The following is a 229531-nucleotide window of genomic DNA, read 5'->3' as shown; positions in this document are numbered from 1 at the left end:
TGCTGAATGCCGTGACTCCCCCAGACGAGGTGCTGCCCACCGCGATGGAATGGGCGGAACGCCTCTCGAAGCTGAGCGGGACTGCTCTGGGCACGATCAAAGAAGCGGTCTCGCGGCTGAGCAATCTCCCACCCGAGGAAGCCTTCCACAGCGAGGCCCTCTACGGGCAGCGGGCCTTCACTTCCCCGGACGCCGATGAGGGGTTGGCAGCATTCAACGAGGCACGCGACCCGGTGTTCCCGTCCCGCAGCTCGGGCACTGACACCAAGAACACCGAGAACTGACGGCACTGCGATCGAGAAGGCCGACGAGCGGTTCGCGCCGTTGGCCGGACGGTGCCTGCGCACGCACAGGAGAGGTATGAACGCGTTGCCCACCGCCTGTCCCGAAGGCGGCTTGCCTGCTTCGGTGACCATCTACGAAGTCGGACCTCGGGATGGCCTCCAAGCTGAGAAGCGCATCATCGATACGTCGACCAAGGTCGAACTCATTCGGAAGTTGGCCGCCACGGGCCTGACCGCCGTCGAGGCCACCAGCTTCGTCTCCGCCCGCTGGGTGCCCCAGCTCGGAGACGCTTCCGACGTGCTCGCCGAACTCGACCTCGCCGGCACGGCGCGCCACCCCGTGCTGGTGCCCAACGAGCGGGGGATGAGCCGCGCCCTGGAAGCCGGGGCGCGGGAGATCGCCGTGTTCGCCAGCGCCACCGAGAGCTTCGCCCGCAGCAACCTGGGGCGCGGGGTGCACGAGGTCCTGACGGCGCTCGCACCGGTCGTCGCCGAAGCCCGGGGACGCGACATGCCGGTACGCGGCTACGTCTCGATGTGCTTCGGCGACCCGTGGGAGGGACCGGTGCCGCTCGATGCCGTCGTGGCGGTCGCACGGCGGCTGATCGATCAGGGCTGCTCGCGCATCTCGCTGGGCGACACCATCGGTGTGGCGACTCCGGGCCACGTCAAGGCGCTGGTAGTGGCCCTCGGCGCGGCCGGTGTTCCGCCCTCCGCGCTGGCTCTGCACTGCCATGACACCTACGGGCAGGCGCTAGCCAACGTGCACGCGGGGCTACAGGCCGGCGTTGGGGAATTCGACAGTTCGATCGGCGGCGTGGGTGGTTGCCCGTTCGCCCGGAGCGCGACTGGCAACCTCGCCACCGAAGACCTCGTGTGGATGCTGCGCGGTTTCGGCTACGAGCTCGGGATCGATCTGGCCGCGCTGGTGCGGACCGGCACCTGGCTGGCCGAACACCTGGGCCGGCCGAACCCGTCTCGGGCGGCGGCCGCCTTGAGCCAGTCCGACGGCCGGTCGAGGAGTGCGGAATGAGCTTGGACAAGACGGTGCCGAGCGCGGACGAGGCCGTGGCCGAGATTCCCCCCGGAGCTGACTTGGCCGTAGGCGGCTTCGGCGTCTGCGGCGTCCCGACCACGCTCATCGACACCATCGCCGAGCACGGGGTCGACCGGTTGGCCGTGGTGTCGAACAACTGCGGTGTGGATGACGCGGGCCTCGGAGTGCTGCTGTCGGCGGGACGGTTGCGACGGGTCACCGCGTCCTACGTCGGCGAGAACAAGGAGTTCGCCCGCCAGTACCTCGGTGGCGAGCTGGAACTCGAACTGTGCCCGCAGGGCAGCTTGGCCGAGCGACTTCGCGCCGGAGGAACGGGCATACCCGCCTTCTACACCCCTGCCGGAGTGGGCACGCCGGTCGCCGAAGGCAGCATGCCGTGGCGTTACGGCGCCGACGGAGCGGTCGCGGTGGCCTCACCGCCGAAGGAAGTGCGCGAGTTCGACGGTGTGCAGTACGTGCTGGAACACGCCATCACCGCGGACTACGCACTCGTTCGCGCGGCGCGCGGGGACCGCTGGGGAAATCTCGTGTTCGCCCGGGCCGCCCGCAACTTCAACCCGTTGTGCGCCATGGCCGGCCGGACCACGATCGCCGAAGTCGAAGAGCTCGTCGAAGTGGGCGAGATCGCCCCGGACGAGGTGCACCTGCCCGGGGTTTTCGTTCACCGGGTCGTCGAGGCCGATCACGAGGACAAGCGCGTCGAGAAACGGACCGTGCGGACGGAGGCCCCCTGATGGCGTGGACACGGGAGCAGATGGCCGCGCGCGTTGCCGCGGAGTTGGGCGACGGGCAGTACGTCAATCTCGGTATCGGGCTGCCGACCCTGGTGCCCGACCACCTGCCGCCGGACGTGGATGTGGTGCTGCACAGCGAGAACGGCATCCTCGGCACCGGTCCCTACCCGAGGCCGGATGAGGTGGACCCGGACCTGATCAACGCGGGGAAGGAGACCGTGACCGTCCGAGCCGGCGCAGCTTTCTTCGACTCCGCGGAGTCGTTCGGGATGATCCGCGGCAAGCACCTCGATGTCGCGGTGCTCGGCGGTATGCAAGTCTCGGCCACCGGCGACCTGGCCAACTGGTCCGTTCCCGGAAAAATGATTAAGGGCATGGGCGGTGCGATGGACCTCGTGCACGGCGCCCGCACCGTCATCGTGCTCATGGACCACACCACCAAAGACGGGCAATCGAAGATCGTTCCGCACTGCGACCTGCCGCTGACCGGACGCGGGGTGGTCACCAAGGTGGTCACCGACCTGGCGGTCGTGGACATCACCGACGAAGGCGTGCGGTTGAGCGAACTCGCGCCGGACGTGACGATCGAAGACGTGCGCGCTGCGACGGCGACGGATCTGACTATGCTGCCCGCACAATGACCGCTGCTGGCAGGCATCCGGGTTTGATCTGTGCCTTGCGACAGGGAAGGCTGCTGCTCCCAGTGACGGTCGAGGAGAAAGCCCTTTGGTCAACCACACGGCTGCGGTTGGGGGAGGTTAGCTGAGAGTTGAGGCGTACGCGTGGAGTTCTGGCCTCGGGCCGGTGACCGGTTCAACCAGCCCTTCTCAAAAGGTGGTGGCGCTACGGTCACGATCCGGCGTTGGCGGGCTGCCGGCGAGCCAGAGGGTTCGCAGATAGCCGCAGTCGGTCCAGGTGCAGGCGTGGAGTACGAAACTGCCGGGTTCCTGCTGGTGCTTGCGGCACCAGGTCAGAGCTTGCTCGACGTCGCAGTGATGCAGAGTGTAGCTGCTGCACGTCGTGTTGCGCTGCGCACCGTCCTGGTCGATGTCCCAGCTCCACAGCTCGACCATGAAGGTGGGCTGGTCCTTTTGGCTGCACACCAGCCGGTCGTCGACTCGTGCACCTGCATCTAGTGGTTCGTCTATGGACCTTGGACAGGCTATGTGATCTTTGCTTCGGGTGGTCGGGCATGCTGTTCTCCGCGACGGTGATGAGTTCGTGGAGGTGGTCGATGCCGCGTCGTCCGGAGGTGTTCGTGCGCCCGGTCAGCACGGCCGAAGGGCAACGCCTGGCGCCCGTTCAAAAAACCCCTGCGCATGCGGGCGACCTACACCCGTACCCAGGGGGGCAGCACCTGTTCGCCGCCCTCGACCTGGCCACCGGCAAAATCACCTACCGCATCCGCGACCGCAAACGCTGGCGCGAGTCCCTCACCTTCCTCAAGCAACTGCGCCGCCGCTGGCCCGGCCAACGGCTCTACCTGATCCTGGACAACTACGGACCGCACAAGCGCCCCGAAGTCCTGAACTGGACCGCAACCACCAACATCGAACTCGTGTTCACCCCGACCAACGCCTCCTGGCTGAACTGGATCGAGTCCGAATTCACCGCGCTACCCTACTTCGCCCTGAACGGAACCGACCACCGCAACCACGCCGAACAAGACGCCCCCTCGACGCCTACCTCCGCTGGCACAACCAACGAGCACAACCCAAACACCACTTCGCAATCAACTCACACATCCGACAACCCGATTACACGATCAACACCGCCTGACACGAGGGTCTGTCTGATGATCGGTGTTTCCGGCGGTTCGGTCAGTAGGTTTCAGCGGCCGGCCAGCGGTCACTGAAGGTGATCGCGAACGCGTTCACGACCGGTTTCCATCGCATCGTCCAGCGGGTCCGGCCCGTACCGGTCGGGTCCAGGCTGCGGGTCACAAGGTACAGGCACTTCAAGGCGGCCTGCTCGGTCGGGAAGTGCCCGCGGGCTCGTACTGCTCGGCGGTAGCGAGCATTGAGCGACTCAATCGCGTTCGTGGAGCAGATCATCGTCCTGATGTTCACGTCGTAGTCCAAAAACGGTGTGAACTCTTCCCATGCGTTGCGCCAGAGTCGCACCATCGCCGCGTGTTTGTCACCCCATTTCTCGTCGAGTTTCTCCAATGCGGCAGCGGCCGCGTCGGCGTTCGGGGCCGTGTAGATCAGTTTCAGGTCGCGTTTCAGGGCGTCGGAGTGCTTGCGCGAGACCAGCCGGAACGAGTTCCGAATCAGGTGGATGATGCAGGTGTGCACCTTGGTCTGCGGCCAGACGTTTTCCACGACTTCGGGCAGTCCCTTGAGTCCATCGCAGATGAGGAAGAACACGTCGCGCACGCCGCGGTTTTTCAGATCGATGAGCACGCTCATCCAGAACTTCGCGCCCTCGCCACCGGTGCCCATCCATAGCCCGAGCACGTCCTTGCGGCCATCGATGGTGACGCCGATGGCGGCGTAGACGGGTCGGTTGGCGACCTGCCCGTCGCGGACCTTGACGTGGATCGCATCGATGAAGATCGCACAGTACACCGCGTCCAGCGGGCGATGGGACCACTCGTCCATCTCGGCCACGACCTTGTCGGTGATTCGGGAAATGGTGACTTTGGACACCGACGCCCCGTAGATGTCGGCAAAATGCGCTGAGATCTCGCCGGTGGTCATGCCCTTCGCATACAGCGACAGCACGATCTCGTCGACAGAGCTGAGGCGCCGCTGCCGCTTCGTGACGATCTGGGGCTCGAACGTCCCTTCCCGATCCCGGGGGACCGCGATCTCGACCTCGCCCACGGCATCAGAGAGGACGGTTTTCGTGCGAGTTCCGTTGCGGATATTGCCCGAGTCTCGCTCAGCATCGGCCCGGTTCGGTTCGTGGCCGAGATGTTCGGTCATTTCCTCGTTCAGCTCTGCTTCCAGCACATTCTTGGTGAACAGCTTCAACAGCCCGTCCGGGCCGGTCAGCTCCAGGCCCTGCTGCCTGGCCTGGTCCACTATCGCCGCCGCAGCGGCCTGCTCCGGCGACAACCGTCGCCCCGACGTCTCCGCCTGCTCCTGTGCACTCACAGCATCAGAGGTCATCACTCACAGTGCCCATCCCGCCGGACCCGAGCCCGGCGTGTCAGGCCGGAAACACCGTTCAAGCGACAGTCCCGGCGCAGGGCTGAGGTGCGTCCGGTTTGGATGGGAATGCCGTGGCGGCGGAGCGCGTCGCCGAGGCTGCGGTGCTGGAGAGGTTGGCCTGGGCTTTGATGTCGCGGCGGTAGCCGGGCTCGTCGACCATCCGCAGCACGTGCAGGGTCTTGTGAATGCGCCCGTAGGCCGCGATGGCTTCGCCCAGCGGGGTGGGTTGCCCGTCGCGGGAGAGCATGCGGATCACGTCGTGGGCGCGCACCGCGCCGGTGTGGATGGAGGCGACCACCCGCAGGATGTCGTCCCAGTGCCGCCGCACCCGGCTGAGGTTGATGCGGCCGCGGGCGGCGTGGTTGAACGGGCCGTAGTCGGCCTTGGTGTCGATGCGCCCCACAGCTTCTGGTCCGGCAGGTCGGCCAGCTGTGGGGCGTAGGTGAAACCGGCCAGGGTGAGCAGGCCGAACACGATGTCGGGGTAGGAGGCGGTGTCGGTGACGATCATCTGCGGCTTGGTGCCGCCGTCACGGTCGTAGAGCACGTCGAGCACGTGCAGCGAGTCGCGTGGGGAGCTGGCCACGACCTTGCCGAGCTCTGTCCCGTTTCAGAGCACGTGAGGGCCCTCATTTGTTGGTAATTGTCCGATCAAATCAATTATTGACCAGCAATTAATCCCGTTGCTACTTTTTGTTCGTGGCAACTCCGGTGTACTTACGTATCCGTACCGAACTGGAGCAGCAGATCCAGTCGGGTGCGCTTCCGCTGGGCACTCGACTTCCCACTGAGGCCGAGCTCCAGCAGCGATACTCGGTCGGGCGCGCCACTGCTCAGCGAGTCCTGACAGAGCTGGCCCAGGCCGGACTGGTGGAACGCCACCGGCGGCGCGGCACCTTCGTCGCTGAGGGCGGACGGCAGGAGAATCTGCAGCGCATGGCGAATCCTACCCTGCAAGGTTCGGAAATCCACGGTCGACATGCCGTGGAGTCCGCGACCGTGGTACCTGTCCAGGACGCCGAGATCGCACTGCCTGACGTCGCTAACGACACGCCAGTGAACCAACTGCGGCGGCTCAAGTTCGACGTCGACGACAACCCGGTCGCTGTTGAGCTCATCGCAGTACCGTTTTCAGTAGCCCCACGACTTTTCGACGAGAATCTGGAATACCTCACGGTGCACGACTACTTCGCCCGCCACCAGATTCCCGCGGCAAAATCGCGCGTGTACATCGACCCGATCGTTCTCGACGAAGCCACCGCTACCCGGCTGCTCACCCGGCCTGGCCAAGCCGTGGTCCGGTTGCGCCGGTTGACCTGGCTGACCGACGGCAAGCTCGCCGAGGCGATGTGGCACATCATTCGCCCCGACCTGGTCGAGTTCTTCATCGAGCAAACCACACTGTCTACAACATCCTCCTGACTCAGAGTAGTTCGCTTTTTCCTGGATCCGATATTTATATTCCAGCCGACCTGGAAATCCATGAAGTATTTTTCGGTTTCCGGCCACGGACCCGGATTCCAGTGTTCCTCAATCCCCTCGGTCGAGTCGGAACAGCCCCACACCAAGGAGGAACGATGAGTTCCACCTCGCCCACCGTCGCGGTCATCGGCACCGGCACCGTCGGCGCCATGGCGCTTTGGCAGCTGGCAAAACGCGGCGTCTCTGCAGTCGGATTCGACGCCTATGCCCCCGGGCATGACCGTGGTGGCTACGGCGGCCAGACCCGCATATTCCGGATAGCCTATCGCGAGGGTGCCGAGTACGTGCCGCTGCTGCGCCGCTCACTGGCAGGATGGCGCACGCTGGAGTCGGAGACAGACAGCTCGCTGTTCACACCAACCGGAGGCCTGACCATCGCCCCGGAAGGCCATCCCGACCTGGACATGGTTCGCAACTGCGCAGCCGACTTCGACCTCGCGCATGAGGAACTCTCACCGGCACAGTCGATGAAACGATTCCCGCACCTGCCGATCGAGGCCGACGAAAAAGTCTTCATCGACCACACCGCAGGAGTATTGCGGCCAGAGAAGGCCATCATCGCCGCTGCCACGCAGGCCGAGTCGCTCGGTGCTACTGTACATCGCTACTGTCCGGTGCAGGCAATCGAAGCCGCCGACCACGGGGTCCTTCTACGCACCGCCCGAGGAGAGCACCGCTTCGACCGCGTCGTGCTGGCGCCTGGCCCCTGGATAACGGACCTGGCCGAGTTTCCGGCACTGCAGCTCGAGGTGCACCAGATCACCACGCTGTGGTATCAGCAATGTCGGCCCGGCGAATTCCGACCCGAGCGCACTCCCGTTGTCCTCCGCAACGGCCCTATCGCCTACTCCAGCTTCCCGGCCGTCGACGGTGACACTGTCAAGGTCAGCTTGCACAGCTTGCCGCGCCCCCGCGTCCCTAGCGCCGAGCATGTTACGCGCAATCCCGCGCCGGAGCTGCTTGCCGCCATGCGCGAAGCGGTCACCCGCTTTCTCCCGGACGTCTATCCCGACCCAGTCCGGATCGGTAGTTATGCCGACTCCTTCACCCCAGACGGTCACCCGGTCATTGGACAGCTCCCCGGCCTGCCGAACGTCACCGTGCTGACTGGATTCTCCGGACACGGATTCAAGATGGCCCCCGTCTTTGGGGAGATCGCCGCCGACTTGGCCGTGGACGGCACCACCGGCCACAACGTCACCCACCTGGGCCTGGCCCGCTACGTCTCTCCTCCCACCCTGCAGAGGTGACCACATGACCGATGCGAACATCTCTCTGGTCGTTATCACCAGCCTGCTCCTCTTGTCCGTTGGTGCCGTCACCGTGGTCGCCGTCAGCCGCCGCGTTCGCGACGCCGGTGACTGGCTCGTAGCCGGCCGGTCGCTTCCCCTCTATGTCATCGTGTTCACCCAGTTCGCCACCGCCGTCGGCGGAGGGGTACTGGTCGCCCACGTCGGCCTGGCCTACGCATCCGGCTGGGCGTACTTCTTCTACCCGGCCTTTATCTTCGTGGGCATGATGCTGCTCACGAGCATCGCCCGTTGGATGCGTGAGCAGGAATTCTCCACTGTGCCGGGAATCCTACGCCGCCTCTACAACGAACATCCAGCCATCACGACCTTGGCCGCACTAGCCTGCATCGTCGTGCCGTTCGGGTGGCTGGCAACCCAGTTCGTCGCCTTCGCTTCCCTGTTCGCCGGTATCACCGGCCTGTCCACCACGTGGCTGACCGTCATCATGGGCGCGATCACACTGGTGTTCGTGCTGCCCGGTGGGCTGCGCTCGGTAGCCTGGAGCGACTTCCTGTTCGGCGTCGTGATGGTGATCATGTCGGTCACCGTCGCCGGCTACGTGCTGAACCTGGCAGGCGGATGGAGCGGCATCACCAGCGCCGTGCCGAACAACCTCACCGCACTCCCCGAAGGTCTCGGCGCGGCAGGTACCTCCACGGTCGTGCTGTGGCTGTTTTCGATCATCCCCGGCACCCTGACCAACCAAATGTACTACCAGCGCATCTTCTCGATCAGAGATATCGGCCAGGCGCGCAAGAGTCTGGTGATCAGTGGCGTTCTGGTCCTTGTCTCTGGCGCCTACGCCTTCATCATCGGCATGTCCGCACGGGCCATGAACCCCGGCCTGGCGGACTCCGAGATGGCCGCAGGCTGGATACTCACCCAGCTGCCCCCTCTCCTGCTGGCCCTGTACGCAGCCTTCCTGATGGCCACCATCGTCTCCACTACCGGCAGCGCGCTGCAGTCGGTCGTGACCAACGCCGTGCAGGACATCTACGTGCATCTGTTCGGCCACCGTGAGGGGGTCGGTTTGGTGCACCTGTCGCGCCTGCTGTCCGTTGCGGTCGTGGTCCTTGCTGCGCTGCTGGCCATTCTCTTCCCGACCGCGCTGACCTGGCTGGTCGCGACTTACGCCTACTCCGCCTCCGTGCTGGCTGCCCCCATCTTCATCGGCTACTTCTTACACAAGCGGGGTGGCCTCCTGCGGTCCGGTACCGCGCTGGCCGGGATCGTCGGCGGCCTCATCGGCTGCGCCGCCGCACACACCCTCGATACGACCATCCCGTACGCGATCTACGGCATCGTGAGCAGCGTCGTCTTCCTCCTGGTCGCTCACGCCGTTTTTGACCGCCGAGGTCCCACCGGCTCTGCGCCGACACAGCCGAGGGCGCCTGAACTCGACGCACACTCTGAGAGCTGAAAGGTAGGAGAATGCACGTCATCGTCATCGGAGCGGGCATCGTCGGGGTGTCGATCGCGGCCGGCCTCGCCGAGAGTGGAACCAGAGTCACCGTCCTGGAACAAGGCCACAGTGGAGAGGGCACCACGTCGACGTCGTACGCCTGGTTCAACGCCAACGGCAAGGAACCACCCTCCTACTTCGCGCTCAACGCCGCCGGGGTCCAGGCCCATCACGAATTGGTCCGCGACGGTGCACCTTGGTTCTTCCCCGGTGGGCACCTTGAGATCGCCGCCGACGAGGCACACCAGCGCCACCTCGAAAGCCGAATCGCGCGGCTCCGAAAGCATGGCTATCCAGTCGAAGAGTTCGACTCGGAACGAGCCCTGCAGCTCGTGCCAGACCTGCGACTTCCGGAAGATCCGCGCAAGGTGGCGTTCTTCCCTAAAGAGGGCCACATCTTCCCACTAGCCTATCTGGACACGATGCTCAACCGGGCCCGTGCGGCAGGAGCAGAGATCCACACTCAGGCCCATGTCGTGGCGATCGAACCCAGCGGCGCCGGCGCCGCAGTCCGTACAGCCGACGGCCGCTCCTTCGAGGCCGACACCGTGGTCACCGCAGCCGGACGCTGGACCGAAGAAATCGCCGCATTGGCCGGCGCACACGTTCCGTTGGCCCACTTCAGCGAGCCGGGCGATGCCACGGTCGGCTATCTAGCCACGACCAACCCCGTGTCCTCATCACTCGACAGAGTCGTGACCACACCACGGCTGAACGTGCGCCCGGATAGCAACGGACGACTGCTGCTGCAGGCACTGGACCTGGACGCAGCAGCCGATCCCAACCACACCCCACCCCCGGATTCCGCACTCGCCGAGGAATATCTACGGCGGCTCCGCGAGGCACTCCACGGCACCGAAGGCGCACAGGTGGAGCGTCTCGTCGTGGGACAACGCGTCATGCCAGCGGATGGCCTAACCATCGCTGGACCGAGCGTGGAACAGCCGTGGTTGTATGTGGTCGCCACCCATAGCGGCGTCACACTCGCCCCATTGCTGGGACGAGCAGTGACCCGGGAAGTGCTGGGCGGCCACGAGCCACTGCTCGACGACTTCCGCCTGAGCCGGTTCCGTGAAGGTGCGACGCTCACCGCACCGCCAGCCCCGTGCCGTCCCGGAGAACAGTAGCCGCAACTACCGGGCCTGAGCGGGGCAGGAGTGCACCAGGAAACGGGCCGCGGGAACTCGACAGACGAGGACCGCATAGCCATGCGGGAGTCTGAGTAGTAGGCGTACAGGATCCTCCGGTCACGGCTTCCTGGTTACGGCAGCGAGGAGCAGAGGACGGGGCCGTCTTGGTCGTTCCACGACAGCTCGAGGTGCGAGCAGCAGGAACGATTAGCGCGGCCCCTTGACCTCCCGAGCACGCACGACCGATCTGGCTACAGTACTGCCTGATCACGGCCGCGCGCGTGCCTACCGTTGTATGCCCAGTCCGCCTACGCAGTTGCTGCGTTGGCTTTCCTCCTGGGTGGGGGTGGTGTCGGGGTGCCATTCGGGAACCGGCACGATTCCCGGTTCCAGCAGGTGGTAGCCGTGCAGTATGTCGCGGACTTCGTCGACGGTCCGTGCTTGTTCCGGGGTGGGGGTGCGGCGCATGACGTCCAGCCCCGCCGCGAGCTGCTCGTCGCTCATGCTCAGCTGTGCCAGGTGGCTGACCGCGGCGTAGCTGCCCGGCACCAGGTGGTCGCGGTAGCGGGTCATCAGGCTGCGGGCTTCGTTTCCGGGCACGAACGGCAGCACGCCCACCGCCAGCACCGCCACGGGGCGGGAGAAGTCCAGCAGTCCGGCCACTCCGGGCGCGGCCAGCACCGTGTCGGGATCGCGCAGGTCGGCCTCGGTGACGGTGACACGGGACTCGGTGGGGTCGAGGAGGCGGCGGGCGTGGCGCACGGCCACTGGATCGTGATCCACGTAGGCGATGCGTGCCTGCTCGGTGTGCTGATGGGCGATCTCGTGCACGTTGCCGACCGTGGGCACCCCGGAGCCGAGGTCGAGGAACTGGTCGATGCCGTGCTGGCACAGGTAGCGCACCACGCGGGTCAAAAACCCGCGGTTGGAGCGCGCGTAGTGGGGGGCGGGGGGAAATATGGCCTGCATGTCGGCGATGGCGTCCCGGTCCACGGCGAAGTTCGCCGCCCCGCCGAGCAGGTAGTCGTACATGCGTGCCGAATTCGGCTGAGCATCGGATATCTCACCGACCCCGTCGTCGGGGGGCTGCAGGCTCATCGCCGACTCGTTACTCATCGCCTCTCCCTCAACAACCAACGATGCCACGCTGTTTGTACCCTCATGCGGCCCCACACGCACGGGGGCGCAGGAAGACTGTTGGGAAGACCGAGTATGAGGCGGTAGATGATCCGGCCTCGCGGTCTGAGACCGGACTTGTGAGGGGCGCACACGCGCGTTTTTGCGAGATTTCCGGTGTGCATGTCCGCGCGGACTGCAATCGCGTCACACAGCGCCACACACGGATGATCGTATCGTTTTGACTGGTCAGCTGAATACTGTGGAGCCCGTGAGCACGCCTTCCCACCGGTTTCGGCACCGCGGCTCCGACCACGGGCGCCGCAGTGCCACTTGCCCCGCCCCCAGGAGGCACTCACCGTGTCTGCCCAACAGTGTCGGCCCGGCATCGCACCGGCGAAGCGTGCCCGCCGGAACGAGCTCGGTGCGGGATCCGGGCCGGAACCGCGCGGTGCCCGGAGACGGCGAGTGGGGTCCTTTTACGACCAGCGCGGCCGGGTACTGGCCCACACCTGCCGAGACCATCAGGATCTGGCCGGCCGGTTCCTGCAAGCGGGACTGCCTCGTGGCCGTCGGCTGGACCGGTGGCTACCGGCCAACGTCGCCTGGTCGCCACCCCCCAAGGACTGTGGTGCTGCGGACCGAGATCGATATGGCCGGTGACCGATCGGGCGGTCACCTTGTCGAAGGTCAGCCCGAGTTGGGTGATGTAGGCGAGTCCGGCGGCGGTGATGGCTTGAATGGGGTTGCCGCGTCGGCGTCGGGACTGCTGTAGTGCAGGTGGGGTGTGCCGTCGTGCAGTGAGATGTAGGGCGTTGATCCGTTGAGTGATGATCTGCAACTCTCAATCAGCAGCCGAGCCGTCTTGGAGGGACCGGGCGGCCAGTCGTAAGGCCCCCTCCCCGATACAGCACTACCCGACAGCGAACCCAACTAGACGAGGTCCTGACCGCCTCGCCGAGGTTATGTCGGTTGAGGTGCTAAACGGGGCGTGGTCCACATGCGCAGCACTCTGGCCAGGAGGTAGAGCAGGAACACACCTGCCAGGGCGATCCCGCCGACGGTGGCGGGACCGTAGGTAGCGGCCAGTGTCGGCAGCAGGGCAGTGATCAGCCCGCCGCCCAGAACGGGGCTGAAGAATGGCGCCCGCAGGGCGTAGGCGCGGCTGGCCACCGTGTTCAGTTCCGGGTCTACCGAGCGCAGCAGCATCAGTCCCACAGACGCCACCGCGGCTAAGGTGCCGAAGTTGACGATGGCCTGCTCGAACCAGTCGGTGCGGAAGAGTCGCGGGCCTGCCCAGGCGAAGAACCCTACCGTCACCAGCGCCGAGGCCGCCAGCAGAATCGTCAACGGGACGGCGTTTTCGACGATGATCGGAACGGCGATGGAAGCCACGGCCGCGACCACCAGCACGTCCAGCGCCCAGCCCTGGATCGTCCGCAGGGTGCGCAGGTCGACCGCAGCGCCGAGCCGTGTCCGCGAGATCACGACTTGTACGACTGCTCCGCCGATCATGGCCAGTGGGAAGAGCGGCATCCCGGGGACGAGGAACTCCATCAGGTATTGCAGGACCCAGCCGATGAGCACGGCCAGCGCGACGAGCGCACTGTGGAAGGCGAGGTTGTCGACGAGGTCCTTGCTAAGCGTCACGCTTCCCGAACTGTCCCGGTTAGCGCCGGGAATAATGTCGGGCTGCTGCCCGGTGGAGCAACCGTGGTTGAACTGGGTGAGGTGCCCGCGGCGTGCGCCCCAGTTGATCAGCACCATTCCCACGACAATCCCGAACACCAGCGCGAACGTGGCCGAGGCCAGTACCAGGTCGCCGCCGCTGTTCCAGCCGAGGTCGCTGTAGACCGGGCCCATGCCGCCTGCGGTGCCGTGGCCGCCGGGCCAGCTCACTTCGATGATCGTGCCGAACATGGTGTTGGCACCCAGAAGCGGCGTGAGTAGCGCTCCACCGATCAGCAGGGGGATACCGATCAGCAGCAGGTCGCCCATGTAGCCGAACAGCAGTTGCGGCATGACGAGCCGGTAGGTTTCCTGAGCGCGCGGCAGCCGCGTCCCGATGAGCATGGGGGCGAAGACCACCGAGATGAGGATGCCGGGGAAAGTGGCCCACGTGTTGACCATGCTCTGGGGAAACAATTCCAGCCCGTAGGGGCCCAGAACGGCGCCGAGCACGCCTCCGATCAGCGCGGCGGGCAGGAACAGGCGCCGCAGAAATCTCAGGCCGAGGCGCAGGAGTACGCCGGCGAACAGGAGAGCTCCGAGCACGGCCACGGAAAACAGAAGCGTGGTGACCGTGTCGTCGTGGACCGTTCCGGTGGGAAACATAGCGCTCCTTGCGAGGGCGAAGTTGCGGCTGTCTTGGGGTTAGAAACGCATGTAGGAGAACGGGCGGAGCGGGTCGGGCCGCTCTCCGGTGATCACCCACTGGGCGAGCAGGTCGGCTACGGCGGGGGCGATGGCGAAGCCGTGGCCGGACCAGCCAGCGCCGACGAGGACGTTGCTCGTAGCTGGCACGGTGTCGATGACGGGTATCTCGTCGACGCTGCACGATTCCGCGCGGCTCGCATCGCCGGATTCCAGCCGCGCGTTGCCCAACGGTGGGAACACGTCGGCGGCGGTGTGCCGGTTGCCGTCCACGTTCTCCTGGATCAGCTCGCCGCGTTCGTGCTCGGCGTTCCACCGGCCGCGCCAGCCGCCGCTGAGCATGACGGTGCCGTCCGGGAGCCGTTTGAGCGCCAGCCGGCGGTGGTCGTGGCCGAGCAGGTGGCGAGGCGAGGCGGCGTCACCGTGGGGGCGCAGGAGCAACGCCTGGGGAAACACACGCCACATGGGCAGCTCGGTGCCCAGTAGACGGACGAGGGCAGCGGCGCCAGTATTGTTGAGTAGCAGCAGGGTGTGTCCGACGTCGACGGTTTCGCCCTTGTCGGTGACAACCGCAGTGATCCGGTCGCCATCGCGTCGCAGGTCCACAACTGTGGTGTCTTCACGAACGGTGGCTCCATGACGGCGGGCGGCTTGGGCCAGCCCTCGGGTAGTCGCCGTATGATCGGCGATCCCATCCAGGGGAGAGTACAGGCCCGCTTGCACGTCGTGGCAGACGTCCGGTTCCAGGTCGCGCACCTGCTCGGGGTCGAGCACCTCGGTGGGGATGCCGAGGTCGCGCTGAACGCGGGCATGCGTCTCGGCCGCACCGATTTCCCCTTCGGTGCCGGTGGTTGCTCGCTCGATGAGGTGGATCCCACCGGTGCGTTCGTAACCCGTGCAGGCGCCGATATCGTCGGCCAGTCGCGGCCACAGGTCGTAGGCGGTTCGCATCAGCGGTAGTTCGCGCAGGTCACGCTGGTTAGCGCGCACGCCGCGCTTGCCGAACCCACCCGAGGCGCCGCTGGCGATCGTGGCGGCTTCGAGAAGGTGCACGTCGGCGCCCTGCCGTGCTAAATGCCAGGCGGTCGCGCACCCGTAGATGCCGCCGCCGACGATGACCACGTGCTCACTCATCTGGTTGGCTCCCCTTGTGTGATCTGATTCGCTCGAAAGTAGTGTCTACTACATTGATTGGTCAATAAAGAAATGAATACTTCTTCTACTGAGGGCGGCTTCCGCGGCAAGGTCGCCGAAGCCGCCGAACAACTCTCCCCACGGGAACGCGACATCATCGATTTCCTGCTCAACAATCCAGGCGACGCGGTCACGGCCTCAGCCGCCGAACTGGCCCACATGACCGGAGTCAGCGACGCCACCGTGATCCGCGCCGCCCGCACGCTGGGCTACAGCGGGCTGAGGGAGCTGAAACAGGATCTCCTGAAGATGATCACACTGCGCCGTGACCCCGCCCTCGTGCTGGACCAGCGCCTGGAGCAGATCACCGACGGCAGCGTGCTCCAGCACGTGGTCCACGACAGCGGCGAACTCGTCGCCGGAATACCCAGGCTGCTCGACGAGGCCACCTGGCGCACCGCTGTGGACGTGCTGGATGCCGCCGGCCGCGTCTGGTGCTACGGGATCGGCCCGGCGGCACTGACCGGGCAGCACCTCGCACTGGAACTCACCCGCATCGGCAAGAGCACCACCACCGTGAGCTCCACCGGATTCCGGCTCGCCGACGACCTACTTGGTCTGGACAAACGCGATGCGGTAGTGATCTTCGCGCCGCTACGCATGTTCCACGAGATGGAGGTAGTTCTGAGCCACACTGAACAGATCGGTGCCCCCGTGGTGGTGGTGACCGAAGCGCTAACCTCGCTGCTGCGCGGCCGGGTGCAGGCGCTGCTGACCACACCCCCCTCCACCAACGGCGCCGCCGGCGAGAACTTCGCCGGACTCGTCGTCGCCCACGCGCTCACCCTCGAACTCGCAGCCAAAGACCGCAGCGGGTCCGTCACCGCCCGACAACGCCTCAACCAACTACGCCAGCAGATCGCCGGCTACGACATCGACACCCCCGTAGTCGACAACAGGCAGCAGTGACCTCCCGCTTCATGAGCTTGGAAAAGAGCATGCGTGAGCAGCAAAGTCGCCACAGGGAAGATTGCTGAAGCTCATGGTTCCGGACCCACCCACACAGACGCACTGAACCTAAAGCTGGCTCGCAAGGTGTCACCGGAGGACCTGGCGGTGATCGTGCAGCGGGTCGCGCAGGACACCAACGGTGACCGGGGACAGCTCGGTGACGCGGCGGGTCTCACCCGCAACGAGTGACCGGAGGTTTGCGGTTGACCCGGCCACGCGGTGACACCGGGGTCGGCGGCCGGGGGGTATCCACGGACATTGCTGCTGGCCCCGGCGGCGTTGGCCATCATCTCGGCCACATTCATCCAGCCTCGGGAACGCGGCGTCGCCTTCGGGGTGTACGGGACCCTGACCGGAGCCAGCGCGGTGATCGGACTGCTGCTCGGCGGGATGCTGACCCAGTACCTCGACTGGCGCTGGTGCCTGCTGATCAATATTCCCATCACCGGTGTGGCACTGCTCGGCGCCAGGATGGTGATCGCAACCTCGCCCACACGGCGGATGCGCCTCGACCCCACCGGCGTCGTCAGCAGCATCGTGGGCATGACCGCCGTGGTGTTCGCGCTGACCGAAGTCACCACGCGAGGCTGGAACTCGCCGCTGGTGGGCGTTCGGTAGCACACGTCGAAAAACCAACGGTTAGCTCTGTTTCGCCAGGTCAGGGGCGGGGTTGAGTGGCCTGTGTTTGGCGATGCCAGTGCTGCCCCCGGTCTCGGCTTGCTGTCCGCCTGTGGTGACGATGTCGCTCGTTAGTGATCACGTGGCGAGCGGAGCGAGCGGGTGTCGACACGGTTTTTCTCTATTGACGAGATTCGGCGGTTGCGGTCGTGGCCGGAGGAGATTGGCCGGAACGAGTTGATCCGGTACTTCACGCTGGGTTCGGATGACCGGGCGTGGGTGCAGCGGTCTGCTCGTGGTTCGGGCAATCGGTTGGGCCTGGCGGTGCAGCTGTGCGCGTTGCCGTGGTTGGGGTTTGTGCCCGATGACGTGCCCGCGATACCGCGGTCGGCGTCGAATCGTCTTGCGGTGCAGTTGGGTCTGGCGGTGGCCGAGCTCGATGGGTACGGCGAGCGGGAGCAGACCCGTACCGAGCATCTGCGGCTGGCCGCGGCCCGGTTGGGCTGGCGGACGGCCGGCGCGAGGGAATGGAAGGAACTGGACGAGTTCCTGCTGGCCCGGGCGGTCGAGCACGATGCGCCCAGCGTGTTGTTCCGGCTGACCTGCGAGTACTTGAGCTCCCAGCAGGTGGTTCGGCCCGGTGTGATGACGTTGATGGAGCGCATCGCCACCATTCGGCAGGACGCGGTCGCCGAGGTGTATGCCCGGGTGGAGCCACTGCTGGACGAGCACCGGCGCAGTGAATTAGATGGGCTGCTGGCTGTCGAACAGGGGATGAGTATCTCGCGGTTGGCGTGGCTACATCGCGGGGCGACGACGGCCTCGCCGATGGCCATCCGCGCTGAACTGGACAAGCTGCGCTACCTGCGCGGCATCGACGCCCACGCGCTGGACCTGTCGAACCTGCCGGACGCACGCCGTCGGCGACTGGCCGGCGTGGGCCGGCGGGCGACAAACCAGGCCCTGGCCCGCCGGGACGCCGACAAGCGCTACCCGGTGCTGCTGGCCACGGCCGCCGAATGCGCCGTGGAAGTGCTCGACGAGCTCGTTTCCATGTTTGACCAGACCTTGTCCAACCTGGAAAACCGGGCACGCCGCAAGCTCGACGAACACCTGGCGCAGCGGGCGCGGGCCCAGGAGGATCGGTTGAGTCTGCTGGACGAGATGCTGGCCGTGGCCACCGACCTGGACAACGTGCCCGATGGTGAGGTCGGAGCGAAACTGCGCCGGGGGATCGGGATGGACCGACTGCGCGCCGCCCGGCGGGATCCGAAAGACCGCCTGCCGCGGGACCACGGACATCTGGCCATGGTCGATGCCAGTTTCACCTACCTGCGCGAATTCGCCCCGCACGTCATCGGGGCACTGACCTTCGCCACTTCCACCGAAGCACAGCCGCTGAGCGAGGCGGTGGCGACCCTGCGCGAGCTCTACGCCCGCGGTGGCCGCAAAGTCCCCAACGGGGCACCGACCGGCTTCGTGCCGACCCGATGGCGGGGCTATCTCGACCACGCGGCCAAAAGCGGCAACTCCACCGCGTATCGGCACTACTGGGAACTGGCCACGTTGTTGGGGCTGCGGGACGCGTTGCGCTCCGGCGATATCTGGGTGCCGGGCTCACGCCGGTATGCCGACCCGACCACGCTGCTGCTGCCGGCCGAGCAGTGGCCGGCCTGGCGTGACGAGTACTGCGCCCTGGTGCAGGCGCCCGTCGAGGCCACCACCGCCGTGGACCAGGCCGGCCAGCAATTACAGGCCGCGCTGACCGAGATCGAGCCGGTGCTGGCTGCCGGGGAGGGGCCGGTGCGGCTGAGCGAGTCCGGCGAGCTGACCGTCCACCGGCTCTCGGCCGAGGCCGTGCCCGACGAGGTCGAGACACTCCGCCTGCAGCTGGTGGACCTCTTGCCGCGGCCGCAGCTGACCGAGCTACTCATCGAGGTCGACCGGTGGGCGGACTGGTCGGATCAGCTCACCCACGCCGGCGGCAAAACCCACCGCGAACCGCAGCTGCGCCGCAACCTGTACGCCGCGATCCTGGCCCAAGCCTGCAATTTCGGGCCGGCCGCGATGGCCGAGGCCTCCGGGATCTCGGAGGAGACGCTGCGCTGGACCACCGAGTGGTACCTGCGCGAGGAGACCCTGCGGGAAGCCAACGCGGCGATCGTGGGTCACCACCACGGCCTGCCGCTGGCCTCGGTGTGGGGTGGCGGCACGATGTCGTCCTCCGATGGGCAGCGGTTCCCGATGCGGGGCAAGTCGTTAACCGCGCGGGCGATGAGTCGCTACTTCGTCGACGAGGGGGTGGCCACCTACACCCACGTGTCTGACCAGCACACCACCTACGGCACCAAGGTCATCCCGGTCACCGACCGCGAGGCCGTCTACGTGCTCGACGAGATCTTGGGCAATGCCACCGATCTGCCGGTCACCGAGCACGCCACCGATACCGCGGGCCAGACCCTGACGGTGTTCGCGCTGTTCGTTTTGACCGGCTTCACCTTGTCACTACGGATCCGTGACCTGGGTGGGATCACCCTGCATCGTCTTGACACCCGTAAAGAGACCACCAGCAGGTTCCCGAACGCGGGCAGTCTGTTGACCGGCACGATCGATACGGCGCCGATCCGTAGCCAGTGGGACGAGATGTTGCGGCTGGCTGCCTCGCTGAAGTACGGCCACGCCGCCGCCTCGCTGGTGGTGTCCAAGCTGCACGCCTCCTCGCGGCGCTCGGCGCTGGCCCAAGCGCTGGTCGAGTACGGCAAGCTGCAGCGCACCATCTACGCGCTGCGATACCTGGCCGATGAAGCCTACCGGCGGCGGATCACCCGCCAACTCAACAAGGGCGAGAGCCTGCACTCGCTGCGCCGGGACCTGTTCTTCGCCTACGAAGGCACCGTGCGGCGCCGCCATCACGAGCAGCAAACCGAACAAGCCCTGTGCCTGTCGCTGGTGACCAACGCTGTGATCACCTGGAACGCCGCCTACCTCGAACTCGCCCTCGAGCGTCTGTCACAGCGGCGCGGACGCATTGATCGCGACCTCCTCGCCCACATTTCCCCGGCCCTGCTGGAACACGTCAACCCATACGGCACCTACGACTTCCCCGTCGAAGCCGAGTATGCCCGCACTGGCTACCGCGCCTTGCGGGAACCGGCGACCGAGACTGGAGCGTGATCGAAAACCCCGGCGCCGGTTTCGCGTGGTCAAGCACGCGCACGGTGGTTCCGCGCGGCCGGGGATCTTCGTGGCCGCGTGATGTGTTGAAAAGCTCCCCTCCGGCACGAGCGTTGCGGCAGGGAGTGGAGGTCGAGGGGTTTATGCAGGTCCTGGTTGCTACTGGGGTGAGACGGTGGAGCGTCGGGGGATGAGGGTCGGCGTGGCGATCAGAGTGCGCGCGGCGGTGTCGTTGTGGTCAAGCAGTAGATCGAGTGCACCAGCAGCGATCTGGTCGAATGGCACGCGCACGGAGGTCAGCGGCACCGGTAGTCGGCTGACGACGGGGATGTCGTTGTAGCCCACCAGGGAGAGGTCCTCGGGGATGCGCAGACCGAGTGCGTGCGCGGCGGCCATAACGCCGATGGCGGTGTTGTCGTTGACGGCGAAGATCGCGGTGGGGCGGTCGGGCTTACTTAGGAGTGCCCGACCTGCGGTTTCGCCAGCGTCCATCGAGAACGAGTCGCCTTCGATGAGGGCTTCGTCGAGGACGATGCTGGCTTCGGCAAGTGCCTGGCGATAGCCGTCGCGGCGGCCTTGGGCGCTGGAAGCGTAGTCGGGGCCGCTGACCAGGCCGATGCGCCGGTGCCCCAGGTCGAGCAGGTGCCGCGTGGCGAGGTGCCCGCCGAGGCGGTCGTCACCGATCGAGGCGGCGCTGACCCCGTCGGTGCGGAGGGCCAGCGCGTATGGCACGGGATGGTTGGCGAGTTGGTCGGAGGGCGAAGTGGGGGTGCGTGCGGTGGTCAGGATGAGCCCGTCGACCTGTCGCTGCACCAGGTTGTCAACGGCGACGTACTCAGCCTCGGGCTGATCCTGGGTGGTGGCGACTAGGGCGGAGACTCCGCGGTTGACGGCGGTTGCGGCGATCTCTTCGTAGAGCATAGCCATAACTGTGTCGGTCAGTCGTGGCACCACCACTCCCACAGTGTTGGTACCGGTTCGCCGTAGTCCTGAAGCCAGGGAGTTGCGGACGTAGCCGAGTTCAGCGGCAGCCTGGCGGACGCGTTTGGCTGTTGGGTTCGTGGAGTGGGGCAGGCGTTCGTCGAGCACCCGCGAGACCGTCGACTTGCTCACGCCGGCGGCCCGGGCGACGTCCAGGATGGTCACCACAGCTGTGAGGTTACCGGGTCGGGAAAGCCAGGAGAACGAGGTATTGACCGAAGGCATGGCATGCCTCACAGTATACGGGAACGTTCCCGCAATCGTTCCCAAAGGGGTTTCACGCATGTCTCTCGATCTCTGCGGGTTGGTGCCCGCGCCCGTCACTCCGTTCACCCCGAACGGTGCGGTCGACCACGCGGCTCTGACCCGCTACGGCAGGTGGCTGGCCGGTGTCGACGGGGTCAAGGGTCTGGTATGTCTCGGTCACGCTGGTGAGGGCACCTTCCTGACCCAGCAGGAGCAGGTCGCCACGATCCGCACGCTGGTCGAGGCGGTCGACGGGGCGGTACCGATCATCGCCGGCATCACCGGTGAGGGCACGGCCGTGGCCGCGGCCGAGGCCGTGCGGGCAGTGGAGGCCGGCGCGTCCGCGGGCTTGGTCTATCCCTCGCACGGCTGGCTTCGCTTCGGATTTCAGCCCGGCGCCCCGCAGGAACGCTACCGGGCCATCCACGAGGAATCCGGGATGCCGCTGATCCTGTTCCAGTACCCCGACAACACCAAGGCCAGCTACGATCTGCCCACCCAGTTGGACATCGCCGCCCAACCTGGCGTGTTCGCCACCAAAAACGGGGTGCGCAACATGCGCCGTTGGGACACCGAGATCCCGGTGCTGCGTGCCGAACAGCCCGACCTGCAGATCCTCACCTGCCACGACGAGTACCTGCTGCATACGATGTTCGACGTCGACGGGGCCCTGGTTGGCTACGGCGGCCTGGCCCCGGAGCCGCTGGTGGAGCTCCTCGCCGCCGGCAAAGCCCGCGACTACCCCACGGCCCGGGCGGTGCACGACCGACTGCTGCCGGTGACCAAAGCCATTTATCACCGCGGCTCCCACATGGAAGGCACCGTCGCGCTCAAACTCGGCCTCAAGGCGCGCGGGATTTTGCCCTCGGCCACGGTACGGCCACCGCTGATCGACCTGTCGGCCGAGGCCGAAGAGGAGATCACCCTCGCCCTCAAGAGTGCTGGGCTGGTCTGAGGTCAATTTTCGGAAACGCTGTTTCCGGTCCGGTTCCGCTCGCTGCACCGCGGGCGGAGCACAACCCAGGGTTCGACGATGACCACCGTCGCCCCGGCCCGTCTGGTGCACGCACACGAGGCGCCAGACGGGCCCGGTGACACCGAAGTCCCCGACGAGCTCCGCAACGACCGCGGAGGCGAGGAATGATCCACCATGCCCGACGCAGTGCCTGCCCGCCGCACACACGGCACACCCGACCAACCCCGCCATACGGAATCCGAAGGAGCAGAACCCGGCCCCATCCCGCGCCGCGGGCGCGGTAGTCGGATCATGCGCCTGCTGGCCCTCATGGGGCCGGCGTTCGTGGCAGGTGCCTGGCAGTTCGGCCCCGGCAACCTCACTGCGGCTGTGCAAGCCGGTAGTCGTTTCGGCTATTCCTTGATCTGGGTCATTGTCGTCTCCACCGTCCTGATGATCGCGTTCACCGACATGAGCGTGCGCATCGCGATCGTCTCCCGCGGCTCGCTCGTCGAAACCGTCAAACGCACGTTGGGACGCCCCGTCGGCGCGGCCGCCGGACTCGGGGTCTTCGCCATTGCCCTGATGTTCGCCGTGGGCAACGCCGTCGGGGCCGGTCTGGGGCTGTCGCTGGTGCTCGGCGGCTCGCCGGTGTGGTGGACCCTCGCGTGCACGGCCGTGGTCGCCACCGTGCTGTTCACCCGCGGACTCTACGGGGTGATCGAGAAGGTGCTGCTGGTTATGGTCGCGGCTATGGCGGTGTGCTTCGTGGCCACCGCGGTGCTCAGCCGTCCTGACTGGAACGCCACAGCCGCCGGAATGTTGCCGACCGTCCCAGCAGGCACCGGGTTGCTGCTGGTCGCACTGGTGGGGACGAACTTTTCCATCAACGCCGCGTTCTACACTGGATACGCCTCCCGGGAACGCGGCCTGCGCCGCGACCAGTACCGTCAAACCACCCTGGCTGACACCATCCCCGGCATCGTCGCACCCGGCATCATGACCATACTGGTCATCATCGCCTCGGCCGCCGTGCTCAGCGGCGAACGGAGCGCCGGTCTCGCTGACCTGGCCGGAGTGCTCGAACCTATCGCCGGTCAGACCGGACGGATCATCTTCGCCCTGGGCTTCTTCGGCGCCGCGTTCTCCTCAATGCTGGCCAACGCCACCGCGGGCGGCACCCTGCTGTCCGACGGACTCGGCGGGGGCAACCAACTCTCCTCACCCCGCGTCCGCCTAGGCATCCTCGCAGTGTTGGCCTTCGGCGCGACCGTCACCGCCGTGGTCGGCGGCTCGCCCGTCCAACTGATCATCATCGCCCAGGCACTCACCGTCGTCGTCGCGCCCCTGCTCGGTCTCCTGCTGATCATCCTCGCCAACAACCACAGCCTCATGGAGGACCTACGAAATCGCTGGTGGCACAACATCATCGCCGCTATCGGCCTCATCGCGATCCTGGCTACCTGCTACAGCCTCCTCACCAGCTTGCTTTAACTGCGTCTGCGGCTAGTCGCTCTCTACTCACAGTGCTGTGCTCTTCAGCGTGTCTCGTGAACGACCGTTCACGAGACACGCCCGATAGGGAAGCGTTTCCGCAGGTCACTTCTGTAACGCAACCCGTGTCTGCGCCACCGTCACGCTGTCGGGCCTTGGCAATACAGTCCCAGCCATGCGGATCGGCTACGGACGCGTCTCCACCCGCGAGCAACACCCCGAGGGCCAAGCCGACGCGCTGACCGCGGCAGGCTGCGACGAGGTCTTCGTCGACAAAGCCTCCGGCACGCTCGTGCGCCGGCCGGAGCCGGAGAAAGCGCTACTGACGGCCAACCACACCGGCGACCAGCTCGTTGTCACGAAACTTGACCGGCTCGGCCGATCGCTAGAGCACCTGATCGAGCTATCCAAACAGCTGCAAGCCAAGCACGTCGATCTGGTCGTGCTCAATCAGGACATCGACACCTCCACCGCCATCGGCCGGATATTCTTCCAGATCCTCGGGTCTATCGCCGAGTTCGAACACGCCCTGATGTATGAACGCACCATCGACGGCCTGTCCGCCGCACGCGCCCGCGGCCGCACCGGCGGACAGAAGCCCAAGCTCGGCCCCGGCAGATCAAGCTGGCCCGCCAGATGTACGAGGAAACCGGCGACGACGGGAAACGCCGCTACATCGTCGCCCAGATCGCCGCCGAGTTCGGCGTCACCTGCCCCACCATCTACCGGCACCTCAAGCCCACGAGCTAACCGTTGCTTGGGCGGCGTGCCCTCCCGGAGGGCTGTCGCCGCACTTGGCTATGCGTCGCTAGGCTCTTGCTGAGCGTAGCCTGCCAGCGCGCCGAGCGGCGAGTTGTGACGAGCACGATGCCCAGAATGCCGGCGGTGAGCAGTGTGCCGAGGGCTGCGGTGCTCAGCACGGTCGCAGCGACCGAGGCGGGGGGCCATGGGGGTCGGCGACCGGTGCTACCAGGACGATGCCGATTCCGCCGGCAACGGTGATGACGGTCTTGGTCACACCTGCGGCTTCTCCCGCCCGGGCTGGCTCGACCATGCCTCGGGTGGCTGTCAGGGTGAGCGCGTTGCCGAGCCCGAGCCCGGCGCCGCAGACGCCGGCGGCGATGACATAGACGGCCAGCGTGCCGGTGTGGGCAGCTGTGGCCAAGGCCGCGGCCGAGACCAACAATGCTCCTGCCATCGCTGTGATCGCATGCTTGGGTCGTATCCGACCGGCGAGGGGGCCAGCAGCGGCCATGAGCACCGAGGGAACCAAGAACACGACTCCGGCGACCACGGGGGCCAAACCCCAGGGGGCCTGCAGCGAGAGCGGGACGACGAACAGGAAGACGACCGTGGCTGCGTTGGCCACCGCGCCCGAGGCGGTCACGGCGACGAACGGTCGGTTGGTGAACAGAGTCAGGTTTACCAAGGGGGCTGCTGCGTGCCGTTGGTGGTGCAGGAAGGCCGCGCCGACGGCGAGCACGCCCAGCAGCAGACTGAGAGAACCGGGCGAGGCCCATCCCCAGCCCGGAGCACGGTCGACATAGCCGGCCAGGCAGGCCAGTGCCACAGTGGCCAGCACCAGCCCCAGCATGTCTAGCACGCGAGGAGAGGAGGTGTCACGCGATTCCTCGGTCGCGGTCATACTCCAGATCGCTGCCACCGTGATGGGCACGTTGATCCAAAAAATCGCCCGCCAGGACACCAGAGCGGTCAAGGCGCCGCCGAGGAAAGGCCCACAGGCCATCGCGATACCACCCAACCCGAGGGCCAGTCCGGTCGCACCTCCCCGCAGAGGCGCGGGATAGATGTTGGTCAGCAAGGCCAGCCCGACCGGCATGATCAGCGAACCGCCAGCTCCCTGAAGCACGCGCGCGGCCACCAACAGCGGCAGTGTCGGAGCCAGGGCACACAGCAGCGAACCCAGACCGAACCCCGCCAGGCCCAGGCGCAGCAACCGATGGCGACCGTACAGATCCCCCAATCGGCCGCCGCCCAGCATGAACGTGCCCACCGACAGCAGGTAAGCACTCAGCGTCCACTGCAGGCTGTCCTGAGTCGCCCCAGATCACGACCGATGGTCGGCAGAGCCAGGTTGAGGGCAAAGGAATCGAGCTGGATGCAAAAACTCCCCAGCGCCACCGCAATCAAGGCACCGCGGCGTCCTCGCCGCTGGTGGGAAGGAGTCACCACCCCTACCTCCCCGAAAAGGAACGCTCCACCCGCCGACCCGGTGGTGAAGCGCACTGTCACGGGCACAACAACGAAAACGGGGAAAGGTCGCACCAGAACCCGGCCAGCACGACCACACCAGCCGGAGTGCGGAGAAACAGGAGAACGCAGTGTCGTGCTCACCCGTGGAGCCTGCATAGGCTCAACACTGCCAGCGGACTCTGACTACCACTGCCCTGGCCGTCCCAGAAGGATGACACCACAGTCACGATATCGCCCGGACGAACGCCGGAAAACAGGAGCCCCCACAAGGGCCCGACCCTGCGTTGAGGAGACTGTGCTTAGCTGCCCCGCGGGCACCAGCGGCCGAAGCCCCCTTCGGTGTCCAGGATCTGCCCGGTGACCCAGCGAGCCTCGTCGGTGACCAGCCAGCTGATCAGCCGGGCCGGCTCGTCGGGGTGCCCGTAGCGGCCGAATGGGAACATCGGGGCGACCTCGCGCCACGTGTCCTCGGTCAGGTATCCGGTGTCGACCGGCCCCGGGTTGACCGTGTTGACCCGAATACCCTGGTCAGCCAACTGGTCCGCCAAGGTCGTGGTCACCCCCGCCAGGGCGGCCTTGGCCGTGGCGTAGACCACCTCACCCGGCAACGGCCCCAGATGCTGCCCCGAGGTCAGAAATACGATCGCACCACCACTGCGCCCGTCATGCTGATTCGCGAAGGCCTGCGCCAACAGGAGGGTCGACCGAGCGTCGACGGCCCAGTGCTGGTCCAGCTCGCTGCTCAACGCACCCAACGGGCCGTCCTCACCCGTCAGGGCGTGGTTGCACACCAGGACGTCGAGATGGCCGAACACTGCGGTCGCGACTCCCACGATCCGTTCCGGAGCACCCGGCTCGGCGAGATCCCCGTGTCCCTCGGCCACCGAGGCCTGCTCGGTAGCCAGATGCTCCCGCACCCCGTCGAGCACCGCGTCGAGGTCGTCAGCTCCCCACTCCTGGCCACGATCGTGGTCGACGAAGTGATGGGCGAACACGCTCGCCCCGTAGGCGGCCAAACGACACGCGATCGCATAACCGATCCCACCCCGGTGACTGACCCCGTCACGAGCGCGACCCGCCCCCGCAACGGCAACAGCTCCCGCTTCAGTCCACGCCGCTGTTCCTCATCCACGCGCGCACCTTCTCACAGGCCACGCAATCTAACCGTTGGATTTTCGGCATGTGCTACGTCTGGCCAGAAAGGAGAACTCCGTGACTTGAAAAGATCAGGAACCGGTGAAAAGTTCGCGGTTGTTTCGGACCCACTCGATATAGCTCGACACTTGAGTGGTCAGCGGTCCGCAGCTCCACCCGAGTTCCTCGGCGATGCACTCCCGCGCGAGAACACCGTTTTTACCGTGGTTGTAGGCAGGTTCCATGTCGTACTCGGCGTCGGTCGGTTCGGTTACCTTCAACAGGTCCTCACCGAACAGTGCCGCCAACTCGGGCACCGTGGTACGCACTCCGGAGGCGAGATTGTAGATGCGGTTGCCGTGCCGGTGTTGTTTCGCCATTATACGCAGCGCCTCCGCCGCCTCGGTTGCATTGAGCCAGTCGCCAGATGCCCGCAGCGTTCGCTCGGTCACGGCGAGTTTTTTCCCCTCGATGAACGCGGCGGCGAGATGATATGGCAACGACATGGCTTGACGTCCGAGGGTCGGCCGTTCCATCGGGCCGAACATCTTGGTCAGCCGCACGATAGCGAGCGGCAGGTCATAAAGGTCACTGTAACGCAACGCCGCGCGCTCGGCGGCCCATTTGCTGATGCCGTACATCTCGTCCGGGGACGACGTCGATCGTTCAGTGAGTATTTCTTGCGGATTGTCACCGTAAACCGCGCCACTGCTGATCAGGATGCACCGCCGCAGCGGCGGTGCATCCCGCGCGGCGTCCAGCAAGTTCGCAGTACCGAGAACGTTGACGTCGAGAAACTTCCCTGGATTCTCACGCTCGGACTTCGGGTCGTGGGTGACCGTCGCGCCGTGGACGATCACGTCGGGAGCGGTTGAGCGCACCAGCTCGCACATGCCCTCTGCATCCCGAACGTCCAAACTAGTCAGTCGCAACCGGTTGCGGACCGCGTGGAAATAGCCTTCCAGCTTGGCATCGCTGCTGTGCAGATCAACGCCGGTCACGGTGGCGTCCGGATCGTGATGCAGCAATCGCTCGATGAGCACGCTCATGACGAATCCGCCGGTGCCCGTGACGAGATAACGCATCGTGCTCACTCTCCAGTCATGAGGTCAGATCCGCCCGACATCGGCCGATGATCGTGCCTGCGCTGCGGCACGCATCTCCCGAACAGCGTCGTCCACTGTGATTACTCCCGGCAGTCCCAGCTCTGCGGCAAGGACCGCGGCCTGCGGTGGTCGGATGTTCGTGCCCCGCAAGACCTTCGGCTGTGTGAACACCGCTTTCGGGGTGTCGTCGGCGAGTATTCCTCCCGCCTGCATGGCGAGGACTCTGGTCGCGTATTGGGCGACCAGCGCCATGTCGTGCGAGATGATCACTACGGTGTGGCCCGCCGCCTGATACCGGGCGAGGCAGTCCAGGATCAGTCTGGCTTCGTCCGGGTCCTGGCCGGTGGTCGGTTCGTCGATAACGGCCACGTCGGATTCCATCACCAGCACGGAAGCGATCGCGAGCCGCTGCCGCTCCCCTCGGGACAGCTGAGCGGGGTTATCCTCCTCCCGTCCGGCGAGGCCGACTAGGGCCAGTGTCTCGGCGACCCGGCGAGCTGTGGTCTGTGGATCCACCCCGAGGTTAACGGGGCCGAAGTCGAGCTCCTCCCGGCAGGTGTCGTGGAAGATCTGTCGATCCGGGTTCTGGAAGACATAGCCGACCACTGGGGCCAACTGATGCAATTTGAACCGGCGCGGGTCGGCAAGCTCGCCGTCGCCGGTGCGCACCAACACCTGGCCGTCCGAGTTCGTCGGACGTAGCAACCCATTGAAGTGCTTGGCGAGCGTAGTCTTGCCGGACCCATTCTTGCCGATGACGGCGATGAACTCGCCGCGGCGAATGGTTGCGTTCACACCGGCCAGCGCTTTCCCGGTCTCCCCATAACTGTGCTCGACGCCGGTAAGTTCGATGACGGTCTCACTCATTCCTGTCCCCCTTGCCGGTGCCATCCTGCCCATGCTCGCGCTGCCTGCGAGACGGACAGCGGCAGCTCGTCGACCGGCCAGTACCCCTCGTCGTCCAGCCGCGTCGCCACATCGAGCACCTGTGGCCGATACGGCGCATGTCCGCTGACGAGCACTTCCCGTGGCGTGCCGATCTGCCGCGCCACGCCCTCCTGCATGACGACCAGCCGGTCGGCGTAGAGCGCGAGTTCTTCTACCTTGTGCTCGACCACGACAACGGTGACCCCCTCGTCGGCGAGCACCTTGATCGCATCCAGCACGCTTTCCGTGCCTGCCGGGTCGAGTTCGGATGTGGGTTCGTCGAGCAACATGATTCGGGGGCTGAGGCAGAAGATCGACGCAACGACGACGCGTTGCTTCTCCCCACCGGACAACGCGTGGGTGAACCGGTCGAGCAGCGCGGCAATGTCGAACAGCTCGGCGGCGCGATCGATCCGGCTACGGATCTGAGGCACGGGTAAGCCGCGGTTCTCCATGCCCCAGGCTAGTTCCTCCCGAACGGTTGTGTTGACCAGCTGGAGTTCCGGGTCCTGCAGCACCAGACCGATCTGCTCGGTGATGGCCGCCAAGCTCGGGAGATCGTCCAGATCGACGCCGCAAATCTCAATTCGCCCCTTGGCGGCGGCCTCCTCATCGTGGTGCGGGATCACTCCGGACAGGCACTTGAGCAACGTCGTTTTCCCAGCGCCGGTAGGTCCGAGTACGCCGACGATCTCGCCGGCCGCGATATCGAGGCTGAATGTGTCGACGGCGCGGCGAGGCGCATCAGTGTAGCGCGCGCTCAGCTCGCGGACCGCGAGGGCGGGGGGCGTCATGGCGAGGTTCCTTCCACAAGCAGGTCGGAGGTGAACAGCTGCAGTGCGACCAGCGCGGCCGCGACGAGTACGACTACCACGGCTACCGCCGCGTCGCTGGGGCGGAACCGCAGCTGGCGCAAGTAGGTGCGGTGCCCCTTGTTCCCGTAACCGCGCAGTTCCATTGACAGCGCGATGTCGCCACTGCGCTTCATCGAGGCGACGATCATCGGGAAGATCATCCTGACCAGCGCCCGGCCACGGCGGAATGGATTCGCGGTGCTGTTCTCCGATGATCCGCGCAGCGCCATCGCGGTCAGCAGGGTCTGCGCTTCGTCCTGCATCATCGGTAGGAAGCGGAACGCGAAACTGGTCAGGTACGCGAATTTGTACGGGACTCCGATCCGGTTCAATCCGAGCGCGATGTCACTCGGGCTCGTGGTCACCGAGAACCCGTAGAAGCAGATCCCCATCGCGAACAGCCGCAAACCGATGCCCAGGCCGAGTAACACTCCCTCGCGGGAAAACCCCAGTCCGCCGATGGTGACCAGTGCCGGACCATCCTGGACGAGGCTCTGCAGCAGCGTCAGCAGGACGATCAGCGGAACGATGAACAGCAGCGCCTTGCCGTAGTTCCGAGGCGTGATGCCCGCGAGTACGGCCAGCGTGATCACGACGAGTGCGGTCAGCACAACGAGAACGTCGATCCGGGTGGTGGACAGGGCGACGACCAGTACGCAAAGAATTAGGAGGAATTTCGCCCTCGGATCGATGCGGTGCATAAAGGTCGTGCCGGGGCGGTATAGCATCGTTCCGCTCATGGGTCGGTTCTCCTGCCGCTTCGGGGGTCCCTCATACTTCGTCGGCCTGGACCTTGCTGGCGCGCTCCCGCGGCGTGAGTCCTGCCTGCACCAGCCGGCGCATCAGCCCGTAGGCGAGTACACTTCCCGCGAGGTAGCATGGCTGCAGGATCAGCACCTGAACCGTGATGAAGTCCCACGGCAGATGCAGGATGACCCGGTTGCCGATGCCGAACGCGACCGCGTCGAAAGCGCCACCGACCTGACCGATCACCAGCAGCTGCCACAGGTTCAGGCCGCGTTTGCGCGATTTCATCAGCCAGACCAGCAACGCGACCGGAACCGCGTGGGCCGCGTTGCTGAGGAATAGGAACGGCGCCATCGGTTGGGAAGCGGTGAGGTTCGAGATAATCGGGTTGATCCATGCAGTGATCAAAGCGCCCGTAAGCCCGTAGAACGCGGCGGCCGGCACCCAGATGAGACAAACGACGACGGACGACACGATGGCGATCGAGCCACCGGTGAGCGCTAAGTCGAGCCGCTCGGTGATCTGCAGCACGACCGCCATCGTGAGTCCGAGGAATACGCACGTGATGATGGTGCGAGTGTCGCGTGGCAGGATCCGGTACCCCCAGTTGGGCAGCACGCTCCACCATGCCCGGCCGGCGGAAGAGCCGGCCCGTTGTTCGGTCGGTGACATGAACAATCTCCTCCTGGTATGTGCCTGCCGGCGGACGCCCGACGTCCGAAGAGGAAAGTACGTCACCCCACCGGCTCAGCCAGCGCGCGATTGACCAATGTGGGCCGGAATCCGTCGGCCAGTGCACCGGATAGGATCTCGTCCTCCGAGCAGCGGGCCAGGTAGATACCACGGTCGCCGAACCGGTCGTGGTCGTACACCACGAAGATCTCCCCGGTCTCGCCGATCGCGACATCCGGGTAGGAAATGTCTTCGCGGTCGTCGAGCAGCAGCCGGTACGGCCAGGTGGCTCCGTCGTCCTCGCTGAGGAAAGCGGTCAGGTTGGTCCTGCCCTTCCATTCCTTGACGTCGCCTTGCTGTTCGAGTTCGGCACGGCTCCGGCGCTCGCCGAAATCGGCGTGGTTGACTAGAAGCAAGCGCCCCGAAGGCAAGCGGCGGATGTGGAAGCGGGAGCATGGGCCGTCGATGTGGCTGCGTCGCCCAGGTGACCAGGTCGCTCCCTTGTCGGTTGAGAAGCTTTCGCCGATGCCGTCGAAACGGCGCACGAGCATCCACAATGTATCGTCCCACCGCTCGACGATCATGTGCTCGTCGAAGCTGCGGTTGGGGACGTCGGCACTGCCCAGCAACGCGAATGTCGCACCGTGGTCGTGGGTCACGTAGACGTTGGAGAACTGCTCGGCTTCCAGACCGTGCCGTTCGGTCGGGGTGTGGCAGGCCCAGATCGCTGCCGGGAACAGCCAGGCGCCGTCACTGCGAACGGTCGGCTTGTTCATCATCAGACCGTTGGCCAGGCGCTGCGGTTGGCTCCACTTCGGGTCGTCGTCGTCAGGATTCTCGGTCGTGGCCGCCCACACGCCGACGCGCGCGTCGAAGAACCCGCGGCTTTGGTTCCAGGTCAGCCACAGCCTGCCGAGCGGGTCACGCCACAGGCAGGGGTCGTAGACACGGACCTCGGGATCGTCGTGCACCACGACGAACCGGACCCCGCTGAAGCTTTCGCCGTCGTCGTCGCTGGTGGTGACCACGACGAAGTTGCCGCCGGTTTCGGTTTCCATCCCTGAGTACCAGTTGACGAACAGCCGTCCACCCTCTGTCCGCTCGATGGAGGGAATGCCCTGCCACTTGCGATGCCGGTCCTGGTAAGCGGCTTCGGCGGGGCGGGAAAGGATTCGTGCCGCGGTCATCGTTCCGCGAGAAGGCATGTGCGTCGCTCCCGTCGCCTCGGTGTGCCGGGCAGTTAGGCCGCCCGGAAGATGGCCTCAGTCTGCGCAGACGAATGACGCTTGTCAATAATGACAGAGACTTAACCGGATGCTGAGTGCGCTTCGTGCCCCCCTGCCTCGATCCAGTCCAGCAGCCGCTGGATCAGCTGACTGTCCTGGCCGACGACGCTGGTCTCCGCGGCGGCGATCATGCTCGCGAAGTGCTCGTTCATCGCCTGCTCCGCACCAGCCGGATCGCCATGCGCGATGCGATCGAGCACGCGTGCGTGCTCGTCCACTACCCCGTCCTGTTCAGACCGCACGGCCAGGTCGAGCACCGACTCCACCCGGTCCAAGTGCGGCGCGAGCATCATGTCCGCGGCGATCTTCAACATCCGGTTTGTGGCCATTGCGGCGATCTTGCGATGGAACATCAGCCCCGGCTGGGCGACCATTGCCTCGCTGCCGACGGCGCTGCGGTGCGTGCCGTGGATCTGGCGCAACATCTGGAGGTCGTCGGTGTTCGTCGACCGGGCGGCGTCGCCGGCGATCGCACTCTCCACTGCCTGTCGCGCACGTAGCAGGTCCAGCAGGTCCTTGACGTCCCGGACCGCGACGGCTCTGGTAACCGACTCCGAGCCGCGCTTGGCAAGCACCGTGTCGGCGGCCCGGCGACGCCCCTCCGCCGCGAGTATGCGCCCCTTCGCGGAGACCGGCTGGGTCCAGCCGCGCCGGTCCATCTCGCGTAGCAGCCGCGAGATGGACGACTCGCTCAAATCATAGCCGTGCCTGCTCAGCTCACGTCGGGCGTGCCGTGTCCCCATCGGCCCGGGCGAGACCGAAAAGACCTCCACCAGTGCCAGCATGGCACCCTCACGATCGTTCATCGTCCCCCTTCACGACGCAGCGTCTTCAGCTTCCCAGTCGGGCACTCTTAGACTACCGTCTGCCAGAAATGACTAAAGCTAGTCACCGCTGACCGCAAAGGAAGATGCAATGACCTCCAGCGACCAAGCTGCCTACCCTCGCGACCTCAAGGGTTACGGCGCCACACCACCGCAGCCGCACTGGCCGGGACAGGCCAAGGTCGCCGTGCAGTTCGTGATTAACATCGAAGAGGGCGGCGAGAACAACATCCTGCACGGCGATCCCACCTCCGAGGCGTTCCTGACCGAAGAGCCCGCGGTGGCACTGACTGGGAAACGCAATGTCAACGTCGAGTCGCAGTACGAGTACGGAACGCGAGTCGGGTTCTGGCGGCTGCACCGGCTATTCACCGAACGCAGCCTGCCGGTCACCGTATTCGGGATCGCGGAATCACTGCGACGGAACCCCGAGATCGTCACAGCAGCCAACGAGTCTGACTGGGAAATCGCCTCGCACTCGCTGCGCTGGATCAACTACGCCGAGGTCGACGAGCAGGTCGAGCGCGAACACATCCGGCAGGCGACTGAGACCCATGCCGAGGTGTGCGGCAGCCGCCCGCTCGGCTGGTACACCGGCCGCAACAGCATCAACACGCGCCGGCTGGTGGTCGAGCAGGGCGGGTTCCTGTACGACTCCGACTCATTCAGCGACGACCTGCCGTACTGGGTGGACATCAATGGTACCGCACAGCTGGTCATCCCTTACACTTTGGACAATAACGACGGACGGTACGTGAATGGCTACGGTTTCGGCGCCGAGTCCTTCTCGGCCTACCTCACCAATGGTCTCGAGCTACTGCTCCGCGAAGGGGCTGAGCAGCCCAAGATGATGAGTGTGGGCCTGCACCTGCGCCTTTCCGGACGGCCGGGGCGTGCCGCGGACCTGCAGCGTTTCCTCGACGTTGTGGCGGAGCGCCCCGACGTGTGGGTCGCTCGCCGAGCCGACATCGCGCGGCACTGGCGTGCAGTACACCCGGCGGCCAAAGCCCTCCCCGCGACCACCGACCCCCTGGCAGACCAGACGAACGCAGAATCCCGCGCTAATACTACAGCCGGACTTTGATGATCGTGGCTGGTGAGGGGCTGTGGAGATGAGCGCGGCCATTCCGTGATCATGAGTGTGTGCCGACACATGAACCGGGAGTGGTCGCGGGTCACAGCATAGACCCTGTCGCGTGGCGGGGGTCTGAGGAACATCTGTGCAGGATCGTGCGCTAACCGGCACTGCACGAGCTACAGCAGAATTACATCAGATTTACGTCATAGCTCCGTCATCGAGCTCGGCACGTGTGGCGGAACCGTGTATAGTTATCGGTGTCAGACGGGGAGATCGTCTCCGTCTTCAGACAAAAAGGGCCGGGCCAGGAGCGTCACCTCCTAGCCCGGCCCTCATCAAGCTTCAGCGGGAACGGTCAGATACCCCAGCCAGATCTGTGCGACCGCAGCTCCCACCTGAAGCACTTTGCAGGCGGTCCTGAGCACCTCCCACCAACGGAGGATCCAGGAACGCGTTCATCGTGTCGACAGTATGTGCTCATCTGTCCTCTTTGTCGTATCCGACTGAACCCATCTGCTGGCATATGGACCCCCGGAGGACACATCAGCACGAAACGTCTCCGACAGCGATGCTGTGATCAGTGTACCGAAAAATCGGGCTGTCCGATGTGTGCAACCCTCTGATTTCGAGGAAACGGACCAGCGCTAGACGCGCGGGAGCGCGCGAGCGCCTAAATCCCTCCATTGTGATGTCAGCCACTGTACAAGATGTCTTCGGGGGAGCCAGCCCCGTCGGGTATGACCTATCGCCCCGCGAGCGACTCTCGGAACCGGTCCGCGCTTAGCGATATCTGCCATTCGGATGTTCCAAATGACTTGTATTGCATCGGATGCGATTTCAGGTCGTTGTGCGATGTGGTTCGCCGGGCTGGAGGGAATCAGCCAGTGACCTAGGGTGGTGACGTGCTGGTTGAGGCATTGAGTCTACTGGATCAGCAGTGAGAAGTATGTGGTCCCTCAGTCGCCGGTAGCAGGGTGTCCAGGGGGAATGCAGCCGTGATCGCATTGGATGCGATGATCTCGCATCAGATGCGATCTACGGAGTGTGATGACACGTGACCGATGGTGGGCGGGTTCCGGGCCTCGCGCGGCTGCATCTGGTCGACGGAGTGTCGTTGTTGCGCCCGGAGGAGCAGGTGTTCTCGGCGATGCTTCAGGGGTGACGTAACCAGCAGTTGGCGCGGAATCTGGCGCTGTCCACGATCGACGGCCGGGAGAAGGTGGTGCGGGCGTTCGCCCGGCATGCGAATGCGTTTCCGTGGCAGTGGAGTCCGCAGCTGGCCGACGAGTGGTTCGGTGATCTGCGGGCCGTGCGGCGTCTGAAGCACTCGACGTTGCGGGCCTACCAGGAGGCGGTGCACGGGTTCTGCGGCTATGTCACTGATCCGGTGTATCAGTGGCCGGTCGAGTGTGAGCAGCGTTTCGGCACGCATCCGGTGCAGGTCTGTCACGAGTGGAACACCGCGGTGCACGTTCAGGACGGTGAGGCCGACCCGGCGAAGCGGGCGTTTACCCTCGATGAGCTGGAGCGGTTCTTCGACTACGCCGATGAGCAAGTCGCGCGGGTGCGGGTCGCCGGACGTAAGGGCTGGTTGCCCGCGTTTCGCGATGCCACGCTGTTCAAAATCGTCTACTCCTTCGGTCTGCGCCGCAACGAGGTGCGGATGCTCGATCTGGCCGATCTCGGCCGCAATCCGCACGTGCCCGAGTTCGGCGATCACGGTGTGGCCTATGTCCGGCACGGCAAGGCCAAGAAGGGCTCACCACCGAAACGCCGCAGCGTGCTGACCGTCTGGGACTGGACCCCCGAGATCCTGGGTCAATGGATCACGCAGGTCCGGCCCGCCTTTGGTCGTGCCGACAGCCCAGCGTTGTGGCCCTCGGAGCGGGCCGAGCGGATCGCGCTGAGCCAGCTCGACGCGCGGTTCGCTCGCTATCGGGAGGCGCTGGGTCTCGATCCGGGACTGGACTTCCATTCGTTCCGCCAGTCCTATGTCACGCATCTGATCGAGGCCGGCTGGGACCCGTTCTTCGTGCAGCAGCAGGTCGGGCACGAACACGCCTCGACGACCTCGATCTACACGTGCGTGTCGTCGGACTTTCGCACTCGCACCCTGCGCCGCGCCCTGGACGACCCCCTCGGCGCGGCCCTCGACCCGAACCGGAGGGCACGATGAAACGCCAGGTCAGCTACCACTGGCGGCTCCGCGAACTCATGGCCGAACACGGCATGTTCTCCACCACCGAACTCGTTCCACTCCTGCGCGACCGAGGTATCGAGCTGTCGGTGTCGCAGGTGCATCGGTTGGCGACCGGCAACCCGGAACGGCTGTCGCTGGCCGTGCTGGCCGCGCTCTGCGACATCTTCGAATGCAGCCCGGCCGAGTTGATCGCCACCACCGCCGAAAACGCCTCCGGCCGCACCACCGCCACCGATGACGCCGTGATCGACCCGGCCGCGATCACCCCCAAACGCGCCCGCCTGCGTGGACAGTGATGAGCCCGGCCTCCACGAGAGAGCAGTTCGAGCGCTGGCACGTCCGTGACTGCGCCCGCTGCGGCCGCCGAGCGGCCAAGGCCGCCAACTGGGAAGGCCCGATCTGTCGGACCTGCTTCGACCACGCCGTCCACACCTGGGGCGACTGCCCCCGACTGCGGCGTCCACCGGCTGCTACCCGGCCGCCGGAATCCGGGTGATGCGAACTCGGTCTGCCGGGATTGCGCGGGCATCACCCGCGACTTCTTCTGCGACCGCTGCGGATTCGAGGGCTGCCTGCTTCGCGGGCGCCTCTGCGAACGCTGCACCCTGGCCGACAAGCTCGTCCACACGCTCGACGACGGCACCGGGCAGATCCGCCCGGAACTGGTGCCAGTGCTGGAAGGTGTCCTGGCGACTCGGCGCCCGAAACGAGAACTGGGCTGGCTCGCGCGGTCACGCGGCCCAGCTCTGCTGACGGCCTTGGCCCGCGAAGAGCTTCCCATGACGCACGAAGCACTGGCTGGACTGTCGGACTGGCGCACAGCCTCCTTCGTCCGCGAGTTGCTTACCCACCACGGTGTCCTGCCCCACGCAGACAAGCAGCTCATGCTCTTCGAACGCTGGCTCACCCAGCGCCTGGCCGACATCGAGCGCCCCGAACACGCCCAACTCATCCACCGCTTCGCCACCTGGCACGAGCTGCGACGCCTGCGCCGCACCGCCGGACACCAACCCCTCCGTCCGAGCGCGACAAACGAATCCCGCCAGCGAATCAACCGCGCTGCGGACTTCCTGACCTGGCTCGACGAAGCCCGCACCGACCTTGAGCACTGCACCCAGGTCGACCTCGACGCCTGGCATACCGAGCACTACGCGACCCGTCGGCCCGCCCAAGCGTTCCTGCGCTGGGCCATGCGGGCCGGGCACATGCCCCGGCTGAGCTGGGCATGGAAGTCCACCACCAACCCCACACCGATGGCCCAACACCACCGACTCGCACGTGTTCGCAGACTCGCCACCGACCACACGATCCCGCTGCGGGAACGCGTCGCAGGACTGCTCGTGCTGCTCTACGCCCAACCTGTCAGCCGCATCGCCCGGATGACCACCCACGACGTGATCACCCATCACGACGACGTTCTCCTACACCTCGGCGAGTCCCCCACACCCGCACCCGCCCCACTGGCCGACCTGCTCCGCGACCTGCTCACCGAACGCACCACATCCACCGGAGCGAACCACGAATCGGACTGGCTGTTCCCCGGCCGACAACCAGGCCACCCTCTCCAACACCGCAGCCTCGGCGACGCCCTCCGCCGCCACGGCATCCCCATCCAAACCGGACGCACCTCAGCCCTGCGCCACCTCGTGCTCCAAGCCCCAGCACCCGTCGTCGCCACCATGCTCGGCTTCCACGACAAACACACCATCCGCGCCCTGACCGAAGCCGGCGGCAACTGGAACCGCTACGCCCCCGGCGAGCACGACGAGTTTGGTTGACCCGCATCAGAAGACCAGGTCAACAGGATTCGTGGTCTACTTGGCAGCTGTCAGGTCCAGAGCCATCAACACATCGTCGACATACTGACCTTGAATGAAGAACTCCCCCTCGAGGACGCCTTCGACGTGGTAGCCGCCGGCACGGTAGAGTGCCTGAGCACGACTGTTCGTGCTCAACACCCGCAATGTGATGCGCCGCGCCTTCCGCCGAACGGCCTCCTGGCGGGCGGCCTCCAGAAGCAAACGCCCAACACCCCGTCCCTGGCAGTTCCGGTCCACCGCAAACCCATGCACCTGCTGGACATGGCGACTGGCTGCCGCCGCTTTCCGATAAGCCAGCGAGGCCGGACGCAGCTTCACATAGCCGACCACCTGTCCTTGATCCTCGGCCACGAGGACGTTCTCCGGATGAGTCTGATCATCGAAGAACGGCTTCTCCAGCGGCCACAACGGCACCGGCGCCACCTCCCACGACCAAGTGCTGTGGTCGATCTTCGCCAGCGTCCGTTCGTCGCCATCCCCGGCCGCACGCACAGAGAGCCGAGCTGAAGACCAACGACCCTGCTCACCAAGGTCTGCCAAGTTCTGAAGACATCTGGGTTTCTCGGCTTCGCTCATATCACTGATTCAGCCAGGAACGCGGCTGACTCGTCCAACGCATTCCGGCAACCGCATAGGGGCAAGCTTGGACCAACCACACCCAATGGTCATGTTAAGACCGTGTCCTACGTGGTTCGTCGAGTGAGCTGTTTGTAGCAGGTTAAAGTCGCTGCAAGACCGAGAAACCCCAGGTAGAGATGCGGATCGCGTTCGTAGCGTGGGGCCAGGCGGCGGTAGCCGGACAGCCAGGAGAAGGTGCGTTCAATAGTCCAGCGATGCCGTCCCAAACGGTCGCTGGCATCGATTCCCTTGCGGGCAATCCGTGGAGTGATGTGCTTGCCGCGCACCCATCGACGCAGGTCAGAACGGTCGTAAGCCTTATCGGCATAGAGTCGTTTCGGTTTGGCCTGGCGTCCCCGAGCTGGGTCGTGTCTCGATAGGAGTCCAGAGAGCATGGGGATCAGTCCTTCGCTGTCGTGAGTGTTGGCGGCCGAGAGACCGACCACGAGAGGCAGTCCGGCTGGATCGGATACCAGATGCAGCTTGGAACCTGGTTTGCCCCGGTCCACGGGACTCGGACCGGTGTGGGCGCCCCCTTTTTCGCCCGTACCTGCGTCGAGTCGAGCAGCACGCGGGCGACCTCTACCAGCTCCTCGGCGGCCAGGCGATCCAATACGGCTCGGTGCAGTCGGCCCCACACGCCCGCATGGGTCCAGATCCGAAACCGGCGGTGCACCGTCGACTTCGACGCTCCGAAACACGGGGGCACGTGCCGCCAAGAGCAGCCGCTGACCAGGACATAGACGATCGCGGCGAATACGGCCTCGTCATCGATATTGGCCGTGCCACCACCCTGGGGCCGTACCCGCACCGCCGGCAACAGCGGCTCGACGATCTCCCACAGCCCCTCCGGCACGATCCAACTCCACCGATCACCACTCACACCAAGATCAACGAGTCGCCACCACGTAGGACACGGTCTTAATGAAGTTCGTAACATTCAACCCGATCAAACACCCAATTACTAAATTTTTCGCAAAATAAAATTTTCCCCCACAATCATCGCGCGCCATATGTTAGATATACAACTACAAAGGTAGCGCAACCTAAATTGATTAGACGAACAAAGCCAATCGCCCAGAGTTCGCCGAGTTATAGTCTGTTTCATATTAAATCGCTGGTCGATGTCAGCAATTTGACTAATCGCATCCTCTAATTTCTGACGAGATTCAGAAGAATTATGTGTAGCAAAGTTGCGCAAACAGCGTATAACCTTGAAACGCCTTACATCTTCCTCTGAAATACTATCTATTTCCTGCTGAGCTTCATAGGGTACCCATCCATCCATATCCCGTGGATCTCCATCTGCAAGCAGACTATCAAAGTACTTATCAGGAAGAATACAGTCTAAATCCGGATTTGCAACTTTTAGTTCGGATATAATTTTCTTTGTAAGTTTTCCTCTAAAATCGCCATCCAATCTATTTGATACAGAATAAGGATTTGCTTTAATCATCGATCGCAACCAGTCTCTCCTATTTATCTCGAATTCTTCCGCAAATTTTTTAACAAAATTAAGCGACTCGGAAGGAATGTCTTGTCGTCGAATTCCAGAAGAACTTTCCAGAAATAGATCAAGTTCAGTTTGCGCCCTGTGGAGTGCATCAGTTCCTACTGAGCTTACTCTCTCTCCACTTATTTGATTATTTGTTTCCGACGAAGGTTTTTCTGAATATGCAGCTCGCTTAGCGCTAGTCCACGTCTTGTAGCGAATCCTAACAGAGTCTGATGAAGGCCTGCGTCGCCCAGATCGCTCTTCAGCTGCTACCCAATTACTATACCTATCAAAGGTAGGAACCTGACCACTTAGCGCAGCGTGATCTAAATAATCTGCCACTGCCTGAGTGTAATCTTCTTCTTCAAATACCAGGAGCCCGCGAGACCTTCCTATAGTTCCTGGGGATACACCAATATTCCTCATTGCGTCTGCCCAATAACCATTTCCCAAACGCTTCATTATTGTTTGGTCAGTTGGAGGCCACGACGAACTCCCTTTTCTTGATGAATTTCCAAACTCCTCAAGAATCTCAGCACGGTAATCACGATAGAGCTTGCCCGTCAATGTCACATCTTCCTTTCCTGTGATCAAATAATGACGCGCAGAGATTATCAAACAAATAATATTTGATACATCCTCCTCTGAAAAATTTTCTTCCTGTAGAGTTTTTGATATTTCTAGCGCTTCTTCGGTGTCCATCTCTTTAATCGCTACAGAATGATTGCGATGAAGATTCAGCATTCGACCGATCACAAACCAAACAGCCCCCTCCAAAAGATTGTCAGAAAAACGATAGTAATCCGGATAATCAATCTCAAAAATCTCACCCGATGCATCAAAAGCACGACTAATTATATCCCCATCAAGATGAGGAAATATCAAGTTGAATCTTTTTTCTGCCTCCAAGCGAGAAATTCCGGATTCCGCCAAAAAACTAATAGACTCTTTGTGCCCTTCCAAAAAATTCGAAATTTTCTGGTTTTGGCGATCATTTCGAGTCGCCAATCGAACATTGCGCGCCTCGGCATTGCTTATTCGGCCATTTTTTTTCAAAATTTGACGCACACGTTCATGGGTTACTCCATACTTTTTACCGATTGAGGACATGGTGAAACCTTCCTCATAAAGCTTTGCCATTTCAATGGCCCTGGAATTATTACCGGTACTCAAAATTCTCCTAGCTAAATAGGACAATAGGTTATGATATAAGCATCCTACATGGAACCCAACAACAAGTCTAGAAGGAACTTTACCAACCTAGTTTTAGCTAGTCAGCTGCTTATCAGGGCTGGATACAGACGAAGCTCTGATAAACAGGGAGTCGACCCAGACACGTCCGAGAGCTACTAAGAAATTCGGTGGTTTCTTATCCGTCGAAGTTCCGTTTTCTATTTTCCATGATACTTTACTTAGCCAGTCTGCTACGTGCTCAGCGACGCCAAAATCCGTCGCTTTGGAGACGACTGTCGGCAAGCTGTCAGGCGCTGCTAATGCTGGTCCATCTGTGCACCGGTGAATCTATGAGTATTGATCGTGGAATTTCGGCATCAGTCTGGCTGTTGTGCTTCGCTACATTCGCAAGACCATCGCGCTGCTGACTACCTGGGCTCTGAACCTGCAAGCCATCTTATGGCGCATATACTCGAGCGGTTCGAACTACATCGTGGCACCATCCATCGCGATAAACCGCCTCGTTGTCCACGAGCAGCTGTGTTACTTCAGCAAACATCGCCACCACAATCTCAACCACCAGAGACTAATCGACCCACACCGGACGCCTGGTCCGGGGATCACCGGCTATCTGGATCGGTGCACAACCTCACCGCCGCACGCACCCACCATAGTCTAGTGCTTTCCAGTAAGTCGAGAGACGCGCCCTCAACGAGGAGGACTACCCGTGTGGTAGCAATTGCGGCATCCTCACTTCGTACAAACGTCGCGGACTGGCCAAGTCCTACCGTCACACCAATCGGCCCTATGATCAGGTTCAGAAGCTCGGTGAACGCAGCTTCGCCGCCCTAATCCAGTGACACATCCTCGACAACTCCGCTGCTTCCTCCTTACCAAGGTCTACTACGCCCCAGCTATCCTCGTCTCCGAACTCCAAAAATTAAGATGGAAACGCTCAAGTTAGCTTATCTAATAGCTCTCTTGAGTAACCACCAAGAACTCCCAACAAGCTCGGGGAGGCCGTGTCGATTCCAGTGTAAGAGGCCACTTCCTGACTGAGTAATCCGTGGCAAACCTTGATCCTCGAATACTAGGATCTCGAAACTGGGCAGCTCAATTACTATTGACGCTGGATAAATCTCACCACCTACGTGGTTCAGTCGTCCACTTGTCTCAGCACTCCTGCACGGGACAGGATAGCCGGGACAGGACTGCAAGACTGACGATCTGCGAAAATGAGTCATAAGCACTAGGTGGGACGGGGCCTTGGGGGTGTCCCAGCCGTCCCAGTCCCCCGGTACAGAACACAGGGACGGCCCTTGAGGCTGGGACGGGACAGCGGGACAACCTCTCCGTGCGCTATGGCCGGGCCCGGAGTCCACGGTTACAGGCGACGCAGGCCGTCGAGGACGCGCTTCATCAGGGTCAGAGAGGGTGCGTAGAGGTCACCGCGGAACGCGGTGACGTAGCCGACAGGATCGCTTCTGACATGGTGCTTGCCGCTCGTGTTTCTCCTCGTTTGCGGGATCAACGGTGCTCGTCTCCGATGGTTTCGCGCATGAGTCGAGACAGCTCTTCGAGGATTTCCACCAGCTCGCTCGCCTGCGCGGTGCTGTAGCGGCCACCGCTGATATCGTGCGCAGCGTCGTCGAGCAACCATTGTGCCTTGAGCATCGATATGGCGAGCACGGTTTTCGGCGGACATTCCTCCGCTGCCTCCCCGGTGACGGTTGTCGTTTCCACCGCTCCGGCAGGTTCCACAGCAGAACCATCGAGCACATCACCCCACGAGGATGCAGGCGCATTATGTGCTTCGCCGAGTTCTGTTCCGCTGGCAGCTCCATCGGCAGTGGCGCCCATGACCAACATTAGGCACGGAACACACGGCGCGCCCGGAATTGCTTGTTCCGCCTCCGGTGCGGCACCGGGCTCGGCGACTTCTTCCACCTCCGTGGGGCTGAACTCATGGCGACACCACGACCACGTCCCTCCCCCAGCGGACTGATCCTCACAGTGCGCGACACGATGCCGCTGCCCCGCTACGCCGTTCCGGTACTGGAACCACCGCATCTTCGCGTCCACAATTGACCTCCACTCGCAACGGAGCGCGGGCGGAGCCGAGAAACGAAGGGTGTTCACCGGCTCCGCCCGCGACCGGATGTCCGGCAGCGACGCGACAGAGGCGGAGAGCGTCGCTGCCGGACGATTCATGCGGACCGCTCCTGGCGCGGTCCGTGGCAGACTGACGACAGCCTGTCAGCGGCGACGGAGCACCAGAACGACTCGCGCACGACATCGCGACGACACGAGACCGACCGGACAGCACGAAGGAGAACGACAGTGCGGACTTTTCGGACCGTGCTCGAACAAAGAATCCGGGAGCGCCGACAAACCCTCGAAGAGTTCGCCGAATACGCCGAGACGTTCGCCCGTGAGCACGGTGAGCCCGGAACACTTGGGCTACGTCATCTGCAACGTCTCGCATCCGGCCGCGGAACCGGCGGAAAGCCACTCGGCCCGGTTCGCCCGGCCACGGCTCGACTGCTCGAACGCATCTTCGACGAGAGCATCGACGACCTTCTCGCCGAACCATCGAACCCCGTGCCCTCCAGCGAGGTCACGAGCGGCCGTTCTCAGCTCAACGCAGGGCAACTCCCCAGCACCACAGGGACAGCCTTGCGGGAGCACTCCACGAACGCCGGACTGGAGACGGCCTGCGACTGGCTCGATCAGCGCGCGCAGTGGTCATCCCGGACAGCAGAGCAACAAGTACGGTCACAGCTCGCCCAGTCTCCCCCGACGGACCTGCACGATTGGCACGCGCAGCGGGCCAAGGTGGGCCGTAGCCAACTGGTCGACGCATTGTCCGACTACTACGGACCCGTGGAGACACGGCGGAACACGTACCACGTGCGATGTGACGATCGCGAGATCGCGACCAGCATCCTCACGCGCCCGGACTGGCTCGACCTGGCGTGCCCACTGACTCCGGACAACGACCGATTGACGTTCACAACCACCAGCGACCACGCTGCTCCCGGCGAGTTCGATGCGACTCGCGCGGTGGACCGGCTCACCGAAGCAGCCGCCCTGGACGTGCGGGTCTCCAACGAGCTGCTGTACCGGTTGCTGGACATCGACATCAAGCCGGGCTCGATCGACGGCACGGTTTCCCTGGTCCCGTTCGTCGAGTACGCGCTGACGGCGGATCTCCTCGAAAACGAGCTGATCAAGACGATCGGTTCCGACAGCGGCGCTCAACGGCACAACTTGCCGCTGCGCGACAGGTACCTCCCGGATCTCGCTTCGGTTCTCGACCTGCCCGGACGGCTCTGCGCAGGTGGAACGCTCGCCCTGTGCGCCATCGCCCGCCCAGCCAGCCCCTACCGCGGCGAAGCCGACTACGCCTTGCTCGTCCAACAGCGTTCCAACCAGGTGATCAACGCTGCCGAGAGTCTGGCCGTGATCCCCAAGGGTTTCCATCAACCGTTGAAGGAGTTCCGCGCCGACGCTTCGATCGGGGTAACCCTCCGGAGGGAGTTGGAGGAGGAGCTGTTCGGTCGCAGCGAGGTCGACAGCACCGCTGGTCCGCAGCGCATCGCGGCCCCGATGCATCCGAGCCGGCTGTCCGAACCGATGCGCTGGATCACCGAGCACCCCGAGTGCGTACGAACGGAGTGCACGGGGTTCGGCTTCAACCTGGTCAGCGGGAACTTCGAGTTCCCCGCCCTGATCGTCGTCGAGGACGAGGAGTTCTGGAAGCAGTACGGTGGACAGCTCGAAGCCAACTGGGAGACGGCCGGACTGCGCCTCTACTCCAGCGCGGACCGGGACTTGATGAACGAGCTGTTGTCCGACGAGTCCTGGAGCAACGAGGGGTTGTTCGCGATGCTCCAGGGAATCCGTCGGCTCAGTGCACTCGGGGACGAGCGGGTCGATCTTCCTGCCGTCGATCCGGCGATGCAGGCGTGATCAGGTCGAGGAGGGCCATCGGACGGTGATCACGACCGAATCGGTGAGGGCTTCCCAGAAGTGGTCGATCCCCGCTCCCCACACGACGTAGTCACCTTGCCGTTCCAGTGTGAAGCTGCCTTCGGTGAGCTCCAGGCGGAACCGCCCCTGAACCAGCAGCAGCAGAGTCGTTCGCTGGTCGTCGGCCGTCCACCCGGAACGCTTCTCCCCCGAGGCGTGGTGGCCCCATTTCACTTCGAGAGCCTCCGTGGCGCGCACGTCCTCGGGAGGGTCGATGAAGTGTCCGAGCAACCATCCCCTGGTGTCCTGCCCGTCGTCGGAAGCGTTCCCGCTGTGCCAGTTGGTGCCCACTACCGCATCTCCCATTCTACGTCCGGCAACGCAACTCTCTCACCACCGAGTTCCGACAACCGCCGGAGCCCCTGCAGGAACGCGAACAGCCCTTCGTTGCTCCAGGCCACGTCGTGGACCAGTTCAGCCAGCAACTCCCTGTCCAGGCTGGAGTACTGGCGCAGGTTCGACGACTCCCAGTTGGCCTCGATCTGCCCGCCATAACGCTCCCAGAACTCCTCGTCCTCGACGACGATCAGGGCGGGGAACTCGAAGTTCCCGCTGACCAGGTTGAAGCCGAACCCCGTGCACTCCATTCGCACCCGAGCGGCCTCGTCCAGCAGCCAGCTCATCGGCCCGGACAACCTGCTCGGGTGCATCGGATCGGCCTTGCGCTGATCGCCGACCGTGTTGTCGATCTCCTCTCGCCCAAACAGCTCCTCTTCCAGCTCGCGGCGGAGCGTGGCGCCGACCTGCGCGTCGGACCGGGGATCGGTCAACGGCTGGTGGAAGCCCTTGGGGGTGACCGCCAGGCTGCGCGCGGCGTTGACGACGTGTCCTGAACGCTCCTGCACCAGGAGAAGGTAGTCGGCTTCGCCGCGGTAGGGGCTGGCTGGGCGGGCGATGGCGCACAGGGCGAGCGTTCCACCTGCGCAGAGCCGTCCGGGCAGGTCGAGAACCGAAGCGAGATCCGGGAGGTACCTGTCGCGGAGGGGCAGCGCGCCGGGTTGGGTCGCGTTACCGGACGCGAGCGCGTCGACCAGTTCCCCTTCGAGGAGATCCGCGGTCAACGCGTACTCGACGAAGTGGGCGATACCGACCGAACCGGAAATCAATCCCTTGCTGATCTCCGTTCCGAGGAGCCGGTACAGGGGCATGTCGACGAGTCGGGTTCCCAGCGTCAGGGTCTCGGTCAATCGTTCAACGGCGTGTTCCGCGGCTTCCGCGTCCAACGATCTGCTGGAATCCATCGCGGCTCGGGTGACGGTGAGCCGATCATTGGCCGCGACCAGCGAAGCGTCGAGATCCAACCATTCGGGGCAGGTGAGGACACTGCTGGTGATCCCAGCATCGCGACCGCAGGTAGCGCCGTAAAGGCCGTAACTTCCGGTTCTGTCGCCGTAGTACTCGCTCAGGGCTCGCGCGATGTCGCGTTGGTTCACGCGTCCGCGTCGCTTTCCGCGATCCTGCAACGAGTGGGCGTTCTGACCAACCAGCCTCGCGGCGGTCTTCCGACGAGCCGTTCCCGGTTGCCAACCGCTCTGGCGGTCGAGCCAGTCCAGTGCGGCGACGATGTTCTGATCAGAGCTGAGTCGCTGCTCGGCCTCGGTTACCGCTTCGTCGCGCTCCCCGTCGCTTCGAGCGCGCTCGTCGTCCGATGAGCCGGACGTGAGGGCTGCGAACCGTTCCCTGACCGACGGGGAGGCTTGTTCCAACGCCGTGTCGAGAAGTTGTTGCATCTCGGACTTCGGTCGCAGGTTCGGCTTCTGATGCCACGTGGCGACCGTCCTGACGGCGATTCCCAGGCGTTCCGCGAACGACTCGTTACTCAGCCGCGAAGCGGCCTGTAACGCGCAGGCACTACGTCCTGTCCAATCGCTCGTCTGCTCCATGCCTCACGCCTCCACAAATGCGTCGTGCATCGAATCTGCACCGCTCGTACACCGGAATTGCGTCGTCGATTCATGGGGATCAACGCGAATGTCGGATGAAATCAATGGCATGGAAAAAGCCAATTCCGACACAGAAGCGAGACCGGCGCTATCGAGTCGTTCGGACATGCTCGACCACCGTGTTCAGGTCGGCTCTCAGACCGTCCACGCGCTCGGTGAGCTCGGACAGCCGTTGTTCGATCCCGTCCAAACGAGCCCGGAGGGCGTCATCATCGCCCTCGGCTTTGTCCGGTTCGGGTGGCCTGCGTCCGTGCAACACGGCTTCGAGGTGCTTGGGATGCCAACCAAGCGTGACGGACAGCGACTCCAACGTCCGCTGACTCCGACGCCGTTCGACCGTGTGGTGCTGGATCTCCCGGACTATCGCTTGCGAGACCAGGGAGCGATCCGCGAGTTCCCGTTGACGCCACCCCAACGCTTTTACGCGCTCGTCGATGGCCGCGGCGACTGCCGCCCAGTCTTCTGACACTTATTCCTCCGCGCTCCGCCTCAGCGCCGAGGCTAACGGTTCTCTTCCAGCTCCACGTAACGACATTTCATTCATCGCCCCGTGGATCACACGTCATTCCACAAACGCGCTGAAATCAGCGCAAAATCGATGAAATCATCAACCAACTAAGGATTCTCATGCGTTTCGCCATGTCCGAAGTCAGGCGTTCGGACTGCTACACGATCCGAGAAGTCGCCCTGATCCTCGATGTCGATCCTTCACGGGTATCGCACGCGATCCGAGCCGGGAGCCTCCGCGCCGTGCTGCGGAGCGGTCGGCTGCTGATCCCGGCCAAGGCGCTCATGCAGGCACTCGACGGTCCGACCGACCGCGGGGAAACCAGCACCGGAAGCAACCGACGGTCCGGAGGTGGTCTGTGATGACGAATTCGTACGACGACCTCCGACTGATCGGCATCGCGTGGCGGTTGGACCGGCTGCGCTGGGTGCCACGTGCCGCACTCACCGAGCTCGTCCAGCGCGACGGTTCCTGCATGTGGCCCTCGCCCGCGGATGAGCGGCCACCGGGCCACGAGCACCCCCTCACGGACGCGGAACTCGCCGCACTGCTCTGCGCGGGCTGTCCGGTGCAGGACGAGTGCCTGGAGCTGGAGTTGCGCGCGGAGGGCGAACGCACGCTCGGGGTTTGGGGAGCTCTGTCCCAGGACGACCGCCGAGAACTCCATCCGCACTGGCTCCGCCGCGGAGAGCGCGCCGAGGACACCGAAGGAGGTGATGTGTGGTGACCGTGCACCTGACCCCCACTCAGGTACTCGCCGCTCTCGGTGTCCTGCTGACCCTGGTGTTGGTGCTGGTCCTCTCCTGGCGCTTCAGCGTGCGGGCCGCCCGACGAGCCGCGGACACCGCCCGGACCGGTACGCGCCTCATGTCGCTGACCGGACGAACGGCACTCACCGCCGCGGGGATCGTGGGCGTGCAGTGGATCGTGATCACTCACCCCGGAAGCACGACGTTGTTGCTGATCGTGCTGGGACTACCGGCGGTGATCGCGTCGTACACGCTCACCCGGGCTCTGACGGTGCTGACGGAGGAGACCCCTCGTTCGAGGCGTGATCGGCGATGAGCGAGCAAGACAGGAGCCTTCGCACCACGACCACCTCCGCGGAGATCGAGCCGCACGTGTTCGAAGGCGAGCTGGTCGAGGACGCTTCGGGGGTTTCGGCGTCGAGGCTGTGGCGGCGGTTCGTGAACCGGTGGCAGCGTTCATCACGCGTACCGGCAGCTCTGAAGTCACGACAGGCCGTGAAACAAGCGGTTCAGGACGCCACGGCGTTCGCGCTGCGAGCGCCGTGGCGGTTCACCACCACGGCAGGTCGGGGACTGTTGGCGGCCGTACGCGGTTGGCGTCGGTGGGTTCGGGTGCACGACTACCGGGAGGCCGCCGAGCACTCGGAAAAGCTCGCCGACAAGTTCACCGAGATCCGCGCCCTGACGCTGTTCCGCTGGAAGGTCACTGTGGCCGTGACGATCACGGCCGCCGTGCTGGTCGCCGTGGCCGATCTCGTCTACGGCTCTGCAGCGCTGTGGATCACGGGGAGCTGTTGCGCGGTCGCACTGGCGTTCCTCGGTCGTCGCAAGGACGGATCACCGGGGCGGAAACCGTCCCTGTCCGGACCGAGGACCCTGGCTTGGACGATGGATCCGCAACTCCTCGTCGATGCCTTCCGCGACGCGAAGTTGATCGGCAAGGACGAATCGTTGCGGCTGGTCGAGCGAGCCGCGCACGACGGAGCGGGGTGGGCGGTCACCGTCGACCTCCCGGCTACCCGCAAAGCCGCCGATGCGATCAAGAACCGGGAGGCGCTGGCATCGGCGCTGGCCGTGGACGAGATGCAGCTCATCGTTGAGCGGGTACGCGGCCGCGGCGGGCACGCGGGGCGGGTCTTTCTCTGGATCGCCGACGAGGACCCGTACTCGGGACCGCCTGTCCGCTTCCCGCTGCTCGACGCGAAACGGTGGGACGCGTGGCGCCCGATCCCGTTCGGGCAGGACGCGCGGAACCGGCGAATCGACCTGCAGCTGGTGTGGACGTCTTTGGTGGTGGGCGCGATCCCACGACAGGGGAAGACCTTCGCCGCACGGCTTCCAGCCGCAGGACTGATCCTGGATCCGTACACACGGCTCTACGTCTTCGACGGCAAGGGCGGCAAGGACTGGGAGGCGGCCGGGGCCGTCGCGCACCGCTTCGTCTGCGGTGACGAACTCGAACACGTCGAAACCGTCCGTGACCGTCTCGTCGAACTGGTCGCCGAGGTGCAGTCCAGGTTCACCAAGATGTCCGCGTTGGACGACGATGTCTGCCCCGAATCGAAGATCACACCGGGCATCTCCCGAGATCCCGAGCTCGGAATGCCGATCACCGCCGTGATCATCGACGAGGTTCAGGTCTACTTGGAGAACACGACGCGGCAGGACGTGGGCGGAAAGAAGACCACGCTCGGCGCCTACATCACCGACCTTCTCGCCTACCTCGCCCGGAAGGGACCGGCGGTCGGGATCGTGGTCGTCCTCGCCACCCAGCGGCCGGATTCGAACACGATCCCTCCGCGACTGCGCGCCGTGCTCGGTTCCCGGTTCGCGCTGCGCGTCATGGACTGGCGGGACTCCAACATCGTGCTCGGGGAACAGATGAACACCCGCGGCTACGACGCCTCTGGGCTGCTTCCCAAACACAAGGGAGTCGGCATCCTCCGCCCGGACTCCGAGTCCGACACCGGCTCCGAGGTTCTCGCCGTGACCGTGCAGACCTACTACATGGACAACGCCGAGTGGCGGAACATCTGCACCCGCGGCCGAGCGCTCCGCGAAACCGCCGGAACCCTGAGCGGTCACGCAGCCGGGGACGACAGCCTCCAAACCGTCGACCAGAGCAGCGTCGTCCAAGCTCTCGGCAGCGACACCGGCGCAACCGGCGGCTGGAGCGGACGCGAGTCCCTGGAACTGACGGAACCACTGGCCTCCGTCGTGAACTACCTCGGTGGTGATCTCGATCCCGGAGTACGTGAGTTCGTCCCCACCGCCGAGCTGACCGAGGCGCTCGACGCGGAATCGAGCACGTTCGCCCAGCGGATGGGTGAGCTCGGCTGTCGACCCGTCCGGCATCGCGTCCAGAACGAGGACGGCGACACACGCCGGGTGCGTGGTTATCTCACGGCCGAGATCCGCGCGGCCGTCGAACGTGCGGCGAACGATGAAATCAGCTCTCCTGACGACGGGGACAGCGATCCGTCATGAACAGCGCTGATCGAAAGGAGCAAGCCCCAACTGTTCACTTACCGGAGGAACTTCCTGTACTCACCCCGGCGAGAAGCCGCATACTGCTTGCCGTGCTGATCGAGCTGACCGAGACGCAGCTACCGCACGAAAACACGGAGGAGGGATCACATGACCGCTGATATCAGCCAAGACCCGTGGGCGACGCTCGATGGCCTGCTCGGCGTCGAGGTCGCCGAAGCCGCGGACACCGGTCTCGGAGCGGTGGCCTTCTACGGCCGTTGTTCCACTGAGGACAACCAGGACCCGGAAACCTCGTACAACTGGCAGCTGAGCAACGCCCGCAAGTTCGTCGAGCCGCTCGGCGGAAGCGTGGTCGCCGAGTTCTTCGACATAGGACAGTCCCGTTCCGTTCCGTGGGAGCGACGCGAAGAGGCCGGACGACTGCTGAGTGCTCTGAAGGACCCGGACCGAGGATGGGACGCGGTGGTCGTCGGGGAAGGGACACGGTGCTGGTTCGGCAATCAGTTCTCGCTGATCGCCCCCAAGTTCGCCGCGCACGGGGTGGACCTGTGGGTCCCGGAGCTGGGCGGCAAGTTCGACTCCCACAACCCCTCGCACAAGATGCTGATGAGCGTGCTGGGCGGGATGAGCGAGTCGGAACGCCAGCACATCCAGACCCGGGTCCGGGCCGCGATGGATGCCCAGGTGCTCAACGAGGGGCGCCACCAGGGAGGCCGGGCTCCCTACGGGTACGTCGTCGTCGACGGTGGATCCCACCCCAACCCGCGCAAGGAGTCCGAGGGCTACCGGCTGCGCGTGCTGGCCGTCGACGAGTCCGCGGCCGAGGTGGTGCGCCGGATCTTCGCCGAGTACCTGGCCGGTCAGGGTGATCGGGCCATCGCCAACGGCCTCAACCGCGAGGGCCTCCCCTGTCCCTCGGCACAGCGGCCGAGGCAGAACCGGCACCGGCTCGCCGACGGCTGGCAGGCCAGCACCGTTCGCGCCATCCTGGACAACCCGCGCTACACCGGCTACGCCTTCTTCGGACGCTGGACCAGGCACGAAACCCTGCTCGACCCCGACGACGTCGCCGCCGGGCACGTGACCCGCTTCCGCCGCTCCCAACCGGACCGGGTGGTCCGCTCCCGACAACCGGCCCATCCGGCCCTGATCACCGTGCAGGACTTCACCCAAGCACAGCTGCTCCGCCGGTCGAAGTCGACCGGCGGACTGCGGACGGCGCGGAAAGCCGAGCGCGGCGGGCGGCCCACGAAGCGGACCTATCTGTTCCGCGGTCGGGTCCGGTGCGCGCTGTGCGGCCGCAAGATGGAGGCCAGTCCCCGCAAGCACGCGATGTACTACCGGTGCCCGGCCCGCACGCTCGCCCCGAGCTCACCCGCTCTGGAGTCCCATCCCCCGGCGGTCTATCTCCGCGAGGACATGATCCGCGACGAGATCAACGGATGGCTCGCCGACCTGTTCCACCGCGACAACGTCACCCGAACCGTGAAAGCGCTGGCAGCCTCTCAGGACCAGTCCGGCGCGTCCAGCAGCCGCGAGGCCGCGCAGAAACGCGTCACCGACGCCGAGACGCGGATCCGCCGGTTCCAGGAGGCCATCGAAGCGGGCGTGGACCCCGCGGCATTGGCCGAGACGATCAACGAAGCCCAAGCCGAACGAGCGGCGGCCAAGGCCGAACTCGACGCCACCCCCACGAGCAGCGCCCTGAGCGAGGCCGAGATTCACGCACGGATCGACTCACTCGGAGAAATCGGCCCAGCACTGGCCAACACCAGCCCGGAGAAACTCGCGAACCTGTACACAGCTGTTTCCCTGCAGATTCGCTACCAACCCGATGACCACGCGGCCGACGTCACCATCGAGCCCGTGGGCCGGGTGAATAGTAAGGGTGTCGGAGGGGGGACTTGAACCCCCACGACCACTAATAGGTCACTAGCACCTCAAGCTAGCGCGTCTACCGTTTCCGCCACTCCGACGTGCAACCCGGGGCTGCTCGTTGCCGCCCCTCATTGCGTTGTGACACCACAATAACTGATCGGTCCGAGCCCCCTTGAACACCCCCCCTGCTTGACCGTAAAGATGGTAGAAAGACCAGGTGAGCGCACATGTTGATCCCGAAAAAGACGGCTCGGGAAACACCGACCCGGGCCTGCGGCGCGCCGAGGACGAGGTCGTCGATCTCGCCGGCGAACTGATCCGCTTCGACACGACCAACACCGGCGACCCGGCCACGCTGCGTCCGGAACGTCCCGCTGCCGAGTACGTGGCCGAGAAACTGGGCGAGGCGGGCTTCGAGACCACCTACGTGGAGTCCGGCGACACCCCCGGACGCGGGAACGTGGTCGCCCGGCTCCCCGGAGCCGACCAGCAACGCGGCGGGCTGCTGGTGCACGGCCACCTCGACGTGGTCCCGGCCGACCCCGCCGAGTGGTCCGTGCACCCCTTCTCCGGGGCGGTCCAGGACGACTACCTCTGGGGCCGCGGCGCGGTGGACATGAAGGACATGGTCGCCATGAGCCTGGCCACCGCCCGCCGGCTCAAGCGCGACGGCATCACCCCGCAGCGCGACCTAGTGTTCGCCTTCCTCGCCGACGAGGAGGCCGGAGGCCTGCAGGGAGCCCAGTGGCTGGTCGACCACCGCCCCGAGCTGTTCGAGGGGTGCACCGAGGCCATCAGCGAGGTCGGCGGCTACTCGGTCACCCTCGGCGACGACGTGCGTGCCTACCTGATCCAGACCGCCGAGAAGGGGATCCGCTGGCTCAAGCTGCGGGTCCGCTCCCGCGCCGGGCACGGTTCGATGGTGCACGAGGACAACGCGGTCACCCAGCTCGCCGAGGCCGTGGCCCGGCTCGGCAAGCACCGCTTCCCCATCGTGATCAACGACAGCGTGCGGGAGTTCCTCGACGGAGTGACCGAACTGACCGGCTGGGAGTTTCCCGTCGACGATCTCGACGGGTCGATCGCCAAACTCGGCAACCTCTCCCGCATCATCGGCGCCACCGTGCGCGACATCGCCAACCCCACGATGTTCAACGCGGGGTACAAGGCCAACGTCATCCCCTCGGTCGCCGAGGCCTCGGTGGACTGCCGCGTCCTGCCCGGCCGCGAGGAGGCCTTCGACCGGGAGCTCGCCGAGGTCCTCGGCCCGGACGTGGAACGCGAGTGGGTCGGCCTGCCCCCGGTGGAAACCCGTTTCGAGGGACAACTGGTCGAATCGATGAGCAACTCGCTGCTCACCCAGGATCCGGCTGCCCACACCCTGCCGTACATGATGTCCGGCGGCACCGACGCCAAGTCGTTCAGCAGGCTGGGAATGAACTGCTTCGGGTTCGCCCCGCTGCGCCTTCCCCCCGAACTGGACTTCTCCGCGCTGTTCCACGGCGTGGACGAGCGGGTGCCGTTGGACGGTCTGCGCTTCGGCACCAGGGTGCTGGACCACTTCCTCCGCACGGCCTGAACCTGCGATACCGACCGGCGGCACGGCGCCGCTCCCCCGTGGCGCCGTGCCGTTTCCGGCAACATCGCCCCAAGTGTGATCGACTCGGGGCACGAGTCCCCTACTCCTGGGAGGTGGTCCCGGATGCGCGCGGACACCGAAACCGCCGAGGACGAGCGGACGCTGCCGCACTGGACAGCGACCTATCTGGAGCACCTGCAGGCCAGGAAACTGGCCGAGAACTCGCTGCGCTCCTACCGCCGCGACCTGGATTCGATCGCGGGCGAGCTGGCCGAGGTCACCGGGCACGACCCTGCCGAACTGCCGCTGTCCGCGATCACGGCGCAGTCACTGCGCTCGGCCTTCGCCCGCCACGCCGCCACCCGTTCGGCCTCCTCGGTCACCCGGGCCTGGTCGAGCTGGAACGGCTTCTTCCGCTTCCTCGTGATCGAGGGGGCCACCTCGGGCAATCCGATGCCGGTGGTCCCCAAACCGCGCACCCAGGACACCACCCCGAAACCGCTGGACGGCGAGGAGACCCCGGAACGGCTGCTGCGGTTGATCGCCCAGGGCGCGCGCAAGGCCCGCGACCCGTGGCCGGAGCGAGATCTGGCCGTGCTGGCCACACTGCTGTGCACGGGGCTGCGCTCGGCCGAGCTGCTCGACCTGACCGTGTCCGACCTGGCCGGACGGCGCGGTGAACGCCGGCTGCACGTGCGCGGCAAGGGGGGCACCAACAGGTCGATACCGGTGGACGAATCCCTCGAGAGGGTGCTCGACGACTACCTGGAGACCAGGGGGCAACGGTTCGGACAACGTCTCCCCGGGGCCGAGCCGCTGTTCGTCAACCACCGCGGCGAGGCGCTGCGGCGCGGCGGGTTGCAGTACCTGGTGCAGCAGTCCCTGCGTGCCGCCGGGATTTCCGACCGCGTCCGGCGCGGCGCGATGGTGCACGCGCTGCGGCACACCTTCGCCACCCGGCTGGCCGAGGACGGCGCCAACGCGACCGAGATAGCGAAGCTGCTCGGACACGCCTCGATCAACTCCAGCCAGTCCTACATCGACGTCACCGCGCGCGAACAGCGCCTTTCGGTGCGGGCCAACCGCACCCACCGGGTGCTGGGGGAGCTCAGCTCCCGCGAGTCCCCCGAGTGAGGGAGGCTCACCCGCCCCAACGACCGGGGTCGGCGACCAGCGCCGAGACGACCCCGTCGAAGTCGGCGATCACCAGCGTCTCCCCCAGCATCTCGTGTTGGCCGCGCTCCAGCACCGAACCGCCGAGCTCGTTCACCCGTTCCGCGGCCCCGTCGAGCTCTCCGACGTTGAAGTAGCACAACCACCCGACGCTGCCGTCGGACTCGCGGGGAGTCGTCCGCGCCGCGATCGCCGAGTCCCGCACCGTGTAGGTGGCCTTCGGGGCCTGCTCGCGCACCGACCAGGTCAGCGACTCGCTCCAGAACCGATCCGCCGATTCGGCCAGCGCCGTGCGCAGCTCTATCCAGCACGGCTCACCGCGACGGGGCCGTGGCGCCCAGGGACCGTGCTGGGCACGCCCCTTGACCATGCTGGCGAACGTGTCCTCCGGGCCGGTGAGTTCACCGTTCTCGGGGGCCCCGGCGAAGACGAGGCGCCACTGCGGGGGCTGCGTGGTTTGGTCGGGGCGAACTCTGGCGCACCTGCGTTCGCCGACCCAGCAGTCGAGTCCCTCCTCGGAGCGCAGCACCGTCCAGTCCAGCAACTTCCGGTAGAAGTGGGTGGTCGCGTCGGGGTCGGGAGTACGCAGCTCGGCGCGGCGCAGGCCGTAAACCGCTGAGTTTGAAGGCAACTTCGTAACTTTCTGGCCGGACCTGGAGTGACCGAACGTCACCTGCCCGTGCGGGCAGCACGCCGATCACTCTTTCGGGGGCAAATTCGGCGTAATATCTTGTCCTGTCTCGTGAATCACAACAATACTCCATTCGAGTGCGAGTTCACGATCTTCCAGGGGATCAACGGATGCGTTCCAGATCACGCGCACTGTCGAGCAGCTGTTGGGCCAAGCCGTGCACCTCGTGCTGTTGGGCCCCTTCCCGTGCCGCGGTGGCGATGTCCTCGGCCGCGCACCGGAGTTGAAAGAGCCGATCCTGCAGATCGTCCAGTTCCTCCGCCGACAGCACGACGGCGTCCTCGGGAAGTCCACCGCGCTGAACCGCGGCCCGACGCTCGTAGGCCCGCTGCCTGCAGGACTGCGCGCAGTACATCCGCGGGCGTCCGACGCTGCCCGCTCCCGGTATCCGACGACCACACCACGAGCAGTGCCGAGGTGTGCGGCCGCGGGTGCCGAGCGATTCGAGGTCTGACGTTGTCTCCACGCTGCACCACGCTAGTCCGAAACAGGCTCATTTGCGGGCAGCCACGCCGAAAAAACTCCCGTGTGGTTCGGATTCCGCGCGCGAGGCGGCCGCCAGCCGGCCCGGTCCCACTCCCGAGGAGCGGGCGAAAAGCGCGCAGGCCCCGGCGTCCACGCCACGCGCGCCCCGCGAGACATTGGAGCGGTGTTCGGCTCCTTCCCACCGCTGTCCCGGAACCACCCCTTCCTGCGCGGTCCGCACCCCCGCGCGTTCGCCCACCGGGGGTGGCACATCGACGACCTCGCAGGCATGGAGAACTCCCTCAGCGCCTTCCGGCGCGCTCACGCGGAGGGATACCGGTACCTGGAAACCGATGTCCACTCCACTGCGGACGGTCACGCCGTGGTGCACCACGACGCCGACCTCGCGCGAACCACGGACAGCGCGGGGAGCATAAGCCAGCAGCCCTGGTCGCGGGTCCGGTCCGCGCTGATCGCCGGACGGGAGCCGGTGTGCTCGCTGGACCAGCTGCTCGAGGAGCTGCCGCAGGCGTTGATCAACGTCGATGTCAAGGCCGACTCGGCCGTGGTACCGACGCTGCGCACGATCCGCAGGCACAACGCGTGGCACCGGGTCTGCCTGGCCGGTTTCGACGACAGACGCCTCAGGATGCTGCGGCGCAACGGGGAGTTCGGGCTGTTGACCTCGATGGGCCCCGAATCGGTGGCCTGCCTGTGGGCGGGCTCCCACCCGGCAGCGCGCCCCGTCACCGCCCTCGCGCGCTCCGTGCTGGTGCGTGGCGCGGCCGCCCAGGTTCCCCGCACGCACAGCGGTCTTCCCGTGGTCACTCCCCGGTTCGTCGAGCTGGCGCACCGCTGGGGCGCCGAAGTGCACGTGTGGACGGTGGACGACTCCGCGGAGATGGCGGAACTGCTGGACCTCGGGGTGGACGGTTTGCTGACCGATCGTCCGGACGTGTTGCGCGAGCTGCTGCGCAGCAGGGGGCAGTGGCCCGAACAGCGGCACGATCGGGCGACTTCCCCCAGTGGGACGGCGGTTTCCGCGGTCGGGGACGTGGACCGCTGAGCGCTCGCACGCTGGCTCGGTCCGCCAGCTCCCCCGCGGTGGAGATCCCGCGCACCGGGCGAGGACGGTTTTTGAGTGAAACTACGCATTGCTCCGTCGAGCGGTGTCCGAGAAAGGTACTCGGCGCAATCGACGCAGCCGCTCAACGCTAGGACGGGAACGCATGACCGCCAACCGTGCGGAAGCCGCACCCGAAACCGCTCGACGTGACGAGCATATCGGTTGGTGTTGGTACGACTGGGCCAACTCGGTGTTTCCCACATCGATCACGACGGTGTTCCTGTCGCTGTACCTGACCGATGTGGCCACCAAGGCCGCCGAGGCCGATGTGGCCCGCAACGGGGTCGACGCGTGCCCTGGAGGCGACGCTCTCCGGCGCTGCTCCGTCGAGCTCCTCGGCTGGAGCTTCCCGGCCGGTTCGCTCTGGGGATATCTGCTCTCGCTGGCAGCCGTGATCCAGGTGCTGGTGCTGCCGTTGACCGGGGCTCTCGTCGACCGCACGGGCGACAAGCGGAAGATGCTCGCGGTCTTCGCGTTCGGCGGAGCGACGGCCACCGCCCTGCTCGCGTTGACGAGCGGGCAGGACTGGCGGATCGGTGCCGGGATGTTCGTGCTGGCCAACGTCTGCTTCGGCGCTTCGGTGGTGGTGTACTACTCCCTGCTGCCGGAGATCGCCACCGCCGACGAGCGCGACTCCCTGTCCGCACGGGGCTGGGCCTTCGGCTACCTGGGCGGCGGAGTCGCCCTGGCCGGCCACCTCGTGCTCTACACCGGACACGGGATGCTGGGAATCGACCAGGAGACGGCGGTTCGACTGGTGTTCGTCTCCTGCGGGCTGTGGTGGGCCGTTTTCACGCTGCTGCCGCTGGCGAAACTGCGTGATCACCGTCCCGCCCCCGGCGGGACGGGACGCGCGACGCTGGGAGCCGGGTTCCGCCAACTGGCCGCGACGCTGCGCCAGGCGCGGCGGTTGCCGCTCACCCTGGCCTTCCTCGGTGCTTACATGGTCTTCACCGACGGGATCAGCACCGTGTTCAAGGTCTCGGCCCAGTACGGCGACGTCGAACTGGGGCTGAGCCAGGACGTGCTGATCAGCACGATCCTGGTCGTCCAGTTCATCGCCTTCCTCGGCGGAGTGCTGCACGGCCGGGTGGCGGCCGCCATCGGCGCGAAGAAAACGATCATGATCAGTCTGTCGGTCTGGGTGGTGGTGTTGATCGCGGCCTTCTTCACCCGCGAGGGGGAGCCGGGGCAGTTCTACGCGGTCGCGGCGGGCATCGGACTGGTCCTGGGGGGCACCAACGCGCTGTCCAGGTCCCTGTTCAGCCAGATGATCCCGCGCGGCAGGGAGGCCGAGTACTTCTCCCTCTACCAGGTGGGTGAACGGTCGACCTCGTGGATCGGTCCGCTCGTCTTCGCGGCCGTGGGGCAGGCCACGGGGTCCTTCCGCACGGCGATCATCTCCCTGATCGGTTTCTTCGTCCTCGGGCTGGCGCTGCTCTGGCCGATCCCGGTGCGCCGGGCGATCCGCCAGGCGGGCAACGAGGCCCCCGAAGTGCTGTGAGCGCCGACGTCCGGGCCGAAACTCCTCCTCGAGACCCTCTCGGCCGGGAATGCGGGCACGGTGCGGCGACGTTGCCGGAAGGGAGTGAGTACACCGGGCCCGACCCGGACCACCCGCACGGGAGTTGGACCACTCACTCGGAACGGTGCTCTCGAGTTCGCTCCGTACGTCGCGGAGCCGGTGACTGCTCCATGTCGGTGACACTGGACCCCGATAAGCCGTGCTATGGCATATTCCAGTACCTTCCGTTACCACCGAAGTGGAAACCGGCATGAACACGAAGAGTGAAGACAGGCTCGTTCGCCACTACGACGGAGGACGTGATATCGGTCCCATTCACACATGCGACCGGATACGCATTTGGTCTCGGTGACGGGTGCTCTGGCACTATCACCCGTTCGGACGCACCTGTGGGTTACGGGAGTGAGAACGCGTCACGAACGTTCCGCCCGTGCATCTCACGGGTAAGTCAACGCCGTTGACGAGTGAATGCCGTCACCGACGGCAATCAGAAGCCCCCAACCGGGAACAGACGGTGCGTCCCCCGTCGTTGCACTCGGTGAGCAAAGCCGCCCGGAAAACCCGGGCCGAAGCGAAAGGAACCGTCATGGCCGACCGCGTTCTGCGTGGCAGCCGGCTCGGAGCGGTTAGCTACGAGACGGATCGCAACCACGACCTCGCACCGCGCCGGACGGTGCGCTATGCCTGCTCCAAGGACCACGAGTTCGAGGTGCCCTTCTCCGACGACGCCGAGGTCCCCTCGACCTGGGAATGCCGTCTGCACGGCACCGAGTCGAAAATCGTCGACGGCAGCCAGCCGGAGCAGAAGAAGGCCAAACCGCCGCGCACCCACTGGGACATGCTGCTGGAGCGCCGCAGCGTTCCCGAGCTCGAGGAGCTGCTCAACGAGCGGCTGGAGGAGCTGCGTTCTCGTCGCACCCGATCCGGCGACAGCTCGAACTGACAGCTCGCACGCACTCGGGCGCCCGACTCCCTCCGCGGGGCGGGCGCCCGAAATGTTCACCGACCACTCAGCCACGTCCACGGACGAGTGAGCGCAGCAGCGCGCGGAGCGAGTTCATCCGCCTGCGCACCCCCCACTCGGTGACGCGCAGCAGCGCCTCCCGGACTATGGAGCCGCTCATCTTGGACTCGCCGCTCTCGCGTTCCACGAACGTGATCGGGACCTCGACGATGGAGCTGCCCGCCTCCACGGCGCGCATCGCCAAGTCCACCTGGAAGCAGTACCCCTGCGAGGCCACAGCGTGTGTGTTCACGCTGCGTAACACCTCGCTGCGGTACACCCGGAATCCCCCCGTCAGGTCGTTGACCGGAACTCCGAGCGCCCACTTGGAGTAGATGTTGCCCCCGCGGGACAGCAGCGAGCGGTACCACGGCCAGTTCACCACGCTCCCCCCGGGGACGTAACGGGACCCGAGCACCGTCCCCACCTCCCGGGAGCGCAGCGTCTCCAGCAGAGCGGGCAGTTGCTCCGGGGCGTGCGAACCGTCCGCGTCCATCTCCACGATCACCTGGTAGTCCCGTTCCAGGGCCCAGTCGAACCCGGCGACGTAGGCGGCCCCCAGCCCCTCCTTCACGGTGCGGTGCAGCACGTGCACCCGCTCGTCGGCGGCGAGCTCCTCGGCGAGTTCACCGGTCCCGTCCGGGCTGTTGTCGTCGACGACCAACACGTGCACGTGGGGCACGGCCTCGTTGAGACGCCCCACGATCTGTCGCAGATTGTCCCGTTCGTTGTAGGTCGGAACGACCACCAACGTGCGCGGGGGCTCCCCGGAAACCGCCGATTCCCGCGGCTCAGTCATCCCTGTCTCCTCGCCTGCTCACCGCCGCTCCGGCCGCCGCATCGCCAGCCCCGGACGCGCCCTTCGTTCACGATCGACCAACGTGGGGATTCACTCGCCGCGTCTCGCGCGACGTCCACGCAGCGTGCTCAGCACCACCGCGAGCACCCCCAGCGCGGCGACCGCCCACGTGAAGTACTCCCCGATGCTCGTGGCAGGGGGCGTCGAGGTTCGCAGGGGGACCTCGGCGACGAGCGTGTCCGCCGTGAACAGATCCGTGCGCTGCGCCACGCTCCCGTCCGGCCGCACCACCGCGCTGACCCCGCTCGTGGCCGCCACGAGCATCGAACGCCCGTGCTCGACGGCGCGCAGCCGCGACATCGCCAGTTGCTGGTAACTCATCTCCGAACGCCCGTACCAGGCGTTGTTGGTCGGCACCGCGAACAGGTTGGCCCCGGCTCGCGCGGCCCCGCGAAAGACGTCGTCGTAGGCGACGTCGTAGCAGATCCCGACACCGAGTCGCACAGGCCCGGCGTTCAGCACACCCGGCTCGTCTCCGGAAACCATGTCCCGGTCGAAGCGCCGCACGAAGGGGCTCACCGCCCCGGCCACCGAGCGCAGGGGGATCTTCTCGGCGAAGGGGACCAGGTGCTGCTTGACGTACTCCTCACCGGCCCCTTCACCGGGCCCCCAGCGCACGATGCGGTTGCTGAGCTCACCCGTCGAGTTCGTGGCCAGGCCACCGACGACCACGGGCACTCCCAGCCTTTCCACGACATCGCGCAGCGCCGGGTCCCGCCGCTCGGGTCCCCACGAGCCGACCTGCTCCGGCAGCACCACGAGATCGGGGCGGGCGACCCTTCCCGCCTCCACCTCGGCGACGAGCTCGCGCGCGGCTCGGACGTGGTTGGCGTGCAGCTGCCGGTCCCGGTAGAGCAGGTCCAGGCCGACGTTGGGGGCGTTGCCCTGCACGACCGCCACCCGGGCCGTCCCGGATTCGGGCGCTGTTCCCACAGTGGGAGCGACCGCGAGTCCCAGCACCACCGGCAGCAGAGTTCCCGCCACAGGAACGCTCAGCCCGCGCAGCGGCCTCGCACGCCCCGCGTCACCGGTGGGGCTCCGCCGGGAGCGCACCAGGCGCGTCAGTCGGCGCACCAGCTCCGCCAGCGCCGTGCCGGTCAGCGCGACACCGAACCCGACCAGAGCCGTCCCCCCGACCGAGGCCAGCGGCAGCAGCGCCCCACCGGTCTGGGTGAAGGCCAGTCGCCCCCAGGGAAATCCTCCGAACGGCAGCGCGGAGCGCAGCAGCTCCGCCGTCACGAAGACGGCCGACTGCCACACGGGGGCCAGCCGCAACGTTCCGGCGCGCGCCATTCCGGCCCCGGCGATCCCGAGAAAGAGCGCCTCCACCAACCCCACGCCCAACCAGGGCCACGGACCGAACTGACCGCCCAGGAAGTCCAGCAGCCACCCGAGCAGCGGCAACATGTAGGCCAGGCCGAACACGAAACCGTAGCCGAATCCGGCCCGTGCGCGCCGTCCACGCACGACGAGGGCCAGCACGGCCAGCGCCACCGGCGCCAGCCACCACAGCTCACGCGGAGGACTCGCCCAGTACAGCAACCCTCCGCCCGCGGCGGCCGACAACGAACGCGCGAGCACCGCGTACCGGCTCCGCCCTCCGCCGAGCAGGGACAGCCGCTTCCACGGGGAGGGACGCTCCCGGTTTTCCGGGTTCACCCTGGAGGTAACCAACGATCAACTTTCGCCACTGGGATTCCTTACGGCAAGACTCGCTCGGGGCGCGGCTACCGAGGCGCCCGCTCCGCGTGAGCCGAGCCCTCCAGCCACGCCAAACCGCGCTGCAGGACCCCGACGAGCGGTCGGCGTCCCCGAACGACGGCGCACCCCGCGAATCCGCTCCGGCCGCCCGACGACGGATTCGTCCGGTGGCGGATTCGGCCGGCGGTTCCGCGTGCTCGGCCCGCCCTCCGAGTTCAGTCCTCGTCCCCCGGGTTCCGCTGGTGGATCGTCTTCCCGCGCAGCACCGTACGCAGACAGCGCGGCAGTTTGGCCTGCGGGGAGACGTCGGGTAACGCGGGCACCCCGGAGCGGGGATCGGTGGACCAGCGGCGCACCCTGGAGTCCTGCCCGGCGGGAACCAGCTCGTCGACGCTCCACACCGCGTAGGTGGCGGGAGCCCCCGGCACGAGCGTTCCGGTCAGCCCGTCGTCGACACCGGCCGCACGCCAACCACCCCTGGTGTGCGCGTTGAACGCCGCTCGCGGGGAGATCCCGAAGCCCTCGGTGCGGTGGTGCACGGCCGCCCTGATCGCCTCCCACGGGCCCAGCTGGGTGACCGGGGTGTCCGAACCGAACGCGAGCACCAGCCCGCTCGAAGCGAGCTCGGAGAAGGGGTTGAGCCGGGCACCGCGCTCGGGGCCGAGCCGGCTCGCGTACATCCGCGTGGTCCCTCCCCAGGAGGCGTCGAAGCAGGGCTGCACCGAGGCTGCCACCCCGTACTCCGCGAGCTCGGCCGCGAGCTCGCCGTCGATCATCTCGAGGTGCTCCAGGCGATGTCTGGCGCTGGCCAGCGCGGGGGTTCCGAGCACGCGCGCGGCGCGCCGGAAGCCCTCCCCGACCTCGGCGACTCCGGCGTCGCCGATCACGTGGAAACCGGCCTGCATGCCGTTGCGGGTGCACTCCACGAGGTGTTCGGCTATGGCGTCGGCGTCCAGGTACAGCACGCCGGAGGTTCCCGGCGCGTCGGCGTACGGCTCGCGCAACGCCGCAGTGCGCGAACCCAGCGCCCCGTCCACGAACAGGTCACCGCCGAGCCCGTGCACCCCCAGCTCACGGCCCTTCTCCAGCGCGCCGAGCTCACCCCAGTAGCCGACGACCTCGGGCACCCCGCCCCGCTCGGAGAGGCCGAGCAGGTCCGCCAGGTCGTCCGCACCGGAGATGTCCGGGCCCGCGCACTCGTGCACACTGGCGATCCCCCTGGCCGCGGCGTGCCGCAGGAACGCGGCCTGGGCCTCCCTGCGCTGCGCCGCGCTCAACGACTCGCGCGCCGCGCTGCGCGCGTGGTGGTGGGCCACCCTGGTGAGCGGACCGTGCTCGTCCCACCCCTCGGCCCCCCTGGCGAGCGGGGCCCGCTCGATCAGGGCGCTGGAGACGAGCGCCGAGTGCACGTCGATGCGGGACAGGTACACCGCTTCCCCGCGTGCGGCGTCGTCGATCTCGGCCCGTGTCGGGGGGCGCTGCTCCGGCCACCAGCTCTCGTCCCAGCCGTGCCCCCACACCAGCCGGCCCGGGTGCTCGGCGACGTAGTCCCGCAGGGCGTGCAGGAACTCGGTCAGCGAGGCGCATCCGGTGAGGTCGAGCCCGTTGAGCAGCAGTCCGCTCGAGGTGGCGTGGACGTGGGAGTCGACGAACGCGGGAGCGACGAAAGCACCGTCCAGATCGACGATCTCGGCTTCCGGATGCAGCGCACGACCGACCGTGTCGGTGCCGACCCAGGCGACCGTGCCGTCCTTGACGGCCATCGCGGTGGCATCCGGGTTACCCGGCGAATAAATCCGCCCGCCGAGCAAGAGCGTGGTGTCGGACATGTATCGGACCTGACCCCTGTAATTCACCGTCGCGTGTGCAAACTGCGCAAAACCGGCACCGACCGTCGTTCAGCGCGCTCCAGCCGCGTTTCGGAGAAGCCAGCGCGGCTCGTCGCCGTCGGTCACGATCGCCGGGAGTAGCTTAACCCGCTCCCTGTCGCGGATCGACACAGCCGACCCGCTCAGCTTCCACCACGCTCGCGCCTCTCGTCGGAGGAAGAGTCGGGAAGCTCCTGACCAGGAGAGACGTTGCCAGTGGAGTCGGAGTCGGCTTCGTCGTCCTCGGTGACCGAAACCACTTCCCCGTCGATGACGTCGCTGTCCCGCGTTCCCCTGGAGTTCCGGTTCGCGTCCGCGAAGGGCGTTTCGGCGAACGCGCCGGGCCCGAAACCGCCCGTCCCGAACGCGCTCATCCGCTCCCGCATCCGCTGCTGCATGCGTTGCTGCTGCTTTTCGGCACTGCGCCGCAGCCGTTTGCGCAGCAACACCCTGGTGGGTGGGAACAGCAGGATCAGCCCCGCCAGGTCGCTGACCAACCCTGGGAGCAGGATGAGCAGTCCACCGCCGCCGATCAGCACCCCGTCCGAGATCTCACGTTCAGGGGGACGCCGCATCCGGGTGGCCTCGCTGAACTCGCGCAGGGCCTTGCGGCCTTCCCTGCGCAGCAACCACGAACCGATCAGCGCACCGGCGAGCAGCAGTCCGATGGTGGGCAGGGCCCCGATGGCCTGGCCCACGAGTATGAGAACGCTGAGCTCAACGGCGACACCGACGAGCAACAGGACGAATACGGGCACGTCGCGCTGGCACCTCCGCTTGGGGACTTGTTTCCCGGACAACGCTCGAAGGGGACGAAATTACTCCCGAGCAAGCTTACGTCCTCGGACGGCCTCGGACTCGGAGTTTCCGGCGCGGGAACTCTCCGGGAATCCCGGCCGACACCATGCCGCTTCCCCGGAGCCGGGCCATAAACTCTCCACGTGATGCGGGCACGCTTGGCGAAACTCCTGATCCTGTTACTGGTCTGCAGTGTGTTCGCGCTGGTCCTACTGGTCAGCGACCGACCGGTGCCCGTCCCACCACGCCCGGAGCCGGAGCTGCCCCGTGCCGTGGTCACACTGGGTGACAGCACCCTCTCCGGTGAGGGCACGGGCAACTACGTTCCGGGCACCGACGGCCGGAACGGCAACTGGTGTCACCGCTCCCCCGAGGCCGTGGTCCACCAGCTGTCCCTCCCACCCGACGTGAAGCGGATCAACCTGGCCTGCTCCGGCGCGCGGGCGAGTCAGGTGGGGCTGAACCCGCGGGGCGACCCTCCGGACGGTTCCCAGGCGCGGAAGCTGGCCGAGCTGACCGAGCGCTACCGGATCACCGACGTCGTGGTGGCCGCCGGGGCCAACGACGACCCGGACTTCGTCGGGGTGCTCAACTCCTGCGTGAACGCCTGGGTCAGTCAGCAGCCGGGGGGTTGCTCGAAGCGGCTGCGCGAGCAGTGGCCGGAGCGGGTCGAGGAGATGCGTCCCAAGGTCTCCCGGGCGCTCTCCGACGTCCGGACCGTCATGCGCAGGGCGGGCTACACGCGCGAGGACTACTCGCTGGTGCTGCAGTCCTACGCCTCTCCCGTGGGCCCCGGAATCCGGTCCGATCTCCAGAACCTGTCCGGGTGCCCGCTGCTCAGCTCGGACGTCCGGTGGGTCCGGCGCACCGCCGTCCCCCAGCTGTCCGAGGGGCTTCGCGAAGTGGCTCGGCAGAACGGTGCCGCCTTCCTGGACCTCTCGCGAGCGGGCCGCGGGCACGAGGCGTGCACCGACTCCTCGCCCCCGGCCGACTCGGAGTGGTTCCGGCGGCTCTCCGTGGACTGGAATGCCCTGGAGCACGAGGAACGGGCCCCGCACGCGATGCAGGAGTCGTTCCACCCGAACGCGCGGGGCTACGCGCGCATCGCCGATTGCCTGAGCCAGTTCCTGGCCAGCGGGCGGAGCACGGCGCGGTGCGTGCCGGACGGTCAGGGCGGTGTGCGCACCACGTCCGCCGAAGGGGCTTCCGGGCGCTAGACCGGTGCTCCCCGAAGTCGCGACGAGGGCTCGCCGGGCGCGAGCCCGCCGGAGCTTTCCCGGGAGGGTTCCCCCGCGCCGGATGGTTCATCCGACCAGGAAGGCCTTGACGAACAGGAAAACGGGTTTGGTGCTCAGCTCCGCGTAGGCGTCGGGGGACAGCTCGTTGAGCTCCGGAAGCGGGTGGGGCTCGTCGACGGTGTGCACGACGAAGCCCGCCCGGTGCAACTGCTCGAAGACGGCCGAGAGCGGCCTGCGGTAGAAGGAGACCGCGACCTCCTCGCCCCCGACCGGCCACGTCTCGGAAACCAGCTCGGTGCGCAGGTAGTCCGGTCTTCCGAACCACTGCCAGTCCGCTGCCGGGTGGTGCACGGAGAAGACCAGTTCCCCACCGGTGACCAGGCAGCGATTGAGCTCGCCGAGCAGCGGCGACCAGTCCGGCAGGTAGTGCAGCACCAGGGAGGCCACGGCCAGGTCCACACCGGCGGTGGGCACCGCGTCCAGCGGTTCGGAGAGATCGCCCACTTCGAACCGGGCCCGATCGCCCAGTCTGCCGCGGGCGAGCTCGATCATCTTCGGCTCCCGGTCCATCCCCAGCACGGTGGCGCCGCGTTCGACCAGCTGCTCGGAGAGGACCCCCGCGGCGCAGCCGAGGTCGAGCACGCGCTTGCCGCGCACGTCGCCGGCCAGCTCGAGAACGGCCGGGCGATCGTAGTAGGCGTTGGCCGGACTGTGCTCCGAGTGCCGCGCGTAGGCCTCCGCGAACTGGTCGTAGACCGTATTGCGTGCCACTCGACCACGGTATTCGACTCGAGCCACGTCTTCACAGCGAGCGACACGCCCGGCCGGGAGTGTCGCTCGCTGCCTTCCGCTCGCAGGCGGCTCCCGCAGCCGTCAGACGCAGCCGTCAGAGCTCGGGCGCCCTGTTCTCAAAGGGCGTCGACAGCACCACGGTGGTGCGGGTGGAGACCTGGGCCGCCTCCCGGATCTGCCGGAGCAGGTCCTCGAGTGCCAGCGGCGAGGCCACCCGCACCTGCAGGATGTAGGACTCGTCCCCCGCGACCGAGTAGCAGGACTCGATCTCGGGGAGGTGCTCCAGCCGCTGTGGGTAGTCGTCCGGCGCCGCCGGGTCGGTGGGGGTCAGCGAGATGAACGCGGTCAGCGGCAGCCCGATCTGCTCCCCGTCGACCCTGGCCGTGTAGCCGCGCAACGCCCCCCGCTGCTCCAGCCTGCGGACGCGCTGGTGCACCGCCGAGACGCTGAGCCCGACCTTTTCACCCAGCTCGGTGAAGCTGCAGCGGCCGTCCCGCAGCAGTTCCCGCAGGATCGCCCGATCGGTGGCTTCCAGCTCGGAACCCTGCGCGGCGTTTCTGTCCGTCACGTCGGTAGCACCACCAACTCGTGCGGCTGGTTGTTCACGCTTTCCACGCCCTGCTCGGTGACCACGACGATGTCCTCGATCCGCGCACCCCAGTGCCCCTGCTGGTAGATGCCCGGTTCGACGCTGAACGCCATCCCCGGTTCGAGGGCGATCTCGCTGCCCCCCATGATGTAGGGCTCCTCGTGCACGTCCAGGCCGATCCCGTGCCCGGTGCGGTGCACGAAGTAGTCGCCGAACCCGGCGCGCGCGATCGGCTCGCGGGCGGCGGCGTCCACCTCGGAGGGAGTCGCACCGGGGCGAACGGTCTCCACGGCCGCTCGCTGCGCGGCCTGCAGCACCCCGTACGTCTCCCGCACGTCGGCGTCGCGCGGTTCCCCGAGCGAGTAGGTCCTGGTGCAGTCGGAGTTGTAACCGCCGGGAATGGGGCCCCCGATGTCCACGACGACCACGTCGCCCTCGTTGATCACCCGGTCGGAGAGCGCGTGGTGCGGGCTGGCCCCGTTCGGTCCGGAGCCCACGATCACGAACTCGGCCGCGGTGTGGCCCTCCTCGACGATCGCCCTGCTGATGTCGGCACCGACCTCGGCCTCGGTGCGGCCGACACGCAGGAACTCGCTCATGCGGGCGTGCACCCTGTCGATGGCCGCGCCCGCATCGCGCAGCGCCTGGATCTCGGCGGCGTCCTTGCGCATCCGCAGCTCGCGCAGCACCGAACCCGCGAGCACCTGCTCGGTGTCCGGCAGCACCGAACGCAGCGGCAGCGTGTGCAGCGCGGGCATGGTGTCGGCGACGGCCACCCGCGAGGGGGTTCCGCCGTCCCTGCTCAACAGATCGGCGACCATCCGGTGGGGGTCCTGCCCGTCCACCCACGTCGCCATCTCCAGCCCCAGTTCCCCCGCGGGCACTCCGGCGTAGCCGAGCTCCTCGAGCTTGGGCACCACGAGCACGGGTGAGGCGTCGCTTCCAGCCGCGGGAAGCACCAGGCAGCTGAGTCGTTCGAAGGACTCGCCGTCCACTCCGAGGAGATAACCGAGGTCGGATCCCGGAGAGATCAACAGCGCGTCGATGTTCGCGCTGGCAGCCGTCTCGGCAGCGCGCTGTAGCCGCGCCGAGAGAACCGTTGGGTCCTGCTTCATTGCACCGGTGGACATGGCTCAACCCTAAGGGGTCCTCCCGGAAGCGCGTCGAACGGAGCTCCCGCGGGACGAGCCGGGGTGGCGGCACCGGGACGCCCGACGGGAGGAGGAAGCAGGAGCCCCGGCACCGACACGGTCATCGTCCCGCGCCCGCGCACCGGCGCACACAACACCGGGATGACGAAAGCCGTAACTCCTCCCGACCGGGAGGTTCCGCCGAGCGGTCCCGGCCGACCGCTCGGCGGGGAACCGCGGTGGAGCGGTTCCCCGCACCGTCTCAGCTCGCTGCTCCGGCGCGCCTCTCCGCGGTAACGCCCACCTCGTGCTCGTTCGGTTCCGGGCGGTCGAGCTCCTTCCAGCTCGACCCGAGCAGCGGCAGCAGCAGAACCGCCGCGTAGCTCAGGCTCGTGCACACCAACGTGCCGCGCAGCCCCGCGCCCTCCGCGGCGAAACCGCCGAGCAGCACACCGAGCGGCGTGCCCATCTGGGCGACCAGGGTGGTCAGGCTCAGCACCCGTCCGCGCAGCTCGACGGGGATGCGCTCGTAACTGGCCGTGGCCAGTATCGGGTTGATCACGCCCGCGGCCAGTCCGCCCACCGCGATCACCCCGAACAACGCGGGGAACCCCGCGCCGAGCGCCATCGCGACGTGCGGCGGAACGGGACCCAACGCGAAGGCGAGGACGAACAGCGCCCGCCTGCGCCGCACGCGGGTTCCCAACCAGGTGAACAGCAGGTTCCCCACCAGGGCCGCGCCGCCCAGGGTTCCGGACAGCACGCCGAGGGCCACGGGGCTGTGCAGCGCCCGCGCCGCGTAGGTCGGCAGGAACACCGCCATGAAGCTCGCGTCGAGCAGGTTCGTCACCGCGAGCAGGACGACCACCCACGTGATCAGCCGGTCGCGGCGCAGGTAGCCGAACCCCGCGGCGAACTCGTGGCGCAGCCCCGCGCGCTCGCCGCCGTCCACCGCGGGCAGCCCCCACAGCGCGTACAGCACCGCCAGCGCGGCGAGCAGCAGTGCTGCCGCGCTGAACCAGAGCACTCCGGAGGAGTCGAACAGCGCCAGGGCCGAACCCGCCAGCGGCGCCCCCGCGAGCTGTCCCGCGCGGAAGGCGGCATCCATCCCGCCCGCACCTCGCTCCACTGTGGACCCCGTCGCGTCGACCACGCGGGGGAGCGCGACGCGGCGGGCGGTTTGGCCGGGCTCCCGGAGCGCGCCGAAGGCTCCGGTCAGCAACGTCAGCGACCACAGCGTGAGGCCGGTGCCGGCGTGCGCCACGGGAATCGCGCTCAGGCACAGCGCCGCGGCCACGTCGCAGGCAGGGGCGATCCGCGCCGGCCCGATCCGGTCGATCACCGGTCCGCTGAGCGCGGCGGCCAGCAGCAGCCCCACCAGCTCGGCGGCCGTCACCACACCGACGCGCGCCGCGCTGCCCGTCGCCTCGAGAACGAACCACGGGATCGCGACGAAACCGGCGGCCCCCGCGGTGCTGACCACTCCGTTGGAGAACCACAGCGCGGGCAGGCCCGTGCGTCTCATTCCGCGGCCCCGCCTCTGGGGAAGGCCTGCAGCTGCACCAGGACCTGTTCGTCACCGCTCTCGGGGTCCCTGCGGTAGCGCTCGACGAGCTGCCGGGCCTCCGCGGTGAAGCGGGCGAGTTCGCGCGGGCTCAGCGAGAGCACCCAGTCGGAGAGCTCGGAAGCCGCGCGCCACTCGCGCGGCCACTCGTTCAGCGCGGAGACGTACTCCGCCGTCCGGCGGTGGTGGACGGCGGCCACCTCGTGCAGCAGGGAGCTCAGTACCGGACCGAGTTCGGGGTCTCCGCCGAACTTCTCCGGCCGCAGTTCCGTTTCCCGCCTGGCGGCGCGCCACCAGCGTTCGCGCCGGTTGCCGCGTTCCGGGTCCTGCTCCACGAAACCGTGTTCGGCCAGTTGCCGCAGGTGCCAGCTGGTGGTTCCGGAACTCTGCCCGAACAGCTCGGCCAGTCGGGTCGCCGTGCTCGGCCCGTCGGTGCGCAGGGATCCTAGGATCCGGACGCGCAGCGGGTGGGCCAGTCCGCGCAGGCTCCTCGCGTCGAGCTCGTGGTGATCGTGCTCGGGCACGAGCAGCAGACTAAACCACCGAGAAATCTCCGCCAAGATCTCTTGGTGATTCGTGCGCAGCCAGGACACGTCCCTCTCCCGCGGAAGCCGGGCGGGCGCGGACCGCGGCGCCACCATCCGCGCAGAGCTCTCCCGCCGGTGGTCAGCGCACCACCGCGAAGCACGCCCCGAGCAGCACCACCGCGGCGAGCAGCACGAACACCCACCACAGCACGGGCCTGCGCGCCACCGGCCCGGACAGCGCCCGCGCGGACACCGCGCTGACCACCGCGAACGGAACCACGTAGTAGGAGAAGAGCGGGTGGAACAACACGGACGCGGCGAGCACCCCGGCGACCGCTCCGGCCAGTGCGAAGGCCAGCAGCGTCACCGGAAGCCGCGCCCGGGAGCAGACCCTCTCCGTCAGCACGGCGACGGGAAGCCCGAACAGCAGCACAGACGGAGCAGAGCCCCTGACCATCACCGCCACTCCCACGAGCACCTCGCGGACCTCGGCGCCGTCCACTCCGTTGGCTCGCAGGGCATCCGCCGTTCCCAGCAGGAAGAAGAATCCCGGCACGACGAGCAGGGCGATCGCCGTACCTGCGGTCACCCTGCTCACCGGGCTCGGCGCGGCCTCCCGCGCAGGTCTTCGGTAGCGCACGGCAACACGCTGTCACAGCGCGTTTCCCGCGCGACACGAGAAGTGGTGATCCGCACGCGGGGATGGAACCGATCACGCGCCACTCCGCCGGGCGACGACTCCCCGCACCCGGTTCAGGGCCGCAGTTCGTGCACCCGCAGCGACTCGAGGAACACCCGTCCACCGGAGCAGAAAACGCGCCCCCGGTCGTCCCCCTCGTCCGGCAGCACCAGCTCGGTCAGCACGGCCGCACCGTCCTCGGCGAACACCTCGACACCGCAGTGGTCCAGCAGGATCCGCAACCGCACGCGACTTCCGTCCACCGAAAGCGGGGTCTCGTGCCGCGCGGGGAACTCCGGGGCGACCTCGGCGCTGCCCGAGCGGGTTCTGTCCACGAACAACCTTCGTGACTCCGCGTCGTAGCCGATCAGGGTCCGGTGCTCGTCTCCCGCGAGGACCTCGAACCCGAACTCCGGTCGCCCGTCGACGATCTCGAACTCCGCGACGATGTCCAGGGCGGTCCCGCGGAATCGCGGGGCCGTTGCGTGCTCGGGGACCATTCCCCGCCAGTGCCGCGCAGGCCCCCGCGCTGATTCGAGCTCCCGCACGGGGCGCTGCACCAACCGCGTCCCCGAGCTCGACTCCGTCAGCCCGACCTCGCGCGGCGCGGTCATCGCTCCCCGCCACGGACTGGTCGGCACATGCTGTGCGTACGCCCAGTTGCTCATCCAGCCGACCCACAACCTGCGGCCGTCCTCCGGCGGCACGCCGAACCAGGACTGACACGCGTAGAAGTCCGCTCCACGATCGACCCAGCGCACCTCGTCCGGATCGTTCTCGTTGACGAACTCGGTCCCGTCGAAGTCCCCGACGAAGTACTGGGTCGCCGATCCCCCGGCTGGGCCTCCCGGATTGATGCTGACCACGAGAACCCAGCGGGAGCGGCTCTCGTCACCGTCCACTGGCAGCTCGAAGAGGTCGGGGCACTCCCACACTCCGCCGTGGGCTCCGTGCTCCGCACCGAACTCGCTCGCCTTCGTCCAGTTCAACAGATCGGTGGACTCGTAGAACAGCACCCGATCCCCGGCCGCGAGCAGCAGCACCCACTTCCCCGCGGGTTCGTGACGGATCACCTTGGGATCGCGGAAGTCGGCGATGCCCGGATTGTCGATCACCGGGTTTCCCGGGTACTTCGTCCAGGTCCGCCCCCCGTCCGAGCTGTGGGCGATGCTCTGGGTCTGCGTCCGCCCCGCGCTGGTGTAGCAGGCCACTATTCCGGAACCACCGCCGAACAGACCGCTGGAGTCGTGCTCGTCCACCACCGCACTGCCCGAGAAGATCTCACCGAGCTCGTCGGGCTCCAGGGCCACCGGCAGGTGCTGCCAGTTGACCAGGTCGGTGCTGACCGCGTGGCCCCAGCTCATGTTGGCGTGCTCGATCCCCGACGGGTTGTGCTGGAAGAACAGGTGGTACTCACCCCGGTGCCGAATCAACCCGTTCGGATCGTTCATCCAGTTGCGCCGCGGTGTGAACCGGACCTCCGGACGCCAGTGCGGGGTGTTCGCCGAGCTCTGGGCGGCGAAGGACTGCCGGGGCAGCAGTCCCAGCCCGAGCAGGGCACCGCTCCCCGCGAAGAATCCCCGGCGGGAGCAGGTGCTCCTCCGCTGCTGTTCCACGTTCTCGTCTGCCATGCGTTCCTCCCGGAAACGGCTGTCTCGGACAACGGGCTCGCGGACGGTGCTTCGAGCGACGTGACCCCATCGGCCGGGGCGTCGGAACGCGCACGGCGCTGATTCACGTCGGGCGAGCGGGATCAGCTCGCCGGTTCGGCGTCCAGATCCGTGCTCAGCAGCTCGACCAGCTCGTCGAGGACGGAACCGGCCTCCGCGGAGTCCGCGGCTCCGAGCTCGACCTCGTCACCGTGCTCGACCCCGAGCCCCATCAGCCCGAGAACGCTGGCAGCGTCCACCGGTTCCCCGACGACCCCGTCGGTGACCTTGGCGATCGTCACGGACACGGGTTGTGCTGCGGCCGACTTGGCCAGCAGGGCTGCGGGACGGGCGTGCAGCCCGACTCCTGAAGCGATACTGACGCGACGTCGCGGCATGATTCGACTCCGTTTCCTCTGTTCTTTCCGTTCCGCGGACGCGCTCAAGCCGCGACCGGCGACTCGACGGAGGCCGAGCCGACGTTCTCGGCAGCACGCCGCCCGATGGACTTGGCCACGGTCACCAGCAGGGCCGACACCCCTATGCCCACCACGATCGCGAGGGCGTACAGCGCCGGAGACCCCACGAGCGGCAGGACGAACAGCCCTCCGTGCGGGGCGCGCAGCGTCACGCCGAACATCATGGACAGCGCACCCGCCCCCGCGGACCCGACGATCATGGACGGGATGACCCGCAGCGGGTCGGTGGCGGCGAAGGGGATCGCCCCCTCGGTGATGAACGAGGCGCCGAGCAACCAGGCCGGGCGGGCGCTCTCCCGCTCGGCCGCCGTGAACCGCTTGCTCCGCAGCGTCGCCGCCAGGGCCAGCGCCAGCGGAGGAACCATGCCCGCGGCCATCACCGCTGCCATGATCTCCAACGCCGTCTCGCTGCCCGTGGTCAAGCCACCGACCGCGAACGTGTAGGCGACCTTGTTGATCGGCCCTCCCAGATCGCAGGCGATCATCCCGCCGAGCAGCGCTCCGAGCAGCATCGCGTTGGCCCCGCCGAGGCCGTTGAGCCAGTCGGTCAGCGCGGTCATCACGGCGGCTATCGGCCTGCCGAGCACCACGAACATCAGCACGCCCACGATCAGGGTCCCCAGCAGCGGCAGCACCACCACGGGCATGATCCCCGCCACGGCCTTCGGGACCCTGACCCTGCGCAACCCGGCGACGACGGCGCCGGCGAGCAGTCCCGCCACGAGCCCGCCCAGGAAACCGGCTCCGACGGACATCGCCGCCGCGCCGCCCACGAAACCGGGAGCCAGGGCGGGCCGATCGGCCATCCCGTAGGCGATGAAACCGGCCAGCACGGGCACGAGGAACTCGAAGGCGGCCGAACCTATCTGGTTCGCCAGGGCGGCCCAACTCGTCAGGGTGGCCGGATCGAAGTGCTCGGTGACGTCGGGGGCCTCGGTGATCCGGTAGCCGCCGAGGGCGAAGCTCAGCGCGATCAGCAGCCCGCCCGCGGCCACGAACGGGATCATGTAGCTCACGCCGGTCATCAACCACTGGCGGAGCCTGGTGGCCGAACCAGTGCCCTCCGCGCCTGCCGCACCCGCGGTCGCGGGCTCCGCGTGGTGCTGCTCCCGCGCGCGGCGGGGGTTCTCCTGCTCGGGCGCGGGGGCCGCGGCCCCCTGCGCCAGCAGCCCGGCCGCGTTCTCCACGGCCTGCTTGACCGTGCCCTCCACGATCGGCTTCCCGACGAACCGCTCCCGCTCGGTCACCCCGACGTCGGCCGCCAGGATCACCGCGTCAGCCGCACGGATGTCCTCAGTGGCCAGCGGGCTCGACCCCGCCGACCCCTGGGTCTCGACCGAGATCTCGTCCCCGCGTTCGGCCGCGGCCTGCTCCAGCGCCTCGGCGGCCATGTAGGTGTGCGCGATTCCGGTGGGACAGGCTGTCACCGCGACGAATCTCAAGGCGTGACCTCCTCGCGAACGTACTCCGCGACCGCGGCCGGGTCGTCGGACTCGGTGAGGGTTCGTTTGAACTCGGCCCGCACGAGCCTGCGCGCCAGGGCGGCCAGCACCGACATGTGCTCGGAGTCGCCGCCCTGCGGTGCCGCGATGAGAAAGACCAGGTTGGCGGGCCCGTCCTCGGCGCCGAAGTCGACGCCTTCCGGGCAGCGCCCGAAGGCCAGCGTCGGCGCGGTCACCGCTTCGGACCGGCAGTGCGGAATGCCGATGCCACCCTGCATCCCGGTCGACATCTGCTTCTCCCGCTCGGCGACGTCGGCGAGGAACCGCTCCAGGTCGGTGACGCGTCCGGCGGTGACCAGTCGCTCGGCCAGACCGCGCACGGCTTCCTGCTTGTCCGCGGAGCGCAGATCGAGGTCGACGAGGTCGGAGGTGATGAGCTCGTTGTTCACAGTGTCACTCCATCGAGATGGCGGGTTTCGTCCACTTCGGTCACCCGGACCGACTCGAGACGCAGGTCGCCCGGGGAGGGCATTCGGCTGCCGGAGAGCTCGACCCCCGCGGTTCCGTAAGCGACGGCGTGCCGCAGCGCTTCCGGCCCGTCCGCCCCCGCCAGCAGAAACCCCGCGAGTGCCGCGTCCCCGGCGCCGACCGTGCTGCGCACCCACCGGGCCCTGCTGTTGGCGTGCCAGCAACCACGCGCCTCCACCAGCACCGCCCCGCGTTCCCCCAGGGTCACCAGCACGGCGCCGACGTCGTCCCGCCGCACCTCGCGGGCGGCGGACACGACCTCCGCCAGGTCGGACAGCTCACGTCCGACCAGTTCGGACAGCTCGGACAGGTTCGGAGCCAGCAGGTCGGGACGCGCCCGCCTGGCCTCGGCCAGCGGCCCCCCGGAGGTGTCCACGGCGACCCGCGTTCCCGCCGATCGCGAAGTGCGCACCAGCGCTGCGTGCAGATCCTCCGGGCAACCGGCCGGAAGGCTTCCGCAGGCCACCACCCAGTCGGCCCGCGCGGCGAGTTCGCCCAGCCTGCTCCGCAGTCCTTCCAGCTCGCCCCGGTTCAGCGCGCTGCCGGGTTCGTTGATCTTGGTCGTCGTTCCGTCCGGTTCCAGCAGCGTCAGGTTGGTGCGGGTGGTTCCCTCGACCGGAACCTCCACCACGGACACGGACTCGGGAGCCAGCAGTTCGGCCAGGCGACTTCCCTCGGCTCCCCCGGTGGGCAGCAGCGCGACGGCGCCGTGATCGGCGGCGGCCAAGGCGCGCGCGACGTTGACCCCTTTGCCGCCCGGCTCGAGCAGGGAGCGCTCGGAGCGGTGCACCGCACCTCGCTCCAACCTCCCGAGCGCCACGCTGCGGTCCAGGCTCGGGTTCGGGGTGACGGTGACGATCATGCCAGCACCACATCCGTTCCGGTCGCACGCAGTTCCTCGGCGGCTTCCGGGTCGAGACCGCTGTCGGTGACCAGCACGTCGAGTTCGGAGATCATCGCGAACCGGCTGAAGTGGTCGTGGCCGTACTTGGTGTGGTCGGCCAGCAGCACCCGTTGCCTGCACGCACGCACCATGGCGGCCTTGACCGCCCCCTCCGCGCTGTCCGGAGTGGTGCATCCGCGCTCGGCCGAGAACCCGTTGGCCCCGAGGAATCCGAAGTCGACGGTCAGCCCGGCGAGGACGTCCCTGGCCCAGGACTCGACCGAGGCCAGCGTCGTGGCACGCACCCTGCCCCCGAGCAGGTGCAGATCGCAGTTGCCGCGATGGGCGAGCTGGTTGGCCACCGGAAGCGAGTTGGTCACCACCGTGAACTCCCCCGCGGGCAGCATCCCGGCCAGCCTGGCCGTGGTGGTTCCCGCGTCCAGCAGCAACGTCCCCCGTTCCGGCACCCGCTCCAGCGCCGCGCGGGCGATGCGGTCCTTCTCCGCGGACGCCGTGGTGTCCCGCTGCGCCACCTCCGGTTCGAAGTCCAACCGCTCCAGCGGAATGGCTCCGCCGTAGACCCGCCGCACGAATCCCTGCCGCTCGAGCGCTCCGAGGTCACGCCGGATCGTCTCCGGGGCGACGTCGAGGTCCTCGGACGCCGCGGCGACGTCGATACGCCCCTCCTGACGCAGCCGCTGGGTCAGCAGTTGCCTGCGCTCTGCCCCATACATGCCCGTTTTCCTCCGATCGAGGTTTGATGTTGCCTGATTCTGCCCGTTGTTGTGGTGTTGTCAAGGCCACATTCACTTCCGAACCGATCCAGTCGACTTCACCCGAGCCCCGCACCGCCGACAGCCCCGTGGGCGGGGCCTCCGTGCCGGAGTCACCGGACACGTGCCAAGCTGAACGCCGTGCGCTCCCCAGTGATGCTCGTCGACGCCGCAGGGCTGTGGTTCCGCTCGTACTACGCGCTGCCCGAATCGCTGACCGCCCCGGACGGCAGCCCGGTCAACGCGGTGCGCGGCTTCTGCGACACGCTCGCCAGGCTGCTCACCGAGCGCGCCCCGGGACGGCTCGTGGTCTGCCTGGACAACGACTGGCGCCCCGAATTCCGAGTCCGGGCGCTGCCCTCGTACAAGAGCCACCGGGTCGCCGAGGAACCCCCGGAGGCCGAGGCGGTTCCGGACACGCTGTCCCCGCAGATTCCCGTGATCCTGGACCTGCTGGCGGCTCTCGGAGTCGACACCGCCGAAGCCGCCGGCTACGAGGCCGACGACGTCATCGCGACCCTGGCCGAGGTCGAGCGGGACGACCCCGTGGAGGTGATCACCGGGGACCGCGACCTCTTCCAGCTGGTGCGGGACGAACCCACCCCCACCAGAGTGATCTACATGGGGGGCGGGCTGAACAAGCTCCAGGACTACGGTCCCGCTGAGCTGGCCGAGCGCTACGGATTGCCGAAGGAGGGCGCCGGAAGGGCCTACGCGGACATGGCGGTGCTGCGCGGGGACCCCTCGGACGGACTGGCCGGGGTCGCCGGGATCGGGGAGAAAACCGCGGCGAAGCTCGTCTCCCGGTACGGCTCGCTGGAGAACCTGCTGGAAGCCGCCGCGAACGGCGACGCGGGGCTGACCCCGCGCAACAGGGCGAAACTCGTCGAGGCGAGCGAGTACCTCGCGGCCGCGCCGAGCGTGGTGCGCGCGGTCACCGACACCCCGGTGGAGCACGGCCTGTCCACGGACACCCGGCGCGTGGAGCCCGTCGACACCTCGCGGATCTCCGAACTGCAGCGCACGTGGGGACTCGGAAGTCCGGTGGACCGGCTGCTGGCCGCGCTCGGCTGAGCCGCCGGGAAGCACCCGGCGGCAGCCGGTCCCTCAGAAGTGCGTGCCGCACCAGGACCGCTCGAGGGTGGCGAACAAGCGGTCCGCCCGGTCGAGGGCCTTCGGATCGTGCGCCTCGAGCAGATTGGCCTCCGCCAGAGTGGACGGACGCGCCTCACCGAACAGCAGTGCGGCGAGCTCGGCCACGTCGACGCTCAACTGCGGCTCCCGCCCGGTGGACTCGACTCCGTCCGGGGCGACCAGGTAGCAACCGGCGTTCTCCGGCAACAACCCGTCGCGCACCTCGAGCACCACCGGTTCGGCCGTGCCGTAGGAACGTCCCCGGAGCATCGCGGGCACGTCGACGGGACGCACCCACAGTCCGTCGTAGACGTCGCGCACCCGGCACTGGCGGCTGTCCGCCAGCCACCACTCCAGCGGCTCGTCGAGCGGGCGCTCGATGGCCACCACCTCGTCGGCCAGGTCGACCCCGAGCAGGAACCACCACAACGCCGCCGTGGCATCCGGACCCGCCGCGTGCAGATCCAGCAGGCGCAGCGTCGTGCGCCCGTCCCCGAAGCGGTAGTCGTTGCCGCCGGGCACCCACACGGCGAACCCGTCGTCGACACCGTCCGGATCACTGTGCACCGCGACCACCGCGTAGTCCCCGTGCAGTTCCCGCCTAGCGAGGTGACTCCGCCACCAGGTCGGCGGGCGCGCGATCATGCCGGCTCGCACGACGCCGAGATCCCGGTACAGCCCGGGCAGGATCTCCGCCGCCTCGTCCACCTCGACCAGCCTGACCCGGCCACCGCCGGGAGCCCGCTCGCGTGGAACCGCCCGCGCGGTCTCCAGCGCCACGGTCCTGGACCTGGTGGCCACCCCGTAGCCGAAACGCCCGTAGATAGCCGTTTCCGAGGCGTGCAGCATGGCCGCCGCCTCGCCACGCCGGCGGACCTCGTCCAGCTGGGCACGCATGAGCTCGGTGAGCACTCCGCGGCGCGTCAGGTCGGCACGAACGCCCACCGCGGTCACGGCGGCAGCGGGCAGTTCCGCACCGCCGGGCAGGGCCAGCGAACTGGCGAAGGACATGGTCGTACCGGCCAGTTGACCACCGATGTGGTCTCCCCACACGCGGCCGGGCTCGTAGCGCTCGCCCAGAACTCGCCACCCCGCGTCGGTGACCGTCGGGGCGTTCAACGCCTTCCGGAAGAGATCGTTCGAAGCGCGGAACTCGGACTCGGCAAGGGGACGGACATCATGTTCACTCACTCCCCCATGATGCCCACCACCGCCTCGGGACCTCGAGCGGTTTTACCTCACCGCGGACGGGGTCCGCTCCGGCGAAGGAGGCCGAGAACGGCAGCTCGATCCGGGCTCGAGCGGGCTGGGTCAGTCGGGGCGCTCGACCGCGTAGGTGCCCTCCTCGTCCTGCACCACGACGCGGACCCGCTGCTGGCCCCCGTCGGTGGAGACTTCGCAGGTGAAGCTGTGCCCCGGTCGAACAGGCTGTCCGGAGGGGCAGGAGACCGACTCGACGCCCTCCACGCCGTAGGAGTCGCGCACGATCTGACGCACCCCGGCCTGAACCGAGCCCGCGTCGAGCACGCCGCGGTAGAACCACCCCGGGGCGAGGAACCCCAGAAACGCCATCCCCAGCGCCACCAGCACCGCGAGAGCGGCGCAGAACCACGGCCAGCGCCTGCTGCCTCGACCGGAGGAAGCCGCGTGCGCGCCGGACGGCTCCGCGGCCCCTGAAGCCGATTCCGCGAACTCCCCGGCCGACCACGCCCCGGAACCGCCGGAGGCGGGGCCGAAGGTATCCGGCCCCGCGGAGCCGGCCGCAGCTCCGTACGGACGGTGCGGTTCCCCCGGCCACTGCTCCCTGGGTGGAGCCGCCCGGTCCTGCAGCCGTTCCGACCCCGGGGGTGGAGGCGTGCCACGAGGCTCACTCATTCACCCCTCCGGAGGAAACTCGATCGTGCTAACTCGGCCGACATCGAGATCCGATCCAACCACAGCCCGCGGACCGGACGGCAGGTGGGCAGGGCGTCAGACGGATCCGGCCGCGACCACCCCGCGCCGGATCCCGCTGAGCGCCTTGTTCGCGGCCGAGCCGACCGGATCCTCGCGGCCCACGACCTCGCGGATCTGGTCCAGCAGGTCGATCACCTGGCGGCACCAGCGCACGAAGTCACCGGCGGGCAGCTCGTGCCCGGCCGTGGCCGAAGCTGTCAGCACCTTCTCCAGCGAGTCACCCCTGGCCCAGCGGTAGACCGGCCAGGCGAACCCCGGATCCGGCTCGCGGGTGCGATCCAGCTTGTGCCTGCGCTCGTCGTCCTCCAGCTCGGCCCACAGCTCCCAGGTGGCCGACAACGCGTCCGCCACGGCACCGGGGGGCACCTCCGGGACCGCGGGGGAGTCGCCCCGCGCCTCGTAGACCAGCGAGGAGACCACCGCCGCCAGCTGGGCGGGTTCGAGGGCCCGCCACTTGCCCACCCGCAGGCACTCGGCCACCAGCAGGTCCGACTCGCTGTAGATCCTGGACAGGCGCTTGCCGAACTCGGTGACCGGGTCCTCCGGGTGATGCGGGTCCAGGTAGTGCCGCTCCTCCAGCAACGCCGTGATCCGGTCGAAGGACCGCACGAGGGAGTTCGTCTTGGCCGCCACCCTGTTCCTGATCTGCTCGGTCTCCCTGCGCAGCTTCTCGTGGCGCTCGGCCCACCTGGCGTGGCTCTCCCGCTCGGCGCAGCCGTGGCAGGGGTGCGAACGCATGGCCCGTCGCAGGCTCGCCAGCTCCTGGTCGCTGTTCGTGTCCGCACCCTTGCTCTTCCTGCGCTTGCCCCCACCGGTGCTCACCCCGGTCTCGCGCAGCGTGTTCGCCAGGTTGCGCCGCGACTTCGGCGAACGGACGTCGACGTACTTGGGCAGCTTGATCCGGTCCTGGGCCTCGACCGGGTTGGTGAAGTCGGCCACCGACACCCGTCCGGCCCAGCGGTCCTCGGTGACGACCAGCGGACGCGGCTCCTCCATCGGATCCAGGCCTGGATCGATCACCACGGCCAGCCCGGAACGCCGCCCCGACGGGATCACGATCACGTCACCCTTGCGGAGCTTCTCCAGGGACTTGGCGGCCTCGGCCCGCTTGGCCGCCTTGTTCTGCTTCGCCAGCTCCTTCTCCCGCTCGGAGATGCGCCTGCGCAGCTCGAAGTACTCGGCGAAATCGCCCTGATCGCAGTGCAGCGCCTCGGCGTAGCCCTCGAGCGCCTCGGTGTTGCGCTCCACCCGACGGGACTCGCCGACCACCGAACGGTCGGCCTGGAACTGCGCGAAGGACTGCTCCAGCAGTTCCCGAGCCGCGTCGGAGCCGACCCGCCCGACGAGGTTGACCGCCATGTTGTAGCCGGGGCGGAAGGAGGAGTGCAGCGGATAGGTGCGCGTCGAGGCGAGCCCGGCGACCTGCTTGGGATCCATTCCCGGCTGCCACACGACCACGGCGTGGCCCTCCACGTCGATGCCGCGACGTCCCGCCCTACCGGTGAGCTGCGTGTACTCCCCCGGGGTCAGATCCACGTGCGACTCGCCGTTGAACTTGACCAACCGCTCCAGCACGACCGTGCGCGCGGGCATGTTGATCCCGAGGGCGAGGGTCTCCGTGGCGAAGACGGCCTTGACCAGCCCACGGACGAACAGCTCCTCGACGGTTTCCTTGAAGGCGGGCAGCAGTCCCGCGTGGTGCGCCGCCACTCCACGCTCCAGGGCCTCCCGCCACTCCCAGTACCCGAGCACCTCGAGATCGCTCTCGGGCAGCGTGCTGGTGTACTCCTCGATCACCTCGCGGATCTCGGACACCTCGTCGTCGGTGGTCAGCCGCAGGCCCGCCCGCACGCACTGGGACACGGCCGCGTCACAACCCGCCCGGCTGAAGATGAACACGATGGCCGGGAGCAGCTCGGCGTCCTCGAGCTGGTTGAGCACGTCCACCCGGGAGGGCTGGAGGAACCTGTTCCCCCGGTGCTGGACGCGCTTCTTGCCGTCCGATCCGCGGCGCACCTTGCCGGGAACACCCCTGCTGCGCCCGAGCTCCCTGGTGTGACGCAGCAGCTCGGGGTTGATCTTCAACTCCCGGCTCTCCGTCTCACCGCCGAACAGGTCGAACATGCTGCTGCCCACCAGCATGTGCTGCCACAGCGGGACCGGGCGGTGCTCGTCGACCACGACGGTGGTGTCCCCGCGCACCTCGACCAGCCACTCGCCGAACTCCTCGGCGTTGCTCACCGTCGCCGACAGGCTCGCGAGCTGCACGTGCTCGGGCAGGTGCAGGATCACTTCCTCCCAGACCGCGCCCCGGAAGCGGTCCGCCAGGTAGTGCACCTCGTCCATCACCACGTAGCCGAGCGCGTCGAGGGTGCTCGAACCGGCGTAGAGCATGTTGCGCAGCACCTCGGTGGTCATCACGACCACCTGCGCGTTGCCGTTGATCGAGGTGTCGCCGGTCAGCAGCCCCACCGAGGCGGAACCGTAGCGTTCGCAGAAGTCGGCGTACTTCTGATTGGACAGCGCCTTGATCGGGGTGGTGTAGAAGCACTTGTGCCCTCCGGCGAGGGCCAGGTTCACCGCGAACTCGCCGACCACGGTCTTGCCCGCCCCGGTCGGGGCGCAGACCAGCACTCCGTGTCCGTCCTCCAGGGCCTGGCAGGCGGTTCGCTGGAACGCGTCCAGCTCGAAGGACACGTCCATCGTGAACGCGTTCAGGCGCGGGTGGGCACCGCGGGCACGGTGTTCGTCGGTGCGGGCCCTTGCCGGATCCACCGGTGCGGTGCCTGTCTCCGTGGTTTCGGTACGGCTGTCAGCCACACTCCCAGACTTTCATATCCGCCCCGGGAATGTGCCAACCGCGGTGACATTCACCGCACAGGGGACGCGGGCGGGCCGCAGCCCGCGCGCACTCCACCGCTGCGCGGTCTCGGGAGTTGCCGAGCGCATCGGCCCGGAAGGGGTCTTTTCGGCGCGGCCGCGCCGAAAAGACCCCGCGACGTCCGGGAGGGAGAAACCTCGATCAGGTCGCCTCGTCGTCCTTGTGCGTCGCCGAGGTCCCGGTCGGGCTCAGCTCGGAGGCCCTGGTATCCACGTCCGAGGGAGTGTCGGGGTCCTCCGCCGACTCCTGCTCCCGCTGCTTTCGCTCCTTGGCTCGATCGTGGGAACGACATATCAGCAGCGCGATGGAGTACAGCACGCACAGCGCCGCACCGAGCACCAGCATGGAGATCGGGTCCTGCGGGGTGGCCACGGCGGCGAAGATGAACAGCGCGAACACGCTCCCCCGCCACCAGCTGCGCAGCTTGGTGTAGGTGACCACGCCCGCCCTGTTGAGCATCACCATGACGAGGGGGAGCTCGAAGCTGATGCCGAAGAACAGCAGCATCAGCAGCACGAAGTTGATGTACTCGCCACCGGTGAGCGCGGTGAAGAACTCATCCCCACCGAAGCCCACCATGAAGGTGAGCCCCTTCGGAACTACGAAGTAGGCCAGCAGCGCGCCCGCGATGAACAGCAGGCTGCCGATGCCGACGAACACCCTGGCGAACTTGCGTTCCTTCGAGTGCAGCCCGGGAGCGATGAAGGCCCAGAACTGGTACAACCAGACCGGACTCAACAACACGGCACCCAACGCGAGACCGACCTTGAGCTGAAGCATGAAGACTTCGAACGGCCTGGTCTGCATGAGCTGGCACTCGCCGTTCGGGGTCATCCGCGCACTCTCGGGCAACGAGCAGTACGGCCCGGTGATGAGATCCCCGAGGCTCGGCAGGAAGAACAGCTGGTTCGAAAACCACCAGAATCCGAAGATTCCGCCGATCAGCACCCAGAGCAACGCCACCCCGAGGCGATGACGCAGCTCGTAGAGGTGATCGACGAGGCTCATGGTGCCGTCGGGATTGCGGCGACGACTGAACTTCTCCCGATCACGCCTGAACAGTTTGCGGCCACGACGCGGATTGTCTTCCACCGTCACAGCCCCGGATCAGTTCGTGGCGTCGTTGCGGTACGCGCTCTCGGCCGGGCGCTCACCGTTCACCCGATCCGCCCCCGGAGCGGCGAAACCGTCACGCTGCGGTTCTCCAGTGGTGAGCTGCTGCGGCTGCTCCTGCTCGGTGTTGGAGCGCGAGGCGGTTTCCTCGTCCTGCTTCATACCACGCGTCTCGGCCTTGAACACCCGGGCAGACTGCCCCAGTGACCTGGCCAGTTGCGGCAACTTGGTGGCACCGAACAACAGCACCAAGACACCGACGATCAGAACCAGCTCCCACCCACCGGGAAAACTCATGTCCGCACACCTCTCTCAAGCCTGCTGCCACGGAAATACTACGCCCTAGCCGACAGTTCTCAACAGCTTCGTTTGGGGCAACGCTGCCGCAGTGCCACCCCGACACCGGCGACCCTGGCGCGCAACATCCCCGCCCTGTCCGCGAGATCGCTCGTCACCGCGGAACGGGCGGCGTGGAACCGCCGGACCGAACGCAGCGTGACCAGCAACGAAGCCGTCAGAACCACCAGGGCCAGCACCAGCAGCCCCGCTGTGAACGCATAAGGCACGAGCAATACGGTAACCCCCTCAAGTGGACAACAGGTGACCAGAACGTTCCAATGCCGCGTACGCACGTTGGCGCACCTCGGTGGCCAGATCGTCGGGGGCCGTCACTCTTCCGCGCCCTCCGAGCCCCAGCACCAACCGAACGATCCACGCCCGATCGGAGTAGCGCAGCACCACCCTGGTCCGACCGTCCGGGAGGTCCGTCCGCTCGTCGACCGGATAGTACTCGGCGACCCAGCGCGCCTCCGGCCGCAGTTCCAGCTCCGCGCTCGGCTGGTCCGGCAACGGCCGGAACGGGCCCGCCGAGAAGTCCGTGTTCCGCGCCTCGGCTGGCGGACGGGCGTGCTCGTCGAGAACTTCGGCCTCGTCCACCCGATCCAACCGGAACAGCCGGACCTCGCGGGAGCGGCGGCACCACGCCTCCATGTAACCCCGCCCCTCGAGCAGCACCAGCCGCATGGGATCGACCGCGCGCTCGGTGATCTCGTCCCTGGAGGCCGTGTAGTACCGGATCCGCAGCGCCCTGCGGTGCTTGACCGCCCACTCCACCGTTCCACCGGTCGCGGCGGACACGGGGCCCTGGACGTCGTTCAACCCGACGACCATCCCGGACGGGTGAGCCTGCCCCGCCGCGTTCTCCACCTTGGCGAGCGCGCGCCGCACCGCGTCCGTGTCCGCGATGCCGGGGGTCTCCGAGAGCGCGCGCAGCGCCACCTGCAGCGAGATGGCCTCCTGACCGGTCAGCCGCAGCGGTTTGCGCATCCCCGCGTCGTAGACCACGGTCACGGTGTCCCCGCTGAACGAGAGGTCGATCAGGTCGCCGGGGCCGTAACCGGGCAGTCCGCACATCCAGAGCAGCTCCAGGTCGCGCCGCAACTGCTGCTCGCCCACCCCGAAATCGGCAGCCACCTCCGCAACGGGCGCACCGGACCTGCTCACCAGGTAGGGCACCAGGGCCAACAGCCGCGGCAGCCGCTCGATCGTGCTATTGCCCATCGTCCTCACCTCCGAGGCCGGCCAGGGTGGCCAGATGGGCCCGGCGGACGGACTCCCCCAGGAACGCCGGTTCCAGAACCACCACGTCCGGGCCGTACCCCGCGATCCACCCGACGGCCGTTTCCGGGTTGTCCAGCTCGAGGCGCAGCTCCTGCCCGGCCACCCCGTCGAGCTCCCGCTCCCCGAGAAGCTCGGCGTGGCGCCGCACCCCCTGGGCCCGCCCCCGGGCCACCCAGAGCCGCACCGAGGTCCTGGACGGTTCCGCAGGTTCGGCGCCGGTCACCAGGTCCAGCAGGTTCACCCCGGGCGGGCAGTGCACCTGCCCCTCCTCCCCGAACGGACGCACGGAACCGCTGATCCGGGACAGGCGGAAGCAGCGCGCCGCCTCGCGATCCCTGTCGTGCCCGACCACGTACCAGCGCCCGCGCCAAGCCACCACGCCCCACGGCTCGACCGAGCGCGGGTGCGCCACGTTGTCCACCGGCCTGCGGTAGTCGAAGACCACGGGACGGCCCTGCCGAGCTGCGGTCAACAACGGCACGAACGCCGGTTCGTCGGCGCGGACCTTGGGCTCGATCGGAGCGGGGGCGGTGTCGTCGACGTCGACCCCGGCCGCGCGCAACTTGCGCAGGGCACCACGTGCGGCGTTGCCCAGCTCGGGTGACTCCCACAGCCTGGAGGCCAGGGCCACGGCCGCCGCCTCGTCCGACTCCAGCTCGATGTCGCCCAGCTCGTAGTCGCGACGAGCTATCCGATAGCCCTCGACCCCGTCGAAGAAGGAGTTGCGCCCCGTCTCGAGCGGGATTCCCAGATCACGCAGCTCGGCCTTGTCCCGCTCGAACTTGCGGTAGAAGGCCTCGTCGTTGGTCGTCTCGGCGTAGCCGGCGACGATGTCCCTGATCCGTTCCGCCGTCAGGTACTGACGAGTCGACAGCAGACACAGCACCAGGTTGACCAGGCGTTCGGCCCGCGGGATCCCCACGCACCCAACTCTAGTAGAGCTCTGCCGGTTCGGTCGCCGCAGGTGCTCGCCCGAGGCGGGCACCCACCGCTCGCGGCGCCTGGCTCACAGCGGGGGCTCGTGACCGGACCAGGGCCGCGCCCGCTCCAGCTGGGCCGCCAACCGGAAGAGCGCGCCCTCCCCCGCGAGGGGACCGACGAACTGGACCCCCAGCGGCAGCCCCTCGGGGTCCCAGTACAGCGGAACCGACATGGCCGGTCTGCCCGTGATGTTGGCCAGCTGGGTGTACGGCACGTGGCGCAGGTTCTTCCGCGCCACGTGTTCCACGGCACCGCTGGAACGCAGCAGCCCGCCCAGGCGCAACGCGAGGCCGGCACGACCGGCGGCGCGCAACGCCGGCGGGGTCTCCAGCTCGCCCACCCGCACCGGTGGCCCGGCCAGTCCGGGCGTGAGCAGCAGGTCGTAGCCGCTGTGGAACTCGGCCAGCTCGCGCGTGTAACCGTGCCACCGGTCCAGCAAAGCGCTGTACTCGGGAGCTCCGACCGCGTGCCCCGCGGCGGCCAGCAGACGGCTGTCCAGCTCGAAGTCCCGCTCCGAAGCCCCGGAGATCCGCCTGGCCTCGTCTATGGAGGCGGCCAGCTTGACCGACCAGGCCCGCAGGAAGTCCACGGACAGCGCGTCCAGGTCGACGGGTGGCTCCACCGGCTCGACGTGGTGCCCCAGCGACTCCAGCAGTCGCGCCGCGTCGGTCAACGCCTCCACGGCATGAGGGTGCGGGCGTCCCAGCGCGGAGCGGGCGGTGAAACCGATCCGCAGCTTCCCCGGATCGAGCTCCGTCTCGGCGCGGAAGGAGCGCACGGGTTCGGCCGGGGCGTAGGGACCGTCCGCGCTGCCACCCGCGACGCTGTCGAGCGCGACCGCGCTGTCCCGCACGGTTCGCGAGACCACGCCGTCCAACGCGGCCCCGTGGAAGTTCTCCGCGCGATCCGGCCCCGCGGGAACCAGCCCCCTGCCCGGTTTGAGACCGAAAACCCCGCAGGACGCGGCCGGGATCCGGATCGAACCACCGCCGTCGCTGGCGGCCGCGAGCGGAACGATCCCCGCGGCCACGGCGGCGGCAGCACCTCCGGAGGAACCGCCGGAGGTGCGCTCCGGGGACCAGGGATTGCGGGTGGGACCGAAAACCTCCGGCTCCGTGATCGGTTTGGCCCCGAACTCCGGGGTGTTGGTCCGGCCGAACGGCATCAGCCCCGCGTCCAGCCAGCGACGTACCACCTCGGCCGTGGCAGGCCGCGGGAGCTCGGCCAGCGCCCTGGTTCCCGCGGAGGAGGGGTGCCCGGCCCACTCCTGCTGCAGGTCCTTGAGCAGGAAGGGGACTCCGGCCAGTTCGCCCCGCCCCGGCGCGGCGGCCAGCTTCCGGGCCGCGTCCTCCGTGCTCCTGGTGACCGCGTTGATCCGGCCGTTGACCCGTGCGCAGCGTTCCAACGCCGCGTCCAGCAGCTCGGAGGCCGAGACGGCGCCCGCGCGGACCAGCCCGGCCAAGCCGACACCGTCGTGCTCACGGTACTCCGAGTAGTCCACGCCGCCTCCTTCGTCCACGACGTCCGCGCCGAGGACGTCCGAAGGCACCCGACGCGGAGCGGATCACAACGAGTGGATCAGACGTTCCACTCGCTCGTCCACCGCGCGGAAGGGGTCCTTGCACAGCACGGTGCGCTGCGCCTGGTCGTTGAGCTTGAGGTGCACCCAGTCGACCGTGAAGTCCCTGCCCGCTCCCTGGGCGGCGGCGATGAAGTCACCGCGCAGCTTCGCCCTGGTGCTCTGCGGCGGCGTGTCCTTGGCCGCCTCGATGTCGCCGTCGTTGGTCGCGCGGTCCACCAGGTCCTTGCGCTGCAACATCTCGAACAGCCCACGGCTGCGCCGCATGTCGTGGTAGGCGAGGTCCAGCTGGGCGATCCGCGGGCTCGACAGCTCCAGCCCGTGCTTCTCGCGGTAGCGCTCCAGCAGCCGGTGCTTGATGGCCCAGTCCACCTCCCTGTCGATCAGCGAGTAGTCCTGGTACTCCACCGCGTCCAGCGCGCGGCCCCACAGGTCCATGATCCGATCGGTCATGGGGTCGGAGCCGCGCTTGGCCACGTAGTCCACCGCGCGGCCGTAGTACTCCCGCTGGATGGCCAGTGCCGAGGCCTCCCGACCCCCTGCCAGCCGAACCGGCCGCCGCCCGGTGAGGTCGTGGCTGATCTCCCTGATGGCCCGGATCGGGTTGTCCAGGCTGAAGTCGTGGAACTGCACTCCCTGCTCGACCATTTCGAGCACCAGGTTCACCACGCCCACCTTCAGCAGGGTGGTGACCTCGGACATGTTCGAGTCCCCGACGATGACGTGCAGCCTGCGGTACCGCTCGGCATCGGCGTGCGGCTCGTCGCGGGTGTTGATGATGGGGCGGGAACGCGTCGTCGCGCTGGACACGCCCTCCCAGATGTGCTCGGCGCGCTGGGACAGGCAGTAGGTGGCACCGCGCGGGGTCTGCAGCACCTTGCCCGCACCGCAGATCAACTGGCGCGTCACCAGGAACGGGAGCAGCACGTCCGCGATGCGGGAGAACTCCCCCGAACGGCCGACCAGGTAGTTCTCGTGACAGCCGTAGGAGTTGCCCGCCGAGTCCGTGTTGTTCTTGAACAGGAAGATGTCCCCGCCGATGCCCTCTTCGGCCAGCCTGCGCTCGGCATCGGTGAGCAGATCCTCGAGTATCCGCTCACCGGCCTTGTCGTGGGTGACGAGTTGGACGAGGTCGTCGCACTCGGCCGTCGCGTACTCGGGGTGCGAGCCGACGTCGAGATAGAGCCTGGCGCCGTTGCGCAGGAACACGTTCGAGGAACGGCCCCACGACACGACCTTGCGGAACAGGTATCTGGCCACCTCGTCCGGGGAGAGCCTGCGTTGCCCGTGGAACGTACAGGTCACTCCGAACTCGGTCTCGATGCCGAAGATCCTCCGTTGCATGCCTCCACAGTAGGCCTCTTTGTCGAACTCAGCGGTCCGCCGTTCGGGGACGGAAGTCACTGATTCCCCACGAAATCATCACACAGGGTGTATTTTTCCGGCCGCGCGAACCGCGCCGCGGGGTCCGGCGGCCAGGACCGGTCTCGTGCGGCCAGGACCGGCCCGGGCCGGTCCTGGCCGCACGAGACCGCTGAAAAGTCGCGGTGCCCCGGCGTCCCGCGAACGTCCCCGAAAACGGCCTCAGCTCTCCGAGCTGCCGTTTTCCGCGCCCGAGGTCCCGTTCGCACCGTCCGAGGCGCTCTCGCCCCCGGAGTCGGAGTCCGCAGCCTCCTCCCCCTCGCCCGGCAGCAGCTCGCGCAACGCCGCCCCGGTGATGCGACGGAACGTGCGGTGCGGCCTGGACCGTTCCAGCACGGCCACCTCGAGCTGGGAGACTCCCAGTTCGCGGGATCCCTCGCCGCCGGCGACCAGCGCGCGCACCGCCTCCCGGATCGCCGGTTCCAGCTCCATCCCGTCGGTGAAGGACTCCTTCAGCGCGGAAGTGACGGTCTCGGCCTGGCCGCCCATGGCCACGTACTGCGGCTCGTCGACGATGGAGCCGTCGTAGGTCAGCCGGTAGAGCTGGTCGGCATCGGGCGTGGCCCCCACCTCGGCGACGCAGATCTCCACCTCGAACGGCTTGACCTGCTCGGTGAAGATCGCACCGAGCGTCTGCGCGTAGGTGTTGGCCAGGGCACGTCCGGTGACGTCACGGCGGTCGTAGGAGTAGCCGCGCACGTCCGCCATCCGGATACCGGCCATGCGCAGGTTCTCGAACTCGCTGTAGCGCCCCACCGCCGCGAAACCGATGCGGTCGTAGATCTCCGAGATCTTGTGCAGGGTGGTCGAGGGGTTCTCTGCAACGAACAGCACCCCGCCCGCGTACTTGAGCACCACCACGCTACGTCCCCGAGCGATGCCCTTGCGGGCCAGCTCGGAGCGTTCGCGCATCAGCTGCTCTGGCGAGGTGTAGAAGGGCATCGTCACGGCTGTGCACTCCTGGCTCGAATCGTGCTGTGCCGAGTCGGCACATGGCGCTTGTGCTGCCGCACGCACTGCGGCGAACGACGAGGGCGGATGCTTCCGAACCGTGGGCCGGAGTCACCCGCGGCGAGGATTCGGCGGATCAACCACCCGGGTTCTGCTGACGCCCCGCGACCACCTCTTCGGCGACGGCGGCGGTGCGCTCCTCGGACAGCCGCACTGCCCCGTCCGCCCCGGTGATGGTCACCACCGTCGGGTAGATCCGCCGGGCGACGTCGGGACCTCCGGTCGCGCTGTCGTCGTCGGCGGCGTCGTAGAGGGACTCCAGCGCGTTGCGCACCGCGGAGTCCATGTCGGCCTCCGGGTCGTGGCGCTTCTTCAGCGCCGACTTGGCGAACACCGAACCCGAGCCCACCGCGTGGTATCCAGCGCTCTCGTCGTAGCGCCCGCCGGTGATGTCGTAGGTGACGATCCTGCCGGCCCGATCCGGGTCCTCGGCCGAGGTGTCGTATCCGGCGAACAACGGCATGACGGCCAGCCCGGCCATCGCCCCCTCGAGGTTCCCGCGCAGCATGGTGGCGAGCTTGTTGGCCTTGCCGTCCAGCGAGAGGGAAACCCCCTCGATCTTCTCGTAGTGCTCCAGTTCGACGGCGTACAGCCGCACCATCTCGAGTGCGATGCCCGCGGTCCCGGCTATCCCGACCGCGGAGTAGTCGTCGGTCACGTAGAGCTTGTCCATGTCCCGCTGCGCGATGAGGTTGCCCATGGTGGAACGGCGGTCGCCCGCGAGCAGGACGCCGCCCCGGAAGGTCAGCGCGACGATGGTCGTCCCGTGCGGGGCCTCCGCCGAGACGTCGGCGTTGTCGGAAAGCTGTGGCATCAACTCGGGGGCCGCGTCGCGGAGGAACTCCGTGAACGAGGCGGATCCGGGGGTGAAGTAGGCGGGGGGCAGGGCCTGACCCGGGTGGCCCCGAGTCGAGCTGGAATCCATGGGCGACATCGTCTCCTGCTCGAAGTAGCTGGTGTCACATGGTCTGTCGTGCACACGCCGCGCGGTGTGCACGCACGCCGGCCGACCTCACGGGCCGGCCGGCGTCGTGCGGAACGATCTACTGTCCACCCTTCTGGACGTAGGCACGCACGAAGTCCTCGGCGTTCTCCTCCAGGACATCGTCGATCTCGTCCAGGATGGTGTCCACGTCCTCGCCGAGCTTCTCGCGACGTTCCTGCCCGGCGGATTCGGCACCGTTCTCCTCGTTCTCCTCGTTGTCACCGCCGCCGTGCCGCTCAACCTTTTCCTGGGACATCTCGCCTCCCGGTGGTCTTGTCGAGGATGTCCGTCCGCACGGGCAACACCCGCGGGACTCCGATGTCCCGGGCGCCTTCGGAACCCGAACCGAACATCAAAACATCCTGGTGTGAACACTACCTAGTCAATCGGCTGCGCGCCCAGATCCGAACGGCGACTTTCCGATCTTTTCCGCACGTGGGAGTCACCCTTTCGGGGGTCAGCGCCCGGTGAGCGAGTCCACCAGGTCCTCGGCGCTGCTCGCGGCCTCGAGCAGCTCGCCGACGTGGGCCCTGGTCCCGCGCAGGGGCTCCAGGGTCGGGATCCGCACCAGGGACTCCCTCCCCAGGTCGAAGATCACCGAGTCCCACGAGGCCGCGGCCACCTCGTTGGGGTAGTGCTCCAGGCAGCGTCCCCGGAAGTAGGCCCTGGTGTCCTCCGGAGGATTCGTCACGGCCGAGCGCACCTCCTCCTCGGAGAGGATCCGCTTCATCGAGCCCCGGCTGACCAGCCTGTTGTACAGCCCCTTGTCCATGCGCACGTCGGCGTACTGCAGGTCGATCATGTGCAACCGGGGGGAGTTCCAACCGAGGTTGTCCCTGCTGCGGTAGTTCTCCAGTATTTTCAACTTGGCCGGCCAGTCGAGGCGGTCGGCGCAGTCCATCGGGTCGTTGCCGAGCAGGTCGAGGGTCTCGCCCCACGTGCGGACCACGTCCCCGGACTCCTCCCCACCGTGCGACTCCACGTACGCGGCGACCCGCTCGTGGTAGGCCCGCTGCAGGTCCAGCCCGGTGAACCGACGTCCGTCGGCGAGCTCCACCTTCTGGCTGAGCTCGGGATCGTAACTGATCAGGTGAACCGCCTTGACCGGATCGGCCAGCCTGAGATCGTCGAAGCGGTGCCCGTCCTCGATCATGTCCAGGATCAGGGCCGTCGTTCCCAGCTTCAGGTAGGTCGCGGTCTCGGCGAGGTTGGCGTCCCCGAGGATGACGTGCAGCCTGCGGTACCGGTCCGCGTCGGCGTGCGGTTCGTCGCGGGTGTTGATGATGCCGCGCTTGAGCGTGGTCTCCAGCCCCACCTCGACCTCGATGTAGTCCGAGCGCTGCGAGAGCTGGAAACCGGGTTTCTCACCGACCTGCCCCAGACCGACGCGCCCCGAACCGCAAACGATCTGCCTGGAGGCGAAGAACGGCGTCAACCCCGCGATGACTGCGGTGAACGGGGTGTCCCGCGAGCACAGGTAGTTCTCGTGCGTGCCGTAGCTGGCGCCCTTGCCGTCGACGTTGTTCTTGTAGAGCTGGATCGGGGAAGTCCCCGGCACGCTGGCGGCGCGGCGCATCGCCTCCTCCATGACGCGTTCGCCCGCCTTGTCCCACAGCACCGCGTCCCGCGGGTTGGTGACCTCCGGCGCGGAGTACTCCGGGTGAGCGTGATCGACGTAGAGGCGTGCCCCGTTGGTCAGTATGACGTTGGCCGCCCCGAGGTCGTCGCCTTCCGAGCCGTTCGTCTGCGGCGTCGACGCACCCATGTCGAATCCACGCGCGTCGCGCAGCGGCGACTCGACCTCGTAGTCCCACCGCGCACGACGGGCACGTGGAATGTCGGCCGCCGCCGCGTAGGCGAGCACGATGTGAGTGGAGCTCAGCACCGGGTTCGCCGTAGCGTCCCCCGGCACGGTGATCCCGTACTCCACCTCGGTTCCCATGATCCGGCGCATAGTACTCAGCCTACGGGTTCAGCCCGGCGAACGAATCCCTGCCGAGCGGTCGTGGCCGAACGGAGCAGCGCCGCGAGCTGTCATCATCGTGAGCGTGACTACCGGTGACGAGCCGGTCGCGATCTACGACCGGGACGGCGGAGTGGTCGGCTCCGCACCGCGCAGGAGAATGCGCGCCGAGGGGCTGTGGCACGCGGCGGCCTCGGTGCTGGTCCGATCCTCCGCCCCGGAGGCGGTCTACGTGCACCGCAGGACGGCGGACAAGGACGTCTACCCCGACATGTACGACTGTTGGGCCGGAGGGGTCGTGGCAGCGGGTGAGCACCCCGACACCGCGGCGCGCAGGGAACTGGCCGAGGAGCTCGGCATCAGCACCACCCCTCGCTTCCTGTTCCGCACCAGGCACGAGCTGGGCAGCGTCCGCTTCCACGCGTTCCTCTACGAGGTCTTCTGGGACGGGCCCATCGTCCACCAACCCGCGGAAGTGGCCGAGGGCCGCTGGGTACCGCTGCCCGAGCTGCGGCAACAGCTGGACGATCCGGACCGGCCGCTGGTGCCGGACGGGAGGCAGTTCCTCGCGGAGTGGTTCGAGTTCCGCGGTCGCTGACCGCCCCCGCCGGGATGCAGCACCGGCCTGCCACCCCGCTCGCCCCGGGATCAGACGGCTGACCAGCCGTTGTCCACGGGCAGCACCACACCGTTGACGTTGCTGGCCGCGTCAGAGGCGAGGAAGAGGATGGCGGCGGCCTGCTCGTCGGCCTCGGCGACCCGACCGACGTTTCCCGCGTGGTTCATGACCACGCTCGGCCCGTGGGCCTCGAAGTCGGCGTCGACGGTGATTCCGGTGGCCGTGCCGCCGGGGGCGATGGCGTTGGCGCGGATACCGCTGTCCCGGTACATCACGGCGAGCGATTTGGTCAGCCCCACGATGCCGTGCTTGGAGGCCGTGTAGGCCGCTCCGGAGGCACTGCCGCGCAGGGAGGCCTCGGAGGCGGTGTTGACGACCGCCCCGCCTCCCCGCTCCAACATGTGCGGTAATGCCGCGCGGGCCAGCAGGAAGGGTGCGGTCAGGTTGACCCGCAGCACCCGGTCCCATTCGGCGTCGGTCACGTCGGCCGCGGCCGCGAAGCCGTCCATGATCCCGGCGTTGTTGATCAGCACGTCCGGACCGCCGAACTCCTCCGCCGCGGTGGCGACGACTTTCTCCGCCACGGAACGGTCCCCGAGGTCGCCCGTCACGGTGCGCGCCGTTGCACCCGTCGCCCGGATCTCCCGTTCCACGGCATCGGCGGCTTCGGCGTCGACGTCGGCGAGCAGCACCCGCGCGTCCTCGGCCGCGAAGCGCAACGCGGCGGCCCGGCCGATACCCGACCCCGCACCGGTGACGATCACACTGCGGCCTTCCAGGCCTGTCGTGGCCATATCGAACTCCTCGACTCCGTGGAGCGGGTCAATCTGACGGCGTTCTCCTGCCGACTCCCGCTACTTCCTGGCACAGTGTGCCATATTTGCACACAGTGCCCAAAAGTCTCGTGGCATCCTGGAGCGGCATATCCGCCCCCGGAAGGGAAAGCACGGTGTCGAACGAACAGGGAACCTCCGGGACACGCACCGGACGTCCACCGTTGAGCGAACGGCGCAAAGCGGCGACACGCATGGACATCGCCCGGCAGGCGGTCCGGTTGTTCACCACGAAAGGGTTGGCCGCCACCACGGCCGAGGAGATCGCGGAGGCCGCCGGGGTATCACTGCGCACGCTGTGGCGCTACTGCCCCGGGACGGGCAAGGAAAGCTACGTGCTGCCCCTGCTGAGCACGGGAATCGACACCGTCGCCCGGTTCCTGACCGAGCAGGAACCGGGGGAAGCGCTGACCGGGCTGCTGGCGGAACCGCCGCACTCCGCGGAGCAGGACGAGGTGGCCACGATGCTGGCCCTGGTCCGGCTGACCCACACCGAACCCGAGGTGCGGGCGGTGTGGCTGCGGGCGCACCGGGACGCGGAACCCGTGTTCGCCGCCAGCATCGCCGAACGCTCCGGCTTCTCCCCGGAGGAGCTGACCGTGAAGACGGAGGCCGCGATGCTCAACGCGGCGCTGCGGGTGGCCGTGGAGCACAGCGCCGAGCTGGCCCCCTCTCCGGAACGGGCCGGTCCCGTGCTGCGAGAGGCGTTGCGCGACGCGCTGCGGACACTGCCCGGTGGACTGCGAAGCTGACCGCGCCGCGCGGAGCGAGCCCGCAGCGGCAGCGCTTCGCGCGGGGGCGTCGCTTCAGCGCGGCGGCGGGCGAAACCACCGTCCGAGCAGGCGGCACCGCCCGAGGTTCCGCCGCCCGAGCCGAGCCACCACGCTTCCCCCGCTCCCGAGCCAAGCGTGGAGCCCGCTGCCCGACCACCTGAGCAAGTCGTTCCACGAGGAATCCTAGTGCCAGGGCAGAGCCGACCGCTCTCCCCAGTAGGTCGCCGGATCCCCGGCCGCCGCGGCCAGCTCGTCCAGATCGCGGTCTTCCAACGTCAGCGAGCAGGCGGCCAGATTGCTGCGCAGTTGCCCCACGCTGGCCGCACCGAGCAGCACCGTGTCGGCCCAGGGCTGGGCCAGCACGTGCGCCAGGGCCACCGCATCGGCGCCCGCACCGTGCCTGCCCGCGACCGCGGCCAGCGGTTCCGGCGGGCGCACCGCCAGCCTGCCGTTGGCCAGCGTCTCCTTCACCAGCACCGTCCAGCCGCCCTCGTGGGCGTACCGCAGGGCCTTTCCCGCGGAGGGCTCCAGGGAGTTCCAGGTGGACTGCACGGCGCCGAACAGCTGGCTCCCACCGACGCGCAGCTCCCAGGCCGCCTCGATCGCGTCGGCCTGGGCGGCTCCGCTGGTGGATATCCCGAGCCGCACTCCGCTGTCCCTGATCCGCGCCAGCTCCCGCTGCAGGTCGCCGTCCTCGAACAGCGGGCTGTCCCTGGTCAGGGAGTGCACCTGGTACAGCCGGAGGTGCGGGCCGAGCAGCTCGTGCGTGGCGGGCCACTGCTGCCTGAACCGCTCCAGCGAGTGCTCCTTGACCTCGTGCACCTCGGTCTCCAGCCGCCACTCGGCGACGTAGACGTAGCCCCACTTGCTGGAAACGATCACGTCCTCGTGCCCGCGGTCGCGCAACCACTCGGCGAGGAAGCGCTCGGCGCTGCCGTAGGAGCGCGCGGTGTCCACCCGTCGGATCCCCTCGGCGTAGGCGGCGTCCAGCACTTGCCTGGTCCGCTCGCGCATCGCGTCCACCGTGCGCGAGCCGGGCAGCACATCGGTTCGTCCGACGTTGATGTAGGCGGGCCTGCCCAACGCGGCCAGCCCGACACCGAGGCGTTCCAGTCGCCCATTCGCAGCACCCGTCATGCGCCGTAACCTAACTGCCGTACGCCGATGGCGACACCGGACAAGCGGAGGGGCGCCGCCCGTTCGGGCGACGCCCCTCTCGAACTTCCCGCCCGCGCCGACTCGGAAACCGAGCCCGGACTCGGACGAACGACGGTTACAGGTACTGACCGGTGTTGGTGGCCGTGTCTATGGCACGCCCCGTCTCCTGGTTCTTGCCGCTGACCAGTGTCCGGATGTAGACGATCCGCTCCCCCTTCTTGCCGGAGATGCGGGCCCAGTCGTCCGGGTTGGTCGTGTTGGGCAGATCCTCGTTCTCGGCGAACTCGTCGACGATCGCGTCCTGCAGGTTCTGGATCCGTATCCCGGACTGCCCGGTGTCGATCGCCGACTTGATGGCCGCCTTCTTGGCCCGGTCCACGATGTTCTGGATCATCGCCCCGGAGTTGAAGTCCTTGAAGTACAGGACCTCCTTGTCCCCGTTGGCATAGGTGACCTCGAGGAAGCGATTCTCGTCGGTCTCGGCGTACATGCGCTCGACCGTGGTTTGGATCATCGCGTCCATGCAGGTCAGCTGGTCACCGCCGAACTCGCGCAGATCGTCCTCGTGGACGGGCAGATCGCTGGTCAGGTACTTGGCGAAGATGTCCTTGGCCGATTCGGCGTCCGGACGCTCGATCTTGATCTTCACGTCCAGCCGCCCCGGACGCAGGATGGCGGGATCGATCATGTCCTCCCGGTTGGAGGCACCGATCACGATGACGTTCTCCAGGCCCTCGACGCCGTCGATCTCGCTGAGCAGCTGGGGAACGATCGTGGTCTCCACGTCCGAGGAGACTCCGCTGCCCCTGGTCCGGAAGATCGAGTCCATCTCGTCGAAGAACACGATCACCGGTGTGCCCTCGGAGGCCTTCTCCCTGGCACGCTGGAAGATCAGTCGAATGTGCCGCTCGGTCTCGCCCACGAACTTGTTCAGCAGTTCGGGGCCCTTGATGTTGAGGAAGTAGGACTTGGCCTGACCGTCCTCGTCCCCCCGGTTCGCGGCGACCTTCTTGGCCAGCGAGTTGGCGACCGCCTTGGCGATCAGGGTCTTGCCGCAACCGGGCGGCCCGTACAGCAGCACCCCCTTGGGCGGGGAGAGCTTGTACTGCACGTACAGCTCCGAGTGCAGGAACGGCAGCTCCACGGCGTCCCTGATCTCCTCGATCTGCCCGCCGAGACCACCGATGTCCTCGTACTTGACATCGGGGACCTCCTCGAGCGTGAGGTCCTCGACGTCGGCCTTGGGCACCGTGTCGTAGGCGTATCCGACCTTGCTGTCCACCAGCACCGAGTCACCGGACTTGAGTCCGGACTCGACCATCGGCGGGGTGAGCCAAACCACCCGCTCGTCGTCGCTGTGCCCGGTGACCAGTGCACGTCGAGGCTGGTCGGGGTCCACGGAAGGCAGCACCTCGCGAAAAGTGCACACCTCGCCGGTACGTTCGAAAGTCCCGGCCTCGACCACGGTCAGCGCCTCGTTGAGGCGCACGGACTGGCCGAGCTGAAGTTCCTCCACGTTCACGTTCGGCGATACGGCGACGCGCATCTTCCGTCCCGAGGTGAACACGTCGGCCGTGTTGTCCTCGTAGCTGGCGAGGAAGACCCCGTACCCGCTCGGTGGCTGGGCGAGTCGGTCGACTTCCTCGCGCAGGGCGGTCAACTGGCTGCGCGCTTCTTTGAGAGTCTCGGTGAGTTTGGCGTTCCGTTCAGTGAGTTGACTCACTCTCTCGGATGCCTCGGCCAGCCGCTGCTCCAACAACCGCACCTGTTGAGGGGACTCGTTGAGCCTGCTGCGGAGCGAGGCGACCTCGTCCTCCAACTCGCGGATCTGCTCGTTGGTTTCCGCGTTGCTGCGGGCACCCTGCCCAACGCCCTCTTCGGGTCGGCTGTCGGGACGGTCGTGCTGCATATCGGCACCCTCCTCCCGTGTTCGTACCACCACGGTACCGGCGATCAACGACAACGCGAGGTCATCGAATCCCGCTAGACGGCCCAGAGTGCCACAGAAGGCGGCCACGCCACATGAACCACGCCACTCCGGAGCCACTTCTCCGCGGACGAAACGCCCGCGGGCAACCACGATACGTTTTGTCCCGTTGGTCCGTTCGGGAGAACTCGACCGCGGCGGAACGCCCCGGCAGGGCGGTGCGCACACCTGCTGTCGCCGCACGCGCGTTCACGACCAGCCGGACGGGCATCCGTGTGGTATCCGAACCGTGAACCGAGCTCCTCCCTCGCGCGTCATTCGCGACCACATCGTAGGACGAACGACCGAGGACCCTCCCACTTTCCGGACGTGAATGCGCGGTCCGATCGAGGTCCTCGACGCCGAGGTCCGCCCCGGCTGATACGAGAAGCACTCACGACACCGCTGCGCGCTCCCTCGGAACCGCTCCAGCCGGTGAAAATTTCACCGGCTACTCACATTCACGGGCAGAGGTTCTGTTCTACTTGACGATCGATCACCTCGAGCAGTCACGTCCCCGTTCGGGAGGAACCGATGCCCCACCCGCCACAGCACCCCGCGCCTGGCGGGCACCCTCGGGTCCCCGGCAACGAGAGCACGACCGAGCGAGCCGGATCCATCGGGGACGTCGGCGCCCCGAGCCCCTGGGGGCGGTTTCCCGGCGAGTCCGCGCCGGGGGAGTCGCCGCGAGCGGGCTCGCACGCGGGAGACCACGGAGAGGGCACGGCCGAGCGCGGGCAGAGCTGGACCAACCCCGCCCTCGCTCCCCACGCGCACGTGAGCCCTCCGGGCGCCCTTCCCGAGGTCGATCCGCCTCCCCGCAGGTCACGTCGCCCATGGATGTACGCGCTGTTGGCCACGATCTCGGTCGCGGCGCTGCTGTCCGGTTACTTCCTGTTTTTCGCGACCGACCACGAAGCCCCGCGGGAAACCGCCACGCGGGTGGTAGACAAAATCAACTCGGGACGTTTCGCCGCGCTCGACGGGGAGCTGTGCGACTCGAACGCTCCGAAGCTGCGGCGCCAGCTCGACCAGCTCAGCACGGGCCGGTTCGAGCTGAGCCTGGGGGAAGTCGACACCGAGGGTGACACGGCCACGGCCAGAGTGCGCGGAACCTACATCGTCGCCGGGACGTCCCAACGCGTCGATCAGCCCCTGGGGCTGCGACTGGAGAACGGCAAGTGGAAAGTCTGCGATCTCACACCGTAGCGGATCGCGCACGAGAAGCGGCAGGACCGCCGAGAAGAGGAACGAATGACATACCCGCAGCAGCCCGGCCAGAACGACCCCTGGGGACAGCAGCAGTGGGGCGCGCAGAACCCCTACGGACAGCCCGATCCCCAGGGTCAGCAGTGGGGACAGCCTCAGCAGCCGTACGGCCAGTATCCGGGAGGTGATCCGCAGCAGTGGGGGCAGCAGTACGGTCAGCCCCAGCAGCCGTACGGCCAGCCGGACCCCTACGGACAGCAGCCGGGAGGCCAGTACCCCGCCTCCGGGCCGCAGCAGGCATGGCCGCAGCAGGGCTGGGGACAAGCGCAGCCCGGGCAGCAGTGGGGCCAGGTCCCCCCGGGCTATGCCGGCCAGCCCGGGGCAGGACCCCCCGCGCAGAAGTCCAAGCTCCCCTGGATCCTCGGCGGAACCGGCGGCGGAGTCCTGCTCATCGGCGGCATCGTCGCTCTCGTGCTCGTTCTCACCGGCGGAAAGACCCCGGAAGAGGTCGCCAACCGCTTCGCCGGCGTCTTCGAGGAGGAGATCACGAATCCCAACCAGGCCTCTCCGGTCGACAAGTACAGAGAAATCACGTGCGACGAGCTGCAGAGCACGCTGGACCAAGCCGCCGGGAGCGGCAGCGACAGCACTTCCGAGGTTTCGCCGGACGTAGCGGAAAAAGCGAAGAAAACCACTGTCGACGTCAAGAACGTCAACCACTCCGAAAAGAGCGGTTCCTTCGTGCTGGAGTTCAACAACCCCGAGGAAAGCGATTCCCTGACCCGCAAATTCGGACTCAAGAAGGAAGACGGCGACTGGAAGGTGTGCACAGCTCCCGGTAAGAGCTCGAACTGATCCCGACCGTTCACCGGTACCGGACCCAGCACGATAGGTTCCCCCGGACGTGGCCCGCGCGCGGAGTCAGTCCAGCTCGACCGTTGCAAACGCCGAAATCCTCGGAGAAGTTCGATGAACTACCCACAGCAACCAGGCCAGCACGATCCCTGGGGGCAGCAGCAGGCACAGCCGAACCCCTACGGACAGCCGGGCGGGCAGTTCCCGCAGAGCGGGCAGCAGCCCGCCTGGGGACAGCAGCCCGGTGGCCAGTACCCGCAGAGCGGACAACAGCCCGTCTGGGGGCAACAACCCGGTGGCCAGTACCCGCAGAGCGGGCAACAACCCGCCTGGGGACAGCAACCCGGCCAGCCCTGGCCGCAGCAGGCCTACCCCGGTCAGCAGACCCCCTACGGACAGCCCGGCGCACCCCCGCCCACCGGCAACAAGTCCAAACTCCCCTGGATCCTCGGCGGAATCGGCGGCGGAGTCCTCGTGCTCGGCGTGATCATAGCGCTGATCGCGGGGCTGAGCTCGGGGCCGGGCAAGCCCCGCAAGACCGCCCAGGAGTACGTCGACTCGCTCAACTCGAAGAACGCGAGCCAGATCGCGGAGCTGAGCTGCTCGAAAACCGGGGCGAATCCGCTCGAGCAGGGCATGAGCCAGTACGGCGTTTCCAACCTCGACCCCAGCGAGCTGCTCGACAAGATGCAGTTCGACGTGAGCCTCAACAACGTCACCAGGGAGTCCGACGAGAGGGCCGTGGCCGACATCAGCGGAGAGGCCACCATGGAACTGAGCGCTCTCGGGGAGACCCGCTCCCAAACGCTCCCCATGGACTACAGCGTGAACATGACCGTGGAGGACGGCTCCTGGAAGATGTGCGGTTTTCAGAACACCGGTTCCACGAGTTCAACGGGCTGAACTCGAACGGCGGTCCTCCCCCACGACGAGGTGAGCGCTTGAACCGCCCACCCCGACGTCGGCCGGTCCCGGACCCCGTGACGTCCGGGCTCGGCCGGCGGACCGGGCTTACTAGCCGCGGCTGGGCCTGCGATGCACCCGCAGCGGCGTCACTCCATCGGCCAGCCTGCGCGTGACCAGCAAGAACGCCGTGTGCGCCACCATGCGGTGTTCCGGACGCACCGCCATGCCCACCGCGTGCCACGGGCGGAGCAGGGTTTCCCAGGACTGCGGTTCGGTCCAGCCCTGCTGCTCCCGCAACGCCTCGGTGACGGTGGACAGCTGTGTCGTGGTCGCCACGTACACGGCCAGCACACCGCCGGGGACGAGCGCACCGTGCACGGCCTCCAGCGCTTCCCAGGGCGAGACCATGTCCAGCACGACGCGGTCCACCTCGCCGCCGGAGTACTCGGTCACGTCACCCACGTGCAGGGTCCAGTTGTCGGGCCGGTCCCCGAAGAACTGCCGCACGTTGCGCTCGGCGTACTCGGCGTGGTCGTTGCGCACCTCCCACGACTCCACGCTGCCCTCGTCGCCCACGGCACGCAGCAGGGAACAGGTCAACGCACCCGAACCGGCGCCCGCCTCGAGCACCCGGGCCCCCGGACGGATGTCGCCCCACATCAGGATCTGCGCGGCGTCCTTGGGATAGATGACCTGGGCACCACGCGGCATCGACAGCACGTAGTCGGACAGCAGCGGCCGCACGGCCAGGTAGGACGTGCCTCCGGCCGAGGTGACCACCGACCCCTCGGGCAGACCGATCAGGGAGTCGTGCGCAAGCACACCGTGCTGGGTGTGGTACTCGCCTCCCTCCTGGAGCACGATCGTTTTGCGTCGTCCCTTCGGGTCGGTCAGTTGAACTCGATCCCCCGGCCCGAACGGCCCGCTGACGCTGCTCACCTGTGCCCTACCTCCTGTGAATGCGTACTGCTGCCCCGTGCGGACACGGCAGGTCATCCTCCCAGACGCCGTGCGGTCACCGAGGAGCAGTCAGGGGTTCGTCCCGCGCCGCCTGGCCGCCGCGCGCAGCTCGGACCGCCGCAGCACCCCGCACGGTTTGCCGTCCTGGTCCACCACGAGGAACTGCCCCGCCGAGACGCTGCCGACGCGGTGCAGCACCGCCTCGGGCGATTCGCTGTCCAGCAGCACCGTTTCCGGTCTGATCTCCTCGGCCGCGCGTTCGGCCGGTTCCCGCGGGGAGGTGTCGACCAGCCGCACCGCCTTGTCCTCGTCCAGCAGCCCGACCGCGACGCCGTCGGCACGCACCAGCACCACCCCGCGTCCGGCCGCGGCCAGCAGCGCGTCCCCCACCGGGCTCTCCGCGGGCAGCTGCAGAACGGGCCGCAGCAGATCACGCAGCTCCATCCCCCGGGGCCAGCGCTCACGTCGTCCGGCGGAGTACTCCGAAACGGCTCCCGCGATCACGAACCACGCCATGAGCACGCAGACGGCCAGCCGCAACCAGCGCCCCTGCGCCTCGGTGACCACCCCCACCAGTGCCCAGCAGAGCAACCCCACCGCCACGGCGCCGGCTCCGACGACGGCCGCGATCGTGCCGCGATGGCGGTCCTCGGTCAGCTTCCAGGTGGCCGCGCGCACCATGCGGCCTCCGTCGAGCGGCAGGCCGGGCAGCAGGTTGAACACCCCCACTGCCAGATTGGCCACGCAGGTCTGCACGACGAGCAGCCACACGGCCCCGTGCGGTTGCAGCGCGAACCACCCCACGCCGGTGCACGCGGCCAGCACGAGCGAAACGGCCGGACCCGCTGCCGCGATCAGCCCCTCGCGGAAGGGGGTTGGCGGGGTCCGCGCGATCTCGGAGATCCCGCCGAGCAGGAACAGCCGGACCCGGCGCACCGGTAACCCCAACCGCAGGGCCACCAGGCAGTGCCCGAGCTCGTGCAGCAGGACCGACCCTGCGAGGAAGACGGTGAACGCGGTGGCGACCAGAGCGCTGGCCCAGACACCGGATCCGGGCAGCAGCCGCCCGACCAGCGGCGTGTAGAGCAGCACGATCACGGCCGCCCCCAACCACCAGGACGGGGACAGCAGCACGGGAACCCCGGAGACCCGGCATAGCTGCAGTCCCGCCGTGCCGGTTCCGGTGCGCTCGCCTCCCGCTGTGGTGGCCATGCGGAAAGCCTAGAACGAAGCGCGCACCCCGCTTCGATCCCATCGGCACGATCCCGGCGTGTCGGACGGCTCGCCCCACGAGGCGCTCCCGCACGGCCCCCGGGCACGAGCGGGAAACCGCAGCGCGCTCCGGCGGAGCCCCTCCTGCGTCCGACCTCGACGACCGGAGGGCGGCGCGGTCCTACTACGGTTCTCCCCATGGCGCAATCGGCCCGGAGCGACCACCCCACCGATCCCCACCCCGCGGGACAGCCGCAACAGGACCGCCCGCGCCGCCTCGCTCTGTCACCGTCCCGGGCGAGCGACTTCAAGCAGTGCCCGTTGCTGTACCGCTTCCGGGCGGTGGACCGGTTGCCCGAGACCCCCACGAGGGCCCAGGCGCGGGGCACTCTCGTGCACAGCGTGCTGGAGAGGCTGTTCGAGCTGCCCGCCGAGCGGCGGGACCGCGACACCGCCGCCGAGCTGCTGGCACCGGCCTGGCGCGAGCTCACCGCCGAGCAGCCGGAGCTGGCCGAGCTGTTCTCCGGCGAACCGGAGCTCGACGACTGGCTGAAGTCCACGGGCGAGCTGCTGGAGGCCTACTTCGAGCTGGAGGACCCGCAGCGCATCGAGCCGGAGGCCTGCGAGCAGCGCGTGGAGACCGAGCTGGACAGCGGGCTGGTGCTGCGCGGGTTCATCGACCGGGTGGACGTGGCTCCCACGGGCGAGGTGCGCCTGGTCGACTACAAGACCGGTTCCGCGCCGCGGCAGCTCAACGAGGCCAAGGCCCTGTTCCAGATGAAGTTCTACGCCCTGGCGCTGTGGCGCAGCCGCGGGAAGCTGCCCAGTCGGCTGCTGCTGATGTATCTGGCCGACCGGCAGTCGCTGGCCTACACCCCGGACGAGGCGGAGCTGAACAGGTTCGAGCGCACGCTGGAGGCGATCTGGCAGGCCATCCTCCGGGCCGGACGCACCGGGGATTTCCGGCCGAGTCCCTCACGGCTGTGCGGGTTCTGCGACTTCAAGCCCGTCTGCCCGGCGCACGGTGGCACGGCTCCGCCGTACCCCGGGTGGCCCGAAGCGCCGGAGAACCCCGGCCTTCCATCCACAACGGACTGATGAGCCGAACTTCCGTGGCATCATCGTCGCCCGGGGCGGAAGAGTTCCGCTCCTGGAAGGGAAGACCCCGTGGACAGCACTCACATCGACGAGGTGTTCTACGAACCGCTCGGCCGGGGCCGGTATCGCGCGACCGAGCACACCGTGGGGCCGTGGTCGGACAAGGCGCAGCACCTCGGTCCGGTCGCCGCGCTGCTCGTTCGCGAGATCGAGCACCACGACCCGAGGGACGAGCACGACATCCGGCGGGTGTCCGTGGACGTGCTCGGTCCCGTTCCGGTGGACGAGGTCACGGTGCGGACCGAGACGCTCCGCCCCGGACGTTCCGTCGAGCTGGTCTCCGCCGAGATCTCGTCCGGGGACCGGGTGGCCGCCACGGCACGTGCCTGGCGGATGCGGCGATCCGACACCGCCGACGTGGCCGCGGACCACGCTCCCCGCCCGAACGCTCCGGAGGCGTGCGGGCCCATGCCGCTGCCCGCGGGCTGGTCCGGGGGATACGCCAAAGCACTCGACTGGCGGATGGACGCGTCCGCGCAGCAGGACACCGCGGGGGTCCTGGTCTGGGGCAGGCAGCGGATGCCGTTGATCGCGGGTGAGGAGCCGACCCCGCTGCAACGCCTGTTCGCCGTCGCCGACTGCGCCAGCGGGGTGTCCAGCACCCTGCCGTTCGAGCAGTGGGCGTTCGCCAACACCGACCTGACGGTCCACCTGACGCGGGAACCGGTCGGCGAGTGGACGGGGCTGGACGCGCGCATGGCGCTCGGCGCGGACGGGGCCGGGCTGACCCAGACCGTCCTGCACGACGCGTCGGGCCCGGTGGGGCGCTGCGCGCAGGCGCTGCTGCCGACCAGGCTCGCATGACCCGCAGCGGCACTTCGCGCGGTTGGCCGGGTAGTCGACCGCGCAGCTGTCCGGGTAGTTGACCGGGTAGCCGTCACGTGCGTCGAGTCCTTGCAACGCGTCCGACTCGCGCGCTCGGGTTCCCCGCTGCCCAGGCTCCGAGCACTCGGGCGACCGAAGCCTGTTGCCAGCGGTTCTCCCGAGGACTTCGTCCTCCCGGTTCGTGCGGCGGGACGGGTGGGAATCAGTCCTCGTAGGGGTCGTAGTTCGCGGCGCTGCCGGTGTCCGCGGGGGCCTGGCTCGGATCGACCAGCGCGAACCTGGCTCCAGTGGGGTCCCGCAGCACGGCCGCCCTGCCCAGCCTGGAGTCGTACGGGTCCACCCGCACTCGTGCGTGCGACCCGACGGCGCGGCGCACCGCCTCGTCGGTGCCGATCTTGGCCGCCACCCCGAGGTAGAGCAGCCAGTGTGGGTGCGTCTCCGCGTCGATGTGCTCGCGGAGCATGCTCACCCTGGCCAGCACCGACTCGTCACCCAGGTACCAGACCGAGTAGTCGAGCTGGTTCTCCGTGCCGAACTGGGACGAGGTGTAACCGAACAGGTTCTGGAAGAACAGATCGGCCGTCTGGGCCTTGATGGTCACCAGCTCGGCCCACATGAGCGTCCCCGGCAGCCCGACGTCGAACTGCCAGGAGGACTCCGGTTCGAGCAGCCCGAACTCGGCTTCCGAAGGCCCCTCCAGAACCGCCTTGGTGCCGACACCGCCGAGCTCGCCCGGCGGAACGGTCACGGTGGCGCCCTTCTCCTCGGCCTGTTCGCAGGCCGCCCGGCAGTCACTCGTGGCCAGAAACAGCCGCCACTTGGCGGTTTCCGGGGTCTCGGCCGCGCGCAGGCCCGCCACCGGGAAGCCGTCGTGCAGGGCCACCAGGTGGTGACCGCCCTCCGAGTCGCGTCGTTGTTCGTACTCCCATCCGAACAACTCCGCGTAGAACTCACTCGCGCTGTCGAGGTCGGAGGTCACCAACTCGATCCAGCAGGGCGTTCCCGCGTACAGTTGCCACTTCGGCGGGGCCGAGTCCACAGGGACCACACCCATAACGTCCTCCCCGAGCGGTTTCGCGATCCTTCGCGAACGCATTATCCGCCGAGAGAAACTCGCCGTGTGGCGTTTCGATCACGATCCGATCACTCCGCGGCCCTCCCCGGCCGCGCGCAGCACTGCCGAACCGGCCGGGGTGCCCGGAGGGGCTCAGAGGTAGCGGTAGACGTCCTGCGGGGACAGCCCGCGCGCGAGCAGGATCACCTGCAGCCGGTAGAGCAGCTGGGAGGCCTCCTCGGCGAGCTGCTCGTCCGACTCGTGCTCGGCGGCCAGCCACACCTCGCCCGCCTCTTCCAGGACCTTCTTGCCCTGGAAGTGGACGCCCGCGTCGAGCGCGGCGACCGTTGAGGAGCCCTCGGGGCGGGTGCGGGCACGTTGTTCAAGCTCGCTGAACAGCTCGTCGAAGGTCTTCACGACCCGTGATCCTTGCATCCCGCTCCCGCCGGGCAAACACCGGCCGCCGGGCCGATGACCCGGATCGCCTCGCCGAGGTTTTCCGTTCAGGTTGATCGAGTTGCCCGGGTGGTGCTTCGGCGCTGCCGCGCGGAAGCACCACGCCGGCCAGCAACACGGCGGGAAAGCAGCGCCTCAGCTCCGCTCGAACAGCGCGGTCAGCTCGGCGAGGTCGAGCCCCTCGAGGGAGTCCCGCAGCACGCACCCCGCCCCCGGATCGAGCGGCACCTCGCAGGCGACTCCGAGGACCGTGCAACCAGCGGCCACAGCGGAGGCGACCCCGGTGGGCGAGTCCTCGATCGCGACGCAGTGCGCCGGGTCCACACCGAGTTCCCCGCAGGCCCGCAGGTACGGTTCCGGGTCCGGTTTGTTGCGGCCGTCCACCTCGTCACCGCAAACGGTGACGTCGAAGAGGTCCGGCCCGATGGTGCGCAGGGCTATGTCGGTCAACGAGCGGATGGTCGAGGTCACCAGAGCCGTCGGGATCCCGTTGGAGGTCACGGTGCGCAGTGCGCTCTCGGCTCCGGGGCGCCAGCTCAGGTCGGAGGCCAGCAGTTCGGACATGCTGGCGATGACGCGCTGCGCCGCGGCGGCGATGTCGGTCGGCTCCGTGGACATGCCCAGGTCGGTCAGCAACAGGCTCATGCTGCGGGCCATGTTCGAGCCGACCATCCGCGCCCTGGCCGCGTCGCTGATCTCGGCGCCGTTGGCGGCGGCGAAATCGTCCATGGCGATCGTCCAGAGCTTCTCGGAGTCGACGAGGGTGCCGTCCATGTCGAACAGCACGGCCGCGGGGAGCGCCTGCGGGGCCGCCCGCGCCGAGCGCGCGTCGCGCATGCTGGTATCGGACATCGGCCGGGCCTACCCGCGCGTTCTTCCCGGGGCACGCCGTCCGGAGACCACGGGTAACGCGCGCAGATCGTTCGACATGGTTCCAGCCTAGTGGTTCGCTCACCGTGCGCAGCGCGTGGTGTGAGTAGAGCCACGAGCCGCCGGGGCGACAGCGATGCGGAAACGGCGGTTCCGGGGTGCTCGCCTCCGGCACGGCCGAGAAGTCGGCGGCGCGGCTGGCGCGGTATCGATCCGCCGCCTCCGCACCGGAGCGGGAGCGAAAAGGAGACCGGAAGAAGAATCGCCGGAGGAAAAGAACGCGTGGATTCCGGGAGAACCACCCCCTTCGAGGGACGCCCCGCCTCGGACACGTGTCGTAAGCTCGACGAGGAAAGGAGTGGTGGTGGACAAAAGCGACTGGAATGTTCAGGGAAACGTCCGCGCGATGCTCGAGTTCTCCGCGAAGTTCTCGACGAGGAGCGGGACGCCATCGCACGAGCCGAGCGCGGCGACTTCTCCAAGGTATGGACCTTGGACACGGACAGCACCTTCTGGAGGCGGGACGAGAAGGGCGATCAGGTCAACGCGCGACTCGCGCGAGAACCGAAGTCGATCAGCGGGTACGATCCGAAAACGGATCGCTGGACGACCACGGCCGACGACGGGACGATTCTGATCACGTTCGTCCTCAGCGACGACGTGCTTCAGGTGAACGTACTGCGGATGCAGGACCTCCGGGCAGCACTCCACGTTCGGAGAACAAGAGCGCTGTGGGCAACCCGACGAGTGGTACTGACATCCACACGACCACGCCCCGTGTTCCTGACATGCGAAAAACGACCCCCGGCAGCACCAGGGGTCGTTTCACACCGTGAGCGGATCAGGCGAACCGGTCGGTTTTCACCGCATCGATGAACGTCTGCCACTGCTTCCGGTTGGTAGTGAAATACCCGGCCGAGCGATCCTTGGTGTCGCGAACCCCAGCAACGGTCGGTGTGACGGTGACCTCAACGCAGTTACCACCGCTGTTCGACCGCGACGACTTTCGCCACGTCGCGCGCGAGAGATCCACTGTGCCAACCTCCTAGGTCTGTGCCGTGTGCGCCTCCCGAATGCTACGTATCAACTCCAACGAGGTTGGTGCTGGTAGGGCTGTAGATCTCAACTCATCCCCGACATACTTCAGAGCCTCCACGTCGTTGGGATCGTCCACGGTATGCCCTCCCAAAGGAGTGTCGAGGAATCCGACAGCCTCGTTGTTGTCGAACGACAGCAACGCGAACGCGCCGGAAGGGCTGGCGTGCGCCCCGGCGCCGTAGGGGAGCACCTGAACAATCACGTTCGAAAGCTCACACCGGCCGGAGCGGCACGGCGTCAACCCCGCTAGTGCGCTGGAGACAGTGCGGGGCCCTGACATGCGAAAAACGACCCTGGCAGCACCAGGGGTCGTTTTACGCCGTGGGCGGCTCAAGCGAACCGGTCGGTTTTTACCGCGTCGAGGAACGCCTGCCACTGCTCGCGGTTGGTGGTGAAGTAGCCGAGGTCGCGGTCCTTGGTGTCGCGCACCGCCGCGCCGTCGCCGAACGTGGCGATTTCGACGCAGTTGTTTGCCTGTCCGCTACGACTCGACTTGCGCCAATCGAGTTGCTTACTCACGTCTTCTACTCCTTCGGACCAGCGGCGTGCACTTCAGCAATGCTACGTAGGAGCCGCCCTGACTCTTCCCTCTGTAGTGCTTGTGCCTGAAGCTCGCCGAACAAACGGCTCAGCTCTGCTACGTCTCGTAGGTCATCGATGACGTGACCGCCGAGCGGGGTGTCTGAGAACGCGACGTCACTGTGGCCAGCATCAGCGAATCGCAAAACAGTGATCGGCCCATGCGCTCCCACATGCGCCCCCGCGTCGAGAGGCAAAACCTGAAGGTTGACTCCGGGGAGCTTCGCGTCGTGCTCCAAGCGTGCGAGCTGCTCCACCATGATCTTCCGGGATCCGACTACGCGCCGCAGGGCTTCCTCCGCGATCACGGTATGGAGAGTCAGCCCTCCTGGCCTCTCGTACAGACGTTCTTGACGCTTGAGCCTGACATCGACCCAGCCCTGCAACTCTGCCTCGGAGAGTTGCAATCTGCCGACTTCGTGGATTGCACGCGCGTAGTCCTCGGTCTGTAGCAGACCTGGCACGACACCGAGCTCATAAGAGAAGACCTCGGAAGCCTCAGCCTCGAACCCGACGAACGGTTCGAGGTAAGCCGGGAGTTTGTACGAGTGCCACCAGCCTCGTTGACGGCTGTCTCTACGGAGCTGCTGGAGGTGCCCAGACATCTCATCAGGAGCTTCGTAAAGACGCAGGAGCGCCGCGAGGTCTTGAGCACTGATCCTCGAATAGCCGCGCTCCCAATGACCCACTGTCGCGCGGCTGCGCTCCACATGCCGCGCGACGTCGTCCAGCGACAAACCTTTGTCGTTGCGCAGAGATTTTAGCTGGCGACCGAGGTGCACCTGCCGTGCCGTACCTGCCATAGCTCCAGCGTCGCACAGCGAGAGGCAACGAGACGGATCACCCAATCGGATGTATTGATCACTTTACCGTATCACCATTACCGTCTCACACATGGAGCGGTTGAACACGCGGACACTGCCATTCCCTCACGGGGTGTATCGGGGTCACGGTCATCGACTGGGGTCGGACAAGTCGTTGGCGGTGGCTGAAGAGACCGAGCACAGCCTTCCGGTGAACCCCAAGACGACAGAGGAGTACGCCGCTACTTACGCCCTTTGCGGTAGGCAACTCCGAACCCCCGCGACGGCCGACGAGCCGAGCGTTGGGCGGTGTAGGGACTGCCAACGTCTCCAGGCAGTTCGCGGCCTCCCGGAGGGAGGATGATCTCAGTGCTCCTGCCCTCGTTGGTCGTGATCGCGTGCGCAGTGACGATCTGGCTCGTGACGGACATCGTTGCCGATCTGCATGGAAGGTAGTTGTGCGAATAGGACTGAGGTGGAGGCGAGTTCGTCGCCCTCCCACTCAGCGAGTAGCGGAAATGTATCCCGAATCTCGCCCGAAAAACGTAGGGGATGTGCTGTGACCATCATCCTCGCGCGTCTGACCTCCGAACACGCCTCGGCAACGCGGGCAGTGCACATTTTCGATCCGCAGTTCGACCAGGACCGGGACGGGGTGCGAAAGGCGCACTGCGGTTTCGAGACTCATCACGACAGACTCGAAATCGTCGATGCGTTCACCGGGATGCCGTGCGACCTGTGTCTGTTGGCGGCTCCAGCGGGAGCCGAGACGAGTTCCCTCCCCCAAGAGGTACCCGATCAAGCGTCCGAGGACTTCTCAGGCGGCGACCTGTCAGACGGCCCCACGTATGCGAGTTCTCTTCGCGGAGAGCCGATCTGGCACGACATCCCCAGGTCCAACTCCGAGGCGCGCTCCTGCCGCTACGAGGACGGCACGGCCGTTTTGACGGTCTGCGGACTACTGGGCTGGGTGACGCACGGAGAGCCTCCGCCCGACTGGCAGCACTGCCCCGGCTGCATCGACATGAGCGAACGCCGGAAGGCTCTATGACACCCCTGATCACACTCTTATCCCTGTTCACCGCATCAGCGGTCGCCATCGTCGCTCGGTGGCACAGCAGCGAGCGAAGACCCCGACACGCGGGCTCGGGGCCAGGACACCGACGGTTCGTCAATTGCGGGAACAGGTGGGTATAGACATGGCCGAGCAGCTCCGGGCCGACGCGGCACCCACCGAGATCATGCCCGCAGTCGCGCGGCTGCCGCGCTGGTCGCACTGGTCGGGGACATTGCCGCTGTCCGCAGCTACGAAACGTCGCCCCGGCAGCTCTACCCTGCCGGGACGACAGCCCGAGCCTATCCCGGGGCTCTACGTGGATCCAGACAGGGACATCTTGGCCCGCGTCCTCGACGGATTGCGTCGTCTGTAGAGACCACGACTCAGCGCTGCCGAGCCCCGACCTCCGGTGCTGAGTCGTCACCGCCCGGCCGAGTCCCCTCCCCCAACTCACCTCGGCCGGGTGGTTCCCACCCACTCCCGCACTTGGAATCAGTCATGAATGCCGCGAAATACGCACACATCACCGGAGAAGTGCGCAACCAGTTGCGCACCGAGTTCAGCCGCCACTACGAGGACGGAGCGAGCATCCGGTCCCTGGCGCAGGCCAGTGGCCGTTCCTACGGCTTCGTCCACACCGTGCTCACCGAAGCGGGAACCCGACTGCGCGGACCTGGCGGCGCGAACCGGGGACACCACACCGCAAAGGAGAGGACGGATGAATAAATCCCTGCTCCCTCACTGGAGCACGCGCGAGCTGCACTGGCACGCCCACCTGTCCACCGCCGTCAGCGCGTCGAAACTGCGCAGGCACTACACCCCGGCCGAGGTGCTGTACACACCGAACGCGGGGGCAACGTGGCTGGCCAACACCATCGCCGCGCACAGCACCGACGCCGTGGCCGTCGAATGGGGAATGCCCTGGGGCGTGCTCATCGACACCCCCGGCATGCACAACGACGTCGAGCGCGGGGAATACGCATTAGCCCACGGCGGATCGGTCGACGCGCTGGTGCTGACCACCACCGGCCAGCTCTACCTCTACCTCGACCCCTACACCCCCACCCAATGCCCGGACCACGAGCTTGCAGGTCGCTGAATGCAGGTCTCGACCGGATGTCGGCGTATGTGTCCGGTCGGTGTTTTGCCCGTGTAGCGGTGCCGTGATGACGCCGTGAGTGACACGAACGAAATTAGCTCCTTCCAGGGAGGTTATTGTGCAAGACCTTTCTTTCGTATGGCTGGAGATCACCGGAAAGTGTCAGCTGGAGTGCACCCACTGCTACGCCGAGTCCGGCCCCGACGGTGATCACGGGGCGATGGATGAACGAGCCTGGCGTCACGTGATCGACCAGAGTCGGGAGCTCGGCGCGGAGATGGTGCAGTTCATCGGCGGCGAACCGATGCTGCATCCTGCCTTGCCCGGGCTCGTCGACTACGCCCGTGCTCGTGGGGTCGAGGTCGAAGTGTTCTCGAACCTCGTGCACGTGCCACAAGTGGTGTGGGACGTGCTCACGGTGCCGGGAGTGAGGCTGGCAACCTCGTACTATTCCGACGCCCCCGACCGAGCACGCCGCCGTGACAAAGCGGCGCACCCACGCCCGGACGAGGGCGAACATCGCCGAAGCGGTACGCCGGTCGGTCCCGCTGCGGGCGGGTGTGGTCAACCTCTTCGACGAGCAGCGTAGTGCGGCGGCCGTCGCGGAACTGCGCGAGCTCGGAGTGACCGAGATCGGTGAGGACACGCTTCGGCAAGTCGGACGGGGCATCCGCGAAGCCGATGGCGGGCTCGACCAGCTGTGCGGGCACTGCGGGCAGGGCAAGGTCGCCGTCTCCCCGACCGGTGATGTGTGGCCGTGCGTGTTCTCCCGGTGGATGCCCGTGGGCAACGTCCGCGAGCGCACGCTCGTCGACATCCTCACCGGCCCGGACATGGCTCGGACGGAGAAGCAGCTTGCCCGGCACTTCCCGGACGGACCGCACTCGGCGTGCGATCCTAAGTGCGGACCGTCCTGCGGCCCGTCCTGCAACCCGTCGTGTTGGCCGACGGGAACGGGGCCGTGCTCACCCAACGGTGGGTGCCAGCCGAACTACGACTAGTCAGGGAGCACCGTGTTCGTCCGCCGCGCCTACATCCGCGAACCGGACCGCCCCGCCCAGCGCGGGCAGTGGCCCTTCGCGGTGCCGTGCGTGAGTCAGCTCGCCGACGAGGGGTTGCGGTTCACCGCCCCGGTGACGTTCCTCGTCGGCGACAACGGATCGGGTAAATCCACGCTCGTGGAAGCCATCGCGGAAGGCTTCAAGCTGGACGCCTACGGCGGGCGGCTCGCCGCGAAGCGGGGGCGCCCGAATCCACAGCGGACCCCGCTGGGGGACGTGCTGACGCTGGAAACCACAGCGGCAGGCTCGCGAATGCTGGGCGGCCCCCGCTCACACAAACACGGGTTCTTCCTACGAGCTGAGACCGCGTTCAACCTGACCGAAAACCTCGGCGGGGTACCGGGCTACTGGGACGCCGACACGGCATCGATGAGCCACGGCGAAGGATTCCTGACGATCTTCTCCGAGATGATGTCGAAACCGGGCTTCTACGTCATGGACGAGCCCGAGGCGGCCCTGTCATTCACCTCGTGCCTACGTCTCGTCGGACTGATGCACCAGCTCGGCCAAACCGGCGCGCAAGTGGTGTGCGCCACCCACTCGCCGATTCTGGCCGCGACACCGGACGCCGAAATCGTCGAGGTCGGCGAGCACGGATTTCACCGAGCGCAGTGGAAGGAACTCGACCTGGTCGACCACTGGCGCCGCTACCTCGACAACCCCGAGACCTACCTGCGCCACGTACTGGACACATGAGCCCGACCGACGCCGAGATCGCCGAGGCCGACCGGCAGTTCGCCGCCTGGATGCGCCAGAACCTCGAGCACGCCGCCGACCACTTCGGTGTCACGCTCGCCGGCGAACCGGTGCACGGCTGGCGACTGCTGTCCATCAGCGCGCCTGTCAGCGGGAACCGGTGGCTGCGGGTCACGACCGAGGCGCTCGAGTGGGCACACGGCCGGTGGTGGACCGGCAGCGTCGACGCGAACGCGATCACCGGGATTCGCAAACCCGTGGTGCGGGACCGCACCGAGTGGGAAGTTGCCGGGGTACGGCGTCAACGTGCCGAGCTCATGACCCGTGTCGCTGGTCGACCGTGCTCGGCCGGCGGTGCCTTGCGCGGCGAGCTCGACGTGTCGGCGACCTGGTGGACCGAACTGCGCGACGTGCTGGACACGCTCGGCGCGGTGCGCACCGATCGAGTCCACAGGACTCAGGAGCATCTCGATGCGCGCACGATGGCCGTGCTCGGTCGAACGATCCCCGTCCGGCATTGGGAAACCGTGCATGGTGATCTGCACTGGGGCAACGTGTTCGACCCGCTCGCCGTGGTCGACTGGGATCACTGGGGTACCGGTCCCGTCGGCACGGATGCGGCGACGCTGTACTGCTACAGCCTGCTCGCCCCGCGAACCGCCGAGACCGTGTGGCACACCTTCGCCGACACCCTCGACACCCCCACCGGCACCACCGCACTGCTCCACACCGCCGCACGCCTGCTGCACCGCATCAGCACCGGCGACCACCCCGAACTCGCCCCACCACTGCACGAACTCGTCGAACGGCTCGCACGGCGCTGATGCCAACTCCGCTCGCGCAAGCGGAGGCCACCTGTGCTGCATCCAGCGGCCGCGGGGACCGGGCCGGCGCGGGCTCGCCCGGGGTGATCGGCAGGAGAGCGGCCGCGCGGTCGTCACGTCCGACAGGATCGGAGCGGGGTAGTACCCTCGGCCTGTGTCCGTACCAGCACCGCCCGCCGGTTTCACCCTCGACAACAGCATCGTCATCTGCGCCTTCGAGGGTTGGAACGACGGTGGCGACGCCGCCAGCACCGCCCTAGAGCATCTCCAGCTCGTGTGGGACGCGACAAGCTGGGCCGAGATCGACCCGGACCCGTACTACGACTTCCAGGTTTCCCGCCCGACCGTGAAGCTGGTGGACGGTGTCACCCGCGAGGTCACCTGGCCGACGACCCGCATGTCGGTGTGCCGTCCCCCCGGTCTGGGCAAGGACGTGGTGCTGATCCACGGCGTGGAACCGAACATGCGCTGGCGCTCCTTCTGCTCCGAGCTGCTCGACCACGTCGAGCAGGCGGGCGCCGACACCGTGATCAGTCTCGGCGCGCTGCTCGCGGACGCTCCGCACACCCGCCCGATCCCGGTCACCGGAGCTGCCTACGACACCGAGTCCGCCGATCGGTTCGGCCTGGAGCGCTCACGCTACGAGGGCCCCACCGGCATCGTGGGGGTCTTCCAGGACGCCTGCGTGCGCGCGGGGGTCCCGGCCATCTCGTTCTGGGCCGCGGTGCCGCACTACGTTTCGCAACCTCCCTCCCCCAAGGCGACCCTGGCGCTGCTGCACCGCGTCGAGGAGGTCCTCGACCTGGAGGTCCCGCTGAACAACCTCCCCCAGCAGGCCGAGGAGTGGGAGAACACGGTCAGCGAGATGACCGAGGAGGACGAGGACGTGCGCAACTACGTCCGAGCCCTGGAGGAACGCGGCGACGCGGAGAACACGTTGACCGAGACCAGCGGGGAGGACATCGCAGCCGAGTTCGAGCGCTACCTGCGCAGGCGCGGTCCGGGCGGCCCGGGCGGCAAGGGGAGCTCGGGACCCGCTCAGGGGTGAACCGTCCCGCGCGGTTCCGGAGTGCGTTCCCGCCCTCCGGAACCGCGCGCTCGTCGTGCCGGTAGGAGCACGCCGGACGGCCTCACCGGAGGTGGCTCACCCCCGGGTGACCTCGTTCAGGTACTGCTCGGCGAGGTCCCGGTCGAGGAACCAGTTCCCGAAATCGGCCGGATCGTCGAAGGCGTTGACGAACCGCTGACGGATCGCCGGGGTGTCGGCGGCCTGCCTGAAGAGGTTCATCACGTGCTCCGGCGGCGGCTGCAGCATCGCGTTCGTCCAGGTCGTCACCGGTTCCACCACCGACCAGTAACGTTCGAAGGTCTGCTCCATCCATTCCCGGTCGAAGGGGAGGTCGCCCCGTTCGAGGATGCTGCCCAGGTAGGACGCCGCGCACTTGCTCGCGTTGTTGGACCCCTGACCGGTTATGGGGTCGTTGGCCACCACCACATCGGCCATGCCGAGCACGAGCCCTCCCGAGGGGAGTTCCCCGACGGGGTGACGCACCACCGGCGGATACCCGCCGGACAGGGTCGCCTGGGAATCGGTCAGTTCCGCGTGCTTGAACCTCTCGTACTCCCAGGGGAAGTACTGCCGCATCAGCTCGAGCATCCGCTTCCAGTGCTCCCCCGCCGCCGGGCGGTCGGACCAGCAGTCCAACGGGCCTCCCGGCAGTCCCTCGAAGAAGGGGATCTCGCAGGGGCCGCTCAGCGTGACGCCGGGGATGACGAACAGCTCCCCCACTCCGGGGACCACGTTGAAACGCACCGCGTCCATGTCCGGGTGTTCCGGACGGCGTCCCGCTCCGTGCACATAGCTGACCGACAGCACGCGCTGCGTCGTGCTGTAAGGAGAGCGGTCCGGGTTGCGACCGAAGAGCTGGACCAGCTCGCCCTTGCCCGCGGCGATGAGCACGAGTTCGTAGTGCCTGGTCAACGAATCGAGGTCGGAAGTGGTCACCCCGTGGAAAATGACCTTCCCGCCGCGGTCCTCGAACAGCTCCAGCCATCCGGCCATCTTGATCCGCTGGTCCACCGACTGGGCGTAGTTGTCCAACCTGCCCACCCAGTCCAGCTCCCGGTCCCCGTCCGGACCGGCGATCGATACGCCCACCCCCTGGATCTCGGGAGCCTGGTCCTCCCAGAGGTTGAGCTTGTAGTCCCGTTCGTGCTGCAGAGCGGTGTGGAACATGGCCTGCGTGGACATCACCCGCCCGCCGCGGATCTCCTCCGGCGTCCGCGCGGACATCAACGTGACGTCGTATCCGTGCTCGAGCAGGCTCAGCCCGGTCTGTAACCCCGCCTGTCCGGCTCCCACGATGAGGATCTTGCGCATCGCGTTCTCCTTCTAACCTGCCGACACCTTCCCGCCGCTGCGGACGCGATCATGCGGCGCCGTGCGTTACGTTCAACCGCATCGTGTGCGTGACCAAAGCACGCAGTGTATCCACAGTGGACACTGAATCACGTGCGTCACAGGCGATCAAGGGGATGTCCGGAGCCAGCGCGAGGGCGTCGCGCACCTCCTCCAGGTCGTGGGTCAGCTTCCCGTCGAACAGGTTGACCGCGACGATGAAGGGGACGTCCGAATCGTGCTCGAAGTAGTTGATCGCGGCGAAGGACTCCGAGAGTCGTCGGGTGTCGACCAGCACCACGGCACCGAGCGCCCCCCTGGCCAGATCATCCCAGAGGAACCAGAAGCGGGACTGCCCGGGCGTTCCGAACAGGTAGAGCATGAGGTCCTGGTGCAGCTGGATGCGCCCGAAATCCATCGCGACCGTGGTGGTCGTCTTCTCCCCCGTCGGGTCGATCTCGTCGATCCCCTCACTGGCCTCGGTCATCCAGGCCTCGGTGTTCAACGGGGCGATCTCGGACACCGACGAGACGAAGGTGGTCTTACCGACTCCGAAGCCACCCGCGACCACGATCTTCGCCGAGAGCATCAACTCGGCGTGGTCATGCGGAGAGCTTGTTGAGGCCATCGAGAATCCTCTCGAGGATGTTGTGGTCGTAGCTGTAGGCCTGTCCGGTCGGGTGAATGAAAATCACCCCGTCCGCCGCCAAATCACTGACCAGCACTCGGATGACGCCGAGTGGAATATCCAGTGTGGCCGACAGTTCGGCGAGGGATACCGGACTGCGAGCGTGCTCGTAAACCGCACGGGATTCGGGGAGCAGCTTCTCCGCACGGTCCCGATCGTATTCGGTGACCGAGATCATCGTCTCCACGAGAAGCTGGTGCCGCGAGCGGGTCCGCCCGCCCGTGAGGGCGTAGGGACGCACCCGGCTGCTGCGACTTTCCCGCTGGGTCTGTGAGTGTGTGACCATGGGGACTTCCTTAAACGATCAGTCACGCGGTCGCTTGGCGGTGACCACGCGTCGCAGATCGGCCCGAACCTCGGGCGTCAACGCGTGCCCCGTGTTCTCCACGAACTGGGTCATCTCGTAGGCGACCACGCGCATCTGGGCCTCCGATGAAGTGAGCACGGCCAGCCCCGCCCCACTCCCGATCCCCATGAACAGGAAGTATCCGTGGTGAAGCCTGATGATGATCTGTTCGCAACCACCCTTGTCGAACAGTGCCGAACCGTTCTGGGCGAGACTGAGCAAACCGCTGGAAATGGCGGCCAACTGCTCGGCCTCGTCGTTGGTGACCGAGGAGGACCCCGCCAGCGGAAGACCGTCCGCCGACAGAATCAACGCGTGGGTGACGCCGTGAACGCGGCGTACGAAATCGTCGACTAACCAGTCGAAGTTCGGGGGCTGGGCGTCGTCTTCTGCAGCCGTCACTGCTGTGACCTCTCGGCGTCGTCGTTGTCGTCCTGCTGGTTCTGCCTGGCTTCGTCCTCGCCCTCGGCGAAGGCGCCCAGGTCCGCCAGCAATTGCTCATGACTCTCGCGCATGTCCACAAGGTTGTCCTTCGTGGACGGAGTGGGGGAGTCGTGCCGGGCGGCCGACGACCCCTTCAGGCTCTGGGAAACTCTGCGCGGCAGCCCGTTCACGGTAGTGGACGGCTCCGTTCCCGGTTGTTGAACAGCGGCCTGCTCCTCGGACGGCCACACGGGTTCGGCCGACACCGACGAGCCCACCGCTCGCTTGTTCACCTCGTCCGGAGACACTCCGGAAGCCTGCCGCCCGGGGGTTTTCGAAGGGCCCGCGTCCGCGTTCCGGGCACCGTCCACCGGCTCCTGGAGCTGCTTCTCCCGCATGGGCCTGCGCGCCGGACCACGTCCTTCCGGCAAGGACTCCTCGTGGACCAGGGTGGACGGTAGCAGCACCGAAGCCGTGGTCCCGTGCGGAGCACGGCGGGACAACCACACCCGGATGCCGTGCCTGCCAGACAGGCGCCGCACCACGGCCAGCCCCATGTGTCGCACCGCGTCGCGGTCGAGCACCGGCGCGCTCGCCAGTCGCTCGTTGAGCGCCGAGAGCCTGGCCGCGGGCAGACCGATCCCGGAGTCCTCTATCCGCACCATTATGCTGCCTCGCTCGGTCAGGTGAGCGCTGACGCTCACCGCCGAGTTCGGCGGGGAATGCGTTGTCGCGTTGTCCAGCAGCTCCGCCAGCAACCTGCTGACGTCGTCGGCGGCCAACCCCACTATGCCGAGTTCGGTCACCTTGCCGAGCTCCACTCGGCTGTAGTGCTCGATGGCCGACATCCCGGCACGGATGACGTCGACCAGTGACGCGGACTCCGGACGTGTTCCCCCCGCGTCCCTGCCGGCCAGAACCCGCAGGTTCTCCCCGTTGCGGCGCAACCGCGTCGCCAGGTGGTCGAGCCGGTAGAGCCGGTCCAGCGACTCGGGATCGTCCTCTTCGGACTCCATTTGCTCGAGCTGTTCGAGCAGCGAGTCCACGAGGTTCAGGTCGCGCAGGGCCACACTGGAGCAGACCCCTGCCAGCACGTCCTGAGCTCCGGGCTCACGCGGGGAAACGGGCCCGATGATCTGCGCCACGGTCTCCCGGGAACGCTGCAACAGCTGTTTGGTCGATCCCTCCAGCCGCTGTCTGGCCGCCCCATCGCGCAACGACTTGCGCGAACGTTCGAGCATCTCCCATACCCGACTCACCATCCCACCTCGCAACCAAAGCGCGTATCAACGATCCGGGCTTCGTGCGGACTCATGCCACGAGATCCAATCAGATCGATCACGGGGAGTCTACGATGCCCCTGCCGCGAACATGAATGGTGATTGACGAACGAATGATTCGTTTCCGCGAAGTTCCTCCCACCCGAGGACCTCGCCGTGTGCCCGCATCAATTCGTTCGCCGGGAGATTAATCCAACTCATTCGTCCGCATCAAGGGCGGAAGCGCTCCACCGCGGACAGATAGGACACTGTACGTGCACGATGGATGCAGCATCGGCGCGCCAGAAGGCCAAAGTCGACACTGCGCGTAACCGATCGCTCGGGTGGGCAGGTACCGGGAAGTGGCAGGCGGCATCCGAACACGAGGAGACGGGCGCAGTCACCAGCACATTCCCGGCGCCCCGGGGAAACGAGCATCCCGGCGCGAAGGAACCCCGAGGTGACGAGCAATTCAGCTCGCGCTCCGGCTGGGCGAAAACCCTGCTCGACGATGCTTTCTGGCGTGTTGTGCCAACCCCGGCTTGGTGTTTTCAGCGCGAGAAGCTGTCGAAAAGAACGAGCCACTGCTCGACGGAACGACAGCGGGTTCCCCGCAGCGCGCTAGCGCGCGAAGGCGCGCGTCGGCATCGTGCGGTTGCTCGTCCGCTGTCCGAGCTCGGGCGGTCGCGATCCCGCGGCAGGCCCCGCCCCGTCGCGGGGCGGGGAGCCCCGGTCCGGAACCGCGACTTACAAAGCCACGCCGAGCAACGCGTCCACCGCGTTCCTGATCACCGCGGGCGCCCCCTCCTCGGAAGCCCCGTTCTCGGTGAGGGCCCGCTCGACCCACTCGTCGACGGCACGCAACGCCCCCTCCGAGTCCAGGTCGTCGCCGAGGCGCTCCCGCACGCGGTCCAGGGTCTCCGCCGGATCCGGCCCCCGATCGAGGGATACTGCCCGGCGCCAGCGCGCCAGCCTGGCTGCCCCGCTGGTGAGCAGATCGGCGTTCCAGGAACGGGTCTGCCGGTAATGGCCGCTCAGCAGGGCCAGCCTGATGGCCATCGGGTCGACCCGATCACCGCGCAGCCTGGAGACGAACACCAGGTTGCCCTTGGACTTGGACATCTTCTCCCCGTCCAGCCCGACCATCCCGGCGTGGGAGTAGTGCTGCGCGAACGGGTGCTGCTCCGTCAGCGCCTCGGCGTGGGCCGCGCTGAACTCGTGGTGCGGGAACGCCAGATCGGACCCGCCGCCCTGCAGGTCGAAGCCGACGCCCAGCCGGTTGAGCGCGATCACCGAGCACTCCAGGTGCCAGCCGGGCCTGCCCGCGCCGAGCTCCTCCGAGTCCCAGGAGGGCTCGTTCGGCCGGGCCATCCGCCACAGCAGCGCGTCCAGCGGGTGCTTCTTGCCCGGGCGGTCCGGATCGCCGCCCCGCTCGGGGAACACCTCGGCCATCTCGTCCGCGCTGTACCGCGACTCGTACCCGAGCCGCCCCGTGGCGTCGTGCCGGAAGTAGATGTCCGGGTACTCGTCGTCGACCCGGTACGCAGCGCCCGAGGCGAGCAGCTCGGTCACGGCCTGCTCGATCTCCGGTATCGATTCGACCGCGCCGACGAAGTCCCGCGGGGGAAGCACCCGCAGCGCGGCCATGTCCTCCCGGAACAGGGCCGTCTCCCGCATGCCGAGCACGATCCAGTCCTCGTTGTCGTGCTCGGCGCGCTCCAGCAGCGGATCGTCGATATCGGTGACGTTCTGCACGTAGTGCACGTCGTGACCGTTGTCCAGCCACACGCGGTGCACCAGGTCGTAAGCGATGTACGTGGCCGCGTGCCCCAGGTGCGTGGCGTCGTAGGGGGTTATGCCGCACACGTACATGCCCACCCGTGGCCCCGCACCGACCGGTCTGATCTCCCCGGTCGCGGTGTCGAACAGACGTAACGGGTGAGCCCTGCCGGGCAGGCTGGGAACGGAAACCGAGGACCAGGGTTGCATGGGTCCGACCCTAGCCGCCCCGCCGCGGCGAGCCATCGCGGGCCACGAGATACGAGCTCCTCCCCACATCCCGCGTTACTCCGTCCGAGTGGTTCTTCCGGCGCGGGAGCGCGCCCCCGGCAGAACCCGGGTCTCGCCCACCGCCAGGTCCCACAGCAGTTCCCCGCTCCCTCCCGCGGCGAACCACGCCGCGCGCAGCCGCTCCCACGGTTGGAGAACCGGTTCCCCGGTCAACGGGAAGGTGGCCCAGTGCATCCCGGCCAGCCTGACCGCTCCGGTGTCCGCGGCCGCGGCCACGGCGTCCTCCGGGGTCAGGTGCACCGAGCGCATCACGCTCGGAGGGTGGTACGCGCCTATGGGCAGCATGGCCAGCTCGATGCCCGGGAACCTGCGCCCGATCTCCGCGAGGAACGGTCCGTAACCGGTGTCCCCCGCGTGGTACAGCCTCCGACCGTCCGGAACCGTGACGACCCAACCACCCCACAGGCTCCGGCAGAAGTCCCACACCCCGCGTCTGCTCCAGTGCCGGGCCGGGACGAAGTCGAAGCGGAGCGGACCGAGCTCGGTGGAGTCCCACCAGTCGAGCTCCCGGACGTCGGTGAACCCGCGCCTGGTGAACCAGTTCCCCAGCCCCAGCGGAACGAGCACGGGGGTGCTGCGGGGGAACCGGGCCAGCGTCGCCGCGTCCAGGTGGTCGTAGTGGTTGTGGCTGATCAGCACCGCGTCCACGGGAAGCAGCCCGCCGAGGGCGAGCCCCGGCGGGCTCAGCCTGGGCGACACCCCGGGGATGCGCGTGGACCACACCGGGTCGGTGACCACCCGGCACCCGGCCGCCCGCAGCAGGAAGGTGGCGTGCCCGATCCAGGTCGCGGCGACGTCGTGCGGCTCGATCCCGGGCAGCGGCCCATCGTGCAGCGGGACGAGCCTGCGGTCCAGCACCGTCCTGCGCGGCGCCCCCCTCCACATGAAGCGCAGCACGTCGCGCACCGTCGGCAGCGGACCGTCCAACCGATCCGCGAAGGAACGACGACGCTGGAACCGGATCACCATGGGGCCCCGCCTCCGAACTGCCCGGGAAACCGGCACGCGGTTACGACGTGCAGGACACGAGACTGCCACGCGCGGGCCCGTTCTCGTAGCGCTCCATCGGTTGAGAGCGCGCCGCGGGGCTCCCGGGCGAGTCAGCGCGCTCCGGGGCGCCGGGGACCGCTCGGCGGAGTTTCGCCGTCAGAAGGGAGGCCAGGGAATGGCGGGCCACTCACCGGACGGCGCGGGCAGCACGCCCTGCTGCAGCAACCGGTCGATCCTGTCGGCCACCGCCTGGATCTCCTTGGGGGTCACGTACTCGGCCAGCGCTGCGGCGAACGACCCGTCCAACCGCTTGCGCAGCCCGGTGAGCCGCTCCACCGCGGACTCGTCCAGCTCACGGCCCAACCAGCCCCACAGCACCGTGCGCAGCTTGTCGTCCGCGTTGAGACTCACCCCGTGGTCGATGCCGAACACCTCGCCCCGCGGGGTGCGGAGCACGTGCCCGCCCTTGCGGTCGGCGTTGTTGAGCACCACGTCGAGCACGGCCAACCGACGCAGCTCCGCGTGATCGGCGTGGGCCAGCACCAACGGCGCGCCCTGCTCGTCCTGGGCGTGCAGCACGGTCAGCCAGTCGTGCGGGACGTCCTCCGGGGAGAGGACGTCCACGAGCCCGGAGTCCTCCTGCTCGGTGTTCACCCAGAGCTGCAGCATGCCCGCCCCGAAGGGGCCGTCGGCGCGCCAGACCGTCGGGGGAACCAGGTGCCACCCGCCCTCCTCGGAAAGCAGGTAAGCGGCGACCTCGCGACCGGCCAGCGTGCCGTCGGGGAAGTCCCACAACGGCCGCTCACCGCGCACCGGCTTGTAAACGCAGTCCGCGCTCACCCCGTCGTGCTCGACGGAGCAGAACAGGGTCGCGTTGGATGCCTCGACCAGTCGTCCCCGAACCTCGATCCGCCCGTTGGTCAGCAGGTCGGTGGCGACGTCGTCGGAGAGCACGGTCGACTACTCCTCCTCGGAACGCCGATACCCGTTCTGCCGCGGGCAGATGTGACCGTTCGGGTCGAGCGGCTCCGAGCACAACGGGCACGGCTTGCGTCCGGCTTCGATAACTCGCTGGGCACGTTCCGCGAAGGCGCGAGCGTACGCGGCGCTGAGGAACACCCGGACCGCGTCGGGCCCCTCCTCGGTGTCGTCGAGCACCACCGACTCGTCCACCTCTTCCTCGGTGACGGCCAGCAGCTCCACCACCACCGCTTCGGTCTCCGCGTCCCAGCCGAGTCCCATGGTGCCGACCCGGAACTCCTCCTCCACGGGGACTTCGAGCGGCCCGGAGTCGACGAGCTCCTCCGGCGGTTCGGTGGGCAGCTCGGTGTCGAACCGGCGCTGCACCTCTTCCAACAGCGCATCGATGCGTTCGGTCAGCACCGAGACCTGCTGCTTTTCCAGCTGAACGCTCACCGTCCGCAAGTCCTCGGTGGCCTGCAGATAGAAAGTGCGCTCGCCGGGCTCTCCAACCGTTCCGACGATGAAACGATCGGGCTGACGGAATACGTGGATGACACGAGCCATGACACCCTCGACACTAAGCCACCCTCGCTCGGAACATGCAGCCCCGCCCCCATGATGTTCGACGAGATCTTGCCTGGTAAGGAGCTTCTCGAACAGGGAAATCCGGCTCCACCTGGGACTTCGAGCCCGCGCGCCGCGTGTTCGCCCCCGGCGAACACCTCTCCCCGCAGGGTATCGGAATCACCGGGGGTGACCAAAATTGACCAAAAGTGTTCAACCAGGCCCCGACGGCCTCCCGTTCCCGTCGCGACGCGGCCACCATGGAGCACATGTCGATCAGCACGTCGGACAGCACCCGCCCCCGCGGACTCCGCCCGGGGGACACGGTCGCCGTGGTGGCCCCAGCAGGCCCCGTACCCGCCGAACAGCTGCGAGCCGGGGTGGCCGAGCTCGAGTCCTGGGGGCTGCGGGTCCTGCTCGGCGAGCACGTCCTGGACCGCCACCCCCGGCTGAACTACCTCGCGGGGCTGGACCGGGATCGGGCCGCCGACCTGATCTGGGCCTGGTGCCATCCGGAGATCTCCGCCGTGCTCTGCGCGCGCGGTGGCTACGGAACGATGCGGATGCTCGACGAGCTCGATCTGGAACCCCTCTCCCGGGCACCGCACAAACTGCTGGTCGGTTCCAGCGACGTGACGGCGCTGCACGAAGCCCTCGCCCGCGAGCTCGACGTGGTCACCCTGTTCGGGCCGATGATCGCCACCTCCGCGTTCACGGAGGACGCCACCGCGCGGGAGCGGCTGCGCAGCATCCTGTTCGAACCGCGGGAGCGGCTCTCCCTGCGCGGCGCAGGGGCGGAACCGCTGCGCAGCGGCCGAGCCACCGGAGTGCTCCACGGGGGCAACCTCAGCGTGCTCGCCGGAACCCTCGGTTCCGCCACGCCTCCCCGCCGGCCGAAGCCGGGGATAGCGCTGCTGGAGGACGTCACCGAGGAGCCCTACCAGCTCGACCGCTACCTCACCCAGCTGCGCCGGGCGGGCTGGTTCGAGCACGTGACCGGGGTGGCGCTCGGCTCCTGGCGCGCGTGCGGCTCACTCGAACGCGTCCGCACGACGATGTCGGACCTCCTCGGCGACCTGGGCGTCCCCGTGGCCTGGGAGCTGGGCTTCGGACACCGGGACGGCCAGCTCAGCGTTCCGCTCGGGGTCACGGCCGAACTGGACGCCGACGCCTGCGAACTCACCCTCACCGGGCCCGCCCTGCGCTGATCCGCTGCGCTGATCCGCTGTCCACCGCAGCGCGCCCGGACGGGAGAACCGCGGTCTGGCAGCGATCCGCCCACCGGGACGTCCTGGCCGAGGGCGTTCGTGAAACGATCCGACACCGAGAATGCGCGTACGTCCGATCACCCACGAAGCGCTGGTCACCGAACTGGCCGATCAGCTGCTGCACGTAGCAGGCCCGCTCGGTTCCCGGATCGCGCTCGACGGCCACCCGCTGACCGGCACGCGTGAGCTCGCGGACTCGCTGGTGGAGGAGCTGCGCACCCGCGGGCGCCGCGCGGTGCGCGTCAGCACCTGGGACTACCTGCGCCCCGCTTCACTGCGCCTGGAAAGAGGACGCACCGACCCCGAGGTCTTCCTGCACGACTGGTTCGACTTCGCAGGGCTGTCCAGGGAGGTGCTCGCCCCGCTGGCGGCCGGGGGCGACGGTTGCGTGCTGCCCGCGCTCTGGGACCCGGACAGCGACCGGTCGCCCCGCGAACCCCGCACCGAGGTGGGCGAGAACGGCGCGGTGCTGGTCGAGGGACCGTTCCTGCTGGGCAAACAGCTCGACTTCGACTTCTCCGTCCACCTGTGGATGTCCGAGAAAGTGCTGCGGCGGAAGGTGCCCACCGAGGACGAGTGGCAACTTCCGGCCTACTCCGAGTACGCGCAGCGAGCCCGCCCCCAGCGGGTGGCCGATCGGCTGGTCCGGGCTGATCGGCCCGAGCGGCCCGCACTGGTTGACTCCCTGGACTGAGTGAACTGTTTCCGGCGATGCCGGTTGCTCGGGTGGTTCCGTAGCGGAACCTCTCGCGGGCTCTCGCTCCGGCGAGGCCCGACATCGGATAGCCACCTACACAACGTCGGGCCTTCCTCGCGAGAGCACCACGAGAGAACCCGCGGTCGGCCGGACTGCGCAGGCTCATAAGCACCTGCGCCGGGGAGACAGACTTCTCACCGATGCCGATTGCCCAGGATCGCAAGCACCCGCGTCGACGGCTCAACTTGCCATGGCGGATCGCTCGGCGAAACCCCGGCCCGCGCCCACAACCAGGTGCCCGACATCGGGTAGCCACCATCGGCCAGCCACCTCAGGTGGCCGTGCGCGTGAGCACGGGAACGGCCGCGAGCAGGGTTTTCGTGTACTCGTGCCCCGGAGCGGTCAGCACCTGTTCCACGGGACCCCGCTCGACCACCTCCCCGGCCCGCATCACGGCCACGCGGTCGGCGATGCTCCAGGCCAACCCCAGATCGTGCGTTATCACCAGCGTGGACAGGCCGCGCTGTCTCCGGAGCCCGAGCAGCAGCTCGAGGATCTCCCCCCGCACGGTGGCGTCCAGCGAGGCCACCGGCTCGTCGGCCACCAGCACGCCGGGGTCGAGCACCAGCGCCCCCGCTATCACCACCCGCTGGCGCTGTCCCCCGGAGAGCTCGTGCGGAAAGCGGCCGAGGAATTCCTCCGCGGGACGCAGCTCGGCCGCTTCGAGGGCTCCCCGAACGCGCTCCCCCTCGTTCACGACGTCCCCGTGCACCCGGAGCCCTTCGGCGACGGCCTCGTAGACGGTGTGGCGCGGGTTGAGCGCACCGGTCGGATCCTGCAGCACCAGCTGAACCCGCCTGCGGAAAGCGCGCAGGCCGGCACCCGTGCGCGCCAGCGGGGCGCCCAGGTAGCTCACCTCGCCCGAATCGGGACGCCGCAGTCCCAGCAGCGCACGGGCCAGCGTGGTCTTTCCCGATCCCGACTGTCCCACCAGGGCGACTATCTCGTCCGCGCACACGTCCAGGTCGACGTCGCTGACCGCCCTCGTGCGGACCCGCGCCCCGTCGGTGAAGCTCACGCTGACCCCACGGGCGCTGAGCAGCGCACCGCCCGGGGCGGCCACCCCACCCGAGGAGTCACCCCCGTCCGAGCTCGCCTCCCCGACACGCCGGGAGGCGACGTCACCGACGGTCGGGAACGCGGTGGCCAACTCGCGGGTGTGCCGGTGCTCGGGGCTGGTGACGATCCGCTCGGCCGGTCCCTGCTCCACGAGCTCCCCCTGGTACATCACGGCCAACCGCCCGCAGGTGTTGGCCAGCACCGACAGATCGTGGCTGATCACCAGCAGGGCGACGTCGCGCCGGGCCACCGAGTTCCGCAGCAGCGCCAGGATCTGGGACTGCACCACCACGTCGAGCGCGGTGGTGGGCTCGTCCGCGATGATCAGGCTCGGCTCGCAGGCCAGCGCCATCGCGATCATCACCCGTTGCCGCTGCCCTCCCGAGAGTTCGTGCGGGTAGGCGGCACGGCGCTCGACGGGGAGCTCCACCTGCTCCAGCAACTCGGCGACCCGCGCGCGCAGCACCGCGGCGGGAACCCGCCCGGTGGAGTGCAGCCGGACGGGCTCTGCGATCTGATCGCCCACGGTGCGCACCGGGTTGAGCGCGTGCATGGCCCCCTGGAACACCACCGAGGCCCCGGACCAGCGCACGGCTCGCAACCCGCCCCAGGTCAGCTTCCCCACGTCCCGCCCACCCAGCAGGATCTCGCCCTCCACGCGCGCCGAGCGCGGCAACAACCGCAGCACCGACAGGGCCAGCGTGGTCTTCCCGCAGCCGGACTCCCCGGCCAGCCCGAGCGTCCGCCCTGCTTCCAGGCTCAGGCTCACGTCCGTGACGGCCCGCCGCGGTTCTCCACCCGTGCGGTAGGAGATCGAGACCTCGCGCATGTCGAGCACCGGAGTCATTCGGTTCCACCACGCAATCTCGGATTCAGCACGGTCTCCAGGGCACGACCGCACAGGGTGAACGCGAGCACGACCACCGCGATACCGATCCCCGGAGGGAGCAGGTACCACCACGCCCCTGCCGTGACCGCCCCGGTGTCCATCGCGGACTTGAGCATCGCTCCCCAGGAGACACGACTCGGATCACCCAAACCGAGGAAGGACAGCGTCGACTCGGCTATGATCGCGCTGGCCACCGTCAACGTGGTCGTGGCGAACACCAGCGGAAGCACCGCGGGCAGCACGTGCTTCACGAGCACGTGCCGGTGCCCGCCGCCGAGCGCCCTGGCACGTTCGACGTAGGGACGTGTCTCCACGGTCAGCGTCTGGGCCCGCACCAACCGGGCGGTCTGCGGCCACGAGGTGACGCCGATGGCCAGCACTATGGTGAACAGCCCCCTGGACAGCACCGTCGACAGCGCTATGGCCAGCACCAGCGCAGGCAGCACCAGGAAGAAGTCGGTCAACCGCAGCAGCGCGGTCTCCACCCAGCCGCCGAAGTGCGCAGCCGTCAGACCGACCAGGGTTCCGATCACCATCGACAGCACGGCTGCCGCGCCCCCGACCAGCAGGGACATGCGCGCCCCCCACCAGGTCAGCAGCAGCACGGAACGCCCCGACTCGTCCGTGCCCAACCAGTGCCGCGGCCCCGGCGGGCTCAGCGCGGAGGCCTCGACCCGGGTGACGTCCAGCTCGGCCGGGTCGGTCAGCACCGGTGCGAGCACGGCCAGCAGCACCGCGCACACCAGAACCGCCAGCCCGAGCAGCCCGCCACGTTCGGCGCGGTAGACGCGCCACGAGTCGGCCAGCGCGGCCAGTCGCCGCGAACGCACGTTTCCGGCAGGGGGACTCGCGGTCATGAGGCACGCACCCGTGGATCGAGAACCCGGTACAGCAGTTCGGCCAGCACGTTCATCACGATCACGCTCCCGGCCAGGACGATGAACGTTCCCTGCAGCAGCGGGAGGTCGGGCACGCGCAGCGCCTCGTAGGTCAGCAGCCCCAGCCCCGGCCAGGAGAAAACCGTCTCCACCGTGATCGCGCCGGACACGACCAGCCCCAGGTGGAGGAATATCAACGTCACCGTGGGCAGCAACGCGTTGGGAATGGCGTGCCTGCGCCGCACCAGGTCCTCCCGCAGCCCCTTAGCACGGGCCGTGGTCAGGTACTCCTCACCCATCTCCTCGAGCAGGGAGCTGCGCATCACCATCATGAACTGGGCGTGGATGACCGCGACCAGCGTCACGCACGGGAGGACGAGGTGGTGGGCCACGTCGAGCACGCGCGGCAGCGCACCGGGGGGAACGTCGGGAGAGGACATCCCCGACACCGGGAACAGGCCGGGCAGCGGTCCCACGCCCACACCGAGGGCCATCAGCAGCAGCAGACCCAGCCAGAAGGTCGGAACGGACCACAGGGTCAACCCCACCGAGGTGAACCACCGGTCGGCGGGGCCGCCGTGCCGCCACGCCGCGCGCGTGCCCATCCACAGCCCGATCAGCACGGCGAGCACCGTCGCGGTCCCCACCAGCAGCACCGTGGGGCCGATCCGCTCGCCGATCAGCTCCGCCACCGGCCGGTTGTAGGTGTAGGAGGTGCCCAGGTCCCCGCGCACCAGGTTCCCGAGGAAGTCGCGGAACTGCACGTACAACGGCTGGTCCAGTCCGAAGCGGTGCCGCAACGCGGCCAGCTGCTCGGCGCTGACCGGTGCCGACCTGGTCATGGTGCGCGCCGGATCACCGGGCAGCACCCGGAAGAGGAAGAACCCGAGCACCACCACCAGCAGCAGGCTCAGGGCCCCGCCGCCCAACTTCAGCGCCACGAACCCGAGGACCCGCGGCGCGCGGGCGGGGGCCTTCCCGAGCTCGTCCCTGTCACGCGTGTCGGTCATGACTATTCCCGGTGTTCCGCGGTACGACGCCGGTGCGCGCTCACGGAGACCACCGCGAGCGCGCCGAGCAGCAGCACCCCCACGATCACGAACGCCGCGGAGCGGTACCCGTCCCCGCCGCCTGCGGTTCGGGCCCGTTCGGTCGGTTCCGCCCGGTAGTAACCCCAGTAGCCCTGCTGCGCCGTGATGACGCCCTGATCGGCGGGTTGCTTCTCGAATCCCGCGAAGCGGTCCGAGCGGTAGGCCTCGAGCGCGTTCGGGTAGAACAGGATCAGGCCGGTCGCCACCTCGTGGAACCGCCGTTGGGCCCGCTTGACCAGGTCGACTCGCGCGTCGCGGTCGAATTCGGCCAGTTGCCGCGCGTACAGCTCGTCGTAGCGCTCGTCGCACAGGAAGCTGTCCGGAAGCCCGCCACCGCCGGGGTCGGGCCTGGCCCCGCAGGTCTGCAGCCGCAGCACGTAGTCCGGATCGGGGTTGACCGACCAGCCGCTGATCACCATGTCGAAGTCGCCCGCCGTCGTTCGCTGGTTGACCTGATTGTCCGACACCGGCTGCAGGCTCACCTCGATCCCGATCTCGGACAACCACTCCTTGACGAACTTGCCCACCAGCGCGTCGGTGGACGAGTCACCGTGCAGCACGAACTCGAAGTTCAGCGGCCGTCCCGAGGGATCGCGGCGGGTCCCGTCAGGTCCGCGGGGATAGCCGGCCTCGTCCAGAGCCCGGTTGGCGGCCTCGAGCGAGAAGGGGCGTCGCTGCCCCGGCGGGGGAGACCAGTGGTACTTCCGGAAGATGGGCGGCAGGTAGCCCGCTCCGACCGTGCCGTGACCGCCGAGAACCCGCTCGACCAGTTCGGACCGGTCGATCGCGCGGTCCAGCGCTCGGCGCACCCGGACGTCGCGCAGCGCGGGATGGCCGGTGCCGATGGGCTCGCCCGCGCTGTTGGCCGCCCCGGGGTTCAGCACGAGCTCGTAGAACCGCCGCCCCTTCCCCTTCACCCGTTCGATGTCCTCGGCCCCCTTCAGGGCGTCGAACTGGGCCGGGGTCAGCTTCCGCGCCACGTCGATCTCGCCCTTGCGCAGCGCCTGCACCGCGGCGTCGCTGTTCTCGAAGTTGACGAAGCGCAGCCGGTCGATCGTGGGCGCCCCGCGCCAGAAGTCCTCATCGGCCTCGAGGGTCAGGTACTGCTGCGGCCGGTATCCGGTCACCTCGAAGGGGCCACTGCCCACGATGGGCATTTCCCGGTTCGCGAAGTCGGCCACGTCGTCCACTCGCGACCAGACGTGCTCGGGAACGATCGGCACGGCGAGGGAGCGCATCGTGGCCTGGGGAGTCTCGGTCCTGATCACCACCCGTCCGTCGTCCGGGGCGGAGACCTCGGCGAAGTTGTCCACGTAGTTCCCGTTGGCCGTCGCCGCGGCCGAGTCGGTCATCATGCGGTTGAACGTGTAGGCGACGTCGTGGGCGGTGACCGGCTCCCCGTCCGACCACTTCACCCCCTCGCGGATGTGGAACGTCCAGGTGAGCTTGTCGCGCGAGGCCTCCCAGTCGGTGGCGAGCTCGGGCACCACCGAGAAGTCCTCGGAGCTGTGGGTGGTCAGGGTCGGGTAGATCAGCCGGAAGACCTCGGTGGCTGCCCGACTGAACCCGAGGAAGGGGTTCAGCGAGTCGAACTCCTGCTGGATCCCGACCCGGAGGGTGACCTCCCCCGCCTGCCCCGATCCGTCCTCGCTCCCGTTCGCGGAAAGGGCTCGAGGAGTCAGGACCGCGGGGAGCAGCAGCCCGGTGATCACTGCCGTGACCGCGACGGCGGCGCGCGGAAAGCGCGCTCGGACACCGGCGGACCGCACACCCATGGTGATCACTCCCTCACGCCACGTGTTAGAAAAGAACCACCGGATCCGTCTTCGAGTCAATGGTTCACCGTTTCGGCGTGGCGAGCACGTCGGACGAACGCCGGACGCGCCCGGGCCCGTTTCGCGGACTGCTCGGAGGGGCCGCGGGATCTAGGGTGGGACCCGTGCGGATCCTGATCTCTGCGGACATGGAAGGCGCCACCGGCGTGACCGGTGTCGACGACGTGATCGCGGGCACCGAGCCCTGGCAGCGCTTCCGGGAGCTGTTCACCGGGGACGTCAACGCCTGCGTGTCCGGGCTGTTCGCGGCCGGGGCGACCGAGGCGCTGGTCAACGAGGCCCACTCGATCCAGCGACACCTGCTGCTCGAACGACTCGACGGGCGCGCTCGGATGCTCACCGGCAGGCACAAACCACTGTCGATGATGGAGGGCATCGACTCGAGAGTGGACGGTGTGGTCTTCCTCGGCTACCACACCGGAGCGGGTGCGGAGGGCGTGCTCTCGCACACCTACATGGAAAGCGGGTTGTCCGGGGTCTGGCTGGACGGGATCCACGCCAGCGAGGGAAGGCTGAACGCCGCGTTGGCCACCGAGCACGGAGTGCCCGTTCTGCTGGTCACCGGTGACGACCTCACCTGCCTGGAAGCCGGTTCCTACGCCCCGGAGTGCCGCACCGTGCCGGTGAAGGAGTGCGTGAGCAGGTACGCGGCCGTCTGCTCCACCCCGGAGCGGACCGGATCCGCGATCAGGACGACGGCCTCCGACGCCATGGGACTCGCCGGGCGCGGCGCGGGCGCGGTCGAGCCGCACCGGATCGAGCTGGAGTTCACCGGAACCCACCTCGCCGCCGCGGCTTCTCTCGTGCCCACGGTGGAACAGTTGTCACCCCGGCGCGTCGGTTTCGACGCGGCGGACATGACGACGGCGATGAAGACCTTCAAGGTGATCACCACCGTGGCCTCCAAGGCGGCCCAGGACACCTACGGGTGATCCCGCCCGCGGGAGCTCGGACCGCGCCGGGAACGCCTCGCGTGCGAGCGCGCCGCCCCGGCAAGTACTCCGTTCACTCGCCCCAGCGAGCCTGCTGCCAGCCCACGCTCTCCGGGCACTCGCCGGTCCGGACGAACTCGTCGAGCGCCGCGCGCAACTCGGTGAAGCCGACGACCGAACTGCGCGGAAAGGTCAACGCGCTGCCCAGGTCGAAACGCAGCACCGGCGCCTCGGCCGACTCCCGCGAACTGCGGGTCTGCCAGGAGTACAGCTGGCCGTCCTCCTGCTCCTCGGTGAAGTTCAGCGCTCCCACCTCGTCGTCGGCGGAGGTCACCACCCGAATCTGCCGATACGGCCCCGGAACCCGGTCGTCCTCGTAGGGCCGGTCCCAGACGTAGAGGTGGCAGGCGCTGCCCTGCCGCGGCGGACGGAGCAACCGCTCGACCAGCGCGTGCTTGCTCTCCGCGTCGTCGGCGTACTCCCGCTCGCCGTCCACCACCCCGGTGGCGACCATGATCCCCAGCTCCGTGTTGCGCGCACCGGTCGCCTCGGCGCGGAACGCGTCGAGCTCCGCGCGGGCCTCCCGGAGCGCGCGCAGGGTGGCTCCCTGGTGGTAGACCAGATCGGCCCAGTACGAGTGCTCCATCACCCTGTTCAGATCGGAGTAGGCGGACTCGGTGGCCTCGATCAGTTTGTCCACTTGGTCCAGCGGAACATCCGTCAGCCGGGCGAACACCTCCGAGAGGTTCTCCGGGGCAGCGGACTCGTCGTGCGACGGCGGATTCGACATGCTTTCCCCGTGTTTCAATCCGTGTACCCGATTCCCTGGTGGCACCGTTCGAACCTCTCCGCCACCGGGCTGTAGTGATCATGTTGCCAGCTCGGCTCGACACGGTGGCGAGGCGGTGACCGAATCGCACCACGACATCCGTGTGGAGACGGTACCGGCCGCTTCGCGCTCCACGCCCCCAGGTGGGGGACTCAGCGCGGTCCGGACGCGGCCCGCGCAACGGAGCGCGCACCCGTTCCGGATCGATCCACCTCCACGACTCCCCGTCAGGGGGTGATCCCTGGGAGTATCGATTCCGCAAGACCACCACGGGCGAGAGGGCGACATGTCGGACGGTTCACACGCACGCAAGCACGCCGAGCGGAGTCTGCACGACCTGGATCGGGTGGCCGAGCACAACGGAGCGGCCCTCGCCGAGGCCGCGAGACTGCTGATCGAATGCGTCGCGGCCGACGGTTTGATCCACACCGCCGGGGCCGGGCACTCGCTCGCCGGCGTCCTGGAGAGCTTCTACCGGGCGGGTGGGCTGGCAGCGGTGCGCCCGCTCTACCACCCCGACCTGCTTCCGCTGCACGGAGCGGCCACCAGTACGGCCACCGAACGCAGGAAAGGGCTCGCCGCGGAAGCACTGCACGAGGCGCGCTTCAACGGCGGCACCGACGTGCTGGTGGTCTTCTCCAACTCCGGGATCAACCCCTACCCGGTCGAACTGGCCGCCACGGCGCGGGAGCGCGGTTCCGCGGTCATCGCGCTCACCTCGAAAGCGGCGGCGCGGGGCGCACCACGCCGCACGGACGCGGGCACCCTGAGCGAGCGGGCCACCCTGGTGCTGGACACGCTGGCACCTCCCGGGGACACCACCCATCCCGAGTCCGGCCCCGTGACCGCGCCCGCGTCCTCGCTCGCCAACGTGTTCCTGTGGAACCTGCTCATGGTCGAGACCCACGAACGCGCCGACGAGGACGGGATCTCGCTGCCCTGGTGGCGCAGTTCGAACGCCCCCGGAGGTGACGAGGCCAACGCGTCCCGGCTGGAGCACTACTCCGGGCGGATCACGCGGCTGCGCTGAACCGGATCCGAACCGGAACGGCGAGCTGTCCCGCCCTGGCCGACTCCACAACGACGCGAAGGCCGCCGAGGGTCACTGCTCCGGGGCAGTGGATCCGCTCAGCTCGCCGAGCCTGCGGAGCTGAGCGGCCCGCTCGGCTGCGAGCTGCTGCTCCGGGTCCTCGGCCTCACCCGCCTGGGAGAGCAGCGCGAGAGTCTCCCTGACGGCTCCGGGAGGCGCCTGCACGACGGCGTCGGCCAGCCGATCGGTGGCCGCCTCCAGCTCGTCCGGTTCGACCACGGAGTTGGCCAGTCCGATGCGCGCGGCCTCCTCCGCCGGAACGTCCCGGCCCGTCAGGCACATCTCGGTGGCCCGGGAGTAGCCCACGGTCTGCACCAGCGGAAGCGTTCCACCGAGGTCCGGCACCAGACCGAGGCTCGTCTCGGCCATGCGGAACGCGGCGTCGGAAGCCAGCACCCGCATGTCGCAGGCCAGGGCCAGCTGGAACCCGGCACCGATGGCATGCCCCTGAACGGCGGCGATGGTCACCCGCTCCGGATCGCGCAGCCAGCTGAACCCCTGCTGAAACGCGGCTATGTCGGCATCGGCCTGCTCCACCGGCCGGGAGGCCAGCGAGATCAGCCCGGGAGAACCGTCCACCTCGGCGGACTCGAACAACCGGCGGTCCAGACCGGCGGAAAACGCCCTGCCCGCCGCTTTGACGTCGACGACGCGCACCTCTTCGGCGAGGTTCTGGCCGATTTCGCGCAACGCCCTCCACGTGTCCGGCGTCTGCGCGTTGAGCTGGTCCGGCCGGTCGAGAACGACCGTGGCCCGGGCTCCGCTGATCGTCAGTCGAACGTGTCCTCGATCGAGCACACCGGGATCAATTACCGATTCCGTCAAACGGTCCTCCGTCGCGATACATCACAGCGGTCGACGATGGCCACCAGCCTAGAGGACCGATCATGTCGTCGCGATCGGAGTCCGTGATCTTCACCGGCTGTTCGGGCACGGCGTGCCCGGCGCCAACAGCGTGCCGGGCACGCCGCACAGCTGCGAATGCTATTTCTTCTTGGATCGGGTCGCTCCTCCGCGCCCGCGCAATTGCACTCCCGACTCGACCAGCACGCGGTGGACGAAGCCGTAGGAACGACCCGTCGCCTCCGCGAGCGAACGAATGCTCGCCCCCTTCTCGTACTTTTTCTTGAGATCACTGGCCAGCTTGTCACGTGCGCTTCCCGTGATTCGCGCACCCTTCTTCAGATCAACCACAGTGTCCCCGCCTTCCCCGTACAGGTAGGGCCGTTTACGACCCCTGTCAAGCCAATGATCGAACAGGAAAGCCGGAAACGCCAGACGACCTCGGCAACAGATCCCCCAGTGAAGCCGAATATATTCCTATTGATCTTGAAAATGCGGTATGGAGGCCCGAAAACCAAGATCAACAATCCGCTTCGGATATGCCCCGGGCCGTTCCGTCAGGGATTGACGAGGGAAAAGGAGCGCTCGGCCGGGTCCGCGGACCGCGCCGCGGGCCTTCGCACCGCCGGTGCGGCCCCGAGCGGGTGCTGTGCGTTCGGGGCGCTCGCCGGAAGGCGGCAGCCGCTTTCACGAGACTCGCCCACCGGCACCGCCACGAGCCCCCCGAAACCCGCGGACAGCAGCTCCCGACCCAGAGCTCCCCGCCAACGCGAGCGCTTACGAGCCTACGCAACCAGCACCGCCGAGAACCCCACCGCTCCAACACAAGCGCTGTGAGCCTACGCAGCCCGACCGACCGCGGGTTCTCAGTCGAGTGCCCGGCGAGGAAGGCCCGACGTGGCGTAGGTGGCTACTCGATGTCGGGCACCCGGAGCCGGGCGCCGACTGAGGTTCCGCCAAGCGACCACCCGAGCAAGCCGAGCCGCGCAACCGCTAAGCCAGTTGGACCAGATCCATGTACTCCTCGGACCAGTGATCCTCGCTACCGTCCGGAAGCAGGATCACCCGCTCCGGTTCCAGCGCCTCGACGGCACCGGGGTCGTGGGTCACGAGCACGACCGCACCCGTGAAGCTGCGCAGCGCGTCCAGCACCTGCTCCCGACTGGCCGGGTCGAGGTTGTTGGTCGGCTCGTCCAGCAACAGCACGTTCGCCGAGCTGGAGACCAGCCCGGCCAGCGCGAGCCGCGTCTTCTCCCCGCCGGAGAGCGTGCCCGCGGGCTGCTGGAGCTGCTCACCGTTGAACAGGAAGGCGCCGAGCAGCGTGCGCAGGTCCTGCTCGGGCGTGTTCGGAGCCACCCTCCTGATGTTCTCCCAAACGGTGGTGTCGGTGTCCAGGGTCTCGTGCTCCTGCGCGTAGTAGCCGATGCGCAGCCCGTACCCGGGCTGGACCTCACCCGCGTCACCGGACTCCACCCCGGCCAGCAGCCGCAGCAGGGTGGTCTTGCCCGCGCCGTTGAACCCGAGCACCACCACCTTCGAACCGCGGTCCACGGCGAGGTCGACCCCGCTGAAGATCTCCAGCGAGCCGTACGACTTGGACAACCCCTGCGCCGTCAGCGGAGTGCTGCCGCAGGGTGCCGGGGAGGGGAAGCGGATCTTGGCCGTTTTCTCCGAGGCCTGCTCCTCGTCGAGGTTGGCCAGCATGTCGTCGGCGCGCCTGGCCATGTTCTTGGCCGCGACGGCCTTGGTCGCCTTGGCCCCCAGCTTGTCCGCCTGAGCCTTGAGGGTGGCAGCCTTCTTCTCCGCGTTGGCCCGTTCCCGGCGCCTCCGCTTCTCGTCGTCGGCGCGGGCTTCCTGGTAGCGCCGCCAGTTCATGTTGTACACATCGGCCTCGCCCCGAACTCCGTCCAGGTACCAGACCTTGTTGACCACGGCGTCGATGAGATCCACGTCGTGGCTGATGACCACGAGCCCACCGTCGTGGGCCTTGAGGAAGTCCCGCAACCAGCTGATCGAGTCGGCGTCCAGGTGGTTGGTGGGCTCGTCGAGCAGCAGGGTGGTGTTGGAGGCGCCCCCGGGGCCCGCCTCCGAAGCCGCGAACAGGATGCGGGCGAGCTCCACGCGCCTGCGCTGACCGCCCGAGAGCGTGCCCAGCGACTGGTTGAGCACCCCGTCCGGCAGCCCGAGGTTGCCGCAGATCCGGCCCGCTTCTCCCTCGGCCGCGTATCCGCCCCGCGCGGCGAACCGCTCCTCCAGCTTGCCGTACTTGCGAATGGCCCGGTCCCGCTCCTTGTCGTCGACGAGCTCGGCCATCTCCGACTGGGCCTTGTCCATGTCCCGCAGAATCCGGTCCAGCCCGCGCGCGGACAGCACCCGGTCCCGCGCCGTCACGGAGAGGTCGCCTTCCCGCGGGTCCTGCGGCAGGTAACCGATCTCGCCCTGCCGGGTGATCTCGCCCCCGTAGGGCTCGCCCTCACCCGCCAACACGCGCAGCGTCGTGGTCTTGCCGGTACCGTTGCGTCCGACCAGCCCGACTCGGTCACCGGGTTGGACGCGCAGTGCCGCGTCCGAGAGCAGTATGCGGGAACCGGCCCTGAGTTCGAGGCCATTCGCAGAGATCAACGAAAAAACTCCGGATCGAGACGTATAGGGCTACAGATTTGCAGACGGCAACAGCCGTGACGAGCACGCGCTCCACCGACACGAAGTCGCGGGCCGCACCGACGGCGACCGGAAGAGGGCCGTACCGAGCTCGCGGGCTCCACGACACGACATCACGAGTCCACGCCGGGAGGAACCGCGGGCCGCGACCGCTCGCGGCAGCGGCCACTCGCGCTCGGCGGCTCCGCGCACGCGGAGAGACGCGAGCACGGAGGAAACGGCCGGTCACGAACCGACACGAGTATACCGGTCACACCCGCGGAACCGACAGGTATCGTTCACCCCGAACCGGCTCTCCGCCGTGCGAGCGTCACTCCTGCGGCTCCCGCACCTCCACCTCCACCGCGTTGGCCCGGCGCGCGGCCTCCTTGAGCACGGTGAGCCTCGGTTCGGCCACGTCGAGCACCCGTGGCTCAGCCAGGGACAGCAGTCGCGACAACCGGCTGTCCTCCTCCAGCTCGGAAAGTGCCCGCCGGTCGCCCCCGAGCACCACGCCGTCCAGGGAATCGAGTTCCGGAAGCAGCACCTCGGCCACGGCCTCGGCCGCCGAGTTCACGGCCTTGCGGGCCTGACCGGCACGCCTGCGCGCATAGCGCTTCTGCGACCAACCCCCCGCCTTGTTCCTGCCCTGCACGTAGTGGCGGTCGGTCGAGGAGGACACGATCCGCTCCCCCTCGGCGAGGCCGACGCTGTGCGCGCCGTGCCGGACCAGCACCAGCCCCGTCCTCCTCCGGCGGGAGACGTGCCCGACCAGCCCGTCGACGTCCAGCCCGGACGACTCACCGTGCGGAGGGGCGAGCTCCTCGAAGGGGACCCGCACCCGGGCGGTGGCACCGTCCTCGGCCACCACCCGGACCTCGCGGGGGCCCACCGAGGTCGACGCGGCACCCCCGTGGTTGCCCGCGAACCGCTCGAACCAGCCCGGGAGCCGCGCGGGCTCCACCTCCACCGCTCTGCCGCCACCCGGCAGCTGTCTCACCTTGCTCACAGGACGAAGGTGTCAGACCACAGCTGGGTGGTTCGACCCGACAGGGACTCCAGCAGCGCGGCCGCCTGCTCGTCGGTCAGCGAGGCGACGAAGTCGATGACGGCCCGCCCCCTGGCCATCCGCTCCAGCCTCTCCCCCTCGGGGACCTCGTCCGCGGGACCGCTGCTCCGCGACCGGCCGAGCAGCTCCGGGTCCCTCCCGTGCACGGCCTCGAGCTCGGCCGCGGCGTGCTCGAACAGGTCACGCAGCCGGTGCGGCAGCCGGGCGGACTCGCTGCGGTCGATCAACCACTCGTCCAGCGCCTGGACCAGCTTGCTCAACAGCCTGTCCTGGCCGCGCTGGTGCAGCGCGAGGTCCGGACGCTGCAGCACGAAGCGCCGGTGCACGAACTTCAGTATCTGCACCTCGTGCCACTGCTCCGTGTCCAGGGTCACGTGCCCGGAGCGGGTGGTGGGATCGGCGTCCACCCGCACCCCGTCCACCAGGCGCCGGGTCCAGTTCCCGGAGAACGCCGCGACCGCCTGCTCGGCCTGCTTGGACCGGTCGAACGGCTGCTCCAGCAGCTTGGTGACGAGGTCGGCCTGAACCTTCTTGACCGCGTTGACGAACGCCTCGTCGTCGGCGATCCAGGAGTCCTTGGAGCGCAACCTCCTGCGCAGGCTCTCCAGCGAGTACCCCGGGGCCTCGATGCCTCGCTGCAGCCCGTGCTCGTCCAGGTGGGCCAGCTCGGCGCAGCGACCGAGCCATTCGGTCAGCTCCGTGGAAACGGTGGCGTGCTGCAGGATGCCCACGCGGTGGAAGTCCTCCAGGTCGTGGATCGCGTAGGCGATGTCGTCGGCCGTGTCCATGACCGAGGCCTCCACGCTCTGCTGCCAGCTCTCCAGCCGTCCGGAGAACACGGAGCGGCAGTCGAGCATGTCGTCGAGCTCGGTGCTGTAGCACGAGAACTTCGCCGCCCCCGTCTCCGGTGCGTCCTCCGGGGCGGAGGCCCCGCGCGGCGGCACCGGGAACGAACTCGGGTGCGGATCGGGGCGGGAGAACCGCGTCCACGGGTACTTCAGCAGGGCGGCCCGCAGCGCGGCGGTCAGGTCCAGGCCGTCCCCTCCTCCTCCGCGAACGTCGATGCTGCTGACGATGCGGAACGTCTGGGCGTTGCCCTCGAAGCCGTCCGCGAGCCCGAAGCGCTGGCGCGCGATGCGGTCGAGAACCCGCTCCCCGAGGTGCCCGAACGGAGGATGGCCCAGGTCGTGGGCGAGCCCTGCTCCCTCCACCACGTCGAGGTCGCAGCCGCCGAGCCGGTTCATCGTGTCCCGGCCCGCCGCGTCACCGAGCAGGCTCTCCGCCAGCGCCCGCGCCACCTGGGCGACCTTGAGACTGTGGGTCAGCCTGTTGTGCAGCAACAGGCCGGACCCGCTGGGGCTGACGACCTGGGTGACCCCGCCGAGGCGCGCGAAGAAGGCGGAACCGGAGACCCGGTCCCGGTCCGCCCGGAACGGGCTGGCGGCCAGGTCCGAGGAGCGGTTCGGCCACCCGTGCTCCGCGTTCCCGTCCGTTCCGGTGCGGCTGCGCCGTGCGGTTCGCCCGGTTGGCGGATCCGTTTCCATGACGTCACGCTATCGCCCGGCGGGCCACGACGAGCGTCGTTCGTCGTCCGTGTCGGACCGGCCCGCGGCCGCTCCCGGCGGGTGGAAGAGCTCCCGCGTCCCATCGGCACCGACCTGAGCGGCGAGAACTCCGCCCGCAGGGGACCATGCCCACATGACGGATGTGCTGGTCTGCGGAGCGGGCCCTGCGGGCAGAGCGCTGTCCGCCGCCTGCGCCGACCTCGGGTTGAGCGTGACCCTGGTGGATCCCGCCCCGGAGGAGTGCTGGCCCCACACCTACGCGCTCTGGCGCGCGGAGCTGCCCGCTTCCCTCGGCGAGGAGGTCGTGGCCACCGCGGCCGGGGGGATGACTGCCTTCGGAACCCGCGCCCACTCCCTGGTGGGCGAGTACTGCGTGCTGGACAACGCCGAGCTGCACCGCAGGTTGCGCAGAACCGCGGTCCGCGAGGTGACCGGAACCGTCCGGGCGCTGGAGCACGCGGGGAACCGCCGAACGGTGCGCCTGCGGGACGGGCGTTCGCTCCGGGCCGCGGTGGTGGTCGACGCGACGGGCGGCAACCGGGTCCTCTGCGGGGGGCGGCCCGCCCGCACGGCCAGCGAGCAGACCGCCGTCGGCGCGGTGGTGGACGAGCGGCGGGCCCGCCCGCTGGCCACCCCGGAGCGGGGGATCTTCATGGACTGGAGCGGGGCTCCCGGCAGCGACGGCTCGTGGCCGAGCTTCCTCTACGCGGTCCCCTGGCCGGGCGGCCGGATGCTGCTGGAGGAGACGGCGCTGGCTCGCCGCCCCGGCCTGCCGCTGAGCACGCTGCGCGGCAGGCTGCGCAACAGGCTGCGGGCGGCCGGCGTCCCCCTCGAGGAGGGCACGCACGAGGAGCGGGTCCGCTTCGCGCTGGACGATCCCGTGCCCGAGTCCCGCCGGACGGTTCCGTTCGGGCTGGTCCCCTTCGGAGCCTCCGCCGGGCTGATCCACCCCGCCACGGGGTTCAGCGTGGCCACCGTCCTCCGGCTGGCCCCGCTCGTCGCGGGGGCCCTGTCCGACGGGCTGGAGCACGGGCCGGTGAGCGCGGCCCGCGCCGCCCGCTCGGTGCTCTGGCCCGGAGCGGCCCGGCTGAACCGGGCCTTGCAGCTGTGCGCCGCCGAAGGACTGCTCGCGATGCCGCCCGAGGTGGTCCCCCGCTTCTTCGACGTGTTCTTCACGATCTCCGCCGAACGGCGTCACTCGTTTCTCACCTCGACCAGTGATCCCGCCGGCAGCCGCGGGGCGATGGTGGAACTGTTCCGCCGCTCGCCCTGGTGGCTGCGTCACCGACTGGTCCGCGGAGGCCTGCTCGGGCGCGGAGTGCGCGCAAGCGACCGCAGCGGCGGGACGCGCGCGGAGGCACGCCCGTGAGCCCGCTCCCCGCACTGGCCGCTCCCCGCGCGGGCCGCAGCGTCCGCTTCCCTCCGAGCGGCGGCACAGTGTGGCCCCCCGTGATCGGTCCGTTGTGTGGATCGCCACATCGCAGCCCCTTGATTGCTGTCACGGAGGGAGTGGACGCGCTATGTTGGCTCGGGGACGACCAGTGGGACTTCGTTGACTCGATTGCCGTGGTTGGTCGCCGAACGAGCCCTCGCCCGCACGGGAGCAAGCGCTCGACGTCGAGTGGCGATCTACCCGCTCGTCGAGAGCGTTCTCGCTGGAGCACGACGCGGAGGACCCCGCGGTGATGCCTGCGAGCAGGGGGTGTGCCGGTGCTTTCCGCACCGGAGTACGAGCTCGACAACTCCGAACGAGCGCTGTCAGGCAGGAGCGTTGATATGTCAGTGAACAGCTGGTGAACGGGCTCGCTGAGAAGGCATGAATCCGGGCAGTATCGACCACGTGCTTGGGCCCGCCAACGACGTGCGATTCGCGTTCCAGCCACTGATCAACATTCGTACCGGCGCGGTGGTGTCCATGGAAGCGCTCGCCCGTCCCGCGGAGGGGCACGTCACCGACCTGTTCCGCGAAGCCGCCCGCGACCGGCGCGTGGGCGAGCTGGACGTCGAACTGGCCGTTTCAGCCGTGGACCGGGTCACCGAGCAGCAGTCCCTGCTTCCGCTGCACCTCAACGTGTTCGGTGGGACGGTCGCCTACGAACCTGAGCGGATGCGCGCGCTGCACGACAAGCTCGCCGAGGTCGGACGGCGCGCCCCCGAGATCACCCTCGAGCTGAGCCCCCCGTTCGCCAGGCTGGAGCCCACCAAGCTCCGCACCGAGGTCCACCGGCTGCGCTCCCACGGGTACCGGATAGCGGTCGACGGGATCGGTGAAGGCGACGTCCCGCTCAAGCTGATCACCGACCTGCGGCCGGACGCCGCGAAGCTCGACCCCGGGGTGGTGCGGGGACTGCCCGACGATCCGGGAAGCACCGCACTGCTGGAATCGCTGCGCGGCCTGTGCGAGTCGATCGGAGCGGTGCTCATCGCGGAAGGCGTGGAGAGCGAGGAGCAGCTGGAAGCGCTCCGGCAGTCGGGCGTGCGCACGGTCCAGGGCAACCTGTTGGCCCCGGCCGCGCGGCGACCGCCCACCTCCCTGCAGATCACGGCACCGGCGGCCGAGATCACCGACGCGCCCGCCAACTCCGTTCCGACCCCCGCGGGCCCCAGGGTGACCGACTTCCTGTCCCCGGCGACCATGCTGCCCTCGGACGCCACGGCCGACTCGGTGCGCGGGGTGCTGTCCGACCACCCCGAGGTCAGCGGTGTGGTGCTCGTTGACGAGCACAACAGGCCGGAGTACTCCATCGACCGCAACCGCTTCCTGCTCGCCGTCACCGGTCCCTACGGGCACGCGCTGCACGCGCAGCGCCCCGCCGCCCGGCTGGCCGACGAACCGCGGGTGGTCAACACCGCGACCACGGCCATGGAGGCTCTGAACCTGGTCAGCGGTTCCGACCAGACGAGGGTGCACGACGACGCCGTGGTCGTGGACGAGCAGGGCAGGTGCCTGGGGGTGGTCCGCGCGGTCCACCTGATCCGCGGCATGGCGGAGTTCCGGGCGGAGCAGGCCGCCGCGCTCAACCCGCTCACCAGACTTCCCGGCAGCGACGCGATCCAGCGCGATGTGGACTCGCGGATCACGAGCGGGGAGGTCTTCGCGCTGAGCTGGCTGGACATCGACGGTTTCAAGAGCGTCAACGACAAAGCCGGTTTCTCCGCCGGGGACGAGCTGATCCGCTCGGTCGGCAGAAGTCTCACCGACGCGGCCACCTCGCTGAGCTCGGTGCGGGTCGGGCACGTCGGCGGGGACGACTTCCTGCTAGTGGCGAACCTGGACGACCTGGTCACCCTCGCCGAGATGGTGCTCGACCCGCCCCGGGAATCCGGGGGGATCCGGGTGGGTCTCTCCCTGTCCACGCTCGTGTGCACCCAGAGCGGAACCGCCTCGTACCAGGAGGCCTCCCAACTGCTGGTTCCGCTGAAGCAGCAGGCCAAATCGCTCGTCGGGTCCAGCTGGGTGATGTCGCGGATCGGATCGGACCGGGTCGACGTGCTGCGCGGCAGCGAGGGCACGCTGGAACGGACCGAACCGGCGTTCCCGGACCGCGATCCGGACCCACCCCTCGGCGGGCCGGCCGGCCCCAACGGGCCGGTCCACCCCGGCGGGCCCCCCGCCCCGAACGGGCCGGTTCCCCCTCCCCCCGGCGGAGCCGGCGGGCCCAGCGGACCGGCCGAGCCGTACAACGGGCCCCGCGGGGGCAACCTCTGACGCCTCGGGCCGGCTCGAAGACCGTTCCGGGGACAGCACCGCCACGACGAGAAGCGGGCCCCGGGAAACAGCTTCCCGGGGCCCGCACGGAGCTCGCCTCAGCTCGCGGAAGTGCCGCCTTCCACGGCCACTCGGCTCACAGCGTGAAGCCGAGGGCCCTGAGCTGCTCCCGTCCCTCTTCGGTGATCTTCTCCGGCCCCCACGGCGGGATCCACACCCAGCTGATCTGGAAGTCCTTGACCAGACCGCCACCGGGTCCTCCGGTCAGCGCGGAGCGCGCCTGCTCCTCGATGACGTCGGTGAGCGGGCAGGCCGGGGACGTCAGCGTCATCTCGATGGTCGCCGAGTTGTCCTGCTCGACCTGCACCCCGTACACCAGGCCGAGGTCGACCACGTTGATTCCCAGCTCGGGGTCGACCACGTCGCGCATGGCCTCCTCGACGTCCTCCTTCGCGGCCAGCTCGGCCGTCGTCGAGGTCTCGGGCATGCCCTCGGCCCCGCGAACCACCTCGTCGGTGCCTTCTCCCGTGGCGACCCCGCCGGTGCGGGTTTCGTTCTCAGTACTGGTCATGACGCTCCTACCTCATCGACAACGCGCGATACGGCGTCCCGGAACGCCATCCACCCCAGCAGAGCGCACTTGACCCGCATGGGGTACTTGGCGACTCCTGCGAAGGCGACACCGTCCTCCAGGACGTCCTCGTCGGGTTCGACTTGGCCGCGCCCCTCCATAAGTTCGGTGAAGGCGGCCTGCTTGTCCAACGCCTCCTGCAACGGACGTCCGACCACCAGGTCCGTCAACACCGAGGTCGCGGCCTGACTGATAGAACAGCCCTGTCCGGAATAGGAGACGTCCTCGACCGTGGCTTCCTTTCCGGTGCCGGTCAAGTGAACGCGTAACGTTACCTCGTCACCACAGGTCGGGTTGACCTGAAAGGACTCGGCGTCGAACGGTTCCCGCAGACCGTGCCGATGCGGATTGCGGTAGTGGTCCAGGATGATCTCCTGGTACATCTGTTCGAGCTGCATCACCACATCCTCAGCCTGCCGTCGGTGTCACCGCGAAGAAGCGCTGCGCCTCCCGAACAGCATCCGCCAACGCCGTGACCTCGTCGAGCTCGTTGTACAGGTAGAAGCTCGCCCTGATCGTGGCCGGAACTCCCATCCTGCGGTGCAACGGCCATGCGCAGTGATGTCCGACCCGCACTTCGACGCCCCGGTCGTCCATCACCTGGCTCGCGTCGTGCGGATGTATCCCGTCGATCACGAAGGAGACCGCTCCACCGCGCTTCTCGGTGTCCGTGGGACCGATGATGCGGACTCCGTCGATGGCCGACAACTCGCGCAACGCGCGCTCGACCAGCTGGTGCTCGTGCTTGGCGATCCGTTCCATCCCCACGACCGACAGGTAGTCCACCGCAGCGCCGAGCCCGACCACCTGGGAAGTCATCGGGACCCCGGCCTCGAACCGCTGCGGCGGCTCGGCGAAGGTCGAACGGTCGATGTGGACCAGCTCGATCATGGATCCACCGGTCAGGAACGGCGGCATCGCCCTGAGCAACTCGTGCCTGCCGTAGAGCACCCCGATACCGGAGGGACCGAGCATCTTGTGCCCGGAGAACACGGCGAAGTCGACCCCGAGGGCCCCGAAGTCCACGGGACCGTGCGGAACCGACTGGCACGCGTCGAGCACGACCAGCGCGCCCACCTCGTGGGCACGCCGCACGATCTCCTCGAGCGGGTTGACGGTACCGAGCACGTTCGACTGCTGGGTGACCGCGACCACCTTGGTCCGCTCGTGCACCAGGGTGTCCAGCTCCGAGAGATCGAGCCGTCCCTCGTCGGTCACCCCGAACCAGCGCAACGTGGCACCGGTCCGCTCGCACAACTGCTGCCACGGGACGAGGTTGGCGTGGTGCTCCATCTCGCTGACCACGATCTCGTCCCCCGGGGCGAGGCGGAAGCGCTCCGCCTCGGGCCCGGAGGTGGCCGCGTTGCTCATGGCGTAAGCGACGAGGTTGACCCCCTCGGTCGCGTTCTTGGTGAACACGATCTCGTTCGTGTTCACCCCGACGAACCGGGCGATCTTGGCACGCGCGCCCTCGTAGGCATCCGTGGCCTCCTCCGCGAGCTGGTGCGCACCACGGTGCACCGCCGCGTTGGAGTTCTCCAGGAAAGAGCGCTCCGCGTCGAGCACCTGACGGGGCCGCTGGGAGGTCGCCCCGGAGTCCAGATAAACCAGATCGCGCCCGTCCCGGACCGTCCGCTGGAGAATGGGGAAGTCGGCACGGATCGCGGCGACGTCCAACGGCGCCGACGTGGTGCTCACACCTGTCTGCTCGGTGTCCTGCCCCCGGACACCGGGAGGCTCAACGGTCATGACTGGACGGTTGCCTCCTTCTTGTTCGCGAAACGGACGTAGCCCGATTCCTCCAGCTCGTCGGCCAGCTCCGGACCGCCGGACTCGACGACCTGGCCGCCGACGAAGACGTGCACGTAGTCGGGCTTGATGTGCTTGAGGATGCGGGTGTAGTGGGTGATCAGCAGCACACCCTTGTCCCCGCTCTCCCGGTAGCGGTTGATCCCGTCGGAGACCACGCGCAGCGCGTCGACGTCCAGACCGGAGTCGGTCTCGTCCAGGATCGCGAACTTCGGGTCGAGCAGGTCGAGCTGCAGGATCTCGTGGCGCTTCTTCTCACCACCGGAGAAGCCCTCGTTGACGCTGCGCTCGGAGAACGACTCGTCGATCTCCAGGTTGCCCATCGCCTGCTTGACTTCCTTGACCCAGTGACGGATCTGCGGCGCCTCGCCCCGCGTGGCCGTGGCGGCGCTGCGCAGGAAGTTCGACATGGACACGCCCGGAACTTCGACCGGGTACTGCATGGCGAGGAACAGGCCGGCACGAGCGCGCTCGTCCACGCTCATCTCCAGCACCTCCTCACCGTCGAGCAGCACCGAGCCCGAGGTGACGTTGTACTTGGGGTGACCGGCGATCGCGTAGGCCAGCGTCGACTTGCCGGAGCCGTTGGGGCCCATGAACGCGTGGGTCTCGCCGGAGCTGACGGTGAGGTTCACACCGGTCAGGATCTCCTTGGATCCCTCCTCGGTCTCGACCTCGGCGTGCAGGTCCTTGATTTCCAGGGTGGCCATCGTGTTCGTTCTTCTCCCGGTGTTGGCGCGAAAAGCTGTTGTCTGGCGCCGCGGCAGCGGCGGTGGGGCGGGGCCGAAACGCCGGAGCGTTTCGGCCGTGGCCGGTTAAGCTCCGACCGCCGCCAGTTCCTTGTCGATCGCGGCCTCCAGCCGCTCGCGGACCTCGTCGATCGTGATCTTCTGCAGGATCTCGCCGAAGAAGCCACGCACGACCAGCCGACGTGCCTGGTCGTAGGGGATGCCCCTCGCCTGCAGGTAGAACAGCTGCTCGTCGTCGAAGCGGCCGATCGCGCTGGCGTGACCGGCTCCGGCGATCTCCCCGGTCTCGATCTCCAGGTTCGGCACCGAATCGGCGCGAGCCCCTTCGGTGAGCACGAGGTTGCGGTTGAGCTCGAAGGTGTCCGTGCCCTCGGCCGCCGCCTGGATCAGCACGTCACCGATCCAGACCGACCGGGCCGAATCGCCCTGCAGCGCTCCCTTGTAGGTGACGTTGCTGCGGCAGTTCGGCTGGGCGTGGTCCATCAGCAGCCGGTGTTCCTGGTGCTGGCCGCCGTCGGTGAAGTACACCCCGAGGACCTCGGCGTCACCGCCGCGGTCGGCGAAGGTCACCTTGGTGTTGACCCGCACCAGGTCCCCGCCGAGGGTGGCGGCGAAGTGCTGGAACACCGAGTCCTTGCCGAGGTGGGCGTGCTCGGAGGAGACCTGGGTGGCGTCGGACTCGAAGTCGTGGATGGTGATCACCGACAGCCGCGCGGACTCCTCGGCGATCATCTCGACGTTGTCACCGATCACGCCGGAACCGCGGTAGTCCAGCACCACGGTGGCCTCGGACATGGGCTCGGCTCGCACCTGCAGGTGCCCGTAGGCGGTGCTGTCCTGCCCGGGCCCGTGCACGGTGACCGTGACCGGGTCGGCGGCCCGCGTCTCCTTGGGGATGGTCACCACGGTGGCCTCGGTGAACGAGTTCCACGACTGGGCGGCGATCCGGTCCGCGGGCGCACCCCCGGTGCCGAGGCGTTCGTCGTCCCGGCCGACGGTCTCGACCTTGGCGGACGAGTCCCCGTCGACTTCGACGTGCAGCGAACCGGTCGCCGAGGCGGATCCGTTGTGCAGTCCGCGCAACCGCTTCATCGGGGTGAAGCGCCAGTCCTCCTCACGACCGCCGGGAACCTCGAAGGCCTCCACGTCGTAGGAGGTGAACCGGTGACCGCGGGAACTCCGCGGCGGCGCCGCGGAGTTCCGCTGGCCAGCGGCCTGCTCGTCGAGGCCATCACGGCCGGACGTTTCGAGAGTCGACTCCGTCATCAGCCGACGGCCCCTTCCATTTGCAGCTCGATCAGACGGTTGAGTTCCAGTGCGTATTCCATGGGCAGTTCGCGAGCGATCGGCTCGACGAAACCACGCACCACCATCGCCATGGCCTCGTCCTCGGTCAGACCGCGCTGCATGAGGTAGAACAGCTGGTCGTCACTGACCTTGGAGACGGTGGCCTCGTGGCCCATCGTCACGTCGTCGACGCGCACGTCCACATAGGGGTATGTGTCCGACTGGCTGATGTTGTCCACCAGCAACGCGTCGCACTTGACGTTGGAGGCGGAGTGGTTGGCGCGCTTGGCGACCTTGACCAGACCGCGGTAGGAGGTGCGCCCACCACCCCGGGCGATCGACTTGGACACGATCGACGAGGAGGTGTGCGGAGCCATGTGCTCCATCTTCGCGCCGGCGTCCTGGTGCTGGTTCTCACCGGCGAAGGCCACCGACAGGACCTCGCCCTTGGCGTGCTCGCCCATCAGGAAGACCGACGGGTACTTCATGGTCACCTTGGAGCCGAGGTTGCCGTCGACCCACTCCATGGTGGCGCCCTCTTCGGCCTTGGCGCGCTTGGTGACCAGGTTGTACACGTTGTTCGACCAGTTCTGGATGGTCGTGTAGCGGCAACGGGCGTTGCGCTTGACCACGATCTCCACCACGGCCGAGTGCAGCGAGTCGGTCGAGTAGATCGGCGCGGTGCACCCCTCGACGTAGTGGACGTAGGCGCCCTCGTCGACCACGATCAGGGTCCGCTCGAACTGGCCCATGTTCTCGGTGTTGATCCGGAAGTAGGCCTGCAGCGGGATGTCCACGTGGACACCCTTCGGCACGTAGATGAACGAGCCACCGGACCACACCGCGGTGTTCAGCGCGGAGAACTTGTTGTCCCCCGACGGGATCACCGAGCCGAAGTACTCCTCGAAGATCTCGGGGTGCTCACGCAGCGCCGTGTCGGTGTCCAGGAACTTGACACCTTTTTCCTCGAGGTCCTCACGGATCTTGTGGTAGACCACCTCGGACTCGTACTGCGCGGCGACACCGGCCACCAGACGCTGCTTCTCCGCCTCGGGGATCCCCAGCTTGTCGTAGGTGTTCTTGATGTCCTCGGGCAGGTCGTCCCAGGTCTGGGCCTGCTCCTCCGTGGAACGGACGAAGTACTTGATCTGGTCGAAGTCGATCTCCGACAGGTCCGCGCCCCAGTTGGGCGTGGGCTTGCGCTCGAACAGGCCGAGCGCCTTCAGCCGAGCCTGCAACATCCAGTCGGGCTCGTCCTTCTTGGCGGAGATCTCCCGGACGACGTCCTCGGTCAGGCCACGCTGCGCGTTCGCCCCCGCGACGTCGGGATCGGCCCAGCCGTACTCGTAGTTGCCGAGCGTGGCGAGGGTCTCCTCCTGGGACATTGGTTCGGAACTGGGCACCGTGGTGGGTGTGCGCTGCTCCGCAGCGGCAGTCATACGGGCTCCCCTCCATCGTGAGGAATCGGGGCGGTCTCCTGTTGCTTCGGTTCCCGCTCGGCGGTCCCCTGTTCAACAGCGTCGTGGCCGGCTTCCGAGCGTCCTTCCACCCGGCCCTCCGACCAAACGTTCGGGACGTGCGTGGTGCAGGCCGCGTCGCCGTTGGCGATCGTAGCCAGCCGTTGCACGTGGATACCGAGAACCTCGGCGAAGGCCTCGGTCTCGGCTTCACACAACTGCGGGAAATCCGCAGCCACGTGGGCCACCGGACAGTGGTGCTGACAAAGCTGCTCACCCGAACCGACGTTTCGCGTGGAAGCGGCGTACCCCTCCCGCGTCAGCGCGTCGGCCAGCACCCGAGCACGTTCGGCGACGGTCTCGCCCGCGGCCAGAGCTTCCCGGTGGTGCTCCACGAGAGCGGCCATCCTCCGCTTGGCGAACGAGCGCACCGCCTGCTCTCCGGACTGCTCGGCCAGGAACCTCAGCGCCGAGACAGCCAGATCGTCGTAGGCGTGACCGAACCGTGCCCGGCCCGATTCGGTCAGCAGGAACAGCTTAGCCGGACGTCCCCTCCCCCTGCGGCCGCGGCGGGTGGACTCCCTGACCCAGGCTTCGCCGTCGGCGACGAGCGCGTCGAGGTGCCTGCGTACCGCCGTGGCGCTGATGCCGAGGTGCTCGGCCACCGCGACCGCGGTGACCGGCCCCTGCTCCAGCACCATCCTGGCGACCAGCTGCCGGGTCGGCCCGTCTCCCGCGTTCGGAGCCGCCTGCCCCTGTTGGGCAGCCGGCTCCGCGGCGGCCCATCCGGCCGTCGCGTCCGCTGGGGAGGATCCGACGTTTTTCACAACACTGATGTTACCTAATTATTCGACCGCTGGCAGGAGGCAGGGTTGACCACATGACTTGACTCACACCTTCGTGCCTTCAAAAAGCACCGTCCGGGGGAACGTCCCGCCCGCACGACCCCGCCAGCACGCCCCGACCCGCCCCACGGACGCGCCCGTGGGCACCACCGGGAGAAGCCACTAGCTAGGCTCGGTCGACATGGCGGCAGGCGCAACAACCGACGCGGGAGGTCACGGCGAACCCCCGCAAGAGCGGAGACGAGTCGGGACGACCACGGAGCTACCCCCCGAGAGCGGGGACGAGGCCCCGGCACCGCTCGACGAGCGGGAACGCCGCCAGCTCGCGCTCACCCGGCGCTTCGGGACCACCGGCGCCCTGATCCTCGCCGTGGGCGCGATCGGCGCGGGCGCCGCGCCGGTGGACAACCCCGTGTCCGGGATGCGCCTGATCGGCCTGCCCGCCCGCATGCCCACAGTGGCCATGGCCTGCTCCTGGCTGGGCGTGCTGATGATCGTGATCGCCTGGCTGTGGCTGGGCAAACTGGCCGCTCCCGGGCGGAGCAGAATGCTGTCCCGCACCCAGCTGGGCCGCACCATCGTCATGTGGGCGCTCCCACTTGCCGTGGCCCCACCGCTGTTCAGCCGCGACATGTACGCCTACCTGGCGCAGAGCGCCGTCGCGGCGAGCGGAGCCGACCCCTATCAGGTCGGCCCCGACACCGCCCTGGGGGTGGACCACCCGCTCACCGCCAACGTGCCCAACATCTGGCGGGACACCCCGGCCCCCTACGGACCGGGATTCCTGATGTTCGGCCGCGTCATCGCCATGCTGGTCGGCAACAACGTCGTGTTCGGCGTGCTGATGTGGCGGATCGTCATGCTCGTCGCCCTGGCACTGGCGATCTGGGCCATCCCCCACCTCGCGGCCCGCTGCGGGGTGCACCCCTCCTGCGCGCTGTGGCTCGGCGCGGCCAACCCGATCGTGCTGTTCCACGTGGTCAGCGGCATGCACAACGAAGCGCTGCTGATGGGGCTCATGCTCGCCGGGATCGAACTCGGCCTCAGGCTGCGCGGATACCTCGGGATCGTGGCCGCCGCCGTGGTCATAGTGATCGCGGGAGCCGTCAAACCCCCCGCGTTCATCGCGCTCGGATTCTTCGGGGTCTACCTGGCCAGACGACGCGGCGGCAGGATCGTCGACCTGCTGTGGGCGGCCCTGCTGCTCACCGCGGTCTTCCTCGTCACGATGACCGTGATCACGGTGACCAGCACCTGGGGCCTCGGCTGGCTGGAAACCTTCGACGTGCCCAACCGCATCAAGACCTGGCTGGCACCGATGACGGCGCTCGGGATGTTCGGGGGCGGCGGGATCGGCATGCTGCTCGGCATCGGCAACCACACCGACGCCATGCTCAGCATCACCAAGGTCGTCGGCTACGGACTCAGCGTGGCGGTCTGCCTGTGGCTGCTGTGGCGCTCGTTCCGCGGCAGGGTGGAGCCCCTCACCGGACTCGGGGTCACCCTGGGAGCGGTGGCGCTGTTCGGACCGGTGCTGCACCCCTGGTACCTGCTGTGGGCGCTGCCCCCGCTGGCCGCCTCCACCAACGACTCCCGCTTCCGGAACACGATCACCGCCGTCAGCGCCGTGGTCGCGCTGCTGGTCCCCCCGACGGGAGCCGCCTACGTGCTGCGCGCCTACATGATCCCCTTCGCCGTGATCGCCGCGCTCCTCGCGTTCGCCCTGGTTCTGCTGTGCGTGCGCGGCAGGGTTCCGCGCCTGTTGCCGCCCCGGGAGGAACGCCTCCCGGCGAGCTCCTAGGCTGGGACGGCGTGACCCCGGACGCCGAGCACGCTGCCGTGCGAGCACACGGACTGACCAAGCGATTCGGCGAGAACCTCGCCGTGGCCGACATCGACCTGTCCATGGCCCACGGGGAGGTACTGGCCCTGCTCGGCCCGAACGGAGCGGGCAAAACCACCACGGCGGAGCTCTGCGAGGGGTTCCTGAGCCCCGACCACGGGCAGGTGCGGGTGCTCGGGCTCGACCCCGTCGCGCAGGGACCGCGGCTGCGCCCGCGCATCGGTGTGATGCCCCAGGGAGGCGGCGCCTACCCCGGAGTGCGCGCCGAGGAGATGCTGCGCCTAATCGCCTCCTGCTGCGCCGCACCGCTGGACCCGGCGTGGCTGCTGGAAACGCTCGGGCTGAACGAAGTGCGCTCCACCCAGTACAAGAGGCTCTCCGGCGGTCAGCAACAACGCCTGTCCCTGGCCTGCGCCCTGGTGGGCAGACCCGAACTCGTCTTCCTCGACGAGCCGACGGCGGGCATGGACGCGCACGCCCGCAACCTCGTCTGGGAGCTGATCGCGGCCCTGCGCTCCGACGGAGTCGGTGTGCTGCTGACCACGCACCTGATGGACGAGGCCGAGACCCTGGCCGACCGCGTGGTGATCGTGGACCACGGGCGGGTGCTGGCCGACGGGACCCCGGCCGAGCTGACCGCCGGTGAGGAACGGCTCCGCGAACTGCACTTCCGCTCCCGCCCCAAGCTGGACCTGGACCTGCTGCTGGCCGCCCTGCCCGAGGACTGCGCGGCCTGGGAAACCCGCCCCGGCCAGTACCTGGTGCGCGGGGAGATCGACCCGCAGACCATCTCGACCGTCGCGTCCTGGTGCGCGCAGCACGGAGCGCTCGCCGACGAGCTGCGACTCGGACGCCGCAGCCTGGAAGACGTCTTCCTCGACCTCACCGGACGGGAGTTGCGCGCGTGACACGAGAAAGCCTCGGCTACCAGGGGGAGAGCCCGGCGGCGGAACTCCACGCGGGGAGGGGCTCCCCGAAGTTCGCCCCGGGGACGTTCCACCCCTCCCCCGGGAGGGCAGGCCCCCTGCGAATGCTCGTCGCGCAGACGCGGACGGAGACGCTGCTCACGCTGCGGCACCCGGAGCAGGCCCTGCTCACGCTGCTCATCCCGCTGGTGCTGCTGATCGGCCTCAGCGAGCTGGACATGGGGATCGTGGCCCAACCGCGCGTCGACTCCGTGACCCCGCGCATCCTGGCGCTGGCCGTGATGTCCACCGCCTTCACCGGCCAGGCCATCGCCCTCGGCTTCGACCGGCGCTACGGGGTCATCAAACGCCTCACCGCCACCGCCCTGCCGCGCTGGGTGCTGATCGCCGGACGCGTGCTCGCCGCACTGCTCGTGGTCGCGCTGCAGACGCTGGTGCTGTCCGGCACGGCGGTGGCCCTCGGCTGGACACCCTCGATCACGGGCGCGCTGCTGGCCGTGCCCGTGCTCGTGCTCGGAACCCTGGCCTTCGGGGCCGGAGGAGTGCTGATCGGAGGGGCCCTGCGGGCCGAGATCGTGCTCGCCGTCGCCAACACCGTCTGGTTCCTGCTGCTCATGGCGGGCGGACTGGCCGTACCGGCCCGGCACCTGCCCACCGCGATGACCGTCATCGCCGACTACCTCCCCTCCGGAGCGCTGGCCGAGGCCCTCAGCGCCTGCTTCACCGCGGACGGGGCCTTTCCGCTCCGCTCACTGCTCGTGCTGCTCGGCTGGGGGCTGGCCGCGGGCGCGCTCGCGGTGCGCACCACCAGGGCCGCCTGAGGGCAGGCGTGTGACGATCGCCACTGCCCTGTGAGCGGGAAACCGTCCCGGAACCCCGGATGGCCTGCTGCTGCGGGGGGACGTCCGACTTCTGGCCGAGGACCGGTACCACGACGAGACGTGTTCGGGCCCCACGAGCACGATCTAGAGTGCGGGGCCATGCAGACCAAGATCGCGCGGGAAGCCAAGAAGGCGCTCGAAGCACCGCACTCGATGATCTACTTCGCTCCCGAGGCCGAGCGGGAGACGACCGCCCTCGGACTCGAACCGGGCTCCATGTCGTACTTCGCCGCCCGCGCCGCCCCGCTGGGCCCGGTCGGCCCCGGTGTGGTGAGCGCGACCTTCTACAACTTCAACCCCGAACTGGTCGCCATGTGCGTGCCGAAGGCGTGGTCGATCGCCGATCCGGCGGATATCGTCGCGGCACGCTTCCGCGCCGCCTCCGCCGCGCTGGAGCGGATGCTCGGCTCGGAGGCGCTGGAATCGGAAACCGTCCGCGAGGCGGCCGAGCTGGCCACCAGGGCCACCGAGGCGTGCTCGCCCGCGGGCAAACCGCTGTTCGCCGCGCACGCGGACCTGGACTGGCCCGAGCAGCCCCACTTGCGGCTCTGGCACGCGCTGACCCTGCTGCGCGAGTTCCGGGGCGACGCGCACATCGCGGCGCTGCAGCACGCGGGGATCGGTCCGCTGGAGGCGCTGGTGCTGCAGAACGCGACGGGCAAGGGGATGACCGCAGCCACGCTGCGCAGGACCCGGCACTGGTCCGAGCAGGACTGGGAAGCCACCCGCCGGGAACTGACCGAGCGGGGACTCCTCGAGGAGTCGGGTGAGCTCTCCGACGAGGGGCGGGAACTCCGGGAACGGATCGAGGAGGCCACCGACGAGGCGGCGCTCCCGCCGTGGCTCCACCTCGATTCCGCGGAGCGGGCTCGGCTGTTCGAGCACGGCGCCGCGCTGAGCAAGCAGGTGGTCAAGGCCGGGGCATTCCCCAAGGAGGCCTTCATCCAGTGATGTTCGGCTCCTCTCGCTGTGCAGGTGATCGGGTAGCCGTCACGTGAGTCGGCGCCTCGGGAGCGTTGGAGGGCACCTCGAGCAGCGGCGGAAGTGCGCAGAGTTCCCCTTCGGCGCTGGCAGCGCCGAAAACCCAGCCAGGAGCTCCCGGCCAAGGGATCCACTCCAATGCAGGTGCTTCGAGCCCGAGTCACCGGCACCGCCCCGCGGAAGACCCGTCGACCCTCCCAGTGACGCAGTGCACGATCAGCAGCCCCACCCGCACCCGCCCTGCGCGTGTGCCTACCATCGACCTCGTGCCGACACTCTCGCTGCCCGAGCGGATCTCCCGACCGTCGCCCCGTCTCGTCCTGGCTTCGGCGCTGGCGGTGCTGGTGACCCAGTGCCTGATCGCGGTGACCGGGGCCACCGTCCGGGTGACCGGCTCCGGGCTGGGGTGCCCCACCTGGCCGCAGTGCTTCCCGGGAAGCATGGTCCCCGTCTCGCACGCGGGCATCGCGCCGCTGCACCAGGCCGTCGAGTTCGGCAACCGGCTGCTCACGTGGGTTGTCGCCGCGGCAGCGCTGGTCTGCGTGCTGCTGTCCTGGCGGGTGCGCCCCGTGAGGTCCCGACTGCGGCTGCTGTCCGTGGTCGTGCTGCTCGGCGTGCCGGTGCAGGCGGTGATAGGCGGGATGACCGTGCTGCTCGACCTGCGCTGGTGGAGCGTGTCGCTGCACTTCATGGCCTCGGCGGTGCTGATCTGGCTGGCCGGGTTGCTGGTCAAGGCCGCGCGCGAGGGTGACGCTGCCGCGCACCCCGTGGTCCCGACGGGAATGCGCAGGCTGCTGGTCGCGCTGACCGCGGTCGCCGCCGCGATGGTGTTCGTCGGGACGCTGGTGACCGCGGCCGGACCGCACGCGGGTGATCCGGCCACTCCGCGGCTGCCGCTGTCCATTCCGCTGCTGACCCAGACGCACGGGCTGCTCGTGATGGCCTACCTGTGCCTGCTGGCGGTCTTCGGGGTGTGGCTGCGCAACGCCTCTCCCACGCGGGGACTGCTGCGGGCCTACGCCGCCTCCTGCCTGGTCGTGCTGGCCCAGGGGATCGTCGGGTCGGTGCAGTACGCCACCGGCGTTCCCGAGGGACTGGTGGTGCTGCACGTGGCCGGGGCGACGCTGGTGATCACCACGCTGTCGCTGCTGTGGGGCGAGTCCCGCTACCGGGGCGAGCCTGCCGCGCCGGAACGCGCGGACGCCGAGCGGGGAACGAGCACCTCGGAGGCCGTGGGCGGCTGAACCGCTCAGCTCCTGCGCCGGGAGTCGCGCTCCCAGCGCCGCCACAGCTCGGGGATCTCCTCGGACAGCCACTGGTAGAACTCGTGCACGGTCCGCAGCCTGCGGGCCCGTTCGCTCTGGCCGCTGAACATGCGCAGCCCGGACTCGAGCAGCCCTTCCAGCTCGACCATGCGGTGCATGCGCGCGCTGACCAGCTCGGGCCAGCGCTCCTCCTCGACCCGGTACAGCGCCGCCTCGCGGCCCTGCCGCGTCGTCTTGGAGATGATGCCCATGCGCAGCAGGAAGCGCACGTTGGTGCTCACCGATCCGGTGCTGGCGCTGAGCGCGTGGGACAGCTCGGCCGCAGTGCGTTCCGGCGGGTCGCAGATCAGCAGGAAGGCCAGGATGCGCCCCGCGATCAGCGGCATCCCCTCGGTCGCCTCGAAGTGCGCCGCCATCTGCTCGATCCACTCCGACATCGCGGGCCGGTCGGTGCGCTGGGTGTACTCGGCCACTGCTGTGCTCGCCTCCGGTGCCGGACCACGGCAGCGCCGTGATCGGTTCGTTCAACACTGAAACAATAGGCCGCACCGACGTACGAGGGCAAGCCGACCGGAACATCCGCGGGAGTTCAGAAGCCCACTTCGTGAAGCAGCCTCCGAATCCCCTCGACACCGAGCGCACGGATTCCCGGAACAAGATCGGCCCAGAGCCCGTAGGCGTCGTGCGCCCACCTGCGTACGGTCGCTTCGGCGGTCGGCTCGATCGAGGGCTTCAAACCGTCGTCAACAGCCGAGAAGAAAGCGTGCAGCCGCCGCTGACTACCACTCCCGACACCCATGTGTCGCCGCAAGGCACGCAGCCGTCGCTTGGTCCCGAAACGCTCGTCCCCCGCCTCGACTCGCGTCAGGACGTTTGGCATCCCTCGCGCGGTTAGCGCACCCTTCGTAGCGCTCACCTCGGTAAGGACCGAGTTCTGGATGCACCACCACGGGTGCGAAGCGGGCATCCAATCCGCACGGTGACCACCGCGCATGGTGGCACTGCTGAGCCTTTCCAACTCGGCTCGTTGCCGATCGTCGAGTTCACCGGTGGCGAGCAGCGTCTCACCGAGCCGAAGCAGCCCGGCCACATGCCCGGCTCCGATTCGGTCCTGACGTCGGGTACTGCGTCGGGTTATCAGAAAGGGGCCGAGTTCGCGATACAACGCTTCGCAGATCGAGGCCAGCAACACCGATGAGTCGAGGGTGTCGAAAAAATCCGTGTCGACCACCACATCATCAGGCAGCAGAGCTCTACCGTACACAAGTCTGCGAGTCCGCCCGGGTTCAGCCGCAAGACACACTCTGTCCGAAACGTGTGCCGCGCTACCCGGCATCGTCGGAACAGCTACGAGTGCGGGAGCCTCCTCCGATTTCCTCGCAGCCTCCACGGGAAACATCCCAGGACCGTTGCGCCACAATGAACCGTCCAGCAACCAGGGGTTCCCCTGTGCCGCGACCGCCAACTTGGCAACGTCCAGCACCGAACCCCCTCCTACGGCTACGCAGACGTCGGGAAGTTCATCGAGCATCTTGTCACTAAGGGTAATCGCCGCATCCAGGTATCCCGATTGGCCACCAACCCCCGGATAAGCATGCACTGGCAGGGTGTGGATTTCTGCCCCTTCGGCAAAACAGTCCAAGTCCAGAGCACCATTCGAAACACACCCATCATTCACCACCAATGCCTTCACAGAACCACCATAGAAAAAATCGCTATCAGTAATTCTTTTCATGGCCACAGAAACCAAACCCCAAGATTCCCGCAGAGGTCACCAAAGATCCGGTTCATGTACATCTGTTCTCCATAGAAACAGCCTGAGACATGAACCGGATCAGCACAGATAGTATACTTTTCTTTCTTTACCTCGAGCGTCTATATCGAATCATAAGAACCAGGTTTACAACACCGTACAAAACAAGAACACTCGAGGAGATTAACGAAAACACTCCCAGGCCGATGTGATCGCTCGTCGTCAGTCGAATTCCTACAATAAGAACAACAATCCCCGGAACAGCAAGAGAAACCTTGCTCCAGTTAGGGCGCATCGAGGACAATTTTATCACCTATGTCAGGTCTGACACGGTCTACATCTCTTGCAGACCGCAGTGGCTTCCGCGCAACACGTCTGAACAGCCGTATAACAGGAAGTGACTAGACATATGGAACATCCGAACCACCCCGTTGTGGAACACTTACTAACACAGTAAACGCACCCTACGCCAGTGAGCACGCAGTTGTTAGTCCACTTCCAATCGCACTCCTCACTCAAAGCTTCGCCTTGAGTCCCACACCAGCACAGCGAGCTATTGCAGCCTCCACAAGGATCATCACAGGCAGCAGTTGCTTGATTTTCTTCCGGAGCTGGCCTGGGTACCGCCCCGTTGATGCTTCGTGAGACGGTGCGCAATTCTGGCCCATCCGGTGCGTCGTGATCGACATGGACGCGGTGGACACGGCTGATGTCTCCGCCCACGTTCTCACTGTACTCGGTGGAGATCAGCAGTAATCGCTCCTCGTGCTGGTAGAAGAAGAGCGTCGTCTCCCGCACTCCCTCGGGGTGCTGGATCTCCCGGCCCGCCACTTCGAGAGCACCACCTGCGGAGACTTCACCCGTGTTCTCCGTGGCCTCTCTGAGTGCCGTACGCGGAACGGTGTCCACACTCGAGCTCGTGCTCGCCGAGGCACCCAGCGAACGCGGTTCCACGACGTTGCGCGCGTCGTCCCCTCGGAGATGCCGTAGCGCGGTGTCGAAGAGCTCGTCACCGCCGATCTCGTTGATCGCTTCCTCGGGAACATCGGCTTGGAGAGCATTCACACTCACAGCTGCACTCGCCGGTTTCTTAGCTCCAGCCAACAAGCCGAATCCGACGATGGCCCCCAGCGAAGCACGCAGAAAAGCACGACGTGGTTTTCCCGCACCTCGCGGCATTCCACCCAGCGAGTTTCCTAGAATCCCCAGAACTTGCGCCGTTCCTCGCGGACCGAGGTGTTTCGTCAGCACCGGCCCCATGCGCCAACCGGGCCATGCTTCGACGGAATCGCCACGCACACGCACCAGAGTGGGCGCCCACGGCGCATTGTCCCCCAGAGCCTCTTGGCGCCACCGCCGCATATCCGGCGAACTCAGCGGAACGACGCTGAGACGATCCCCCACCACGTGTTCGATATTGTGCGCGACGTTGTTGCACCGAACACAAGCAGCGTCGAATCCCAGTACGTAACGTTCGTTGTATCTTTCGCTGTCTCTTCGCACGTTTTCCCCTCAGTTGAAGATCATCCAACGACGGGGGGGGGCACTTTAGTGACAATCACACCATCGAGACCACACCCTGCAGCACGTATCACTCGATCAGAGTAACGACTCCTACAGACCGGCTCAGATTTTCTCACCTCTGGCAAAATTGGGAAATACTGTACACACCGCTCACATTCGGCTTTGTTCGGCCACTGCTGTGCTCGCCTCCGGTGCCGGACCACGGCAGCGCCGTGATCGGTTCGTTCAACACTGAAACAATAGGCCGCACCGACGTACGAGGGCAAGTCGACGGGATCGCCCTGCGGGACCGGGAGTGACCGACCTCCGGTTACACGAAGCGGACGAAGCAGCTACTGTGCGGGGTCGGCGCGGTGGCGCCGTGCCGCGGAAATCGACAACCGCAGCGTTCGGGAGCAGCAGCACATGGACGAGGACCTGCCAACCCCGGAGCAGCGCGGCCTGCACCAGCACGCCGCGCTGGAAGTGCTGGCCGAGGTGACCCACCAGGGGCGCCGAGGCGGGCTGACACCGCTGGACTGGACGGTCAGCACCACCGGCGCGCGGTTGCTGGGACAGGTGCCTCCCTGGAGTCGGCAGCGCGCCGACGTGCTGCACCAGTGGGCCACGCTGCTGGACGCGCAGCTGCTGTCCGACGACGGCACCGGCAACCGGCTGTCCGCCGTCGCGCGCGTCTCCGGAGCTTCCCGGACCGTCACCATCACCCTGACGAGCACGGTCGACGAGATCGCCGCCCTCCCCGAGTCGTGAGCAACGACTCCGGAGCGCGGGCTCACTCGGCGCGGTGCGCGAGCTCGGAGCGCACGGCCGAGGCGAACCGCAACGGCGCGGCGCGGTCGGCGAGAGAGAACCCGAGCCGGGGCTCGGTCAGCTCCAGCTCGAGCAGCATGGGCGCGCCGTCCTCACCGCGCACTAGGTCCACCCGCGCGTAGAGCAGCTCGCGACGGGTGATCCCGAGCAGCGCGCTGGTGGCGTCGAGCACGTCCTCGGCGGCCCGGCGCAGTTCCGGGGCGGGCTCGGTGGCAAAGGGCCCCTTCGCGAGCCCGAGCTCGCCGGAGTCGTCCGCTGGGTCCAGCAGCGGCCCCTTGACGAAGCCGTGCGAGTACACCCCGCCGAAGAAGACCACGGCGGTCTCCCCCTCGCGGTCGACGGCGGGCTGATAGGGCTGAACGAGCGCGGCCACGCCCTCCTCGTGCAATCCGCGCAGGTGCCGCACGGCCTCGGCGCGCTGCTCCGGCAGGAAGCGAACCGCTCCCCTGGAACCCGCTCCGACGCTCGGCTTGACCACGAACTCCCGATCGGGCCAGTCCACGGACTCCGCCGCCCCGCCCGGCTCACCCGGTTCGACCACCTCGGTGGGGGTCACCGGGACCCCGGCGGAGATCAGTTCGCCCAGGTAGCGCTTGTCGGTGTTCCAGCGCACCACCGAGGCGGGGTTGGCCAGCGCGGGCACGGACTCGCACCACTTCAGGAACTCGTCCCTGCGGTTCGTGTAGTCCCAGGTGGTGCGCAGCACCACCAGGTCGGCCTCGGCCCAGGGGCGGGACTCGTCCCACACGGCCCAGTCGGCGCGCAGCCCGAGTTCGGCCAGCGCGTCCGGCAGCAGCGCCTCGTCCACACCGGTCTCGGGCCGGTCGGCCGAGGTGGCCAGCAGCACTTCGCGGTTCGGAACGTCGCCGGTCCCCCTCATCGCGCGCGGGGTCCCGCCATGCGCCTGCGGTGGCCGGGGCCAATGGTCAGCGCCGCGGTGGTGTCGGCGTCCCACTCGCTGCCGTGCAGCCCCTCGACCTGCTCCACCACCGACTCCCCGGTGGCCTGGTCGGGCACCATGACATCGCCCAGCGCGCCGTCCGCGCCGATCAGCACGATCCGGGCCCCGCCCCGCCCGAGGTTCTCGACCACGGCTCGCGCCGATTCGCCGTGCCCGGAGACGAAGCGCCGCGCCGTCTCCACCGCGCGCCGGGGTGCCTGCTGTTCGGTGTCGCTGTTCTGCTGCGTCGCCACGTCGCTGATCCTAGGACGTGCGTGCGGAGTTGACGCGAGCACGTGGTCCACGCCTCCCCGGTGTATCGATCCGGTCCGAGCACGCCCGCGGGCCGCGGTGAGCGGGACGTGGCATGATCGACGGCCGCGAACGTCCGTCCGCGCACGCATCGTAGGCTGCTCGACCGGGAGGTTTTTCCAATGCGCGCTGTCCGTATCGCGGAACACGGCGGCCCCGAGGTCCTGCGCACCACCGAGGTCGCCGAGCCCGAGACCGGACCGAACGACCTGCTGGTGGACACCACGGCCTGCGGTGTGAACTTCATCGACACCTACCAGCGCAGCGGCAAGTACTCGGTCTCGCTGCCCCACGTGCCCGGTTCCGAGGGCGCGGGCACCGTGGCCGCGGTCGGATCCGGGGTGACGGGATTCGCGGTGGGCGACCGGGTGGCCTGGGCGATGTCCCCCGGCAGTTACGCCGAGCGCGCAGCGGTCCCCGCGGAGAAGGCGGTGAAACTGCCCGCCGCGCTGGACAGCCGCACGGCCGCCGCCGCCATGCTGCAGGGGCTGACGGCGCACTACCTGATCTCCTCCACGCACGTGGTCGGGCCGGGAACCGTCGCGCTGGTGCACGCCGCCGCCGGGGGCATGGGCCTGCTGCTGACCCAGTGGATCACGCGGCGCGGCGGAACCGTGATCGGAACGGTCTCCACCCGGGAGAAGGAACAGCTCGCGCGGGAGGCCGGGGCCGGCGAGATCATCCGCTACACCGAGCGGGAGGTCGCCGAGGGAGTGCGGGAGGCCACCGGCGGTCGAGGCGTGCACGTGGTCTACGACGGGGTCGGCGCGGACACTTTCGAGGCGAGCCTGGCCTGCCTGCGCCCCAGGGGGACGCTGGCGCTGTTCGGCGCCGCGAGCGGACCGGTCCCCCCGTTCGATCCCCAGCGGCTCAACTCCGCGGGATCGCTGTTTCTGACCCGCCCCACGCTGGCGCACCACATGCTCGACCGGGCCGAGCTGGACTGGCGGACCGGCGAGCTGTTCGACATGATCTCGCGCGGTGAGCTCAACATCCGGATCGGGGGCGACTACGAGCTGGACGAGGCGAGCCGGGCCCACGAGGACCTGGAGGGCAGGCGCACCACGGGCAAGCTGCTGCTGAAACCCTGAACCTCGGTTCGGCTGAGCGAAGAGCCGCAGTCCCGCGGTGCCTGCCGTCACCGGCGCCGGTGGCCGGTGCTCACCGGGTCACCGCGGGAACGGTGATCACGTCCCTGGCCAGCGGAGCCACGGCGAACAGGATCTCGGACAACGAGTCCTCCGAGACCGCGCTGTCCCGCAGCGCATCGGCCAGGCAGCCGATGACCAGGCCGTACTCGTCGTAGTGGATTCCGGGGTCGGTGCTCGAATCCTCCCGGCCGGTGGGAGCGGGCTCGCCGCGCAGCGCCGCGGTGAACAACCGCGTCTGGTGCTCCCGCAGCAGGTGGATGTTCGTGCCGTGGAAGTAACCGGCCAGCCTCGGTTCGGACAGTGCCTTCTCGTAGAACCGGGTGACGACGTCGCTCACGACGCCTTCCCCGCCCATCTGTTCGAGGACCGTGCGCATCGCTTCCTCCCGAGGTCGAATCGACGATCACCACCCAGTGAACCCCACTCACTTTTCGGGCGCGTAATTCCCGCGTGAACAGCCGACGTAGAGCTCACTCCCGCGAGCGAGCCACGCACGCACCGCGACTACCGGAAGCGGAACACGACGGAAACCTTCCGGAAGCGAGCGGGTAACCACGAGCGCGCAGACTCTCCCGGCATCGATCAACGGGGCCGGAGCCCGCGCGTCCAGCAGCACGCGCTCGGCGTTTCCCGGCCCGCTGCCGACGAGCAGCCGGAAGGAGCGTGCCATTGACAACTCGGCGAACGGCGAACGGCGCGGAGCACGCGGGCGCCAAGAGCGACGAGACGCTGGAGGACTACACCCTGCGGTTCGCCCCGCGCCGGTACCGTCGCTGGAGCCCACCGGTGGTGGCGACCACCGCCCTCGGCGGAATCGCCTACCTGGCCGACTTCTCGATCGGCGCCGGGATCGGCCTCGCGCACGGAACGATCAACGCCCTGCTGGGGATCGCGGTGGCGGCTCTGATCATCTTCACCACGGGGTTGCCGATCGCCTACTACTGCGCCAGGTACAACATCGACCTGGACCTGGTCACCAGGGGATCCGGCTTCGGCTACTACGGATCGGTGCTGACCGCGATCGTCTTCGGCAGCTTCACGTTCATCTTCTTCGCCACCGAGGGCGCGATCATGGCCCAGGGGCTGTGGCTGGGGCTCGGCGTTCCGCTGTGGCTGGGCTACCTGATCACCACCCTGGTCGTGATCCCCCTGGTGATCTACGGCATGTCCGCGCTGAGCAAGCTGCAGGTCTGGACCACGCCGGTGTGGCTGCTGCTCATGGTGGCCCCCGTCGGTTACCTGGTGGTGAGCGACCCCGGCTCCGTCGGGGAGTGGCTGGCCTTCTCCGGGAACGAGGGCGCGGGTGAGGTCAGCGCGGCCGCCGTCTTCCTCGGCGCGGGCGTGGCGCTGTCGCTGATGGCCCAGATCGGCGAGCAGGTCGACTACCTGCGCTTCATGCCCACCCGCACCCCGGAGAACTCGCGCGGGTGGTGGCTCTCGGTCATCGCCGCAGGCCCCGGTTGGGTGATTCCGGGCGCGCTCAAACAGGCCACCGGGGCCTTCCTCGCGTTCTTCGTCCTCGGGCTGGCCGGCACCGAGGTCACCGAACCGGTGCGGCAGTTCCTCGGGGTCTACGAGCTGTTCGCGCCTGCCTGGCTGGCGGTTCCGCTCGCGGTGGTCCTGGTCGTGGTGAGCCAGCTCAAGATCAACGTCACCAACGCCTACTCCGGATCGCTGACCTGGACCAATTCGGCCACCCGCCTGACGAAGCGCTATCCCGGGCGCACCGTCTTCGTCCTCGGGAACCTGGCCGTGGCCCTCGTGCTTATGGAGGCGAACATGTTCGCCTTCCTCGACTCGGTGCTGAGCTTCTACGCCAACACCGCCATGGCGTGGGTGGTGACGGTGGCCTCGGACATCGTGCTGAACAAGCACGTGCTGCGGCTCTCCCCGCGCGTTCCCGAGTACCGCAGGGGGATGCTGCACCCCGTCAACCCGGTGGGGGTGGTCTCGTTCCTCGCCTCCAGCGGCCTGTCCATCGCCGTGTACTTCGGTGCCTTCGGCCCCGGCGTGGCGCCCTACTCCCCCATCGTCGCCGTGCTCGTCGCCGCGCTCGCACCCCCGATCGTCGCGCTGATCACGCGGGGCAGGTTCTACCTGCGCCGCAGCGACGACGGGATCGCGGAACCGCGTTTCGACTCCGCGGGCGCTCCGGTGGACACGCTGTACCGCTGCCACGTCTGCGAACAGGACTTCGAGCGACCGGACATGCTGGCCTGCCCCAACCACGACGACGTCGTGTGCTCGTTGTGCGTGACCACCGATCGCTCCGGATCCCACCTGCTGCCGGAGCAGTCCGCGGAGACGGCCGGGCCACGGGAACCACTTCCGACCCGGAGCTGACGGAGGTCACCGCGGCGCTTCGCGTGACGGGCCACGTGCCCGTCACGCGGGCAGGCCCCGGATGCGGGGCATCTCGGGCAACGACGCTCCGTCCGTTCCGTCCCGTGGTCGAGCGAGCACGGACGCGGCGGGCGGAGCGCGCAGCGGAAATGTCGAATTCGACATACCCGAAAAATCACTAGTACCCGATTCCCGACGTCGTATCGCGATTCCCGCCGCCGCTTCCGGCGGCGAGCGGAGTTTCCCTCCGAAGGCGTTCCCCCGCGAAATCGCGCAGAATGGCGCGAGCGCAGCGCGCATCTCCGAAAACCACGCGCTGCGCTGTGTATGATCGCGGCGGCAGTTCCGGCGCGACGATCTCGATTCAGGAGCGGACGCATGTCGTTGGTTTCCGACACGTTGGACACGCTCTCGGCCCTACCGGCCGGGCTGATCCTCCTCGTCGCCGGAGCCATGGCATTCGCGGAATCCGGTATCGGAATCGGGATGGTGCTGCCGGGGGAGACGCTGGTGCTGGTGGCCAGCGCCTCCGTGGACAACGGAGCGCTGCTCGGCGCGCTGCTGCTCGTGGTCACGATCACGGGATCCGCCGGGGACCACGTCAGCTATCTGCTGGGCAGACGCTACGGCCCCGCCCTGCGGAACACCTCGGTGGTCCACCGCATGGGCGTGTCGCGCTGGGACCAGGCCATGGGCGCGATCGACAGGAGCGGAGCGGTCGCGATCTTCCTGACCAGGCTGGTTCCCGTGGTGCGGACCTTCGCCCCCGCAGCGGCGGGCGTCTCCGGGCTCCGCTACCGCCGCTTCCTGCCCGCCTCGCTGACCGCAGCCGCGCTGTGGGCGACGGTTTACGTCTGCGCGGGAGCCCTGGCCCGCGCCTCGCTGGAACAGGCCGAGAGCGTTCTCGGAACCGTGGGCTGGGTCGTACTCGGTTTGCTGGTCGCGGCGGGAATGGTGTTCTACGCCGTGCGGCGCGGCAGCGCGAGAAAGCACGCGGAATCGTGCGCGCGGACCGAATCGGCGGTGCAGCTCGAAAATCCGATCAACGCCGCCCGCGAAAAAGATCCCTCCTGAGCCCGAACCACCGCCCCGGTCCCGGGATGCGGGTCACCGCTGGTGTCCCGCCCTCCCCGAGGTGTCGCGCTCGACCCCGCCTCCGCGCTTGGCGCGCCGCATCCCGACGGCCCCGCCGAACAGCAGCACCGCACCGAGCACCACCACGATCAGCGCGCCGAGCAGGTCGCTGTCCACCAGATCGGACAGCCCCTCGCCCACGAGCAGCATCGCGCCGATCAGTCCGCCGACGAGCAGCACGGGATCCCGGCGCCGCGCGAAACCGGCCAGCAACGCCATCGCGACCAGCGCCAGGACCGGATAGCTCCACAGCTCGTAACTGCCGCCCAGCGGCCAGTGGGCGCCGAGCAGCAGGATGATCACACCCAGCGCGAGCGCGAGCCGCGGCGCGACGAAGAGCCCGCGCAGCGCGAGCGCGAGCCGCGGCGCGACGAAGAGCCCGCGCAGCGCGAGCGCGGTCCAGACGATCCCGAGGGCCAGCAGCGCCAGCGCGGTGATGTTGTGCGCGGAGAGGAACGTCCCGTCGTGGTAGGGGCTGTACTCGGGGCCCACCCACAGGTTCGCGAACTCCCGCACGACCGCCACCGCCGCGATCGCCACGGCCAGCAGGCCCGGAACCGCGGGCAGCGCGAGATAGCCGAGCAGCGCGACCACCAGAGCGGTCCCCACGGCGGGCAGCAGCGTGCCCTGGTCCGGAGTGCCGATCCCGACGGCCGTGCCCGCGGTGAGCGCGGCGAGCGCGAACAGCGTGGCCACGATCCGTGCCCGCACCCCGGGATCACGCGCCCGCTCGCGCAGCCCGCGCCCGCCACCGCCCAGGTAAGCGCCGATCAGCGCGAACACGATCGTCAGCCCCACCATGACGCCCACTCGGGCCGGCCTGGCCAGCGTGTCGTGCAGTCCCGAGACGAGCACGAGCCCGCCGACGAGCATCAGCGCGGCGCCGAGGTAGCCCGCGATCTCCACGAGCACGTTGCGCGCCCTGGCGGAGTCGCGCGCTCGGCCCTCCGCCTCGACGGCCTCGACGGCGGCCCGCGCCTGCTGCTCGGTGAGCTCGCCGGCGGCGACCAGCTCGTACAGCGCGTCGCGTTGTCCGCGGCTGAGTGCTCCGGCCACGGTTCTCCCCCATTCGTTCGAGCGCCCGCCGGAACGACGATCCCCCCATTCCGGGACGATCCGATCGTCCCCGCTCGCGGGCGGCGAGTCCATCCCCCGGAAGTGATCCTCACCTCGCTCGGTAACCGCGACAAGTCGCTTCGATCACGGAGCGAGTTCGACGGCGGGTCGTGTCGCCAACGCCACGCCGAACATCGCCCACCGGAACCGGACGGGCCGCGACACGCCGGATCCAGCACGATTACGCTGCAAGTTGGACGAGGGATAACAGCGGAACGAATCGGTCAAGTTCGACCGGATTCACCGCACGAGGGAAACTGGAGCCGCGAGGAGTGTCCGTCACAGACGACCTTGCCCGTTTGACAACCAAACGAGTTCCCGAAGACTGGACCGAGCTGGACCAGCGCGCCGTGGACACGATCCGCGTTCTGGCGGCGGACGCCGTCGAGAAGTGCGGCAGTGGCCACCCCGGCACCGCGATGAGTCTGGCTCCTGCCGTGTACGCACTGTTCCAACGAGTGCTGCGGCACGACCCCAACGACGCGAGCTGGATCGGCCGGGACCGCTTCGTGCTGTCGGCCGGGCACTCGAGCCTGACCCTGTACCTGCAGCTCTACCTGTCCGGCTACGGACTGGAGCTGGACGACATCAAGGGCCTGCGCACCTGGGGCTCGGCCACCCCGGGGCACCCGGAGTACGGCCACACCACCGGCGTGGAGACCACGACCGGACCGCTCGGCCAGGGGCTGGCCAACGCGGTCGGCATGGCGATGGCCGCCCGGCGCGAACGCGGCCTGTTCGACCCGGACGCCGAGCCGGGCGAGAGCGCCTTCGATCACCAGATCTACGTGCTCGCCTCCGACGGCGACATCGAGGAGGGCGTGACCTCCGAGGCCTCCTCGCTGGCAGGCACCCAGCAGTTGGGCAACCTCACGGTGATCTACGACGCCAACGAGATCTCCATCGAGGACGACACGCACATCGCCCTGTCCGAGGACACGGCCAAGCGTTACGAGGCGTACGGCTGGCACGTGGTCACCGTCGACGGCGGTGAGGACGTGCAGGGCTTCCTGGACGCCGTCGAGGCCGCCCGCGCCGAGACCGACCGGCCGAGCATGATCGTGCTGCGCACCGTGATCGGCTACCCGGCGCCGAACAAGATGAACAGCGGCAAGGCGCACGGCGCCGCGCTGGGCGCCGAGGAGGTCGCCGAGGTCAAGAAGGCCCTCGGCTTCGACCCCGAGAAGTCCTTCGAGGTCTCCGAGGAGGTGCTGGCCCACACCCGCTCGGTCGCCGAGCGCGGCAGGGCCTCCCACGAGAAGTGGCAGATCGCCTTCGACGCGTGGGCCGATGAGAACCCGCAGCGCAAGGCGCTGCTCGACCGGATCAGCGCCAGGCAGCTGCCCGAGGGCTGGACGGACGCGCTGCCGACCTGGGAGGCCGACGGGAAGGGCATCGCCACCCGCAAGGCCTCCGCCGAGGTGCTGGCCAACCTCAAGGACGTGCTGCCCGAGCTCTGGGGCGGTTCCTCCGACCTCGCCGAGAGCAACAACACCACGATGAAGGGCGCCGACTCCTTCGGCCCCGAGAGCATCTCCACGGGCATGTTCCCCGCCCAGCCCTACGGGCGCACGCTGCACTTCGGTGTCCGGGAGCACGCCATGGGATCGCTGCTCAACGGCATCGCGCTGCACGGGGGAACCCGTCCCTACGGCGGCACCTTCCTGATCTTCTCCGACTACATGCGGCCCGCGGTGCGCCTGGCCGCGCTGATGAGCGTGCCCACCATCTACGTGTGGACGCACGACTCGATCGGCCTCGGCGAGGACGGCCCGACCCACCAGCCGATCGAGCAGCTGGCCAGCCTGCGCGGCATCCCGGGCCTGTCCGTGGTTCGCCCCGCCGACTCCAACGAGACGGCGGCCGCGTGGAAGGCCGTGCTGGAGAAGACCGACGGCCCCGCCGGACTGGCGCTGACCCGCCAGGGCGTTCCGACGCTGGAGGGCACCGACCGCGCTGGAGTCGCCCGGGGCGGCTACGTGTTGGCCGAGGCCTCCTCGGGTACCCCCGAACTGGTGCTCACAGCGACCGGTTCCGAGGTGCAGTTGGCAGTGGAGGCCAGGAAGATTCTGGAAGCCGAGGGCGTTGCCACTCGTGTGGTGTCGATGCCGTGCGTCGAGTGGTTCGACGCGCAGGAGGACGACTACCGCGAGCAGGTGCTGCCGTCCTCGGTGCGCGCGCGGGTCTTCGTCGAGGCGGGCATCGCCCAGTCCTGGCACCGCTTCGCCGGCGACAACGGTGAGATCGTCTCGCTGGAGCACTTCGGCGCTTCGGCCGACTACAAGACGTTGTTCAACGAGTTCGGCATCACGACGGACGCCGTGGTCGCGGCCGCGCGGCGGAGCCTGAGCAGCGTGCGCTCCGGCTGAGCCCACGGGCGCACGCCCACCGACCCGCAATGCTGCGAACGACGGAGGTAACTAGTGAGCGGCAACAGCAACCTGCAGGCGCTCAGCGACGCCGGTGTGGCCGTCTGGCTGGACGACCTGTCCAGGCAACGGATCAACTCCGGCAACCTCGCCGAGCTGATCAGGGACTACAACCTCGTCGGGGTGACCAGTAACCCCACGATCTTCGCGAGCGCCATGTCCAACGCGGAGGACTACCGCGAGCAGATCAACGAGCTCGCCGCCCGCGGCGCAGGCGTGGACGAGGCCGTCCGCGAACTCACGACCAGGGACATCCGGGAGGCCGCCGACGTCTTCCGCGACGTGCACAAGGCCACCGGCGGCGAGGACGGCAGGATCTCGCTCGAGGTCGACCCCCGGCTGGCGCACGACACCGAGGGCACGGTCACCGAGGCCCTGGAGCTGGCCAAGGCCGTGGACCGGCCGAACATGTTCGTCAAGATCCCGGCGACGCCGGAGGGGCTGCCCGCCATCACCCGCACGCTCGCCGAGGGCGTGAGCGTCAACGTGACGCTGATCTTCTCGGTGCAGCGCTACCGGGAGGTCATGGACGCGTTCATGACGGGCCTGGAGCGGGCCAAGGAGAACGGTCACGACCTCGGTCAGATCCACTCCGTGGCCTCGTTCTTCGTCTCCAGGGTCGACTCGGAGATCGACAAGCGGCTGAAGGCCATGGGCGCTCCCGAGCACCTGTACGGCAAGGCCGCCATCGCCAACGCCCGGCTGGCCTACTCCGCCTACGAGGAGACCTTCACCGGATCGCGTTGGCAGGCCCTGGAGCAGGCCGGCGCCAACCGGCAGCGTCCGCTCTGGGCGTCCACCGGGGTCAAGGAGCCCGCCTACTCCGACACCCGTTACGTGGACGAGCTGGTGGCCCCGCACACGGTCAACACCATGCCCGAGTCCACGTTGTACGCGACCGCCGATCACGGCAACATCGTGGGTGACACGGTTCGTGGCACGGCCGCGGCGTCCCAGGAGGTCTTCGACTCCCTCTCCGCTGCGGGAGTCGACCTGGACGACGTGTACGCCGTCCTCGAGCGCGAGGGCGTGGAGAAGTTCGAGAAGTCCTGGGAGGAGCTGCTCCAGACGGTCTCGCAGCAGCTCGAACAGGCTCGGTAACAGCGGCTGATCCGTCCGGGGTCCGCGGGCCCCGGACGGGCCACCGCCCGGACGCAGGCGGCCGCCCGGTCGGAGGAACCGGCGGCCGCCTGTCAACGTGTGCACCTTTTCGTCATGTGTTGAGGATCGAACGCGAAGGAACCCTATGACGACTGAAACCTCGGCCGAGATCGCCGATCCTTCGCTGGCACGGGAGGCCGAGCCCCTGGTCCAGCGGCTGGTCAACGACCGGGCCGCGAGCAAGCTCGCCGCCGGAGATCCGACGCTCTGGGGAGCGGACGCCGAGCAGGAGGCGGCCGCTCGGCTGTCGTGGACCACGCTGCACGAGACGTCCCGCGGACTGCTCGCCGAGATCGACGCACTGCGCGCGGAACTGCACGAGGAGGGCCTGCACCGCGTGGTGCTCGCCGGCATGGGCGGCTCCTCGCTGGCCCCCGAGGTCATCACCGCGACCGCGGAGACCTCCATGGTCGTGCTCGACACGACGGATCCGGGCCAGGTCGCCGACGCCCTGGAGGGCGAGCTGGACCGCACGGTCGTGGTGGTCTCCTCCAAATCGGGGACCACGGTCGAGACCGACTGCCACCGGCGGATCTTCGAGAAGGCCTTCTCCGAGGAGGGCATCGATCCCGCTCGCCGCATGATCGTGGTGACCGATCCCGGCTCGCCGCTGCAGGAGCTGGCCGAGGAGTCCGGCTACCGCAAGGTCTTCGCGGCCGACCCGAACGTCGGGGGACGCTACTCCGCGCTGAGCGCCTTCGGCCTGGTCCCCGCCGGACTGGCCGGGGCCGACATCGCCGGACTGCTCGACGACGCCGCGGCCGCCTACCCCGCTCTCGCCTCCGACGACGAGTCCAATCCCGCTGTCCGGCTCTCCGCCGCACTGGCCGCCGCCCACGGTAACGGCGCGGAGAAGGTCGTCTTCGCCGACAGCGGATCCGGGATCGTCGGCTTCAGCGACTGGGTCGAACAGCTGATCGCCGAGTCCACCGGCAAGTCCGGGACCGGGCTGCTGCCCGTCCCGGTGGAGAACGTGGAGGCCTCCGGCTTCGCCACGGCGGGCGGGGACGCCACCCCGGTCGCCATCGGCCCGCCGGACGGAACCGCCGCGATCAGCACCCAGGGGCCGCTCGGCGGGATGATGCTGCTGTGGGAGTTCGCCACTGCGCTGGCGGGCAGGCTGATCGGGATCAACCCGTTCGACCAGCCCGACGTCGAAGCGGCCAAGGAGGCCGCGCGCAGCCTGCTGGACGGCCCGGCGGGCGGACCGATCGCCACCCCCGCCGTGGTGGACGGCTCGATCGAGGTCCACCCCTCGGGTGACTGGCTCTCCCCCGGGGTCGGGACGGTTGCCGAGGCGCTGCGGGCCCTGATCACGGCGGCCCCGAGCAGTGGCTACCTGGCCGTGCAGGCCTACCTGGACCGGCTCGACGACGCCTCGATCAGCGTGCTGCGCTCCGAGCTGGCCCGGCGCAGCGGTCTGCAGACGACCTTCGGCTGGGGGCCGCGCTTTCTGCACTCCACCGGTCAGTACCACAAGGGCGGACACCAGAACGGGGTCTTCCTCCAGGTGACGGGCGATCCCGGCTCGGACCTGGATGTGCCCGGACGTCCCTACACCCTGGCCGGTCTGCAGCGCGCGCAGGCGCTCGGGGACGGCCAGGTCCTCGCGCAGCAGAACCGCCCGGTGCTCCGCCTGCACCTGACCGACCGCGCCGCCGGACTGGTGGAACTGGTCAAGGCGGTGCAGGATTTGCGTGCGGCCGGCTGAGGCGCGGATCTAGCAGGAAAGGACGAGACGTGAGCTCCCCTGAGCACAATCCACTGCGCGACCCCAGGGACAAGCGGTTGCCGCGCATCGCGGGACCGGCCGGTCTGACCATTTTCGGGGTAACCGGCGACCTGTCGCGCAAGAAACTGATGCCGGCCATCTACGATCTGTCCAACCGGGGGCTGCTGCCCCCGGGCTTCGCCCTCACCGGAGTGGCCCGGCGGGAGTGGGAGAACCAGGACTTCGGCGACGTCGTCTACGAGGCGGTCAAGGAGAACGCCCGCACGCCCTTCCACCAGGCCGTCTGGGACCGGCTCGCCGAGGGCATCCGCTTCGTTCCCGGCAGCTTCGACGACCCGGGCACGTTCGAGCGGCTGAGCCAGACGATCAAGGAGCTCGACGAGGAGCGCGGCACCGGAGGCAACCACGCCTTCTACCTCTCGGTCCCGCCGGGGGCGTTCCAGACCGTGCTGACCAACCTCTCCCAGTCGGGGCTGGCCGAGCAGAGCGAGGACAAGTGGCGCCGGGTCGTGATCGAGAAGCCCTTCGGGCACGACCTGGAGAGCGCGAAGGAGCTGAACCGGACCGTCAACGAGGTCTTCCCCGAGGACTCGGTGTTCCGCATCGACCACTACCTCGGCAAGGAGACGGTGCAGAACATCCTCGCGCTGCGCTTCGCCAACCAGCTGTTCGAACCGCTGTGGAACGCCCACTACGTCGACCACGTGCAGATCACCATGTCCGAGGACATCGGGCTCGGCGGTCGCGCGGGCTACTACGACGGGATCGGCGCCGCCCGCGACGTGATCCAGAACCACCTGCTCCAGCTGCTCGCGCTGACCGCCATGGAGGAACCGCTCTCGTTCTCCCCCGGTGACCTGCGCACGGAGAAGAGCAAGGTGCTCTCGGCCACCAAGCCGGTCGGGCCGTTCGACCAGACCACGGCGCGCGGCCAGTACACCGGCGGCTGGCAGGGCGGCCAGCAGGTTCCCGGGCTGCACGAGGAGGGCGGTTTCGCCTCCGACTCCAAGACGGAGACCTTCGCGGCGATCACCCTGGAGATCGAGAACCGCCGCTGGGCCGGGGTGCCGTTCTACCTGCGCACCGGCAAGCGGCTCGGCAGGCGGGTCACCGAGATCGCCGTGGTGTTCAAGCGCGCGCCCCACCTGCCGTTCGACGACACCATGACCGAGGAGCTCGGTCAGAACGCGCTGGTGATCCGGGTGCAGCCGGACGAGGGCGTGACCATGCGGTTCGGGGCCAAGGTTCCGGGCACCTCGATGGAGGTGCGCGACGTGACGATGGACTTCGGCTACGGACACGCCTTCACCGAGTCCTCGCCCGAGGCCTACGAGCGGCTGCTGCTGGACGTGCTGCTCGGCGAGCCCTCGCTGTTCCCCGTGAACGAGGAAGTGGAGCTGTCCTGGCAGATCCTCGACCCGGTGCTGAACCACTGGGCCAAGCACGGGTATCCGGAGAAGTACAAGGCAGGAAGCTGGGGGCCACCGTCGGCGGAGTCGATGCTGGCCCGCACTGGACGCGTCTGGAGGCGACCGTGATCGTCGATCTGCCCTCCACCACCACTTCGCAGGTCAACAAGAAGATGGTCGAGCTGCGGGAGTCCGGTGGTGCCGTAGCACTCGGCAGGGTGCTGACACTGGTCATCGTCACCGACGACAGCTCGGAGACCGAGCAGGCCATCCAGGCCGCCAACGAGGCGAGCCGGGAGCACCCGGCCCGGGTGATCGTGGTCGCCAAGGGCGTCCGGCAGGCCGCGGCCAGGCTCGACGCGCAGATCCGCATCGGCGGCGACGCGGGCGCTTCCGAGGTCGTGGTCCTGCGGGTGTACGGCGAACTGGCCGAGGAGGGCGCCGCCTCCGTCGTGCCGCTGCTGCTCCCGGACGCCCCGGTGGTGGCCTGGTGGCCCAACGACTCGCCCGAGTACCCCGCCGAGGATCCGGTCGGGGCGCTGGCCCACCGCAGGATCACCGACGCCGCCGCGGAGCCCGACCCGATCGACGCGCTCGGGGCCAGGGCCAGGTCCTACGTGAACGGTGACACCGATCTGGCCTGGAGCAGGCTGACCTCGTGGCGGGCCCTGCTCGCCGCGGCCCTGGACCAGCCACCGTTCGAACCGATCCGCGGCGCCACGGTCTCCGGCGAGGCCGACTCCCCGTCCACCGACCTGCTGGCGGGCTGGCTCGCCTCCAGCCTGGACATCCCGGTTCACCGGAAGGTGAGCCAGGCGGGGCCGGGGATCGTCTCCGCGGTGCTGGAACGCCCGAGCGGCAACGTCGAGGTGGTCCGCCCGGACGGCAGGATCGGCTACCTCACCCAGCCGGGGCAGCCCGACCGCAGAGTGGCGCTGGAGCGTCGCGCCGTGCGGGACTGCCTGGCCGAGGAGCTGCGCAGGCTGGGACCGGACGAGATCTACGAGAGCACCCTGCGCGGGCTCTCCGAGGTCGTCCGCCAGGACTCGGAGGAGAGCACCGAGGGTTCCGAACCGGTATCGGCGGGGCAGCAGTCATGAGCAACGACGAAGTCATGGTGCACTCCGACGCGGACGTGCTGACCGCGGCCGCAGCCGCGCGGCTGATCACCAGGATCGTGGACGCCCAGCGCGCCCGGGGCGTCGCCTCGATCGTGCTGACCGGCGGCGGCACGGGCATCGGGGTGCTGCGCAAGGTGCGGGAGTCGCCTGCCAACGCGGCCGTGGACTGGTCCGCGGTGAACGTGTTCTGGGGCGACGAGCGCTTCCTCCCCGAAGGGGACGGTGAGCGCAACGAGACCCAGGCGCGCGAGGCGCTGCTGGATCACGTCCCGGTCGATCCGCGCCGGGTCCACCCGATGGCCCCCTCGGACGGCCGGTTCGGTTCCGATGTGGACGCGGCGGCCGAGCACTACGCCGAGGTGCTGGGCGCGCTCGCCGAGGCCGGCTCGGACAGGCCGGTTCCCCGGTTCGACGTGCTGATGCTGGGTGTCGGCGAGGAGGGGCACACCGCCTCGCTGTTCCCGGCCACTCCGTACGTGCGGGACACCGAGCACGTGGTCGTCGGGGTGCACGACTGCCCGAAGCCTCCCGCGGAGCGGATCTCGCTGACGCTGCCCGCGATCGGCTCCGCCGCCGAGGTGTGGTTGATGACCGGTGGCGCGGGCAAGGCCGAGGCCGTGTCGCGGGCGCTGGACGGTGCGCACGCGGTCGACATTCCCGCGGCCGGTGCCCGGGGCAGGGAGCGGACGCTGTGGCTGCTGGACCGGCAGGCCGCTGCCGATTCGGCGGCGGTGACCGCCCCGGCCACGCCGGAGCAGGGCATCACCCCTCCGTGATGCCGCCCGCCGGGGGCATCGCCCCTCGGGACACCGCCTCTCAGGACGCCGTCCGCTGCGGACCGGCTCCGGTGCGGACGGCGTCCTGACCGCCCTCCGGGCCCGCGGTCGTCGGCGGAGCGACGACCGCGGGCCGGGCTCCGGAGCCGGTGAGCCAGGTGGTGCTCGCGTTCCGGTGCCCGCGAGTCCTTCGCCGCGAGATCCCGCCTCCGGTCGCACCCGCACGATTCTTGACGGTTTCGCGCTCGGCCGGAGACGCGTCACTATTCGATCGGGGTGCTGCTGACCACCACCCCGTCGTGATCACTGAGCAGGTACTCGCCGGGCGCGAAGCTGATCCCGCCGAACTCCACGGTCACGTCCGCCTCGCCCGCACCGCTCTTGGAGCTCTTGCGCGGGTTCGTGCCCAGCGCCCTGACGCCGAACTCCATCCCGTCGATGACGGCGGAGTCGCGGATCGCGCCGTTGACCACGATCCCGCTCCAACCGTTGGACCTGCCGAGCTCGGCGATGAGGTCGCCCACCAGCGCCGTGTGCACCGATCCCGCGCCGTCGACGACGAGCACCGCCCCCTCGCCGGGTTCGGACAGCGTCTTCTTGAGCAGCGCGTTGTCCTGGAAGCACCGCACCGTGCGGATCGGTCCGGAGAAGACCTGGCTGGTGCCGAAGCGAAGCAGCTGCAGGTCGCAGCTGCGCACCTCGTTTCCGTCGCGGTCGGCGAGGTCAGCCGTGGTTGTCGTCATGGTCGATCGCCTTTCGTCTTCAGCTGGTTGCCTGGTCGAGCTCACCGGTGCGGACGACCACCGCCGTGGCCACGAGTCCGGCCTCGGACACTGAGCCGCCGGTGAACCCCGTCAGCGTCCCGTGCGCGGTTGCGGCGGGGACGGTCAGCTCCGCGCGGAACCCTCCGTCGGGGTCGAAGCTCACGAACGCGTCGGTGAAGCCGAGCCAGCGGCCGGTCAACGGGAACCACGCCTTGTACACGCTCTCCTTCGCGCTGAACAGCAGGCGGTCCCAGTTCCGGTCCGCGGGCAGCCGCGCCAGCAGCTCCCGCTCCCCCTCGACGGTCACCTGCTCGAGCACTCCCGGGGGCAGCTCGCCGTCGGTCTCGGCGTCGATGCCCAGCGAGCGCACCGCGCCCTCCCGCGCGACGGCGGAGGCGCAGTAACCGGTGCAGTGCGTGATGCTGCCGACCACGCCCTCCGGCCAGAGCGGTTCCCGGTTCGTTCCACTGGGGACGGCGACCTCGCCGTGGCCGAGCCCGGCCAGCGCGCGACGCGCGCAGCCGCGGGCCACGGTGAACTCCCGCCTGCGCTTGTGCACGGCCCTGGCGACGACCGGCTCCTCCTCCGGCAGCAGCCGGGCCCGCGGATCGTCGCCGAACGTCTCGGAGGAGACCACCTCCCCCGGCAGGATTCGCTCGATCACCGGTGGGCCCTCACCAGTTCCTCGAAGGTTCGCTCGTCCGCGGGCGGCAGGATGCTGTGCAGCGGGTTCCCGGGGCCTCCGCGTCTGCGCCACTCCCGCGGGTAACCGAGCGAGACCTCCTCGAAGGGCACCCCGTCGATCCGGTCGGTCACCGGGATGTGCAGGTGACCGTGGACCTCGGCCAGCGCGCGGAACCGCAGGTGCCAGTCGGCGGTGAGCTCGGTGCCGCACCAGATGCCGAACTGCGGGTAGTGCAGCCGTCTGGTGGGGGCGGGGTGCAGCGGCCAGTGCGAGACCAGCACGGTCGGCAGGTCCGCGGGGATGGCCTCCAACCGGGGCAGGGTTCGCCTCACCCGGTCGTGGCACCACGCCGTCCGCGAGTCGTGCGGATCGTGGTGCAGCAGCACCTCGTCGGTGCACACCACCCTGGTCTCGTGGGCGTGTGCCAGGGCTTCCTCGGCGGTGGTGCCGGGGGCGCGGAAGCTGTAGTCGTAGAGCACGAACAGCGGGGCGATCACGACCTCCCGCTCGGCGTCCCGCCACACCGGGTAGGGGTCCTCGGGGGTGGTCACGTCCAGCTCGCGGCACATCCGCACCAGGTGTTCGTAGCGCTCGACGCCGCGCGCGGGCACCTCGTCGTCGGCCGGGGTCCACAGTTCGTGGTTGCCGGGGACCCAGATGACCTTGGCGAACCGCTCGCGCAGCAGTTCGAGGGCCCAACGGATCGTGTCCGTCTTCTCGGCGACGTCTCCGGCCACGATGAGCCAGTCCTCGTCGGTGTGAGGCCTGATCGTGTCCAGCACCGGGCGGTTGTCCCGGTGGGAGACGTGCAGATCGCTGGTAGCGAGCAACGCGGGCGCCGCCATGCGCCAGACCCTACCGGCCGGTCATCGCACGCGGGAGGGGCCGTGCCACACACCGCACCGCTGTTGACAACTGCGCTTCACACTCCCGACGGACACCCGGTCGGAGGTTCCGGAGGGTGATCCGGCGCTGGGATGCGGGGCCCGTGCCCGCTCGTCCCCAAGAACGACTTCCGGCGGTGCGGAATTCTCGTGGCAGGATCGGGTCATGGACGAGGCCGGCGAGCACGAGGATCGGGACGGCTCCGCGTCGGGCGGGGGCGATGTGGACGGCGGGAACGGCGGGGAGGAGCCCGGCGTCGTCGAGACGCTGCGCAGCCATTCTGCGGGTTGGCTGCTGCTGGCCGAGCGGATGCACCCGCAGCAGCATCCCGCGCTGGACGAGCTGGACGAGCTCGGCACGGGCAGCGAGACGCTGCGGGCCGCGCTCGACGAGTTCCGCCAGCAGGCCCTGCTGGTGCACAACGCCATGTCCGCCCAGGCCCGGGCCTACGAGGAGATGCTCGAGGCGGGCGGTCCGGACGATCCCGAGGCCTACGAGAACTACCGGCAGGCCACCGAGTTCCTCAACGACCTCCTCCCTTAGTGGAGGGTCGGCAGCTCGGTCCGCGCGCGTGCGCGCCTGGCGGAGCCTCTCGCGGGCTCCCCGCTGCGGGAGCCCGCGCTCCTGCCGCGTTCCCGGCCGAGACTCACCGAACGGTGGTGATCAGCTCCTCGATCTTGTTGCCGAGCACCCTGGCGTCGGCCGGGCTGAGCGCGTGCACGGGTTCGCCGGTGCTGCCGCGCTCGGTGTGGTCGAGGTAGCGCCCGTCGGGTTCGGCGTTGTCGAACCAGCGCACCACGGTCGAGCGGTGGGTGCGCCCGTTGCGGTCGCGGGCGTTGGCCGCGAGCTGCCCCGCCCGCAGGTGCTCGGCACCTCCGATGGCTCGGTACATCTCCAGCTGGCGGTCCCCGCTGGTGGCGCTGCCCCGCGACGGCGCTGCCCGCTCCAGGAAACCCCGCTGGGCCTGCTCCTGCTCGCCGTCCTCCTTGGGGAAGAAGCTGGCGGGCACCTTCACCGGCCCCTGCTTGCCCGGTGGGGCCGCGGGCAGCGTCGGCAGCAGCGCCTGGGACAGGCTCACCCCTTCGTGCAGCTCGATGGTCAGGGGCCCGCCGTAGCGCTCGGTCTCACCGGGTGGTTGGACACCGAGGACGATCCTGCTGCCCTCGGTGACCGCTGCGATGGTCCGCCAGACGTGTGGCTCACCGACCTGGGGGACCCACAGCGAGTCCACCCACAGGTAGGGCTTGGCCAGCACCGTCAGCATCCGGGCCAGGCTCGGCTCGATCTCGTCGCCGACGATCAGCCCCTGCGCACTCATCGCCTCGTACTCGCGTTTGCCCACTTCGGCGAACTCCTGCTGCGTGTGGGTGTAGGGCGCCACCTCCAGCGGAAGAGCCAGGTCGTCCAGCCCGAGATAACCGTGCACGAAGTACAGGTGCAGCGGGTGCAACTGCCAACGACCCGCGACGGCCAACTTTCTCCCCTTTTTTGTTCCGTGCGGAGCTCTCCGCACCTGATGTCTTCTGATGTCTTGCCCGCGTCTCGCCGGTCGACGTGCGGAACGCCCCCGAGGTGGGGCATCCGCTCCCGAGGGCCGCCCCTCCGAGCGGCACTGCCGGGGCAGCCGCCGATCGTGGCGATTCACTCGATGACCGGCGGGGCGGTTTTGGGCATGTCGTTGAACCACACGTCGTCCCACTCCTCCAGCCAGCTGGGACGCTCGTGCTCCTCTTCCTCACCGCCCTGGCCGCCCTGGCCCGCGCCCATGCCCATGGGCGCACGTCCGGCGCCGCCGCGCCCGGCGGAACTCGCCGCGCTTCCGCCGCCGCCCGCGGCCGGACCGCCACCGCTCTTGACGGCGCCCGTGCCGGAGCGACCGCCCTGTCCGAGGCCGGAGCCCGCTCCGGCTCCTCCCGGACCGCCTCCGGCATAGCCGCCCGCGACGGCGCCACCGCCGGCGCCGGCGCCTCCGGCGGCACCGCCGGCTCCGGGGCCACCCGCGCCTGCTCCGGCCCCGCCCGCGGACGGGGGCGTTACCCAGGCCGATTCGCTGCCCGAAGGCGGCACCGCGGATCCTCCCCCGGGCAGCGTTCCGGTTCCGCTCCCGCCGGGCCGCTGCGACTGGCCGTCCCAGCCGGAACCACCGCCCTGCCCGGTTCCGGGGCCGCCTCCCGAGTAGCCTCCTCCGGGGTAGCCACCTCCGGGGTAACCGGCCGTGCCCGCTCCTCCACCGGAGTAGCCGCCGGTACCACCTCCGGGACCCGTTCCGGGCGGGATGCCCGCGGTACCCGGGTCGTCCGGCTTGGAGTCCCCTGGCGGCGCCTTCTTGCCGTCCAGCTGCCGGTAGGCCGGGACCGTGGTGTCCACATTGCGGTAAGTGGCCCCCAGCACCCGGTCCATGGTCTCCTGGGCCTTGCGCTCGGCCTGCTGGCGCTCGTGCATCTGCCGCAGGGCGTCCGCACCGGCCCCGAGACCGCCGGTGGCGATACCGCTGACCACGGTCTGGCTCACGTCGTGGTCCTGCGGTTCGGGCACCATCGCCTTGACCTGGCCCGCCGCCGAACCGGACTCCTCGATCTTGTTGCCGGTCAGCTGGAAGCACTCGCCGCTGCCGCGGGACCACTTGGCCAGGGGCTGCGCGGACTGCTTGGCCGCCTCGGCCGCCTCGCCGGACCAGCCGCTGTCGATGGCCCTGGTGGCTTCCTCGACGAGCTCGTCGCCGATGGAGCTCAGCTCCTTGCCGATGTTGCGCCACCCCTCGGCCACGGCTGCCGCGTCGGACTGGCTCAGCGTGTTCTGATTGGTGTCGTAGATCCGGCGGTGGTCGTAGGACTGCCAGTTCTCCTGCTGCGTGATCGAGGCGGGGTCGTAACCGGCCGGGGCGTCCAGCCGCTGGTTGCGCTGGGCCAGCTCCTCGCGCAGCTGCTGACCCTGCTCCTTGGCCTTCGCCGCCTGCTCCTGCTGGGCGTTCTCGGCGCGCGTGTCGAAGCCGAGAACGCTTCCGACCTCGTCGCGCACCGTCCCGGCGGCCTCGCTCACCGCGCCCCAGGTGGCGTTGGCGGCGTCACCGACGGCGTCCGTGGCGGTGTCCACCGCGCTGCCGACGGCCTCGTCCACTCCACCGAGCTTCTCGTCCAGCCAGCCCATCACACCCATGACGTCACCTCACGCCGGTTCCGGAACGTTCGGCTCGACCTTCTTGGCGATCTCCAGCGCCTTGGCGCACTCGTCGAGATTGTCAGAACGGCTGATTTCCTGGGCACGTATCTGGATCATGCCCTGCCCGGCGTCGAACATCGCGTCGCAGGTCTCTGCCTGGGTAGCCCCCTCGGTCACCGCAGTCGCCCCAGCACGACCGTTCACCTCAGCGCGCTCGAACTTGGCCCACGTGTCCTTCTTCGCCGCAGAATCCACCGTCTGGCGCTTGTTCTTGTTGAAGGAAACCGAGACGGTATCGCCGTCGTAGTAGCAACCCGGCGTCCACGGCAGCGGACTCTTAGTTTCTCCTGGAAGCTCCAGTCCGAACGACTTCAGCTCCTCGTCGGACAGCATGCCGCACGGATCCACCCCGGCCAACACCTCTTCCGAGGACTTGGCAGCCGAGGTCTCCTCGGTAGCACCTTCCGACTCATCACCGGCCAAACCACCGGGACCACACCCGGCAACCCCCAGCAAGGCCACACCGACACCAGCGGCCACCAAGGACCGCGACCACCTGCTCACTGCTGGCTCCCCCTGTTCAGGTCACTGCTGATCTGCTCGTCGGTGGCAACGTACTTCTCCTTCGCCTGCCGGAACAGATCCGCCTTGCGCAGCAACTCGTCCCGGAACTGCCGCAACAAGTCCGCCGCCCCGGTGGAACCGTTGGTTGCCTTCTGGGAGAACTTGTTCGCCAACTGCCGACCCGACGGATAGTCACCCAGCCCCTTGACCTGCTGCAAAGCAACAGCAGAGTCGATAAGACTTCGAACCTTCTCGGCCTTCTCCTCGTACACCTTGGCCGCGCTGTCGGCGGCAGCAGGCTCCATGCTCAGCCCGCCACCCGCGATCTGCTGCTCGATCCAGGAGTTCTCCTTACTGATCTCACCCAGCGCAGCGCTCGCCTCCGCGAACCCGGAAGCTGCCCCTCCAGCAACGGTCACAGCCACTCCTCGCAATCCCGCCGCACTCGTCATGACGGCCCACCGGAACACCGACGCGCACACTGTAGCGCCACCCCGGTGCCGCTGTGTGCCAAACCGACGAAAACCACTCCGGTACCGGAGAGCTCAGTTCCTCAACCGGCGCACGAACGTCGCCCACTGTCGCGAAGCGACGGTCAACACCGCACCGGCGGGGTCCTTCGAGTCCCGCACCGACACTCCCTCGTCATCGAGCGCCACCTCGACGCAAGCGCCCTGGTTCATGCTGCGAGAGGACTTCCGCCATCCGTGCTGCTCGCCTGCCACCACGAGAACCCTCCGAGCGCGCCGAGGCGATGCCACCGCCCCGCTCGAGACTGCCGGGAACGCCGCACAGCCCGCAATCACTCGATCCGGCCCCACGAACCGGCGCCACACCGCGAAAACCCCGGCACAACCGCGCGCCTCACGCCGGTTCCGGAACGTTCGGCTCGACCTTCTTGGCAATCTCCAGCGCCTTGGCGCATTCGTCGAGTGAGTCCGAGCTGCTGATTTCGTGCGCTTGGATCTGGATCATGCCACGTCCTGCATCAAACAGAGCGCTGCAGAGCCGTGCCTGAGTCGCTCCCTTGGTCACTGCCGTGGCCGCAGTCCGACCGTTCACCTCAGTACGGCGAAACTCAGCCCACGTGTCCTTCTCCGCTGCAGAGTCCACCGTGTCGCGCGTTTCCTTGCGAATGCTCGCAACAACGGGGTCTCCCTGGTACTGACATCCCGGTGCCCACGAAGGGTTGTTCGTAACCTCTCCCGGAACCTCAAGCCCGAAGGATTTCAACTCGGCATCCGACAAGACGTTGCACGGATCCACCCCGGCCAACACCTCCTCGGAAGGCTTGGCAGCCGAGGTCTCCTCGGTAGCACCTTCCGACTCATCACCGGCCAGACCACCGGGACCACACCCGGCAACCCCCAGCAAGGCCACACCGACACCAGCGGCCACCAACGACCGCGACCACCTGCTCACCAATCACACCCCAGCTACGCGTCCACCCGAACGAAACCGGCCTTACTCGCTCCGGCCCGGCGCGGTCCTGGTGTTCCGCACGAACATAGCCCACTGCCCCCGGGAAACCGTCAACACAGGACCAAAGGGCTCCTTCGAATCCCGCACCGACACTCCCTCGTCACCGAGCGCCACCTCGACGCAGTTACCGTTACCACCGCTGTAGCTGCTCCTCTTCCAACGCGTAGCCGCTGAATCCATGGCACGCTCCTATCTTTCAGTCATGGATGAAGGACTCGATCAACCGTGCGGACTCGTGTGCAGTCAAAGCGACATCCTGCAGGTTCTCGGCGGCCGAAGAATACCCACGCATCCGGACCGGATCATGGACGTAAACGGCGTCGTCCTGGAGCTCGACGTAACCGACCGGGTGCGCGCACTCGAACCCGAGAACGGCGAAGGCACCTGTGAACCCACTGTGAATGCCGTCTTCAGGACGGAGCACACGTATGTCCACATGGTCCAACCTTCCCAGCTCGAGCAAGTGGCGGTACTGCTCCCGCAGCACGGCCGGGTCACCCACATCCAGACGCAGAGCGGCTTCGCCGATGACAGCGGTGAGTCTCAGCGGGACTTCCTCCGTCAGCAGGGCCGCACGAGCACGGCGAAACTCGACGAAGCTGTCCACATGATCGGCACGCACCCTCGGGGTAGCTTCCGTCACGGCTCGCGCGTAGGCCTCGGTTTGCAGCAGACCAGGCACGAAGATGGGCTCGTACAAGAACTCGCGCGAAGCCCGTCCCTCAAGTCCAGCGAGCAGCTGGAACCATGACGGGATCACATCGGACCACGGCGTCCACCAGGCTCTTCCCTCCTCAGAAGCGGCCAAGCTCTCCAATCTCCTCGAATCCGCTTCCGATGCCCCGTAGAGCGCGAGCAGCGCGGCCACCTCTGAAGCTTGTGGACGGTTACGTCCACTCTCCACGTGGTTGATCTTGCCGTTGGTACAGCCGATCTCCCGCGCGGCCGAGGAGGCTGGCAACCCCGCGGACTCCCGATAGTGCCGCAGCTCCGCCCCGAGCAGCCACCGCTGCGCCGCCGGATCATCCCACTGCACCACGATTCGCCTCCTAGTTTCACGACACGAACAGTGTGCCTGTGAGCGCGAAGAGTACTTCCACCCGATCGAAGTATCGACGACAGTAAATTCCTACGTTGAAAATGACAGTGACCACGATCACTAAACCGAGGAGGTAATCGTGAACGAGTCGGACGCTTTCCCTCACTTCCACTACCCCAAGCTGCCTCCGCTGGGCACCCGCGAGGAGTTCATGGCTCAACTGCAGGGCGTGGTCACCGAGAACGCCCCCGGCCTGTTCGCCCTGTGCGAGGAGATCGGCGATCGCCACGACGCCGTCATCCACTACTGGGGCATGGCCCACGAGGACCGCACCGACCTCATCGGCACCGAGGGCACTCTCCACCTCGGCTTCCGCGACGCTGCCACCGCCCGTCAACGCCTGGCCTGCCGCCGCACCCTCCACCTCGTCTGGGCCTGACCGAACCCGCCGCACCACGCAGAACCGCCCGGCGCGCAGCAGCACGCCGGGCGGTCAAAACTCGCGAAGGCCCGCGGAGGACCGTCGACCGAGAGCTACTCGGCGACCACGCTCCGCGCGGACTCCCGCGCCCCGCTCCTGGCCAGCTCGTCGTAGTGCTGCTCGACCGGAGCCAGGAACCGCCGGTCGTCCAGCAACGCCTCGTCGACCCCCGCGGCGGCCAGCGCGGGCCGCACGACCTCACTGCCTGCGCTGGCAGTGCCGCCAGCACTGCCGGCAGTGCCGGGGGCTTGCGGGTCGAGCCCGGCGCTCTCCCTGATCCGCTCGGCGGTGGGCTCGCGCACCTCCAAGGTCTCCCCGCCGTCGGTGCGCCGCACGAGCACGCAGCGCAGCCACGCCGCGATCGCCAGCGCCGCGGTGCTCGGGGCGACCGACTGCCGCAGCGCGTCGCCGACGGTCCCGAGCAACCGCGGACCGATCTTGAGCGAGCCGTCCGAGGCGACCTGCCGGGTGGTGTGCGCCAGCGCCGGGTTCCGGAAGCGGCGCAGCACCGTGTCCACGTAGCCGCCGTGCTCGAAACCGGCGATCTCGGGCAGCGTGGGGGCGACCTCCTCCTCGGCCAGCTTCCTGGCCGCCGCCTCGAACTCCGCGATCGACATCGTCTCGGCGATGGTCCCGACGTCGGCCAGCGCACCCAGGTAGGCCAGCAGCGAGTGGCACGCGTTGAGCGTGCGCAGCTTGGTCATCTCGTACGGCCGGACGTCCTCGACCAGCAGGGCCCCCGCCTTCTCCCAGGCGGGCCGGGCCGCCGGGAAGTCGTCCTCGATCACCCACTGGATGAACGGTTCGGCCACGACCGCGGCCTCGTCGCGCGCGCCCAGCTCGGCCTCCACCTCGGCGAGGTCCTCCTCGGTGGTGGCTGGCACGATGCGATCGATCATCGTCGCGGGAAAGGTGACGTTCCGCTCGACCCACTCGGCCAGCTCGGCGCCGTCCGGCAGCAGCGCGCAGAAATCGCGGACCGCCGCGTGCAGCACCGGACCGTTCTCGTCGAGGTTGTCGCAGCTGACCACGGCCAGCGGCCCCGCGCCAGCCGCGCGGCGGGCCCGGAGCCCCGCGACGAGCCGTCCCACCACTGTGGACGGAACTTGCCCGGAGGCGTCGGCCCGGACACCGGGATCGGCGGTGTCCAGCCGCCGCGTTCCCGGCAGGAGCCGGTAGGCGTGCTCGGTGACCGTGAGCGTCACCACCGTCACCGCGGGATCGGCGATGCGCTCCAGCACGGTCTCCGTCTCCGACGGACCGTCCAGCACCTCGCGGACGGAGCGCACCACCCGGTACGTCGCCCCCGACTCGTCCCGCGTGACCACGGTGTAGAGCCCGTCCTGGTCGTGCAGCCGGTCGCGCACGGCGGGACCGCGCTGGGTGACCGCGCTGATCGCCCAACCGGTCTCACCGGTGGCCAGCATCGCGTCCTCGGTGTAGACGGCCTGGTGCGCCCGGTGGAAATTGCCCGCTCCGAAGTGGACGATTCCGACGGTGAGCTCGTCCGGGTCGATCCCCTCCCGGGAACGCCGGGAGACCGCGGTGAGGTTCTCCAGGTTCAACCTGCCCATGACACACTCCCCGAACTCGTCGCCAGGTGCTCGCGGGTGCTCCCGATCGTCGGGATCCCGCCGGTACCGCCACGTCCCCCGACCGACAGCGAAGCTGCGGCCGTGGCCAGGCCTGCCGCCGCGGGGAGCTCGTCCCCGAGAGCCAGCCGGGCGGTCACGGTACCGGCGAAGACGTCCCCGGCACCCGTCTGATCCACCACGTTCGGCGCGGGCACGGGCGGAAGGCTCCACGAACCGTCCCGCGCGCCCTCCTCGACCAGCACCCCGTCGTCGCCGCGGGTGACGGCCACCGCCTCCGCGCCGAGCGCGCGGAGCTCGCGGGCCGCGCCCTCCGGGGTGTCGCACCCGAGCAGCGCGGAGGCCTCCCCCGGATGCGACGGGGTGACCAGCCGCGCCCCGTCCGCCACGGCGCGCAACGTGGCGGCGGCTTCCTCCGCACCGACCAGCGCGGGCCGGTGGTTCGGGTCGTAGACGAACTGTCCCGCCGCCTCCTTGGCGGCCAGCACCGCAGCGCGGGCGGTGTCCGACAGCGCTGCGGTGATACCGCTGGTGAGCACGAAGCGCGCGCGTTCGCCGAGCCGGGCCCGCCGCACGTCGTCCGGGCTCAACCCGCTGGCGGCGCTGCCGCGCCGCATGTAGGCGAACCCCCGCGTCCCACCGGGATCGGCCCGCATCAGGTAGCAGCCGTTGTGCCCCCCGGTCCGCTCGATCAGGCCGGTGTCCACGCCGAGCTCCTCGACCCGCGCGAGGATCCCCTCGCCGACCTCGTCGTCGCCGATCCTGGTCAGCAGGCCGACGCGCGCCCCGGCGGCGGCCGCTGCCGCAGCCGCGTTGAGCGCGTCACCGGAGCAGCCCAACCGCGCCTGGACGCCGTCCCGGAACACCGCGGACGTGCCGACCTCGAGCAGCACCTCGCCGAGAACGATGACGTCGTAGTCCATTGTGGTCACCAATCGTGCATCGAGCCGTCGTGCAGCCGCGCCACGGGCAGGTAGGCGGGCTCGTACGGGTAGGACTCGGCCGCGTTCTCGTCGATGTCCACACCGAGCCCCGGCTCCTCGCTCGGGTGGAGGTGCCCGTCGGCGAAGCTGTAGCTGTGCGGGAAGACCTCGTTCGTTTGCTCCTCGTGCGGCATGTACTCCTGGATCCCGAAGTTCGGGATCGCGGTGTCGACGTGCAGCGCCGCGGCCAGGCACACCGGCGACAGGTCGGTGGCCCCGTGCGAACCGGAACGCACGCCGTAGAGCTCGGCCAGCGACAGGATCCGGCGCAGGTGCGTGATCCCGCCTGCGTGGGTGACGCTGGTGCGGATGTAGTCGATCAGCCGCTCGGAGATCAGCCGCTCGCAGTCGTGGATGGAGTTGAAGACCTCACCGGTCGCCAGCGGCGTGGTGCTGTGCTCGCGGATCCGGCGGAACGCCGTCTGGTCCTCCGCCGGAGTCGGGTCCTCCAGCCAGAACAGCCGGTAGGGCTCCAGGGACTTGGCGAGCCCGGCCGCCTCGTTGGGGCTCATCCGGTGGTGGGCGTCGTGCAGCAGGTGGAAGTCGTAGCCGTGCTCGCGACGTATCCGGTCGAACAACTCGGGCACGTGGTTGAGGTAGGCGGGAGTCGACCACGGGGTCTCCTCCGGCAGCCCGGAGGAGGCCGGTTCGTAGCGCTCACCGTCCGAACCGATCCCGTAGGTCCCGGGCAACCCCGGTATCGCGGTCTGCGCCCGCACCGCCCGGTACCCGCGATCGAGGTAGCGCCCGACCTCGCTCACGGTCTCCTCGATCGTGGAGCCCTGGGCGTGGCCGTAGACCATCACCCCGTCGCGGCTGCGCCCGCCGAGCAGCTGGTAGACGGGCAGCCCGGCCACCTTGCCCTTGATGTCCCACAGCGCGGTGTCCACCCCCGCGATCGCGGTCATCGTGACCGGACCACGCCGCCAGTAGGCCCCCTTGTAGAGGTACTGCCAGGTGTCCTCGATGCGACTCGCCTCGCGGCCGATCAGCAGCGGGCAGACGTGCTCGGTGAGATAGCCGACCACGGCCATCTCGCGCCCGTTGAGCGTGGCGTCGCCGACGCCGGTCAGCCCGTCCTCGGTCGTGATCTTGACGGTGACGAAGTTGCGTCCCGGTGATGTGACGATCACCTTCGCGTCCACGATTCTCATGCTCACCTTCCCGTGGTGCATTCGACGGTCGTTTTGACTCCGGTGCCGCTGCTCGCCCGCTCGAGGGCCTCAGCGGCGCGTTCCAGGGGGTAGCTCGCCGTGCCGAGCGAGACGAGATCCACGAGCCCGTCCTCGACCAGCCGAATCGCCTCCGGGAAGCCACCCGCGTACCTGAAGGCACCGACGAGGTCGATCTCGTAGCGCTGCACCGGAGCCAGGCGCGCCCGCACGGCCTCGTCGGGAACGGTTCCGACCAGTCCCACCCTTCCTCCGGGGACGGTCGCCGCCACGCCGGTGTCCAGCGCGGACACCGCACCGGAGCACTCCAGCGCGCGCTCCACGCGCAGGCCGTCGAGCTCGTCCGGGAGGAAGGCGCGCTCGATGCCGACCGTACGAGCGATCTCGAGACGCGATTCGTCCACATCGGTCAGCGTCACTCGGCGGGCGCCCCAGGCCAGCGCGACCTGGCCCACCAGCAGACCGACCGGCCCGGCGCCGGTGACCAGCACGGACTGGCCGGGGGCGAAACCGGTGCGGCGCAGCGCGTGCACCGCCACGGCCAGCGGTTCGAGCGACGGCACGGCCGCGGCGGGCAACCCCGCGGGCGCCCGGTGCAGCTGCGCGGCGTCCACGGCGACGTACTCGGCCAGCCCGCCGTCGTTGGGCGGCGATCCGAGGCAGTGGCCGTTGGCGCAGAGGTTGTAGCGCCCCGCCGTGCACGACGAGCAGTGCCTGCAGGGCACGGCCGGTTCGACCACCGCTGTCGCTCCCACGAGCTCGTCCGGGACCTCCGGGCCGACCTCGACGACCCTCCCGCCGATCTCGTGACCGAGCACCGCAGGCGCGCGGAGCTCGTTGTTCCCGTTGCGCCCGTCCCGGTAGTAGTGCACATCGGAACCGCACAACCCCACGTGGCCGACCGCGAGCAGCGCCTGACCTGCGGCCGCCCGCGGCACGGCGCGCCGTTCGACCCGCACGTCCGCGGCGCCGTGCAGCACCGCCGCGCTCATCGTCGCGCTCATCAGTTCGCACCCCCGAAAACGCTGATCGCCGTGTAGATGCCGAGCCCGACGATGAGCAGGCTGCTGACCGTCAGGGCCACCGAGAACCACCTGCCACCGCGCAGACCCTCGTCGACTTCGTTCCTGCGCAAGTACCAGGTGGCCACGGTCACCGCGATCAGGAAGACCCCTCCGATGAAGCCACCGGTCTGGACCATGAAGACCGGTGAGCTGAAGTACAGGTAAGCGGCTCCCCAGGTGATCGGGAACGCCACGGTGAACGCGCGCATCCACCACGTGCGGCGGGCGGTGTCGCGCCAGTCGAACCCGCCGCAGACGGAGACCGCGTTGGCCGCCACGCGGGTCCAGCTCGGCAGGGCCGCCCACAACGTGGAGCCCAGCACCGCGACCGCGCCCAGCAGGTAGGCCGTGCTCGCCCACTCGCCCAGGGTCTCGGTGTAGGTGCGGGACAGCGTGGTGATCATGTCGTTGCCCTCGGGCACCAGCCCGGCGGGATGCAGCACGGCCGCCCCCATGATGAAGAACGCCATCGTGCCGACCGTGTAGACGAGCCAGGACAGCAGGGCGTCCCGGTACATCACCCTGATCCAGCCCTTGGCGCGCTGGCGCCACTCGGGACTGCCGTCGTTGGGCCCCACCCAGCGGGCGTAGCCCTTCTCGATGCACCAGTAGGTGTAGTAGGTGATCTCGTCCGAGGTGACCCCGGTGAGCCCGAACATGGCGATCGCCGCGCCGACGGCCCCGCCCGGGATGGTGAAGCTCAGCCCGGTGCGCACCTCCTCGAACCCGTAACCGACCTCGGTGAACGGCAACCCGAAGGCGATCACGCAGGTGATCAGCACGAAGACCACCGTCAGCCCGACGGCACCGCGCTCGATGAGGGTGTACTTGTTGGAGTACAGCGACACGATCGCGGCTACGACCACCACGGCGGTCCAGATCGCCAGCGAGGTGAACTCCAGCGGACCGGAACCGATGGGCACCAGGATGCTCAGGGCCGCGGCCAGGCCGCCGACCACACCACCGACCTGGAGCACCTTGACGACCGCCATCAGGATCCACAGCAGACTGATCCAGCCGAGCCCGCGGAACCGCGGCGGCACCTTGTTGTAGCCCTCCAGGGCGGTCTGACCGGTGACGATCGACCAGCGTCCGAGCTCGACCTGCACCGCCACCTTGACCAGCGTGCTGAACACGACCAACCAGAGCAGCGCGAAACCGGCCTCGGCTCCCAGCGCCGTCGTGGCGATCAGCTCCCCCGAGCCGACGATGGAGGCGCTCAGGATCAGCCCAGGACCCAGGAAGCGCAACGATCCACGCCAGCCCGCTGGTGGTTCCTTAACTTCATCGGCGGTCAGCACGTAGGGATCACGTGCCGCCGCGGACGTCTCGGTAGTCAATTCGAACTCCGGCAAGGCGGCAATATGCTAGTATATTAGTAGAACCACACTAGAGTTTCGTCAATAGGATGCATCGGTGATGCGCTCACGAAGCAACAGCACGAGGACCTCACGCGACCTGGCCACAGCCGAGGTGCGGCGTCGCATCCTCGACCTGACCCTCGAACCGGGGAGCGGTATCGCGGAGAACGAGCTGGCCGCCGAACTGAGCGTGAGCCGCACACCCGTCCGCGAGGCGCTCATCCTGCTCGCCAACGACGGGCTGGTGGAGATCTACCCCCAGGTGGGCACCTTCGTCTCCCGGATCGACCCGACAGCGGTGGCCGACGCGCAGTTCATCCGCGAAGCACTGGAACTGGCCTCCTTCCGCGAACTGACCCGGAGCATCGAACAGCCCCAACTGCGCAAGCTCAGGGAGAACCTCGAACAGCAGCAGCTGGCCGTGAACGCGCGGGACGTCGACCGGTTCTTCGAGCTGGACGAGACGCTGCACGCCACGATGCTGCGGATGGCCGACCACGAGGCCGCCTGGGACGTGGTCAGCTCGGCCAAAGCACACCTCGACCGGGCCCGCCGCGCCTGCCTGCCCATCGCAGACACCCTCGAGCGGATGCTGGAGCAGCACGCGGAGATCGTCGACCGGCTCGAATCCGGCCCCCCGGAAACCGCGGAAGAAGCGCTCCGCTCCCACCTGCGCGAGGTCTTCCACGACATCGACGCGGTCAAGGCGAGAACGCCCGAGTACTTCACCAGTGGGCCCACCCGCCCAGTGCGCAAGGCCTACCTCGCTTAGGGGTGGAGGGTCGGCGGCTCTTTCTGCGTGGCGGTGCGGGTGGCGGAACCTCAGTCGGGGTCTCGCTCCGGGTGCCCGACCTCGGGTAGCGACCTACACAACGTCGGACCTTCCTCGCGAGACCCGGCGACTGAGAACCCGCGGCGGTGCCGACTGCCCAGGCTCAGAGCACCTGCGTCGGGGGGTTCTCTTCGCGGGAAGTTCCTGACGGGGATTCGGCGGATCGGGTTGCTCGGGTGGTGTTTCGGCGCCAGCGCATCGAAGGGGAATCCCGAGAAGTTCGATGTAGGGGAATATTCCAGCACAGCTGCTTCAGCCTGCGCCGAAGGAGAGGCTCCGGTGCGTGAGTCGGACGCGTTGCGCGGCCGGGCCGCTCGGCGCTGCGGATCACACCACGTCGAGCGTGATCTTGCCGCCGCTGTGCCCGGTCGCGCTCTCGTCCTGGGCCGCGGCCGCCTCGCTCAACGAATAGGTCCAGGCGTGCTGCACGCTCAGCCTCCCCGCGACGACGCGCTCGGCGATCTCGTCCAGCAGCTCCGAACTCCGCTCCCCGGACCCCCCGCTCGAGAAGGTCACCCCCAGCTCGGAAGCCCGCGGATCGGCGATGGTGATGACCCGATCCGTGGTGCCGCGCAGCTTGATCGCCTCCGGCAGCACGTTCTGCCCGGCCGCGTCGAACACCGCATCAACCCGAGACGTGATCTCCCGCACCCGCTCGACCAGCCCCGCACCGTAGGGCACCGGCGTGGCCCCCAGCGAACGGAGATCCGCGAAACGCCGCTCACCGGCCGTGCCGATCACCGTCGCCCCCAGTTCCACGGCGAGCTGCGCGACGAACCGGCCGACCGCCCCGCTGGCCCCGTTCAGCAGCAGCACCTCGCCCTCGCGGAGCTCCAGCTGCCGCAGCACCCGCAGCGCGGTCGCCCCGGCCACCGGAAGCGCGGCGGCGTCCCGCCACGACATCCCCTCCGGTTTGCGGGTCAACAGCGAGGCCAGGGCGTACTCCGCGTAGGACCCCGTCTCGGACCATCCGAACACCTCGTCGCCCACCTCGAAGGAAGCGGACTCCCCCACCGCGTCGACCACACCGGCCAACTCCAGACCGGGGCGCCGCGGAAGGGACAGCTCGGTCATCACCCCGCTGCGCAACTTCCAGTCCAGGGGGTTGACCCCGGCCACGCGAACAGCGACGCGGACCTGTCCCGGACCCGGTTCCGGAACACCCACCTCCACGAGCTTCAGCACGTCCGAAGACCCGTAATCGGAGAACTGGATGGCGCGCATGTGCCGTCCTTCCCGGAACCGTGACATCGCTTTCCGGCGCCAAGCTCTCACGAAAACGCCCGGCCCGCCACGCGCGCGGCCCCCGGCGACACGTCCGCACCGCTGCCGAGCAGCCCCGGAGCGAAAAAGCGGTGGAGGCACGTCGAATCCGCACCTCCACCGCGGCGGCACACCGGCCGAGCCACTGCCCGCACCGACTGGAGCTCACATCTCGGAGACCTCGGAACCGCTCACCCCTCGGAGCGGCCGCGCCGCTCCCGCAACCTGCTCAACGCCTCGTCCAGCAGCTCCATCCCGTCGGCGTCGCTGCGCCGCTCCTTCACGTAGGCGAGATGGCTCTTGTACGGCTCGTTGCGCTTCGGCGAAGGCGGATTCTCCCTGTCACGCCCGGCCGGAAGACCGCACCGGGTGCACTCCCAGACCTCGGGGACCCGCGCATCCACGGCGAAGGAGGGCTCCACCCGGTGCCCGTTGTCGCACCAGTACTCCACCCGCTGGCGAGGCGCCGACTCCCCGCGCTCCACATCACCGCTGATGGTTCCGGAGCCGAGCCGCATACCACGTATCGCATTACCGCCAGTCATCAGTATTTCACCCACCGTACCCGCCTTCGAACGGACCGAACCGGGTGGACCGAGACCGCAGATCGAAGCGATCGGGCGGCCGGAACCGCCCGACCGCGTCCCGTCAGGCGCTCATCTTGATCAACAGCCCGGTCCCTATGATCGAGATGACCCACAGCGCGATGACGAACAACGTCATCCTGTCCAGGTTCTTCTCCGCGACACTGGACCCGGCGAGGTTGGACTGCACACCGCCGCCGAACAGCGAGGAGAGCCCGCCGCCCTTCGCACGGTGCAGCAGCACGAGCAGTATCAGCATGATGCTGGTCAGCAGGACCATGATCTGCAGAAAAAGTGTCATATCGTCCTCGTTCACACCACGGTTCGTGGCAAGCCTACCGAATCGGCCACCCACCGTGGGACGGCAGTTCGCATCAGCGTGCTCACGCGGCAGGCCGGACTCCGACCGTTTGCACAGCTCTCCCCGGCGGGCGACCCCTGCGAGGCCGCCCGCCGCGGAATCGTTCACGGCAGTGGTCCACCCGCTGCCATCGCGCTCATCTTGGCGAACTCGTCGCCGTTGAGACTCGCACCGCCGACCAGGGCACCGTCCACATCGCTCTGGCCGAGCAGCTCGGAGATGTTGCTGGACTTGACCGAACCCCCGTACAGGATACGGACCTGCTCGGCGATCTCCGAACCGTACTTGTCCACCAGAGCACCCCGCAGGGCCGCGCAGACCTCCTGGGCGTCCTCGGAGGTGGCCACCTTTCCGGTTCCGATGGCCCAGACCGGCTCGTAGGCGAGCACCACGTTCGCGACCTGCTCCTGCTTGAGCCCCTTCAGACCCTCGATGAGCTGGGTCGTGCAGTGCCGCACGTGATCGCCGGACTCGCGGACCTCGAGCGGCTCGCCCACGCACAGGATCGGAGTCATCTCGTGCTTGAGCGCGGCCCGCGTCTTCCGGTTGACGGTCTCGTCGGTCTCCCCGTGGTGCTCGCGGCGCTCGGAGTGGCCCGTGACCACGTAGTCGCAGCCGAGCTTGGCCAGCATCGGGGCCGAGACGTCACCCGTGTAGGCGCCCGAGTCGTGCGGCGAGACGTCCTGGGCCCCGTGGCGGAGCAGCAGCTTGTCCCCGTCGATCAGGGTCTGCACGCTGCGCAGGTCGGTGAACGGGGGAAGCACGGCCACCTCGACCTTGTCGAAGTACTTCTCCGGCAGGGCGAAGGCGATCTTCTGCACCAGCGCGATCGCCTCGAGGTGGTTGAGGTTCATCTTCCAGTTGCCCGCAAGCAACGGTTGCCTGGACATGATCAGACCTCACCTTCCAACACGGCCACACCGGGCAGATTCTTGCCCTCGAGGAACTCCAGCGAAGCCCCGCCCCCGGTGGAGATGTGCGAGAACCGCTGCTCGTCCAGCCCGAGCGTGCGGACGGCGGCCGCGGAGTCACCGCCACCGACGACGCTGAACGCCTCGGAGTCGGCGATCGCCCTGGCCACCCCGCGGGTCCCCTCGGCGAAGTTCGCGAACTCGAACACGCCGGTCGGCCCGTTCCAGAACACGGTGCTGGCCGAACCGAGGATCTCGGCGTAGCGCTCGACGGTGCGCGGACCGATGTCCAGCCCCTGCCAGCCCTGCGGGATGGCGTCGGACGGGACCACCTGGGTGTTCGCGTCGTCGGCGAAGCGGTCGGCGACCACCACGTCCACCGGCAGCACCAGCTTGTCGCCGTGCTCGTCCAGCAGCTGCTTGGTGGCTGCGATCTGGTCCTGCTGCAGCAGCGAGTCACCCACGGAGTGGCCCAGCGCGGCGAGGAAGGTGTAGGCCATGCCGCCGCCGATGACCAGCCTGTCCACCTTCGGCAGCAGGGCGTTGATGACCTCGAGCTTGTCCGAGACCTTGGAACCGCCGAGCAGCACGACGTAGGGCCGCCGCGGGTCGCCGGTCAGCGTCCGCAGCACCTCCACCTCGTCGAGCACCAGCCCGCCCGCGTAGCAGGGCAGCTTGGTCGCCAGGTCGTAAACCGAGGCCTGCTTGCGGTGAACCACGCCGAAGCCGTCCGAGACGAAGGCGGCCGAGTCGCCGACCACCTCGACGAGGGCGTCGGCCAGCTCGCCCCGCTCCGCGTCGTCCTTGCTGGTCTCGCGGGGGTCGAAGCGCACGTTCTGCAGCATGGCGACCCGACCGTCGACGAGTCCGCCCACTACCTCGTGCGCCGACTCGCCGACCACGTCGTCCGCCAGCGCGACCTCGGAGCCGAGCAGCTCACCGAACCTGCGCGCCACCGGGGCGAGCGAGTAGCGGGTGTCCGGCGCGCCCTCCGGCCTGCCCAGGTGCGCGGCGAGCACCACGCGCGCCCCGGCCGAGGTCAGTTTCTCCACGGTCGGGAGCGCGGCGCGCACCCTGCCGTCGTCGGTGATGGTTTCGCCGTCCAGCGGGACGTTCAGGTCGGCGCGCACCAGCACGTTCCTGCCCTGAACCCCCTCGCCCAACAGGTCGTCGAGATTCTTCACGCTGCGGCTCCTCGCAAAGGGGATACACCGTTGACTGCTGACAGAGGCCCTCCGCTCCGGTCCTCCCGAGCGGTCACCCGGGGAAGTCTCGGCGCCACCCGCGCCGAAGTCCCCCGAGCCAACCAACGATCCGAGCGGAAAACCTCGCTGCGGAGTGCTTCCGCACCTCCCGCCGCCGCGCCCGGGAGCGCGGACCGGGATCACGAGGCGCGGGTTCGACGACCGGCTTCGTCCCCGCGACGCGGTGCGCTCACGAGAACGGCGATCCGGGCGGAGCGGGGCGGGAGCACTGCTGAGAAGGCCCCGGCGGTCGGAGGCCGCCGGGGCCGGGGCGACTTCAGGAAACCTTCGAACCGACGAGGTTGACCGCGTCCACCAGCCGGTTGGAGTAGCCCCACTCGTTGTCGTACCAGCCGACGATCTTCACCTGGTTGCCGATCACCTTGGTCAGCGGTGCGTCGAAGATCGTCGAGGCGGGGTCGCCCGCGATGTCACTGGACACGATCGGGTCCTCGCTGTACCGCAGGACGCCCTTGAGCGAGCCCTCCGAGGCAGCGGCCCGGAACGCCTCGTTGACCTGCTCCTCGGTGACGCTGGAGTTCAGCGTGGCGGTCAGGTCGGTCACGGAGCCGGTCGGAACCGGCACGCGCATGGCGTAGCCGTCCAGCTTGCCGTTGAGCTCGGGCAGCACCAGGCCGATGGCCTTCGCCGCACCGGTGCTGGTCGGGATCACGTTGAGCGCGGCCGCACGGGCCCTGCGCAGATCCTTGTGCGGCCCGTCCTGCAGATTCTGGTCCGCCGTGTAGGCGTGGACCGTGGTCATCTGGCCGGACTCGATGCCGAAGTTGTCGTTGAGCACCTTGGCCATCGGGGCCAGGCAGTTGGTGGTGCAGGAGGCGTTCGACAGCACGGTCTGCGACCCGTCGTAGGAGTCGTCGTTGACGCCGAGCACCATGGTCAGGTCCTCGCCCTTGGCCGGGGCGGAGACGAGAACCTTCTTCGCTCCTCCCTGGTCCACGTGCTTGCGGGCGTCCTCGGCCTTGGTGAACAGGCCGGTGGACTCGACGACGACGTCGACACCCAGGTCCGACCAGGGCAGGTTGCCCGGGTCCTTCTCGGCGAGGATCTTGATGGTCCTGCCACCGACCTTGATCCCGTCGTCGACCACGGTGACTTCCTCGGAAAGCTGACCGAGCACGCTGTCGTACTTGAGCAGGTGCGCCATGGTCGCGACGTCGCCCAGGTCGTTCGCGGCCACGACCTCGACATCGTGCTCGCTTGCAAGTGCCGCACGCCAGAAGTTGCGTCCGATCCGGCCGAAGCCGTTGATACCTACGCGAACGGTCACGCCGATCTCTCCTCGCGACTTACCGTGCCGAATCATCGGCAGGTGGGCGGTTGTATGGACTCACTTCAGACCCTATCGCCCACGACGGCCCGCGTGCGCATCAGGGAGACGCCGCAACGGTGAATCTCACCGACATCACCCGAACGGAATCGCCTGCCCACGGGCTCGTACCGCGACACGCCCGCCCCCGCCGGGGCACGCGGAACCGCGTCCTCCCGGGCGGCGGGCCCCGCACCGGGAGCCCGCCGCGCGCCGCCGGGAACCGCTCCGTCCGGAGGCGCGGCCCGCGCCGCCGGGAAGTCGCCGGTCCCGACGGCGCGAGCCACCGCGGTGGCACGTTCAGCTGTGCTGCTCCTCGCCCAGCATCCCGTCGACCCCGGACTCCAGCAGCTCCGCGGTCACCGCCGACTCGGTGTCCGGCAGGTTCAGCTCCCGCGCCCGCTTGTCGGCCATGGCCAGCAGCCTCCGGATCCGCCCCGCCACGGCGTCCTTGGTCATGGGCGGGTCCGCCAGCTGCCCCAGCTCCTCCAGCGAGGCCTGCCGGTGCGCGAGGCGGAGCCTGCCCGCGACCAGCAGGTGCTCGGGAATCGAGCTGCCGAGCAGCTCCAGACCGCGTTCCACCCTGGCCGCCGAGGCGACCGCCGCACGCGCGGAGCGGCGCAGGTTGGCGTCGTCGAAGTTGGCCAGCCTGTTGGCCGTGGCGCGCACCTCGCGACGCACCCGCCGCTCCTCCCAGGTCATCACGCTGTTGTGCGCCCCGAGCCGGGTCAGCAGCGCGCCGATCGCGTCGCCGTCCCGCACGACCACCCGATCGGTACCGCGCACCTCGCGGGAGCGGGCCTGCACCTCGAGCCTGCGCGCCGCCCCCACCAGGGCGAGCGCCGCCTCCGGCCCCGGGCAGGTGACCTCCAGCGCCGAGGACCGCCCGGGTTCGGTCAGCGAGCCGTGGGCGAGGAAGGCTCCCCGCCAGGCCGCCTCGGCATCGCAGACCCCGCCCGCGACCACGTGCGAGGGAAGTCCGCGCACCGGGCGCCCGCGCGGATCGAGCAGCCCGGTCTGCCGCGCCAGCCCCTCGCCCTCGCGGACCACGCGCACCACGTACCGGGTGCCCTTGCGCAGGCCTCCCGAGGTGATCACGTGCACGTCGGAGTGATACCCGTACAGCTCGTGCAGTTCGCGACGCAGCCTGCGCGCGGTGGAGCCCGAGTCGAGCTCCGCCTCCACCACGATCCGTCCCCCGACGAGATGCAGCCCGCCGGCGAAACGCAGCAACGAGGACACCTCGGCTCTGCGGCAGCAGGCCTTGGTCGTCGGCAACCTGCTCAGTTCGTCCTTGACCGCCGCGGTCATCGCCACCGGTCCGTCCTCCTCTCCAGTGCGGCTGTCAGACTCGCCGCGAGAGCATCCGGTTCGTGCCTTCCCGAAGCCGATGCAGCGGCGACTCGATCAAGCAAAGTCTGCGCACCAAGCGCGCTCGCCGCAGCACGAAGTCGATCGGGGGTGGGAACCGCCCCCTCGTCGGCCAGAACCGCGTCCACCCGCAATTTCGGTGCGTGTTCCGCGATCACGTCGAGGTGCTGCTCCGGAGAGAAGTCCGCAGTTTCACCCGGTTGTGGGACAAGATTGAGTACCACGATCCGCTGAGCGGCGGTGCTGACCAAGGCGTCCCGGAGCTCGGGGACGAGCAGGTGCGGCAGCACGCTGGTGAACCACGAACCCGGCCCCAACAGCACCACGTCCGCGTCGAGCACGGCCCGCACCGCCTCCGGCGCGGCCCGCGGCTGGTGCGCCTGGCCGTTCACCGCGTTGAGTCGGACGCGCTCGACCCGCCCCGGCGTGCTGGCGATGGCCACCTGGCCCCTGATCGTGCGCACGGCCCGCCTGTCCTCGTCCAGCCCGACGACATCGGCCTCCATGTCCAGCGGCTCGACCGACATGGGAAGCACCCGCCCCCGCACGCCGAGCAGCTCGCAGGCCTCGTCGAGGACGGCTATCGGATCGCCGAGCACCTCCAGCAGACCGGCGAAGACCAGATTGCCCACCGCGTGCCCGGCGAGGGCGCCGTTGCCGCCGAAGCGGTGCTCGAACAGCCGCGACCAGACGCGCTCCGACTCCCCGTCGGAGGACAGCGCGGAAAGCGCCTTGCGCAGATCGCCGGGAGGCAGCATCCCCAGCTCGCGACGCAGCCTCCCGGAGGAGCCGCCATCGTCGGCCACGGTGACCACGGCGGTGATGTCGGTGGTCATGCGACGCAGCGCCGCGAGGGTGACCTGGAGTCCGTGGCCACCTCCGAGGGCGACGGCACGCAGCGGACGCGACTCCTCTCCCCCTGAATTCCCCGGCTCGGGAGTACTCATTCGCGCCCCAGATCGCGGTGGACCGTCTTGACCGTCAACCCTTCCTCCTCGGAAAGTCTTCTCGCGAGCTCCTCGGTGAGCACCACGCTGCGATGCTTGCCACCCGTGCACCCCATGGCCAGCGTCAGGTAGCGCTTGCCCTCACGCTGGTACCCGGTTCCGACCAGCCGCAGCAGCTGCTGGTAGTTGCCGAGGAACTCCTCGGCGCCCTCCTGACCGAGGACGTAGTTGCGCACCTGGTCCTGCCTGCCGTCGTAATCGCGCAGCTCGGGGATCCAGAACGGGTTCGGCAGGAACCGGCAGTCCATCACCAGGTCCGCGTCCATCGGAAGCCCGTACTTGTAGCCGAAGGAGAGCACGGTCACCCTGGTCCTGGTGCTCGCCTCGGTGCCGAACGCGTCCTCGATCTTCGTGCGCAGCTGATGCACCGACAGTCCGGTGGTGTCCAGCACCAGATCCGCCTCCGCGCGCAGTCTGGACAGCAGGGAGCGCTCGGCCGCGATCCCGTCGGCGAGCCTGCCCTCGCCCTGCAGGGGGTGGCCGCGGCGCACCTGCTCGAAACGACGCACCAGTACCTCGTCGGTGGCCTCGAGGAACAGCACCCGCGGCTTGTATCCACGGGCGTCCAGGTCCTTGATCACCGAACCGAGGTCCTCGGTGAAAGCACGGCTGCGCACGTCCATCACCACGGCGACCCTGGTGACCGCATCACTCGAACGGGCACCGAGTTCCACCATCGTGGAGATCAGCTCCGGAGGCAGGTTGTCCACCACGAACCACCCGAGATCCTCCAGACACTTGGCAGCGGTGCTGCGTCCTGCGCCGGAGAGACCGCTTACGACCGCGACCTCCATGCCCGTCTTCTCCTCGGTCACTGCTCAACCCCCTGAGTGCTGTCTTCCCCCGTCGTGTCCCGGCCCTCTTCCCGGGACGTCCGGCCGGACGAGTCCGACTCCGCGGTGGCGCCGTCCTCGACCTCCCCGGAAACCGTCTCCCCCTCGCCGCGCGCGTGCTCCCCGCCGTCCGAGGACTCGCCCCCCGAGCTCCCCTCGTCCGCCAGGGCGTGGTGCACCGTCTCGGCCAGGCGGTTGCCGAACCCCGGAACCGCGGTTATCTCCTCGATAGTGGCACGACGAATCTTGCGCACCGAGCCGAAGTGCTTGAGCAGCGCCTTCTTCCGCGTCTCGCCCAACCCCGGGATCCCGTCGAGCTGGGAACCGCTCATCCGCGCGGAGCGCTTCTTGCGGTGGTAGCTGACCGCGAAGCGGTGGGCCTCGTCCCGCACCCGCTGCAACAGGTACAGCGCCTCGCTGGTGCGGGGCAGGATCACCGGATCGGGCTCGGCCGGAGGCCAGACCTCCTCCAGCCGCTTGGCCAGCCCGACCACAGCGACATCGGTGATGCCCAGCTCGGCGAGCTCGTCCGCTGCCGCGTTGGCCTGCGGCGCCCCGCCGTCCACCACGAGCAGGTTCGGGGGGTAGGCGAACTTGCGCGGTTTGCCGGTCTCCGGGTCGATCCCCTCGGAAACGGCCTCCCCCTGCGCGGAGTCCGACTCCTCCGCGGTGCCGTCACCCCCCGCGACGAGCTCACCCGCGGGCTCGCCCGCACTGGTGGTCGCGTCCGGCTGAACCCCCTGCGGAGTCAGCGAACCCGTCCGCTCCCCGTCACCGGTCTCCCGGAGATAGCGCTCGAACCTGCGCCGCACCACCTCGGCGATCGCGGCGGGGTCACCGCCCTCCGAACCCCCGCGCACCGAGAAGCGCCGGTACTCGGACTTGCGCGCCACCCCGTCCTCGAACACGACGAGCGAGGCCACCACATCACTGCCCTGCACGTGGCTCACGTCCACGCACTCGATCCGCAGCGGTGCGCTGTCCAGCCCGAGCGCCTCCTGCAGCTCCTGCAAGGCGGCGGAGCGCGCGCTGATGTCGCCCGCCCTGCGCAGCTTGTACTGGGTGAACGCCTCCTCCGCGTTGCGCCGCACCGTGTCCAGCAGGGTCCGCTTGTCCCCTCGCTGCGGGACCCGCAGATCCACCTTGCTTCCCCGCAGCTCACCGAGCCACTGGCCGACGGCCCGCGAGTCCTCCGGCAGCTCCGGCACCAGCACCTCGCGCGGAACCGGGCTGCCCCCGCCCGCATCGGCCTGATCGGCCAGCGCGGCCTGCTCACCGTAGAACTGGGTGAGGAACTGCTCCACCAGCTCGGCCGTTCCGGTCTGCTCCACCTTGTCGATGACCCAGCCGCGCTGCCCGCGAACCCTGCCGCCGCGCACGTGGAAGACCTGAACGGCAGCGGCCAGCTCGTCCTCGGCGAAAGCGGCCACATCGGCGTCGGTTCCGTCCCCGAGCACCACGGCCTGCTTCTCCATCGCGTGCCGGAGCGCCTCCAGATCGTCCCGCAGCCGGGCCGCGCGCTCGAACTCGAGCTCGGCGGAGGCCTCCTCCATCCGACGCTGCAGCCTGCGCATCATCGCGTCGGTGCGCCCGGACAGGAAATCGCAGAACTCCTCGACCACGCGGCGGTGCTCATCCGCGTCGACGCGCCCCACGCAGGGAGCCGAGCACTTGTCGATGTAACCGAGCAGGCAGGGCCGCCCCATCTGGGCGTGCCGCTTGAACACGCCGTTGGAGCAGGTGCGCGCAGGGAAGACCCGCAGCAGCATGTCCAGGGTCTCCCTGATGGCCCAGGCGTGCGCGTAGGGGCCGAAGTAGCGCACCCCCTTCTTGCGCGGGCCGCGGTACACGTGCAGCCGCGGGAACTCCTCGTGCAGCGTCACGGCCAGCACCGGGTAGGACTTGTCGTCGCGGTAGCGGACGTTGAACTTGGGATCGAACTCCTTGATCCAGGAGTACTCCAGCTGCAGGGCCTCCACCTCGGTGTTGACCACGGTCCACTGGACACCGGTGGCCGTGGTGACCATCCGCCGCGTGCGCGGGTGCAGGGCGGACAGATCGGCGAAGTACGCGGCGAGCCTGCTGCGCAGGTTCTTCGCCTTGCCCACGTAAATGACCCGCCCGTCGCCGTCGTGGAAGCGGTACACGCCCGGCGAGGACGGGATGGTTCCCGGAGCTGGTCGGTAGGTGGACGGATCGGCCACGCCCCCAGCCTACGTGCGGCGATGACGGTATTGACCAAGACCGCTTGCGAGAGTTGGGTCGGCGGCTCGGTTTGCTCGGTGGGGCGTTTGGCGGAACCTCGGTCGGCGCCCGGCTGCGGGTGCCCCGACATCGGGTAGCGGCTGCACAACGTCGGGGCCGTCCTCGCCGGGCACTCGACCGAGAACCCGCGGCGGTGCCGGTGACGCAGGCTCACAGCGCTTGGTTCGGGCAGCGCCCCTTAATCGGGAGTTCCGGTCCAGGAGCTCTGCGCACTTCCTGCGAAGGAGTCTCGTTCAACACAGGCGCTTCAGCCCGATCAGGACGAGGAGATCCGGTGCGTGAGTCGGATGCATTGCAAGGCGGCAGGGCACCGTGGCGTAGACCGCTACTCGAGGTGCCCTCCAACGCAGCAAGGCGCCGACTCACGTGACGGCTACCCGACCACGAAAGCAACCGGCACCGCGAACTGCTTCACCGCCGCGGCGGGCGATAGCCCTCCATCCTCCGCAGCAGCGACCTGATCCGCACAGCGTACAGCGGGGAGAGGGCGTAGCCGGGGAAGCTGGCGAACCAGCTGGCGCTGCCCAGGCTGACCGCGTCGGCCCCGGCCCAGAAGTACTCGCGGCAGTCGTCGAAGGTGCGGATCCCCCCGGTCGCGATGATCGGCAGGGTCACCCCCGCGTTCCGCAGCTCGGAGACCACCCGCAGGCCGATCGGCTTGATCGCCCGACCGGACACCCCTCCGAACCCGTTGGCCAGCAACGGGGTGCCCGTCCGCGGGTCCAGCCGCAGTCCCTTCACGGTGTTGATCGCGGTCAGCGCGGACACACCGTGCCGCGCGGCCAACTTGGCGTGCTCCAGGTAGTCGTAGTCCGGGGAGAGCTTGAGGATGACGGGGTGGTTGCTGCGCGGAACGGCCTCGGACAGCACCGACTCGATGATCGCGTTGAAGTCGAAGTTGACGTTGTGGCAGGAGACGTTGAACTCGACCGCCGCGATCTCCCCGGCCGGGACGGCGGCGTTGATCCTGTCCACCAGGGTGACGAACTCCTCCGCGGAGAACCCCCCGACCGAGATGATCGTGTTCTGCCCCCTGGTGCGCGGGTAGTAGTCCCGCAGGTAGGCGTCGATGCCCACGTTGCACCAGCCGAAGGCGTTCAGCCAGCCACCGTCGACCTGCTGCAGCGCCCTGCCGTAGTACTTCAGCAGCCCGGGGATCTCCCGCAGCGACCACACGTCCTTGTTCGTGAAGTGCCCCTCGCGGGGTTCCACCGTCAGCGTGCGGGTCGTCACGGCGCCGAAGCGGTCCAGCGGGACGAGCTGCGAGATGGGGCTCATGCCGTACGGGATGAGTTTGGAGTTGGCCACTCCGTAGCCGAGCAGACTGGAGGAGGTCACCAGGCGGTTCCGGAGTTTTACATCCCCCAACCGCACGTGTGGTCCCGCGGTCTCGTCGGCACGGACCAACCGCAGGTTGCGCTCCTGGGCCAAGCTCACGATCTCTCTCCTCACCGCCTGCACGGCGCCCGGTTCGACGTCACCGCGACCATTCTCCCTCACCTCGGGGGCGCTCCCCGCACCGTGGGTGATCGGGGTTCGGACGTCCCACCCGATGTCGGGACCGACTACTCGAGCTGACCGATCCTGCGCCGCAGCGCCCGCAGCTCGCGCATGGCCCGGACGGCGTGCTCCCCGTCGACGGACTGGATCGCGGTGATCGGCTCGTACTCGTCGTCGGGAAGTTCCAGCCGCGCGCAGCCGGCTCCCGCGGGGAAGCTGATCCCGCGCACGTCGGACCACGCGTACTGGCGGGTCAGGATCGAGTTGCGCACCTCCACGCCGTTCTCGTCGGCGCGCAACCGCGGACGAACGGTCAGCAGGATCAGCCCGGCCAGCACCGCCCCGATGCCCGCCATCGACACCTGGTCGGACACGGTGAGCAGCAGTCCCGAGGACGTTCGGCGCAGCAGCAGGGCGGCGATGACGCACACGATCAGCACCACGGCAGCGGCGGGGATCGCCACCCTGCGCACTCGCCGGGGACGCACCTGAACCACGCCGTCCGTGCCGGTGGAGGTACTCACAGGAACCCTCGCTCGTTGCTGTAGTCACCACGAAGCTCGCTCAGCACCAGCGCCGTGTCCAGCGCCGCAGCCGTGGCCTCGAAACCCTTGTCCTCGACGGAGTCCGCGAAACCGGCGCGCTCCACGGCCTGCTGCCTGGTGTCCACCGTCAGCACACCGTTGCCCACGGCCGTCGCCTCGTCGAGGGCGACCCTGCCGAGGCCAGAGGTGACCGACTCGCAGACGTACTCGAAGTGCGGGGTCCCACCGCGGATGACCACGCCCAGCGCGACGACAGCGTCGTGGTCGTGGGTCAGCTGCTGGGACACCACGGGCAGCTCCATGGACCCGGGAACGCGCACCACCCGCGGTTCCGCGATGCCCGCCTCCTCGGCCGCGTCCAGCGCGCGCCGCAACATCCGCTCCGCGATCTCGGTGTGCCAGCGAATGGCCACGATCGCGAGCCGCAGGTTCGGAGCGTGCGGAGCCCGCACCTGTGGCCTTCCCTCGCCGCTCATGCCGTCACCCCCGAACCGTCACCCAGCGAGGAGTCCTCACCGTCGTCCAGATACTGCAGTTCGTGCCCCATCCGGTCCCGCTTGGTCCGCAGGTAGCGCAGGTTCTCCGCGTTGGGGCGGATCGGCAGGGGCTCCCTGCCCACGATACGCAGCCCGTAGCTCTCCAGACCGATGCGCTTGTCCGGGTTGTTGGTCAGCAGACGCATCGACCGGATGCCCAGGTCCGCGAGGATCTGGGCCCCCTGGCCGTAGTCGCGCCCGTCCACCGCCATCCCCAGCTCCAGGTTCGCGTCCACGGTGTCGGCGCCCGCGTCCTGCAGCTGGTAGGCCTGCAACTTGTGCATCAGGCCGATGCCCCGGCCCTCGTGACCGCGCATGTACAGCACCACGCCCCGCCCCGCTTCGGCCACCTTGGCCAGTGCCGCGTCGAGCTGGGGACCGCAGTCGCAGCGCAGCGAACCGAGCACGTCACCGGTGAGGCACTCGGAGTGCACCCGGACCAGGATGTCCTCGCCGTCGCCGATCTCGCCGTAGACCAGCGCCAGGTGCTCGATGCCGTCCAGCAGGCTGTCGTAGCCGAAGGTGCGGAAAGTGCCGTGCTCGGTCGGGATGCGCGCCTCCGCGACCAGTTGGACCTGCTTCTCGAAGCGCCTGCGGTAGGCGATCAGGTCCGCGATGGTGATCAGCGCGAGATCGTGCTCGGAGGCGAAGACCTCGAGCTCGTCGCGCTTGGCCATCTCGCCCTCGCTCTTCTCGCTGACGATCTCGCAGAGCACTCCGGCCGGGCGCAGCCCGGAGATGCGGGCCAGGTCGACGGCGGCCTCGGTGTGCCCGGAGCGTCGCAGCACTCCGCCCTCCCTGGCACGCAGCGGGACCACGTGCCCCGGGCGGTTGAGGTCGGCGGCCACCGAGTTCTCGGCGGCGAGCACGTTGATGGTGTGCGCGCGGTCCGCGGCCGATATCCCGGTGCTGACCCCGTGGGCCGCGTCGACCGTGACCGTGTAGGCGGTGCCGTGCAGGTCCTGGTTGGCGTGATACATCGGGGGCAGGTCGAGCCGGTCGCAGTCCTGCCCGGTCAGCGCGGCGCAGACGTATCCCGAGGTGTAGCGCACCATGAAGGCGAGCAGCTCCGGCGTCGCCTTCTCCGCTGCGAAGATCAGGTCGCCTTCGTTCTCCCGGTCCTCGTCGTCGACCACCACCACGGGCCTGCCCGCTGCGATGTCGGCCAGCGCACGGTCGATGTGGGCGAACCGGGTGTCACCGGCTTGTTGCGTGTTCTTGTCGTCGGGGGTCGACTCGTTCGAGTTCACCGCGCTTGCTCCCTGCCTTCGCCGTTGTCCACCGCGCCTGCTACCCCGGTACGGGCGAGCTGGTCGAGTTGAGGGCCCAGCAGCCGCTCCACGTGCTTGGCCAGCGCGTCGACCTCGATGTTGACCCTGTCGCCCCGCGCGCGCAGACCCAGCGTGGTCTCCTCGAGAGTGGTCGGGATCAGTGCCACGCTGAACTCCTGCTCACCGGCCTCGACGACGGTCAGCGACACGCCGTCGACGGTGATCGACCCCTTCTCCACGAGGTACCTGGACAGCCGCTCGGGAATGGAAACCCTGGTCAGCCCGTCCGCTTCCGATCCGGTCACGACCCCCGTCGCGTCCACGTGCCCCTGCACGATGTGGCCGCCCAACCGGTCGCCGAGGGCCATGGCGCGTTCGAGGTTGACCCGAGCGCCCGCCTGGAGCGCGCCGAGGGTGGACCGGCGCAGCGTCTCGTCGACCACGTCGACCGTGAACCCGTCCTCGGTCGTTCCGGCGACCGTCAGGCACACTCCGTCGACGGAGATGGAGTCACCGTGGGAGGCGTCGGCGGTGACCGCGGGCGCGCTCACGGAGAGTCGTGCCCCGCCGGGCACGGGGTCGACAGCGGCTACCTCACCGAGTTCCTCCACTATTCCGGTGAACACGTGACACCCTCCTTTGGGCGATCCCGTTGGCCTAGCGTGGTCCCCTCACGGGTGATCCCGGGGTGAGCACGGTATCCGACGTGCGGCCGTCATCCCGTTCCCCGCGCGGCAGGCCGCGAACCGAGGCCGCTGCTTCCACTCTATCCTTCCGCGGGAACAGCGCTGATCCACACGTCCGGCCCACACATGGTGACCCGTTCGAAGTAAAAGCGCCATGCCCCCGAGATGCTCACCACGCCCGCCTCGCCCAGCGCGGACTTCCCCGATCCGAGCAGCGCCGGGGCCACGAAGGCCTGGACCAGATCCACGCGCCCGGCCCGCAGGAAGGCACCGGCCAGCGTCGGTCCCCCTTCGAGGAAGACCTCCACGACCCCGCGCTCAGCGAGCGCGCGCAGCGCGCCCTCCGGGTCGCCCCCGGGAAGGCGCAGGGTGGGCGCCACGTCGTCGAGCACCTTGAACCCGGCGGGCACCTCCCGGTCCCCGAGCACCACCCGCAGCGGCTGCTCCGGCACTGGGGCGCCGTGCTCGTCCCGCACGGTCAGGCTCGGGTCGTCGGCCAGCACCGTCCCGGTTCCGGCCATCACCGCGTCGCACTTCGCCCGGAGCCGGTGCACCTCCGCACGCGCCTCGGCGGAGGTGATCCACTGGCTGCTCCCGTCCGCCGCGGCGGAGCGCCCGTCGAGACTCGCGGCGTACTTCCAGGTGACGTGGGCACGGCCGGTGCGCACGAAGTGCAGCCAACCGCGCAGCGCCCCACCGGAGACCTCCTCGGCGAGCACCCCGCCCGCCACGGCGACTCCGGCCCGCTCCAGCTCGCGGGCACCCCCGGAGGCCTGCGGGTTCGGGTCGGACACCGCGTACACGAGCCCGTCGACACCCGCCGCGCGCAGCGCCGCCGCGCACGCCCCGGTTCTGCCGGTGTGCGCGCAGGGTTCGAGCGTGACCACCGCCGTGCCGCCACGCGCGCGGGCTCCGGCCTCCTCCAGGGCGACCACCTCGGCGTGCGGGCCGCCCGGCGGTCGCGTGGCCCCGCTACCGACGACCTCACCGGCGGTGTCCAGGATCACGCACCCCACCGGCGGGTTGGGACTGGTGCTGCCGCGCACCCCCTCGGCCAGCTCCGCGGCGTGCCGCATGGCGGCCAGCACCCGGGGGGTGCGGGCCCATTCCGGCGGCATCAGCGGTGACCGTGCGCAACGGCCTGGGAGCGCAGGCGTTCGACCGCTCCGGCCGGGTCCTCGGCGCCGTAGACGGCCGATCCGGCCACGAAGCAGTCCACGCCGGCCTCGGCCGCCTGCTCGATCGTGTCGTTGTTGATGCCGCCGTCGATCTCGACGAGCAGGTTCAGATGGCCGGTGTCGACCATCCGACGCGCGGAGCGGACCTTGTCCAGCACGTCGGTGATGAACTTCTGCCCGCCGAAGCCGGGCTCCACGGACATGATCAGCAGGGTGTCGTAGTGCCGCAGCAGCTCCACGTAGGGGTCCAGCGGGGTGTTCGGCTTGATCGACAGCCCCGCGTTGGATCCGGCCGCGTGCAGGTTCTTGGCCAGCGACACCGGGTCCTCGGCCGCCTCGACGTGCACCGTGACGTTGTGCGCGCCCGCCTCGGCGTAGCCCGGTGCCCACCGGTCGGGGTCGTCGATCATCAGGTGGCAGTCGAGCGGTGTCCCGGTGCTGCGCAACAACGACTCGACCACGGGAAGCCCCAGCGTGAGGTTCGGGACGAAATGGGCGTCCATGACGTCGACGTGCAGCCAGTCGGCACCCTGCCCCGGGCCCCCGACAGCGGCCATCTCCTCGGAGAGCCGAGCGAAGTCCGCGGACAGAATGGACGGCGCGATCATAGGCTGGTTCGACACAGTCGGAATGATAGCTCGCCGGCCGCGCTCGCTTCCCACTGTCCCGCACGTGCGCCGCCCCGGGCGAGCGCACCGGTCCGCCTCCCGGCACGATCGACCGGGAAGGGGCCGCAGGCACCCTGGTGCGGCACCGTGCCACGAGCCGCGGCGCGGAGGGAGGAGCAGAGATGTCGTTGACCCGGAGACTCCCGCGGGGCGCCCCGCGCAAACTGCTGCGAACCCCGATCCACCTCTACCGCAGGAACCTCGGCCAGCTGCTCGGGAACAGGTTCGTCTACCTGGTGCACCGCGGGCGCAGCAGCGGACTGCCCCGCGAGACGGTGCTCGAGGTGGTGCGGCACCGCCCCGCCGAGGACGAGGTGGTGGTGATCTCCGGCTGGGGAGCGAGATCCAACTGGTACCGCAACATCACCGCCTCCCCGGCGCTGGAGATCCGCATCGGGCGCAGGAGGTACCACCGCCCGCGCCAACGGGTCCTCGACGAGACCGAGACCGCCGAACTGCTGGCCGAATACGTCCGGAAGCACCCCTTGGCGACGCGGCTGCTGGCCCGCCTGACGGGTTGGCCGATGCTGACCCCGCGAGGCCGCGCGGAACTGGCCCGCACCCTGCCCGCGGTCTCCTTCCTTCCGCGGGAAGCGGAACGCCCCGGCCCGAGCGCGGCCGGACCGGGCGACTGAGCAGCACTGCCCGAGTCCGGGGCCGGTCCGCTCCGGCGCTCCGCCGCCGGAGCGGACCGGCCACCCCGGTCAGGTGCGTGCTCTGCGCCGCACGAACCAGTAGACGACCAGCAGCAGCGCCACGAACGGCACCCCGGCCTTCCAGGCCATGCCGAACTGCTCCGTGAAGGGCGTGGTCAACAGCACCGCGAGCACGAAGGCCATCGCGAGCACCGTGGTCACCGGAGTGCCCGGCAGCCGCACCGGGGACGCGGGCAGCCCCTCGGCGGCCCGCTTGCGCCGGAAGGCCAGCTGGCTGGCGAAAATGATCAACCAGGTCAGCAGCGCCCCGAACAGCGCCAGCCCCAGCAGCACGGGGAACGCCGTGCTCGGGGACAGCGCGGAAACCGCCGCGGCCAGCGCGAGCCCGCAGGCGGAGAGCACCAGGGCCCTGCGCGGGGTCCCCTGCCGACTCAGCCCGGCGAACCAGCGCGGGGCGTAGCCGTCCCTGGCCAGCGAGTAGGTCATCCGAGCGGTGACGTAGAGGTTGGTGTTCATCGCGGACAGAGCCGCCGTCAGGATCACGAAGTTCATCACCCCGGCCGCGGCCGGGATCCCCGCCGTGTCGAACAACCGCACGAAGGGGCTCTGCGTCAGTTCCTCGCCCGTGGAGACGTTGTTCCACGGCAGGATCGACACGATCACGAACATGCCGAGCACGTAGAACAGCGCCAGGCGCAGCACCATGCCCCGCGCGGCCCGCGGCACGTCCCGCCCCGGATTCCTCGACTCGGAAGCCGTGACCGAGACCGCCTCGGTGCCGAGGTAGGAGAAGGTGACCACGGTCAGCGCGAGCCAGACCGCGCCGATCCCGTTCGGCAGGAACCCGCCGTGCTCGGTCAGCGCCTCGGTCCCCGTCGCGGGGGAACCGGGCAGGCCGAAGAAGATGTAGAAGAGCCCGAGCAGCACGAACACCACGATGGTCACGACCTTGATCATGGCGAACCAGTACTCGAACTCGCCGAAGTAGCGCACGGCCGAGGCGTTGACCACGAGCATGATCACCGAGAAGGCGACCACCGGCATCCACAGCGGGATCTCCGGGTACCAGAACCGGAAGTAGATGCCCGCGGCCACGACCTCGCTGCCTATGTTGACCACCTGGGCCGCCCAGTAGACCCACCGCTGGACGAATCCGGCCAGCCCACCGAGGTAGCGGTGCGCGATGGCTCCGAAGCCACCCGCCTCCGGGTGCACCACCATCATCTCGGCCAACGCGTAGGCCAGGGCGAGCGCGACGAGCGCGGCGATCGCATAGGCCACCAGCACGGCCGGCCCCGCGATCGATATGGCCAGTCCCGAGCCGAGGAACAGGCCGGTGCCGATCGCACCGCCCACGGCGATCATCCCGACCTGTCTGCTGCTGAGATCCCTCCGTAAGCCGCTCTCCTGGGCTTCCTCCCGTTGTTGCCCCACCAGCACTCCTCCCGTGGTCGATCGGCTGCCGGACAAGCGGCAACAACCTTAGGGAGTGCGCGGATCGGCCTGCTCGAGTGGTCGGCGCAGGGCGCACCTCAGCCGGGGATCGCTGCTGCGTCCCCCGATGTCGGGGGCGGGCACCGGCTACGCGCCGATGTCCTCCTCCCACAAACCGGGCGACTCCGCGATGAAGTCCGTCATCATGCGCACGCAGTCGGGGTCGTCGAGCAGCACCACTTCCACCCCGTTCGCGGCCAGCCAGTCGTGACCGCCGTGGAAGTTGCGGGCCTCGCCGATGACGAGCCTGCCGATGCCGAACTGGCGGACGAGGCCGCTGCAGAACCAGCACGGCGACAGCGTGGTGACCATCGTCGTGGCCCCGTAGGTGCGCAGCCTACCCGCCCTCCTGAAGGCGGTGGTCTCGGCGTGGGCGGTCGGATCGTCGTCCTGGACCCGCCGGTTGTTGCCCCGGCCGAGGATCTCGCCCTCCGGACCGACGAGCACCGCCCCGATCGGCACGCCGCCCGCCGCTGCACCGGCTCGCGCCTCCTCGACCGCTTCCGCGAGCCAGCCCCGGTACTCGCGCAGCTTGGCCTGACAATCCATCGGTCTGCACCACTCCACTTCGACGTGCTCCCAGGACGTGCACGAGACGGACTCCGACGTGCTCCGGGTCCCTCGCGCGGGCTCAGCGAAGTCCTGCCGGACGAACCACCGCTGCGGAAGAGCTCTCCGCACCACCCGAGGCACCGGCCGCGCGACCGGAGCGACCGAGTCCGCTCAGCGCGGCGGCGTGACGGTGACGGGGGTGCCGTGCTCGACGCTGCGGCTGACGGTGCACCGCCGCGCGATCGCGCGCTCGACCGCAGCGGCCAGCTTCGCCCGCTCGGTCTCGTCCTCCACAGCGGACAGATCGACCTCGAAGGACAACCGCACGGCCCCGAACCTGTTGGGCTCCTCCTCGTCGAGCTCCCTGTCCGCGTGGACGGTGATCGGGCAGTCCTCGCCCACCCTCCTGGTCAGCAGGTTCTCCCCGGTGAGCTGGGCGCAGCCCGCCACCGCGGCCAGCAGCAGTTCCCCCGGGGTGAACGAGTCGGGCGCTTCCTCGGTCGAGATCGTCACCTCGCCCCCGCGCCCGTTGGTCGCGGCGAAGACGGACCGGTCGGTCCGGGTGACCTCGACGGGAGTCGACGACATGGCTACCTCCGAATCCACAGCTGACGGAACCCGCGGTTACCGTTCCACCCGCAGCAGCGCGCAGAACATGGCGTCCGTGCCGTGCCGGTGCGGCCACAGCTGGACGGAGGGTCCTTCGCCCAGCGCGGGCATCTCGGGAAAGTGCGGACGGGCGTCGAGTTCGCGCGCCCCCGTCCGGCGGACCGCCTCGGCGACCACCTCCGTGGTCTCGGCCCGGTGCGGGGAACAGACCACGTAGGCCACCACCCCGCCCGAGCGGGTCCGCTCGATCGCGGAGCGCAGCAGCTCACCCTGCAGCCGCACGAGCTCGTCGAGGTCCGCGGGCCGCCTGCGCCACCGGGCCTCCGGCCTGCGCCGGAGCGCCCCCAGGCCGGTGCAGGGGGCGTCCACCAGCACCCGGTCGTAGTCACCGGACTTGCCGAGGTCACGTCCGTCCGCGACCCGCACGTTCACCGAGAGCCCCCGGGTGGCCGACTTGACGAGCTCGGCCCGGTGCTCGGCCTGCTCCACGGCGTCCAGCTTCCCGCCGTCCATCGTCACCAGCGCACCGAGCAGGTTGGCCTTGCCTCCCGGTCCCGCGCAGAGGTCCAGCCAACGGGTGTCCCCGCCCTCCAGCTCCACCCTGCTCAACGCGAGAGCCGTGAGCTGGCTGCCCTCGTCCTGCACGGAGGCGAAGCCCTCCTGCACCGGCTCGAGCTCACCGGGATCACCCGATCCGGCCTCGAGACGCACCCCGTACGGGGAGTACGGGGCCGGGTCACCACCGGTGACGGCGGCCAGCTCGTCGGCGCTGATCTCCCCGGGGCGGGCGGTCAGGTGCACTTCGGGCCGCCTGTCATCGGCGGCCAGCGCCTCGTCCAGCTCCTCCGCTGCGGCGTCCCCCAGGGCGGTGGAGAAGGTCCGCGCGATCCACTCGGGGTGCGCGTGGCGGAACGCCGCGTGCCCCACCGGATCGCTCGCGGGATCCGGGGCCAGCCTGTCCACCCACTCCTGCTCGGTGCGCTCACCGATGCGCCGCAGCACCGCGTTGGCGAAGCCGGACACCCTGGAGCCGCGTTTTCCCCGCACCAGGTCGACGGTGGCGGCGACGGCGGCGTGCCCGGGAATCCTGGTCCGCAACAGCTGGTAGGCCCCCAACCGCAGCGCGTCGAGCAGCAGGGCGTCCGTCTCCTCGAGCGGGCGGTCGCTGCAGTCGGCGATGATCGCGTCGAGCAGTCCGCGGGCCCTGCAGGAGCCGTAGGCGAGTTCCGTGGCCAGCGCGGCGTCCCTGCCGCTCAGCTCGTACTGCCGCAGCAGTCCCGGCAGGACCAGGTTGGCGTAGGCGTCCCGTTCGCGCACCGCGCGCAGTGTCTCCAGTGCCACGGTGCGCGCGGGATCGTCGGCGGGCGGTTTCGTCCGATCAGCCCGTCCACGCGGCGGGCGGGAATTCTTCGGCCGGGAGTTGTCCCGGGAGCGGTCGCGGTTCACTTCAGCACGGTTCCTTGCTCGATGTTGACTCCACGCGCCCAGTCCGTGGCTGGCATGCGTTTCTTGCCGTGTGCCTGCACCTCTCCGAGCCGCACCGGGACGGTGGCCGTTCCGACCAGCACCTGACGGCGCTGCACGGAGATCTCCCCCGGACTCAGCTCACCCACTTCGCAGGCGTCCCGCTCGGGGATCTCCACCGGTCCCAGTTTGAACCGCTTCCCGTCGAGCCAGGCCCAGGCACCGGGATCCGGCGTGACGGAACGGATCATCCGGTCGACCGCTCGCGCGGGCACGCCGAAGTCGACCTTGGCGTCCTCGGCGGTGACCTTGGGCGCGTAGCTCACCCCTTCGGAAGGCTGCGGTTCGGCGTGCACGGTTCCGTCCTCGATGGCGTCCATCGTCGCCACCAGCAACCGCGCTCCGGAAACCGACAGCCTGTCGAGCAGCGAACCGCTGGTGTCACGTGGTTCGATCGGCTCGGTGACGACCCCGAAGACCGGGCCCGCGTCGAGTTCGGGCACGATCCGGAACGCGGTGGCTCCCGTGATCTCGTCACCGTGACGTATTGCCGCGGGAACCGGAGCCGCCCCGCGCCAGGCGGGCAGCAACGAGAAGTGCAGGTTGACCCAGCCGTGCCTGGGGATCGACAGCGCCTGCTCCCGCAGCAGCGCCCCGTAGGCCACCACGGGGCAGCAGTCGGGTTCCAGCTCGGCGAGCCGGTCCAGGAACTCCGGGTCCGAGGCCCGGCTCGGAGTCAGCACTTCGAGACCGTGCTGCTCGGCGCACTCGCGCACCGGCGAGGGGACCAGCTTGCGCCCGCGCCCGGCCGGGGCGTCCGGGCGCGTGACCACTCCCACGACCTCGTGCCGCGAAGCGAGCAGCTCGCGAAGCGCGGGAACCGCCGGATCCGGCGTTCCCGCGAATACCACGCGCATGTCCAGTGCGCTCCTTTCCGGACTCCCGACGAGGGGCTTGGTGCGGCCGGAGGGCTCGCACCCACGCAACGCGAAGTTCCGTTGCGGGTCAGCGGAACGACGAGTGCGGGTCCTGCTTGACCACCGGCTCGGTTCCGTCGAACCAGGATGCCGCGCGGATCTCGCGCAACGCGGCCTCGCGGGTTCGTTCGTCGAGCCGGTCCAGGAACAGCACCCCGTTGAGGTGATCGGTTTCGTGCTGCAGGCACCGAGCGAGCAGCTCGGAACCGCTCACCTCCACCGGTTCCCCGTGCATGTTCCAGCCACGGGCCATCACGTTGCGGTAGCGCCGGCACTCCCAGTCCAGCTCCGGGATGGACAGGCACCCCTCCAACCCCTCCTGCGTCTGTTCGTCGACCAACCACAGCGAAGGATTGACCAGATGTCCCGCGTGGCCGTCACAATGATACGTGAAGACCCGGACCCCCACCCCCAGCTGGGGAGCAGCCAGGCCCGCACCTCCCCGCTTCTCCATCGTGTCCCAGAGATCGCGCACCAGCGTGCGCAGCTCCCCGTCGAAATCGACGATCTCATCGGCCCTGGTGCGCAGCACCGGATCGCCGAGGAGTTCGATCGAGCTGGCGGTCACGCGATCCCCCTGATCTTCGAGAGTACACGGCTTGGCCTGCTTGGGTGGTTGCGTGGCGGAACCTCTCGCGGGCTCTCGCTCCGGGAGGCCCGACATCGGGTAGCGGCCTACACAACGTCGGGCCTTCCTCGCGAGAGCACCACGAGAGAACCCGCGGCGGTGCCGGTGGCTCGGGCTCACAGCGCTCGCGTTGGCGTGGGCCCTCTTGGTCAGGAGTTCCGGTCCGGGTGCTCTGCGCACTTCCGGGGAAGGTTCCGTTCCACGCGAGCGCTTCAGCCTGACCAGGACGAGAAGCTCCGGTGCGTGAGTCGGATGCATTGCACGGCCGGGCCGCTCGCCGCGTAGGTCGCTACTCAAGAGCGGCCCAACACAGCAAGGCGCCGACTCACGTGCCGGCTAACCGGCCAGCTACGCAAAGTTCTGTTGTGAGTTGCTGGACCAGTCTAGGTGAGCGCGCCGCCCGGACAGCGCGGCCTCCGCCGCGGGGCCCGCTTGCGAGCGAACCCCGCGGCGGAGGCCGCGACGACGCGTCACGGACTGGCCGTCAGCGCCTCCTCCGTGTACTGGCAGGAGGGCGACCACAGCAGGAACGAGTTGATCCCGTTGGCCTTGGTGCCCTCGATCTGCGCCCCCACCTTGTCCGGTCCGTACTCGACTCCGAGGCTGAAGTCCTGCAGCCAGGGGATCACCTCGGATCCTGTTCCCTCGACCGTTCGCTGCCACTCCCGCAGAGAACGATTGACGATCTTGTACGGCTCATTGTTCGGGTCCGCGACTCCGTATTCTCCGGAACCCCAGTGCGAGGGATAGATCATCGGCGCCACGTAATCGACGTAGGAGGCCATTTTCGGAATGTTCTGCCCCACTGATTCGGGCCTGTTCACGGTAATTCCGAACACCGAGGCGCCGAGGAACGTGCCGTGACTGCGGAGTCGATCTCGGGATTGCTGGAGAAACTCGGCGATGCTCTCGGACGGAGTGGTGTTCAGCCCCGCGAAACTCATGCTCCCGAGATCGCCGTCCGGTCTGCGCACGTAGTCGTAGAGCACGTCGTCGAAACCGAGCTCGGCCGCCTCGACCGCGATGTCGATGTTGTAGTCCCGCACCACGGGGTCGGCGAAATTGGTGAAGGAGTAGTCCCCGTAGCCTCCGTTGTAGGGGCCTCCCGTCCCGGTTTGAACCACTTGCTGCCGGTTCCCGGACTTCCACGCCGCCTCGGCCAGCACCGGATCCTTGAAGGCCACCAGTCTGCCGACCACGCGCACTCCCAGGCCGTGCAACTGCTCGATGGCCTTCTTGGCGTCGTAGTAGCCCTTGTCCGCGCCGATCCGCTCGGCCAGTGGAACCCCGGAGTCGTACTGGACCTCACCGCTCTCGTCCTTTATGTCCAGTTGCACGGTGTCGATCTTGCCGTTGCGCGCCATGCGCAGCACCGGTTCCCGCAGTTGCGCGCTGGACCAGGCCATCCCCGACATGTGCACGGCGCGCATCCCCGGGTGGTCGACCTCGACGCGCACTTCGGAAGAGGTCGTGTTGCCCGCGCGATCACTGGCCGTGACGGTGACCGTGGCCGGAGGGTCGGACAGCTTCGCGCTGAACTTCCCCGAACCGTCGGGGTCCACCCGCCGGCCGGACACGTCGACCCGCGCGGCCCCCTCGGCGGTGCCCTGCACGGTCACCGGGGCCGAGAAGGAGTCGGCGCGCACCGTCTCCGGCGTCTTCACCTCGGGCGCGGTGGAGTCCACCTCGAAACTGCGCTCCAAGGACTGCGGCCACGGCAGGGAACCGGACTTCAGTTCCACCCGAAGGTCGTGCTCGCCCTCTTCGAGCTCACCCGGCCGCAGCACGGCCTCGCCGCCGCGGATCCGGACGGGCACCGGTTCACCGTCGATGCTCGCCGTGATCCCGTCCGGGGACTCGGCCCGCACTCGGACGGCTCCGTCCGCCACCTTGCTCGGCGTGACGGCGTGCTCGGGCAGACCGACCACGGTGGGACGCTGCTCGGTCATCAGATAGCCGACCCAGATTCCGCCGACCACGAGCAGAATGCCCGCCGCACTCAGCAGAATCCGCGTCCAGGATGAGCGCCCGCGGTGTCGGGCTGAATCGTGTTGGTCGCCTTGTCGTTCGTCGGTAGTGTCGATGTTGTCGTTTTCGTCGGGCGTCGGGTCAACCATCGTGTCACCTCACCTGAATCACCACGGTAAGCCGACGCCGTGCCGCTCGCAGATCGCGACAAAACGTCGTATTTCACGGTGACAGTCGGCGGCAATTCGAGCAATAACCGGCATGGAGCAACCAAAACCGGCCCGATCCTGCCTACAGTTTGGAATCCATGGCACATACGAGGAACTCGGACGAAACAGGCACACTCACCCGGCCGGGTAAACCGGCGGGCTTACGCGGTGCGCTCGCGCTGACCGTCTCCATCGGACTCCTGCTCGCGGGCGGCTGCGCCTCCCGCGGGGCCTCGGAGTCAGAGCAGGACACCTCAGGCCCCACGTCTTCGGCGGCCTCCGCACCGACCTCCTCGGCTCCCTCCGCCGCCGAGGTGGGGGCCAACGAGCTCGGTGAAGTCCCCATCCTGATGTACCACCGAATCACTCCGAATCCGCAGAGCGTCTACGACCGGACTCCACAACGCTTCCGAGCCGAGTTGCAGCGACTGGTGCGGGAGGACTACGTCCCCGTCACCACCGCCGAGTACGCCACGGGCAACATGGACGTCCCCGCAGGCAAGCACCCGGTGGTGCTGACCTTCGACGACGCCGCGGAAAGCCAGTTCCGCCTGAACTCCTCGGGGGAACCGGCCGAGGGAACCGCGGTGGCGATCCTGCGCGAGGTGGCCGCCGCCCACGAGGACTTCCGAGCGGTGGCCTCGCTCTACATCACCGCACCACCGTTCGGGGGTGAGCACAGTGGACGAAAGCTGCGCTGGTTGCACGAGCACGGTTTCGAACTGGGCAACCACACCTTGGATCATCCTACCCTTTCAGCACGCTCCGCCTCCGAAGCGACACACCAGATAGCGGAAATGCAGCGGCGGATCACCCGAGCGGTCCCGGACGCCGCGGTGAGCACCATCGCCCTGCCACGCGGAGTGCACCCACAGCCGGAGAAACTCGCCCGCTCGGGGGAATCCGATGGAGTAAGCTATCAGCACGACGCGGTTCTCCTGGTAGGAGCACGCCCGGCGCCGTCCCCGTTCTCCGCGAACTTCGACCCGCTGAACGTCCCCCGGATTCGCTCGCAGGGCGGAAGCGGTTCCGGCTCCGAACTCGGCTCGACGGCGTGGCTGGACAAGCTCGCCGCCGACCCGGACCGCCGGTACACCTCGGACGGCGACCCCTCCGTGATCTCCCACCCCGCCGACAGCACGCGAACCCCCGCGCCCGACCGCCGGACGGGGAAGCGGGTCAACGCCTACTAGACGGCTCACGGTGGAACTCCGCCGAGCCGCTCCGGCAGCCGTTCACGCGAGTCGGCGCCGCTCCGGTGTCGGAGGGCGCCGCGAGCAGCGGCGGACGCGGACGGGCCGAGCGAGCGGTGCGGGAAGCGCCTCAGATCAACTCCAGGGGATCCAGGCGCACCCGCACCGACTCGCCCCCGCTGCGGGCGTGCTCCCGCTGAGCGGACCACAGCGCGTCGGCGAGGGCGCGTCCCTGCCCGCGATCGACGCGCAGCAACGCGCGCTCCCGCTCGACCACGCCCTCCTCGTCCTCCTCCCCCAGCGGGACCGGACCGAGGACCTCGCCCTCCGGCGGCAACTCGACACGCCCCAACAACCCGGACACGGCCTCCCGCGAACCGTCCACCGAGGCCACGCGCTTCGCCGGGGGGAACCCGAGCTCGGCCCGCCCGGCGAGCTCGATGGCCGCGTACCAGGAGGGATCCCAGCGCACCAGCGCCTGCACCTGGGAGAACGAGGAGTCGGCCAGCACCACCACGCGACCGCCGTCACCGGCGGGCCGCACCTTGGCCGCCGCGGCGAACCACAGCCGCAGCGCCTGCTCCCCCGCGCGCAGCTCGGGTCGGGACAGCAGGGCCCGCGCGTCAAGCAGCAGGGCGGCCCCGTACCCCCCGGCGACCTCGGGCTCGGCCCCCGGAGTGGACACGACCAGGGACGGACCGGGATCGACCCGGTCCAGCACGCTCCCCCCGCCCGAGGTGCGCACGGTCACCCCGCTGAACGCCCTGCCCAGCTCCTCGGCGGTGCGGCCCGCCCCGATCACGATCGCGCGCAGTTTCGCGCCACCGCAGTTGTCGCACCGGAAGCCCGCTTCGGTGCTGCCGCACCACCGGCACGCCACTTCCCCGGCCGCTCCCCGCTCGGCCTCGCCGGGAACGGCCAGCGGCCCCCCGCAGTGCCTGCAACGCGCCCGCTCCCTGCACTGCGCGCAGGCCAGGGCCGGTACGTACCCCTTCCTGGGGACCTGAACCAGCACCGGAGCCCCACCGCGCAGGGCGTTGCGCGCCGCCTCGAACGCCACGGCGGGCACCCGCGCGGCACGCGCGTCCGGATCCCTGGCCAGCTGGGTGTCGTCCTCGCCGAGCGCGGTGACCCTGGGGGCCCGCTTCCGCACCTCGGACCTGCTCGCCACGAGCTCCCGCGCCCAGCCGGACTCCACCAGCAGCTGGGCCTCGGCGGTGCGCGCGAACCCCCCGACGAGCAAGGCCGCGCCCGCGGCGTGAGCGCGGTGGGTGAGCACGTCGCGGACGTGCGGGTAGGGCGCGGTCGGGTAGGAGTGCAGCTCGTCGCCGTCTTCCCACACGACCATGAGCCCAGGTCGCACCACGGGGGCGAACATCGCCGCCCGCGTTCCCAGCACCACCGGCACGTTCCCGCGGTGCGCGGCCAGCCAGCGCCGGTAGCGCTCGGCCGGACCGAGCTCGGAAGCCAGGGCCACGACCCGTTCCGCCCCCAGCACGTCCGCGCAGGCCTCGGCCAGCTTCTCCAGGTCGCGCTGGTCGGGAACCACCAGTACCGCGCCCCGCCCGGCCGCGGCGGCCGTCGCCGCGAGCTCGGCCAACCGCGCGGCCCAGTCCTCCCCGGGAAGGGCCTGCCAGACGGCGCGGGCCGCCTTCCCGGAGCGCACCGCCTCGAGGAAGGCCGCGCCGTGGCCGTAGTTCCCCCAGCGCGTGTCCGCGGGCCGCCGTGGCGGCGGAGGGGGGCTCGGGACGGCCTCGTTCTCCACCCCGGCGTGCCTGGGAGGAATGGCCAGGTTCGCCACTTCGCTCAACGTGCCCGCGTAGCGCCGCGCCACCGAACGGACCAGCTCCAGCGTCCCGCCGGAGAGCACCGGCTCGGAGGACACCACCCGCTGCAGCCAGGCGAGCCTGCCCCCGTAGTCCGACTCGGACAACCTCTCGAGCAGGAATCCGTCCAACAACCTCCCGTTGAAGCGCACCCGCACCCTGCAACCGGGAACGGCCGCGGAGTCGAACTTCTGCGGGACCAGGTAGTCGAAGGGGCGGTCCAGGTGGTGCGGGGAGACGTCGACCAGGACCCTGGCCACCGGCAGCTCAGCAGCCGCCGTTCGGGAACCGCGTCCCGAGCGCGCCGCGCCGGAAGAACGCGCGCGTCCGGATCCGGACCCCGCCATGCGCGCACCTCCCAGACACCGACTCGGACCGGACAGCCACCCTACCGAGCACCTCCGGCACAGCTGCGCGGCAGGCGCTCCACCACACCGGGGGGGGGGCGAGCCTTCGACTCGCGAAGCCGCGCGAGGTCCCGCCGAGCACACCGGTGACCGAACCGACCCGCGCGTGCTCCTAGTAGGATCGACCGGCGGATGGTGACCGGTCAGCGCTGTGGAAAGGGTGCCGCGTGTTCCACGTCGTCTTCTACCACCCCGAGATACCCGGCAACACCGGCAACGCCATCCGGATGGTCGCGGGGGCGGGCAGTGCGCTGCACCTGATCGCCCCGCTCGGATTCCGCGTGGACGACGCGGACCTCAAGCGGGCCGGGTTGGACTACCACGACAGAGCGGTGCTGCGGGTCCACGACAGCCTCGAGGACGCCTGGCGGGAGCTGGAGCCTGAACGGGTCGTGGCCTTCACCACCCAGGCGGAGCGCTCCTACGAGACCGTGGAGTACCGCTCCGGTGACGTGCTGCTGTTCGGGCCGGAGTCGGTCGGCCTGCCGCAGACCGCCCTGGACTCGGGGCCGGAGATGCTCCGGACGCGCATCCCGATGGTCCCGGGCATCCGCTCGATGAACCTGGCCAACTCCGCCGCCGTGGCGGTCTACGAGGCCTGGCGCCAGCAGGGCTTCGCCACCCCCGAGACCTCCGCGGGCTGACACCTCCGCCCTCCTGAACGCCTCCGTTCGGGTGAGTTCGGCGCGAAAACCACGCGAGCCGGCCGCGATCGCGGTTGCCTGGGGACCGATCACGGCATTCGAGGAGAGCGCGTTGAACGGATTCCCAGGACTGCGACGCGGACTGATCACACTGGTGACGATCAGCCTGATCGGGCTTCCCGGAACGGCGGGGGCGGCCCAACCGGCCCGGACCGCTGCCCCGGACCAGCGCCAGGCTGTGCAGCACAGCGACACCGCGCCGCAGCTGCAACGACGACTGGACGCGGCGCACCAAGCGGGGATGCCCGGCATCCAGGCCGCGTTCCGCCGCGGTGAGCGGAGCCGGGCCGCGGCGGCCGGAGTCGCCGACACCCGCACCGAACGACCGCTGCGGGCGGGTTTCCACCACAGGGTCGGCAGCGTGACCAAGACCTTCGTGGCCACCGCCGTCCTCCAGCAGGTCGAGGCCGGGCGCGTGGAACTGGACGCCCCCGTCGGGCGCTACCTGCCCCGGCTCGTCCCCGGTGAACGCGGCAGGCGGATCACCGTGCGCATGCTGCTGAACCACACCAGCGGCATCGCCGACTACGCCGACGTGCTGTTCGCGTCGACCACGCGGGGCTCACTGGCCGATCTGGACGAGAACCGGTTCCGCCACCACTCCCCCGCCGAACTGGTGGCCACCGGATTGGACCAACCGGCCACCAACGCGCCCGGGGCGAGCTGGTCCTACTCCAACACCAACTACGTCATCGCAGGCGAACTGCTCCGGGAGGTCACCGGGCAGTCCCCGCGGCACTACGTCACTCGGGAGATCATCCACCCGCTGGGACTGCGGAACACGTACTTCCCCGGCTCGACACCGTTCGTCCTCGGTCCGCACAGCAAGGCCTACGAAGCCCTGTACCAGCTGCCGGAGCGACGCGGCGAGTACAGCGTGTACGACATGAGCTGGGCACGCAGCGCCGGAGCGCTGATCTCCACCCCCGCCGAGCTGAACCGGTTCTACCGGGCCCTGTTCCGCGGGAAGCTGCTGAGCGAGGACGGCCTCGCCGAGATGCGGCGCACGGTGCCGGTCCCCGGGAGCACGGGGATGCGCTACGGCCTCGGGCTGATGCGCTTCGACGCGGGATCCTGCGGAACCCTGTGGGGGCACGAGGGGAAGGTCTGGGGAATGTCGACGCTCTCGCTGCACAGCACGGACGGGAGCAGGCAGCTCAGCTACGGGATGAACCTGACCGACTACCAGCGACTCGACGAGAGCGGCAGTCCGATCCCGCACCCCATCGACCGGCGGATCCAGGAACTGCAGAACGACGTGCTGTGCGGAGCAGGCGGATCCGGCAGCGGCCCCTCCCGGACACCGGAGCGGCACGCGGACCGCGGGCTCGCGCTCGTGGGAACGCCCTGACCGCCCACGCGCCGATGCGGCGTGGGCGAGCACCCGGCGCGGCGCCTCCGCGCGAAACGCTCCTCCAGGAAGCGTTCCGGAGCGAGGGTTGCGCGCGGGACGTCGCCGGAGCGGGCCGCGCGGTCTCCGCGGCCCGGCGGGGTCAGCGGCCCGGAAGGATCAGCGCTCGGCCGCGGCGCGAAGCGCCTCGGCGCGGTTGGTGCGTTCCCAGGGCAGGTCCACATCCGTACGCCCGAAGTGCCCGTAGGCCGCCGTCGGCGTGTAAATCGGCCGCAGCAGATCCAGATCACGGATCAACGCCGCCGGACGCAGATCGAACACCTCGTTGATCGCCGCCTGAATCTTGACCGGATCCACGTTCTCCGTACCGAAGGTCTCCACGAACAGCCCCACCGGAGCCGCCTTGCCGATCGCGTACGCCGTCTGCACCTCGATCCGGCTCGCCAAGCCCGCGGCCACCGCGTTCTTGGCCACCCACCGAGTCGCGTACGCCGCCGAGCGGTCCACCTTCGACGGGTCCTTGCCCGAGAACGCGCCACCACCGTGCCGCGCCATACCACCGTAAGTGTCCACGATGATCTTGCGACCCGTCAGACCGCAGTCACCCATCGGACCACCCGTGACGAACCGACCCGTCGGATTCACCAGCAGCCGGGTGTCGGAAGCGTCCAGGGAAAGGTCGGCGAGCTCGGGCACGACCACCCGGCGGTGCACATCGCCTGCCACGCCCTCGTCCGGCTCGACGTCCGCGGAGTGCTGAGTGGACACCACCACCGTGTCCAGCCGGACCGGCTGGTCGCCCGCGTACTCGACCGTCACCTGGGTCTTGCCGTCCGGGCGCAGGTAGGGCAGCACGCCCTCGGTCCGGGTCCGGGTCAGCCCGCGGGAGAGCCGGTGGGCCAGCGCGATCGGCAGCGGCATCAGCTCCGGCGTGTCGTCGCACGCGTAGCCGAACATCAACCCCTGGTCACCGGCACCCTGCTGAGCGATCTCGTCGATGACCCCCTCGACGCGGGACTCGTGCGCCGAGTCCACGCCCTGGCCGATGTCCGGCGACTGCGCGTCGATGGAGACGTTGATGCCGCAGGAGTTCCCGTCGAAGCCCTTGGCCGAGTTGTCGTAGCCGATCCCGAGGACCCGCTCGCGCACGATGCCCGGGATGTCGGCGTAGGCCTCGGTGGTGACCTCGCCGGCCAGGTGCACCTGCCCGGTGGTGATCATGGTCTCCATGGCCACGCGGGAGCGCGGGTCCTGAGCCAGCATCGCGTCCAGGATCGCGTCGCTGATCGAGTCGGCCATCTTGTCCGGGTGACCCTCGGTCACGGACTCACTGGTGAACAACCTGCGCTGGTCAGGCCCCATCGAGCACCTCGCCACAAGGTAAAAGGTCGGATGTGCCCACCTCGCTCCGGCGGGCACGGTGCGTAATTTTCGTACTCAGCCTACTGGGGGAAATCACTGGTCGGCGAACTGCTCCACCACCGCGTCCCACACTCTGGACGCCAGCAGGGACTTCGCACCGTACGGCACGGGACGCTGCGTCCCCGAAGCGGCCAACACCCAGCCTGCGTTGTCCTCCACCTCGAAGGCCCGCCCGTCACCGACCGCGTTGACCACCAGCAGATCGCACGCCTTGCTCGCGAGCTTGTCCCTGCCGTACTGCAGAACCGTGGTGTCGGGGTCGCCCGTCTCGGCGGCGAACCCGGCGAGCACCCCGATGCGGAGCCGTCCCTCCGAGCGCGCCGCTCCGAGCTCACCGAGCACGTCGGGGTTGCGAGCGAGCTCGACCGGTCCCGGTTCCCGATCAGCCTTCTTGATCTTGTGCTCGACCCGCTCCGCGGGTCGGAAATCGGCCACGGCCGCCGACATGACCACGGCGTCGGCGTCCGCTGCGGCGTCGAACATCTCGGTGCGGAGCTGCTCGGCCGTGTCCACCCGCCGCAGTCGCACCCCGGCGGGAACGGCCAGCTCGGCGGTGTTCGCGGCCACGAGCGTCACCTCGGCCCCGCGATGGGCGGCGACCCGCGCCAGGGCGAAGCCCTGCCTGCCCGAGGAACGGTTGCCGAGGTAGCGCACGGGATCCAGCGGCTCGCGCGTTCCCCCCGCGGAGATCAC

The 229531-nt window shown here is 68.5% G+C and carries 215 protein-coding genes, 1 tRNA gene and 2 pseudogenes (2 of these 218 running past the window's edge); 77 read left to right on the top strand and 141 right to left on the bottom strand.

The window, feature by feature from the left end; genetic code table 11:
• The 4 genes from G9Q41_RS11980 to G9Q41_RS11965 form a co-directional block, all read left to right on the top strand.
• A protein-coding gene (locus G9Q41_RS11980; protein WP_017975605.1) for an enoyl-CoA hydratase/isomerase family protein crosses the window boundary here: on the top strand, positions 1–284 show its end. The gene continues 520 nt to the left of window position 1, outside the view; only the last 284 of its 804 coding nucleotides appear in the window; its start codon lies beyond the left edge, outside the window; its stop codon occupies positions 282–284.
• A 76-nt stretch (positions 285–360) separates the two neighbouring features.
• Positions 361–1317, top strand: a complete 957-nt coding sequence (locus G9Q41_RS11975) for a hydroxymethylglutaryl-CoA lyase (RefSeq protein ID WP_165632485.1) — start codon at positions 361–363, stop codon at positions 1315–1317.
• Between the two features lie 2 nt (positions 1318–1319).
• Positions 1320–2075 carry a CoA transferase subunit A gene (locus tag G9Q41_RS11970; protein ID WP_026152503.1) on the top strand — a complete coding sequence of 252 codons (756 nt, stop codon included), beginning with the start codon at positions 1320–1322 and terminating at the stop codon, positions 2073–2075.
• Positions 2075–2716 carry a CoA transferase subunit B gene (locus tag G9Q41_RS11965; RefSeq protein ID WP_017975608.1) on the top strand — a complete coding sequence of 214 codons (642 nt, stop codon included), beginning with the start codon at positions 2075–2077 and terminating at the stop codon, positions 2714–2716. The genes G9Q41_RS11970 and G9Q41_RS11965 overlap by 1 nt, the downstream gene beginning before the upstream one ends.
• A 186-nt stretch (positions 2717–2902) precedes the next feature.
• On the opposite strand, the gene G9Q41_RS11960 is transcribed toward G9Q41_RS11965, so the two are convergent.
• Positions 2903–3148, bottom strand: coding sequence for a hypothetical protein (locus G9Q41_RS11960; protein WP_033374707.1), 246 nt, complete (start codon positions 3146–3148; stop codon positions 2903–2905).
• Between the two features lie 119 nt (positions 3149–3267).
• Here G9Q41_RS11960 and G9Q41_RS11955 point away from each other — a divergent pair, with 119 nt between their 5' ends.
• A complete protein-coding gene (locus G9Q41_RS11955) occupies positions 3268–3930 on the top strand; it encodes a transposase (protein ID WP_207630910.1) in 663 nt (220 codons plus the stop codon).
• On the opposite strand, the gene G9Q41_RS11950 is transcribed toward G9Q41_RS11955, so the two are convergent.
• Entirely contained in the window at positions 3896–5191 is a 1296-nt protein-coding gene (locus tag G9Q41_RS11950) for an IS256 family transposase (protein ID WP_165632486.1), read from the bottom strand. The two genes, G9Q41_RS11955 and G9Q41_RS11950, sit on opposite strands and share 35 nt — an antisense overlap.
• A gap of 151 nt (positions 5192–5342) precedes the next feature.
• A pseudogene (locus G9Q41_RS22690) lies at positions 5343–5827 on the bottom strand (Tn3 family transposase); the annotation flags it as partial.
• A 104-nt stretch (positions 5828–5931) separates the two neighbouring features.
• Here G9Q41_RS22690 and G9Q41_RS11940 point away from each other — a divergent pair.
• The 4 genes from G9Q41_RS11940 to G9Q41_RS11925 all read left to right on the top strand — a co-directional run bounded on the left by G9Q41_RS11940 (position 5932) and on the right by G9Q41_RS11925 (position 10595).
• Positions 5932–6654 carry a GntR family transcriptional regulator gene (locus G9Q41_RS11940; protein ID WP_165632487.1) on the top strand — a complete coding sequence of 241 codons (723 nt, stop codon included), beginning with the start codon at positions 5932–5934 and terminating at the stop codon, positions 6652–6654.
• Positions 6655–6809: 155 nt separating this feature from the next.
• Complete coding sequence (gene solA, locus G9Q41_RS11935; protein ID WP_017975614.1) at positions 6810–7964, top strand: N-methyl-L-tryptophan oxidase; 1155 nt, start codon at positions 6810–6812, stop codon at positions 7962–7964.
• Between the two features lie 4 nt (positions 7965–7968).
• A complete protein-coding gene (locus G9Q41_RS11930) occupies positions 7969–9426 on the top strand; it encodes a sodium:solute symporter family protein (RefSeq protein WP_017975615.1) in 1458 nt (485 codons plus the stop codon).
• A gap of 11 nt (positions 9427–9437) precedes the next feature.
• Entirely contained in the window at positions 9438–10595 is a 1158-nt protein-coding gene (locus tag G9Q41_RS11925) for an FAD-binding oxidoreductase (RefSeq protein WP_165632488.1), read from the top strand.
• 288 nt (positions 10596–10883) lie between these two features.
• Here G9Q41_RS11925 and G9Q41_RS11920 read toward each other — a convergent pair whose 3' ends face one another.
• The 3 genes from G9Q41_RS11920 to G9Q41_RS11910 form a co-directional block, all read right to left on the bottom strand.
• Entirely contained in the window at positions 10884–11714 is an 831-nt protein-coding gene (locus tag G9Q41_RS11920; protein WP_017975617.1) for an SAM-dependent methyltransferase, read from the bottom strand.
• A 963-nt stretch (positions 11715–12677) separates the two neighbouring features.
• On the bottom strand, positions 12678–14048 hold the full coding sequence (locus G9Q41_RS11915) for a sodium/glutamate symporter (protein WP_165632489.1): 1371 nt from the start codon (positions 14046–14048) through the stop codon (positions 12678–12680).
• A 39-nt stretch (positions 14049–14087) separates the two neighbouring features.
• Positions 14088–15221: an FAD-binding oxidoreductase gene (locus G9Q41_RS11910; RefSeq protein ID WP_017975619.1), complete on the bottom strand. Its 1134-nt coding sequence runs from the start codon at positions 15219–15221 to the stop codon at positions 14088–14090.
• Positions 15222–15293: 72 nt separating this feature from the next.
• Here G9Q41_RS11910 and G9Q41_RS11905 point away from each other — a divergent pair, with 72 nt between their 5' ends.
• The 3 genes from G9Q41_RS11905 (at position 15294) to G9Q41_RS11895 (ending at position 20024) form a co-directional block, all read left to right on the top strand.
• Positions 15294–16190 carry a MurR/RpiR family transcriptional regulator gene (locus tag G9Q41_RS11905; RefSeq protein WP_017975620.1) on the top strand — a complete coding sequence of 299 codons (897 nt, stop codon included), beginning with the start codon at positions 15294–15296 and terminating at the stop codon, positions 16188–16190.
• A gap of 300 nt (positions 16191–16490) precedes the next feature.
• Positions 16491–16850, top strand: coding sequence for an MFS transporter (locus G9Q41_RS11900; RefSeq protein ID WP_017975621.1), 360 nt, complete (start codon positions 16491–16493; stop codon positions 16848–16850).
• A 162-nt stretch (positions 16851–17012) separates the two neighbouring features.
• A complete protein-coding gene (locus G9Q41_RS11895) occupies positions 17013–20024 on the top strand; it encodes a Tn3 family transposase (RefSeq protein ID WP_165632491.1) in 3012 nt (1003 codons plus the stop codon).
• A 159-nt stretch (positions 20025–20183) separates the two neighbouring features.
• Here the strand turns inward: G9Q41_RS11895 and G9Q41_RS11890 are convergent, their stop codons facing one another.
• Entirely contained in the window at positions 20184–21173 is a 990-nt protein-coding gene (locus tag G9Q41_RS11890; protein WP_017975627.1) for a LacI family DNA-binding transcriptional regulator, read from the bottom strand.
• A 115-nt stretch (positions 21174–21288) separates the two neighbouring features.
• Between G9Q41_RS11890 and G9Q41_RS11885 the strand changes: the two genes are divergently transcribed.
• The 3 genes from G9Q41_RS11885 to G9Q41_RS11875 all read left to right on the top strand — a co-directional run bounded on the left by G9Q41_RS11885 (position 21289) and on the right by G9Q41_RS11875 (position 24523).
• Positions 21289–22206, top strand: coding sequence for a dihydrodipicolinate synthase family protein (locus G9Q41_RS11885; RefSeq protein ID WP_017975628.1), 918 nt, complete (start codon positions 21289–21291; stop codon positions 22204–22206).
• Between the two features lie 312 nt (positions 22207–22518).
• On the top strand, positions 22519–23700 hold the full coding sequence (locus tag G9Q41_RS11880) for an Nramp family divalent metal transporter (RefSeq protein ID WP_165632492.1): 1182 nt from the start codon (positions 22519–22521) through the stop codon (positions 23698–23700).
• A 175-nt stretch (positions 23701–23875) separates the two neighbouring features.
• Complete coding sequence (locus G9Q41_RS11875) at positions 23876–24523, top strand: recombinase family protein (protein WP_207630915.1); 648 nt, start codon at positions 23876–23878, stop codon at positions 24521–24523.
• A gap of 90 nt (positions 24524–24613) precedes the next feature.
• Here the strand turns inward: G9Q41_RS11875 and G9Q41_RS11870 are convergent.
• From G9Q41_RS11870 to G9Q41_RS11830, 9 genes and pseudogenes are all read right to left on the bottom strand, one after another.
• Positions 24614–25753: pseudogene (locus G9Q41_RS11870) on the bottom strand (MFS transporter); the annotation flags it as partial.
• 460 nt (positions 25754–26213) lie between these two features.
• Positions 26214–26930: an SDR family oxidoreductase gene (locus tag G9Q41_RS11865; protein WP_207630916.1), complete on the bottom strand. Its 717-nt coding sequence runs from the start codon at positions 26928–26930 to the stop codon at positions 26214–26216.
• A 210-nt stretch (positions 26931–27140) separates the two neighbouring features.
• Positions 27141–28133 carry an NAD(P)-dependent oxidoreductase gene (locus tag G9Q41_RS11860; protein ID WP_017975633.1) on the bottom strand — a complete coding sequence of 331 codons (993 nt, stop codon included), beginning with the start codon at positions 28131–28133 and terminating at the stop codon, positions 27141–27143.
• A 24-nt stretch (positions 28134–28157) separates the two neighbouring features.
• The gene (locus G9Q41_RS11855) at positions 28158–29021 is read right to left on the bottom strand and encodes an ATP-binding cassette domain-containing protein (RefSeq protein WP_165632493.1); all 864 of its coding nucleotides are present in this window, start codon (positions 29019–29021) and stop codon (positions 28158–28160) included.
• Positions 29018–29875, bottom strand: coding sequence for an ABC transporter ATP-binding protein (locus tag G9Q41_RS11850; RefSeq protein ID WP_165632494.1), 858 nt, complete (start codon positions 29873–29875; stop codon positions 29018–29020). Before G9Q41_RS11850 ends, G9Q41_RS11855 begins: the two co-directional genes overlap by 4 nt.
• Positions 29872–30675 carry an energy-coupling factor transporter transmembrane component T gene (locus tag G9Q41_RS11845; protein WP_165632495.1) on the bottom strand — a complete coding sequence of 268 codons (804 nt, stop codon included), beginning with the start codon at positions 30673–30675 and terminating at the stop codon, positions 29872–29874. The genes G9Q41_RS11850 and G9Q41_RS11845 overlap by 4 nt, the downstream gene beginning before the upstream one ends.
• Before the next feature lie 31 nt (positions 30676–30706).
• On the bottom strand, positions 30707–31354 hold the full coding sequence (locus G9Q41_RS11840; RefSeq protein ID WP_165632496.1) for a hypothetical protein: 648 nt from the start codon (positions 31352–31354) through the stop codon (positions 30707–30709).
• Positions 31355–31416: 62 nt separating this feature from the next.
• Positions 31417–32541, bottom strand: coding sequence for a sialidase family protein (locus G9Q41_RS11835; RefSeq protein ID WP_207630917.1), 1125 nt, complete (start codon positions 32539–32541; stop codon positions 31417–31419).
• Positions 32542–32660: 119 nt separating this feature from the next.
• Positions 32661–33446, bottom strand: a complete 786-nt coding sequence (locus G9Q41_RS11830; protein ID WP_165632498.1) for an FCD domain-containing protein — start codon at positions 33444–33446, stop codon at positions 32661–32663.
• Between the two features lie 109 nt (positions 33447–33555).
• On the opposite strand from G9Q41_RS11830, the gene puuE reads away from it, so the two are divergent.
• From puuE to G9Q41_RS11810, 4 genes are all read left to right on the top strand, one after another.
• The gene (puuE, locus tag G9Q41_RS11825; protein WP_165632499.1) at positions 33556–34548 is read left to right on the top strand and encodes an allantoinase PuuE; all 993 of its coding nucleotides are present in this window, start codon (positions 33556–33558) and stop codon (positions 34546–34548) included.
• Positions 34549–35716: 1168 nt separating this feature from the next.
• A complete protein-coding gene (locus G9Q41_RS11820; RefSeq protein WP_207630918.1) occupies positions 35717–36718 on the top strand; it encodes a site-specific integrase in 1002 nt (333 codons plus the stop codon).
• On the top strand, positions 36715–37038 hold the full coding sequence (locus tag G9Q41_RS11815; protein WP_165632500.1) for a helix-turn-helix transcriptional regulator: 324 nt from the start codon (positions 36715–36717) through the stop codon (positions 37036–37038). Before G9Q41_RS11820 ends, G9Q41_RS11815 begins: the two co-directional genes overlap by 4 nt.
• A 483-nt stretch (positions 37039–37521) precedes the next feature.
• Positions 37522–38520 (top strand): phage integrase family protein, encoded by a 999-nt coding sequence (locus G9Q41_RS11810; protein ID WP_165632501.1) that lies wholly within the window; start codon positions 37522–37524, stop codon positions 38518–38520.
• 36 nt (positions 38521–38556) lie between these two features.
• On the opposite strand, the gene G9Q41_RS11805 is transcribed toward G9Q41_RS11810, so the two are convergent.
• The 4 genes from G9Q41_RS11805 to G9Q41_RS11790 all read right to left on the bottom strand — a co-directional run bounded on the left by G9Q41_RS11805 (position 38557) and on the right by G9Q41_RS11790 (position 43795).
• The gene (locus G9Q41_RS11805; protein ID WP_165632502.1) at positions 38557–39138 is read right to left on the bottom strand and encodes a GNAT family N-acetyltransferase; all 582 of its coding nucleotides are present in this window, start codon (positions 39136–39138) and stop codon (positions 38557–38559) included.
• A 107-nt stretch (positions 39139–39245) separates the two neighbouring features.
• Positions 39246–40063, bottom strand: a protein-coding gene (locus G9Q41_RS11800; RefSeq protein ID WP_165632503.1) for an IS5 family transposase whose coding sequence is annotated in 2 segments (ribosomal slippage) — positions 39246–39721 and positions 39721–40063 — 819 coding nt in all. Because the reading frame shifts where the segments join, the coding sequence is not laid out codon by codon here.
• Positions 40064–40144: 81 nt separating this feature from the next.
• Positions 40145–41872: a sigma factor-like helix-turn-helix DNA-binding protein gene (locus tag G9Q41_RS11795; protein ID WP_165632504.1), complete on the bottom strand. Its 1728-nt coding sequence runs from the start codon at positions 41870–41872 to the stop codon at positions 40145–40147.
• Between the two features lie 1503 nt (positions 41873–43375).
• A complete protein-coding gene (locus tag G9Q41_RS11790; protein ID WP_165632505.1) occupies positions 43376–43795 on the bottom strand; it encodes a hypothetical protein in 420 nt (139 codons plus the stop codon).
• A 411-nt stretch (positions 43796–44206) separates the two neighbouring features.
• Between G9Q41_RS11790 and G9Q41_RS21520 the strand changes: the two genes are divergently transcribed.
• Positions 44207–45820 carry a hypothetical protein gene (locus G9Q41_RS21520; RefSeq protein ID WP_207630919.1) on the top strand — a complete coding sequence of 538 codons (1614 nt, stop codon included), beginning with the start codon at positions 44207–44209 and terminating at the stop codon, positions 45818–45820.
• Here the strand turns inward: G9Q41_RS21520 and G9Q41_RS11780 are convergent, their stop codons facing one another.
• Complete coding sequence (locus tag G9Q41_RS11780) at positions 45821–46171, bottom strand: hypothetical protein (RefSeq protein ID WP_043575059.1); 351 nt, start codon at positions 46169–46171, stop codon at positions 45821–45823.
• Entirely contained in the window at positions 46171–47763 is a 1593-nt protein-coding gene (locus G9Q41_RS11775; protein ID WP_165632506.1) for a transcriptional regulator, read from the bottom strand. Before G9Q41_RS11775 ends, G9Q41_RS11780 begins: the two co-directional genes overlap by 1 nt.
• 88 nt (positions 47764–47851) lie before the next feature.
• Here G9Q41_RS11775 and G9Q41_RS11770 point away from each other — a divergent pair, with 88 nt between their 5' ends.
• The 6 genes from G9Q41_RS11770 (at position 47852) to G9Q41_RS11745 (ending at position 53478) form a co-directional block, all read left to right on the top strand.
• Positions 47852–48289 carry a hypothetical protein gene (locus tag G9Q41_RS11770; protein ID WP_165632507.1) on the top strand — a complete coding sequence of 146 codons (438 nt, stop codon included), beginning with the start codon at positions 47852–47854 and terminating at the stop codon, positions 48287–48289.
• Positions 48290–48450: 161 nt separating this feature from the next.
• Positions 48451–48693, top strand: a complete 243-nt coding sequence (locus G9Q41_RS11765; protein WP_043575053.1) for a helix-turn-helix domain-containing protein — start codon at positions 48451–48453, stop codon at positions 48691–48693.
• On the top strand, positions 48693–49058 hold the full coding sequence (locus G9Q41_RS11760) for a WhiB family transcriptional regulator (RefSeq protein ID WP_165632508.1): 366 nt from the start codon (positions 48693–48695) through the stop codon (positions 49056–49058). Before G9Q41_RS11765 ends, G9Q41_RS11760 begins: the two co-directional genes overlap by 1 nt.
• Complete coding sequence (locus G9Q41_RS11755) at positions 49055–49396, top strand: hypothetical protein (RefSeq protein WP_347567532.1); 342 nt, start codon at positions 49055–49057, stop codon at positions 49394–49396. The genes G9Q41_RS11760 and G9Q41_RS11755 overlap by 4 nt, the downstream gene beginning before the upstream one ends.
• Positions 49393–51567 (top strand): FtsK/SpoIIIE domain-containing protein, encoded by a 2175-nt coding sequence (locus G9Q41_RS11750; protein ID WP_165632510.1) that lies wholly within the window; start codon positions 49393–49395, stop codon positions 51565–51567. The genes G9Q41_RS11755 and G9Q41_RS11750 overlap by 4 nt, the downstream gene beginning before the upstream one ends.
• A 150-nt stretch (positions 51568–51717) precedes the next feature.
• On the top strand, positions 51718–53478 hold the full coding sequence (locus G9Q41_RS11745) for a recombinase family protein (RefSeq protein WP_165632511.1): 1761 nt from the start codon (positions 51718–51720) through the stop codon (positions 53476–53478).
• On the opposite strand, the gene G9Q41_RS11740 is transcribed toward G9Q41_RS11745, so the two are convergent.
• Positions 53460–53546, bottom strand: a tRNA-Leu gene (locus G9Q41_RS11740). The genes G9Q41_RS11745 and G9Q41_RS11740 overlap by 19 nt on opposite strands.
• Before the next feature lie 119 nt (positions 53547–53665).
• Here G9Q41_RS11740 and G9Q41_RS11735 point away from each other — a divergent pair.
• Entirely contained in the window at positions 53666–55027 is a 1362-nt protein-coding gene (locus G9Q41_RS11735) for a M20/M25/M40 family metallo-hydrolase (RefSeq protein ID WP_165632512.1), read from the top strand.
• Positions 55028–55150: 123 nt separating this feature from the next.
• Positions 55151–56161: a tyrosine-type recombinase/integrase gene (locus G9Q41_RS11730; protein ID WP_165632513.1), complete on the top strand. Its 1011-nt coding sequence runs from the start codon at positions 55151–55153 to the stop codon at positions 56159–56161.
• Between the two features lie 7 nt (positions 56162–56168).
• Here the strand turns inward: G9Q41_RS11730 and G9Q41_RS11725 are convergent, their stop codons facing one another.
• On the bottom strand, positions 56169–56831 hold the full coding sequence (locus tag G9Q41_RS11725) for a VOC family protein (RefSeq protein ID WP_165632514.1): 663 nt from the start codon (positions 56829–56831) through the stop codon (positions 56169–56171).
• Positions 56832–56994: 163 nt separating this feature from the next.
• Positions 56995–57357: a hypothetical protein gene (locus G9Q41_RS11720; RefSeq protein ID WP_179533721.1), complete on the bottom strand. Its 363-nt coding sequence runs from the start codon at positions 57355–57357 to the stop codon at positions 56995–56997.
• Between the two features lie 183 nt (positions 57358–57540).
• On the opposite strand from G9Q41_RS11720, the gene G9Q41_RS11715 reads away from it, so the two are divergent.
• The 3 genes from G9Q41_RS11715 to G9Q41_RS11705 all read left to right on the top strand — a co-directional run bounded on the left by G9Q41_RS11715 (position 57541) and on the right by G9Q41_RS11705 (position 60950).
• Positions 57541–58422, top strand: coding sequence for a glycerophosphodiester phosphodiesterase family protein (locus G9Q41_RS11715; protein ID WP_165632515.1), 882 nt, complete (start codon positions 57541–57543; stop codon positions 58420–58422).
• Between the two features lie 163 nt (positions 58423–58585).
• Positions 58586–59986, top strand: a complete 1401-nt coding sequence (locus tag G9Q41_RS11710) for an MFS transporter (protein WP_165632516.1) — start codon at positions 58586–58588, stop codon at positions 59984–59986.
• Between the two features lie 607 nt (positions 59987–60593).
• Entirely contained in the window at positions 60594–60950 is a 357-nt protein-coding gene (locus G9Q41_RS11705; RefSeq protein WP_092522541.1) for an RNA polymerase-binding protein RbpA, read from the top strand.
• A gap of 67 nt (positions 60951–61017) precedes the next feature.
• On the opposite strand, the gene G9Q41_RS11700 is transcribed toward G9Q41_RS11705, so the two are convergent.
• From G9Q41_RS11700 to G9Q41_RS11685, 4 genes are all read right to left on the bottom strand, one after another.
• Positions 61018–61809, bottom strand: coding sequence for a polyprenol monophosphomannose synthase (locus G9Q41_RS11700; RefSeq protein ID WP_165632517.1), 792 nt, complete (start codon positions 61807–61809; stop codon positions 61018–61020).
• Positions 61810–61899: 90 nt separating this feature from the next.
• On the bottom strand, positions 61900–63543 hold the full coding sequence (gene lnt, locus G9Q41_RS11695) for an apolipoprotein N-acyltransferase (RefSeq protein WP_242687344.1): 1644 nt from the start codon (positions 63541–63543) through the stop codon (positions 61900–61902).
• 242 nt (positions 63544–63785) lie between these two features.
• Positions 63786–65399, bottom strand: coding sequence for an amidohydrolase (locus G9Q41_RS11690; RefSeq protein ID WP_165632518.1), 1614 nt, complete (start codon positions 65397–65399; stop codon positions 63786–63788).
• A 182-nt stretch (positions 65400–65581) separates the two neighbouring features.
• Entirely contained in the window at positions 65582–66196 is a 615-nt protein-coding gene (locus G9Q41_RS11685) for an FxsA family protein (RefSeq protein WP_092520673.1), read from the bottom strand.
• A 186-nt stretch (positions 66197–66382) separates the two neighbouring features.
• Here G9Q41_RS11685 and G9Q41_RS11680 point away from each other — a divergent pair, with 186 nt between their 5' ends.
• Positions 66383–67453 (top strand): GDSL-type esterase/lipase family protein, encoded by a 1071-nt coding sequence (locus G9Q41_RS11680; protein WP_165632740.1) that lies wholly within the window; start codon positions 66383–66385, stop codon positions 67451–67453.
• An 87-nt stretch (positions 67454–67540) separates the two neighbouring features.
• Here the strand turns inward: G9Q41_RS11680 and G9Q41_RS11675 are convergent, their stop codons facing one another.
• From G9Q41_RS11675 to G9Q41_RS11620, 12 genes are all read right to left on the bottom strand, one after another.
• Complete coding sequence (locus G9Q41_RS11675) at positions 67541–68245, bottom strand: methyltransferase domain-containing protein (protein WP_165632519.1); 705 nt, start codon at positions 68243–68245, stop codon at positions 67541–67543.
• 115 nt (positions 68246–68360) lie between these two features.
• Positions 68361–68834: an Lrp/AsnC family transcriptional regulator gene (locus G9Q41_RS11670; protein WP_245695564.1), complete on the bottom strand. Its 474-nt coding sequence runs from the start codon at positions 68832–68834 to the stop codon at positions 68361–68363.
• Positions 68831–69985 carry a Xaa-Pro peptidase family protein gene (locus tag G9Q41_RS11665; RefSeq protein ID WP_165632520.1) on the bottom strand — a complete coding sequence of 385 codons (1155 nt, stop codon included), beginning with the start codon at positions 69983–69985 and terminating at the stop codon, positions 68831–68833. The genes G9Q41_RS11670 and G9Q41_RS11665 overlap by 4 nt, the downstream gene beginning before the upstream one ends.
• A gap of 262 nt (positions 69986–70247) precedes the next feature.
• Positions 70248–71510: an MFS transporter gene (locus G9Q41_RS11660; protein ID WP_165632521.1), complete on the bottom strand. Its 1263-nt coding sequence runs from the start codon at positions 71508–71510 to the stop codon at positions 70248–70250.
• On the bottom strand, positions 71507–72073 hold the full coding sequence (locus G9Q41_RS11655; protein ID WP_207630921.1) for a helix-turn-helix domain-containing protein: 567 nt from the start codon (positions 72071–72073) through the stop codon (positions 71507–71509). Before G9Q41_RS11655 ends, G9Q41_RS11660 begins: the two co-directional genes overlap by 4 nt.
• Before the next feature lie 142 nt (positions 72074–72215).
• On the bottom strand, positions 72216–72716 hold the full coding sequence (locus G9Q41_RS11650; protein WP_165632523.1) for a hypothetical protein: 501 nt from the start codon (positions 72714–72716) through the stop codon (positions 72216–72218).
• Between the two features lie 113 nt (positions 72717–72829).
• Entirely contained in the window at positions 72830–74386 is a 1557-nt protein-coding gene (locus tag G9Q41_RS11645) for a glycoside hydrolase family 32 protein (RefSeq protein ID WP_165632524.1), read from the bottom strand.
• A gap of 122 nt (positions 74387–74508) precedes the next feature.
• Complete coding sequence (locus G9Q41_RS11640; protein ID WP_165632525.1) at positions 74509–74802, bottom strand: HPr family phosphocarrier protein; 294 nt, start codon at positions 74800–74802, stop codon at positions 74509–74511.
• Between the two features lie 44 nt (positions 74803–74846).
• Positions 74847–76325 (bottom strand): fructose-specific PTS transporter subunit EIIC, encoded by a 1479-nt coding sequence (locus G9Q41_RS11635; RefSeq protein WP_165632526.1) that lies wholly within the window; start codon positions 76323–76325, stop codon positions 74847–74849.
• A complete protein-coding gene (locus G9Q41_RS11630; RefSeq protein ID WP_165632527.1) occupies positions 76322–76774 on the bottom strand; it encodes a fructose PTS transporter subunit IIA in 453 nt (150 codons plus the stop codon). Before G9Q41_RS11630 ends, G9Q41_RS11635 begins: the two co-directional genes overlap by 4 nt.
• On the bottom strand, positions 76771–77715 hold the full coding sequence (gene pfkB, locus G9Q41_RS11625) for a 1-phosphofructokinase (RefSeq protein ID WP_165632528.1): 945 nt from the start codon (positions 77713–77715) through the stop codon (positions 76771–76773). The genes G9Q41_RS11630 and pfkB overlap by 4 nt, the downstream gene beginning before the upstream one ends.
• On the bottom strand, positions 77712–78470 hold the full coding sequence (locus tag G9Q41_RS11620) for a DeoR/GlpR family DNA-binding transcription regulator (protein WP_165632529.1): 759 nt from the start codon (positions 78468–78470) through the stop codon (positions 77712–77714). Before G9Q41_RS11620 ends, pfkB begins: the two co-directional genes overlap by 4 nt.
• Before the next feature lie 180 nt (positions 78471–78650).
• On the opposite strand from G9Q41_RS11620, the gene G9Q41_RS11615 reads away from it, so the two are divergent.
• Positions 78651–79583: a 5'-3' exonuclease gene (locus G9Q41_RS11615; protein WP_347567517.1), complete on the top strand. Its 933-nt coding sequence runs from the start codon at positions 78651–78653 to the stop codon at positions 79581–79583.
• 33 nt (positions 79584–79616) lie between these two features.
• Here the strand turns inward: G9Q41_RS11615 and G9Q41_RS11610 are convergent, their stop codons facing one another.
• The 14 genes from G9Q41_RS11610 to dop form a co-directional block, all read right to left on the bottom strand.
• Positions 79617–80834, bottom strand: coding sequence for a GNAT family N-acetyltransferase (locus G9Q41_RS11610; RefSeq protein WP_165632530.1), 1218 nt, complete (start codon positions 80832–80834; stop codon positions 79617–79619).
• Between the two features lie 120 nt (positions 80835–80954).
• Entirely contained in the window at positions 80955–81518 is a 564-nt protein-coding gene (locus tag G9Q41_RS11605; RefSeq protein WP_165632531.1) for a DUF4333 domain-containing protein, read from the bottom strand.
• Positions 81519–81614: 96 nt separating this feature from the next.
• The gene (locus G9Q41_RS11600) at positions 81615–84374 is read right to left on the bottom strand and encodes a DEAD/DEAH box helicase (protein WP_092520655.1); all 2760 of its coding nucleotides are present in this window, start codon (positions 84372–84374) and stop codon (positions 81615–81617) included.
• Positions 84375–84621: 247 nt separating this feature from the next.
• Positions 84622–85488: a twin-arginine translocase subunit TatC gene (tatC, locus tag G9Q41_RS11595; RefSeq protein WP_092522531.1), complete on the bottom strand. Its 867-nt coding sequence runs from the start codon at positions 85486–85488 to the stop codon at positions 84622–84624.
• Positions 85489–85587: 99 nt separating this feature from the next.
• The gene (tatA, locus tag G9Q41_RS11590; RefSeq protein WP_092520654.1) at positions 85588–85890 is read right to left on the bottom strand and encodes a Sec-independent protein translocase subunit TatA; all 303 of its coding nucleotides are present in this window, start codon (positions 85888–85890) and stop codon (positions 85588–85590) included.
• Positions 85891–85949: 59 nt separating this feature from the next.
• Positions 85950–86159 carry a bacteriophage holin gene (locus G9Q41_RS11585; RefSeq protein WP_092522529.1) on the bottom strand — a complete coding sequence of 70 codons (210 nt, stop codon included), beginning with the start codon at positions 86157–86159 and terminating at the stop codon, positions 85950–85952.
• Between the two features lie 19 nt (positions 86160–86178).
• Positions 86179–87153, bottom strand: coding sequence for a WYL domain-containing protein (locus tag G9Q41_RS11580; protein ID WP_165632532.1), 975 nt, complete (start codon positions 87151–87153; stop codon positions 86179–86181).
• A complete protein-coding gene (locus G9Q41_RS11575; RefSeq protein ID WP_092520652.1) occupies positions 87143–88135 on the bottom strand; it encodes a WYL domain-containing protein in 993 nt (330 codons plus the stop codon). The genes G9Q41_RS11580 and G9Q41_RS11575 overlap by 11 nt, the downstream gene beginning before the upstream one ends.
• An 84-nt stretch (positions 88136–88219) precedes the next feature.
• The gene (locus G9Q41_RS11570) at positions 88220–89695 is read right to left on the bottom strand and encodes an amidase (protein WP_165632533.1); all 1476 of its coding nucleotides are present in this window, start codon (positions 89693–89695) and stop codon (positions 88220–88222) included.
• A 63-nt stretch (positions 89696–89758) separates the two neighbouring features.
• Positions 89759–91117 carry a Pup--protein ligase gene (gene pafA, locus G9Q41_RS11565; protein ID WP_165632534.1) on the bottom strand — a complete coding sequence of 453 codons (1359 nt, stop codon included), beginning with the start codon at positions 91115–91117 and terminating at the stop codon, positions 89759–89761.
• Between the two features lie 240 nt (positions 91118–91357).
• Entirely contained in the window at positions 91358–92143 is a 786-nt protein-coding gene (gene prcA / locus G9Q41_RS11560) for a proteasome subunit alpha (RefSeq protein WP_165632535.1), read from the bottom strand.
• Between the two features lie 139 nt (positions 92144–92282).
• Entirely contained in the window at positions 92283–93131 is an 849-nt protein-coding gene (gene prcB, locus G9Q41_RS11555; protein ID WP_092520650.1) for a proteasome subunit beta, read from the bottom strand.
• 118 nt (positions 93132–93249) lie between these two features.
• On the bottom strand, positions 93250–93447 hold the full coding sequence (locus G9Q41_RS11550; protein WP_092520649.1) for a ubiquitin-like protein Pup: 198 nt from the start codon (positions 93445–93447) through the stop codon (positions 93250–93252).
• A gap of 201 nt (positions 93448–93648) precedes the next feature.
• A complete protein-coding gene (dop, locus tag G9Q41_RS11545) occupies positions 93649–95145 on the bottom strand; it encodes a depupylase/deamidase Dop (protein WP_165632536.1) in 1497 nt (498 codons plus the stop codon).
• A 94-nt stretch (positions 95146–95239) separates the two neighbouring features.
• Here dop and G9Q41_RS11540 point away from each other — a divergent pair, with 94 nt between their 5' ends.
• Positions 95240–95752, top strand: coding sequence for an NUDIX domain-containing protein (locus tag G9Q41_RS11540; RefSeq protein ID WP_165632537.1), 513 nt, complete (start codon positions 95240–95242; stop codon positions 95750–95752).
• Positions 95753–95802: 50 nt separating this feature from the next.
• Here the strand turns inward: G9Q41_RS11540 and G9Q41_RS11535 are convergent, their stop codons facing one another.
• On the bottom strand, positions 95803–96567 hold the full coding sequence (locus G9Q41_RS11535) for an SDR family NAD(P)-dependent oxidoreductase (protein ID WP_165632538.1): 765 nt from the start codon (positions 96565–96567) through the stop codon (positions 95803–95805).
• Between the two features lie 155 nt (positions 96568–96722).
• On the opposite strand from G9Q41_RS11535, the gene G9Q41_RS11530 reads away from it, so the two are divergent.
• Positions 96723–97358: a TetR/AcrR family transcriptional regulator gene (locus G9Q41_RS11530; protein ID WP_207630924.1), complete on the top strand. Its 636-nt coding sequence runs from the start codon at positions 96723–96725 to the stop codon at positions 97356–97358.
• Positions 97359–97562: 204 nt separating this feature from the next.
• Here G9Q41_RS11530 and G9Q41_RS11525 read toward each other — a convergent pair whose 3' ends face one another.
• Together G9Q41_RS11525 and arc are read right to left on the bottom strand one after the other, a co-directional pair.
• Complete coding sequence (locus G9Q41_RS11525; RefSeq protein WP_092520639.1) at positions 97563–98516, bottom strand: aldo/keto reductase; 954 nt, start codon at positions 98514–98516, stop codon at positions 97563–97565.
• Positions 98517–98652: 136 nt separating this feature from the next.
• Positions 98653–100446 carry a proteasome ATPase gene (gene arc / locus G9Q41_RS11520; RefSeq protein ID WP_092520638.1) on the bottom strand — a complete coding sequence of 598 codons (1794 nt, stop codon included), beginning with the start codon at positions 100444–100446 and terminating at the stop codon, positions 98653–98655.
• Positions 100447–101037: 591 nt separating this feature from the next.
• Here arc and G9Q41_RS11515 point away from each other — a divergent pair.
• The 3 genes from G9Q41_RS11515 to G9Q41_RS21515 all read left to right on the top strand — a co-directional run bounded on the left by G9Q41_RS11515 (position 101038) and on the right by G9Q41_RS21515 (position 103470).
• The gene (locus G9Q41_RS11515) at positions 101038–101712 is read left to right on the top strand and encodes a hypothetical protein (protein ID WP_139186484.1); all 675 of its coding nucleotides are present in this window, start codon (positions 101038–101040) and stop codon (positions 101710–101712) included.
• Positions 101713–101757: 45 nt separating this feature from the next.
• Positions 101758–102567 (top strand): hypothetical protein, encoded by an 810-nt coding sequence (locus tag G9Q41_RS11510; RefSeq protein ID WP_165632539.1) that lies wholly within the window; start codon positions 101758–101760, stop codon positions 102565–102567.
• Positions 102568–102681: 114 nt separating this feature from the next.
• On the top strand, positions 102682–103470 hold the full coding sequence (locus G9Q41_RS21515) for a hypothetical protein (RefSeq protein WP_207630925.1): 789 nt from the start codon (positions 102682–102684) through the stop codon (positions 103468–103470).
• 111 nt (positions 103471–103581) lie between these two features.
• Here the strand turns inward: G9Q41_RS21515 and G9Q41_RS11500 are convergent, their stop codons facing one another.
• Positions 103582–104412, bottom strand: a complete 831-nt coding sequence (locus G9Q41_RS11500; RefSeq protein WP_165632540.1) for a tRNA (adenine-N1)-methyltransferase — start codon at positions 104410–104412, stop codon at positions 103582–103584.
• A 90-nt stretch (positions 104413–104502) separates the two neighbouring features.
• Positions 104503–105645, bottom strand: coding sequence for a site-2 protease family protein (locus tag G9Q41_RS11495; RefSeq protein ID WP_092520627.1), 1143 nt, complete (start codon positions 105643–105645; stop codon positions 104503–104505).
• Between the two features lie 198 nt (positions 105646–105843).
• Between G9Q41_RS11495 and G9Q41_RS11490 the strand changes: the two genes are divergently transcribed.
• Both G9Q41_RS11490 and G9Q41_RS11485 read left to right on the top strand, forming a co-directional pair.
• Positions 105844–106743 (top strand): RecB family exonuclease, encoded by a 900-nt coding sequence (locus G9Q41_RS11490; RefSeq protein ID WP_207630927.1) that lies wholly within the window; start codon positions 105844–105846, stop codon positions 106741–106743.
• Between the two features lie 69 nt (positions 106744–106812).
• Positions 106813–107607, top strand: coding sequence for a thioesterase family protein (locus tag G9Q41_RS11485; RefSeq protein WP_347567518.1), 795 nt, complete (start codon positions 106813–106815; stop codon positions 107605–107607).
• Positions 107608–107830: 223 nt separating this feature from the next.
• On the opposite strand, the gene G9Q41_RS11480 is transcribed toward G9Q41_RS11485, so the two are convergent.
• The 6 genes from G9Q41_RS11480 to G9Q41_RS11455 form a co-directional block, all read right to left on the bottom strand.
• Positions 107831–108682, bottom strand: coding sequence for a VOC family protein (locus G9Q41_RS11480; RefSeq protein ID WP_165632541.1), 852 nt, complete (start codon positions 108680–108682; stop codon positions 107831–107833).
• Between the two features lie 153 nt (positions 108683–108835).
• A complete protein-coding gene (locus G9Q41_RS11475; protein WP_179533685.1) occupies positions 108836–109117 on the bottom strand; it encodes a phosphoribosyl-ATP diphosphatase in 282 nt (93 codons plus the stop codon).
• Between the two features lie 156 nt (positions 109118–109273).
• A complete protein-coding gene (locus tag G9Q41_RS11470) occupies positions 109274–109990 on the bottom strand; it encodes an HAD family phosphatase (protein ID WP_242687343.1) in 717 nt (238 codons plus the stop codon).
• Between the two features lie 859 nt (positions 109991–110849).
• The gene (locus tag G9Q41_RS11465; protein ID WP_092520622.1) at positions 110850–111041 is read right to left on the bottom strand and encodes a DUF397 domain-containing protein; all 192 of its coding nucleotides are present in this window, start codon (positions 111039–111041) and stop codon (positions 110850–110852) included.
• A gap of 395 nt (positions 111042–111436) precedes the next feature.
• The gene (locus G9Q41_RS11460; RefSeq protein WP_165632542.1) at positions 111437–111625 is read right to left on the bottom strand and encodes a DUF397 domain-containing protein; all 189 of its coding nucleotides are present in this window, start codon (positions 111623–111625) and stop codon (positions 111437–111439) included.
• A 5-nt stretch (positions 111626–111630) separates the two neighbouring features.
• Positions 111631–112488, bottom strand: a complete 858-nt coding sequence (locus G9Q41_RS11455; RefSeq protein WP_165632543.1) for a helix-turn-helix transcriptional regulator — start codon at positions 112486–112488, stop codon at positions 111631–111633.
• Positions 112489–113047: 559 nt separating this feature from the next.
• On the opposite strand from G9Q41_RS11455, the gene G9Q41_RS11450 reads away from it, so the two are divergent.
• The 9 genes from G9Q41_RS11450 (at position 113048) to G9Q41_RS11415 (ending at position 118273) form a co-directional block, all read left to right on the top strand.
• Entirely contained in the window at positions 113048–113539 is a 492-nt protein-coding gene (locus tag G9Q41_RS11450) for a hypothetical protein (protein WP_165632544.1), read from the top strand.
• A gap of 124 nt (positions 113540–113663) precedes the next feature.
• Positions 113664–113918: a hypothetical protein gene (locus G9Q41_RS11445; RefSeq protein ID WP_165632545.1), complete on the top strand. Its 255-nt coding sequence runs from the start codon at positions 113664–113666 to the stop codon at positions 113916–113918.
• A 125-nt stretch (positions 113919–114043) separates the two neighbouring features.
• The gene (locus G9Q41_RS11440; protein WP_092520612.1) at positions 114044–114271 is read left to right on the top strand and encodes a helix-turn-helix domain-containing protein; all 228 of its coding nucleotides are present in this window, start codon (positions 114044–114046) and stop codon (positions 114269–114271) included.
• Complete coding sequence (locus G9Q41_RS11435) at positions 114264–114644, top strand: hypothetical protein (RefSeq protein ID WP_092520611.1); 381 nt, start codon at positions 114264–114266, stop codon at positions 114642–114644. Before G9Q41_RS11440 ends, G9Q41_RS11435 begins: the two co-directional genes overlap by 8 nt.
• A 79-nt stretch (positions 114645–114723) precedes the next feature.
• Positions 114724–115233: a radical SAM protein gene (locus G9Q41_RS22685; protein WP_207630928.1), complete on the top strand. Its 510-nt coding sequence runs from the start codon at positions 114724–114726 to the stop codon at positions 115231–115233.
• On the top strand, positions 115124–115645 hold the full coding sequence (locus G9Q41_RS22680; RefSeq protein ID WP_207630929.1) for an SPASM domain-containing protein: 522 nt from the start codon (positions 115124–115126) through the stop codon (positions 115643–115645). Before G9Q41_RS22685 ends, G9Q41_RS22680 begins: the two co-directional genes overlap by 110 nt.
• Positions 115646–115657: 12 nt before the next feature.
• Positions 115658–116401 carry an AAA family ATPase gene (locus G9Q41_RS22330; protein ID WP_165632546.1) on the top strand — a complete coding sequence of 248 codons (744 nt, stop codon included), beginning with the start codon at positions 115658–115660 and terminating at the stop codon, positions 116399–116401.
• Positions 116398–117225 carry a phosphotransferase gene (locus tag G9Q41_RS11420; RefSeq protein ID WP_207630930.1) on the top strand — a complete coding sequence of 276 codons (828 nt, stop codon included), beginning with the start codon at positions 116398–116400 and terminating at the stop codon, positions 117223–117225. Before G9Q41_RS22330 ends, G9Q41_RS11420 begins: the two co-directional genes overlap by 4 nt.
• 154 nt (positions 117226–117379) lie before the next feature.
• The gene (locus tag G9Q41_RS11415) at positions 117380–118273 is read left to right on the top strand and encodes a PAC2 family protein (protein WP_165632547.1); all 894 of its coding nucleotides are present in this window, start codon (positions 117380–117382) and stop codon (positions 118271–118273) included.
• Positions 118274–118369: 96 nt separating this feature from the next.
• On the opposite strand, the gene G9Q41_RS11410 is transcribed toward G9Q41_RS11415, so the two are convergent.
• The 9 genes from G9Q41_RS11410 to G9Q41_RS11370 all read right to left on the bottom strand — a co-directional run bounded on the left by G9Q41_RS11410 (position 118370) and on the right by G9Q41_RS11370 (position 126926).
• Positions 118370–119605, bottom strand: a complete 1236-nt coding sequence (locus tag G9Q41_RS11410; protein ID WP_165632548.1) for a styrene monooxygenase/indole monooxygenase family protein — start codon at positions 119603–119605, stop codon at positions 118370–118372.
• 49 nt (positions 119606–119654) lie between these two features.
• Entirely contained in the window at positions 119655–120212 is a 558-nt protein-coding gene (locus G9Q41_RS11405; RefSeq protein ID WP_092520606.1) for an ATP/GTP-binding protein, read from the bottom strand.
• Positions 120213–120225: 13 nt separating this feature from the next.
• A complete protein-coding gene (locus tag G9Q41_RS11400) occupies positions 120226–120597 on the bottom strand; it encodes a DUF742 domain-containing protein (RefSeq protein ID WP_092520605.1) in 372 nt (123 codons plus the stop codon).
• A gap of 18 nt (positions 120598–120615) precedes the next feature.
• Complete coding sequence (locus G9Q41_RS11395) at positions 120616–121059, bottom strand: roadblock/LC7 domain-containing protein (RefSeq protein WP_092520603.1); 444 nt, start codon at positions 121057–121059, stop codon at positions 120616–120618.
• Positions 121056–122342: an ATP-binding protein gene (locus G9Q41_RS11390; RefSeq protein ID WP_165632549.1), complete on the bottom strand. Its 1287-nt coding sequence runs from the start codon at positions 122340–122342 to the stop codon at positions 121056–121058. Before G9Q41_RS11390 ends, G9Q41_RS11395 begins: the two co-directional genes overlap by 4 nt.
• Positions 122343–123086: 744 nt before the next feature.
• Complete coding sequence (gene mshC, locus G9Q41_RS11385) at positions 123087–124328, bottom strand: cysteine--1-D-myo-inosityl 2-amino-2-deoxy-alpha-D-glucopyranoside ligase (protein ID WP_165632550.1); 1242 nt, start codon at positions 124326–124328, stop codon at positions 123087–123089.
• A gap of 75 nt (positions 124329–124403) precedes the next feature.
• Positions 124404–125378 carry an MBL fold metallo-hydrolase gene (locus tag G9Q41_RS11380; protein WP_165632551.1) on the bottom strand — a complete coding sequence of 325 codons (975 nt, stop codon included), beginning with the start codon at positions 125376–125378 and terminating at the stop codon, positions 124404–124406.
• 177 nt (positions 125379–125555) lie between these two features.
• The gene (locus G9Q41_RS11375; protein ID WP_165632552.1) at positions 125556–126353 is read right to left on the bottom strand and encodes an SCO1664 family protein; all 798 of its coding nucleotides are present in this window, start codon (positions 126351–126353) and stop codon (positions 125556–125558) included.
• A gap of 6 nt (positions 126354–126359) precedes the next feature.
• Positions 126360–126926 carry a DUF3090 domain-containing protein gene (locus G9Q41_RS11370; RefSeq protein ID WP_092520596.1) on the bottom strand — a complete coding sequence of 189 codons (567 nt, stop codon included), beginning with the start codon at positions 126924–126926 and terminating at the stop codon, positions 126360–126362.
• 269 nt (positions 126927–127195) lie between these two features.
• Here G9Q41_RS11370 and G9Q41_RS11365 point away from each other — a divergent pair, with 269 nt between their 5' ends.
• Positions 127196–128134 carry an LD-carboxypeptidase gene (locus tag G9Q41_RS11365; RefSeq protein ID WP_165632553.1) on the top strand — a complete coding sequence of 313 codons (939 nt, stop codon included), beginning with the start codon at positions 127196–127198 and terminating at the stop codon, positions 128132–128134.
• Positions 128135–128255: 121 nt separating this feature from the next.
• Positions 128256–128888 (top strand): uridine kinase, encoded by a 633-nt coding sequence (locus G9Q41_RS11360; RefSeq protein ID WP_165632554.1) that lies wholly within the window; start codon positions 128256–128258, stop codon positions 128886–128888.
• Between the two features lie 334 nt (positions 128889–129222).
• Here the strand turns inward: G9Q41_RS11360 and G9Q41_RS11355 are convergent, their stop codons facing one another.
• The 4 genes from G9Q41_RS11355 to G9Q41_RS11340 are packed head-to-tail and all read right to left on the bottom strand — an operon-like array spanning position 129223 to position 134643.
• Positions 129223–130857, bottom strand: a complete 1635-nt coding sequence (locus G9Q41_RS11355; protein ID WP_165632555.1) for an ABC transporter ATP-binding protein — start codon at positions 130855–130857, stop codon at positions 129223–129225.
• Positions 130854–131756 carry an ABC transporter permease gene (locus G9Q41_RS11350; protein ID WP_207630931.1) on the bottom strand — a complete coding sequence of 301 codons (903 nt, stop codon included), beginning with the start codon at positions 131754–131756 and terminating at the stop codon, positions 130854–130856. Before G9Q41_RS11350 ends, G9Q41_RS11355 begins: the two co-directional genes overlap by 4 nt.
• Complete coding sequence (locus G9Q41_RS11345; protein WP_092520589.1) at positions 131753–132787, bottom strand: ABC transporter permease; 1035 nt, start codon at positions 132785–132787, stop codon at positions 131753–131755. The genes G9Q41_RS11350 and G9Q41_RS11345 overlap by 4 nt, the downstream gene beginning before the upstream one ends.
• A 2-nt stretch (positions 132788–132789) precedes the next feature.
• Positions 132790–134643 (bottom strand): ABC transporter substrate-binding protein, encoded by a 1854-nt coding sequence (locus G9Q41_RS11340; RefSeq protein WP_165632556.1) that lies wholly within the window; start codon positions 134641–134643, stop codon positions 132790–132792.
• 164 nt (positions 134644–134807) lie between these two features.
• Here G9Q41_RS11340 and G9Q41_RS11335 point away from each other — a divergent pair, with 164 nt between their 5' ends.
• Positions 134808–135635: a M55 family metallopeptidase gene (locus G9Q41_RS11335; RefSeq protein WP_165632557.1), complete on the top strand. Its 828-nt coding sequence runs from the start codon at positions 134808–134810 to the stop codon at positions 135633–135635.
• A 73-nt stretch (positions 135636–135708) separates the two neighbouring features.
• Here G9Q41_RS11335 and G9Q41_RS11330 read toward each other — a convergent pair whose 3' ends face one another.
• Positions 135709–136425, bottom strand: coding sequence for an Imm1 family immunity protein (locus G9Q41_RS11330; protein ID WP_092520587.1), 717 nt, complete (start codon positions 136423–136425; stop codon positions 135709–135711).
• 325 nt (positions 136426–136750) lie between these two features.
• On the opposite strand from G9Q41_RS11330, the gene G9Q41_RS11325 reads away from it, so the two are divergent.
• Positions 136751–137494 carry a sugar isomerase domain-containing protein gene (locus G9Q41_RS11325; RefSeq protein ID WP_092520586.1) on the top strand — a complete coding sequence of 248 codons (744 nt, stop codon included), beginning with the start codon at positions 136751–136753 and terminating at the stop codon, positions 137492–137494.
• Positions 137495–137566: 72 nt separating this feature from the next.
• Here G9Q41_RS11325 and G9Q41_RS11320 read toward each other — a convergent pair whose 3' ends face one another.
• The 5 genes from G9Q41_RS11320 to dgt form a co-directional block, all read right to left on the bottom strand.
• The gene (locus G9Q41_RS11320) at positions 137567–138379 is read right to left on the bottom strand and encodes an enoyl-CoA hydratase/isomerase family protein (RefSeq protein ID WP_165632558.1); all 813 of its coding nucleotides are present in this window, start codon (positions 138377–138379) and stop codon (positions 137567–137569) included.
• 159 nt (positions 138380–138538) lie between these two features.
• Positions 138539–138748 (bottom strand): helix-turn-helix domain-containing protein, encoded by a 210-nt coding sequence (locus G9Q41_RS11315; RefSeq protein WP_017975887.1) that lies wholly within the window; start codon positions 138746–138748, stop codon positions 138539–138541.
• Between the two features lie 642 nt (positions 138749–139390).
• On the bottom strand, positions 139391–141019 hold the full coding sequence (locus G9Q41_RS11310; protein ID WP_165632559.1) for an ABC-F family ATP-binding cassette domain-containing protein: 1629 nt from the start codon (positions 141017–141019) through the stop codon (positions 139391–139393).
• 349 nt (positions 141020–141368) lie between these two features.
• The gene (locus G9Q41_RS11305) at positions 141369–142046 is read right to left on the bottom strand and encodes an acVLRF1 family peptidyl-tRNA hydrolase (RefSeq protein WP_092520583.1); all 678 of its coding nucleotides are present in this window, start codon (positions 142044–142046) and stop codon (positions 141369–141371) included.
• Complete coding sequence (gene dgt / locus G9Q41_RS11300; protein WP_165632560.1) at positions 142043–143650, bottom strand: dGTP triphosphohydrolase; 1608 nt, start codon at positions 143648–143650, stop codon at positions 142043–142045. The genes G9Q41_RS11305 and dgt overlap by 4 nt, the downstream gene beginning before the upstream one ends.
• 154 nt (positions 143651–143804) lie before the next feature.
• On the opposite strand from dgt, the gene G9Q41_RS11295 reads away from it, so the two are divergent.
• Together G9Q41_RS11295 and G9Q41_RS11290 are read left to right on the top strand one after the other, a co-directional pair.
• Complete coding sequence (locus tag G9Q41_RS11295) at positions 143805–145040, top strand: lycopene cyclase family protein (RefSeq protein ID WP_165632561.1); 1236 nt, start codon at positions 143805–143807, stop codon at positions 145038–145040.
• A 447-nt stretch (positions 145041–145487) separates the two neighbouring features.
• Positions 145488–147380 (top strand): GGDEF domain-containing protein, encoded by a 1893-nt coding sequence (locus G9Q41_RS11290; protein ID WP_242687342.1) that lies wholly within the window; start codon positions 145488–145490, stop codon positions 147378–147380.
• 136 nt (positions 147381–147516) lie between these two features.
• Here the strand turns inward: G9Q41_RS11290 and G9Q41_RS11285 are convergent, their stop codons facing one another.
• From G9Q41_RS11285 to G9Q41_RS11255, 7 genes are all read right to left on the bottom strand, one after another.
• Complete coding sequence (locus G9Q41_RS11285) at positions 147517–147951, bottom strand: metal-sulfur cluster assembly factor (protein ID WP_165632562.1); 435 nt, start codon at positions 147949–147951, stop codon at positions 147517–147519.
• A complete protein-coding gene (gene sufU / locus G9Q41_RS11280) occupies positions 147948–148409 on the bottom strand; it encodes a Fe-S cluster assembly sulfur transfer protein SufU (protein ID WP_092520579.1) in 462 nt (153 codons plus the stop codon). Before sufU ends, G9Q41_RS11285 begins: the two co-directional genes overlap by 4 nt.
• A 10-nt stretch (positions 148410–148419) precedes the next feature.
• Positions 148420–149760 (bottom strand): cysteine desulfurase, encoded by a 1341-nt coding sequence (locus tag G9Q41_RS11275; protein WP_092520577.1) that lies wholly within the window; start codon positions 149758–149760, stop codon positions 148420–148422.
• Positions 149757–150530: a Fe-S cluster assembly ATPase SufC gene (gene sufC, locus G9Q41_RS11270; protein WP_092520576.1), complete on the bottom strand. Its 774-nt coding sequence runs from the start codon at positions 150528–150530 to the stop codon at positions 149757–149759. Before sufC ends, G9Q41_RS11275 begins: the two co-directional genes overlap by 4 nt.
• Positions 150531–150635: 105 nt before the next feature.
• Positions 150636–151835, bottom strand: a complete 1200-nt coding sequence (gene sufD / locus G9Q41_RS11265) for a Fe-S cluster assembly protein SufD (protein WP_165632563.1) — start codon at positions 151833–151835, stop codon at positions 150636–150638.
• On the bottom strand, positions 151835–153295 hold the full coding sequence (gene sufB, locus G9Q41_RS11260; protein ID WP_165632564.1) for a Fe-S cluster assembly protein SufB: 1461 nt from the start codon (positions 153293–153295) through the stop codon (positions 151835–151837). Before sufB ends, sufD begins: the two co-directional genes overlap by 1 nt.
• The gene (locus G9Q41_RS11255) at positions 153292–154026 is read right to left on the bottom strand and encodes a metalloregulator ArsR/SmtB family transcription factor (RefSeq protein ID WP_347567534.1); all 735 of its coding nucleotides are present in this window, start codon (positions 154024–154026) and stop codon (positions 153292–153294) included. The genes sufB and G9Q41_RS11255 overlap by 4 nt, the downstream gene beginning before the upstream one ends.
• A 313-nt stretch (positions 154027–154339) precedes the next feature.
• Here G9Q41_RS11255 and mptB point away from each other — a divergent pair, with 313 nt between their 5' ends.
• The 5 genes from mptB to G9Q41_RS11230 all read left to right on the top strand — a co-directional run bounded on the left by mptB (position 154340) and on the right by G9Q41_RS11230 (position 160033).
• Positions 154340–155959 (top strand): polyprenol phosphomannose-dependent alpha 1,6 mannosyltransferase MptB, encoded by a 1620-nt coding sequence (gene mptB / locus G9Q41_RS11250; RefSeq protein ID WP_165632566.1) that lies wholly within the window; start codon positions 154340–154342, stop codon positions 155957–155959.
• Between the two features lie 11 nt (positions 155960–155970).
• Positions 155971–156909, top strand: a complete 939-nt coding sequence (locus G9Q41_RS11245) for an ABC transporter ATP-binding protein (protein WP_165632567.1) — start codon at positions 155971–155973, stop codon at positions 156907–156909.
• A gap of 122 nt (positions 156910–157031) precedes the next feature.
• Positions 157032–157748: an ABC transporter permease gene (locus G9Q41_RS11240; RefSeq protein WP_165632750.1), complete on the top strand. Its 717-nt coding sequence runs from the start codon at positions 157032–157034 to the stop codon at positions 157746–157748.
• A 159-nt stretch (positions 157749–157907) separates the two neighbouring features.
• Complete coding sequence (locus G9Q41_RS11235) at positions 157908–158759, top strand: hypothetical protein (RefSeq protein WP_165632568.1); 852 nt, start codon at positions 157908–157910, stop codon at positions 158757–158759.
• A gap of 296 nt (positions 158760–159055) precedes the next feature.
• Positions 159056–160033, top strand: coding sequence for a COX15/CtaA family protein (locus tag G9Q41_RS11230; protein WP_207630932.1), 978 nt, complete (start codon positions 159056–159058; stop codon positions 160031–160033).
• Positions 160034–160038: 5 nt separating this feature from the next.
• On the opposite strand, the gene G9Q41_RS11225 is transcribed toward G9Q41_RS11230, so the two are convergent.
• Entirely contained in the window at positions 160039–160527 is a 489-nt protein-coding gene (locus G9Q41_RS11225; RefSeq protein ID WP_092520561.1) for a MarR family transcriptional regulator, read from the bottom strand.
• A gap of 116 nt (positions 160528–160643) precedes the next feature.
• On the bottom strand, positions 160644–161747 hold the full coding sequence (locus G9Q41_RS11220; RefSeq protein WP_165632569.1) for an iron-containing alcohol dehydrogenase: 1104 nt from the start codon (positions 161745–161747) through the stop codon (positions 160644–160646).
• A 1989-nt stretch (positions 161748–163736) separates the two neighbouring features.
• Here G9Q41_RS11220 and G9Q41_RS11215 point away from each other — a divergent pair.
• Positions 163737–164081: a hypothetical protein gene (locus tag G9Q41_RS11215; RefSeq protein WP_165632570.1), complete on the top strand. Its 345-nt coding sequence runs from the start codon at positions 163737–163739 to the stop codon at positions 164079–164081.
• Between the two features lie 22 nt (positions 164082–164103).
• Here the strand turns inward: G9Q41_RS11215 and G9Q41_RS11210 are convergent, their stop codons facing one another.
• Both G9Q41_RS11210 and G9Q41_RS11205 read right to left on the bottom strand, forming a co-directional pair.
• Positions 164104–165021, bottom strand: coding sequence for a hypothetical protein (locus tag G9Q41_RS11210; protein WP_165632571.1), 918 nt, complete (start codon positions 165019–165021; stop codon positions 164104–164106).
• Positions 165018–165335 carry a hypothetical protein gene (locus G9Q41_RS11205; RefSeq protein ID WP_092520555.1) on the bottom strand — a complete coding sequence of 106 codons (318 nt, stop codon included), beginning with the start codon at positions 165333–165335 and terminating at the stop codon, positions 165018–165020. The genes G9Q41_RS11210 and G9Q41_RS11205 overlap by 4 nt, the downstream gene beginning before the upstream one ends.
• A gap of 180 nt (positions 165336–165515) precedes the next feature.
• Here G9Q41_RS11205 and G9Q41_RS11200 point away from each other — a divergent pair, with 180 nt between their 5' ends.
• Positions 165516–166484: a quinone oxidoreductase gene (locus G9Q41_RS11200; RefSeq protein WP_165632572.1), complete on the top strand. Its 969-nt coding sequence runs from the start codon at positions 165516–165518 to the stop codon at positions 166482–166484.
• Positions 166485–166554: 70 nt separating this feature from the next.
• Here G9Q41_RS11200 and G9Q41_RS11195 read toward each other — a convergent pair whose 3' ends face one another.
• Positions 166555–166920, bottom strand: coding sequence for a group 1 truncated hemoglobin (locus G9Q41_RS11195; protein ID WP_165632573.1), 366 nt, complete (start codon positions 166918–166920; stop codon positions 166555–166557).
• 293 nt (positions 166921–167213) lie between these two features.
• Here G9Q41_RS11195 and G9Q41_RS11190 point away from each other — a divergent pair, with 293 nt between their 5' ends.
• Together G9Q41_RS11190 and G9Q41_RS11185 are read left to right on the top strand one after the other, a co-directional pair.
• Positions 167214–168887, top strand: coding sequence for an allantoin permease (locus G9Q41_RS11190; protein ID WP_165632574.1), 1674 nt, complete (start codon positions 167214–167216; stop codon positions 168885–168887).
• Between the two features lie 378 nt (positions 168888–169265).
• A complete protein-coding gene (locus G9Q41_RS11185; protein WP_165632575.1) occupies positions 169266–169961 on the top strand; it encodes a DedA family protein in 696 nt (231 codons plus the stop codon).
• A 33-nt stretch (positions 169962–169994) separates the two neighbouring features.
• On the opposite strand, the gene G9Q41_RS11180 is transcribed toward G9Q41_RS11185, so the two are convergent.
• Positions 169995–171077 carry a DUF2157 domain-containing protein gene (locus G9Q41_RS11180; protein ID WP_165632576.1) on the bottom strand — a complete coding sequence of 361 codons (1083 nt, stop codon included), beginning with the start codon at positions 171075–171077 and terminating at the stop codon, positions 169995–169997.
• Between the two features lie 359 nt (positions 171078–171436).
• Here G9Q41_RS11180 and tkt point away from each other — a divergent pair, with 359 nt between their 5' ends.
• The 6 genes from tkt (at position 171437) to pgl (ending at position 179765) form a co-directional block, all read left to right on the top strand.
• Entirely contained in the window at positions 171437–173506 is a 2070-nt protein-coding gene (gene tkt / locus G9Q41_RS11175) for a transketolase (protein ID WP_165632577.1), read from the top strand.
• A 54-nt stretch (positions 173507–173560) separates the two neighbouring features.
• Positions 173561–174667 carry a transaldolase gene (gene tal, locus G9Q41_RS11170; protein WP_165632578.1) on the top strand — a complete coding sequence of 369 codons (1107 nt, stop codon included), beginning with the start codon at positions 173561–173563 and terminating at the stop codon, positions 174665–174667.
• A gap of 145 nt (positions 174668–174812) precedes the next feature.
• Positions 174813–176438 carry a glucose-6-phosphate isomerase gene (locus G9Q41_RS11165; protein WP_092520539.1) on the top strand — a complete coding sequence of 542 codons (1626 nt, stop codon included), beginning with the start codon at positions 174813–174815 and terminating at the stop codon, positions 176436–176438.
• 29 nt (positions 176439–176467) lie between these two features.
• On the top strand, positions 176468–177997 hold the full coding sequence (gene zwf, locus G9Q41_RS11160) for a glucose-6-phosphate dehydrogenase (protein WP_092520537.1): 1530 nt from the start codon (positions 176468–176470) through the stop codon (positions 177995–177997).
• Entirely contained in the window at positions 177994–178968 is a 975-nt protein-coding gene (gene opcA / locus G9Q41_RS11155; RefSeq protein ID WP_092520534.1) for a glucose-6-phosphate dehydrogenase assembly protein OpcA, read from the top strand. Before zwf ends, opcA begins: the two co-directional genes overlap by 4 nt.
• Positions 178965–179765: a 6-phosphogluconolactonase gene (gene pgl, locus G9Q41_RS11150; protein WP_165632579.1), complete on the top strand. Its 801-nt coding sequence runs from the start codon at positions 178965–178967 to the stop codon at positions 179763–179765. Before opcA ends, pgl begins: the two co-directional genes overlap by 4 nt.
• A gap of 263 nt (positions 179766–180028) precedes the next feature.
• Here the strand turns inward: pgl and rraA are convergent, their stop codons facing one another.
• From rraA to G9Q41_RS11135, 3 genes are read right to left on the bottom strand one after another with little or no spacing between them, the layout of a single operon-like run.
• Positions 180029–180508 (bottom strand): ribonuclease E activity regulator RraA, encoded by a 480-nt coding sequence (rraA, locus tag G9Q41_RS11145; protein ID WP_165632580.1) that lies wholly within the window; start codon positions 180506–180508, stop codon positions 180029–180031.
• A 19-nt stretch (positions 180509–180527) separates the two neighbouring features.
• Positions 180528–181193 carry a 4'-phosphopantetheinyl transferase superfamily protein gene (locus G9Q41_RS11140; RefSeq protein ID WP_165632581.1) on the bottom strand — a complete coding sequence of 222 codons (666 nt, stop codon included), beginning with the start codon at positions 181191–181193 and terminating at the stop codon, positions 180528–180530.
• A complete protein-coding gene (locus tag G9Q41_RS11135) occupies positions 181190–182059 on the bottom strand; it encodes a metallophosphoesterase (RefSeq protein WP_165632582.1) in 870 nt (289 codons plus the stop codon). Before G9Q41_RS11135 ends, G9Q41_RS11140 begins: the two co-directional genes overlap by 4 nt.
• A gap of 205 nt (positions 182060–182264) precedes the next feature.
• On the opposite strand from G9Q41_RS11135, the gene G9Q41_RS11130 reads away from it, so the two are divergent.
• A complete protein-coding gene (locus G9Q41_RS11130) occupies positions 182265–182642 on the top strand; it encodes a hypothetical protein (RefSeq protein ID WP_165632583.1) in 378 nt (125 codons plus the stop codon).
• A gap of 103 nt (positions 182643–182745) precedes the next feature.
• Here the strand turns inward: G9Q41_RS11130 and G9Q41_RS11125 are convergent, their stop codons facing one another.
• From G9Q41_RS11125 to G9Q41_RS11090, 8 genes are all read right to left on the bottom strand, one after another.
• A complete protein-coding gene (locus G9Q41_RS11125) occupies positions 182746–183573 on the bottom strand; it encodes an ESX secretion-associated protein EspG (protein WP_165632584.1) in 828 nt (275 codons plus the stop codon).
• A gap of 167 nt (positions 183574–183740) precedes the next feature.
• The gene (locus G9Q41_RS11120) at positions 183741–185255 is read right to left on the bottom strand and encodes a hypothetical protein (protein ID WP_207630933.1); all 1515 of its coding nucleotides are present in this window, start codon (positions 185253–185255) and stop codon (positions 183741–183743) included.
• A gap of 9 nt (positions 185256–185264) precedes the next feature.
• Entirely contained in the window at positions 185265–185822 is a 558-nt protein-coding gene (locus G9Q41_RS11115; protein ID WP_347567519.1) for a DUF3558 domain-containing protein, read from the bottom strand.
• Complete coding sequence (locus G9Q41_RS11110; protein ID WP_165632470.1) at positions 185819–186241, bottom strand: hypothetical protein; 423 nt, start codon at positions 186239–186241, stop codon at positions 185819–185821. The genes G9Q41_RS11115 and G9Q41_RS11110 overlap by 4 nt, the downstream gene beginning before the upstream one ends.
• A 126-nt stretch (positions 186242–186367) precedes the next feature.
• A complete protein-coding gene (locus G9Q41_RS11105) occupies positions 186368–186550 on the bottom strand; it encodes a DUF397 domain-containing protein (RefSeq protein WP_165632585.1) in 183 nt (60 codons plus the stop codon).
• Between the two features lie 136 nt (positions 186551–186686).
• Positions 186687–187202, bottom strand: a complete 516-nt coding sequence (locus G9Q41_RS11100) for a DUF3558 domain-containing protein (RefSeq protein WP_347567520.1) — start codon at positions 187200–187202, stop codon at positions 186687–186689.
• Positions 187203–187286: 84 nt separating this feature from the next.
• Positions 187287–187484 (bottom strand): DUF397 domain-containing protein, encoded by a 198-nt coding sequence (locus G9Q41_RS11095; RefSeq protein ID WP_165632586.1) that lies wholly within the window; start codon positions 187482–187484, stop codon positions 187287–187289.
• A 16-nt stretch (positions 187485–187500) separates the two neighbouring features.
• Positions 187501–188343: a helix-turn-helix transcriptional regulator gene (locus G9Q41_RS11090; protein WP_165632587.1), complete on the bottom strand. Its 843-nt coding sequence runs from the start codon at positions 188341–188343 to the stop codon at positions 187501–187503.
• A gap of 139 nt (positions 188344–188482) precedes the next feature.
• On the opposite strand from G9Q41_RS11090, the gene G9Q41_RS11085 reads away from it, so the two are divergent.
• Positions 188483–188782, top strand: coding sequence for a hypothetical protein (locus tag G9Q41_RS11085; protein WP_165632588.1), 300 nt, complete (start codon positions 188483–188485; stop codon positions 188780–188782).
• Between the two features lie 95 nt (positions 188783–188877).
• On the opposite strand, the gene G9Q41_RS11080 is transcribed toward G9Q41_RS11085, so the two are convergent.
• From G9Q41_RS11080 to G9Q41_RS11060, 5 genes are read right to left on the bottom strand one after another with little or no spacing between them, the layout of a single operon-like run.
• A complete protein-coding gene (locus G9Q41_RS11080; protein WP_165632589.1) occupies positions 188878–190398 on the bottom strand; it encodes a mannitol dehydrogenase family protein in 1521 nt (506 codons plus the stop codon).
• Positions 190386–191339: a PfkB family carbohydrate kinase gene (locus G9Q41_RS11075; protein ID WP_165632755.1), complete on the bottom strand. Its 954-nt coding sequence runs from the start codon at positions 191337–191339 to the stop codon at positions 190386–190388. The genes G9Q41_RS11080 and G9Q41_RS11075 overlap by 13 nt, the downstream gene beginning before the upstream one ends.
• A gap of 5 nt (positions 191340–191344) precedes the next feature.
• The gene (gene manD / locus G9Q41_RS11070) at positions 191345–192553 is read right to left on the bottom strand and encodes a D-mannonate dehydratase ManD (protein ID WP_092522503.1); all 1209 of its coding nucleotides are present in this window, start codon (positions 192551–192553) and stop codon (positions 191345–191347) included.
• 2 nt (positions 192554–192555) lie between these two features.
• Positions 192556–193575 carry an alcohol dehydrogenase catalytic domain-containing protein gene (locus tag G9Q41_RS11065; protein WP_165632590.1) on the bottom strand — a complete coding sequence of 340 codons (1020 nt, stop codon included), beginning with the start codon at positions 193573–193575 and terminating at the stop codon, positions 192556–192558.
• On the bottom strand, positions 193575–194975 hold the full coding sequence (locus G9Q41_RS11060; protein ID WP_165632591.1) for an Nramp family divalent metal transporter: 1401 nt from the start codon (positions 194973–194975) through the stop codon (positions 193575–193577). The genes G9Q41_RS11065 and G9Q41_RS11060 overlap by 1 nt, the downstream gene beginning before the upstream one ends.
• A gap of 79 nt (positions 194976–195054) precedes the next feature.
• Here G9Q41_RS11060 and G9Q41_RS11055 point away from each other — a divergent pair, with 79 nt between their 5' ends.
• Positions 195055–195768, top strand: a complete 714-nt coding sequence (locus G9Q41_RS11055; protein WP_092520503.1) for a GntR family transcriptional regulator — start codon at positions 195055–195057, stop codon at positions 195766–195768.
• A 387-nt stretch (positions 195769–196155) separates the two neighbouring features.
• Here the strand turns inward: G9Q41_RS11055 and G9Q41_RS11050 are convergent, their stop codons facing one another.
• From G9Q41_RS11050 to rpe, 17 genes are all read right to left on the bottom strand, one after another.
• The gene (locus tag G9Q41_RS11050; RefSeq protein ID WP_165632592.1) at positions 196156–197052 is read right to left on the bottom strand and encodes an NADP-dependent oxidoreductase; all 897 of its coding nucleotides are present in this window, start codon (positions 197050–197052) and stop codon (positions 196156–196158) included.
• Between the two features lie 230 nt (positions 197053–197282).
• Positions 197283–197636: an RNA polymerase-binding protein RbpA gene (locus G9Q41_RS11045; protein ID WP_092520499.1), complete on the bottom strand. Its 354-nt coding sequence runs from the start codon at positions 197634–197636 to the stop codon at positions 197283–197285.
• Positions 197637–197739: 103 nt separating this feature from the next.
• A complete protein-coding gene (secG, locus tag G9Q41_RS11040; RefSeq protein ID WP_092520497.1) occupies positions 197740–197976 on the bottom strand; it encodes a preprotein translocase subunit SecG in 237 nt (78 codons plus the stop codon).
• Between the two features lie 164 nt (positions 197977–198140).
• Positions 198141–198926 (bottom strand): triose-phosphate isomerase, encoded by a 786-nt coding sequence (gene tpiA, locus G9Q41_RS11035; RefSeq protein ID WP_165632593.1) that lies wholly within the window; start codon positions 198924–198926, stop codon positions 198141–198143.
• A 2-nt stretch (positions 198927–198928) separates the two neighbouring features.
• Positions 198929–200131 carry a phosphoglycerate kinase gene (locus G9Q41_RS11030; protein ID WP_165632594.1) on the bottom strand — a complete coding sequence of 401 codons (1203 nt, stop codon included), beginning with the start codon at positions 200129–200131 and terminating at the stop codon, positions 198929–198931.
• 337 nt (positions 200132–200468) lie between these two features.
• Complete coding sequence (gene gap / locus G9Q41_RS11025) at positions 200469–201479, bottom strand: type I glyceraldehyde-3-phosphate dehydrogenase (RefSeq protein WP_165632595.1); 1011 nt, start codon at positions 201477–201479, stop codon at positions 200469–200471.
• Between the two features lie 339 nt (positions 201480–201818).
• Positions 201819–202835: a DNA-binding protein WhiA gene (whiA, locus tag G9Q41_RS11020; RefSeq protein WP_092520489.1), complete on the bottom strand. Its 1017-nt coding sequence runs from the start codon at positions 202833–202835 to the stop codon at positions 201819–201821.
• Positions 202826–203836: a uridine diphosphate-N-acetylglucosamine-binding protein YvcK gene (gene yvcK, locus G9Q41_RS11015; RefSeq protein WP_092520487.1), complete on the bottom strand. Its 1011-nt coding sequence runs from the start codon at positions 203834–203836 to the stop codon at positions 202826–202828. Before yvcK ends, whiA begins: the two co-directional genes overlap by 10 nt.
• Positions 203833–204711 (bottom strand): RNase adapter RapZ, encoded by an 879-nt coding sequence (gene rapZ / locus G9Q41_RS11010; RefSeq protein WP_165632596.1) that lies wholly within the window; start codon positions 204709–204711, stop codon positions 203833–203835. Before rapZ ends, yvcK begins: the two co-directional genes overlap by 4 nt.
• Positions 204708–206933 carry an excinuclease ABC subunit UvrC gene (gene uvrC, locus G9Q41_RS11005; RefSeq protein ID WP_165632597.1) on the bottom strand — a complete coding sequence of 742 codons (2226 nt, stop codon included), beginning with the start codon at positions 206931–206933 and terminating at the stop codon, positions 204708–204710. Before uvrC ends, rapZ begins: the two co-directional genes overlap by 4 nt.
• A 472-nt stretch (positions 206934–207405) precedes the next feature.
• Positions 207406–208431, bottom strand: a complete 1026-nt coding sequence (locus G9Q41_RS11000) for a dihydroorotate dehydrogenase (RefSeq protein WP_245695557.1) — start codon at positions 208429–208431, stop codon at positions 207406–207408.
• A gap of 128 nt (positions 208432–208559) precedes the next feature.
• The gene (locus G9Q41_RS22675) at positions 208560–209018 is read right to left on the bottom strand and encodes a PH domain-containing protein (protein ID WP_092520481.1); all 459 of its coding nucleotides are present in this window, start codon (positions 209016–209018) and stop codon (positions 208560–208562) included.
• Entirely contained in the window at positions 209015–209515 is a 501-nt protein-coding gene (ribH, locus tag G9Q41_RS10990; RefSeq protein ID WP_092520479.1) for a 6,7-dimethyl-8-ribityllumazine synthase, read from the bottom strand. The genes G9Q41_RS22675 and ribH overlap by 4 nt, the downstream gene beginning before the upstream one ends.
• Complete coding sequence (locus G9Q41_RS10985) at positions 209512–210825, bottom strand: bifunctional 3,4-dihydroxy-2-butanone-4-phosphate synthase/GTP cyclohydrolase II (RefSeq protein ID WP_092520476.1); 1314 nt, start codon at positions 210823–210825, stop codon at positions 209512–209514. The genes ribH and G9Q41_RS10985 overlap by 4 nt, the downstream gene beginning before the upstream one ends.
• Complete coding sequence (locus tag G9Q41_RS10980; RefSeq protein ID WP_092520474.1) at positions 210822–211472, bottom strand: riboflavin synthase; 651 nt, start codon at positions 211470–211472, stop codon at positions 210822–210824. The genes G9Q41_RS10985 and G9Q41_RS10980 overlap by 4 nt, the downstream gene beginning before the upstream one ends.
• 140 nt (positions 211473–211612) lie before the next feature.
• Complete coding sequence (gene ribD, locus G9Q41_RS10975) at positions 211613–212650, bottom strand: bifunctional diaminohydroxyphosphoribosylaminopyrimidine deaminase/5-amino-6-(5-phosphoribosylamino)uracil reductase RibD (protein WP_165632598.1); 1038 nt, start codon at positions 212648–212650, stop codon at positions 211613–211615.
• Positions 212650–213318: a ribulose-phosphate 3-epimerase gene (gene rpe / locus G9Q41_RS10970; RefSeq protein ID WP_092520472.1), complete on the bottom strand. Its 669-nt coding sequence runs from the start codon at positions 213316–213318 to the stop codon at positions 212650–212652. Before rpe ends, ribD begins: the two co-directional genes overlap by 1 nt.
• Before the next feature lie 182 nt (positions 213319–213500).
• On the opposite strand from rpe, the gene G9Q41_RS10965 reads away from it, so the two are divergent.
• A complete protein-coding gene (locus tag G9Q41_RS10965; protein ID WP_165632599.1) occupies positions 213501–214013 on the top strand; it encodes a nitroreductase family deazaflavin-dependent oxidoreductase in 513 nt (170 codons plus the stop codon).
• 69 nt (positions 214014–214082) lie between these two features.
• Here the strand turns inward: G9Q41_RS10965 and G9Q41_RS10960 are convergent, their stop codons facing one another.
• From G9Q41_RS10960 to G9Q41_RS10930, 7 genes are all read right to left on the bottom strand, one after another.
• Complete coding sequence (locus tag G9Q41_RS10960) at positions 214083–215504, bottom strand: amino acid permease (RefSeq protein ID WP_207630937.1); 1422 nt, start codon at positions 215502–215504, stop codon at positions 214083–214085.
• Between the two features lie 111 nt (positions 215505–215615).
• Positions 215616–216077 (bottom strand): nucleoside deaminase, encoded by a 462-nt coding sequence (locus tag G9Q41_RS10955; RefSeq protein ID WP_165632600.1) that lies wholly within the window; start codon positions 216075–216077, stop codon positions 215616–215618.
• A gap of 174 nt (positions 216078–216251) precedes the next feature.
• Complete coding sequence (locus G9Q41_RS10950) at positions 216252–216668, bottom strand: OsmC family protein (protein ID WP_092520469.1); 417 nt, start codon at positions 216666–216668, stop codon at positions 216252–216254.
• A gap of 36 nt (positions 216669–216704) precedes the next feature.
• Positions 216705–218135 (bottom strand): RsmB/NOP family class I SAM-dependent RNA methyltransferase, encoded by a 1431-nt coding sequence (locus G9Q41_RS10945; protein WP_165632601.1) that lies wholly within the window; start codon positions 218133–218135, stop codon positions 216705–216707.
• The gene (gene fmt / locus G9Q41_RS10940; RefSeq protein WP_165632602.1) at positions 218132–219070 is read right to left on the bottom strand and encodes a methionyl-tRNA formyltransferase; all 939 of its coding nucleotides are present in this window, start codon (positions 219068–219070) and stop codon (positions 218132–218134) included. Before fmt ends, G9Q41_RS10945 begins: the two co-directional genes overlap by 4 nt.
• A gap of 88 nt (positions 219071–219158) precedes the next feature.
• The gene (def, locus tag G9Q41_RS10935) at positions 219159–219698 is read right to left on the bottom strand and encodes a peptide deformylase (RefSeq protein WP_347567521.1); all 540 of its coding nucleotides are present in this window, start codon (positions 219696–219698) and stop codon (positions 219159–219161) included.
• 530 nt (positions 219699–220228) lie between these two features.
• The gene (locus G9Q41_RS10930) at positions 220229–221875 is read right to left on the bottom strand and encodes a putative glycoside hydrolase (protein ID WP_165632604.1); all 1647 of its coding nucleotides are present in this window, start codon (positions 221873–221875) and stop codon (positions 220229–220231) included.
• Between the two features lie 158 nt (positions 221876–222033).
• Here G9Q41_RS10930 and G9Q41_RS10925 point away from each other — a divergent pair, with 158 nt between their 5' ends.
• Entirely contained in the window at positions 222034–223128 is a 1095-nt protein-coding gene (locus tag G9Q41_RS10925; RefSeq protein WP_242687339.1) for a polysaccharide deacetylase family protein, read from the top strand.
• A gap of 130 nt (positions 223129–223258) precedes the next feature.
• Here G9Q41_RS10925 and G9Q41_RS10920 read toward each other — a convergent pair whose 3' ends face one another.
• A complete protein-coding gene (locus G9Q41_RS10920; RefSeq protein ID WP_165632605.1) occupies positions 223259–225301 on the bottom strand; it encodes a primosomal protein N' in 2043 nt (680 codons plus the stop codon).
• Between the two features lie 227 nt (positions 225302–225528).
• Between G9Q41_RS10920 and G9Q41_RS10915 the strand changes: the two genes are divergently transcribed.
• Both G9Q41_RS10915 and G9Q41_RS10910 read left to right on the top strand, forming a co-directional pair.
• The gene (locus G9Q41_RS10915; RefSeq protein WP_092520462.1) at positions 225529–226005 is read left to right on the top strand and encodes a tRNA (cytidine(34)-2'-O)-methyltransferase; all 477 of its coding nucleotides are present in this window, start codon (positions 225529–225531) and stop codon (positions 226003–226005) included.
• A 112-nt stretch (positions 226006–226117) separates the two neighbouring features.
• Positions 226118–227416, top strand: a complete 1299-nt coding sequence (locus G9Q41_RS10910; RefSeq protein ID WP_165632606.1) for a serine hydrolase domain-containing protein — start codon at positions 226118–226120, stop codon at positions 227414–227416.
• A 159-nt stretch (positions 227417–227575) separates the two neighbouring features.
• Here the strand turns inward: G9Q41_RS10910 and metK are convergent, their stop codons facing one another.
• On the bottom strand, positions 227576–228778 hold the full coding sequence (gene metK / locus G9Q41_RS10905; RefSeq protein WP_165632607.1) for a methionine adenosyltransferase: 1203 nt from the start codon (positions 228776–228778) through the stop codon (positions 227576–227578).
• Between the two features lie 93 nt (positions 228779–228871).
• A protein-coding gene (gene coaBC, locus G9Q41_RS10900; protein ID WP_347567522.1) for a bifunctional phosphopantothenoylcysteine decarboxylase/phosphopantothenate--cysteine ligase CoaBC crosses the window boundary here: on the bottom strand, positions 228872–229531 show its 3' portion. 594 nt of this gene lie beyond the right edge of the window; only the last 660 of its 1254 coding nucleotides appear in the window; the start codon falls outside the window, past its right edge; the stop codon is at positions 228872–228874.

It is taken from the genome of Actinopolyspora sp. BKK2, from assembly GCF_011291845.1.
In the GTDB taxonomy this organism is placed as follows: Bacteria; Actinomycetota; Actinomycetes; order Mycobacteriales; family Pseudonocardiaceae; genus Actinopolyspora; species Actinopolyspora saharensis.
The sequence above is the reverse complement of the archived record's forward strand: the minus strand, read 5'-3'. Positions and strand labels throughout refer to the sequence as shown.

What these genes read in the sequence shown, in the direction of transcription:
- G9Q41_RS11975 (WP_165632485.1), top strand. Translation starts at nt 361, where the DNA reads ATGAACGCGTTGCCCACCGCCTGTCCCGAAGGCGGCTTGCCTGCTTCG.
- G9Q41_RS11965 (WP_017975608.1), top strand. Translation starts at nt 2,075, where the DNA reads ATGGCGTGGACACGGGAGCAGATGGCCGCGCGCGTTGCCGCGGAGTTG.
- G9Q41_RS11960 (WP_033374707.1), bottom strand. Translation starts at nt 3,148, where the DNA reads ATGGTCGAGCTGTGGAGCTGGGACATCGACCAGGACGGTGCGCAGCGC.
- G9Q41_RS11955 (WP_207630910.1), top strand. Translation starts at nt 3,268, where the DNA reads ATGCTGTTCTCCGCGACGGTGATGAGTTCGTGGAGGTGGTCGATGCCG.
- G9Q41_RS11950 (WP_165632486.1), bottom strand. Translation starts at nt 5,191, where the DNA reads ATGACCTCTGATGCTGTGAGTGCACAGGAGCAGGCGGAGACGTCGGGG.
- solA (WP_017975614.1), top strand. Translation starts at nt 6,810, where the DNA reads ATGAGTTCCACCTCGCCCACCGTCGCGGTCATCGGCACCGGCACCGTC.
- G9Q41_RS11930 (WP_017975615.1), top strand. Translation starts at nt 7,969, where the DNA reads ATGACCGATGCGAACATCTCTCTGGTCGTTATCACCAGCCTGCTCCTC.
- G9Q41_RS11925 (WP_165632488.1), top strand. Translation starts at nt 9,438, where the DNA reads ATGCACGTCATCGTCATCGGAGCGGGCATCGTCGGGGTGTCGATCGCG.
- G9Q41_RS11920 (WP_017975617.1), bottom strand. Translation starts at nt 11,714, where the DNA reads ATGAGTAACGAGTCGGCGATGAGCCTGCAGCCCCCCGACGACGGGGTC.
- G9Q41_RS11915 (WP_165632489.1), bottom strand. Translation starts at nt 14,048, where the DNA reads ATGTTTCCCACCGGAACGGTCCACGACGACACGGTCACCACGCTTCTG.
- G9Q41_RS11910 (WP_017975619.1), bottom strand. Translation starts at nt 15,221, where the DNA reads ATGAGTGAGCACGTGGTCATCGTCGGCGGCGGCATCTACGGGTGCGCG.
- G9Q41_RS11905 (WP_017975620.1), top strand. Translation starts at nt 15,294, where the DNA reads ATGAATACTTCTTCTACTGAGGGCGGCTTCCGCGGCAAGGTCGCCGAA.
- G9Q41_RS11885 (WP_017975628.1), top strand. Translation starts at nt 21,289, where the DNA reads ATGTCTCTCGATCTCTGCGGGTTGGTGCCCGCGCCCGTCACTCCGTTC.
- G9Q41_RS11880 (WP_165632492.1), top strand. Translation starts at nt 22,519, where the DNA reads ATGCGCCTGCTGGCCCTCATGGGGCCGGCGTTCGTGGCAGGTGCCTGG.
- G9Q41_RS11875 (WP_207630915.1), top strand. Translation starts at nt 23,876, where the DNA reads ATGCGGATCGGCTACGGACGCGTCTCCACCCGCGAGCAACACCCCGAG.
- G9Q41_RS11860 (WP_017975633.1), bottom strand. Translation starts at nt 28,133, where the DNA reads ATGCGTTATCTCGTCACGGGCACCGGCGGATTCGTCATGAGCGTGCTC.
- G9Q41_RS11855 (WP_165632493.1), bottom strand. Translation starts at nt 29,021, where the DNA reads ATGAGTGAGACCGTCATCGAACTTACCGGCGTCGAGCACAGTTATGGG.
- G9Q41_RS11850 (WP_165632494.1), bottom strand. Translation starts at nt 29,875, where the DNA reads ATGACGCCCCCCGCCCTCGCGGTCCGCGAGCTGAGCGCGCGCTACACT.
- G9Q41_RS11845 (WP_165632495.1), bottom strand. Translation starts at nt 30,675, where the DNA reads ATGAGCGGAACGATGCTATACCGCCCCGGCACGACCTTTATGCACCGC.
- G9Q41_RS11840 (WP_165632496.1), bottom strand. Translation starts at nt 31,354, where the DNA reads ATGTCACCGACCGAACAACGGGCCGGCTCTTCCGCCGGCCGGGCATGG.
- G9Q41_RS11835 (WP_207630917.1), bottom strand. Translation starts at nt 32,541, where the DNA reads ATGACCGCGGCACGAATCCTTTCCCGCCCCGCCGAAGCCGCTTACCAG.
- G9Q41_RS11830 (WP_165632498.1), bottom strand. Translation starts at nt 33,446, where the DNA reads ATGAACGATCGTGAGGGTGCCATGCTGGCACTGGTGGAGGTCTTTTCG.
- puuE (WP_165632499.1), top strand. Translation starts at nt 33,556, where the DNA reads ATGACCTCCAGCGACCAAGCTGCCTACCCTCGCGACCTCAAGGGTTAC.
- G9Q41_RS11815 (WP_165632500.1), top strand. Translation starts at nt 36,715, where the DNA reads ATGAAACGCCAGGTCAGCTACCACTGGCGGCTCCGCGAACTCATGGCC.
- G9Q41_RS11810 (WP_165632501.1), top strand. Translation starts at nt 37,522, where the DNA reads ATGACGCACGAAGCACTGGCTGGACTGTCGGACTGGCGCACAGCCTCC.
- G9Q41_RS11805 (WP_165632502.1), bottom strand. Translation starts at nt 39,138, where the DNA reads ATGAGCGAAGCCGAGAAACCCAGATGTCTTCAGAACTTGGCAGACCTT.
- G9Q41_RS11775 (WP_165632506.1), bottom strand. Translation starts at nt 47,763, where the DNA reads ATGGAGCAGACGAGCGATTGGACAGGACGTAGTGCCTGCGCGTTACAG.
- G9Q41_RS11770 (WP_165632507.1), top strand. Translation starts at nt 47,852, where the DNA reads ATGTCGGATGAAATCAATGGCATGGAAAAAGCCAATTCCGACACAGAA.
- G9Q41_RS11765 (WP_043575053.1), top strand. Translation starts at nt 48,451, where the DNA reads ATGCGTTTCGCCATGTCCGAAGTCAGGCGTTCGGACTGCTACACGATC.
- G9Q41_RS11760 (WP_165632508.1), top strand. Translation starts at nt 48,693, where the DNA reads ATGACGAATTCGTACGACGACCTCCGACTGATCGGCATCGCGTGGCGG.
- G9Q41_RS11750 (WP_165632510.1), top strand. Translation starts at nt 49,393, where the DNA reads ATGAGCGAGCAAGACAGGAGCCTTCGCACCACGACCACCTCCGCGGAG.
- G9Q41_RS11745 (WP_165632511.1), top strand. Translation starts at nt 51,718, where the DNA reads ATGACCGCTGATATCAGCCAAGACCCGTGGGCGACGCTCGATGGCCTG.
- G9Q41_RS11730 (WP_165632513.1), top strand. Translation starts at nt 55,151, where the DNA reads ATGCGCGCGGACACCGAAACCGCCGAGGACGAGCGGACGCTGCCGCAC.
- G9Q41_RS11710 (WP_165632516.1), top strand. Translation starts at nt 58,586, where the DNA reads ATGACCGCCAACCGTGCGGAAGCCGCACCCGAAACCGCTCGACGTGAC.
- G9Q41_RS11705 (WP_092522541.1), top strand. Translation starts at nt 60,594, where the DNA reads ATGGCCGACCGCGTTCTGCGTGGCAGCCGGCTCGGAGCGGTTAGCTAC.
- G9Q41_RS11700 (WP_165632517.1), bottom strand. Translation starts at nt 61,809, where the DNA reads ATGACTGAGCCGCGGGAATCGGCGGTTTCCGGGGAGCCCCCGCGCACG.
- G9Q41_RS11690 (WP_165632518.1), bottom strand. Translation starts at nt 65,399, where the DNA reads ATGTCCGACACCACGCTCTTGCTCGGCGGGCGGATTTATTCGCCGGGT.
- G9Q41_RS11680 (WP_165632740.1), top strand. Translation starts at nt 66,383, where the DNA reads ATGCGGGCACGCTTGGCGAAACTCCTGATCCTGTTACTGGTCTGCAGT.
- G9Q41_RS11665 (WP_165632520.1), bottom strand. Translation starts at nt 69,985, where the DNA reads ATGTCCACCGGTGCAATGAAGCAGGACCCAACGGTTCTCTCGGCGCGG.
- G9Q41_RS11660 (WP_165632521.1), bottom strand. Translation starts at nt 71,510, where the DNA reads ATGAGACGCACGGGCCTGCCCGCGCTGTGGTTCTCCAACGGAGTGGTC.
- G9Q41_RS11645 (WP_165632524.1), bottom strand. Translation starts at nt 74,386, where the DNA reads ATGGCAGACGAGAACGTGGAACAGCAGCGGAGGAGCACCTGCTCCCGC.
- G9Q41_RS11640 (WP_165632525.1), bottom strand. Translation starts at nt 74,802, where the DNA reads ATGCCGCGACGTCGCGTCAGTATCGCTTCAGGAGTCGGGCTGCACGCC.
- pfkB (WP_165632528.1), bottom strand. Translation starts at nt 77,715, where the DNA reads ATGATCGTCACCGTCACCCCGAACCCGAGCCTGGACCGCAGCGTGGCG.
- G9Q41_RS11620 (WP_165632529.1), bottom strand. Translation starts at nt 78,470, where the DNA reads ATGTATGGGGCAGAGCGCAGGCAACTGCTGACCCAGCGGCTGCGTCAG.
- G9Q41_RS11605 (WP_165632531.1), bottom strand. Translation starts at nt 81,518, where the DNA reads ATGAGTGAGCCTCGTGGCACGCCTCCACCCCCGGGGTCGGAACGGCTG.
- tatC (WP_092522531.1), bottom strand. Translation starts at nt 85,488, where the DNA reads ATGAGCCTCGTCGATCACCTCTACGAGCTGCGTCATCGCCTCGGGGTG.
- tatA (WP_092520654.1), bottom strand. Translation starts at nt 85,890, where the DNA reads ATGAGTTTTCCCGGTGGGTGGGAGCTGGTTCTGATCGTCGGTGTCTTG.
- G9Q41_RS11580 (WP_165632532.1), bottom strand. Translation starts at nt 87,153, where the DNA reads ATGGGCAATAGCACGATCGAGCGGCTGCCGCGGCTGTTGGCCCTGGTG.
- pafA (WP_165632534.1), bottom strand. Translation starts at nt 91,117, where the DNA reads ATGCAACGGAGGATCTTCGGCATCGAGACCGAGTTCGGAGTGACCTGT.
- prcB (WP_092520650.1), bottom strand. Translation starts at nt 93,131, where the DNA reads ATGGATTCCAGCTCGACTCGGGGCCACCCGGGTCAGGCCCTGCCCCCC.
- G9Q41_RS11550 (WP_092520649.1), bottom strand. Translation starts at nt 93,447, where the DNA reads ATGTCCCAGGAAAAGGTTGAGCGGCACGGCGGCGGTGACAACGAGGAG.
- dop (WP_165632536.1), bottom strand. Translation starts at nt 95,145, where the DNA reads ATGCGCCGGATCATGGGAACCGAGGTGGAGTACGGGATCACCGTGCCG.
- G9Q41_RS11535 (WP_165632538.1), bottom strand. Translation starts at nt 96,567, where the DNA reads ATGGCCACGACAGGCCTGGAAGGCCGCAGTGTGATCGTCACCGGTGCG.
- G9Q41_RS11525 (WP_092520639.1), bottom strand. Translation starts at nt 98,516, where the DNA reads ATGACGGGTGCTGCGAATGGGCGACTGGAACGCCTCGGTGTCGGGCTG.
- arc (WP_092520638.1), bottom strand. Translation starts at nt 100,446, where the DNA reads ATGCAGCACGACCGTCCCGACAGCCGACCCGAAGAGGGCGTTGGGCAG.
- G9Q41_RS11515 (WP_139186484.1), top strand. Translation starts at nt 101,038, where the DNA reads ATGCCCCACCCGCCACAGCACCCCGCGCCTGGCGGGCACCCTCGGGTC.
- G9Q41_RS11510 (WP_165632539.1), top strand. Translation starts at nt 101,758, where the DNA reads ATGACATACCCGCAGCAGCCCGGCCAGAACGACCCCTGGGGACAGCAG.
- G9Q41_RS21515 (WP_207630925.1), top strand. Translation starts at nt 102,682, where the DNA reads ATGAACTACCCACAGCAACCAGGCCAGCACGATCCCTGGGGGCAGCAG.
- G9Q41_RS11495 (WP_092520627.1), bottom strand. Translation starts at nt 105,645, where the DNA reads ATGGCCACCACAGCGGGAGGCGAGCGCACCGGAACCGGCACGGCGGGA.
- G9Q41_RS11490 (WP_207630927.1), top strand. Translation starts at nt 105,844, where the DNA reads ATGGCGCAATCGGCCCGGAGCGACCACCCCACCGATCCCCACCCCGCG.
- G9Q41_RS11480 (WP_165632541.1), bottom strand. Translation starts at nt 108,682, where the DNA reads ATGGGTGTGGTCCCTGTGGACTCGGCCCCGCCGAAGTGGCAACTGTAC.
- G9Q41_RS11475 (WP_179533685.1), bottom strand. Translation starts at nt 109,117, where the DNA reads ATGCAAGGATCACGGGTCGTGAAGACCTTCGACGAGCTGTTCAGCGAG.
- G9Q41_RS11470 (WP_242687343.1), bottom strand. Translation starts at nt 109,990, where the DNA reads ATGTCCGATACCAGCATGCGCGACGCGCGCTCGGCGCGGGCGGCCCCG.
- G9Q41_RS11455 (WP_165632543.1), bottom strand. Translation starts at nt 112,488, where the DNA reads ATGGCAGGTACGGCACGGCAGGTGCACCTCGGTCGCCAGCTAAAATCT.
- G9Q41_RS11440 (WP_092520612.1), top strand. Translation starts at nt 114,044, where the DNA reads ATGAATGCCGCGAAATACGCACACATCACCGGAGAAGTGCGCAACCAG.
- G9Q41_RS11435 (WP_092520611.1), top strand. Translation starts at nt 114,264, where the DNA reads ATGAATAAATCCCTGCTCCCTCACTGGAGCACGCGCGAGCTGCACTGG.
- G9Q41_RS11420 (WP_207630930.1), top strand. Translation starts at nt 116,398, where the DNA reads ATGAGCCCGACCGACGCCGAGATCGCCGAGGCCGACCGGCAGTTCGCC.
- G9Q41_RS11410 (WP_165632548.1), bottom strand. Translation starts at nt 119,605, where the DNA reads ATGCGCAAGATCCTCATCGTGGGAGCCGGACAGGCGGGGTTACAGACC.
- G9Q41_RS11405 (WP_092520606.1), bottom strand. Translation starts at nt 120,212, where the DNA reads ATGCTCTCGGCGAAGATCGTGGTCGCGGGTGGCTTCGGAGTCGGTAAG.
- G9Q41_RS11400 (WP_092520605.1), bottom strand. Translation starts at nt 120,597, where the DNA reads ATGGTCACACACTCACAGACCCAGCGGGAAAGTCGCAGCAGCCGGGTG.
- G9Q41_RS11390 (WP_165632549.1), bottom strand. Translation starts at nt 122,342, where the DNA reads ATGGTGAGTCGGGTATGGGAGATGCTCGAACGTTCGCGCAAGTCGTTG.
- mshC (WP_165632550.1), bottom strand. Translation starts at nt 124,328, where the DNA reads ATGCAACCCTGGTCCTCGGTTTCCGTTCCCAGCCTGCCCGGCAGGGCT.
- G9Q41_RS11380 (WP_165632551.1), bottom strand. Translation starts at nt 125,378, where the DNA reads ATGGTGATCCGGTTCCAGCGTCGTCGTTCCTTCGCGGATCGGTTGGAC.
- G9Q41_RS11370 (WP_092520596.1), bottom strand. Translation starts at nt 126,926, where the DNA reads ATGGCTCGTGTCATCCACGTATTCCGTCAGCCCGATCGTTTCATCGTC.
- G9Q41_RS11365 (WP_165632553.1), top strand. Translation starts at nt 127,196, where the DNA reads ATGTCGATCAGCACGTCGGACAGCACCCGCCCCCGCGGACTCCGCCCG.
- G9Q41_RS11360 (WP_165632554.1), top strand. Translation starts at nt 128,256, where the DNA reads ATGCGCGTACGTCCGATCACCCACGAAGCGCTGGTCACCGAACTGGCC.
- G9Q41_RS11355 (WP_165632555.1), bottom strand. Translation starts at nt 130,857, where the DNA reads ATGACTCCGGTGCTCGACATGCGCGAGGTCTCGATCTCCTACCGCACG.
- G9Q41_RS11350 (WP_207630931.1), bottom strand. Translation starts at nt 131,756, where the DNA reads ATGACCGCGAGTCCCCCTGCCGGAAACGTGCGTTCGCGGCGACTGGCC.
- G9Q41_RS11345 (WP_092520589.1), bottom strand. Translation starts at nt 132,787, where the DNA reads ATGACCGACACGCGTGACAGGGACGAGCTCGGGAAGGCCCCCGCCCGC.
- G9Q41_RS11340 (WP_165632556.1), bottom strand. Translation starts at nt 134,643, where the DNA reads ATGGGTGTGCGGTCCGCCGGTGTCCGAGCGCGCTTTCCGCGCGCCGCC.
- G9Q41_RS11330 (WP_092520587.1), bottom strand. Translation starts at nt 136,425, where the DNA reads ATGTCGAATCCGCCGTCGCACGACGAGTCCGCTGCCCCGGAGAACCTC.
- G9Q41_RS11325 (WP_092520586.1), top strand. Translation starts at nt 136,751, where the DNA reads ATGTCGGACGGTTCACACGCACGCAAGCACGCCGAGCGGAGTCTGCAC.
- dgt (WP_165632560.1), bottom strand. Translation starts at nt 143,650, where the DNA reads ATGGAAACGGATCCGCCAACCGGGCGAACCGCACGGCGCAGCCGCACC.
- G9Q41_RS11295 (WP_165632561.1), top strand. Translation starts at nt 143,805, where the DNA reads ATGACGGATGTGCTGGTCTGCGGAGCGGGCCCTGCGGGCAGAGCGCTG.
- G9Q41_RS11290 (WP_242687342.1), top strand. Translation starts at nt 145,488, where the DNA reads ATGAATCCGGGCAGTATCGACCACGTGCTTGGGCCCGCCAACGACGTG.
- G9Q41_RS11285 (WP_165632562.1), bottom strand. Translation starts at nt 147,951, where the DNA reads ATGACCAGTACTGAGAACGAAACCCGCACCGGCGGGGTCGCCACGGGA.
- sufU (WP_092520579.1), bottom strand. Translation starts at nt 148,409, where the DNA reads ATGCAGCTCGAACAGATGTACCAGGAGATCATCCTGGACCACTACCGC.
- G9Q41_RS11275 (WP_092520577.1), bottom strand. Translation starts at nt 149,760, where the DNA reads ATGACCGTTGAGCCTCCCGGTGTCCGGGGGCAGGACACCGAGCAGACA.
- sufC (WP_092520576.1), bottom strand. Translation starts at nt 150,530, where the DNA reads ATGGCCACCCTGGAAATCAAGGACCTGCACGCCGAGGTCGAGACCGAG.
- sufD (WP_165632563.1), bottom strand. Translation starts at nt 151,835, where the DNA reads ATGACGGAGTCGACTCTCGAAACGTCCGGCCGTGATGGCCTCGACGAG.
- sufB (WP_165632564.1), bottom strand. Translation starts at nt 153,295, where the DNA reads ATGACTGCCGCTGCGGAGCAGCGCACACCCACCACGGTGCCCAGTTCC.
- mptB (WP_165632566.1), top strand. Translation starts at nt 154,340, where the DNA reads ATGGCGGCAGGCGCAACAACCGACGCGGGAGGTCACGGCGAACCCCCG.
- G9Q41_RS11240 (WP_165632750.1), top strand. Translation starts at nt 157,032, where the DNA reads ATGCTCGTCGCGCAGACGCGGACGGAGACGCTGCTCACGCTGCGGCAC.
- G9Q41_RS11235 (WP_165632568.1), top strand. Translation starts at nt 157,908, where the DNA reads ATGCAGACCAAGATCGCGCGGGAAGCCAAGAAGGCGCTCGAAGCACCG.
- G9Q41_RS11215 (WP_165632570.1), top strand. Translation starts at nt 163,737, where the DNA reads ATGGACGAGGACCTGCCAACCCCGGAGCAGCGCGGCCTGCACCAGCAC.
- G9Q41_RS11210 (WP_165632571.1), bottom strand. Translation starts at nt 165,021, where the DNA reads ATGAGGGGGACCGGCGACGTTCCGAACCGCGAAGTGCTGCTGGCCACC.
- G9Q41_RS11200 (WP_165632572.1), top strand. Translation starts at nt 165,516, where the DNA reads ATGCGCGCTGTCCGTATCGCGGAACACGGCGGCCCCGAGGTCCTGCGC.
- G9Q41_RS11195 (WP_165632573.1), bottom strand. Translation starts at nt 166,920, where the DNA reads ATGCGCACGGTCCTCGAACAGATGGGCGGGGAAGGCGTCGTGAGCGAC.
- G9Q41_RS11185 (WP_165632575.1), top strand. Translation starts at nt 169,266, where the DNA reads ATGTCGTTGGTTTCCGACACGTTGGACACGCTCTCGGCCCTACCGGCC.
- G9Q41_RS11165 (WP_092520539.1), top strand. Translation starts at nt 174,813, where the DNA reads ATGACGACTGAAACCTCGGCCGAGATCGCCGATCCTTCGCTGGCACGG.
- pgl (WP_165632579.1), top strand. Translation starts at nt 178,965, where the DNA reads ATGAGCAACGACGAAGTCATGGTGCACTCCGACGCGGACGTGCTGACC.
- rraA (WP_165632580.1), bottom strand. Translation starts at nt 180,508, where the DNA reads ATGACGACAACCACGGCTGACCTCGCCGACCGCGACGGAAACGAGGTG.
- G9Q41_RS11135 (WP_165632582.1), bottom strand. Translation starts at nt 182,059, where the DNA reads ATGGCGGCGCCCGCGTTGCTCGCTACCAGCGATCTGCACGTCTCCCAC.
- G9Q41_RS11130 (WP_165632583.1), top strand. Translation starts at nt 182,265, where the DNA reads ATGGACGAGGCCGGCGAGCACGAGGATCGGGACGGCTCCGCGTCGGGC.
- G9Q41_RS11120 (WP_207630933.1), bottom strand. Translation starts at nt 185,255, where the DNA reads ATGGGTGTGATGGGCTGGCTGGACGAGAAGCTCGGTGGAGTGGACGAG.
- G9Q41_RS11095 (WP_165632586.1), bottom strand. Translation starts at nt 187,484, where the DNA reads ATGGATTCAGCGGCTACGCGTTGGAAGAGGAGCAGCTACAGCGGTGGT.
- G9Q41_RS11080 (WP_165632589.1), bottom strand. Translation starts at nt 190,398, where the DNA reads ATGGGCAGGTTGAACCTGGAGAACCTCACCGCGGTCTCCCGGCGTTCC.
- G9Q41_RS11075 (WP_165632755.1), bottom strand. Translation starts at nt 191,339, where the DNA reads ATGGACTACGACGTCATCGTTCTCGGCGAGGTGCTGCTCGAGGTCGGC.
- manD (WP_092522503.1), bottom strand. Translation starts at nt 192,553, where the DNA reads ATGAGAATCGTGGACGCGAAGGTGATCGTCACATCACCGGGACGCAAC.
- G9Q41_RS11065 (WP_165632590.1), bottom strand. Translation starts at nt 193,575, where the DNA reads ATGAGCGCGACGATGAGCGCGGCGGTGCTGCACGGCGCCGCGGACGTG.
- G9Q41_RS11055 (WP_092520503.1), top strand. Translation starts at nt 195,055, where the DNA reads ATGCGCTCACGAAGCAACAGCACGAGGACCTCACGCGACCTGGCCACA.
- G9Q41_RS11050 (WP_165632592.1), bottom strand. Translation starts at nt 197,052, where the DNA reads ATGCGCGCCATCCAGTTCTCCGATTACGGGTCTTCGGACGTGCTGAAG.
- G9Q41_RS11045 (WP_092520499.1), bottom strand. Translation starts at nt 197,636, where the DNA reads ATGACTGGCGGTAATGCGATACGTGGTATGCGGCTCGGCTCCGGAACC.
- secG (WP_092520497.1), bottom strand. Translation starts at nt 197,976, where the DNA reads ATGACACTTTTTCTGCAGATCATGGTCCTGCTGACCAGCATCATGCTG.
- tpiA (WP_165632593.1), bottom strand. Translation starts at nt 198,926, where the DNA reads ATGTCCAGGCAACCGTTGCTTGCGGGCAACTGGAAGATGAACCTCAAC.
- yvcK (WP_092520487.1), bottom strand. Translation starts at nt 203,836, where the DNA reads ATGAGTACTCCCGAGCCGGGGAATTCAGGGGGAGAGGAGTCGCGTCCG.
- ribH (WP_092520479.1), bottom strand. Translation starts at nt 209,515, where the DNA reads ATGAGCGGCGAGGGAAGGCCACAGGTGCGGGCTCCGCACGCTCCGAAC.
- ribD (WP_165632598.1), bottom strand. Translation starts at nt 212,650, where the DNA reads ATGCCGCCGGAATGGGCCCGCACCCCCCGGGTGCTGGCCGCCATGCGG.
- rpe (WP_092520472.1), bottom strand. Translation starts at nt 213,318, where the DNA reads ATGATCGCGCCGTCCATTCTGTCCGCGGACTTCGCTCGGCTCTCCGAG.
- G9Q41_RS10965 (WP_165632599.1), top strand. Translation starts at nt 213,501, where the DNA reads ATGTCGTTGACCCGGAGACTCCCGCGGGGCGCCCCGCGCAAACTGCTG.
- G9Q41_RS10955 (WP_165632600.1), bottom strand. Translation starts at nt 216,077, where the DNA reads ATGGATTGTCAGGCCAAGCTGCGCGAGTACCGGGGCTGGCTCGCGGAA.
- G9Q41_RS10950 (WP_092520469.1), bottom strand. Translation starts at nt 216,668, where the DNA reads ATGTCGTCGACTCCCGTCGAGGTCACCCGGACCGACCGGTCCGTCTTC.
- fmt (WP_165632602.1), bottom strand. Translation starts at nt 219,070, where the DNA reads ATGCGCGTGGTATTCGCGGGAACGCCGGATCCGGCGGTTCCCGCGCTT.
- G9Q41_RS10930 (WP_165632604.1), bottom strand. Translation starts at nt 221,875, where the DNA reads ATGGTTGACCCGACGCCCGACGAAAACGACAACATCGACACTACCGAC.
- G9Q41_RS10925 (WP_242687339.1), top strand. Translation starts at nt 222,034, where the DNA reads ATGGCACATACGAGGAACTCGGACGAAACAGGCACACTCACCCGGCCG.
- G9Q41_RS10920 (WP_165632605.1), bottom strand. Translation starts at nt 225,301, where the DNA reads ATGGCGGGGTCCGGATCCGGACGCGCGCGTTCTTCCGGCGCGGCGCGC.
- metK (WP_165632607.1), bottom strand. Translation starts at nt 228,778, where the DNA reads ATGGGGCCTGACCAGCGCAGGTTGTTCACCAGTGAGTCCGTGACCGAG.